This window comes from Streptomyces sp. AP-93 (genome assembly GCF_022808175.1).
Classification (GTDB): domain Bacteria; phylum Actinomycetota; class Actinomycetes; order Streptomycetales; family Streptomycetaceae; genus Streptomyces.
In genome coordinates, this window is the sequence record NZ_JALGBX010000016.1 from 56285 (window position 1) to 217844 (window position 161560).

Genomic DNA, 161560 nt, shown 5'->3' on the forward strand with positions numbered 1-161560 from the left:
AGTCGACGCCCCGGAAGGCCCCTCACCATGAGCAGCCCGCGCCCTCGCATCGTCTTCGGCCTCATGCCGTGGCCCGAACGCCAGGCCATCGCATCCGCCCTGCGCACCGAGACCGTCGGCGGCCTCGTCCTCCTCGCCGCAGCCGTCATCGCGCTGATCTGGGCGAACAGCCCGCTGGGCGACGTGTACGAGGCGATACGCGACTTCCACTTCGGCATACCCGCCCTCGGCCTGGACCTCTCCGTCGGGCACTGGACCGCCGACGGCCTCCTCGCGGTCTTCTTCCTCGTCGCCGGCATCGAACTGAAGCGGGAACTCGTCGTCGGCGAGCTGCGCACCCCCGCCACCGCCGCCCTCCCGGTCATCGCCGCGGTCTGCGGCATGGCCGTACCGGCCGCGCTCTACGCAGCAACCGCTTGGGCGGGCGGCGGCAGCCTCGACGGCTGGGCCGTCCCGATGGCTACCGACATCGCCTTCGCCCTCGCCGTCCTCGCGGTGATCAGCACCCACCTCCCGGCCGCGCTGCGCGCCTTCCTCCTCACCCTCGCCGTGGTCGACGACCTCGGCGCCATCCTCATCATCGCGATCTTCTTCACCAGCGACCTGAACCTCTGGGCCCTCGGCGGAGCCTTCGCCGGACTCGCCCTCTTCTACCTCCTCCAACGGCTCCGCGTCCGGGGCTGGTGGTGGTACGTGCCGCTCGGCATCGCGATCTGGGCCCTCATGTACAACGGCGGTGTCCACGCCACCGTCGCCGGGGTCGCCATGGGCCTCATCCTGCGCACCACCCGCGACAAAGACGAAGAGGCCTCCCCCGCCTCTCGCGTCTCGCACCTGCTGCACCCCTTCTCCGCCGGAGTCGCCGTCCCCCTGTTCGCCCTCTTCGCCGCCGGCGTCAGCATTTCCGGTCCCGCCCTGGCGCAGGTGTTCACCAGCCCCGAACCCCTAGGCATCGTCGTCGGCCTCGTCGTCGGCAAGGTCATCGGGATCTTCCTCGGCACCTACCTGGCCGCCCGCTACACGAAGGCACAGCTCAACCCCGACCTGGCCTGGGCCGACGTCCTCGGCCTGTCCGTCCTCGCCGGCATCGGCTTCACCGTGGCCCTCCTAATCGGTGAACTCGCCTTCCCCGGCCAGGCAGTCGGCGAACACGTCAAAGCCGCCGTCCTGATCGCCTCCGTCACCGCAGCCGTTCTGGCAGCCGTACTGCTGCGCCGCCGCAACAGCCTCTACAAGCGCCTCTACGAGGAAGAGACCGTCGACGCGGACGCCGACGGCATCCCCGACATCTACCAGCGGGACGAGGTCGCGTTCCCCGCCCGTCATCCCCACTGACCACATCGGAGAGACGGCACCATGGCGATCACCCTGCTCGGCATCGCCATCGTGGTGGCGGCCCTCGCCATCAGGACGGCAATCGCCGAAATCCGTCAACCCGGCAGCGGACGCAGCCAGTGGAGGTTCCTCACCAACCCCCGAGCCCTCACCGCCCCACTGCTCGGCCTCCTCGGGTGGACGACAGCGAGACCCGCCGCAACGGCCTGGGCCATGCTCGCCAGCCCGCCGCGCCTACGCCACCGCACGACAGCGACGCCACCCGACCGGGACGCCGTGTCGGTGCGGAGGGCTCGGGCTACTTCTGGCTCAGGGGTAGTGCGATGTCGAAGACCTGCGTGGTGGCGGGGAAGGCGCCGGTCTCGGTTGCTTGCCCGGTCAGCGGGTTGACCTTGTAGAAACGGTAGGAGCCACCCGTCGAGAGGGCAGCGAAGCCCTGGTTGGAGCCGTCCCTGGGTGAGAAGTAGATGTCGAAGCCCGCGCTGGACCCCGCGTCGACGCCGAGACTGCCGGTGGGGGCGAGGGTGCCGGAGTTGGCCGGGGACTGCAGGACGACGCGATCGCCGATCGTGTCGATGTCGAACAGGCTGGTCGCGGTCGCCGCATCGAGGTCGTTGTTGGTGTACGCGGCGCCGGTCACGCCGAGCGCTGGGGTGGTGGCGGGCGGGGTGGTGAGTGGCGTGTCGGCGAGGGTTCCGCCGGTGGCGACGTTCACGTTGTGGCGCAGGTTCTGCCCGGTGTCGCTGATGATCCGCAGCCGGTCGGCGGCCGGGTTGAAGTCGACCCCGAAGACGGTGCCCTCAAGGGTGATGCTCAGCTGGGAGACCTTCGTCGCGACGGTGTTCGAGGTGTCGATGGTGTAGACGCCGCCGGCGTTGCCGACGCCGTAGAGCAGGCCGTTCTGAACGCGGTAGTCGATCCCGACCAGCGCTGTGTCGCCGGCGAGACCGGTGACGGTCCCGGTCGAGGAGACCTTGTCAGGATCACTGGTACGGAACTGCACCAGACGCTGATCTTCGGTCAGGCCGGTCACCTTCAGACCGTTACGACCGGGATCGTGTTGATCGTCGTCCGCGGCCAGCGCCGGACCAGCGGCGGACAGGACGGCGGTGAGCGCCATCACGAGAACTGTCTTGCGCATGGGATCTCCATCGAGTCGAGGCACCGCACAGCCGGGCACCGCAGATACGACGAAACCGGCGGGGCACCAGTCGGGCACGTCGAGCGCGGCCACATGGCTGCATTTCCCGCTTCACCCGGGGACGTCGGGGAAGTGACCCGTCCGGGGCACGCGCGTAGTGATGCGATGTGGTGGGATCCACGCCATCGTGGATAGCGCTTGGCTTCGGCAGCGTGCGATGCCAAGCATCGAAGTGCTGCGAAGGCACTTAGCAAGTCACCAGGGGGCGCGGCAGACCCTGCCGGGTAGCGATCACCGGTACGGCCCGCGAAACGCTCGCCGCCGAGCTGAAGACCGCCTACGAGTACGGAGCCTAAATCCGGACCCTCGCCGCCAGCGCCGGTTGCTCCTGCGACTTCATCCACTGCAGTCTCACCGAATCCGGCGTCACCCTGCGCGGCCGAGGCGGAGCCGCCCGCACCCCGCACGCCTGAGGAGCAGTCGCGCCGCTCCCGGCAGAAGATCCGGCTCTACGAGCGAGACGGCATGGACGCGGGCCAGTTCGGCCGATGTCAGAACTGCGCCGGGTCGCCGGATACCGGGGGTCCGGGGGGCGGCCGTGGTCCGCAAAGCTGGTGGGCCCGCGAGGCTGGGGCCTGGCGCCGAGAGCTGCGAGGCCCCTGTTTTCGCGTCCGAGGCGCTCAGCGGTTCTCTCAAGCCGTGTTCCCACGAGAACACTCGTCGAGGCTGATGCAGGCTGGGCCAGTCGGGGAACCCGCTGGGCAGAGAGAAGCACAGGTCAGGGGCGGTGCGTGGAGCCCACTGTGCAGGAGCTCAGGGCACCCAGGCTGCCGCAGTGGATCCTGCTCCTGCCGGTCCCCCTCCTGACCATGGCCGCCGCCACATGGCGACGCTCCGGACACGAGCGCCCTCCTGTTGGCCCCGCCCACTGCCTGGATGTACGACGCCGACCGCGCGTCGGCTTCCGGTGCCAGTTCTTGGGTGATGTTTCAGACGCTGTCGTGGGGCGGTGGCGGGGTGTCAGGACTCCGTCCGAGGGCGTTGCCAACTCTGCGGCGGCGCCTGCCCAGATATCCGGCGAGGAGTAGTGCGGCGAAGAGGACAGTAAGAGGGGCCGGGCCGACGAAGTCCAGAGTGTCGGCGATCGCGCGCTGGACGGCTCCGGCGGCGTCGATGACCGGGTCCTGGGCGGCGGGGTCGCGCTGGACGCGGATCTCGTACCAGCCGTAGTACGCCACGTACGCGCCGACAAGGAGCAGCAGTGCGCCGCCGATCCGGGGTGCGAGGGCGCCGGCGCGGCGCAGGTGGGTGGCGGCGGTGGTGCGGGTGAGGGCGACGGTCAGGGAGGCGACGCCGACGATCAGGCCCATGCCGAGGGCGTACGCGGCGAAAAGGAGAACGCCCTCGGTGGGCGAGCCGCTACGGAAGGCGGAGACGACGATGGCGAGGAAGGGTGCGACCGTGCAGCCCAGCGAGGCGGTCGCGTACGCCATCCCGAACAGCGCCATGGAGGGGACCGACCGGGTGAGGGTGGGGGCCCGTCGGAGTTTCGGTGCCAGGGCGGGCAGTTGGCGGCCGATCAGCAGCCAGGCTCCGGCGGCGGCCATGAGGATGCCGAAGGCGATGGTGAACCAGGGCAGGTGTTCCTGGACCTGGCCCGCAACGGGCTGGATCGCCAGGCCGAATACGCCGAAGAGAGCGGCGAAGCCGACAGTGATCGAGGCAGTCGCCGTCAGTGCGCGGCCGATGGCGACCGTACGGGTGGGGGAGTCGTCGCCGAGGACGAGCAGCGACAGATAGGCGGGGAGCAGGGCTAAGCCGCACGGGTTGACGGCCGCGAGGATGCCAGCGGTGAGCGCGAGGGCGAGGGGCAGGTCGGACATAGTCAGTTCAGCCGGTCAGTCCGGCGACCTTCTCGGCCAGCCCCTTGCCAGCGGGCAGGACGCCTTCGAAGACGGTCTTGCCGTCCTTGTCGAGGATGACGTATCGGCTCTGCTCGGTGACCTTGAACCGCTTCCAGACCTCGCCCTTCTCATCGGACAGCTGCGGGAAGCCGCCGGTCTTGGTGTCAGTCACGAAGTCCTTCATCGCGGCGTTCTTGTCCAGACCGGCGACGCCCACGACGTTGGCCTTGCCCGCGTAGTCGGCGGCGACCTTCGCGGTCTCGGCGGCTTGAGCCTTGCACTTGGGGCACCACGGGGCCCAGAACCACAGCACGGTGGGCTTGCCCGCGAGGGTCTTGGCGTCGAAGGGCTTGCCGTCCACGGTGGTGCCGGTGAAGTCCAGGACAGCAGGTACCTGGGCGCCGGAGGCGCCGGACTTGCCCGGGTCCGAAGGCGCGGGCGACTGCGCGGATGTGGTCGATGGCGCTGCGCCCGCGCCGGTGCCCGCGGTCGAGCCGTCGTCCGCCGCACACCCCGTGGCGGAGAGCAGGACGGCGGCGAGTACGGCCGGGGCGAGAGTGCGGGGGCGCATGTCGACTCCTGTGTGTTCGGGATGGGGCCGGGAGCGACTGTAGGGCCGTCTTCGTGCTGGGTGGGGGGTGGCGGCCTTACGGTTTGGTGACGTCAGCCCACCGCGTCGCGCAGCCGGTCGGCGACGAGGACGGGCACGGTGACCACGGGCGAGGCGGAGCAGGCCCTGGTCGGCGTACTCGTGCAGCACCTTGGTGCAGGTCTCGCGCGAGGTCCCGGCGAGCGCGGCGAGCTGCTCGTGGGTCAGTGCGATCTGGGGGTGTCGGCCGCCCGGGCGCAGCGGGTTCGCCGGGGGCTGGGCGCCCGCCAGTATCGTCAGGGTGGTCGCGATCCGCTGGGCCACGCTCTTGAACGCGCTGTCGGACAGACACTGTTTCAGGTCGGCCAGGCGGCGGCCGAGGATCTCGGTGATGCGGGCCGCGATGCGCGCGTCGGTCAGCAGCTGGTGCACGTCGGCGCGAATCATCACATACACCGTGACGTCGTCGAAGGCCTCGGCGTAGCTGTCGGACATGTGCTGTCCCAGCAGCACCATCTCCCCGAAGATCGTGCCCGGAGCGATGATCCCGGTGGTGAGGGCCCGGCCGTCGGCGGACACCCGGAAGACGCGGACGCGGCCCCGTTTGAGGATGAACAGCACTTCGCTGGGTCGGGGCGTACGGGATCTGGCCCGCGCCGTACGACTTCATGGGGGCCGCGGCGGCGATGGCCGCCACCTCTGCGCGGAGAGGTCGCAGAGGATGTTGACGTCGGCCAGGCGCCAAGGCTGGTCCGTATCGTCAGCGGTCATGGCGTGTCTCCCTTCGCGTCGTCCCGGTGCCCAGTGCGGGGGCGCGGCGCCCCACGCCGGGCTGCCCAGCGCGTCCGCGCTGTCGGCCAGACAGTGGGGCACGGCGTCACCGCCGCCCCAGATGCGACGCGTATCGGGGGGTGCGGGTTTCATCCTCCGGCCGTACGACTGCGCGGCCGGCCGTCGCGCGGGCGATCGTGGCGAAGGCCAGACCGGCGAGGAGCCCAAAGACGAGGTGGGCGCCGAGGCTGGAGGCGCTGAATTCGTTCCAGTCGAAGACGGGCATGCCCATGTTGGCCGACATGATCCACAGGGCGCCGAAGGTCCACCATGCCGCGCCGTAGGCGAGACCGAGGACGGCGGCGGGCAGGGGGCTCCGGGCGAAGGGGCCGAGCAGCGCGCCGAACCTGATGCCCGCGAACAGTGCGATGGACAGGTGGATCAGCCAACCGGCGAAGGCGTTGGTCGTACCGAGCAGCCCGGCCACCATCGTGATCATCGCGGTGTCCATCACGGGACGGGACACCGACATCCAGATGCCCATCCCCACGCCGCCGACCAGTCCTGCGGCGGCCCCCCAGACCGTGTGGTCCGGGATGACGGCTGTCCTCGCGTAGGCCCGCAACGCGCTGGTCATTGCATATCGCCGATTTCTGGCTTCGGATTCCCTCGTCCTCGGGGCGACGTGAGTAAGCGGGGTGGGCGCCAGTATGAAAAACGCTTACGTACCCGCTGGTAGATCGCCCGGCGCCGTGCGGGTCATCGCTCACACTCAGTGTAGGGCCGGAGTCGCCACCTTCCGCCTATACCACACGGCGCCGGACGCAGTGCATCCAGCCGGCCGCGTGGGCGGTGCACGCCTCGGAGGACTGGACGCGGTCGGCCAGGCGCGGCAGGGGGCCTTTCGCCGACCGGTTCGCGTGTCAATGACACTGGACACCTCCGAACCACCAAGAGGCCCTGTCCTCATGCACCCATCACCTCGAGATCATCCGATCCAGAACCCTGTTTCAACCCCAAGCTCGGCGATCGGCATGAATGCGGATAGATCGCCCAATGGGGGCCGTTCGTTTTCGGCAGGCCCTGGCCCTTGTCTGGCGGGAATCGGATTCAAGGGGAGGCGTTTCATGGGACGTGGATGGGTGACGAGCAGGCCGGTCGTTCTCGCTGTTGCGGTGGTCTCGGTCGCGGTGATCGGTGTGGGCTTGTACCTGTTTCAGCCGTGGAAGCTGTGGCAGGACGAGACCGTGCGGGAGGCTCTGCCTTCCACGGCCGCCACCGCGTCGCCCGGGCCGTCCCAGACGAGCCCGGGTCCGACGCTCTCTGCGCCTGTGGGCCCTCAGACGGTCTCTGCGGGGCAGCTGATCAGTCATGAGCACACTACGACGGGCGCGGTGAAGATCGTCCGTCTTGCGGATGGTTCGCACACGCTGCGGCTGGAGAACCTCGACACCAGCAACGGACCTGACCTGCACGTCTGGCTCACGGATGCGCCAGTGAAGGAAGGCAAGGCGGGCTGGGAGGTCTTCGATGACGGCAAGTACGTCAGCCTGGGCAAGCTCAAGGGCAACAAGGGCAACAAGGGCGACCAGAACTACGTTCTTCCCGCGGATGTTGACCTCTCGCAGTACACGAGTGTGAGCATCTGGTGCGACCGCTTCAATGTCTCCTTCGGTGCCGCGGCACTCGCGAAGGCCTGACGGCCTGACGGCAGGCGTCCCGCCGAAGCGCGCCGGCGGGCCGCTTTGTCGATCCCCTCGTTTCGTGGAGACCTCCTCCTTGCAGCCCGTCCCATGGTGAGGCCGGCCCGGTACCCGTGTTCGAGTCGATCGGCGGACCCGAAGGAAGGGTTGTTGGGAGCGAGCCGATAGCGCCGTCGGTCGCTCCCTCGCGGGCGATGGCCGCGCCGGATTGCCGCGTACGGTTTGGCCTTCGGCAGGTCGATCCTCAGGCCCGCAGCGCGCGTCGCAGTCGGCGTCCGAGGACCTCGACGGTGAGGCTGAGCGCCAGCGAAGCCAGCAGGATGCCTGCGACGACGGGGAAGTCGAAGGCCGCAAGGCGTTCGCTGAGGAGTCGGCCCAGGCCTGCGGCGCCGACGACGCCGACGACGGCGGTGTCGCGCACGCAGATCTCGAACCGGTACAGCGTGTAGGTGACGAGGTGATGGGCGGACGGGGGCCCGACGGCGAGCATGGCGGAGACCGTCCGGGGCAGGCCTGCGTTGCGCAGGGAATCGCGTGGCTGGAGGTCCATGGTCTCCCAGGCTTCGGCGACGAGCCTGCCGAGGATGCCGCCGGTGTAGACCCCCAGCGCCAACGCGCCGGGCAGTACGCCTGGGAAGAGGGCCAGGAGTGCGACGACGGCCCACACCGTCGGCGGCACCGACCGCAGCACCAGGAGCAGCAGCCGGGCCACCCCCCAGACGCCGGTCCGGGCCGCGGCCGCTGAGGCGCGCCGGTCGGCGCGTGGGCGGCTTGCCCAGGGGCCCACGACCAGGGTGATCGCGATTGCCACGAGCATGGCGAGGACGGCCATGCTCACCGTGTCGAGGGCGGCGTCCGCCAGTACCCGCCCACCGCCTGCGGGGAATGCGGGGGGCCAGAGGTCCGTGAGCAGTCGGCTGCTGAGATCCCGGGTGCGGGCCGCGACGATTCCGGCGGGCGAAAGGCCCACCCACCACCACGCGGCCGCGACGGCCGGCAGCATCATGGCCAGGGACCAGCGGGTCGGGCGGGACAGGCCGCGCGGTGTCCGGCTCTCGTCGCGGGTGCGTTTGCGCCCGACTGACCAGTCGGCGCAGGTCACCACCGCGACGTCGCGGCGAACGCGATTGCTCCATAGCTCGACCGCGGCCGCGAGCAGCAGCAGTGCTGCGACAAGCGTCCAGACTTCGCTCCAGTTTCGGGACTGCAGGCTCACGATCAGTTCGAATCCCAGGCCGCCGACGCCCGCGATCCCCAGCACGACCGCGGACCGCAGCGCACACTCCAGACGGTAGAAGGAGTAGGACAGCAGCAACGGCGCTGTCCGGGGAAGAAGGGCGTAGGCCAGCGCGGAACCACGGCGGGCGCCGAGGGCGCGCAGCGCCCGCAGCGCCGTGTCGGGCACGGCGTCGAAGGTCTCCCCGAAGACCTGGGCGCTCTGCGCGCCGAAGGGCAGGGCGAGAGCCAGGACGGCGACGAGCGGGTCGAGGCCGAAAATGCTGACGAAGAACAGCGCCCACACCAGCTCGTGGACCGAGCGAACCGTCACCAGCAGGCCGCGGAGCAGAAATCGCCCTGCACGAATGGGCCAAGGCGGCGAACTGCCCCAGGCCACGTCACTGAGAACCAGCCCGCCGATCAGCCCGATGACCAGTGCTCCTGCCGTCCCGAGCAGGGCGAAGGCCAGCGTGGTGGCGGTCGCTTCGAGGACCACCCCGAGGAACCCAGCCTCGAGGGAAGGATGGAGTGCGGTCGCCGCCAGGTCGTCGAGGAGACGCAGACCGCCTCGGTTGACCAGCGCGCCGCCTGACGGCGTGGCGCGGTGGACGGCCCAGACCAACAGGCCGGTGAACGCTGCCAGCCCTGCCAGCCTGCGCAGCGTCACCCGCCGCCCGCTGATGCCCTTCCGCTCAGCGGCGGCGGCCGGCGGTGACGGCGAGCGGACGGGTTGGAGCGTCATGCGAGTGCGTACAGATCGTGCAGTGCCGCGTCACTCACATCGGCCACGGGAGCGTCGAGAACGATCCGGCCGTCGCGCAGACCCACCACTCGGGCACAGTGCTCTCGGGCGAGTGACGGCTGGTGCAGGCTCACCACGAGCGTGCGCACGTGCGACGAGGTGCCGAGCAGGCCGAGGGTCCGTGCCGCGCGGACGGGATCGAGGCTGGAGACGGGCTCGTCGGCTACCACCAGTTCCGGATCCTGTACCAGGAGGCGGGCGATCGCCACCCGCTGCCGCTCGCCGCCGGAGAGGCGTTCGGTGCGCTCGTGGAGCGCCCAGCTCAGGTCGACGCGGGCGAGCGCGTCCCGCACGACGTCGAGCGACCGGGGCCAGACCAGTGAGGCCAGGGCGCGGGGCGTACTCCACTGACCGAGCCTGCCCGCGTTGACGTTGTGCAGCACCCGGACCTGTTCAATGAGAGCAAGGTGCTGGCTCACCGTTCCGATGCGCCGCTGGAGCAGTCGAAGCCGTGCAGCCGACAGGAGCGCCGGGTTCTCGCCGAAGACCTCCACGGTGCCCGTGGTCGGCGTCAGGGACCCGTTGAGCAGGGCCAGCAGCGTACTCTTCCCGGCGCCGCTCGTGCCGAGAACCGCCACGCGCTCCCCGGCGTGGACGGTGAGGTCGAGATCGCGCAGCGCCTCGTGCGAGCCGTAGCTGTGCCCGACCCCGCACAGCCGGAGCACGGGCGAAGCGTTCACCGCAGCAGCCCCAGCTCACGGGCCACATCCTCGATGCGGTCGTAGGCGGAGTTCTCAGTCCGGACGAACGCCTGCGCTCCGAAGAGCTTGAGAATCTCCGCGTCCTGGGAATCCCTGGCGTCGAGGCCCAGGAGCAGGTCGAGCACCTTCCGCCGGGTACCGGCACCGAAGGTCTCGTCGAGATCCGGACGCGCCAGCCAGTGGTAGTCGGCATAGCCCGGGGTGCGCCACAACTCCGTCACTCCGCTCGGGTCGATCCCACCAGCGGTGGCCCTCGCCTTCCACACCTGCTCGTTGACGGCCCCGACCTCGAAGCTGCCGGTGGCGACCGCCTCGATGGTGGCGTCGTGCGAACCGGAGAAGCCCGGTGACCCTCGCAGGTCGCTCAGCTCGAGTCCCGCCTTCCGCATGAAGAACTGCGGCATGAGCCGGCCCGAGGTGGACGTCTCGCTGCCGAAGGTGAGGGTGTGTCCGGCGAGAGAGCGCAATCCGTCGATCGTATCGAAGGGCCGCAGACCGGAGTCGGCGCCTGCGATGAAGACACTGTGGAAGTCGGCATCGATGTCACGCTGCGCGAGAGCGGTGGCACCGGGCACGCGTACGCGTGCCTGGACGCCGGTGAGCCCGCCCATCCAGGCCAGGTGGATGTCGCCGATCTCAAAGGCGCGCACCACCGCGGTGTAGTCGGTGACGGGCCGGTAGGCCACCGCGAGGCCGGTGGCGTCGGCGAACCGTTCCGCGACCGCCGGGTAGAGCCGGTTGAGGAGTTCGGGGTCCTGGTCGGGGATGGCGGAGATACCGAGCCGTCGGGTATCCGAACCGCTCCCGCCTCCGCTGCCACATGCGCTCAGCACCAGCGTCGCACCGGTGCCGAGGAGGAAGGTACGACGGGTCAACGGCTTCCTGGGCATTGCTTTCCCTAGCGTCAGGCGGATGGTGATCGCGCTTTCGAGATCAGTCGAGGGGTGAGGATCGGTACCGAGCACTGGGGACCGCGAGGGCGACCACGGCCATGGACAACAGGAAAGCCGCCCGGCCCAACTGAACGGTGGGAGCACCGGATGGCTCGCCGCGAAGGAGGTGAAGTGGTCGGGCCCGCTGTCGGACTGCTCTCCGGAGCCCGGGGGACGCTTCCACTCGACGTTTGTACAGCCACATCAGGCCGAGCAGGACGCGGAGGAACACCGCGGCGGCGGCCTGCCCGCGGGGGACGTCGTCGGCCGCGGGAGCGAAGAGCCAACGGACGAGATTCTTCCCCCCGGGCGCGGTCGCCATCGGTGTCTCCTTCATCTGCGGTGGACCGGCGAGTCCTGCTCAGGCACAGCGGAAGACCTCACGTCCCGACCGGGCGGCGGCGTCCTGCACGGCGAGGGTGTCGCGCACGACGCCGAAGACTTCGGACAGCGGCAGCGGGGCATCGGCGATCCGCAGGTGCGGGTTGGTGACGGCCACCGGGTGCCACCAGGCGCCGTCAGCGGTGAGAGTCGGCTCCGGCTCGAGGCTCTCGAGGGAGACGTGCACTCCCTCGGTCGCGAAACCTTCCTGGGCCACGGGGCGGATGACACGGTCCACCGGAGCGATCCCGACATCGTCCAGGCGCCGGTGCAGCGCGTCGACACCCTGCGGGTCCTCGTCGTACAACGTGGCGGCCACCCGCACCCGGAATCCGAGGGAGCGGGCCAGCGCGATGCCGTCCATGGCCCTCGACCACGAGCCGGCACCCCGCTGCCGGTCGTGCAGCTCGGGCGTGGCCGAGTCGAGGCTGATCTGCAGCACCACGTCACGGTCCAGGTTCTCCAGAGTGTCGCGGCGGCTGCCCCTAGCGAAGATCATGCCGTTCGTCAGGACGGTGCGGTCCAGGCCGGCGCCGGCGGCCACCAGGGCACCGAGCTCGGGGTGCATGAAGGGCTCGCCGCCGGTGAAGAACACCTCGCGGCCACCCTGGGGGAGGAACTCGGCGAAGACCGCGGTGGCGACCGCCGGATCGAAGCGCCGCGCGACGGCCTTCGGAGAGGATTCGGCGCAGCAGTAGACGCAGGCGAGATTGCAGTTGAAATTGGTATAGACCCACAATCGTCGGCCCACCGGTGTCCGCTCGCCCCGGCTAAAGACCGTGTCCGGACCGGCGGACGCACGCGACTTGCTCACGGCGAACCACCACGGACCCTCGGCCGACTCGGCGAACTCGGTGACGACATCGTGCCCGACAAGGTCCGCCCAGGCCGGCAGGTCGGCGACCACGCTGACCTCCGCGCTGCGCACACCGAGTAGCTGCCCGGGCTCCAGACGCCTCATCGCGCGGGTGATCAGCAGTAGCAGACCGCTGCCGCAGTCCATGTCACCGCCGTCGACGAGGGCAGCGACCTCACCGAGGGGATTCGGTGCTCGATCGGGATCAGCCGGCTGAGTCATGTCTGCCACGGTAGCGGCGACACTGCCCGGCGTAGAGCTGATCAGTCACGACGACACGGTCATGTCGTCGTCTGCTTCTGCGAACCGGTCCCCTGGGGTCTATCGTCGGAGCCATGACCGACGGCATGGCGCGCCCCGTAAACGCAGCGGCCCGCGCGACGTTCTGGGAAGAGATCCACCATGGCAAGAACGTCGACGGAGTCTCCTGGTGGCAGTCGGTCCCAGCACTCTCCCTGGGCCTGGTCGACGAGACCGGACTCGGCCCCGACGAGCCGATCATCGATGTAGGGGCCGGATGGTCGACGCTGGTAGACCACCTGGTGGAACGCGGTTACCGCGACCTCTCGGCTGTCGACCTGTCGGTCACCGCCCTGCAGACCGTCCGGGACCGGCTCGGCCCCGCAGGCACGGACGTCGTCCTGACCGTCGCCGACGTACTCGACCTGCGTATGGACCGCACCTACGCACTGTGGCACGACAGAGCCGTGTACCACTTTCTCACCGAACCGGAAGAGCGCGCCGACTACCTGGCGTCGCTGCGGCGCTCGCTGCGATCAGGCGGATGGCTCGTCGTGGCAACGTTCGGCCCGGACGGCCCGACCACGTGCAGCGGCCTGCCGATCGTTCGCTACACCCACGCCGAACTCGCCGACCAGTTCCCCGGCTTTCAGCTCGTCGACACGGCAGGAGAGGAACACCAGACTCCCTGGGGAACCTCCCAGCAATTCACCGCAGTCCTGCTGCGTTGCGCAACCGATACGACCACCCCTCCGGGGTAACGGCACGCTGTCGAGGTTCATGCGGGATCGTGCCTTCCCGTGACGGGAGTGGGGGCGGCGGGGCCGTCGGGTACCGGAGTAAGGCCGAGGGCGAGTAGGCCCACGGCAAAGCCGAGCAGCAGGGCCACCGTGGAACCGTCGCCCCCGAGCAGGTTCGCACCGGTCCAGCCGATCTGCACCAGCTGCAGGACGGAGGCCGCCAGGAAACCCGCCCCAGCCAGGGCGACCAGCGAACGCACCCCCGAGAGGCCCGCTGCCACTGCCGCCGCGGCCAAGAGCAGCAGCACCAGAGTCCCGGCGCCACCCAGCGCGACGAGCCCCCAGGGCGGGCCGTCGGCGATGGCCAGGACGCTGCTCACCGCGGCGCTGATACCCAGGCCGACGGCCGTCCGGCCGATCGCGGATCGTTGAGTCCGCATCTAAGTGCCTCCCTCTCACGATGCAGCGAGCAGCAGCCGCGACAGCCGGCCGCCCCGCTGCCGCCATACGGGGCGCAGGGCGCCGTCCACGCCGTAGGCGCGTCCGGCGGCGGTGGCCAGCAGCGCCAGGTGCACGGCGTACATCAGGAAGTACGACCAGAACCACTCGTGCGGGGTGTTCAGCACGGAGAACAGGATGGCGGTCGTCTGGACCAGTCCGACCGCCGCCCAGAAGCGGGTAGCCAGGCCCACCAGCAGGAACGCGCCCAGGCAGGCCTCGATCGCGAAGGCGCCCCAGGCGAACACCGCGAAGTTCGGAATGATCACATGCTCGACCAGCCACGCCCACGGGGCGAAGACCTCGTTGTCGACCCCTTTCAGGGTCCAGGCGTACAGGTCCTGCGGGGGGTCGCTGTCGTTCCCGAAGTCTGGCGGGCGCTTCCAGGAAAGGTTCTGGATCCACAGCAGGCCGACCGTGATCCGGCAGACGGCCAGCAGCACGCGGGAGAACCGGGACGAGCCCAGCGGCTCCAGGCCGGGGGGTGGGGACCGATGGGTGACGGCCATGCTGAACGACCTCTGATCCAGCTCCAGGGACTCCAGGAGTCATCTGCCTATATCCATCCACTCACGCCGGTACGGGCGCGGCAAGCCGCGGGGGCCTTCTCCCAGGCGAACGGCATCAGCGTCGGCACCCGGGTCTTGTGACCTCCCGGCGCGCACCCGGGTAGCAAGCGCCGTATCGCCTAGGGTCCCGGTATGCGTGTACTTGTCACCGGAGGCGCGGGATTCATCGGCTCGCACGTCGTGACCGCGCTCGCCGCCCGCGGTCATGAACCCGTCGTCCTCGACGCGCTGCTTCCTTCGGCCCACACGGACGCTCCCCCACGGCCTGTCGCCGCCGTGGACTGGATCCACGCGGATGTCCGGGACGGTCAGGCGCTCCTCCGAGTCCTGCACACCGTGGATGCGGTCTGTCATCAGGCGGCCCTGGTAGGTCTGGGTCAGGGCTTCGCCGATGCTCCGGATTATGTGAGCTGCAATGACCTCGGTACCGCCGTGCTTCTGGCGTCCATGGCGCAGGCCGGGGTCCGTGACCTGGTACTTGCGGGGTCGATGGTCGTGTACGGGGAGGGGCGCTACGACTGTCCGCGGCATGGGCGGGTCAGGCCGGGGCCGCGGGCGGCCGAGGATCTCGAAGCCGGGCGTTTCGAGCCCCGATGCCCCGACTGCGGTGGCGAGCTGGTGCCCGGGCTGGTCGATGAGGACGAGTCGGCCGACCCTCGCAATGTGTATGCCGCGACCAAGGTCGCCCAGGAGCATCTGTCCGCCGCGTGGGCGCGGGCGACCGCCGGGCGGGCCGTGTCGTTGCGCTACCACAATGTGTACGGGCCGGGGATGCCGCGCGACACTCCGTACGCGGGGGTGGCCTCGTTCTTCAAGTCGGCGCTCGCCCGGGGCGAGGCACCGCGGGTCTTCGAGGACGGCGGGCAGCGGCGGGACTTCGTACACGTCCGGGACGTGGCCGCGGCGAACGTGGTGGCACTGGAGGCCCTCGCGGGCCGGGAGCGGGAGCCGGGTGTGCTGGCGGTGTTCAACACCGGGAGCGGGGAGGCGCACACGGTCGGGGAGATGGCGACGGCACTGGCCCTGGCGCACGGCGGCCCACAACCCGTGGTCACGGGCGAGTACCGGCTGGGGGACGTACGGCACATCACCGCGTCCTCGCGCCGACTGACCGGTGAGCTGGGCTGGCGGGCAGAGGTCGGTCTCGCCGAGGGGATGGCGGAGTTCGCCCGCAGCCCACTGCGCGGAGGGTGATCTCGAAATGCGACGACCAGCGCCGCGTACTCCCACCGATCGTTGACCGCCGCGGCCTTCTCCTACGCGGCAGCTTCTGTCCGGGCGCCTTGGCCCGTGTCACCGGTACGCCCCGTTCACGTCGCGGCCAGACCGGCAGCGGGTCACGCTGGGATGGCTCGGGGGTCAGACCAGGCCGACCGCGGAGGAGGGACCGGGATGCCGACCTTGCCTTGGATCGCCACGCCGGCCGCAGCCGGCGCAGCGGGGTCGCTTCCGGACGAGGTGCTGGTCCTGGGTTCGCGACTGCTCCTGCGCCGCGCCCGGGACATTCCGCGCTTCATTACCGCCGCCCAGGCCATTCGACGTCAGGTCATGGCGGCCGACGGGGCTCTGGGCCTGTCACTGCGGGCCGAGCCGTTCGCCAAGACGTTCTGGACTCTCTCGGCCTGGCGTGACGAGGACGCGCTGGACTCGTTCGTGGAAGCCCTGCCGCACGAGCGGACCATGAGGGACTTCCACCTCCGGCTGCGCGATCCGGTGTTCGTCACGTGGACTGTGCCCCGCAACGCTCTGCCAGTCGCCTGGTCCGATGCCGTGAGCAGGATCGCCGGGACATGCACCCCGGTGATCCTGAACTGACCAGAATAACTTGGATGTGCGGTTTGGGTGAGTACGGTGAGGGGGTGACCGACCCGGATGCGACGACGGTGGACGTCGTCTTGCCCTGCCTCGATGAAGCCCGCGCCCTGCCCTGGGTGCTGGAGCGCATCCCGCCCACCTGGCGTGCGATCGTCGTCGACAACGGCTCCAGCGACGGTTCCGGCGCGATCGCCTCCGCGCACGGCGCCACGGTCGTCTACCAGCCGGAACGTGGCTTCGGCGCCGCCTGCCAGGCGGGGCTGCTCGCGGCGGAGGCCGAGTTCGTCTGCTTCTGCGACTGCGACGCCTCCCTGGACCCCGGGCTGCTGCCCGCCTTCGTACGGGAGGTGGCCGGCGGGAAGACCGATCTGGTGCTGGGACGACGCCGACCGCAGGGGCACGGCACCTGGCCCCTTCACGCTCGGGCCGGGAACCTGGCCCTGTCCCGGATGGTGCGCCGGCGCACCGGACTGCGGCTGCACGATCTGGGGCCCATGCGCGCCGCCAGGCGTGAGCCGCTGCTCAGCCTCGGCCTCACCGACCGGCGCAGCGGCTACCCCCTCCAGATGGTCGTACGCGCCGCCGACGCGGGCTGGCGGGTCAGCGAACTCGACGTCCCCTACCTTCCGCGGGCAGGGACGTCGAAGGTCACCGGCACCTTGCGCGGTACCTGGCAGGCGGTGCACGACATGCGCGCGGTGCTCTCGGAGCCGCCCACGACCCTCCCGGCGTCCGGTGGGGCGGGTGCGCGGTGACCACCATGCTCATCCTCGCCAAAGAACCGGTGCCCGGGCGGGTCAAGACCCGGCTCACTCCGCCGTACACGCCCCAGGAGGCGGCACTCCTGGCCGAGGCAATGCTCACCGATTCCCTGCACGCCATGCTCGCGGCCCCCGTACAGCGGCGTCTACTGGTCCTCGAAGGCACGCCAGGCCCGTGGCTGCCGCCCGGCATCGAGGTCGCACCGCAGGGGCGGGGTCGGCTGGACGAACGGCTGGCCGCGGCCTTCGGACTCTGCACCGGTCCCGCCGTCCTGATCGGCATGGACACCCCGCACGTCACCCCCGCCATCCTCGGGCCGTCGCTGGCCGAGGACGCGTGGCGGGACTGCGACGCCTGGTTCGGCCCGGCAGACGACGGCGGATTCTGGGCACTGGGGCTCGCCCAACCCGATCCGGCGCTGCTATACGGCGTACCGATGGACGTACCCGACACCGGAGCCCGGCAACGGCGGCGGCTGACCGACGCCGGACTGACAGTGCGCGAACTGCAGGTGCTGCGCGATGTCGACACCGCCGCCGACGCGCTGGCGGTGGCCGCCGAGGCCCCGCACACCCGCTTCGCCAACACCCTGGCCACACTGACACAGGCCGGGCCGCGATGACCACCAACATCACACCGCGACCACGCCCGGCACGCGCCCCGATACGCCGATGCGCCCCTATCCGCCCGACACGACCCCATGACACGCCACGACGGTTCGATGCCGCCCGCCGGTCGTTGGAACGGTGCGCACGTGACGAGGTCCGGTCGGCAAGGACGGCAGCTGCGAATCCGTGATCAACCCGCCTGCCGTCCGCACCGTTCTCCTTCTGGCCGCTCTGACCGCCGTCCTCGTCCTGACCGTCCGCAAGGACGGATACCACTTTGATCCGGCCGGGCTGTCCTGGTGGTACGCGGCGTGCTGGCTGCTGTTCGCCGCGGCGGTGTGGTCGCTGCGGAAGGTACCGTTGCGGCACGCTGTGGCGCTGGTTCTCGCGGGCGGCCTCGCGGTGGTCGCCATCGCGGCTTGGCCGCTCCTCCGCGCACCAGTACCGACTCCTACCGCTACGCCTGGGACGGCCGGGTACAGGCGGCCGGGATCTCCCCGTACGACCACGCGCCGGCCGACCGCGAGCTGGCCGGGTTGCGCGACAGCTGGCTCTTCCCCACCGGCGCCGCGTGCGCGCACCCGGACCTGGCACCCATCCCCGCGCCAACGGGTGAGATTCACTGCACCCGCATCAACCGGCCGCAGGCGCACACCATCTACCCGCCCGTCGCCGAGGGCTACTTCGTGCTCGTGCACGCTCTGTCGCCGCAAGGGGCCCGCCACAAGCCTCTCCAGGCCGGTGGGGCGCTGCTCTCCGTGGCCACCACGGTTGCCCTGCTCCTGGTCCTGCGCCGGCGCGGCGACGTGCGGTGGGCCGCGTTCTGGGCCGGGTGCCCCGCCGTGCCCATCGAGGCGGTCAACAACGCGCACGCCGACCTCCTCGGCGTGCTCCTGGCCGTCGTCGCCCGCCACCGGATCGCAGGCGGTGCCCTGCTGGGCGCGACCATCGCGACCAAGCTACTGCCCGCCATGGTGCTGCCCGGCGCCCTCTCGGGGGTGCGCCGAGTCCGGGACGCAGCTGCCGTACTCCTCCCGGCGGCCGCGCTGGTCGCCCTCGTCTACCTGCCGTACGCCCTGCTGTCTGAGAGGTCGGTCTTCGGCTACCTCGGCGGGTACATCGAGGAGGAGGGCTACGCCGGCTCCCCCTCGAGTACAAACCGTGACGCCCTTCTCCAGTTGATCCTGCCCGACCCTTGGGCTCTGTCCGCCGCGGCGGTCGGCCTGCTGGCCGTCGTTTGGCATGTCCTGCGGCACGGCGATCCCGAACGCCCCTGGAGCGGCGGCCTGCTGGTCACGGGAACGGCTTTCCTGCTTCTGACACCGGGCTACTCCTGTTCGCGCTGCTGCTCGTCGCCTTGGTCGCCCTCGACGGTCGCTGGGAGTGGCTGGGCGCGCAGCGCCCGGCGGATCCACGCCACTGGCGGCGGTCGGCCGCCCAGGTGACGGGCAGTCAAACGGCTGTTCTCGCGGCCCTCTCACACCGCCGGCCAAGGGTCAGGGCGCTGCTCCGCAGGCCATCGGCCCGGACAGGGCCTAGCATCGGGTCATGGCCGAGAACCACAGGGCAGACCCGACCGACCCGGCGGACGAAGCGCCTCAGGACGGCATTGACAACGCGGTCCACGCGGAGCTCACCGCCGTCGCGGAGGCCTGGGCCGCGGCGATCGTCTCCAACGATGCGGCACGGATCGCGAGCTTCATGACCGACGACTGGGCCATCGTCTCGGAGTCCGGCATCGCCTCCAAGGACGACTTCCTCGCGTTCGTCGCCTCCGGACAGCTGACCCACTCGGCTATGGACCTCGTCAGCACGCCCCGGGTCCGGGTGCACGGCGACACCGCGGTCTTCACCGTGCGGATGACCAACACCGCCCATTACGGGGACCAGCGGTTCCACGCCGACGAGTGGACGTCGGATGTGTTCGTGAAGCGGGGCGACCGCTGGCTGTGCCTGCTGAGCCACATCACGGCTGCGGCACCGGAATCGGCAGCGACGTCGTCGACGACGGCCCAGTGAAACCGGAAGGGCGCACCGGAGATCACTGGGGTGGTGTGGCCTCGCCCTGCCAGAAGCTCCACTGATACCCCCAAGGGTCGGTGATCGTGAAGGTCCGCGGCCCGTACGGCTGATCCACCGGAGCGTCCAGCTCCATGCCGGATGCGGACCGGACCAGCTCGAAATGCGCATCGACATCGTCCACGTGCACGATGAACAGGGCGTTCTTGCCTGCGTCGCTCACCCCGCCGCCACTGACCCCGATCTTCGTCACACCCGCATGGATGTCAGCCTCGAACGTCCGTCCTGAATCGTCGCGCCAGCGGATCGCGCCGGTAAAGCCGAGGACCCGCTCCAACCAGTCGAGAGCCGCGTCCGCGTCCTCGTACCGCAGGTAAGGGGATACGCCTTCGATCGCCAATGCCATGCTCCTCAGGGCGGGGAGCCGAGACCGCTCCGAGCGGCTCAGCTGGTAGTGAATGATGCTCGACCACCAGGCTGCCGTACGTGGCCGGCGGACGCAGGCGACGGCGGGGCACGTGTCGCTCGCACGGCTGACGTTCGCGTCGACGCCCGGCTCTAGCGCCTCAACATGCGCCAGAAACAGGCTCTTGTGCGCGGGCTCTGGTGGCACGCTCGCTGGTTCGCTCGGGGTCGTGGATGAAGAAGACGCCCTGGACGGGAACTCGATCGTCTTCGTCCAGCGCGATGAGCCGGCCGAGGTGGAGTACGGCGGATCGAAGAAGCTCGAAGGACTGGCGCGAGCACTGGACAACGCGCGGATCTTCCGCGAGTTCAAGAACGACGACCGCGCCGTCCTCCGGGCCGTCACCTCTGGCCTGGGCAGACACGGAACGGCGGCACCCGCCATCGACCGGGCCCTGGCCACCCTGATCGACCTTGCCACCACCCTCAACGAACCCGACAAGATCCAAAACTGGACAGAACAGCTCCAGGCGATCGAACCCACCGGGCCGGAACGGGAACTCGTCGAGAGCGAAATGAGCGATCCCGCCGCCCTCGCCCTCTGGGCCTCCTCGGTGTCGGAACCGGACGAGGAATCGGACGACACCTGAAATCGCTCCGCACCCGCTCAGGCCCCGCTCCGCAGGCGGAGTTCCAGGTCGCGCAGGTCCTTGGTGAGGGAGGAGCGGACCTTCCTCGCCATCAGGGGGGCGGCCAGCCGGTAGTAGCCGCCTCCCCCACCCCGGACCCGGATGCGTGCGAGCGTGCCGTCCGGGTGTGGGTCGAAGCTGTAGGTGACGTGCATCGGCATGGGGCCGGCGACCGAGACCATGTCCAGCAGCCGTTCCGGGTCGTGCCGGGCAACGCGCAGCACGTAGTCGATGCGCTTGGCGAGGAAATACGCCGTGCGGGTGACCTCGGCGCCGACGCCGAACCCGCCCGCGTCCGCTTCCCGGGTCAGCGCCGCCTCGCGGATGCCCTGCGTCCACTCCGCGTCGTGGCGCCAGTCCATCGCGTACGCCGCCACCCGGGCGGGTGCAAGCGGGATCACCCGCTCCGCCGTCACGTCGACCGTCATGCCCGGGCCGCCGGTCAGAGCGTGAAGAAGGGCTGCGGGGTGCCCGTCTCGGCGTACTGCGCGAGCCGGGTCATCAGCTGCTCCCAGGTGCCGGCGCTGTGGGCGAGCGCGGGGTCGCTCTCCGCGAAGCCGGCGTGGCGGAAGTCCACCCGGGTGCCGGCCCCGTCGGGGCCGTCGGTGAGCTGCCAGGTGATGACGGTGCCGTTCCAGTGGGGCGGGAAGGTGCCGACGGACGTCCAGCGGACCTCGTCCTGGTCGGCGCGGTCACGCCGGAGCTGGAAGGGCTCGGGGATCTCGGGGAAGTCGAAGAAGAGGATCTCGTCCTTGCGGTTCACTCCGGTGGTCCACCAGCCGGTGAGGCCCTCGTGGGTGTTCAGCGCCTCGTAGACCGTGGTGCGGTTGGCGGCGATGTCGGTCTGGAAGGTGATTTCGGACATGGGGGCTGCTCCTGGTGCGAGTGGGGGGTGGCGTTCGGTACGCCTTCGCTTTGCTTTAGCTCAGACTAAAATGAATCCTCCCTCGATCGCAAGCTGAAGCGGCGACTAAAATGACGGGCATGGATGCGGTACGAGCAGTTGCCGAGCCCAGGCGGCGGGAGATCCTGCGCCTGGTCTGGGACGCGGAGCTATCGGCGGGCGAGATCGCCGAACGTTTCGACGTCACCTTCGGTGCGGTCTCCCAGCACCTCAAGGTGCTGCGGGACTGTGGCCTGGTTACGCTGCGCCAGGACGGAAAGAAGCGCTTCTACCGCGCCGACCGCGAGGGCATGGGCCCGCTGGCCGACTACCTGCAGTCGATGTGGGCCACGAAGCTCGACGCCCTGGCCGCCCTTGCGGAAGCAGCCGAGCACAGTGAGAAGTCCGAAGGGACCGCCCAGTGAGCACAGACGTAGTCACTCTGGAGCGGCACATCGCCGCCCGACCCGAGACCGTGTTCTCCTTCTTCACCGAGCGCGACAAGTGGCTCGCCTGGATGGGCAAGGACGGCGAATTCACGTTCGAGGCCGGCGGCGCCTACCGGACCAATGTCAGCGGCGACAATGTCGCCGAGGGCCGGTTCATCGAGATCGACCCGCCCAAGCGGATCATCTTCACCTGGGGCTGGGCCGAGGGCGACATGCCGGTACCCCCCGGCTCCAGCACCGTGGAGATCACCCTCGAACCAGTCGACGAGGGCACCCTGCTCCGCCTGACACACCGCGGCCTCCCCTCCCCCGAGGCGTGCGCCGCTCACGCGGAGGGCTGGACCCACTACATCCGCCGCCTCGTGGTCTGGGCGGAAGGCGGCGACCCCGGCCCCGACGACTGGATGTGACCCACCGCCCGCTTCCGGCGCGTACGTAACCGCGCTCACTTACGGTCAGCCGAGCCCGCCGGTGCCGGGAGGCGACACCCTCGGTGATGGCGACCAACAGTCCCATCGTGGCGACGATCACCGACACCATGACAGCCAGGCTGATCAAGTCCATCGTGTCTACGTAGAAGGTTCCAGTACTTTCGGCGGCGAATGCCCGAGCGCCGCGCCACCAGCAGCCCGAGCTCCAGCTCCGTGGAGAGGCCCGCCGATGGCTCGAGCGCCTGCAACCGTTGCTGATGACGGCCTGGTCCGCCCAGAGCCCTGCCGGACCCAGGGGAACCGTGGGTCGAGGGCGGGGCGGATGCGGCTCCCATCGCGGGTCGGTGGCCGAAGCCCCAGGTATGTCAGGTGAGGCCGGCGTCGCGGGCGTGGAGGGCTGCCTGGACGCGGTTGGTGACCTCCAGGGCGGTGAGGATACGGCTGACGTGGGCTTTTACGGTGCTCTCACGCATGGAGAGGTGTGAGGCGATGTCGGCGTTGGTGTCGCCGCGGGCGAGGAGGGTCAGTACCTGGCGTTCGCGGGGGGTGAGCTGTTCGAGCCGGGCGCGGGCGGCGACGGTCTGGGGCTGGCCGGCGTGGTGGTAGCGGTCGATGAGCCGGCGGGCGGCGGCGGGATGGAGCATGGCGGAGCCGGCGGCGACGAGGTGGACCGCGCGCAGGATCTCGGCGGGGTCGGTGTCCTTGAGGAGGAAGCCGTCGGCGCCGGCGGCGAGCGCGTTGTAGACGTATTCGTCAAGGTCGAAGGTGGTCAGGGTGATGACCTTGGGAGGGTGGGGCAGGGTGCGGAGGCGTCCGGTGGCGGTGATGCCGTCCATGCGGGGCATGCGCACGTCGACCAGGGCGACGTCGACGCGGGTGGCCTGCGCCGCTTCGATGGCTTGTAGGCCGTCGGCGGCCTGGGCGACGACCTCGATGCCGTCGTCGCTGTCGAGGAGGTCGGTGAGTCCGAGACGGACGAGGGCGTCGTCATCGACGATCATGGTGCGGATCATGCTGGGGGGGCCGTCCTGTGCGTGCGGATGGTGTCCGTTGGTGTGTGGGGAATGCGGGCGGCGAGCCGCCACGCCCCGCCCCCGGAAGGGCCCGCGTTCAAGTGCCCTCCGAGGGCTTCGACGCGCTCGCGCAGGCCGATCAGGCCGAAGCCGGACGGCGTGACCGTCGCCGGCCGTGTGGCAGCCGGGTTGATGACCTCGACGATGGTGGCGGGTGGCCCGTAGTTGACGCGAACGCTTACCGCAGTGCCGGGTGCGTGCTTACGGGCGTTGGTCAGGGCCTCTTGGACGAGACGGTAGACCGCGAGACGGTGAGCGGCCGCAACTCGGCCCGCACGGCCGGTTACCGTCACCTCAATGCTCTGGCCGGCATGGCGTGCCTGCTCGATGAGTTCGTCGACCTCTCGCAGGGCAGGAGCTGGTGGCGCTCCCACCACATCGGCATCCGGGTCGCGCAATGCTCCCAGGACATCGCGCAGATCGGCGAGCGCGTCGGTGGATGTGGTCCGCAACAGGTCGAGGCGTTCGGCAACGCGAGCCGGGAGAGACACTTTGCGGGTGGCGAGGACGCCGGCGTGCAGGGCGATCAGGCTCAGGCGGTGGGCCAGTACGTCGTGCATCTCGGCTGCGATCGTGGCTCGCTCGGCCAGCCGGGCGGCCTGCTCGCGCAGCTCCCGCTCGGTACGCAACTGTTCCACTTGTGTGGCCAGCGACTCGACCAGGCGGCGCCGGCCACCCGCCCACAGGCCGAGCGCCACGGCCAACAGCAGCAGAAGGCTCGGACCGTAAGCGCGGGGGGCCCACAAATTAAGCACCGGCTCAACCACAGTGTTGAGGGCCAGGGCCGCCACGACCGCTCCGGCGGCTTCCTTGACACGGCCACGGGCGGAGAGGTGGAACAGAGCAACCAGCAGCGGCAGGACCAGCCCCCAGCCTCCCGCCGCGGCCACCGCCACAGCGGTGACCGCCACCGGCCAGCGATAGCGCAGCGCCACTGAGAGACCGGACACCAGCGCCACGGCGACGGGCACCCCTGCGTAGGTGCCGTCGGCCACCGCAGTGGCGTCCTGGACGGACAGTGCGCACACCACCCCCACCAGCAAGGTCTCGGCCCACCACGGCCACCGGATCATGCTCGTTCTGAAGGCGCTCACCTGGGAAATCCTAGGACGTGAACCGTCCGACCGCCCCCGACAATCGGGCGCGGCCACCCCCTACTTTCGTAGCGGTACGCCGCCACCCAAGGACGGATACCCCGACAGCGGCATGCCCATAGCGTCGAAGGCATGGACAACTGGACCACATCGCACGACCGAGTCCTCGCGCAGCGCGACGCCGAGGGCTGGACCTTCCTCATCGAGGCCCTGCGGGACTTCCATACCACCGGAGCCGTCCTCCCAAGCAGCCGCCGCCTCGCGGCCCTACTCACCGACCCGGTCCGTGAACATGGCTCCCGGCCGCTGAACGTCCTGGAAGCCGGAGCGGGCACCGGAGCAGTCACCCGCGCCCTCATCCCCCTGCTCTCCAACGGAAGCCGTCTGGACGTGGTGGAGGCCAACCCCCGCTTCGCCGCCCACCTGCGCCAGCTGGTGCATACACGCCCCTGGCCGGAAGCCGGCGTGCGGCAGGCCCAGGTTCATGAGGCGCTCGTCGAGGAGGTCGGGACCGGCCACCGCTACGACGTGATCGTCTCCGGCCTGCCCCTCACCAACTTCACCCCCGCCCGGGTCGAGACCGTCATGGACCGGTACCTGGAACTGCTCCGCCCCGGAGGGACGCTCACCTACTTCTCCTACCTCGCCACCGGCCCTGCCCGCCGCCTCCTGGCCTCACGCGCCGCGAGCTCCCGCCACCGCGCCGTCGAACAGGTCCTCGACGGCTATCAGCGCCGCCACGCCACCGGCCGCTGGACGGTCTGGGGCAACCTGCCCCCCGCCAGGGTCTGGCACCTGCGCGCCCCCCAACCCGCCACCGCCCTGGCCACGGAACCGGCCCCGACCCGAGTACACCGATGAACACGCTCACCCAGCTCCTCGCCGAGGTACCCGCCCCCGCCGCCTACGCGCTGCTGGCCGCCGCGGTCCTGACCGAGTCCGTCCTGCTGATCGGGACTTTCATCCCCACCCTCACCCTGCTGCTCACCGCCGGGGCCCTGGCTCGTACCGGCCCGCTGGACCTCCCGCTCGTCATCACCGTCGCCGCAGCCGCTGTTGTCGCCGGGGACGCGCTGGCCCACCGCACCGGCCATCTCCTCGGCGGCCGACTGCGCACCGGCCGCCTCGGACGCCGGATACCCGACGCGGCCTGGCACCGAGCCACGGCCCTGATGACCACACGCCGCGGACCGGCCATCCTCATCTGCCGGTTCCTGCCAGTCATCCGGACCCTCGCCCCCCACCTCGCCGGCGCCACCGCCCAGCCCTACCGGACTATCGCCCCCTACAGCGCGGCCGCCGCACTCCTGTGGGCCACAGCCGAAGCCAGCGCCGGATACGCGGCAGCCGCCTCGATCGATCACGTCATCGCCATCGGCGGCACGGCCATCGCCATCACCGCAGCGACGGCCGTCCTCGCCGCCCTGTTGTGGACCGCCCTACGCCGCCACGCACGCAAAGCCACCACCAGCCACCCGCCCCGGGACCAATCAGCGCCCAGCATCCCCACCACCGGCCTGTCCGCTACGTGACACCCTTGAACTCGCCCCGGCTCCGAGTGCCTCTGGGTCACGGTCGACCTGCGAGCATCGCAGATGTGGACATCCCTCCCGCGACGCCCGTGACCGCGCACCTGGCCCATCTACGGCAGCTGCGCCTGGCCAAAGATGCCATGGACCGCGACTGGGCCAACCCTGTCCTAAACCTGGAAACCGTCGCCGCCCATGCCGGCTACTCCCGATTCCACTTCGTACGGGCCTTCAAGGCTGTCTACGGGGAAACACCGGGCCAGTACTTGTCACGACGCCGCATCGAACGTGCGGAAGAAATGCTGCGAACCGCCGACCTATCGGTGACGGAGATTTGCCACCTCGTGGGCTTCCGCAGCCTGGGCACGTTCTCCGCACGCTTCAAACGGCAGACGGGACTCACCCCCACCGCCTACCGCACCCGTCACGTCGGCCGCGGCACCGCACTGATCCCAGGCTGCTACGCCCTGCTCTGGGCCGGCGGATTCCCCCGGAAGAACGACCCGCCGCAGCGCCGCAATTCTGAAGAAGCCCCCTGATCCCCTCCGTGCCTACGGTGGCAGGGCAACCACGAACCCCGACCAGGAGCAAGACATGATCAAGGGCCTTGGCATCACCACCGTCTGGACGCTCGACCAGGAGCGGACCAAGGAGTTCTTCACGAAGAAGCTCGGCTTCGAGGTCCGCACCGATATGGCGATGGGCGACATGCGCTGGGTGACCGTCGGCGCCAAGGACCAGCCCGATGTCGAGCTTGCCCTGATGCGGCCCGACGGCCCCGGCCTCGACCCGGAGTCCGCCAAGGCACTCACCGAGCTGGTCAGCAAGGGAGTCATCGGAGCGGGCGCCTTCCGCACCGATGACTGCCGCGGGGACTACGAAGCCTTCAGCGCCAAGGGCGTGCAGTTCCTCCAGGAGCCCCAGGAACGCCCGTACGGTGTGGAGGCGATCTTCCGCGACGACAACGGCAACTGGTACTCGCTCACCGAGCGCACCGAAGGGCTCGACTTCAGCAAGAGCTGGGGCGACTGCGGCGGCGACCCGGCGTGACCACACACCCGTGCCGTCTCGGATCTGGCCGCCGAGTTCCCCACCCCCAGGCGGCGCTACGGTGTCCTCATCGGCGGCCACCCAGCCCGTGGCGCGTCCGGCCACCGCACGACCCCACAGGAAGTCAGGGACGGACAATGACCGAGCAGAAGCCCTTTCAGGTGGAGACGGCGATCCACGCGCCATTGGAGAGCGTATGGCAGGCGCTCACCGACCCGGACCGGATCCGGGACTGGTTCGGCTGGGACTACGACGGGCTGGACCGGGAGATCCGCCTCATCTTCGTCAACAGCGCCAACTACCTGCCGGGGCACCGGATCGCCCTGGGGGATCCGGGAGACGGTCAGGAGATCCAACTTGAGTTCGACGGGGCACGCACCTTCGTACGGGCGACCCGCCCCGGCGACTTGGCGGTTGCGCGATGGGATGACACCTACGACGGCATTGAGGAGGGCTGGCGCACCTTCTTCGAGCAGCTGCGCTTCCGGCTTGAGCGGTATCCCGAGCAGCGCCGCCGCACGATCCACCTGACCGGAACGGCGGTCCCCGCCGCCGTCCGGGAGAGCCTCCAGCCCGCCTCCGCCGAGATCTGGCACAGCAGCCGCCACCAGCACATGTTCATCGACGCCCAGGGCCACCTCGTGGGCATCGGTACCGAGAAGCCGCTGGACTGCGCCGGGCCCGCTCCCGCCAGCGTCACCTTGTCGGTGTTCGGCATGGACGACGCCGCCTTCGCCGGCCTGCGCACCCAGTGGGCGGCACGATGGGAGGCCCTCGCGGACGACGCCGAGGTCACGGTGGGGGTGCTGAGCAGGTAAGGCCTATGTCAGTGGCAGGGAGGTCCCAGACAGAGGACCCCCACGGCCCCGTGCCAGGTGATCCTCATGGCCCTCGCGACGCACGGAGAAACCATGCGGGTAGGCCGAACGATGCAACGACCGGACAATACTCACAAGGAGAAAGTTCGTGACGCCAGCTGGGATTGTGACAGACGGGGACGGAGTTTTCTCAAAGATGGCGGGCGGCTCACCGCAGAACGTCTCGGACCTCGCCCATGCCTGCCGCGGCCTGATCTACGACGTGCTTCCCGAGACCGTCGAGGTGGTCTGGCCCCGGCAACGGACAGCTGGGTACGGCACTGGCCCGAAGAAGATGACCGAGCAGTTCTGCTGGCTCGCCCCCTACACCAAGCACGTCGTGTTCGGCTTCTACTACGGCACCGAACTGCCCGACCCCGAGGGCCTTCTGGAGGGCTCGGGAAACCCGATGCGCCATGTGAAGATCCGCACCCCAGAAGATCTCGGCAACCCCGCGCTGCGCCGTCTGGTCGAAGCGGCCTCCACACACCGCGTGCCACCACCTGCATCCCGACAATGACATGCTCGGCGGCACCGGGACTGGGGGTGCAGAGTTAGAAGCCCCCCTGTTGCCCCGGCTCCCACGACCCCAGACCGCCGCCGCGAGGCAGTTTCAGCGGTCCCCACCTCGGTCCGCCTTGCATGCCCACCGGACCCAGTCCCGCTCGTCGCTCTCCCTGCCGACATCTGCCACCACGCCACCGCGCCCCTACACGAGCTACTCCTGACCGACAGCGGCCGTGGTCCTCGCCTACGAGATCGGGCGGATGCTCGCCGTCCGGTGGACCGTCGCCACAGCCGCATGGGACGGGCTCGGGTACAGCAACGGTGTGCGACAGGGCTCGGTCGGCCCGGTCGCGGTCCTCTCGAGGAGTTGGCGACACTGACACGGCTCTTACCGGCACCCCCAGACGGACGCGGTCCGCGAGAGCTACGGCGCGATGGCCGGTACTCGCCGGCTTGACCTCACCGGGCCCGTTATCCGTGATGGGCTCGACGTGGATGCGGACCCGCAGGAGCCCGTCGGCCTGCTCCTCGGCCTCTGTTGTGGGTCCGCGCGGGCCCTACGGTGAGCCGGTGACCGAGAGCTGCCTCCCGTGGGTCTTGACCTCTTCGATGTGCAACGGCTTCACCTGGCGAGGATGAAGCGCCGCCGCTGTCATCCGAGGATGAATCGGCCAGAGACCGTGTGTGGGACATGGCGGTTCAGGCAAACACAACCCTGTTCCACGGGCCGGTGGTGGCGTGCGCTGGACTGGGATGGACCGGGCCGCACGCCCTGTGCCAAGCATCGGCGCCAGACGACGCTCGACCTCCTCGCGCCCCAGGACCATGCTCCCCAGCATTCCGGCTGACGGCCGACCAAATAGAGGCTTGGGGCGAGCGGTGCTCCGCGCGACCCGACGAGACTCTGGCCCGGCTCTGGCGTGACGATCCGGCTGCGGCCGTCGTGTGTGACCTTGGATCGGATGGCGTTGGTGAGTGAATCGGGACCGGCGCGACGGGCGGGAGGACGTCGTTCTACAGGCTGTCAAGTATTGACCACCATGCGTGTGGCCCCGCTGGCGATCCGGGTCACGGCGATGGCGGTGAGGAGAATGCCTGCGACCTTCTCGTGCATGGCCGTGGTGGAGGCACTGATGCGACGGGTTAGCCGTCCGGCGAGCGCGAGGGTGATGCCAGTGAGCGCGACGTACGCGAAGCCCGCGATGGTGAGGCCGGCTGCGGCGGTCATGCCCGGTGCTTCGGCGCGGTAGGCGACGAAGAACCCGAAGGTGGTGCCGCCGAAAGTGAGAGGGAAGGTCAGCGGGGTGAAGGCGATCGACTTCCAAGGTGGCCGCGCGGTTTCTTCTGTCTTGATCGCGGAGGGTTCGACGGCCGTTGCGGCCTTACCGGTCATCATTGGGACTGCGGCCAGTAGAAGTGCGATACCTCCTGTGGCGGACAGGGCGGCGGTGCTGATGCCGAGTAGTTCGAGGAGGGGTTCACCCACCCAGAGCGCGGCGAGCATGAGGATGCTGGTGTTGACGAACAGGGTCCAGGCCAGCTTGCGCTGATCGGCTCCCGTGTAGCCCTCCACGTAAGGGAGGTAGGAGGGCCGACCAGTCCTGAGGGCAGCAGCATCGAGCGGTACTTTCGCCTCCCATGCCGCGGGGCGGCGTAAAGAACCCCGCCCCGCGGCGGCCGTCACAGGGTGCGGAGCTTGGTGCTGAAGACCTGGGCGGCTACCTTGTCGCCGAGGATCAGGCCGTCGGTGGCGTCCCACGGGAAGTGGACACCGAGCCAGATGCGGCTGTCGGCATCCTCCTTGGCGGCGGCGCTGAAGCTGGTGAAGTGGCGGGTCTTGACCGGCGCCTGCGGATCGTCGGTGGTGAGGTCGAAGGCGATGTTGTCGGTGTTGAAGTAGCGCTTCATGATGCCCGCCCAGGCTGCGCCGAAGGAGGCGTGTCCGGAGACGTAGGCGGGGAAGCACGGGTTGACGCTGACCCCGTCGTTATTCTTCAGGAGGGGCTTCCACTGGGGGTCGAGGCCGCCCTCGCGGATCGCCGAGACGGGCCGCCACAGGTCGATCGTGGTGGAGAACTTCGCGTCACGCACGGCTATGCCGGTGTCGGCCAGGGCGATCGAGACGAGCGCGAAGAGCCGGGCGTTGGCGTAGGTGCTCAGGCCCCGGGCCTTGGAGACCTCCCGGGTGGCCTGGATCATGTGGCCGGGGGGCTTGTACGTCGTGTCGTTGTCGTTGGCCCAGAACCAGGCCGCGTTGTACTGGTCCGCGGTGCGGTTGATCACCGGTGTCGCGGCCGTGGGGGCCGCTGCGCCGGCGTTCCGTACGGCTGCGACCTGGGCCTTGTATTCGGGGCTCGCCACGAGGTTCTCGTACGTGCCGTACTGCGCGAGCGTGGTGGGCCGGAACTGCGAGCCGGAGCTCAGCGAGAACGGCTTGACCTGGCCCCAGACCGGGTTGACGGCGTCACCGTCCACCTGGCACTTCGCGTCGACCATGTCGGGATAGCTGGTGGGCCGCCAGGACCCCGGCTTGTTGTCGCCCGTGTAGCTCTGCGCGTTCCCCGAGCCGTCGCCCGCCCGGGCGTTCATCATCTGGTTGACCGTCCCGCTGACGATGGTGAGGTCCAGGAGGTCGCCGCTGGTCGGCGCGGTGCCGAACCGGTCCTTGAAGCGCTGGTCGAGGTAGGCCGTAAAGTCGGGGGCGTTCTTGTCGGGCCGGTTCACGCCGTAGAGGTTGAGGAGGATGTTGTACGCGGTGCGGCCGATCACGCGTTCCTCCTCGTCCGGCCCCTCCACCCAGCCCGCGTAGGCCTCCGCGTGGATGTAGGCCTCGGAGGTCATCCGCCCCTTCCACTTCGCCTGGTACGAGCTCTCCGCGTCGTAGATCGCGGCGTTCATCATCGCGGCCGCGCGAGCCATCGGGACCGGGCCGCCCTTCACCTGCCTGAAGACGCCCTGCAGGACGTCGTTCCAGTAGTGGACGGGATCGGCTATCGACTGCGCCGGCAACGCCGCGTGGGCGGGCTGCGGGGCGGCCGTGAGGATACTTCCGGTCGCCGCGAGGACGGCCATCGTCGCCAGTGCGCGGCGCCACATCCGGGTACGGGTTCTGGTGGTGGTTTCGGGCATGGCTCGGCTCCCCCTGATCGGACACGTTGATCGCCGCAGGACCAGCGGCGGCGTGATCATGACCCGATCTGGGAACCGTCGGCTTGTAGAAAGCGGCGGAACCTGCGGAATGGCTGGTCCCGGGCTGGTGGAAGGCGTGATCCCTCCGTGTGGGGATCGGACATGTCAGCTCGCAACGGTTGCGCCCCGGACGACTTTCAGGGTGGGGCGTGCCCGTCAGTCTCCGCCCGAGCAGCTCTTCCCGGCACCGACGCGTGGCGGCCAGGACGACCTGGTCCTCGCCCCTCACCACGTGGGCGAGGTGCAGGTCCCACAGCCGTCCGGGGCCTGTAGGGGGCCGTGGCCTCGCAGTCGATGCCACGATGCTCAGGCTCCTCGTCGGCTGTCTCGCGCCCAGCGGCCCCTTGCTCCAGTGCGGCCTCGGTTGGCACTCGGTCTGTTCAGGATCCGTTCGCTGGACTGACGGGTGGTAGGCGGGGCCTGCCGAGGATGTCGGCGTGGTTCTGAATGCCAACCGCTTCGGCACGGTGTTCAGGGGCCACCAGCATGCCATCAGGGACAACAATGACCATGGACGCGAATGTGGTGTACCGGCCGCGCGGGTCGCGGTCGGGCTGGTCCCAGACGCCGATTTGGTGGAGGGCGCCAACAGACACGTGGAGTCAGGTCGCCCGAACTACTCCGGCTGCATCGCCGCCACGGCCTGCACGTGATCGCGATGACCGACGAGCGGGGCCGTCTGGTGTGGATATCGGCCGCCCGGCCCGGCCGCACCCACGACATCACCGCCGCCCGCCGCGACCACATCCTGGCCCACCTGCGTGCTGCCGGCCTCGGCGCCCTGGCCGACCTGGGCTTCCTCGGCCTGGACGACGACGGGGACGATCCCGTGGTCGTCACCGGCTTCAAGGCCACCCGCGCCCGCAGGCTCGCACCCGCCGAGAAGGAGGCCAACCGGGTCCTGGCCGCCGGACGCGTCCCCGTCGAACGCGGCTTCGCCCACCTGAAGAGCTGGCGGATCCTCACCAAGCTCCGTACTGACCCCGCCCGCGCCACCCACCTGTTTCGCGCGCTGCTCGTCCTGACGAACATCAAGGCCACTACCGACAATTGATCTCTACCGCAGGTAGCCCACGACCAGCACAAGCACCGCGGAACAGCGTCACCGGACCGGGATCGGCTGAGTGAGGTTCACCGGGTTGCCGTCGGGGTCCCGGATGTGGGCGACGCGCTGTCCCCATGGCATGTCGTTGGGGCCGCTGCGGACCGAGCCGCCCAGCGCCTCCACCCGGCCGAGCGTCTCGTCGACGTCGTCGACACCGATGCTGAGCAGGATCCGCGGCGCCGCCCCGGTCCCCGGGTTCGCCTTGGCCACCAGCCCGAGGTCGGTGTCGCCGATGCGCAAGCCGAGGTAGAAGGCCGGGCCTTCCGCCGGTACCCGGAAGGTCTCCTCAGCGCCGAACAATTTCGTGTAGAAGCCGAGCAGAACGTCCTGGTCGGCAGTGATGATCACTGGCTGGATGGTGGACATGGCACTCCTGTCGAGAACGGTCGTGTCGCTGGGTAGACCGTTCGAGGACTCTGAACTCATCGGCAAAACCACCCCGCCGGACGATCTACAACACAGACTGCCGCCCACGACCAGCACGAGCACCCCGAAACGAGGTCACGCCACCCCGCTGACCAGCCACTTCAAGATGGCGGAGCTTCAGTGAGCAACGAGCAGGCCCCCCTTGGGCACGGGACGCCCGGAGTGACCGTGCTCAGCTTGCGGTGACGAACCGCCTTGGGTTGCGGATCAACCTGTTTCCAGTGCCGGGCACGCCGGACTGAACCGCCAACTCATCAACTCGAACACGCAGGATTTCCAGGCAGAGCGGCGCATCTTCAGCGCTACCACCTCGTGCCCTTGATCCTTTGCCGCACGAGCCCGTGCATGGTTGGCTGTGCAACGTCAGGACGTGTTGAACCGGCCTGGCGGTCAGCTTTGGGGAGCCTGCCCGGGATGACGGCCTGCTGCCGGCGTACACGGGAACGTGGCTCTGGCCAGATTTTCGTAGCGGAGATGGCGTCATGGCCTGTTGCCGGCCGGGTGAACCAGTCCGGCCTCGTAAGCGAAAATAACCGCCTGGGCTCGGTCACGGGCGCCCAGTTTGGCCATGGCCCGATAGAGGTGCGTTTTGACGGTATGAGGGGTGACGAAGAGCCGGCCGGCGACCTCGTCGTTGGAGAGTCCCTTCGCCACCAGGGTGACAACCTCGCGCTCGCGGGGTGTGAGCCGCTCCAGCGAGTCGACGGCCTCCGGCGCCGGCGGCGAGGGGGCGAGGAATCGGGAGATGAGCGCCTTGGTCGCGTCGGGGGACAGCAGCGCGTCGCCCCGCGCGACCACTCGGATCGCGTGAAGGAGCTCATCAGGGTCGGCGCCCTTGCCAAGAAAACCGCCTGCTCCCGCGCGCAACGCCTCCGCGACGTACTCGTCGTTGACGAAGGTGGTCAGCACGAGTACGTGGACGTCCGACAGGCTCTCGTCCGCCGTGATCATTTGGGTGGCGGCTAGTCCGTCCATGTCCGGCATCCGGATGTCCATGACGACAAGGTCGGGGTGGGCGCTGCGGGTCATGGCGACCGCCTCACGCCCACTGCCCGCTTCGCCCACCACCGCCAAGTCCGGAGCGGAGTCCACGAGGAGTTTGAACGTGCCTCGCAGCAGCGCCTGGTCGTCTGCAAGGAGTACCCGGATCGTCACCGTCAGCCTTTCTGGAAGCTGCGAGGGGAAGGGGTTCGAGGAAATGGAAGGCGTCCTGGCCATGGCGGCTTGTGATGTGGCTGCCGCCGATGGCTCGGGCCCGTTCGGGGCCTCCTGATCATGCCGTGTCCCATTCTGCTCTCTCCTGCGCGTGTCGTGGCCCACTTGGGCTGGTGCGGACCGGCTCCGTCGTCGTCGACGATGACGACGGAGTCCTGACGGTGGTCCGAAGGGGTGGCCGGCGCAGCGGGCCTGGCATGCGGCCACCTCCCTGGTGATCGCCGGATCCCCCGCGGGTCTTCCGCAGCCCACGTCGCCGCACGGCGGTCCACAGCACAGCAGCAAGGAGGACTGTCGCGGCGGCGATGGCCGTCATGGTGCTGCCGATGCCCGCGAGGTGCTCGGTGGAGGCTGCCGCCGCGTATCCGGCACCGGCTTCTGCGCCGGCCCATACGAGGGCGGCGGTCGCGCTGTAGGGGGCGATGTTGCGGTAGGGCAGCGCGGTGGCGCCGGCGATGTGCGGGGTGAGGGTGCGGATGATCGGCAGGAACCGGCAGATGAATACGGCCTGCCCGCCGCGCGCGCTGATGAGAGCAGTCGCCCGATCCCAGACCGTGGCAGGTATACGGCGTCCGAGGCGGCCGTTGCGCAGGCGGCTTCCCATCAGGTGTCCGGTTTGGTGGGCGGCTGCATCCCCTGCCACAGCGGCCGCGGCGATGGCGATGACGAGCGCGAGCTCGGGCGGACCGGCGCGGGCGAGGGCCCCAGCGGTCAATAGCAGTGTGAGAGTGGGGATGAAGGCCCCCACCAGCACTCCGGACTCGGCCAGGACCGCTATGGCCAGCAGCGCGTAGGTACCGCTAGTGGGCATGTCCGCAAGAAGGCCGGTAAGTGTGTTCACCGGCCTGCTCCGCCCCGGGCCGATACGGGGTGTGGCGGACGGTAGGGCTGAGGAGCGCGTCGCCGCCGCCCCGCGGCCGGGAGGGGACTGGCCGACAAGGGGCGCCAGCCTGGGGCCTGGCGGCGAGACCCCCAAGGCCCGGCAGCCGCCGGGTATGCGCCGCACAGCAGGACTTGGTCGTCGGCGCGCGGCTCCATGGCCCTCATGAGAGACCTTTTCGGGCGTAGTGCAGCGGCAGTTCAGCGACGACACGGAAGCCTCCAGCCGGGTGCGGACCGACGGTCAGGGTGCCGCCGACCGCCTTGGCCCGCTCACGCATCCCGATCATTCCGTGGCCCGCTCGCGGGAGCGTCCCGGTACCGGGCGGCGCCTGAGGGCCGCGCACGCCGTGGCCGTCGTCGGTGATCGTGACCCGGAGAGTGTCAGCTCGGATGTCAAGGACCACCTGCGCGGTGGCCGGCCCGGCGTGCTTGTGGGTGTTGGTCAATGCCTCCTGGATGATCCGGTACGCCGTCACCTCGGTCATGGGCGCAAGGTCGGGCGAGATTGCGGCTCCTGAGAGTTCAACGGGTAGACCGGTGTGCCGGAACGAGTCGAGGAGCGTTTCCAAGTCGCCCAGTGACGGGGCGGGTACCCGGGGAAGTTCGTCCGGGTCGTCGCCGACCCGCAGGAGCCCCACAGTGGCACGCAGCTCGTCCAGAGCGGTACGGCTGGTATCGCGGATGCGTTCCAGAGCCTGGTACGCGTGCTCGGGGTTGGTGCGCATCAGGTGGTGAGCGACGCCGGCCTGCGCGTTGACCAGGGTGATGTGGTGGGCCACCACGTCGTGCAGTTCCCGGGCGATCCGTACACGCTCCTCGGTGACCTGGCGCCGCGCCTCCTCCTCGCGGGTGCGCTCCGCGCGGTCGGCCCGACGCGTGGCGGAGGCGATCAGCTCGCGGCGGCTGCGGGTGGCGTCACCCAGAGCGACGGCCAGCAGAATGAAGGCGATGTGGCCGAGCAGCTCGGGATGAGGTCCCCCGCTCGGAGCGAAGACCAGACTCGCGGCAGTGATGACGGAGGCGGCAAGCGCCCCGGTACACCATGCGGTGCGCCGATCGGTGCGCAGCGCGAAGACGTACAGGGCGAACGCCGTGGCGAGTGTGGGTCCGCTGAGCGGGACCAGCGCGATCCGGATGGCGTCCGCGGCCGTGGTCGCCGCCACGACCGGGAGCGGCCAGCGGCGCAGGACGGTCAGCGGCGCGCAGGACAGGGCGAGCAGCGCGAGGCGCTGGCCGAGCACGTCCTGCCACTCGCCGGAGGCGAGCGCCGTCACCGGGCCGGCCAGGACGAAGCAGGCCAGTGCCACGGCGAAGTCCCGCAGGGCGGGCCGGTCCCGCAGCCAGCGGCGGGCAGGGTCGATCATCTGCACTCCATCACCCTACGTAGGCACTGGGGGCGAGGCCTGTCGGGACAGGGCCGGCGAGTGCACCGGCCCTGCCCGACGGCTGTGCGCGCGACGGTCAGCGTCGGGCGTCCGCGTACTGCTCGGTCTCGTCCGGCAAGAAGATGGGCCCGGGACTGCGGTCGGGTGCGCCCTCTACGGACAGGTGCGGGAGGACCTTGTCCAGCCACCGGGGCAGCCACCAGTTGGCTCGGCCGAAGCGGTACATCAGGGCTGGGACGAGGACCATCCGCAGGATGAGGACGTCCAGTAGTACGGCCAGCGCCAGCCCGAGGCCGAATTCGGCGATCATCCTGGTGCCGCTGAAGAGGAAGGAGCCGAAGACGCAGGCCATGATCACGGCTGCGGCGGCCAGGACGCGGCCGGTTTCGGCCTGGCCGACGCGCACGGCACGCCGGTTGTCGCGGGTGTGTGCCCATTCCTCGTGCATGCGGCTGATCAGGAAGACCTGGTAGTCCATGGAGAGCCCGAACAGAATCGCGATGATCATGATGGGTGCCGCGGCCTCCACCGGTCCGGCGGCCCCCAGGCCCAGGGCTTCCACCCCCCAGCCCCACTGGAATACGGCGACGATCGCGCCGAACGCCACGCCCATGGTCAGCAGGTTCATTCCGATGCCGATCAGCGGGACGAGGACGCTACGGAAGGCGATCATCATCAGCAGCCCGCCCAGGGCGATGATGACGGCGAGGAAGACCGGCAGCTTGGAGATCAGTACATCGGCGAAGTCGGCGGCCATCGCGGTCGCCCCTCCGACGCGGACCTGCAGGTCAGTACCCTGCTCCGCTTCGGGGATCACGTCGTCGCGCAGATGTGTGATCAGGTCGGAGGTCTCGACCGACTGTGGTGAGGTGGTGGGCACCACGCGGACCGTTGCGACCGTGTCACCGGGCCTCATCGGCATGGCGGACACCGAGGCCACGCCGTCCACCGCCCGCAGGTCCTCGACCAGCACGGTCAGCGCCGCACGGTCCCTTGCAGCAGGCGCCTCGGCTACCAGAACGAGCGGGCCGTTCGAACCTGGCCCGAAGCCCTTGGCCATGGTGTCGTAGGCCTGCCGCGTCGTTGTTTCCTTCGGGTCGTTGCCGGCGTCGGTGGACCCCAGGCGCAGCGAGAACAGCGGCAGTGAGACGGCGACCATGACGAGGAGGGCGAGCACGGCCTTTCCGGTGGGCCTGGCCTGGAGTTTGGCCGCCCACCGTCCCCACATCCCGGCGGGCTCCAGGGCGACTGGACCGTGCTCGGCCAGCTGCCTGCGCTGGGCCCGGCTGAGCACCCTGAGCTTCAGCATGCCGAGCAGGGCCGGCAGCAGCGTGATGGCGGCCAGGACCGTCAGGGCCACGGTCATGGCGGCCGCGATGGCCATGCCGTTGAGGAAGCCGATGCCCAGCGCGAACATGCCCAGCAGCGCGATCATCACGGTGAGGCCTGCGAAGACCACGGCGCGGCCGGAGGTGTCAAGGGCCCGGGTGACGGAGTCGCCCACACTCAGGCCGGACATCAGTCCCTTGCGGTGCCGGTTGACTATGAACAGCGCGTAGTCGATGCCCACACCCAGGCCCACCAGCATGGCCAGGGTCGGCGCGATGGAGGCGATACTCATGGCGTGGCTGGCCAGACCGGTGGCCATGACTCCGGTGGCCACGCCCGCAACCCCGGTGAGGATCGGCAGCGCGGCGGCCCATGCAGAACGGAAGACGAGTCCCATCACCAGCAGCGCGGCGGCGACACCAATCAGTTCGCTCGTCGCACTGGTGGATTCGGTGGTGTTCTTGACGGCCCCGCCGCCGATCTGAACGTCCAGCCCGTCGGTACGGGCTGACTCGGCCAGGTCCACCACATGCTGGACCTCGGCGACATCCGCCGTATCGGCGTCCGCGTCGAGATTCACCTGCGCGTAGGCGATGGTGGCGTCCTGGCTGATCTGCGCGGCGCCCTGCTGGCTGTAGGGGCTGATCACCGAGGCGACGCCCGGGGCGCCGGAGATCTCCTGGAGCGTGCTGTTCATGTGGTCCTTGACCGTACGGTCAAGGACCGAGCCGTCGGCGACCTGCCACACCAGCGTCTCGGTGTCTCCCGAAGAGGCCGGCATGCTCTTCTGGAGCAGGCCCATCGCCTTGCTCGACTCGGTATCGGGCAGCGACATGCTGTCGCTGTAGCTCGTGCCGGCAGCCGTGGATGCCGCCCCTAGGCCGACGAGCAGCCCCACCCACAGCAAGACGGTCACGAGCCGGTGCCTGTGGCACCAACGGGCAAGGGTGGACATCAAACCTCCGAAGAGCCGTTGAACGTGATGACGTCGGGGAAGGCGCCTCGGATGGATCTCTCGTGAGACCGTCATCGATGTGATCCGGCGTCCCCAACGGCCTCCAACCCTGCCCCGCCCCGCACCCTGCGGTCGTCACCCTCAGACATACAAGCGGCAGCCGCCCGTCTACCACGTCGGCAGTAGATCGCCCTCACTCCGCGGCCTGGGGCGCCCGCCATTCACAGCCGATTGTCATGTCACGGGATGAAATTCCCCGTCATTCTGCCGGGTGACGAAATCCTGAGCCACGTGCCATAGCTTTGATCGCATCCACAAGGAAAGGGCATAAGTCATGACACTGACCCATGCACGTCGGGTCTCGGTACGCCGCGCAACGCTCCAGGACGTGAACGCGATCGTCCGGATGCTGTCCGACGACCGCCGGATGACGCCCCAGCAGGCCGCGTTCATAGCGAAGTCCCAACCTCAACTCCGGCTGACGATCGCTCATTTCGGCCTGGAGGCCGGACATGTGTGGGTGGCTGAATCCGGCCTCGGCGCGCTCGCGGCGGCCGCCGTGTGGATTCCGCCCGGCATCGTCTTCGACAAGCACGAACAGAAGGCGCTCCTGGGACTGCACGGACTTGAGCCCCCCACCCCGTCCCGTTCCAGCGGGCAGGGAGACCGGGCACCGCGCGAGGATCATGTGCGCCTGGCCGCCGTGGGAGCCGCTCCCACCGCCGACGATGCCGCCCTTGAGGCCCTGCTGTCACCCGCCCTGCGATGGGCCGACGCCGAGCGGCTGCCCACGTACGCCACGACGCTCGCGAGCGCCCAATCCGAGCTGCTGCTTCCGTTCGGTTTCTCACCGTGGCCGAGCGGCTCGATAGCGGCCGGCAGCTGGCTGCGCCGCCCGCCGCAGCCGCTGTAAGGGGCCTGCGGCGCGCCAGCATCCCTGTTCGGGGCGGGGGGCGGGCCTACTGCGAACGTGGTACTAGGGCGTGTATTTGGTCGTGATCAAGTGCCGGTCCGGGTGAGGTCCTTGATCCAGATCATTGAGGCGCGCAGGTGGAGGCCGGCGAGGTAGCTCTCGGGCGTTTCGTCGTATCGCGTGGCGATGCCTCGCCAGGCCTTCAGCTTGTTGATCAGGCGCTCGACGGTGTTCCGCTCCTTGTAGAGGTCGGCGTCGTGGGTGACCGGCCGGCCACCCCTGCGACCCTTGTTCTTCCGGTTGGATGCCTGGTCCCTCTTCTCCGGGACGACTGCCTTGATACGGCGTTTGCGCAGGTAGGCGCGGTTGCCGCGAGACGAGTAGGCCTGTCCCCGGCGACAGCGCCGGGCCGGGTGCGGGGACGAACAACAGGCGCGCGGACCCGCACCTTCTTGAGCACGGGGATGAACTGCGGGCTGTCCGCGGCCTGCCCTGCGGTCAGGATCACGGCCAGGGGCCGACACCTGCGGTCGGCAGCCAGATGGATCTTGCTGGTCTGTCCGCCTCGTGAGCGCCCGAGCAAAGCAGCTTTCAAGCGGAACTTGCGCCGCCGCCGGACGCGCCGCCGTTCGGCCCGGCCGGGATCACGGGCGTCGCCGTGTCCGTCTTGTTCCGCCTCGCCGCCCCCTTTTGGCGAGCCGCTTCCGCCTCGACGGCGGCCTTTTCCAGAGCGTCCAGAACATCCTCCTCCAGGCGCATTCCGGCCGCGTCGTGATGGGCGCGGACCGTCGTGGAGTCCACGCTGACCAGCGACATGTCCACCCTGCCCCGCCCTGCCGCCTCGGCTACCGCTCCCTCCAGCAGCGCCTCGAAAACTCCGGCGTCCCGCCACTGCCTGAACCGGTTATGCACGGTAGACCAGGCGCCGAACCGCTCCGGCATCTCCCGCCACTGCGCTCCCGAGCGGAACTTCCAGATCACACCCTCGAACTGCTGCCGCAGCCGCTCTGGATACGGACCGTACTCACCGACCGGCAGATACGGCTCGACGAACCCCCACTCGTCGTCCGTCAGTTGCACACGCGTCATGCATACCGGACTACCGGATCCGCCCTCACGGCGAAGGCAGATCCGACAAACCGATCACGACTCAATACAGGCCCTAGGGGCGGCTTCGGGTGCCCCCTTGGCGATGGCGGCTTGCGTAATGTTTTCCCAGGATGAGGCATGCCTCATCCGCGAGACCACGGGCAGGCAAGATGACACAAGAAGCGGCGGCCTATTCCATCGCAGCGCCGCTCACTCCCCCTGTCGAAACCCTCGAACGCCATGAGCGCGTGGCGCCGAGTTCTCCTGACCATGGAACCACCATGCGGCACCTCTTGGCGCCCGGTCCAGGAGCGTACACATTCGTACGCAAGCTGCCCGCACCCGGTGCCATCGGCTACGCCTTCTGCAAGCCGAAGCCGCCTCGCCGGGGGCTAGGCTGGAGGATCGACGTGCAGCGCCCCGCGCTCCGGATCACCCCTTGGTCCGTGAGAGATGGTCAGGGCAGCGACTGGATCTGTGTGCTCCCGGTGATCCGGGGGGTCTAGACACCTGCCTCGACCCCGGGGCCGTATGAGCAGATCACCGCATAGCCGTGTGAGCGTTCACGAATAGCGCGATCGTCCACAAGCTGGCCTGTGGACGTTCGCGAAAACGTGAACGCTCACACGGCCCCATCAAGGAAGCCCCTGGTACCCCCAGGCAGGACTGGCCAGGCCAGACACTCCCCCGGCACACAGCATTGCGTGGAGATAGGCCGGATGGGTTGCGTAGAGATGTCAAGCTGGCCGCTGGTGACACACGGGCTTCTCCGCTCACCGCACCTACGACATCGAGGTCTGGATCCCGAGCCAGCACACGCCCACAAGCTCGGCATCCAGCCCGACGGGTAGGAGACGAAACCAGAAGCTCGATGTCGACTTCACCCCGTTGTGCGAGCAGGACCTGACCCCGCCGGCCTCGGCCGGGCCGACTGACCCTGCCGCGGTCGGGCCGGCACCACACGGCCATAAACGAGACACGCGAGCTTTCGGAAGATGAAGGGACAGCCGCCCCTGCAGCAACCTCGACGCCGCAGGCAAGGGTACCGGGCAGCGGCGATGCGCCAACCGTGGTGTCGGCTACGAGGCGACACCGTGCCACAGGTCGGTGCTGTTCTCCTCGACGAGGGTCCTGATGTGGTCAAGGACATCGCCAGCGGGCAGCGGTTCGAGGCGCTGCCCGGTGCGCAGGCGCACTGCCAGGTGGTCGTCGGCGGCTTCCTTGGCGCCGATCACGGCCTGGTAGGGCACGAGGCGGGCTTCCCGGATTCGGGCGCCCAGAGTTCCCTCGTCCGGACCGGAGACCTTGGTGCGCAGGCCTAGGCCGGTGCACCGCCGGGCGAGCGCTTGGGCGTTCGGCATTTCGGTGTCGGAGATCGGCAGGATCACCAGCTGGGTGGGAGCGAGCCAGGCGGGGAAAGCCCCGCCATGCTGTTCGATGAGGTGGGCGACAGCACGCTCGACGCTACCGATGATGCTGCGGTGGATCATGACGGGACGGTGTTTCGCGCCGTCGGCGCCGATGTAGTGAAGGTCGAACTGGTTCGGCTGGTGGAAGTCGATCTGGACGGTGGACAGGGTGGATTCCCGGCCGGCCGGATCGGTGACCTGGACATCGATCTTCGGGCCGTAGAACGCCGCCTCGTCCTCGGCTGCCTCGTAGGCCAGCCCGGAGTGGTCTAGTACCTCGGTCAGCAGCGCGGTGGACTGCTTCCACAGCTCGGGCGCGGAGACATACTTTCCGCCGGGTCCAGGCAAGGACAGCCGGTAGTGGGAGGGGGTGATACCGAGTGCCTGGTAGGCCTGACGGATCATATCCAGGGCGCTCTGCGCCTCCTGGGCGACCTGGTCGAGGGTGCAGAAGATGTGGGCGTCGTTGAGCTGGATGGCCCTTACCCGGGTCAGTCCGCCGAGGACGCCGGAGCGCTCCGAGCGGTACATGCCGCCCAGTTCAGCCATGCGCAGAGGAAGTTCGCGGTAGCTGTGCGAGCGGGAGCGATAGATCACCGCGTGGTGCGGACACAGGCTCGGCCGCAGGACGACCTGCTCGGAGCCGAGGTCCATCGGGGGGAACATGTCCTCGCTGTAGTGCGACCAGTGCCCAGAGATCTCGTACAGCTCCCGCTTGCCCAGGACCGGCGAGTACACGTGCTGGTAGCCCGCCCGACGCTCCAGGTCGCGCACATACTCTTCCAGGGCATGCCGTACGGCCGCGCCGTCGGGAAGCCAGTAGGGAAGGCCCGAGCCGATCAGCGGGTCGGTGTCGAACAGGTTCAGCTCACGGCCGAGCTTGCGGTGGTCGTGCACGATGGTCTCCTCGCGTGATTCGGGCGAGTAGCCATCGGGCAACGACGAAGCCCCGGGGCACTCGCCCCGGGGCTTCGTCTAAGTCATCACTCAGCGCGCCGGGACACTGTCCGGCGTCGTCGTCATGCTTGCAGCGCGCTTCATGAAATCCACGTTAGCACCTCTCTGTGCCGCGTCAGGGGCCGAACACGACGGGTACTTGATCCGATTGCGCCGACCCGTCAGCGTGGTGACCCTTGGCAAAGGCCGTCGGGACCTGTCCATCCGGGCGACGATCGTCACTTGTAATCAATGCCCCACAAGGCCACTTCCGCCGTTCTTAGGCAGTCGTCAGATTCAGGATGAAGGCCGAGCATGTCCAGCAAATGGACCAAGTCGGCAGGGCCGGTGGCATACGTGGCGACGGCCAGTCGGGCCAGCCGGCGCTCTTCGGCCGTTCGGGGTGCAGCGGGGCTCCTCTTGTGACCAAGGTCCATGAGAATCGATCCGATCACGATCGTGTCAGGTTCGCAGCTCCGGGCCGAAGACGGTGGTGGTAACGCAGGCCTGCGAGACCCAGCGCTGCGCAGGGGGCTACAGCCCTGGGATCAGTCCAGGCCCATGCGGCGTGCGGCTCTCCCTGTTCTCGTAGCGCTGGTGGGCGTCGCTGCCCGCCTAGGGATAGGAGTGGTCAAGATCGCTTAGCAGGTAGACGCGGCTTTCACCGGGCAGGGTGGCGCATCGCATGTCAGAGAACCCGCTCCCGGAGCTGCAGGCGGACAAGACAGGGGTACAGATCCTGTTCGGTGTCCTCCTCATCGGCTCTTCCAACCCCCCTTCGCTGATCTGGGCGACATGGGCAGGACCCTTACGTCGTTGCCGTCACTCTCGGCGCCGCGACCGCGGGGCCTCCCCTCGTCCCTCACTCCGTGCACCGTTTGGTCGTCTGACGGGCGCATCAAGCTCCATCCGTCACCTGGGCCGCGCGCATGCCCCAGACCGGATCGTCCTCCTCGCCATCGTCCCCGCGCTGCTGCCGCGACAGAAGTGGCCATGGACGAGAGCATCCGCTCTGTAGCTGATCACCGCAGCGACGTCCGGTTCTCAAACATCAGGTTCCGGGTGCCCCTGTGGGCCCGACATCACCACCATCCAGCCGACTGACCGGACACCCAAGCCTCCTGACATCCGGCGAATCCCGTCGGGGTTGCGGGGCCCCGGGCCGGCCTTTGAAAGGGGGACAAAGCAGCGAGGAGGACCGGCTGGGGGCTGCGGCGCATCGGTTCGGAGGAGCGTGCGTGTCACGATCGGTTCATGCTCGATCACATCTCGCTCCAGGTAGCGGACTCGGCGGCATCGGTCGCCTTCTACGATCGTGTCCTCGCGCCGCTCGGGAGCACCCGACTGCTCGATTTCGGCCAGGTGGTCGGCTTGGGTACCACGCAGCCGCGGTTCCCGCGACCATGAAAGGCACGGCCCGCGAGCCCCATGTCGCCTGCGAGGCCGCGGACCGCGCCCACGTGCGCGGAGTACCACCCGGCGTACTACGGTGCGTTCATGCGGGACCTCGCATGCTGCCATAACGGCGTTCCGACACCCCGCTGGGGAGCTGGAAACGGCCCGACAAATGGGGGCGGGCCGGAGGGGAACAGACCGAGCGCCTTGCCGGTCGCGGTACAGGGCTTACCGTCGCCGTGGGTGTCTGCGCAGTCCCACCACAACCGGGGCCGGGCCAGCCCTGCCCCGCGGTCCCGGGGGCAAGGCCCTGGCGCCGGTCGGCCCGGCGCGCGGCGCTCCTCGCACTTCGGGCAGACATCCCGGGGCCCGAAAGGAATCCGGGCCCAGTCCTCGCACATTGGGTCTGGGCAGTCCGTGGGCACACTCACCAGCCCAACCGCGACACCGACCGCCGAGCCGATGCACTTGCCGCCCGCAGGGCGTCCACGGCGCAGCCGTGATCCCGCCTCCGGCGCCGCACCCGCTCCGCCAGTTGCTCGGCGGTCCGGCCGCCGTCCAGCGCGGCCAGGATCTCCTTCCAGATCTCCGCCCGCCGGTAGTCGGCAGCAGCGCGGCCAAGGCCTCAGGCCAGGCGGCGTCCACAGTGGCCACGGCGGCGGCTTGCTCTGCCGACAACCGGGTGTTGTTGGGCGCCTGTCCGGCCTCGCCGTGCGCCATGCCCAGGACTACTGCAGTACAGAGCACCTCCACGGTCGCTACTTGTGGAGGCGCTCCTGGGCTCCACCTTTTGACGGCTCCAGGTCAGCACGAGATTCTGTCAATATAGATATGGTCGGCGCTGGAAATCTTTCTCCATATACTGTCCTTGCCGCGCCGATCTTCCCATTCTGCCTCTTTCCCCTGGCCCCACCAGTGGTAGTACGTGAGGCAGCCGGCCGGGAATTTCACAGCATCCGTGTCGTAGAACGCAGAGTACTGGCTCTCGCTGGACCAGTCTCCAGGCGACAGCCAGATTCGCGCATTCGCCACGTTCGCCACCCTGACCGGGTTCCCGTGACAGGGAAGATTGTCACCATTCTCCCAGGTGCCATAGGAGTCAGCCCAGCAATTCGAGATGGAGACGTAGTAGTTGGTGTTGTTGGAGACTTCGCCTCCACACCCTGGCGTCGAGCATGTCCCTGCGGCTGCTGGACCAGCGAGGACAGAGACGTTCAGCGCGGAAGCCGCCAAGGCGACTGCCACAGCGTATGCGAAGCCCATCTTCATGTTGCTCCCTGAGAGAATTCTGGCGGTTACCTAAGTGGGTGGCTGAGATTACTCGCGGTGCCGCACGCTACGACCGTATTGGAGAACCGTCAACCCATTCAGCTTGCATCTTTGAGGAAATTAAGCGGATGATTCGATTCACGCTCTCGTCGGGCCAGGATGATCACAAACTGGAGGGAGTCTGGCGACAACACTCCGGGCCTTTGTGACACCTACCGCGCTTCGGCTTACCGCGGTGGTCCGGGCCCCGCACGGTGTCGATGCCGCCCATCGGGTGGCCGAGGGCGAAGATCTGGCCGACGTGGTCGCTGCCGAGATCGTCCCGACAACACTCGGGACGTGTACCCGCAGCGCGCTGGTCACTTTCGTGGCCTGGATGCTGCCCGAGGACAAGTAGAACGGGAACCCGTACGCGCCAGGCTCCGCCAGCACCCACCTCGCCGCCACCGTCGCCGGCCTCTGCCAGATGCTGACACGCTGGCCTTCCTGGGTCTCCTGCTCTCCGACAGCCCCAATATCGGCGACTTCATCAACAGCACCATCGCCTCCGTAGTGGACTACGACGCCCAGCAGCGCACCTACCTGGCCCGCACCCTGGAGGCGCACTTCGCCACCGGGGTGCGGGCCGACGCATGCTGCGGAGACCCTGCACGTCCATCCCAACACCGTCTCCCGCCGGCTGGAGCGCATCAGCGATCCTCTGTGGCACGACTGGCTGGAGCCCGGGCAGACATTGGAGCGCCTGACGGGTGCCTGATCGCGTACGAGGCGTGACGGACTCGATCTGCCCTCCGGGCATGGCAACGGCCCGGGTGGGGGCGGGCGGGCTAATGGCCGGGATGGACGGCGTGGACGCCGGTGACCTCGTACCCTTCCGGGTTCAGGGTCAGTAGGAAGCGGCCGGACGGGAAGGCCGGAGAGGGGCGGGCCGCGTGGATCGCGTGGACGGTCGCCCAGGGGTGCCCCGCGCGGAGCAGGTCGGTGGCGGCGAACGCAGCCTCGGTGCCGAAGGGCTCGATCTGGATGAAGCGGAGCCCGTGGACGTAGGCGAGCAGGCCGGGCCGCTCGCGGTCGCCGGCGGTAAGGGAGAGGACCGGGGCGTAGAGGGCGCCAAGGCCGCCAGAGGCCTGTACGTAGAAGGCGGCAACAGCCTCGTTGTACGGGTCCTTGGGATCGTGGAGGGCGGTGGCGGTCGTGTGATCCAGGACGACCGCGATGGAGCCCATTACGCGGCCGCCGGGTCCTGGCTCGCGCCGAGGCGCTTCAGGAGGCCGCGGGCATTAGCCTCGGCCTCCGCGCTGGGCGCGGTGCCCAGGGCCGAGACGAGCTCGGCACGGGCCAGCGCGGCACGCTCCGCGAACTCGGACTCGGTCGGCCGACCCGCAGCGAGCTCCTCGACCAGGCCGCGGATCGTGGTGCCCTGCTCGGCCGCGAGGACAGCCAGGCGGTCACGCGTCGCCGCGCTCACCTTGATGCTCGTTTCGTCCGCCATACCCACGACTCTACTCCGAGTAGAGGACGGGGTGATGGTCGGCTGCGCCTGTCACCTCATCCACGACGCAGGATTGGGTCCTGTCTGGCGGTCAGAGCACCCCCCAGGGGGCGGGAGGCGGTGCGCGCTTCGAAAGCCAATCATCGTTCCGTGGGAAAGAGCGAATTTCGGTCACCTGGCCAGGCCACGCGAGCGGCAAGACGGGCGGAGGACACCTCAGTTCTGGATCATGCTCGGTTGCTGTCGGACTCAGGCGGTGACGATCGGCCCGGCGTCCGACTCCAATGCCTCCGTCACTCCGGTGGTGACCGCGCTGTCGCCGGGCCGGGCAGCTTGGTGTCTATCTTCCCGGCCCGGCGGTGGGCTCCGGCCTATTCGTCACGCGCAGGTGCGTTTGCTGTGTGACTGGGGCAGGCTCCGGTCCCCATCTCTCCTCGCGTCACCCGGGGCACTCTGCAGCCCGGGGAAGCACAGGAACCGGACCTCCTCGCCCGGACCGTCGATGAGTGCGCCGCAGCGCTAGAACAGGCGCGTACCGCACTCGGACAGGCGGCAGGCGGCATCGCCGCCCGCTACGAGCGCGGCGGACCCGCCGCGGTACCGCCCGCGTCGGATGGTCCCGTCAGCACGTCTCGACCCTGGCCGCCACGCACCGCCGCGCGAACGCCGAACAAGACAAGGACGCGGCATGAGTACCGCAGCCGACCACCCCTCCGGCTCGGCTGTACCCCAGCCGGCCGCCACCGCCGAGGAGCTGCGGGCCACACTGGCCCGCATCGCGCCGGACGCCGTGGCAACGTTCGACGCCGAGCGCGCCGCCGCCGTGGCCCGGGCGCGGGACGAGGTCAGCTCGGCGCCGATGCGGCGTTTCCTGCGCCAGTGGGCCCTTCACGTAGCGATCGAACGGCACCCGGAGCAGGCGTCGCGGCTACGTCACCTTGAGGCCCGGGCCGCGCTCGTGAGCCATCCCGAGGAAGCTAGGGCGATCGTCGCCGAAATCGGGCGGATCCTCGACAGGGCCACAGCCGAGGCGGGGCTGCCACATGGCGGCGAGTCGTGAGCAACTAGCGCTGGGGTTTCAGCGGGTTTGTCGGGTGGTCAGAGTGCGAGCAACCCGTTCCGTCTGATCGGATGACGTGTCGGCGCGGTCGAGCATCTGGGGACGAGAGCGTGGATAGCGTGGATGAGCAACTCCCCTTCCCACCCGAGCCTTCGTGGAGCCCGCCCATGACCACCACCCCTCTCCCCGAACTCACCGGGAACTACGCCATCGACCCGGCACACACCCAGATCGGGTTCGTAGCCCGGCACGCCATGGTCACGAAGGTCCGTGGCGGGTTCAAGGAATTCGAGGGCCGCGGATACTTCGACGGTGAGGACCCCGCCAAGTCCTCCGTGGCCCTCACCATCAAGGCCGCCAGCATCGACACCCGCAACGAGCAACGCGACGGACACCTGCGCACCAACGACTTCCTGGACGCACCAGAGTATCCGGACATCACCTTCTCCTCCACAGCCATCGAGCAAGTGGACGCCACTCACTTCCGGCTGACTGGTGATCTCACGATCAAGGATGTCACCCGGACTATCGCCATCGACTTCGAATTCCAGGGCAGTGCCACAGACCCGTTCGGGAATCTGCGGGTCGGTTTCGAAGGGTCGGTCCCGATCAGCCGCAAGGAGTACGGCATCACCTGGAACGCCGCGCTCGAAGGTGGCGGCGTACTGGTCGGCGACAAGGTGGTGCTGGAGCTCGAGGTGTCCGCGATCCGACAACCGTGAACCGACCAACGGGAAGAACTCTGTTCGTGCTGGACAGCCCCGCGGTCGACTGAGCGTAGCCATTGGCATCGGATCGGCGGGATCCCGCGAACGCAGAGCAGGCTCGGCATCCGAGACCGGATCCGGCAACCCGTCACCCGGCGGCCCGTCGACGAGTGTCTGCCCATAGAAGAGTAGAACGCTATCCGGACCCTCGATCTGCCCCTGCCGTGGGCGCGGATCACGACCCAAGGCCGATTTCGGCGAGCTTCTGACACGCGAACCAGGGCTGCCACGAGGGCATTGCGTTCCTGCCAGGAACCGATGGCATGTCGAGTCGTTGAAGAACCGGGATGCACAGCCCCGGCCGGGATCCGGTTCCGCCCACCCAGCCGGGTCTCTCCTGACATCTGACGTTTCAGCCCCGGCTGATCTGGATCGCGAGCGGCGGTCCAGCGTCAGGTGTCAGGAACCCTGCTGGACAGGTGCCCGGGGTAGCTGATCGTCACGCCAGACAGGGTCTCGCCCAGTGCCAGCACCCGCGTGGCTTGCGGGTGGTCCGGACACTCCGAGGCTAGGGCCAGAGGCAGGCGGCGTCGGCGCGGGAGGCCCGGCGCCCACGAGGCTGGGGAAGCCTCCTGGCCGCTCCCTGGTGTTGGGCCATGATTGGTGCCTGCATCGGTGGAGCGCACGGAGCATCCGAGGGGAACATGCCGTCGCTGATCTCCGCCGACCCCGTTCTGCGTCCGCTTCCCTCCCTCTCGCCATGGGAGCGTCATGTCGCGACTCCAGCAGTCCCTGACATCATGGCGTGATGGAACGAATTCGACGGATTGTCAGCTCGGGATCACCGCTAGAACCGCAGATCGGCTTTTCGCGGGCGGTCCGAGCGGGCAACTACGTGGCGGTCGCCGGCACAGCCCCTATCGGTGATGACGACTCCACCGTGGGCCTTGGTGACGTGTACGCGCAGACGGTGCGGTGTCTGGATATCGCTGAGCGCGCGCTGGAGGAGGCCGGGGCATCGATGGAGGACGTCGTACGAACGCGCATCATGCTCACCGACGTGACCCGGTGGAAGGAAGCCGCGCGAGCACACGGCGAACGGTTCGCATCTGCGCGGCCGGCATGCACGTTTGTCGAGGTGTCACGCTTCATCGACCCAGCCTGGCTGGTCGAAGTGGAGATGGACGCCGTCAGCGACTGAATCGCCTCAGGTGCTCCCCGCTGCTCTGCGGTGGGCCGTGTTATCAGGGCGGCCCCGGCGATCAGCGTCGATCAGTGAGGGACAAGCCATTCATAAGTTCGCAAACCAGCGGCGTGCGCGCATCATCAGGCGGCTGGGCAGGGTCCGTTCGACACCCAGGGGCGCGGCATCACGACGAAGCCGGAGGTGTCGTCGAACCGGCTGACCGGCTGAAAGAAGCCACGATCTGCCGGTACCTCAGCTGCTGGACGTGTGCGAGGGCCGCCGTCCATCTGAATCGCGGCGACCGGTGCCCCACGGCCAAACGGCGCGGAAGTACGCACCCGTTGGTGGAGCGGTCTCGAACCGCACAGGACGTGCACTTGCCGTCCGATGTCGGCGCCCACGCACCTTGAATCGAGCGAAACGCTGTCTTGTAAACGCATGATCTCGCTTAGGGAGAAGCTCCACCTCGCGCACGTCCCTGTCGCCTATGGGTGCATGATCGTCCGCAGGCCCGCCGACGAGACGTTCCGGCCCTGCTGTTACCTCCCGGTTCTGGTAAGGCAGAGCAGTGGCCCGATGGTTGTGGGCGTCAAACTGCGCTGGGAGTGTGAGACCTACGGCGCATCCACGGAGGTCCGGGTCAGGGAGGTAGCGGAAGGCCGTCTGATCCGGTTCGTGTGGGCAACGATGAGCAGCTGACCACGGTCGAGCTGAGGTTCACCCCGCGGGCAGCGAACGCCACCTTCACCGAGGCCACCGAGGCGGGCTTCCAGGTTCAGGGGATGACACCCTCCGCTGGGTCAACGACACCGTCGGTGGCCTCAGCACGGTCATTGAGTCTGGTTCTGGCCATGGCTCCGTTGAGGGTGCCGCGGACCTGTGGTGCAGGAAGGCGGGGATGCCTCGTCCGCTTCGTCGGCGGAACCTCAGCGCGGTGTCTTGGTGGTTTCCGGGATCTGGGCGGGGATGACCGGCGGTGTGGTTCCCGTGGGTCGATGCTCGTCCTTCGGTTGCCGGTGGTTGATGAATACGAACGCGATGACGGAGGCGAGGGCCAGGATGCCGGCGGCCCAGTAGATCGCCACCGAGTAGCCGTGGACCATCGCCTGGAGCTGGACGAGCTTCGCTCCGTCGGGGGTGGGAGGCGTCGACATATGCGAGGCGGCGTACGTGGCGGTGGCGCTCGTGGCGAGCGTGTTGAGCAGCGCCGTGCCGATGGCGCCGCCGATCTGCTGAGAGGTGTTGACCATGGCGGAAGCGACACCCGCGTCCGCGTCTCGCACACCAAGGGTGGCCAGGTTCATCGCGGGCATGAAGGCGGTGCCCAGCCCCAGGCCCATGATGAACATGCCTGGCATGACGACGGCGGCGTACGGGCTGTCGGTCGTGATCTGGGCCAGGATGAGGAGACCGCCGGCGGCGAGGAGGAAGCCGCCTGCCATCGAGTAGCGGGGCGCTACACGTGTGGCCAGGCGGGTGGCGATCTGCGTCGAGCCGATCATCATGCCCGCCACCATGGGCAGGAATGCCAGGCCGGTGACTACCGGGCTGTATCCGCGGACGATCTGCAGGTAGAAGGTGAGGAACAGGAACAGACCGAACATGCCGATGACGGCGGTACCCAGCGATAGGTAGGCTCCCCCGCGGTTGCGGTCGAGGACGACACGCAGCGGCAGCAGCGGGGCCTTGACCCGCTTCTCGACGACGACGAACGCGGTCAGCAGCGCCGCGGCGGCGGCGAACACGGCGATCGTGGAACCTGAGGTCCAGCCGGCGGTCTCGGCGCGGGTGAAGCCGTACACCAGGGCCACCAGGCCGGTGGAGGCGAGAACGACACCGGGAATGTCAAGGCGGCCGGTTCGTTGACGGTCGCCCTCGGGCTCACGGATGACGAGGAATGCGCCGGCCGCCGCCGCGATCGCGAAGAAGATGTTGACGAGCAGGGTCCAGCGCCAGTTGAGGTACTCGGTAAGCACGCCGCCGAGGATCAGCCCGAGGGCGGCGCCGCCGCCCGCGATGGCGCCGTAGATACCGAAGGCCTTGGCGCGCTCCTTCGACTCAGTGAACATGACGGTGATCAGCGACAGCGCCGCCGGTGCCAGCAGGGCGCCGAACGCTCCCTGTAGCGCGCGGGCGCCGAGGAGCATCCCGGTGGTGGTGGCCACTCCCCCGAGCGCGGAGGCCAGGGCGAATCCGATCACGCCGATGGTGAAGGCCCGCTTGCGGCCCCACAGGTCGGCGATGCGACCGCCGAACAGCAGCAGGCCGCCGAAGGCCAGCGCGTACGCGGTGACGACCCACTGCCGGTTTCCGTCGGAGAAGCCGAGGTCGACCTGGGCCGAGGGCAGTGCGATGTTCACGATCGTGCCGTCGAGTACCACCATGAGTTGGGCGATGCAGATGAACAGCAATGCCTTCCATCGCCTGGGATCGGTTTCTGGCATGGACACGGGCATGACGGGATCACCTCACGGATGCGTTGAGCGGGCGGGGGCTGAGGCAGCCATGGGAGCCCAGGCAGGGCTACGCTCGCGTTAAGGAAACGGGTGCGTTTCGCTATGATGGTAACCCAGGATGGTCGACTATCGAAACGACCCCGTGTCGAAAAAGGAGATCCGTGCCAGAGACCGTGCCGCCGGTAGCCGACAAGCCGGGCCGTAAGTCCCGCCTGAGCCCGGACAGGGAGCAGGAGCTGTACACCTGCGTGGTGGACCAGCTCCGGGAGGTGGGTTACGAGGCCCTGTCCATGGAGGCCGTCGCCGCCGCCACCCGCTCCAGCAAGGCCACGCTCTATCGCCGATGGAAGTCCAAGCCTCAGCTCGTTGTCACCGCGCTGCGCCACACGCGCCGGGTGCAGCTCTCCGGCATCGACACCGGCACGCTCCGGGGCGATCTCCACGAGCTAGCGGACCGGATGGGGTCAGTGTCGGGCGAGGACACGGAGCTCATGCAGGCGATGATGCACGCCGCGCGACGCAACGAGGAGTTGGCGGCAGCGCTGCGCGAGGTGATGGCGGGACCGGAGATGGCCGCCCTGCGTGGGCTGGCGGAGCGGGCTGTCGCGCGCGAGGAGCTCGCCAACGCCAGCCCGGCGGCCGAGTTCCTGCCGCATCTGGTGATCGGGGTGGTTCTGGCGCGATTCCCGCTCGAAGGCTGTGACGCGGACGCCGAGTACCTGCACCGGTATGTCGATGCTGTGATCCTCCCCGCGTTGTCGCCCCAAGGCTGACCTCTGCGTCTTCCAGCCCGCAGAGACGTACCGCACAAGGTGCCATCGCCCAGCCCCCCACTCTGCCACGGACACGTGTGGCAGAGCGGGCCCGTGTCGGCTGGTGTTCCGGGACGCTAAGCCGCGGCGAGGGCATCGGTCGGGGGCAGGCGGGCGGCTCGGACGGCGGGGTAGAAGCCCGCCAGTCCGCCGATGACAAGGGTGGCGCCCACTCCGCCGGCCATGGCCCAGGCGGGTACCACGGTGGGCCAGCCCTGGTAGGTGGCGTACCCGGCGGTGACGCCGATGCCGAGGAGTACACCGCCGGCCCCGCCGAGGGCTGACAGGAGTAGGGATTCGCACAGGAACTGGGTGCGGATCTGGCCGCGGGTGGCGCCCAGGGACCTGCGCAGGCCGATCTCCGCGCGGCGTTCCAGTACGGAGATGACCATGGTGTTGGCGACGCCGACTCCGCCGACGAGCAGGGCGACGGCGCCGAGTCCCAGGAGTAGACCGCTGAGGGTGTCGTCGGTGGCTTCCTTGGCGGCGAGTGCGTCGGAGGGCCGGGAGACCTCGACGGAGCTGGGGTCTTCGGGGTTCGCGGTCGCTCCGAGGACGGCTTGGACGTCGGTGACGGCCTCGCCCTCCGCACGGGTGTAGACCGTGGTGGGGTAGCCATCGAAGTCGAGGTTCTTCTGGGCTGCTTCCCAGCCGACGAACGCGCCGGAATCCAGCTCAGATGCGAGCATGTTCGACTCCAGGATCCCAACGACAGTGAACCACTCGCCGCCCAGCCATACCTGAGTGTCGGGGTCCGCCTTGGAGACCGCCAGTTGTTCGGCGGCCTGGGGACCCAGGACTACGGCCGGGTACTTTCCGTTGGCGTCGTTGAGCCACTGCCCGGTGGCCACCTTCCCACCCACGGTGTCCGGGAGATCGGTGCGGGCCGCGTAGACGCCGATGCCGCCGGTCTCCTGCTTGGGGATGCGGTCGTTGCGGTAGACCTTGGCGTCCGTCTTGCCAATGGCCGACACCGATTCAACAGCAACGATCCTGGCGACCATGTCGACGGCATCGGCGGACAGGTGCGCGTCGCCGCCGCCAAAGGACTGGCCCGGGGAAACGGTGAGCAGGTTGGTGCCCAGCGCGTCCAGTTTGCGGTTCAGCTCCTCGCTGGAGGAGGTGGAGATCCCCACGACTCCGATCATCGCGGCGATCCCAATGGCGATGCCGAGTGCCGAAAGGAAGACGCGCATCGGGCGGGAGCGTAGTCCCGAGCCGCCGACGCGCAGGACGTCGGAGGGGCTGAGGCGGGCCGCTTTCGGGTGGGGCCTGGGGGGTGCTGCTGTGGTCATGTCCCTGCCCTCTCGTAGGCGTGCTCCGGCAGAGCGGAGTCGTGTTCGATGCGGCCGTCCTTGATGCGCACCTCGCGGGGAAGGGAGGCGGCGATGTCACGGTCGTGAGTGATGATCACGACGGTGGTGCCGGAGTCGTGCAGTTCGTGGAGGAGTTCCATGACGACCGCACCGGAGGTGGAGTCGAGTGCGCCCGTCGGCTCGTCGGCGAGCAGGAGGGGTGGATCACCGAGGACTGCGCGGGCGATGGCGACGCGCTGCTTCTCGCCACCGGACAGCTGGTGTGGTTCGTTGTGGAGGCGGTGGCCCAAGCCCACCCGGCGAAGAGTCTGCTCGGCGAGGCGGCGCCGCTCGCCCCTTGGCTTGCCGCTGTAGAGGAGTCCGTCGGCGACGCTGTCCAGTGCGGGGACACCGGGGGCGAGGTGGAACTGCTGGAACACGAACCCGATGGTGGCGGCGCGCAGTGCGGAAAGTTCGCGGTCGCTGAGGTCGGTGATGTCGTGGCCGTCGATGGCCACGGTTCCGGTGGTCGGCAGGCTGAGTGTTCCGATGATGTTGAGCATCGTGGACTTGCCCGAGCCGGAAGGGCCGACGACGGCCAGGAGTTCACCCCGCTGTACGACCAGGTCGGCTCCGGCGAGGGCGGCGACCTCCCCGTACGTCTTGGTGACGCCGTTCAGTTCGATGACCGGCGGGGTGGTGGTGCTCACTTGGGCACCCCTACGACCAGGCCCGCGGAGACTCCCTGGCCGGAGACCTCCACCAGTCCGCCGGCGAACATGCCGAGTTCGACCGGCAGGTACTCGATGCCCGTGCTGCCGACGGTCTCCAGTGCGTAGCCGCCCTCACGCAAGGCCACGAGCGCGTTGATCGGAACCGCCAGGACGTCCTTGCGGGTCTCCGCCTCGAAGGTGACGTCCACTGGGGCGGCCTGGTAGCGGCCCAGCTTCGTCTGATCCTTGACTTCGAGCTTCACGGGCAGCGTGGCGTCGGCGGAACTGGTGCTGGACGTCCCGGCGCCGCCTGTGCTGCCGGCAGCCGGAGCAGCGGTGGCCGCCGTGCCGACGTCATTGACCGTGGCGTCGACCTTGGTGCCGTCCGGGAGCTTGATCGTGGTCTTAGTGCCGTCCTCGACCAGGTCCTCGAACTTCACTTCGAGGTCGACGGTGACGATACGCTCCGTGCCGGTCCAGGTCAGGATGTCGCCCGTAGGGGCACCTCCGCTGGTGGCCTTGATGTCGGCCACGCGCCGTTCCCCCGTGGCCACGACCGCGTCACCCGGTGCGACGGTGCCGATTTCTTCGCGGCCCAGGTCTTCCTGCCACGCCTTGACGGCGGTGGCGGTGGCGTCGGTGTACTCGTCGTCCACAGTGAAGCCCGTGTAGCCGAGAGCGGAGAGGTTCTCCTCCAGCAGCTTCACGTCCTTACCCTCGCTGCCCGACTGGATCGTTCGGTACAGCGGCGTCACCCCATAGAGAAGCGGCACCTTGCGGTCGTCGACGCTGTACACGGCCGCGCCCCGTTTGATCGTTTCGCCCTCCGCCGGCAGCCAGGTGAGCACGCCCGAACCGCTGCCGGCCGTACTCTGGCCGCCCTGCGCCGTGCTGGAGGACGCGGAGCCACCCGAGGAGGAACTTGCCGACGGCGGGGCCTGTACCGCGGTGGCGTCGCCGTAGCCGAGGTTTCCGTTCACAGTCTCGGTGCGGGTCAGCGAGGTGGTCTCGACCTTGGCCGACTTGGGCGGACCGGATGGTGCTGCGGACGTGCTCGTGTCGCTGTCACCGCCCAGGGCTCCGGTCGCGGCGGCGACGCCGGTCGCGGCGACGACCGCCACGCCGATGGCGATCAGCGAGGTACGCAGCGGGCGCTTCCTGCGACGGCCGGCGTTCTGTGTCTGGCCGCCGTTCGTGTGTTCGGCAACTGCGGCCGCCATGTTCTCGGTGCTTTGGTGCAGGGTCACTGCGGGCCTCCCATCATGCCGCCGAGGAACTCGCGGCACTCGCCCATGGCGTCCTGGAAGTTGGGATCACTCATGTTCATCGACTCCCGGTCGAGGCCCTCGGGGCCGGGGTCGTCCATGTCGACGCCGTTCTCGCGCATGCAGGCGGCGAACTTCTTCATGTTCTCCAGCTGCGCGGCGTCCGGAGTGCCCTGATTGGCGCCGCGGTCCTTCATCGCCTGCGGTGCCTTGTCGCGGCACGCCTCCATCGCCTTGCGCAGGGCGTCGCTGTTGGCGCCTCCGCCCATGACGGACTGGAGGTTCAGCTTGCCGGTCTCCGGGTCGGGGTCCTCCATGTCGACGCCGTTCTCGCGCATGCAGCCGACGAACGCCTGCGACTGCTCGGCATCGCTCTTCGCCGAGCCGCCGCTGCCCGACGATCCGCCCTCACCGCTGACGGAGGCCACCTTCGACGTGCCGCTGTCGGAACTGCCGCACCCTGCCAACAGGCCGACCGCCACGAACCCGGCGGCCGGTAGCGCCAGCGCCCGCACCCTGAGTGCTCCTCGCATCCTCACCACTCCCTTGAATCCGAATGCCGCAGGCCGACGAAGTGGTCTGCGGTCCGTACAAAGGGCGATGCTGGCAGCACAAACTCAGCGGATCCTGGGCCCAACCTCGAAGCCACCTGGGAATCCCGAACGATTCACAACAGCGGGAGGCCCACACGGAACGTCGCACCCGTCCCGGGGCGCTGCGCGGCCAGATCGAGACGGCCGCCATGGGCTGCGACGATGGCGGCGGCAATGGACAGACCCAGGCCCGCGCCGCCCCCGGAGCGTGCTGGATCGGCGCGGTAGAGGCGCTCGAACACGTACGGAGCATCACCGGGCGGGACGCCCGGGCCCGTGTCGGCGACCTCGATGACCGCGGCAGGCCGGTCGGCGGGCAGCAGGGTGCCCGCGGCTGCTACGGCGGGTCCGAGAGCGTTGGGCCGCCTCGGTCCGAGGCGGACCGTGATCACTGCGCTGGGTGGTGTGTGGCGGTCGGCGTTGGCCAGCAGGTTGCCTAGCACCTGGCGCAGCTGCAGTGGATCTCCGATGACGACCATGGGTTCGATCAGGCCTCCCGACTCGTCCAGGTCCACGATCCGCACGACCCGGCTGGTGGAGCGGGCGTGCAGTGCGCGTGCCACGTCCACGGTGAGTTCCAGGAGGTCGACGGGGAGCTGCTGCGGGACGCGCTGCTCGTCGAGCCGGGCGAGCATGAGCAGGTCCTCGACAAGCACTCCCATCCTGGCGGCTTCGGCCTCGATGCGCCGCATCGCGTCCACGGGGTCACCTCCGCGTCGGTAGAGCTCGGCGAAGCCGCGGATCGAGGTCAGCGGGGTGCGCAGTTCGTGGGAGGCGTCGGCGAGGAAGCGGCGCAGTTTCAGCTCGGAGGCCGTACGGGCGCCGATCTCTTGCTCCACACGGCCGAGCATCGCGTTCATCGCCCCGCCCAGCCGGCCCGGCTCGGTATGCGGATCCGTGTCGGCCACGCGCTGCGACAGGTCCCCCGCCGCGATGAACCCGGCGGTGGCCTCCATCCGGGTCAGCGGGCGCAGCCCTACACGGACCAGGAACGTGGCCCCGACGCCGAGCAGGGCGAGCGCGCCCGCCACGACGGCCGCGTCGATCAGCAGCAGCCGGTCCGTGGTCTCCTCCACCTGGGCCAGCGAGACGGCCGTGACGATGAACCCGCCGTCCTCAAGGCCTGCGGTCGGCTCCACCACTTTGACTACGACCCGCCAGCCGGCACCGCCTCCCTTGCCCGGGACCGTGAACGGGGCACCCGAATACTCGGCCAGTTCAGCGGCCGCCGGCAGGGCAGGGCCGGGTTCACGCGCCTCGTCGGGGTATACGGCGCGTACGCCGCTCTGCCCATACACGTAGATCCGTGAATCGTCGCCGAAGACCCCGGACAGGAACGAGTCGCCCGGAGCCCGGGCGGGCTGCTCCTCCGCCGGGCGATCGCCGAGGCTGCGCACCAGCCGCTGCTGCTGTCCGCCCATTCCGGGTATCGCCAGCTGCCGGTCGACACGGTCGATGAGATAGGAGCGCAGCAGGATCACCCCTGCCGTGTTGGCGCCGATGAGGGCTAGAGCCGTCAGGGCGGCGCTGACCACGACGAGGCGCGAGCGCAGCGTCCAGTGGCGCCACCGCCGAAGGCGGGGCATCAGTGTTCCCCGTGCGGCAGCCGCAGCGTGTACCCGACACCGCGGACGGTGTGGATGAGCCGGGGACCGGTGGTGTCGAGCTTCTTGCGCAGGTAGTAGACGTAGGACTCAACTATCCGGCTGTCCCCGCCGAAGTCGTAGGACCACACCCGGTCCAGGATCTGGGCCTTGCCGATGACCCGGCCCGGGTGCTCCAGCAGGAAGCGCAGCAGGTTGAACTCGGTCGGGGATAGCTCGATGCGCCGGCCGGCCCTGCGTACCTCGTGCCGGTCCTCATCGAGTTCCAGGTCCGCGTAGCGCAGCACTGGATCTGGTACATCCTGGGGGTGCGCTCCTGTGGCGGCCCCGGTCCGGCGCAGAATCGCACGGATCCGCAGGACCACCTCCTCCAGGCTGAACGGCTTCGTCACGTAGTCGTCCCCACCGGCCGTCAGCCCGCGGATACGGTCGTCCATCGAGTCCCGGGCCGTGAGAAACAGAACCGGAACATCGCGCCCGGCCGCGCGCAGCCTCGCCGCAACCTCGAAACCGTCGAGATCGGGAAGCATCACATCCAGCACGATGAGACCCGGCCTCGCATCCTCGGCGGCGGTCAGGGCTTCGAACCCGGTCGTCGCCGAGACGACTTCGAAGCCGACCAGACGCAACGTCTGGGAGAGGAGATCACGGATGTTCGGCTCGTCGTCGACGACGAGTACGGTGGTCGCGGCCGGTGCGGAATCAGTCATGGTTTCATCCGTATCGCACCAACCTCAAAGCCAGCTGAGAGCAGCCTTCACGTCACGCCATAAAGATCTGCGCGTACCAGCTGACCAGAGCGATGAAGATCAAGAGGCTTCGCCGGCTGTACTGATGACCGAGGCGGCGGCCCGGGTGGCGGCCTCGACGAGAGCTATGCCGTCGGCCTGGGTGAGGTTCCCGTCGGAGAGGACCGCGATGAGGCAGTCGCGGCCTTCGATGTCCACGCGTCCGATGCTGTTGATGTCCCACAGTGCGGTCGCGGTGCGCGGGAGCCAGCCGTTCTTGAGCGCCGCACCGGAATCGGCGACGGACACGCCCCAGTCCTGACCTGCCACGACACGCTCCATCAGGTCCTCGATGAAGTCCCTGTCGGTTGGGGAAAGGAGTGATGCCGTGCCGAATATCGCGTCGAGCAGGATCAGCTGGTCTTCGGCTGTCGTCTGGGTGAGGCCCCAGTTGCCGTTCCGGCCGGCGGATGTGGCGATCAGGCCGAGGCGTTGGTTGGCGGAGTCCAGCCCCGGTGCCCCGCCGATGGTGTCCCACAGTGCGTTGGTCGCGGTGTTGTCGCTGCTGCGGATCATGCTCGTCGCCTGGGCGCGCTCGCGCGAGGTCAGCGCCCGCCCCGCATCATGGGCCTGGAGCAGCAGTGCGGCCAGGATGTCGACCTTGACGATGCTCGCGGTGTCGTACTGGCCACTCTCGAACACGGCGCGGTCGCCCGACTCCACATCCATCACCGCGACCGACAACTGCACGTCGCCCACGCGGGCCATCCCGGCGAGTTCAGCCGCCAGCAGCTCGTCGAGATCAGCTTCGGGTGCCGCGGCGGCCTCGGTTTGGGGGCTGAGGCTGGGCTCCGAAGAGGACACCGCCGCGACGGCAGCGGTACCCACTGACCCGTAGCGCAAGTTCGCCGCGCCGGCCACGGTGCAACCCAGCAAAGCGGCGGTACCCGTCACAACGGCAAGGAGACGACGGGGGCGGCGGCGTGGGCGCGGGCGGCGACGAGTTCCGGATCCAACCATGCCGCGACGCTACGAATCACAGCTGTGCGCAGCCTGGGACCAAGTTCAGAGCGCCCTGAGAGTTGCCTCCAAGCGGCGCCCACGGGCGTCGGCGCCCCACCGAGGCCTGTGACGTGCCGGGCTGCGGCGGACTCAGGTGTGTCAGGGAGTGGTGTGTGCCAGGCCCGTGTCATAGGCGATGATCACTGCCTGTACCCGGTCCCGGGCTTCCAGCTTCGCGAGAACACGCCCCACGTGTTTCTTCACTGTCGATTCGGACAGGCTCAGACGCTCGGCGATCTCGGTATTCGTCCACCCCTGGCCGATCGCGACGAGGACCTCCCGTTCGCGCTCGCTGAGCAGCCGCAGCCGGGGATCGGTGCCGCTGGGGCGCTGCTCGGGTGGGCGCAGGTCACCCGCGTGGGCGTCGAGCAGGCGACGGGTCAGTCTGGGGGACACCACGGCGTCCCCGGCCGAGATGGACCGAATGGCGGCTAGGAGCTCGTCGGGCATGGCGTCCTTGAGGAGGAAGCCGCTGGCGCCCGCGCGCAGGGCAGCGTAGGCGTACTCGTCGAGGTCGAATGTGGTGAGGATGAGAACGCGGGACCGGCCGCCGGCCGCGACGATGCGCCGGGTGGCCTCGATGCCGTCCATGCCGGGCATCCGCACGTCCATGAGCACCACGTCGGGGCGGAGCGAGGCGGTGAGGCGGACAGCCTCGGCGCCGTGGGAGGCTTCACCGACCACCTCGATGTCGTCTCTGGTTTCCATGAGCATCACGAAACCCAGCCGCTGGAGCGGCTGATCATCCGCGATCAGCACAGTGGTCAAGGTGCTCTCCTGCCGCCGTGCCCTGGCCCTGGACCGGGCTTGGTCTGCGATCCGCGGACTTCCCCTTCATGGGCGGCGTCGGGCTCCACATCGAAGGATGCGTCCACGCTCCAGCCGCCTCCTGCCCGGGGGCCCGCCGCGAGGGTACCGCCGTACATCGCAGCCCGTTCCCGCATACCGATGATCCCATGGCCGGCCTGATGCCGGTCCGGGACTGCCGGGGGCGGTTCCGCCGACTCGGACGGCGCTCCGGTATCGGTGATCGTCACCCGGACCCGGCCGTCCTGGAACTCGACGAAGATGCGTACGGACGAGCGGTAGCCGACGTGCTTGAGCGTGTTGGTCAGAGCTTCCTGGACAATGCGGTACACGGTCAGCTGAACCCCGCTGCTGAGCTCGGCGAGGCTGCCGCTGGTCCGGTAGGTGATGCGGGTACCCGCCGCCCGGACGCGCTCGATCAGGGCTTCCAGGTCAGCCAGGGCCGGCTGAGGGGCGAGCTCCGTTTCCTTCGAGTCGGCCCTGAGGACGCCTAGGACGCGGCGCAGTTCCTTGAGCGCCTGGCGCGCGGTTCCGGCGATGGTGTTGAGCGCCTCGGCGCTGCGTTCGGGGCGGCTGGAAGCGAGAGACGCCGCGCCGTCGGCGAGGCCGACGATGACCGCAAGATTGTGACCGACGATGTCGTGCATCTCGCGGGCCACGCGGGAGCGTTCCGCGGCCGCCGTGAGCCGTGCTCGTTGATCCTGCTCGATCTGGAGACGGGTGGCACGATCCTCCAGGGCAGCGAGGTAGGCCCGTCTGATCCGGAAGACGAGTCCCAGAGCCAGGGCGGCGGTCGCCGTCCCGACCAGGAAGAACACGGCGATCCAGGGCTGGTCCGTGCCGGACCGGAAGGCGGCCACTCCCAGTCCCGCGATGGTCACGGCCGCCGCCCAGGGAAGCACCTTCAGTGCCCCGTACAGAGCGAGGCTGTACAGGACCAGGAGGAGGCTGATGCCGCTCGGCAGCCAGATCGAGATGATCCACTGCGTCACACAGGTGACCGCGATCAAGCTGAAGGCCACGGCCGGCGCCCGCCGCCGCCACCACAGCGGCAGGGCGAGGCCGGCGTGCAGCAGCAGGAGCACGGCAGGCGGCGCTTCACTCACCCGGTGCGCCGACATGGGCGGTCCGGTCTGTCCCCCGAGAACGGCCGGAAGGCCCAGCAGGACTACGGAGATCACCACTCCGGTGTCGAGTATCCACGGCCGCCGGTGATCGACGCGCTGGAGCCGTTGCTGCCATCCGAGCAACCGGTCCAGGAAGGGATGACCGCCCGTACTCTGCGAACTCACGGAGAGTCCGGTGCGGGCGCTGGGGCCCGCGCCTCTGGCGGCCGGAGGTGGATACCTGCTCTCATCTGGCATCGCGTGAACCCGAGCGTCTCTCATTGAGTATGGAATGCCGCTCGAAGCGGTATCCGGATCGAGGGTTACCCGATGCGACCCGGAAACCGGGCTGGCGGACATGCTGTTGCCTCATGGCTACGGATGGCTAACCTGCCTGGTCAGGAGTCCGACAGACGGCTACCCAAATCGGGTTGCGGTGCTCATACGTCCGTACGTACGAGGCGCAGCGCGGCCGCGCCCAGCACGAGGGCGACCCAGCCGGCGAGGACGGCCAGGCCCGCCCCCGGGCTGAGGGCGTCCGATGTCTGGTGCAGACTCATCATCGCGTCCCCGGCGTTGCTCGGCAGGTAGGGGCCCACGGTGTCGGCCCAGGAATCGGGCAGCAGTGACGTCAGGCCGGGAAGAACCATCAGCGACGCCACGAGCACGGCGATGCCTCCGGCCACCGAGCGCAACAGGGCTCCCAGGGCAACGCCGAGGACTCCAGCCATGGCCAGGTACAGGGCCGCACCCGCCAGGCTGCGCAGTACACCATCGTCGGAAAGGGACAGTGCCGCGGACGTTCCACTCACTTGGGTGCTGCCCACGAGGAAGGCGGCCAGCACGGCCACGGTGCAGGCAACCAGAGCGACGGCCGCGAAGGTGAGGGCCTTCGCCCAGAGGACCGGCAGCCGCCGCGGTACGGCGGTCAGCGTGGACCGGATCATGCCCGTGCTGTACTCGCCGGCGGCCACCAGGACCCCGAGTACACCGATGGCCAGCTGGGCGAGCGAGGTGCCGGTCAGGGCCAGGCCGACAGCGTCGGAAGCGGGGGCGGGGCCGACAGGGGGGCCGGTCACAGTACCCGAGGGGTCGAACGAGGCCGAGGCGATGAATCCGAGGGCCACGAGGAGGAGCGCCGCCACGCCCAGGGTGATCCAGCTGGAGCGCAGGGACCAGAATTTCGCCCACTCCGAACGGATCACCCGGCCGGTGGTCACCCGGTATACGGGGCGGACTGTGACCGGGATTTCCCGGATCTTGGTGGAAACGCTGCTGCTCATGCCGCCTTCTTGGAATCGTCGTGACTGGCGCTGGTGTACTCGACGGCGTCGCGGGTGAGGTCCATGAACGCCTCTTCCAGGGAGACTTCGCGCGGTGTGAGTTCGAAGATCGGCACGCCGTACTCAGCGGCGACCATTCCGATCCGGCGGGCCTCCAGCCCACTCACATGCAGTTCCTCCGTGCCTGGCGAACCAGTGATCTCCACACCCGGCCCGGACAGCAGCTCCCGCAGACGGGCGGGCTCGGCGGTCACCACTTTCACTCCGCCTCCGTCGGCTTCACGCACGAAGTCCGCCACCGTGGTGTCGGCCAGCAGCCGCCCCCGACCGATGATCACCAGGTACTCCGCAGTGAGCGCCATCTCACTCATGAGATGGGAGGACACCAGGACGGTGCGCCCCTCGGCCGCCAGGTCAATGAGGAGGTTGCGCACCCACAGGACGCCCTCGGGGTCGAGACCGTTGACCGGTTCGTCCAGCATCACGACAGCGGGATCGCCCAGCAGTGCCGCCGCGATACCCAGCCGCTGGCCCATGCCCAGCGAGAAGGCCCCGGCTCGCTTGCGGGCCACACTCGTCAGACCGACCAGTTCGATGACCTCGGCCACCCGGGCCCGTGAGATTCCATGGGTGTAGGCCAGCGCCTTCAGATGGCCCTCTGCCGTCCGGCCCGGGTGGATCGACTTGGCCTCCAGGAGCGAGCCGATCTCCTGAAGTGGCGCGGCATGCTCCGCATACCGTTTCCCGTTGACCGTGGCCGCTCCAGCGGTGGGCGCGTCCAAACCGACGATCATCCGCATCGTGGTGGACTTGCCGGCGCCGTTCGGGCCGAGGAAGCCGGTGACAGCGCCCGGTTTGACGGTGAATTCCAGACGGTCGACGGCGGTCTTGACCCCGTAGCGTTTCGTCAGCTCGCGTACCTCGATCACCCTTGCACCTTCCACTCGGCGTCGGGCCATCCCCGAACGCGGCACCTCCACGCTAGAAGGCGGAAACGGGCCGGAAATGGCACCGTGGGTGACACATGTGCGGCCCACTGGTACCTGAGTACACCCACCCCCGAGACCACCCACCTGGCCCGGACTCGTGCGGCCACCGGCCCGGGCAGGTACACGTGGCCGTCGGTCAGGAGTGCACGATCCGCAGCCCGTGCCCGTTTGGGCCCGTGGTGATCACTTCCTCCAGGAAGGCCCGGACCCTGTCGGGGGCATCTTGCTTCAGCCAGCCGACTGCTACAACTGGAGACCTGAGCCATACGCTCAGCGACTCCAGGCGCTGTTGTGCCCGCCACGGGGGGGCACAACAGCAGCGGTGCCAGGTCCCTGGACATGCGCCCATGGCCATGTGGCGTCCCGCAGTTCAGAGGGCAGCATCGGGCTGGCGATCTCGCGGAACGGCGGCTGGCGATTCAGCAGCTCAGTCGGCGTCCAGGTGTTCAACGACCATTCCTATCCCGCCTGTTGTGTGGCGCCGCGCCATGAGTGAGGGATTTGGCTGGAAGCTATCGTCTCAGCCATCCAACTCAAGTGAGCCGTTTCACACCAGTGGAGGGTTTGTGTATCTGTCTCTCGGAAGGCTCGGCGGGACTGCCGCCGCCTTGCTGATCGCCGTCAGCGCGATCATCGCTGCTCCAGCCGCTGAAGCGGCCGTCCCACCCGTCGCAGGAGCCCTCAAGTCGTACAGCGTCGACGGTGTCTACAGTGCGGGAATCTCATCGGGCGGTTACATGGCGACCCAGCTGCATGTGGCCTATTCCGGCACCTTCGACGGTTCTGCCGCCTTCGCTTCCGGGCCCAACTACTGCGCCCAGAACGACGTCAACAAAGCTCTCAACGCGTGCATGGAGGTCTATCAGGACCTCCAGTTGAACCGACTGGAGCAGACCACACGGGACTGGTCGGCGCAAGGCAAGATCGACAATGCGGCGGGCCTGAACGGGGACCCGGTCTACGTCTTCAGCGGATCCAGCGACTCGACCGTCGAACGCCCCGTAGCCACCGCGCTGAACGACTACTACGCCCGCTTCGGCGCGAACGTGCTCTACAACAAGAGCACGACCGCCGGCCACGCCTGGATCAGCCCCCACGGGCCCAATGCCTGTACAGCGACCGCCAACCCCTGGATCAACAACTGCGGCATCGACGCCGAGCGGGAATTCCTCGGGCATCTCCTTGGCTCGGTCAACGCCCCCGCGGCCACGCCCAGCGGCAGCCTCATCCAGTTCGACCAGAACAAGTACGTGCCGGACGGCGCGGCGAAGCCGATCTCCATGGACGAGAAGGGCTTCGCCTACATCCCCGACACCTGTGAAAGCGGCGCCGCCTGCAAGGTGGTCGTGACGCTGCACGGATGCAAGCAGGGCTACTCATACCAGGGCTTCGGCACCCAGTTCATCGACAAGGCCTACCTCAACGAATACGCCGACACCAACAACCTGATCGTCCTCTACCCCCAGGCCATCGCGACCACGACCCTCGACAACCCCAACGGCTGCTGGAACTGGTGGGGCTACCAGGGCGACGCCGACTACGCCCGGCACGGCGGCAAGCAGATCGAAACAATCATGGGCATGGTCAAGGCGCTCAGCGGGGACGGCCCGAGCACGCCGCCGCCCACCGGCAGCATCACGCTGCCCAGCGTCGACGCGGAAGACGGCTACATCAAAGCCGCGAGCGGCGGAGCGAACCCGGCCGTCGGCACCTACGAGAACACCTACGGCCTGGCCCTGGGGCGCGGCACCGACGGCCAGTACAACCGGACCGTCCTTTCCTTCGACACCAGCGCCATCCCGGCCGGGAAGCAGATCACCCGCGCCTATGTGACGCTGACCCGCAGCAGCGGCTCAGGAGACCCCTGGACCAGCCCGGCCGGTAACCGACTCCTCGTCGACGTCCACAACGGCTGCCTCGGCGGCTGCGCGATAGAGACTACGGACTGGGCTGCAACCACCACGGCCGGCAGCGCGGCCGAGATCACCGCCTTCAGCTCCGGCAGCAACTCCTCCACCAACCTGTCCACCACCGGCCTGTCCGCGATCAACCCTTCGGGAAGGACACAGATCCGCCTCCGCTTCGAGCAGAACCAGACAGCCACGGCCTACCTGTTCGTCAACAAGGACACCCAGGCAACACTGACCGTCGACTACCAGTAGGACGTCATTCCAGGGCATTGCGAGGACCAAGGCAGGAACGTCCTGCATCAAGTGTGAACCTCCACGCAAGGTGCCCCCGTCTTCAATGACGTTCCGCAGCTGATCGGTTCCCAGCAAGGCCATCAGACGGCGGGGACTCGAACGGATGGCCGCGGCGAACCAGTGCCGGGCGTTGCACTCGACCCCGTGGTGTCCTCACCGAGCCAACGCATTGCCTCCTCCAGCTCGGTGGTGTGGCGGCGTCGCTCGGTCGGCGGGGAGGTCCGTTCGGTGCTGGTGCGCTGATACTCGGGTTTGAGATCACCCCCATGCCCCCATGGCGTGATCTCATCCTGATACGCGTTGGCGACCTCCCGGACCGCGGGATCGGAACAGCTGGCCCCCTGGCCTCGACGTCAACCGTCGGTGATACGGGCGGACCTGCCGATCTGGACCGTCACGGCTTTGCAATACGGGAAGTCCACGGAATCCTGTCAAGGCACCGCCGCCGTCCTCGTCGAGCAGAAGTTCAGCGATGCCGCGCAACGCCTTCATGAGGCGGGGGTTTGATCAGTTCGAAGGTGAGTTCGTAGGTGTTGGCGTCGGCGGAGTCGGCGATTCCCGCCAGTCGGGACAGGGCCTTGGGGAAGCTCGGCAGGCTGTGCGCCGTGTCGAAGTCGTCCTTGCTTGCCCATACCGTGATGTTCGCGACGCGGGACCCGTCCAGGCTCCGGTAGAGGAATGCGTTCCGGACCCCGGGGTGACCCTCGGATGCCACGTCGTCGGTGATGGTCTGGCCCATCACCTCGACGAGCTTGTGCTGCTTGTCGGGAGTGACGGTGAAGAGGTTGATCGCTACGAACGAGGTCACGTGTGCTCCTGCGGGGTATGGCCGAGCAGACCGGTCAGTGCGGTACGGATGCCGGTCAGGGGATCGTTCTCGGCGGACGGGCTTGTCCAGGCGATGAAGCTGTCCGGCCGCAGCAGGCTGGCGCCGGTGGGGGTGAGGCCGAAGGCCGGGGCCCAGACTTCGTCGGGATCTTCGAGATCCAGGCCGGGCCCGATCCGCTGCAGGGTCACGGGCAGTCCCAGGTCCTCGGCGATCGCCACGGCGGCATCGGCCCACGCGGCCCGGGGCGCGGCCAGCAGTGTGAAGCCGTAGCCGGTCAGGTCGATGGTGGACACCGGCTGGCCGGCCTGTCCCAGGACGACGTGGGGGGCTCGTGTTCCGGGCCGCCCGGAGGGCCACAAGGGATTCTCGACCGGGGCGGGGTCGGGGAGGCTGGGGACCAGCGGCTCCACCGTGTCGGCCGGGCGGCCGGAGACCGCCGCGGAGCGGGGATGAGAACGGGCAGTGACCGTCCCCGGGACATTGCAGCGGTTCCCGGCGGCGCGGCCGTCACGCGGCGAAGCGGGCCACGGCCAGCGGGCCTCTCACCGGCCGGAGGGAGCACCACGCCAGGATGGAGCACCGCAGCCACTGAAGCATGCGGGTGACGCAAGGAGAACACCTTGATCACTGTCGACATCGAGAACAGCGGCAGCACTGTCATGGTCAGTGTCAGCGGTGAACTCGACGAGGACTCGGGCCGCGTCCTCCTGGAAGCGCTGTCCGGTGTCACCATCAACGTACGGGGCCTCCTGGTGGATCTGCACCGGGTCGCGGTCATGGACACCGACGGGCTGCTGTGCCTCCTGGGCGTACACCGGCGGGCGGAATCTCTGGGCTTGCGGGTCCTGGTCACGGGCTGGCAGCCCCAGCCCCAGCAGTGCATGGCGGATGTCGCCGGCATCCCCGGGCCCGGCTCCCCCACCGGGGAACGGTACGCGCTGGCCGGGTTCCGCCGACTCATCGAGGAGCGGGCCCAGCGCGCACGGGACAGCGCGGACCTTGCCACCGGCTGGCTGCCCCGCACCTAACGCGGCGGTGGCACCGCCGCCGCCCCGCGCGGCACGATTGCCCGGGCCCGCGCCACTCCGACGGCGCGATGGGATACGGCGGCATCGCCCAGGGACCGGCGCAGCAGCTCAGCGGGCCAGCCGAGCGCGATCTCACCGCGCCCCAGCCGGGACCGACGAAGACACCAGTCCCCGGGGGTGGCTGGGGCGTAGCCCGCCAAACGGACCATGACGCCGTCTGAGTGGTCCTCAGGGGATCGACCCGTCCCTGTGGCCGTGTGCTGCGAACCCATTCCCAATCCCGTGCCCATCCTGAACGGGACGACACCTCACTCGGGGAGAACCATGCGCATGCGTAAGAGCACTATCGCCCTCTCGGTTGCCGTGGCCGCCGCCCTGTCCGCGCCCGTCTTGGCCGCGGCCGACGGAGCGAGCCCGTACGACATGGACCACATGGACCGCAAGTCGCTGACCGCGATCGGACTGACTTCGGACCAGCGCCTGGTGGAGTTCACGGTCGACCGGCCGGCGAAGACGATGTCGATCGGCAAGGTGTCCGGCCTCATGGGCGACAACAAGATCGTGGGCATCGACTTCCGGGTCCAGAACGAGAAGCTCTACGGCGTGGGTGACAAGGGCGGCATCTACACCCTCGACACCGGCAACGCCAAGGCCATGAAGGTCTCCCAACTCACCGTCGCCCTCGCCGGAGCCCAGTTCGGGGTGGACTTCAACCCCGCCGCCAACCGGCTGCGCGTCATCAGCAACACCGGGCAGAACCTGCGCCACAACATCGACGACAACGCCGCCCCGCTGACCACGACCGTCGACGGCCCCCTCACCAACCCGACGACGCCCCCTTCCACCGCCATGGGTGTCACCGGCGCCGCGTACACGAACAACGACCTCAACGCGGCGACCGCGACCTCGCTGTTCGACATCGACACCATGGCCGACCGAGTCTCCCTCCAGTCGCCCGCCAACGCCGGAACGCTCGCCCCGACCGGGAACCTCGGCGTCAACGCCGGGCCCGACGCGGGCTTCGACATCTACTTCTCACCGAAGCAGGGCACCAACCAGGGGTTCGCCGCGCTGAACACTGGCAGCGCATTCCGCCTCTACGGGATCAACTTCCTCACCGGCGCCGCCCTCGACATGGGCGCCTTCCCCAAGAACCACCAGGTCACCGACCTCGCCCTACCCCTGAACCAGGGCTGACGCCCCCCGGGCAGTGGTGGGCCGCCCAGAAGAGCGGCCCACCACTGCCCGTTCCCGCCGGACACCCTGCGTGGTCACTTCGGGGTGAGGACGGTGTCGATGATGTTCACGGTGGCGTTGGCGGTCTGAACGTCACCGCAGACGATCTTCGCCCTCCCGTTGACGGTGAAGGACTCGCCGGATCCGGCCGTGGTCAGCGAGCCGCCTTCGAGCGTCTTGAACGTGCCAGCGCTGAGCTGCTTGGGCGTGATCTTCTCGCCGACCACGTGATAGGTGAGGATCTTGGTCAGTTCGGCCTTGTCGGCCAGGATCTTGCCCAGGTCGGCCTTCGGGATCTTCGCAAAGGCCTCATTGGTGGGCGCGAACACGGTGATTCCCTTGGCGTTGTTCAGGGTGTCGACAAGGCCGGCCTTCTTGACGGCGGTGACCAGCGTCGACAGTGCGGGATTGTTGGACGCTGCGGTGGCTACGGGGTCCTTGGCCATGCCTGCGAGGCTCCCGGAGCCTTCCTTGGGGACCGCCGCACAGGCCGGGCCGAAGGGATCGGCCTGCTGCGATTCGGCGAGCGCCGGGGCTGCTACGCCCAAGGCGATGGGGAGTGCGAATGCTGCCGCCGCGAGTACGGCGCAACGGCGGACGTGGTGGGTGGTCATGTGCTCCTCCTCGTGGAGGCGGGCCCACCTCTCTGCCCCGTCCCGGGGCCCGCTCGTCCCCCTCAACCCTTGATTCGTGGCCGAACGGCGACTTGATTGGTGGAAAGGGCGGAAATCTGCACTTCTGGAGCACTCTCCGAGGTGGCGCTTCCAGGCGGGGAGCGCTGGCACGGGGCTTGCCTGTGGCACGCGTCGACATGCCTGCCTGGTGGTCGATGAGCGCCGTTTCGACGGTCTGCGGCGGGACACCTATCGAGGCCTGCGGACAAAAGCCGGGCGGACGTCCTTCCCGTCACTCATGAACGGCGGGCTCCGCTTCGGGATCGGGGTCGCTCATCATGAGGCGCACCGGCAACCGGACAGATCCGAAGAGGCAGGTCGTCACCGGATCGGGTGAGACTCCCATCCGCCGGACGGGCCGTTCCGAATGGCGGGTTGTGAGCACCTCGCCACCTGGCGCAGTCATGGGACGGGGAGCCTGCGACTCCGTCCTGAAGTCCCGCCCGTCCCTCATGGAGCCTTCGATGCAAGCCCTCCGCTTCCGCCGTACCGCCGTTGCTGTCGCCGCTGCCGCTGTTCTTCCCTTTGCCCTGGCCGCCTGTTCAGAGAGCGGGAAGAGCTCTGCCGCGGGGGCGAGCGCGGACAGTGGGAAGGCGAAGGACTCTGCGGCCGGTTCGCCCGATGCCTTGACGGCACTGGACAAGCCGTTCGGTCAGGCCTGTGCGGGCGTTCCCGCCGATGGTGCCGGATCATTTGACGGCATGGCCAAGGACCCGGTCGCCACCGCCGCGTCCAACAACCCGGTCCTGTCGACGCTGGTCACCGCGATCAAGCAGGCTGGCCTGGTGGACACCTTGAACAACGCGAAGGACATCACTGTGTTCGCGCCCACCAACGAGGCGTTCGCGAAGATCCCGAAGGCCGACCTGGACAAGGTCCTGGCCGACAAGGCCACCCTCACCAAGATCCTGACGTACCACGTGGTCGGCGAGAGGCTCACTCCGAAGCAGCTGGAGAACGGCTCCTTCGAAACCCTGCAGAAGGGGAAGGTGAACACCGTGGGCGCCGGAGAGTCCTACATGGTCAACGACACCTCGAGCGTGGTCTGCGGCAACGTCAAGACCGCCAACGCCAATGTGTACATCGTCGACACCGTCCTGATGCCCAAGTAGGCGTCTGGGCGCACCACAAGGCCGCCGCAGGGGTCGGCCGTCATCGGGGATGGCGATCGGCCCCTGCGGCGATGTACGGGCAACGGGCGGACGAGAAACCTCTCCCGTGGGCGCGACGGGAGTCCCTACGTGCACGTAGGGACGTACAGCACGTCACCGCAGATTGCGCCCGGCTGCGGCGCAAACCTGGCGGGCGGGGGTGGGTTTCACCGAGGGGATGATCGAGTTCGCGCGGGCTGGCCAGCGCGCATCGGCCGGTTCTGTCAGTTGAGCCGATGCCCCGATGCTGCCCACGCGGGGGCCGGGAGGGTGAGTTCGAAGCGGCAGCCGCCGGGCACGTTGTGGACGTTCGCGTGGCCGGCGTGGGCTTCGATGATGCCTCGGACGATTGCCAGGCCCAGTCCCGCGCCCGCGGGAGGGGTACGTGCCTGGCTGCCGCGCCAGCCTGTGTCGAATACCCGGGGCAGGTCCTCCTCGGGGATGCCGCCGCAGGCGTCGGTGACGGAGACCACCACGGTGTCCGCACGGCGTTCGGCGACGATGGCTACGGTGCCGTCGGCCGGGGTGTGCCGGATGGCGTTGACCAGCAGGTTGGACAGGGCCCGGGTCATCTCCTTGCCGTCGACTTCCACCGGCAGCGCGGCGGCCCCGGCGCCGCCGCCTGCCAGGTGTACACCGTGTTCGCGGGCGAGGGCGTCTGCCGCGGCGAGAGCATCGGCGACCAGCTCGTAGAGGGACATGCGGGTGGGTGTGAGGGTGAGGGCGCCGGCGTGGATGCGGGAGAGCTCGAAGAGGTCGGTGACCATCGAGTTGAGTCGCTCGACTTCGGCGCGCATCTGGCGGTGGTAGCGGGCCGGGTCTGTCACCATGCCATCCTCCAGCGCCTCGGACATGGCGCGGAGTCCGGCCAGCGGGGTCCGCAGGTCGTGCGAGATCCAGGCGACGAGCTCGCGGCGCGAGGTTTCCAGGGCCCGTTCGCGTCCGCGTAGGGCGGTGAGGTGTTCGCTGGTGAGGGCCAGCTCATGGCTGAGCGCCGCGAGTTCGGCGGGGGCGGGAACGGCGGGAGGTGTGAAGACACCGTCCTGTCCGAAGGTGCGTGCCGCGCTGACGAGCTCGCGGCAGCGCATGAGGACCTGCCTGCCCAGCAGCAGCGCGGTGATCAGCGATACGGCGGCGGCCATCGCGACGACGGTGGTCACCACGGCGAGGTCGTGGGGGGACAGGAACATCGCCCATGCCACGGTGAGGGTTCCGGCGAGCATCGCCGAGACGGCGACGGTTGCGAGGACCGCGAGGGAAACGGCGATGCTGCGCCGGCGCAGTATTCGTAGTGCGACGGCGCCGAGCAGGCCGGTGGCGCCCGCGCCGAGGAGGGCGTAGAGGGCGATCAGCAGCAGGTCACGCATGGCCGTCCTCCGACCGGGCCGCTGCCACGGCTTCCGCCCGGCGGGGGCCACGATGGCGTAGGAAGTAGACAGGGAGGTCGAACTTGCGCAGTGTGAGGGTGAGTTCGGTTCTTCCCTGGGTGGCCCTGCGCGCCACCGGGTCCACGGTCAGGCCGTCCGGCGTCAGCAGTGGCTCCTCGGGCGGCAGCGCTGCGGCCCGACGCAGGACGGACCGTACGCGCAGGACCAGCTCACGCGGGCTGAACGGCTTCGTCACATAGTCGTCCGCGCCGACCTCCAGGCCCAGGATCCTCTCCTCCTCGTCCCCGTGTGCGGTGAGCATCACCACCGCCATGGGGGGTGCACCGCACTCGCGGGCTTGAAGCCGTCGGCAGACCTCCAAGCCGTCCATGCCGGGCAGCATCAGATCCAGGACGACCAGGTCAGGTGGATGCCGGGCGGCGGCCTCCAGGGCGGTCGGGCCGTCGGCCGCGCGGTGCACGGTGAGTCCGGCCCGTTCCAGATAGCCCGGCACGACCTCCGAGCCGTTCGGATCGTCATCCACCACGAGTGCAAGGCCCCTGACGTCACCGGTGGGAGGTACTCCGTCAGTGCCCGTTCCCTCGCGGGTGGTCCGCTCGTTAGTGGGTGCCATGATTCCAGGGTGGACCGAAAACGCGGCCGGTGGGCCGCAGCCGGCTCGCATCGGGCATGGTGTCCGCGTTTCGTAAGGTCTACCAGCCCTCTTCTTTGCCTTCCGGTTCCTACGGTGTGGAGGGTGACTGATTCTGCTTGTCGTCCGCCTCTCGCGGACCTTGTACTGCCGTGCCTCGACGAGGCAGAGGCCCTCCCGTGGGTGTTGGCCCGGGTGCCCGCCGGATGGCGGGCCATCGTCGTCGACAACGGCTCCACCGACGGCTCGGCGGACATCGCGCGCGCCCTCGGAGCCACCGTGGTGCACGAGAGCAGGCGCGGCTTCGGCGCCGCCTGCCACGCAGGGCTGCTGGCCGCATGTGCCGAACTGGTCTGCTTCTGCGACTGCGACGCCTCCATGGATCCGGGGCTGCTCGCCCCGATGGCCGCGCGCGTCGCGGCCGGCGAGGCGGACCTCCTGCTCGGCCGCCGGCGCCCGCAGGGACGCGGCGCCTGGCCGCCCCACGCCCGCGCGGGGAACTTCGCCCTGGCCCGGTTGCTGCACCGGCGCACCGGACTGCGCCTGCACGACCTGGGCCCGATGCGGGTCGCCCGCCGCGCGGCATTGCTCGGCCTGGAGCTGAGCGACCGGCGCAGCGGCTACCCGCTACAGATGGTCGTACGGGCCGCCGACGCGGGCTGGCGAGTCGCCGAGACGGACGTCCCGTACCTGCCCCGCTCCGGGAAGTCCAAGGTCACCGGCACATGGCGAGGTACCTGGCGCGCCGTACGGGACATGCGCCGGGTCCTGGCCGAACCCCCAGCCGCCCGGACCGCACAGGCAGAGGGGATCAGCGCGTGAGCACCCTCCTGGTCATCGCGAAGGCTCCCGTGGCGGGTCGCGTCAAAACCCGGCTGACTACGGAGTTCACACCGCAGCAGGCCGCCGATCTGGCCCTCGCCTCGCTCCAGGACACTCTCGCCGCAGTCCTGGCCACTCCGGTACGCCGCCGGATCCTAGTCCTCGACGGAGAGCCCGGGCCCTGGATCCCGGCCGGTATCGAGGTCGCCCCGCAGAGCACGGGCGGCCTGGACGTCCGGCTGGCCGCCGCCTTCGCTCTGGCAGCAGGACCGGCCCTGCTCATCGGCATGGACACCCCTCAGGTCACCCCGGACCTCCTCGCGCTCGGGCTCGACTTCACCTCGGCGGACGCATGGTTCGGCCCCGCCGACGACGGCGGGTTCTGGGCACTCGGCCTCGCTGCCCCCGACCCGGCCCTGCTGCTCGGCGTCCCCATGTCCGTACCAGAGACCGGAAAGATCCAGCGGCTCCGGCTGACCGACGCCGGGCTGGCCGTGCACGACCTGCCGGAGCTCTGCGACGTGGACACCCCCACCGACGCGAGGCGGGTCGCCGCCGCCGCACCGCGGACCCGCTTCGCCGCCCTGCACGGCGGACTGTGCGCAGTGACCCAATGACCACTCAACTCTCCGAACCGGCCACCCGCACCTGGCAGTCCGACCCGTATACGGACGCCCTGCGCACCGGCAAGGGCCCGCTCTACCTCCGCCGCCGTGACGGCTGGCTGCTGCCCCTGGAGATCGAGCGGTGGTGCGCCGAACCGGACGCGGCCGACGAGACGGTACTGAGCCGCTGCACCGGCCCTGTCCTCGACATCGGCTGCGGACCCGGTCGCCTGGTCGCCACCCTCGCCCGCCGTGGGCACACAGCCCTCGGCGTGGACGTCACCCCCGAGGCGGTGGCCCGGACCCTGCGGGCGGGCGGTAAGGCCGTGTGCCAGTCGGTGTTCGACCCGCTGCCCCGCGAAGGCCGCTGGGGCACCGTCCTCCTCATCGACGGCAACATCGGCATCGGCGGCCGCCCCGCCGCCCTGCTGCACCGTGCGGCCCAGCTCACCGCGTCCGGCGGCTCCCTGCTGGTCGAGGTGGCCACCGCACAGGTCGACGAACGCGTCGAGGTACACGTCGAAGACGGCAACGGCGAACGCGGAGCTTCCTTCTTGTGGGCCCGACTCGGAACCCGAGCCCTGATCACGCAAGCCGGCGACGCGGGCTGGGCCCCGTACGGCACCTGGCACGAGGCTGGCCGGCACTTCGTCCACCTGGCACGCTGAGCTCTGTTGTCCGGGACATGCTCGGGCTTCGGAGCTCGGCCCTGCGGATCGTTCCGGACTCTTCGTCATGAACGGCGAGAGGCGAGCTCCCTGAGATGCGTGTGGCCCAAGGATGTGCCTAGCCTGGTTGAAGCAAGGCCGCACGGCGGGAAGCCTTCGGGTCTCGAAGGACACCTGAAGCCCTTTGGCACGTTCCTCGCCCGCGAGTCCCGCAAGCGGGGCGCCCGGCGAGCCCGTCCCCTTGGCCCCCGCAAGCACTGGCCTTTGAATCTGTGCGCCGCGGCGTCGCCCGCCCGGCGGGTTCACGGCATAGAAACCGACCGATGTTCACCACTGCAGATGGCGGTGGGCAGCGAGGAAGGTTCGAAACCATGCAAGCACTGAGAGTGAAGAGGCTTTTCGCGGTATCCGCCATCGGTGTCCTGATGGCGGGCGGCGCCGCCATCGGCGCAGCCGGCACCGCTTCCGCCGCCGTCCCCACGCACACGGCCACCTACGTGACCGGCGGCGGCTGGGACAACGACGACTACGGATACAACCACCACGGCTGGTACGACGACGATGACGACTGGGGAAACTGGAACGGTCACGGCAACTACGACCACGACTGCTGACCTCGTGCCGCCGCGTCGAACCGGGATGGCAGCCTCCCCCGGTTGACCGGAAGTGTCATGCAATTGGAGTAGCTCGGGACATCCGTACAAGGTCGGGATGAGGCGGCGTAGCCAAGCTCACGAACAGCGGGGCCGGACAGGGTTACCTGTCCGGCCCCGTGCAACGCTTTGCAGGAGCGGACCTTGAAGGTCAGGGCGGGCCGGCGACAACGGTGGACTCAAGCCTCCATCAGATTCCGCTTACGGCTCTTCCCGGGTGCTTGATCACCTTACGAAACACGGACGTCCGAGGCGCCGTGACCTATGACGGGCCGCTTCCTGGAACGATTCCGCAGGTGAACCCGCCAACCGCTCCCGCCACCCGTACCGTGATCACCGGCGTTTGCCTCGTCGCCCTCACCACCGTCCTCGTCCTCACCGTCCGTTACGGGGGGTTCTTCTCCGATCCGGTGGGCCTGTTCTGGTGGTACGTGGCGGGCTGGGCGCTCTTCGCAGCGGCCCTCCTCGCCCTGCGCCGTGTTCCTTCCCGGAGCGTCGTCCCGCTGCTCCTGGCCGGGGCCGTCGCCGTCACGGTGACGGGGCTCCTGGGGCCGCCGCGGACCAGCACCGACTCCTACCGTTACGCCTGGGACGGCCGGGTCCAGTCCGCCGGAGTCTCCCCGTACGACCACGCGCCGCAGGACCCGGCGCTGGCCCGGCTGCGCGATCCCTGGCTGTTCCCCTCAGGTAGCGCGTGCGGCGGCCCGGACCTGGCGGGCATCCCCCACACCGGTTCCGCGCCCCGCTGCACCCGCATCAACCGGCCTGCCGTCCACACCATTTATCCGCCCGTCGCCGAGGCGTACTTCCTCGCCGTCGACGCGCTCTCGCCTGCCGGAGCCCGGCACAAGCCGCTGCAGATCGGCGCCGGCGTGATCTCCCTCGGCGTGACCGGGACGCTCCTGTTGATCCTGCGGCGGCGCGGCGGGGACCTACGCAACGCCGCGTACTGGGGGTGGTGCCCGGCCGTCCCCCTGGAGGCCGTCAACAACGCCCACATCGATGTCCTCGGCGTACTCCTCGCCATCGCCGGACTCGGCCTCGTCGCCTCCCGCGCCCAGACCCGGCAAGTAGCCGGAGGCCTGCTCATCGGCGCCGCCATCGCCACCAAACTCATGCCCGCCGTCGTCCTGCCCGGCGCCCTCTCCGGCGTCCGCCGCGTCCGCGACGCCGCGGCCGTGCTCCTGCCCGCGGCGGCGTTCACGGCACTCGCCTACATGCCGTACGTCTTCCTCTCGCATGAATCGGTCTTCGGCTACCTCGGCGGCTACGTGGAGGAGGAGGGCTACGACGACCCCTCGGCCGGCTCCAGGTACGCGCTGCTGCGCCTGGCCCTGCCCGACACCTGGGCCTTCCCCGTCCTGCTCGCCGCCGTCGCGGGCGTGTCACTGTACGTGATGTGGCGCGGGGACCCCCGGCGCCCCTGGAGCGGCGCCCTCCTGGTCACCGGCTGGGCCTTCGTCCTCCTCACCCCCAGCTACTCCTGGTACGCACTGCTCCTGATCGCGCTCGTCGCCCTGGACGGACGCTGGGAATGGCTCGGCATCCCGCTGGCCGGCGCGGCCGTCTACATCCTCGGACCGACCTTCGGCTACGGGGCAGCGCTCGCCTCCATCGCGTACGGGGCCGCCGCGGCGCCCGTCCTGCTCATTGCCTGGTTCCGTCACAGAGGTGCGGGGGCCGGTGACGAGGCCTCTCAGCAGGGCGCCCCCAGCCGTAAGACTTCCGTATGATCCATTTTCGACCTTTTTGAGACTTGCGCCATCACCATGGATGCCATGGACACCAGCGTGCACAACCTGGCAGTGGACATGACCCTGACGAACATCGGGTGGTTCGGGATCGTCGGACTCCTCATCGTCGCCGTCCTGATCGCCGCGTTCGTCCTCGGCGCGAAGGTCCGGGCACATGAACCCCCTCCCCCCACACCCGACAGCCAGCCACACCTCCCGGCCGGCGGGGCCGTCCACGAAGTGCGCGAGCAGCCCGAAGACCGCGAGGCGAGGGGCTTCCCCGCCGGAGGCCTGAGCCCCCACCAGATGGGCGGCTACGGCAACGGCGGCTCCACCGCCCGCCCCCATCCCGAACAGGCCCTCTCCGAGGGAGAGTCCGCCGTCCACGGCCCCGGAGCCTGACCCCACCTGGTGGGCAGGAGGGCCTGGCACTCGGGGAGCACGAAGGAGGACCGATCCCCATGGCCACAGTCACGCAGAACCAGACCCGCCGCGGGCACGGCGTCGTACTCGATGACCACCTCCCCCTCCACCACCGCCTGGGCCGCGTCTACCGCGGCGGCGCCGCACTGATGGGTGCCTTTCTCATCGTGTTCGGCATCCTCGGGCTGATCGACCGGATCGGGTTCTTCAGCACCAGTGGGAGCATGGTGATGGGGCTGGGCAGCAACGGGGCTCTGAGCGTGGCCTCGTTCCTCGTGGGCGGCCTGCTACTCGCGGGTGCCGTCATCGGCGGCAACACCGCCTCGACCGTCAACATCGTCGTGGGCGTGGCCTTCCTTGCGGCCGGCTTCATCAGCCTCGCCGTTCTCGACACCCGCTTCAACGTGTTCGCGTTCCGCCTCCAGAACGTCCTCTTCAGCTTCGTCACCGGCCTGCTGCTGATGACCTTCGGCATGTACGGCCGGGTCAGCGGATCCCTGCCCCACGACAACCCGTACTGGCGCTCCCGCCACCCCCGCACCTGAAGAGGCACTGCCCGCACCACAGCTAAACGGCGGGGAGCATGTGGACCCGGGTCTGCCGTACGGGTGATCCTGCACCGGTGGCCGTAACAGGGATACCGGCGGATTGTCCTATGAGCATGACGACTTCGCGCATGTTGTCCCGACAGTCGGCTCAGGCCACTGCACTGCATGGTCTTCCCGAGCCGGGTGAACGCCGCAGGCTTCGAGAGCTGTGGGGCCTGACCCCGCACCAAGTAGCGGTGGCCTTCGGTGTCCGGGCTGCGACCGTCCGCTCCTGGGAGGCAGGGCGCAGTGCGCCCACGGGCAAGCGCCGTGAGGCATACCGACGTTTCCTCCAGGGGCTTGCGCAGCGAGCGGACCTCCAGCCGCAGGAGACCTCGGTCCCGGCGAGCCGCCGATCCGAGTCACCCGTACGTTCCCACCCAGCTCACCAGGAGGAGATCAGGCTGCAGGCGTGCACTGCCCCGGAGCGGGAGTGGACGGTCACAGCCGAACCCGGTCCTCCCAGCACAGCCGCGAGCCTTGACCGGCAGGTCCAAGCGGACCAGCCGGTCAGCGCCCGTTGGCATGGCGCGGCCACGGCCATCACGATTCTTGCCGCGTGGCTGCTGGGACTCGTACTTCTTGGGATCTACCTACCTGGGTGGACCCGCTAGCCCGACAGGCGATGCTCAGACGATCCCGGTCACCGTCACGGTGACCGGGATCGTCTGCGCCATGGAGGGGTACACGGCCTGGACCGCGTCGCGGATGGCCCGGGCCACGTCCAGGGGCCGGTGTCCACGCAGCACGACAACATGAATCTCCACGGCCGGTCCCTTGGGCGGGGTGCCGGTGATGCGGACGCCCGCGGCGCGATGGGCCGATGCCCCCGGGGGGCGGCGTCCTGCCTTGGCGGTTGTGGCGGAGCGTAGGAGGTCGGTCAGTGCGGGCCTGAGGAAGGCGACACCGCGTACACCCAGCACTGCTTCGCCGATCGCTTCCGGTGCCGGCTGCCCGCCCGTTGTCGTGTTCATCGTGGTTCCTCGCCGGGGGCTTCGTGGTGGAGGTCTGTGACGACGACCTCGACGGAGAAGATCTGCATGCCCAGGGTCCGGTGCGCGGCCTGTGTGATGTGCCGGCGGATCCGGTCTGCGGTCAGCAGCAGGTCAAGGTCCATGGCGGCGGTCACCTCGATCCGGACCCGGGCCGGGGTCCGGGCCGGGGTCCGGGCCCCCGGGCTCGTGTCGGGTGCGGGGCTGATGCGGCAGCTGCCCGCCCGCACCCCCGGGACGAGTTCGGCCGCGTGCCGGAAGGTGCGCGCGGCGACGGCTTCGTAGATCCAGGCGTCCTCGTCCATCTCGCCTAGCGCGAGGGTCCGTCCCGGGCGCAGTTCGAGGCGTACGACGTCCATGATCCCGGCGGTGAGCCGTGAAGCGGCCGCTTCCCAGTCGGGGGCGGACTCCTGGAGGTCGCGTCGGACGCTCTCCCGCAGGCGCGCGAGGTCCTCGCGGGCCGCGGCGCAGTGTGGGCACCCTGCCGGGTGGGGGTCGACGGTGTAGGGGTCGGCCGACCGGGAAGGCCGCGGACCCTCGCTCGCTTCCTCCCGGTCCCACAGGGCTGCGAGGTCACGGCCGCAGGGCAGGACGGCGGGCTCGTCCGCCGCCTTGCCACCCGCACCCGGGGCGGTGCCGATCGGGGGCTCGTAGGGTTCGTTCATCGCCATGTCCCCATCGCCTCCGTCAGACAGCGCCGCGCTCTGAACACTCTGGCCCGTACGGCTTCCTGGCTGATGCCGACCGTTTCCGCGATCGTCTCGTACGGCAGGGCTTCGATCTCCCGCAGGACCCAGCATGCGCGCTGCTCAGGGGAGAGTGCGGCCATGGCCTTGCCGAGAGCGTGGACGGCGGCCTGGGATTCGGCGGCGCGTTCCGGGGAGTTCTGGTGCTCGGGCGCGGCCGGTTCGGGCACCTCGTCGATGTCGGTGACCGGGCGCCGGGCCCGCAGGGTGTTCAGGCACCGGTTGGTCACGATGCGGTGCAGCCAGGTCCCGAAGGCCGAGTCACCCCGGAACTCGGGCAGTTTGCGCCACACGCTGACGAAGGCCTCCTGGACCGCGTCCTCGGCCTCCGAGGGGCTTCCAAGGAGGCCGGCCGCCAGTCGGAGCATCGCCGGCCCGTACCTGCGTACCAGAACTTCGAAGGCCTCCTCGTCCCCTTCCCCCGCCCGTACGGCGAGCAGTGCGTCATCGGCCCGCTCAGCCCGCTCGGCCGCTCGTGGGCCTGGTGGGGCCTGGTACTGCTCAGCCGTCACCCGCCGGCTCCTTTCGCGTTCACCTCGTTGGACACCGCGAGCGCCCCGTCGTTACGGGCACCGGGCAGGAAATCTTTCCGACCGGCTGATTCGAAGCCGATGCGTAACGGGACTGCCCCGACCGGTGTCGAACGTGAGCAAGAGCGTTTCGGCAAGGATGTTTCGGAGGAGCGAGGATGACCATCCAGGAGCAGGCCCCGGCCACGAGTGCTCGTAAGGCCACCACCACGACCCTGATCAGCGGACAGAGCGGCGTCTCCGAGCCGGCCTCCACACGCGGCAAGACGTCCATCGCGGACGTGGTCGTGGTGAAGATCGCCGGTATGGCGGCCCGCGAGATCCCGGGAGTCCACGACATGGGCGGCGGCCTGTCCCGGACGCTTGGCGCGGTCCGCGACCGGGTCCCCGGCGGACGTCCCAACGTCGGCCGGGGCGTCAAGGTGGAGGTCGGCGAGCGTCAGGCGGCCATCGACGTCGACCTCGTCGTCGAGTACGGAGTCCCCATCACCGACGTCGCCCGTGACGTGCGAGAGAACGTGATCGCCGCGGTCGAGCGGATCACCGGGCTGGAGGTCGTCGAGGTGAACGTGGCCGTCAACGACGTCCACCTCCCCGGGGACGACGAGCCCGGGATCCCGGCGGATGCTCGCGTGGAGTGAGCCGCCGCCGTTCGCCGTGGTCTGGTTGTTCTCTCGAGAGGTGCAGCGATGGGCAAGGACGTGCTGGGGCTCGTGGTGGGGATGGCGCTGGCGTTCGCCGGATGGTTCGGGGGCTTCGGCGCCTTCGTTCTGGTCGCCGCCCTCGGAGCGCTCGGTTTCACGGCCGGTCGGTTCCTGGACCAGGGCGGCGACCTGCGCGATCTCCTGGCCCCTCGTGATCGGGCCGGGAGGTGACGGCCCACCGGCGGGGCACGCTCACGGTCGCCGACCGGGTGGTCCGCAAGATCGCGGAGGAGGCCGCGCGGGAAGCCGTCGTCGGTCACGGCGGCAGTGTCACCAGAGGCTCGGCAACGGTGCGCGGGCAGTCGGCGCGCGTGGGCGTGGACGTCACGTTGCCCTACCGCGGTTCGGCCGGGGAAACCGCCCGGGCCGTACAGGAGCACATGACGGCCCGCACTTCCCACCTGACCGGGATGAGCGTGCCGGGCTCCCGCATCCGGATCCGGGAGCTGGCCACCGTGGCTGCCTTGCCGGTCTCGACCGACAGCGGGGATGAAGCGGCGCCCACGACGGCGCCCACCACCGCACCTGCCACCGCGCCCGCGCGCCGATGGTCGGTACGCCGTCTCCCGGTCGCCGCTGTAGCGGTCCTGGTCCTCGCCGGCGCAGGCCGGCTCCTGTGGGATCGGGCGGCCACACAGCAGTTCGGTGACAGGGGAGCACCCTGGCGCCGGCCAATGCCCGGAGGGATCATCGGCTCAGGCCCGGACGGCCTCCCGCCATGGGCCGCGGTGGTACTCGCCGCGGCAGGGCTGTGGATGATCACTATGGCGCTCACCCCGGGACACCGCCGCGACCTCGCCCTGACAGCCCCGGGACCAGCCGTCCGAGCCGTGATCAGCCGGCGTTCGGCGGGCCGCCTGGTCCGCGCCGCGCTCGAGACGCAGGTGCCCGGCATGAGGGGCGTACGGGTGCGAGTACGCCGTAGGCGGCTGCGCGTACGAGTCGAACTCGCCTACGCAGACCAGCCGCTGAAGCCCGAGCTCCGCGAACTGGTCACGCAAGCCGTCACGACCGCAGTGCGGGACCTGGGGCCGGCCAGGGCTCCCCGGGTCCAGCTCAGAATCCGGGTCCGGGGCGGCAGGAGCCCACGAGGTGAGCCGGCGGCAGCAACCGAACAGGAAGGATGATGCCCGTGGACCGCACGCGCCGCATCGTGAACCGACTCGTCCTGCTCGCCACCGGAGCCCTACTCCTCACGACCGCCCTGCCCCTCCTGGTGCGAAACACCGTGATCGGGGACCGGCTGCCTACGTGGTGGACGGCTCTCAGCGGGCGCGGCCGGTGGGTCGCACCGCAGGCATGGGAGGCCTGGACCGGCCGCCCAGCCGCCGGTGCCGCTGTCACCGCCGTCGTGATCCTGCTCGCTCTCACGGCGGGCGGACTGCTCCTCCTTCAAGGGCCGCGGGGAACGGTCCGACGACTGCCGCTGGCCTCACCGGGCACCGTGCTGGAGGCCAGGGCTTTCACGGCCGCGGTCAGCTCCAGGCTCCGGGCACTTCCTGGCGTGCACTCGGTGCGCACCGGGTTGCGCGGGACAGCCGACAGAGCGCGCCTGCGGATCCGCGTGGTCCTGGATGACACTGCCTCACCCCGCGAGATCCTGACCGTCCTGTCCACGGACGTGCTGCCCGAGAGCCGTGTCTTCCTCGCCCCGCACCCCCTTGCGGCCGAGGTCCGCTTCATCACCCGGCCCGGCGGTCGGCGCGTCAGGTAACCGGACCGGTTGGACCTTCACCGAGGGCATGGGCAAGGAGGACCGCCGGTTCCTGCTGCCCCGTCTCACGCAGGGTCTGGGCGAAGTGTTCCTCCCCGAGTCCCTTGCGGATGGTTTCCTCGCATTCTGCGCGTACATGGGCAAGTTCGGGTGTTCCGCGTTGGGGGTGACCGACGGAGCGCCAGTGGGCCAGGCCCGTGCCGTAGATCCGGGCGGCCTGTAGCGCCTGGCCTTGGAAGGCGACGGCAGCCGCGAGGAGGTCGAGGCCGAGCGCGATGCCGAAGCTGTCCCCGATCTGACGCTTCGAAGCCACCATGACGCGGGCCCTGTCCGCGGCCCGCTCCGCGTCGCCTCGCATGAGCGCTACGAGGGAGAGCTGGTACTCGGTGTAGGAGCGGGTCCAGACCTCGCCGAGGGCTACGCATTCCTCGCGGAGCGAGTCCGCTTCGCGTTCGGCTTCGGCCAGCCGCCCGGAGGAGGTGAGTGCGAACACGATGATCAGGCGGCAGAACAGGCGCCCCTGCGAGGCCGCGGGCTCCCCGGTGGTGTCGTCCAGGGCGCGGGCCGCGACCTGCTGTGCGAGGTGAGGGTTGCCGGACATGAGGTGAACGAGTCCGCTCAGGTAGCCGGCCCGCAGGACGTCTTGAGGGTGCTCGCCCCTACGGTCCGCAACCTGGCGGCAGGTATCGGCCAGGATCAGGGCGCCGTCGTGATCGCCCTGCAGCAGAAGGGTGACGCCCAGCGCCCAGGTGGCCTGACCGGCGGCGTCACCGGACTCGCCGCCGGCTTCCAGACAGCGTTCCAGGTAGGAGCGGGCTTCGTGCAGGTGTCCGGTGCATGCCCAGAAGAACCCCAGCCGGCCCGCCAGTTCCAACGCCTGCTCAGGGTCGGTGGCCAGGAGATGATCCAGGGCCGCACACAGGTCCGCATGCGCCCGTTCCACGCGCGTGTAGGCCGCGACTTGACCGGGCCCGGGCCAATCCCGCTCGGCGGTGACAGTGAGCTGTGAGAAACCGGAGGCGTGCCGGTCCGCGAGCACTCCGTCCTCACCGAGTTCACGCAGCCACATCCGGCCGTAGTCACGCAGAGGGACGAGCAGCCGGTAGAGGTCGCCGGCCTGCGTCAATACGGATCGACGCGCCAGTGACCGAAGAGTCCGGGAGATGTCGCGGTCCTGGAGCGGCCCGCCCGCACACACCTCGCGCACCATGCCCTCGTCGAAAGACTGGCGGAACACGCTTAGTCTGGCCCACAGCAGGCGCTCCACCGGGTCACACAGCTCGTGACTCCACCCCATGGCCGTCCACAGGCTCTGGTGACGGGCCGGCTGAACCGGTCCGCGGGCACGGAGCGTCCTGGCCCCGGCTCCGGTGCGCAGCCGGGCGGCAAGTTCTTGGGCGCCGGTGTCCGCGAGCTGTGCCCCGGCGAGTTCGAGCGCCAGCGGCAGGCCGTCCAGGAGAGCGCACACTTCGGCTGCTGCGGACCACTCGTCGCGATCCGTCCCGAACCCGCCGGCGGCAACTGCCCGGCCGGTGAGCAGGCTGAGGGCTTCGGCTTCGTTCAGCGGGCCCAGCGTGATGACGTGCTCACCGCGAACGCCGAGAGGTTCCCGGCTGGTGGCAACGACGGTGAGGCCGGGGCTGACCGTCAACAGGTCAGCGACGACCTTGCGTACCGAGTCGGTGAGGTGCTCGCAGGAGTCCAGGACCAGCAGCACCCGGCGGTCCGACAGCCACTGGCACAGACCCTCCAACGGCCACCGTGCACGGTGATCAGAAAACCCGACCGCGTCCGAGATCGTAGCGACCAGCAGCCGGTCATTGTCCAACGGCCAAAGGTGCGCCCAGCACACGACGAGATCGCCACCGGTCATGGCCGAGACCGTCCGCAGGGCCAGCCGTGACTTTCCCGCCCCGGCGGGCCCGGACATCGTCGTCAGCCGGTGGGCTCCTATGGCGGCCGTGAGGTCAGCGGTCTCCGCCTCACGGCCGATGAACGGCGTTGCTGCTTCGGGAAGATAGGAGATCACCGGAACATTCTCAACCGGCTCCGGCCCTCGCCGCACCCGAACAAGCAAGACGGATCGCATGCTGCGGCACTGCCCGCTCCGGGGCCGGCGACGTGACGGCAAGCCCCAGAGCAGGCAGTGGTGAGCCGCAGCCGCCCATCCCGGGGCGACCAGAGCCACACCAGGAGACATCCTGCGAACATTTCCGAGTGGGCACCGCGCCCGCGACGCGCGTCCAAACCACCCGAATGCCCGCGGTCCCCATCCTCAGGCACCTATCTGAGCCTTTCCGCAGGCGCCTTCCAGCAAGCCGACCTAACGTCGTCACTCAGGGCAAGCCGAAGCCGGCATCGCAGACCGCGCCAGCTGCCTCACGCGTAGGCACGACGCCTTCCACCCGGCCACCCGTGGCCAGCCAGTCCCCAAGAGGCAGGAGCATGTGTGAGCACCGCCGCGTCGATGCGGATCAGCGGCCCTGAGCCCTGGCAGCGGGGCCCGTACGCCGAGGCGATCGGCGCGGCGAAGGGCCGGCTCACGCTGCGGGACGCCGAGGGCTGGTGTCTGTCCCTGGACGTCCGCCGCTGGTGTGCGCAGGCGGATGTCTCGGATCGGAGTGTTGTGGATCGCTGTGCGGGCCGGGTTCTGGACATCGGCTGCGGGGCCGGGCGCCTGGTCGAGGAGGCAGCGCGGCGAGGGCATCGGGTCCTGGGGATCGACGTGTGTCCGACCGCTGTGATCTCCACGGTGTGCCGGGGCGGTAGAGCCATCAGCCGGTCGGTGTTCGAGCCGCTACCCGGTGAAGGCCGATGGGACACGGCGCTCCTCGTGGACGGGAACATCGGCATCGGCGGAGATCCCCGCCGGCTGCTGGAACGCATCCACGGTGTGGTCCGCGATCGGGGGCTGCTGATTGTGGAGACCGCACCCATCGACGTCGACGAGCGGCGCCGGGTGCGGATCCATGCCGGGAGGGCGGCAGCAAGCCCCGTCTTCGCCTGGGCGACCGTCGGCACCCGGGCCCTGCTCAGGCACGGCCGCATGTCGGGCTGGACACCCGTCGAGCAGTGGGCCGGTCCCTCGGGGGAGCGTCACTTCGTGGCCTTGCGGGCCCGGGCCTGAGCCCGGGCGTCCCTGCGTTCGGGCCGCGGGCGCAGCCAGGTCCGCGCGAGCAGAACGATCGCCGAGGTGATGAACAGGGCTGCGGTGATGAGGAGCCAGCGGGCGAGGAAGCCGTCCGCGGACAGAGCGGTGTAGGCGGTGTAGTGGTCGATCTTCTGCAGGATCAGCGGCCACCAGACGAGGAACAGCACTCCCGAGACGAAGAGAGGGACGCGAAGGTAGTTCACCCCCGGCCGCCGCACGCTCTCACCGGCGGCGCTCCGGCCCCGGAAGAGGAACTGTGCGGCGCGGTCGGTGAACGAGTAGGCGGGGAGCAGGACCAGGTCGTGCAGGAGCGCCGCGCCGACGAACCAGATCGCCACACCCATGGGGTCGCCCTTGAGGAGGCGGATGCCGGCGTAGAGGGCGAGGGCGAAGCAGGCCAGGGTGAGCAGGAGGTGAAGCGGGGAGGCTCCGTAGCGCCGCCGGAACGCGGAGCCGGTGGCCATGTCTCCAGGGGGGTTGTTCATGTGGGTTCTCCGAAGGTGAGGCGGGTGACCCACTTGGTGTTGTGGACGCCCGGAGCCGCCGGGATGATCACGCGGGCTGGGTAGCCGTGGTCCGGTGACAGGTCCGCCCCGTTGACACGCATCGCGAGGAGCGAGCGGCCATCACGCGCCTGGTTGGCGGCCAGTACGACTGAGGAGAACGACCCTCCGCGCTGGACGGACTCCACAAAGACCTGCGGGGTGTTGGTGCCGAGTCCCACGAGCGCCGCGAGATCGGTGAGGCGTACGCCGGACCACTGCTGGTCGGGGGTGGACCAGCCCTCTACGCACGCGATCGGCAGCGCCGCCTCCCCCTGCTCCATCGCCAGGAGCATCGCGCGGGTGAGCACCACCTGACGGCCTCCCCCGCGTACCGTCAGCCGCCAGGCGGGGCCGATATCGCTAGGGCGGATACCGCTGGAGGCCGCGGTCTTGTTGATCTGGAAGCCATTCGGGCCCGTGCCGGGGTCTCGGCCGTGCGGAGCCAGCAGGGCGGTCTTGCGCCACCAGCCGCCGATGCTCTGGCCGGCCGTCACCACCAGCAGGGCCAGCGACCCGGCGCCCACCATCGCGACCGCACCCCGCCGCGAGATCGTCGCCGGCGCCGGCCGGGGCGAGACCAGCCCGGCCGCCTCCTGCGAATCCGCCGCGGGCTGCCACCCCCGGCCGGCCCGCACCGCGCGAACGGCGCGAGGCAGCCGGAAAGCGACGTGGACGACGAACGCCGCCATGAACACCCAGGAGCTGTAGAAGTGCAGGACGTAGAAGGAGCCCGGGAAGATGTAGTCCAGTTGGATGTTCAGGATCCCGGTGACGAACGTGAACCCCGCCCCTCCCACGAGCAGCAGAAGCGAGAGCCGTTCGAGGGCGTGGGCGGCCGAGCGCAGCGGCGGCCACTCGAACAGTTTGGGGATGACCGACCACAGCTTGGCGAGGAGGACCGGGACGAGTACCACCCCGAGGACGGTGTGCACGCCCTGGGTCACCCGGTACAACCAGTACGGCGAGGTGGGCCAGGTGAACAGGTAGAACCCGAGCCACCCCTTTTCGGGCGTCTGGTCGTTGCGCGCGGCGAGGTCCGGGTTGTAGGCCGCATACGACAGCAGGCCCGTCACGAACAACACGACCACCCCCACCAACAGCAGCAGCCCGAACACCCCGGTCAGCCACGGCCCCCGCAGGGGACTGCGCCAAAACCCCGGACGGGCCGGGCCCGGCGGCGGACCGGCGGCCCGCACTTGGTCGACGGCCCCCCGTACCCGTTCCACGACCGACGGATGCGCCGGCTTCACGGGCCTTGCCCCGACCGACGGCCGCCCCGTGGCACCGTCCGGCCGATCACTCTCGCCGCCTACATCCACTCAGGACACCTCCATACAATTCCGCCCTATTGGGCAGGTCGTCCACGAGAAGATCCCGCAATCCCAGCCCAGACCCCGCCCACGACACGCAGCACCTGCCTGCGGCTCTGCGACAGGTCGGGATCCAGCCACCGCGCGCCTCCCGGACCCGGCTCACGGCAGGACGCGGCCCGGAGTGAGGGTGATGTACGGGCCTGGCCGGGTTCTGCGCCGGTGGGATGCCTCAGGCCTTCCGGTCAGAATTCCTCGGCGCGCATCTCGTCCCTCGCCGCTGGAGCCCTTCGCTCTCGCCTCGATCCCACGTGTGCTGGTCGAGATCGCGTCCCGGCACCGGCAGGCGCACGGAGCGATCGGCCCCATGCAGGGGAGGCTAACCCTTTCGAGGGAACCGGCCCTCGGAGGCCAAACCGCTCCGCATGGCCACAACGAAGACGCTGCGTGGGCCCCGCCGCCTGGGACCCGCCAGCGCACCCACGTGCCGCTGGAACAGAATTGCGGGCGCAGCGAACAAGAGAGGGATCACGACCGAAATCCAGCCGCCAGGCTAGTCCACTCTGCACGGATATCGGCGCCGCATATTCGCGCGGACCATCCCGAAATTCTTTTGTCGTACCCGCGAAGAGAATCGTTTTTTCAACTGGACGGAGCAGGCGTCTTGTCAGCGTCCGGACTGTCTGTTTTTCTTGCTCTGCGATTCGCCGCATCTCGAGGTCTGGTGGTGCTCGCGGGTCGTCCCTTGGCAATACCCTTGCCGGCGAAGGTGCTCCGAGCCGGGGCCTACCCGGCGGGGACATTCGTGACAGAGGCAGGCTGACAAGGCGAAGGAGATCTTCGTGGCAGGCGTACCCAACGTTGGTTCGGTGGTGGGCGACTTCGCCCTCCCGGGCGGAGAACTCATAGGCTCTTCGTTCGTACGGCGCGACTTCGAACTGTGCAAGCAGCGCGGCAAGCCCCTGATCCTGGCCTTCTATCCGGGCGATGACACCCCTGTATGCACCCGTCAGCTGTGCTCGTACTCCAGCGGACTGGACTCCTTCGCCGCGGTCGGTGCGCAGGTGTGGGGCATCAGTCCTCAAGGGGTCGACAGCCATGAAGCCTTCGCCCGCCGTCATGGCTTGCGGATGCCGTTGCTCGCGGACGAACAGCGTCTGGTGAGCCGTTCGTTCGGCATTACGGCGCCCGGGATCGGGCTGCGCCGGGCCGTCTTCCTGATCGCTCCGGACGGCACGCTGCACTGGAAGCACGTCGCGCTTCTGGGGGCCACCTTCCAGAGCGCGGCTGCCATCTCGCGCGAGCTGGCAGCCTTCGCCTGACCTCGTTCACGCCCAGCCGCTCCCCGCCCCGCCCCACCCCAATTGGCGTGGGGCGGGGCGGGGGACGGGGCTACGGTTACTTGGCGAGGAACTCGATCAGGTGCTGGTTGAACTCTTTCGCGTGGGTGAGGTTCAGCCCGTGCGGAGCCCCCTCGATCAGGGCGAGCGTGCTGCCCGGCAGGGCTTGATGGGCTCGCTTGCCGCTGACTTCGAAGGGCACGATGGCGTCCTGGGTGCCGTGGATGATCAGGGTGGGGACTTCGATGCGGGCGAGGTCGTCGCGGAAGTCGGTTCGGGCGAAGGCGTTGATGCACTCCAGCGTCCCCTTGGGTGAGGCGGCCTCCGCCAGGTGCACGTGATAGCGATGCTGTGCCGCGCTGACGAGGTCCGTGTTCTCGCCGGCCTGGAAGAAGCCGGTGACGAAACCTTCCAGGAACGCGGGCCGGTCACCGCGGACGCCGTCCTCGAACTGTGCGATTGCGGCGTCGTCGAGCCCGCCATCGGGGTTGTCGGCACTCTTGTAGAGATATGGAGGCACCGCAGCTGCCAGGACCGCCTGGTGAACGCGACTGCTGCCGTAGTTGTGCAGGTAGCGGACTACCTCCCCTCCTCCCATGGAGAATCCGACCAGGGTCGCGTCCCGTAGGTCGAGATGCGTCAGGAGCGCGTCCAGGTCTGCTGCCAGGGTGTCGTAGTCGTAGCCCTCCCACGGCTGCGCGGAAGAACCGAACCCGCGCCGGTCGTAGGTGATGACCCGATAGCCCGCCTCGACCAGTTGGCCGACCTGCGCCTCCCAGGCCCGGCCGCTCAGCGGCCAGCCGTGGACGAGGACTACCGGGCGGCCTCGGCCGAAGTCCTCGAAGTGGAGCTCGACGCTGCTGTCCCTGTCAGTGCTTACGTTGATGCGCGGCATGCCGGATAGACGCCTTTCGTGTTGAGGTGCAACACATGTACCAAGCGTGCGCTCCGGTCAGGCCGGATTTCACTTACCGCAGAACTGTCAGCACATTCTTCACCCCCGCGTCTCCAGCATTATTTATCGTTCTGTATTTACAAACAAGGACCCCAGTCGCTTATTGCGAATGCCTTGCAATAGCGCGAGTCTGCCCGATCGGCCTAACCCGTCAACTGCGTGTCGAAACGAATTTGGAACCCTATGGAGTTTCTGTGAGGGGGCTGTGGCCAGCGGATTTGCGAGAACTGGGCGGAGCGGATTGCCGACATGCAAGCAGAGTTGGTCACGCGCCGTGGGTGGTGCGTGCTTTCCTTCCGTCTGCGCGATCTGGGGGCACGGCGGTACGCAGGGTCGGCGGGCCCTGCTGTCGCTGATGTCTCGCGGGCGCGTTGTCCGACCGAGTGGTCACCCCATCTGAATGCCCCTGTCCGGCCGTGCCGGTGTGTGCGGTGGGGCGGGGTTCGCAGTCGAGAGGAACACCCTTGAAGTCCATCTCCGCACGGCCCCCTTCGCGCCGTGTGCTCAACCAGTCCCTCCTCGTCCTGGGCGCCGGCGCGCTCGCGACGGGACTGGCCGCCCTCACCCTCGCCCCGGGCGTCAGCTCCGCATCGAGCCACCGCGAGGCACCCCTGATCGCGGGCGACCCGCGGGCGGACAACACCGACGTGTACGCGTACACGAGCCTGGACCGTCCCGACTCGGTGACCCTGCTGGCGAACTGGATTCCGTTCGAGGAGCCCAACGGCGGCCCGAACTTCTACGCGTTCGGCGACGACCTCCGCTACAACATCAAGATCGACAACACGGGTGACGGTGTCTCCGACATCACCTACACCTGGCGCTTCCGCAACAGCTACCGCGACGACGCGAACCAGTTCCTCTACAACACCGGCCCGGTCACCTCGCTGAACGACCCGGACCTCAACTTCCGCCAGGTCTACGACCTCGTGGTCACCCACGGCGACAAGAGCAAGGTCCTGCTCACCGGCGTGCCCGCCGCCCCGTCCCGCGTCGGCCCGGCGTCCATGCCCAACTACGCGGCCCTGCGCAACCAGGCGATCCGCAACGTCCCCGGCGGCGGCAAGACCTTCGCAGGCCAGGCCGAGGACCCCTTCTTCGCCGACCTGCGCGTCTTCGACCTCCTCTACGGCGGCAACCTGTCCGAGCGCGGCCAGGACACCCTCGCCGGCTACAACGTCAACTCCGTCGCCCTGCAGATCCCCAAGAAGGACCTGGCGCTCAAGGGGAACCCGTCTCGTAACCCGGTCATCGGCGTCTGGTCGACCACCGACCGCCAGGGAGTGCAGGTCTCCGACTCCCGCGACAAGCGGCACGGCGAGAAGTGGAAGCAGGTCTCCCGCCTCGGGAACCCGCTCGTGAACGAGGTGGTCGTCCCGCTGAAGTACAAGGACGCCTTCAACACCCTCAACCCGGACCAGGACCGCACCGTGCAGCCGGTGGTGGACAAGGTCCTCGACCCGATCCTGCCCAAGCTGATCCAGCAGGTCTACGGCATCCCGGCCCCGCCGGCCCCTCGACGGGACCTGTTCGAGATCTACCTGACGGGCATCTGCAAGGCCTGCGGACCCATCCAGGCCGACCTCAACGCCCACCGCCTGAACAAGGACGCGAAGCTCCGCGACATCGTGCCGGCGGAGGAGCTGCGCCTGAACATGGCCGTGCCGCCCACCGCCAACCCCAACCGCTACGGCGTCCTGGCTGGTGACTTCGCGGGCTTCCCCAACGGCCGCCGCCTGACCGACGACGTCATCGACATCTCCCTCCAGGCCGTCGAGGGCGCCGCCCAGACCGGCCAGCTCGTCCCGGCGCTCGCCGACGGCGACCGGGTCGACGCCAACGAGGTGCCGTTCGGCACCTCGTTCCCGTACCTGGCGCTCCCCCACACCAAGTCCGTCAACAGCGGCCCGACCGTCAAGTAAAGGGTTCCAGGGAGAGGAACGCCGCGGCCTTGGGAAGCCTCGGCGTCCTCCTCCCAGGCGTCGGCGGTGCCGCCTGTGCCGCAACCGCAAGAAGCTGACCCACCACTCCGGGCGGGGACCGAGTCCGGCCCTCCGGTCCCCGCCCGGACCAACATCCACTGCATTTCCCCGGGGAGGATCCCGTGCACCGGCCCGAAGACGAACCAGCCCCCGCGATCCGGCGCCGCAGACACCTGCGCACCACCGCGATCACCATCGCCCTGGGCGCGGTCATGTTCACCGTCGGCGCCGTCGCCCTCTCCCCGACCAACTCCAGCGGGCCGGAAACCACTGCCACGGCAGCGTCCGTCTCCGGCCCGGTGCGCGGGATCGCGGCGCTGCGCGAGCGCGTCAAACAACTGCCGAAGGATCCGGGGAGCTGGGCGGACCTCGGCATGGCCCTGGTCCAGCAAGCCCGTACCACCGCCGACCAGGCCGCGTACGCCCAGGCGGAGAGGGCCCTGCGTCACTCGCTCCGGCTCCAGCCGGTGGAGAACCTGCACGCCGAGATCGGCATGGGCGCGCTCGCCGCCGCCCGCCACCAGTTCCGTGATGCGCTCACCTGGGCAGAGAAGGCGATCGCGACCAGCCCCGCCACCCCCGCCTCCCACGGTGTGCTCGCCGACGCCCACACCCAACTCGGTCACTACGGGGAAGCGGAGGCAGCCGTCCAGAAGATGGCCGACCTGCGCCCGGACAGCGCATCACTGGCCCGCGCCTCCTACGTCTTCGAGCTGCGCGGCGACACGGGAGGGGCCCGCGAGCTGATGGAACGCGCGCTGCGCGCGGCCGGCACCCCAGGCGAGCGTGCCTTCGCCCACACCCACCTGTCGGCCCTCGCCCTGGACGGCGGAGATACGGCGGCCGCCCTACGCCAGGCGGAGGCGGGGCTTGCCATGACGCCGCGCGACGCCGGTCTGCTGGAGGCCCGGGCCAGAGCCCACGCGGCCCTCGGGAAGTCCGCGCAGGCGGTCGCGGACTACACAGCGGCCATCGCGGTGGCCCCGCTGCCGCAATATCTCCTGGGGCTCGGAGAACTCCAGCAGTCGCTCGGCCACCGGGACCTGGCCGAGGCCCAGTACGCGGTCCTGCGGGCCCAAGAGACGCTCCGCCGGGCCGGCGACGCGTCCGCGGACACCGACGCGATCCTCTTCGAAGCCGATCACGGAGATCCTCGCCAGGCCGTGTCCATGGCCGAAACCGCTGTACGCGAAAGGCCGTTCCTCGCCGTCCACGACGCCTACGCCTGGGCCCTGCACCGCGCGGGACGCGACCAAGAGGCCCTTACCCAAGCCGACAAGGCCCTCGTCCTCGGAACACGCAGCGCGCTCTTCCTCCACCACCGCGGCGCCATCCACCAAGCCCTCGGCGACACCACGGCCGCCCGCCGCGACTTTCAGCAGGCACTGAACCTCGACCCCTCCTTCCACCCGCTCCACGCCCCCGCGGCGCGCGAGGCGATCCGGCGAATCGACGACACCCCATGAACCCCAGCACCCGCCGGCGCCTGGCCGTCATCCCGCTCACGGCAGCACTCATCACCCAGCTCACCCTCCTCATCACGGCCCCGCCCGCATCAGCGCACCCGCTGGGGAACTTCACGGTCAACTACGCGACCAGCCTCACCCTGCGCCCCGGCACGGTCGAAGCCGAGATCGTGGTCGACCGCGCCGAGATCGCCGCCGCACAAGAGCGCCCCCTCATCGACCGGGACCACAACGGATCCGTCACCGCCGACGAACAGGGTGCGTACGCGGAGACGGCGTGCACCACCCTGGCCGGGCAACTGACCGCCGACGTGGACGGCAGGAGCCTCCAGTGGAACCGGGGTACCGGCAGACTGACCTTCCACACCGGCGAGGCCGGGCTCAAGACCAGCCGCCTCACCTGCCCGCTCACCGCCGACGCGCACCTCACCGCGCCGGCCCGCCTCCACGTCGCCACCCACTACGACACCCGACCCGTCGGCTGGCACGAGATCACCGCCCGCGGCCAAGGGCTCTCCCTCACCGAGTCCACGGTCCCCGCGGCCTCCACCACCGACCAGCTGCGCCACTACCCGCAAGATCCGCTCGCCGACCCGCTCGACCAGCGCAGCGCCGACATCCGTACGGCTCCGGGGCAGCAGCCCGCGGCCGGGATCGTGCCGTCCGGCCTGCCCGGCGCGGGCCCCGCCACCGACGCCCTGAACAAGGTCTCCGCCCTCTTCGACACCCTCGTCGGCCGCCGCGAACTGACCGTACCCGTCGGTCTCCTCGCCTTGCTCCTGGCCATCGTGCTCGGCGCCTCCCACGCCGCGCTGCCCGGCCACGGGAAGACGATCATGGCCGCCTACCTGGCCGGCCGCCGCGGCACACCACGCGATGCCGTCACCGTCGGCGCCACCGTCACCCTCACCCACACCGCCGGCGTCCTGGCCCTCGGCCTCGCCCTGCCGATCGCCACCCACCTCGCCGGGGAAACCGTCCTGGCCTGGCTCGGCCTGGCCAGCGGCCTCCTCGTCACCGCCATCGGCCTCCATCTGCTGCGCTCCGCTCTGCGCGGCCGCCCCCTCCAGCACGGCCACGGCCACGGACATCACCACGGCCACGAACACGGGCATGGCGGCGACCACGGCCACGGGCATCGTCACGGAGGTCACGCTCACGGCGGAGATCACGCAGGCCATGAGCCGACGGCCGGCCTGCCCGTCTCACGCCGAGCACCAGACGGCGAGACGGACGGCGGCGCCACCGTCGTCCTGACGAAGACCGCCGCCGTCCGTCCGCACGACCAGCACCACGGCGAGGGCGACGACCACCACACCCACGCCCCGGCCCGAGGGCGCCGCTGGTCCCTGATCGGCGTCGGCATCGCCGGAGGCCTCGTCCCCAGCCCCTCGGCCCTGGTCGTCCTCCTGGGCGCCGTCGCCCTGGGCCGCACCGCCTTCGGAATCCTCCTCGTCATCGGCTACGGCCTCGGCATGGCCGCCACCCTCACCCTCGCCGGCCTCCTTCTAGTACGGGTGCGCGACCGCATCACCGCGCATGCCTCCGTGAATACCTCCGTGAAAACCTTGGCCCGACTGAACGCGCTCCGGCGTATCGGACCCGTCTGCACCTCAGTACTGGTCCTGCTCGTCGGGCTCGGCCTCGCGGCGCGCGCCATCACCGACCTGTGAGGAGGGCAGCCCAGAGCTGCTTACGGTGCCTTCGTCGGCGCGCCAACGAAGGCACCGATGGCGAAGCAAGGATGGTGACGGCCGGGAAACGTACACGTATCGCCCCGCGTCTCCAGCCCGGGCCGTGAACGCACCGCCAATATCAGATTGGACCTCCAGACCGGCGGACTCCAGCAGGTCCGAGGTCCGTCCCAGCGGGCGGATGTACATGTCGGGGGCGATGTAGGTCTCGATGAAGCGGCCGCCACCGGGCGCGTTCGCCCCGCGGGACATCTGTTGGACGAGGTGCCGCCCTTCGGGGCGCAGCGCCGCGTGCAGCATCCTGGCGAACCGGGGGTACTCCGCATCTCCGGCGTGCTCGCCCATTTCGACGGCGGCGGCCGCGTCGTAGCCCGACCGTCGATGTGCCGCCAGTGGCGCAGTTGGATGTCCACCAGATCGGCCACGCCCTCGCGGGCGGCGTGGACCGCGAGCGAGCCCCAACCGCAACCGACGTCGAGGAGCCGGTCCCCGGTGCGCAGTCCGAGCTTGCCGCAGATCAGCTCCATCTTGTCGGCCTGGGCCTCGGACAGTCCCGTACGTGGCATCCGCGGCTCGGGTCCCGTACCCGCAGGAGTACGCCATCGTCGCATCGAGCAGCACGCCGTAGAGAGCGCTGTGCAGACGCCCGCTCAGGTATGCGCGCCCGTGCGGGCGACGAGGAGGGGGACCCGCTGCGCCCAGGCCGGCGGCGAGCACGGTGACAGAGGCCAGCGCGGCCGCGCCCGGTCGCCGAAATCGCTGTTCGCGGACCGTCCTGCCGGCCGAGCCGAGAGCCTGGGCCAGGTCACCGTGGACGTCGATGTCTCCCGCGACGTACGCCTCGGCGAGCTCGAGCTCGTTCGGCTGCCACAGCAGGCGACGCATGGCGTCGGGCCCACGCAGGACGACCAGGGGCACATCGACAGGGCCGGCCTCGCTGCCGTCCCAGGCACGCAGCCGCACAGGGAGCGGTCCGTCGAAGAAGTTGCCGAGGAGGTCGGCCAGACGTTCGGCTGCGGGCCTCATCGAACGGTCACTTCCATGAGGAGATCCTGAAGGACGTAGCGGCGCGGGGCGCGGCGCCATCACCCGAACTTCGTAGGGACGGCCGTAAGGATTGGTGGGACCGGGCGGGCGCGAGGTTCGACGGTTACCCATACGACCAGATACGGCACCGAGTGCCTCATGATCGAGAACAGTCGGCACTCGATGCCAATTGGGCAAACGTCCTGGCGGCCGGAGCTCCTACCGGAGGGGTGTCACCATTCCGACCCCACGACGAGGGGCCCGGTCAGCGCGGCCCCGGGGACTTGGTCCCGACAGGCTTCTAAGCAACTGGGAGGTCGTTGTGCCCTGCCCACAGGACCTTTGGCACCCGAAATGATCGATCAAACGGCGTCCAATGAACGAGTCGGGGTGAAACGAGCTGAAGGGTACCCAACCATGACTGCCATTTCTGAGGCGCCGACCGGAAACCGGGAATGGGGCGGATTCGCGGGTGGACTGTGGCGGGACGCGATCGACGTCCGTGACTTTATTCAGCGGAACTACACCCCCTACGAGGGCGACGCCACGTTCCTCTCCGGTCCCACCGCACGCACCACAGCCGTGTGGGACAAGGTCTCCGGCATGTTCCCTGAGGAGATCGCCCGGGGCATCTACGACGTGGACGTGAGCACCCCGTCCCGCATCGACGCCTTCGGCCCCGGCTACATCGACCAGGGCCTCGACCTGATCGTCGGCCTGCAGACCGACGCCCCGCTCAAGCGCGCCATCATGCCCAACGGCGGCTGGCGCATGGTCGAGTCCTCACTGACCGACTACGGCTACCAGCCGGACGAGCGGATCAAGGAGATTTACACCAAGCTCCGCAAGACGCACAACGCCGGCACGTTCGACGCGTACACCCCCGAGATCCGCGCCTGCCGCTCCTCCGGCGTCATCACCGGCCTGCCGGACGCCTACGGCCGCGGCCGCATCATCGGCGACTACCGCCGCGTCGCCCTGTACGGCGTGGACCGCCTCATCGAGGTCAAGGAAGCCGAGAAGGCGCGCCTGGGCGAAGAGTGGGCGACCGAGTCCGTCATTCGCGACCGCGAGGAGATCTCCGAGCAGATCAAGGCACTGGGCGAGCTCAAGGCGATGGCCTCCTCGTACGGTTACGACATCTCGCGGCCCGCCGCGAGCGGCCGCGAGGCCATCCAGTGGGTGTACTTCGGCTACCTGGCAGCCGTCAAGGAGCAGAACGGCGCGGCCATGTCGCTGGGCCGCACCTCCACCTTCGTCGACATCTACCTCCAGCGGGACATCTCCGCCGGCCTCATCACCGAGGAGCAGGCGCAGGAGTTCATCGACGACTTCGTCATCAAGCTGCGCATCGTGCGCTTCCTGCGGACCGAGGACTTCAACCAGGGCTTCTCCGGCGACCCCATCTGGGTGACCGAGTCCATCGGCGGCATCGGCGAGGACGGCCGCCCGCTGGTGACCCGCTCCTCCTTCCGCTATCTGCAGACCCTCTACAACCTCGGCCCGGCCCCCGAGCCGAACCTCACGGTATTCTGGTCCCCGCAACTTCCACAGGGTTTCAAGGACTTCGCGTCCCAGGTTGCCATCGACACCTCGGCCCTCCAGTTCGAGTCCGACGACCTGATGCGCCCCAAGTACGGTGACGACACCGCCATCGCCTGCTGCGTCTCGCCCTCGGCCACCGGCAAGCAGATGCAGTTCTTCGGCGCCCGCGTGAACGTCGCCAAGGCCCTCCTCTACGCGATCAACGGCGGCCGTGACGAGAAGACCGGCAAGGTCGTCGCCGCCGGGTTCGAACCGATCACCGACGAGGTCCTGGACTACGAGACCGTGGCCAGGCAGTACGACGTGCTGCTCGACTGGCTCGCCAAGACGTACGTGCACGCGATGAACGTCATCCACTACATGCACGACAAGTACGCCTACGAGCGCATCGAGATGGCCCTGCACGACTACGACCCGATGCGCACGATGGCCTTCGGCGCCGCGGGCCTCTCGGTCGCTGCGGACTCCCTCTCCGCCATCAAGCACGCCAAAGTGCGGCCCGTACGCGACGAGAGCGGCCTCGCCGTCGACTTCGAGATCGACGGCGAGTACCCGGCGTACGGCAACAACGACGACCGCGCCGACGGGTTCGCGGTGCAGATCGCGCACGACTTCATGGAGAAGCTCCGCAAGTACCCCACCTACCGCGACGCGGTGCACACCCAGTCGATCCTCACGATCACCTCGAACGTCGTCTACGGCAAGAAGACCGGAAACACCCCCGATGGCCGCCGAGCCGGCGAGCCCTTCGCCCCGGGCGCCAACCCGATGAACGGCCGTGACCAGCACGGATACATCGCCTCCGCCCTCTCTGTCGCCAAGCTCCCCTACGACGACGCCGAGGACGGCGTCTCCCTCACCAACACCGTCACCCCCGACGCTCTCGGCCGCACCCCCGAGGAGCGCGTCACCAACCTCTCCGGTGTACTCGACGGCTACATGGCCAGTGGCGGCTTCCACATGAACGTCAACGTCCTCAACCGCGACACCCTCATGGACGCCATAGAGCACCCGGAGAACTACCCCCAACTCACCATCCGGGTCTCCGGCTACGCCGTCAACTTCGTCCGCCTGACCCGCGAACAGCAGCTCGACGTCATCAGCCGCACCTTCCACGGCTCCCTGTAGGACCGGGCGCCGCGGGGCCCCCGGGCGCAAGCCGGGGCCCCGCGGCCTACGAGCGATCCCCTGACTAGCGATGACCACCGTCAAGCAGGTGATCGTCATCTCCGCGAGCCTTCCCGTCGACGCGGCCTCAAACTGATAGTCGAGGCAGGCCAGCTTGAGGCTGCGCGCCGCAAGGCGCGCCATCTGCTCTTCCGCCTCGCCACAGCACCCGGCCTGGAACAACGAGGCCCTGACCGGTAAGTCGGGAAGTGATCTTCAGCGAACCGGGAACTGACTCATCGGAACCCGGACGCCGTCGTACATCAGCGCTGGCCCACCATGATGCCCGGCCCGCGTACCCCCGGGGTGAGGCAGCCCCAGCCCCGTTGTGATGCTCGCTTCCACCCCCGACTTCACCTGCTCCGGCCGCGCCGCCGGCGCGGCCGGAGGCATTTCGTGATCCTGTGCCCGGGTGGCTCTGCCGGTGACCGGTGACTCCTCCGGAAAACGTGGTCCTCGCGGGCGGGGTGCCGGTCGCTTGCCGCTGCCTCATCCCGTGGCACGGGAAGGGCGGGGAGCCGGGTGGCGGCCGAGTCTGCGATGCGTGCGCCCCACAGTGCTCTCGCGCCTCAGATGCGCTTGTAGGACCGGTTTGAGACGACATCTCCGCAGACATAGACAGCGGCCATGCCGTCGTCGGTGAACGTGCGGGTGATGATGGCGCTGAGGGTGTCGAGCTTCTGGATCTGGAGAAGCTTGTTGCCGTCACGGTTGACGGTCGTGATCCACTGGCGGCCGTCCTCGGCCTCCTCAGTGAACTCCTGCGCGAGGGTGAAGGCGAGGACGGTGGTCTTGAATGTGGTGACGGTGCTGAGGCGGTAGTTGTCGCCGTCTTCAGTGAGGGAGACGGTGGGCTTGGACGAAGCGGCGAGCTTGCGGGTGGCCAGGCCCACACCGGTGGCCTTGAGGTACTCCTCGAAGTTGTCGCTGGTGGTCATCTCGTAATCGCCTGCAATACCCACGGCCCACCTGGAGATCGGATGCGCCCATGGGCGCGGGACGGTGATGCGCCGGGAGTTCCCGGTGCGATGCCATGATCGCAGCGTGCGCCCTTCAGCGGGCAAGATCAACGAATCTTTGTCCGGCACGGGGTGCCATGCCGAAGCCAGCGGGCCGGACGGCTGCCGCGGGAACCGCGGTTCTTTCGGCATTTTTACTGATCGATACGTTCGGGGACGGTGTTCCGGATTCCTCGTCGTCGCAGGTAGAGGCGGTTATCCGGGATGTGTAGGCCTTGTCCGCGAGGACATGGTCGGGCCGGGTGCGGGGCCGTCCGACGCCGATACGGCACGCGGAGACCTGCTCCAGGGCGTGCTTGAGCTGGGGACCGTCGCCGTAGTGTCCGGGTGTCAGGCCGAGGGCGAGAGGCCGGCAGCGTCCGTCGGCGGCGAGGCGGATTTGGTCGTGAATCCGCCTCGGGAACGTCCCAGCTACTGAAGTCGCCGGTGACCTGCCTGTTATCGGCGTCGTCACCTTCCACCGCCTGGACTAACACGAGACCGAGGTGATGCTCCGCCTGGACTGCGACTCCGAGGGCTATCCCGGCCTGCCTGACCTCGCCTCCGACCGTCGTCCAGGCGACGCGCTCGTCCGGGATCTGCTCGGTGATCTCCCGCTCGAACCCGGCCACCTTGGCCTTCCAGACGAACTCGCGCCACACTGAATCATTTCAGGCCAGCTGGACCCATCCCCTCCCGCCCGCAGCTCCGAATCCCCTGTGAACGCGCCCACATGGAGGGGCGCCCGGAACCACCTGGAGCGATCATGCGTATACGTGCCACGGCATGCGCGATCGGAACGGCGGTCGCAGCCGCGCTGGTCCTGCCCGCGTCCGCCTGGGCGGACACCCCTCGACCGGCCGTGGAGTCCCCGCCCAAAGCGCTGACGGTTCTCGGTCTGACATCAGACCAGCGCCTGGTGGAGTTCCGTACGGACGGTCCGGCACGGACTACCGACAGGGGGCGGGTCTCCGGCCTCACCGCCGACCGGGAGATCGTGGGAATCGACTTCCGGGTCCAGGACAAGAAGCTGTACGGGGTCGGCGACCGCGGCGGGATCTACGTCCTCGACCAGGGGACCGCGAAGGCCGAGAGGGTCTCCCAGCTCTCGGTCCAGCTCGCAGGCGACGCGTTCGGAGTGGACTTCAACCCTGCCGCCGACCGGCTCCGGGTCGTCAGCGACACCGGGCAGAACCTGCGCCACAACCTCGGCGACCCGGCCGCACCGAAGACGACCACCACCGACGCGGCCCTCACCAACCCGGCGGCCTCTTCGGCCACTCCCCAGCCCACCCCGGCCAAGGGTGTGACCGGCGCCGCATACACCAACAACGACCTGAGCAGCACCACGGCCACCACCCTGTTCGACCTTGACACCGGCAAGGCCCGGGTGTCCGTGCAATCCCCGGCCAACGCCGGCACGCTCGCCCCGACCGGGATCCTCGGAGCCGCCGCCGGCCCGAGCGCCGGGTTCGACATCTACTTCTCACCCGAGACGAAGACCAACCACGGCTTCGCCTCCGTCCAGACCGGAAACTCCTACCGGTTCCAGAGCGTCGACTTGTTGTCCGGGACGGCGACCAACGCCGGAAGCTTCCCTGCGAGCGCCCAGGTCTTCGACATCGCCCTACCGCTCGACCAGGGCTGAGGAGCCGGTCCCAGACGACAGCATGGTGGGCATCACCTTCTCCACCTCGTCGGCCGGGCCCTCGAAGTCCTTCCGAACGGAGGGCACGGCCAGTTTGAGCAGCCCGTGGAATTGCAGCCGGTCCCGGCAGGGCGGCGCTCGGGTACATGGTGGACCGCGATGGTCGGCGACCGGCCACCGCGAGAACCTTCGTATCCGACGTAGAGCACGGTGCGCACGGTGATGGTGAGTACCCATACCGCCGGGTAGCCGTACGGGGACTTGAGCCGGGCATGTGGTCGAAGTGCATGCCGGCGCATGGTGGGACGGCCATGAGGGCGGCCCGGGCGCTGATGCGGCGCATGCCGGCGTTCTGCTGGACGCCGAGCTGGGCAATGCTGGCGGTGAGCATGCCGCTAACGAGCTCGTCGAAGGACAGGATCCGCTCGGATACCCGCCGCCGGTCGCCGGCCAGGAGAATCCCTCCCCGCCCCGACGCGCCTGCCTTTCACGTCGGCACTCCTCACGCCCCTCACCCTGGCGCCCTGCCGTCTGGCCAGTGGCCGCCTTCTTCCGGGGGCGTCCTCGGGCCGCAAGCCGAGCATGTCCAGCAGAACGTCGAGGTCGGCGGTACCGACAGCCCTGGAAGCGACCGCGCGGCGGGCGGCAGCCCGGGCCAGGAACGCCGACTCATCACAACCGAGTGGATCCTTCACCCCACCGATGCCACCACGACCCCGGCACATCCGCAGCCGCCGCTACAGCCAGGCGGTGGTGTACCCGGTCCCCGCCGTTGTACCGATTACGAGGACGACGACGGCGCCGAAGATCAGGGCGACGCCCACCCACGCTGCGCTCCAGGCGGCCGCTTCCTTGAAGCCGATGACGTGCGCACTGCGGTGGTCCCACCTGAATCAGCCACCCTTGTAGTCCCGAGCTGGTGGCTACACGTGGGAGGCGATGGCGGGCAGGAGATCCTGGAAGGTGCGACCGTTGGCGGGCTCCCCGATCGCGGACATGCTCCACGCTTGCCCTGAGCGGTGGACCTTGGCCATGACCTGCGCGGTGTAGTTGCCACCGCCGGAGAGGGTGTAGCGGGCCAGTTCCTGGCCGCTGGCGTCGTCGATGAGGCGGCAGAAGGCGTTCTGCACGTCCGTGAAGGTCTGCCCGGTGAAGGAGTTGACGGTGAAGACGATCTGGTCGATGTGCACCGGCAGCCGCTGGAGGTCCACAAGGATCGATTCGTCGTCCCCTCCCTGCCCCGCGCCGCCGACCCGGTTGTCGCCGGTGTGGCGTACCGAGCCGTCCTTGCTGACCAGCTGCTGGAAGAACACCACGTCCACCGGCTCCTTGCCCGCGAACAGGACGGCCGAGGCGTCCAGGTCGATCTCCCGCGCGGTCATCCGGGCGAGGAAGCCCTTCCGCTTTGCGGACTGCCAGCCCAGCCCCATGCGGACCACGGTGAGGGTGCCCCCGCCGGGCTTCTCCAGGTTGATCCGCTGGCCCTTGTCCAGGTTGATCCCCACCGGTGTCCTCCAGGTGCTGGCTCGTCGATGTGCGCCGCCATGTGGCCGCGTGGTTGCCAAACCGCTATGAAACTACAGCAATGTAGAAATAGGGGGCGTCTCGTGAGGGTGCAGCGGTCACCCGGCCGACCATGTCTCAGTCCGGGTTCCGGGGGCAGCGCCTGGAACGGCGCAAGCTGGTCGGCCATGCCTGCAGGTGCGAGGGCTCACGTGTTCACGAGAATCCCCGGGATCGGGTGAGGCGCTGGGGTCGCTTGACTGGTTACAGCGGGGCGGGCCCGGCAAGGCGCCCGCCGCGGTGGGTCAGAGGCCCACGCCGAAGTCGGCGACGATCCCGGAAAGGCCGGAGGCGTATCCCTGGCCGACGGCGCGGAACTTCCATTCGGCGCCGCTGCGGTAGAGCTCGCCGAAGATCATCGCGGTCTCGGTCGCGGCGTCCTCGGAGAGGTCGTAGCGGGCGAGTTCGGCGCCGCCGGCCTGGTTGACCACGCGGATGAAGGCACCACGAACCTGGCCGAAGCTGTGCCCGCGCGCTTCGGCGTCATGGATGGAGACGGGGAAGACAATCTTCTCTACGTCTGCGGGCACGGTGGCGAGGTTGACCTTGACGACCTCGTCGTCACCCTCTCCCTCGCCGGTGAGGTTGTCGCCGGTGTGCTCGACCGAGCCGTCCGGGCTCGTGAGGTTGTTGTAGAAGATGAAGTGCTGGTCGGAGGTGACCTTTCCCGAGGCGCCGACCAGGATCGCGCTGGCGTCGAGGTCGTAGTCGACTCCCGTGGTCGTACGCACATCCCAGCCCAGACCGACCAGGACAGCGGTCAGGCCCGGGGCCTCCTTGCTCAGCGAAACGTTTCCGCCCTTGGACAGACTCACACCCATGTCGTGGCTCCCAGTTCCGTGCTCTCGCCAGCCCGGGCTGGCGCCCGGGCCGTGGACTGAACTTGGAATCTACAGCACTGTAGAAATGAAATGGGGTGTTCCGGGAGGTGTGGCGGATTCACGCGGCCTGGTCAGTACGATTAACCGCTCCGCCGCTGTGTGCGGGGCCTTAGGGCGGGAGGTTGACGGCATGACGGAGAAGATCACGAGTGGTGCCGGCCCTGCCCGCCGTCGCGGCCAGGGCAAGCTGGAGGCCCAGGTGCTGGCAGCACTCAACGAGGCTCCGGGGCAGGTGACCGCGGGCTGGGTCCAGGAGCGGATCGCCGGTGGCCTGGCTTACACGACGGTGATGACGATTCTCACCCGCCTGCAAGCCAAGGGTGCGGTCGCCCGGGAACGGGTTGGCCGATCCTTCCAGTGGACGCCAGTTGCCGACGAGGCAGGTCTTGCCGCCTTACGGATGCGCAGAGTGCTCGATGGCGAGGACGACCGGCAGGCCGTGCTGGCCAGCTTCGTGACCGCGCTGTCGCCCAGGGACGAGCAGCTGGTGCGGGAGCTGCTTGCTCAGGCACCCGAGGATAGGAAAGGCTGAGGAGCGATGGAATCTTTGTCTTCCTGCCGCCGGTACTGCCCTTAACTGCGTGGCCGATAGCGCGGCTTGCCAAAGGTCACACCCGCGCACCGCGACCTGAATGCTGACGGGGTCTCTGCGGTGTTGGCGGTGTGCAGCACGTTGTGCCTGGCCCTGCTGCTGGTGGTCGCTACCGCCCCGTTGCCCGGCAACCCGCTGCCCGACGCCTGATCGGATCCAGAAGTACGCGAAGCCGTCCCGTACGACGACATCGCCGGCGATCCCCGACCTCCCCGCCGTGATCGCCTCGTGCACCACCGCCGCGTGGCGCCACCGCAGGATGCGCGGACGCACCATCCGGGCGGCCGCCGACACCGGTGACCGTGCTGCCCGATGAGAGGCGGTGCGCATACGCGCTTCCCGGGCGGGGCGGGAGCGCGCCGCGTCGCCGCCCTGCTCCAGCCCGCGCCCCAAACGCACCGGTGGCCGTCGGAGTTCACCCCGGTGGGCCTGGCCTGGCCACCTGGGGAGCCACAGGAGGAACGGCTGCCCTCCACTCTGTCCTCCGCGAACTCCGCCGTCACCCTCTTCTTCATCCTCCACGCCGGGCCCCCTCTGAGCCGACCTGGCCCCTTGCTTCCGCAGTGGTCGTGGGTGTCGTGGGTGTCGTGCAATCGGCGGGCGGAACCAGCTGGGGCCACGGACGCAGTGACGGCGGCACCCTCGGGGGCGGCCTGCGGTGAGGAGAGGCGATGTCCGGTCCGGTGCTGATCGGGGTCGACGGCTCGCCTCCGGCGCAGGCCGTGGTGGAGGCCGCGGGCCGGAGGCTCGATGGAGGGATGTCGCGCTGCGGGTGGTGCACGCGTCCATCTGGCCGGAGTAGGTCGATGCCCTGCTGTACGAGGCCGTAGGACCATCGCGGCCAGGGGAGCTGCCGACGGAACCGAACAGGCTCACCCCGGCTCGGGTCCGGCGTTGGTTCAGGAACCTGCGAGCGAAGACGGGCACGCCTGCCAGTGCACCGAAAACCACCAGGCCCGACACCACGTCCCCAGCTCACCGAGGCTGATCGGCAAGCTTAGAGTCTGTAACACGATCTTGGTGAGTATGACCGGTCATGGCGTTCGTCAGATTCATGCCCCGGGGGATCCATCAGGGCTTCGGACTGGTCCGGTAGGGCTGCTCGTACCTGCCTGGTCGTCTCTGGTTGATGCGGCGTGTGCTTCCGGTACGGTGCGCGGCATGACGGGCGTGTTTGATGTGGCCGAGGCTCTGGACGGCGGAATCTCCGACCGGGATGGCGCGTGGGCGTTCATCCGCGGCTTCGCCGCTGCTTGGGCCGAGCCATTGACCGAGAACGACGGCACGCCAGCAGCGCAGCTGGCGCGAGCCGAGGCGTCGCTCGGCTGCTTCCTGCCGACCGCGCTGCGTGAGGCATACGGACTGCTGGGTGCGCGGCGCGATCTGGTCGCCAACCAGGATCCCCTGCTGCCGCCCGTCGAGATGTTCGTTCATGACGAATGCGGCGGCTTCCTCGTCTTCCGCGGCGAGAACCAGGGCTGCGCCTTCTGGGGTGTGCGCCTACGCGACCTTGATCAGGACGATCCACCGGTGTTCGTCCAAGCTCGGCACGGCTGGGTGCCGTTCTTGGACCGGGTCTCCCTAGCCTGCGTCGAGCTCGTACTGAGCGAGGCGCTGTTCGGCGGTGGAGGTCGACTGTACAACGCGTGCGAACTGCCAGCCGACCTGCTGGGTGCTGTGCCCGAGCGCTTTCAGCGGGTCGAATTGCCCGACTACCCACTGTGGACGAGGCCGGAGGATTCTCCAGTACGTTGGTTCTCCACCCCGGGGAAGTTGCTACGCCAGGACGGCTTGGGCGTCCACAGCTGGCTGCACGTCCGGGGCCGGACACGGGCCCACTTGGAGTCGATCTGCGAGAGCCTCCCCGGGCAGTGGGCCCTGGGATACACCGAGCCACGAGACCCCGAACCGCTGCCCTTCTGAACCCTCCCAATTCGAGCTTGTTGAGGCGTCGCCAGCAGATGCGGCTCCAGGCCAGGGGTATGAATGCGTCGTGGAGCCCGGTGCGCCGTTCCCATCGGGTAGCGGGTCCCGGTTGGAAACAGCGACCGTCCGGCAATCGCGCGGCCTGGCTAGTGCCCCATCAGGCAACGTTCGCCCCGTCGTGACACGCCGTCCGGAGTACGGGCCCGGCCGGTATGCGCCCACCATGCTGTCCTCGTGGCTGACCGTGTGCGGGTGCGTGAGATTCATGACGACGAGGGGCAGCGTTTGACCGGTGCTGGTGCCGACGCGTGGATGCCGAAGATCCGTTGATGGCGCATCCGATCGAGAGCTGGCTCCGTCAACATTCGTGATCCGGCGAAGGCCTACGTGCGCGTGATAGAACCGGGTCGCCTACCCCGGGCGGGCGATGTCCGCCATGACGGACAGTATGAGCGGGCTACGGGACGCGTATGCAACCGCCATTGACGGCCTGGTGGAGCATGGCCTTTCGGGTGTTCGGTCCGTACTCGCCGTCGGCAGCTGTTCCCGCCTTCTTCTGGGTGCGGATCAGAGCGTCGCGGGTCTTGCCGCCGAAGTCGCCGTCCTCCACGAGGCTCTCGCCGTAGCACAGGTTCATCGAGTGTTGCAGCTTCTGGACCCCGGGGCTGTTGGTGCCGCGGACCATGTTGCAGGTGACGGTGTTGCCGGCCTTGTACATCGGCACCCAAGCGCCGGCGTACGAGGCGACCCAGTCGCAAGTGGGGGTGGCTGCCTTAGCCGTGGTGAGGGGCGTGATTCCCAGCAGGCTTCCCGCCAGGACCGCTCCCGCGAGTGTGCTGATTCTGTTGCGCATTGCGAACCTCCACGTCATGCAGTGGTGTCAGCTGAATCAGCCGACGAATGACTTGACCTGTCCGTAGACGGTGACGTCGGTGCGCAGTTCACCGTGGCTGAGGCAGGCGGTCTTGGTGTTGGTGGCACCGGCGAGGGCGACGCTGCTGTCCGGGTTGATCGTGCTGTCGCAGGGCGACCACCAGGTGGCGAACCGGGATGCGCCGGGGGTCTCGTCGCCGGAGTTGAGGGCTTTCAGGAAGCTGGAGCCTGGGCGCATCTCGGTGCAGGAGGCGCCGCCGCAGAAATGGGCGGTTTCGGTGCCGTGGTTCGGTCCGCCGAGGGAGATCCAGGCGTCGGCGTTCGTGTCGCCGGTGAGGCTTTTGAGGTAGTGACGGGAGGAGAGGCCTCCCATGGAGTGGGTGACGATGTCGACCTTGGTCGCGCCGGTGGCGGCGAGGACGCGGTCGATCTCCGCGGCGAGCTGGGAGGCGGTGGTGGCGTTGGACTGGCTGGTGTTGTAGGTCCACTGGTTGAGGTGGCCGGCCGGCCAGCCGTCGGCGGCGAAGCGGCCTGCCATTGTGTCCCAGGTGGACCCGTTGGAGTTCCATCCGTGCACGAAGATGATCGGATCGGGTGTCGCCGCGGCGGGTTGCGCGCCGGCTGCCGGCGTCTGGAGCGTGAGAGAGACGAGAACTCCGGCGGCGAGGGTCGCGCTGAAGGCGGCACGAAGTGAGATGCGCAGGGCGCACATGCTGAATGCTCCCGGTCTGCGGCGGCACTGGGCCGCCGCTTGAAGTGGGACTGCTGAATGGCTTACGGACCGGTCGCGCAGCTCCCCCCTTGGCGCTGCGCGACCGTGGTGCAAGGCGCATCCCTGTCTCGAACGATGGCCGCCGTGGGTGCCAAGTCCGAGGCCCCCCGCCGGCCTGGAGAGATGATCGACTGTCAGGAACCGGTGCAGTATTGCGCTTCCTTGCCGATGGAGCGGTACATGCAGTCCGCGTTCTCGATCAGCTGGAGCACCGCGTCACGGTTGCGGCTGGTCTCGCGTTCGATGACCTCGTCTGCCGGGTAGAAACCGCCGCCCGAGGAGCTCTTCGGATACATCTCGAAGGTGTACCCGAAGATCTTGTGTACGCCCCACAGGTAGTCGTCTATCGACCCGTCGGTGATGTAGAGGTCGCTCGACTGCTCCGGCTTGTAGCCGTTGCTGGCGGCCATCTTCTGGCCGATGGTCGCGAAGGCGTCCCGGTCGTCCTGGGTCAAGCCGGGTGCCGTGTCGGCGGTGGTGTACCCGTAGGGCCACAGCACCAGCTCGCTGTACGTGTGGAAGTCGATGGCGGCTGTGATCTGCTGCTTCCCGCCGACGACACGGCTGCGTACGAAGTCGGAGACCACCTTGACCTCGGGTGCCGACTCCGGGGCGGTTCCACGATAGGTGTCGGAGCTCTTACTTCCGCTGGATCCACCGCAGCAACCCCACTTGTAGTTCCAGTTGCGGTTCTCGTCGGTGCCGACGTACGAGGAGCCGGAGTTGGGCTGGCGGTTCTTGCGCCAGTTTTTGTAGGAGCCCGTGGAGATGTCGTACTCGCCGCCGTCCGGGTTGAGGTCCGGGATGATCCAGATCTCCCGTCCGTTGACCGCGCCTGCGATCCTCGAATCGCTCGCGTAGTCCTCGCCGAACTCGCGCAGCAGATAGAGCGCCATTTCGACGGTGAGGTGCTCGCGCGCGTGCTGGTGGTGGGTGAAGAGGACCTCGGGCTCGTTCTCGTCGGTGGCGACATTGTCGCTGATCTTGATTGCGACCATGTCACGACCCTCGTGCGACTTCCCGATCACCTGCTTCTTCATGATCGAGGGGTACTGCGCGATGCGCTGGTCGATCTCCGTCATCGCCTCGGCGTAGTTGTGGTACTTGGAGTCGGCCGAGGGGAAGTCCATGGGCGCGGCCGAGCGTCCGTCGGTACGGGCAGGCGGCCCGGCCAGTTCCTCGAGTTCGTAACCGAGCTTGCGCAGCTTCGCGGCCTCCACGGTGTCGGCGGTGATGACGACGGCGTGGTCGTCCACCTCGTCGATCGAGACTCCGGTGGCCGCCAGCGCGGTGCGGTCGGCAATGGAGGAGGGTCCGTGGATCTCGTACTGCCGGATGTCCTCGTCCACGGTTGCGGTGGACGGCCTGGGCGGGGCTGAGGCGGTCGCGGTCACGGTGAGGGGTGCGGCGACCGCGAGGGCGAGCAGGGCCGCCAAGGTGGCGGCGGATCGCCTGACTCGTCTGTCGCGCGGGCGATAGCGCATGGTTGCTCCTGAGAGTGAGGGGCGGAGGTGGCGGGGCGGGAGAGAGGGAGAGCGGCCAGACTCCGTACGGCGGGCCACAACTCCCCCGGTTCCGCTCAGCACGGGCGGGCTCGCGCCGACTGCGGGCCCACCCGTGCCGTGTGTCAGAAGAGCGTGTGGAGGAGACGGTTGGGCGAACCGGTCTTCGGGTCCTGGACCTTGCCGGTGGTGGCGCCGTTCACGAGGGCGTCACGGACCTGGGCAGGGGTGGCGCCAGGGTTGCCGGCGAGGTAGAGGGCCGCGGCGCCGGCGGTGTGCGGCGCCGCCATCGAGGTGCCGCTGATGCTCTTGGTGGCGGTGTCGCTGTCCTTCCAGGCCGAGGTGATGCTCACACCGGGGGCGAAGAGGTCGAGGCAGGTGCCGTAGTTGGACCAGGAAGCGCGCTTGTCGGCGCTGTCCGTGGCCCCGACGGTGATGCCCTCGGCGACTCGGGCCGGCGAGCTGTTGCAGGCGTTCTGCGCTTGCCCGAATGCGTTGCCGTTGCCGGCCGCGAGGGAGTAGGTGACCCCCGAAGCGATCGACTTCTTGACGGCGTTGTCGAGTGAGGTGTTGGCGCCGCCTCCCAGGCTCATGTTGGCGACGGCGGGCTTGACGGCGTTCGCCGTGACCCAGTCCACGCCGGCGATGACGCCGGACGTCGTCCCGGAGCCGTCGCAGTTCAGGACGCGGACGCCGACGATCGTGGCAGCCTTGGCGACGCCGTAGGTGGAGCCGGCGGCGGTGCCCGCCACATGGGTGCCGTGGCCGTTGCAGTCGTTGCCGTTCTGGCCGTCTCCCACGGTGTCGGTGCCGATGGAGGCCCGGCCGCCGAACTCGGTGTGGGCGGTGCGCAGACCGGTGTCGATGACGTACACCCGGACGTTGGAGGCGGTCGTGTTGTAGGTGTACGTGCCGCTCAGCGGGAGGTTGCGCTGATCGATGCGGTCGATGCCCCACGTGGCGTTGGACTGGGTCTCGGAGACCACGACCGTGGCGTCCTGCTCGACGTAGGCGACACGCGGATCGGCGGCGAGGGCCCGCGCCTGGGTGGAGCTCATCTTAGTGGCGAAGCCCTTGACTGCGCTGGAGTACACGTGGGTCAGCCGGCCGTCGTTGCGCTTCACCAGTTCGCGCGCCACCGAGTCGGGCGAGTCCTTCGCGCCATCCTTGAGGACGACGATCCAGCTGTCGGCTATCGCGGTGGCGGTCGGGGCGAGCCTGGGCTCGGGGCCGGACACCGCGGCTCCGTGGGCGGGGCTGGCGGCGAACTGCAAGCCGGCGGTGAGCAGTGCGGCGGGCAGCAGGGCGATGCTGAGCCGGCGGGGGGTTGTTGCCATGGGTGGTGCACCTGACCTTTCGTTGACCGGATCTCGGGCAAGTACGGGCTGCACTGGGGCTGTGCGCTGTGTGCTGTGCTTCGTGACGGGACGGCGGCCCGCCGGCCGTGGGGGACGGCGGGCCGCCCGTGGGGCTGATGTGACGGTCCCTTCAGCGCGGGCCCGTAGCAATCCGTAGGGGGTACGGGGTAATTGCGGATGTGCGGATCAGGGGACGCGGACGGACTTGGTCTCCGTGTCCGTTGCGCCCTCGTTGTCGGTCACCTTCAGGGTGACGGTGTAGGTGCCGGCCGCGGCGTAGATGTGGTCGACCTGGGCTCCGCTGCCCGTGGAGCCGTCGCCGAAGGTCCAGGCGTATGAGGCGATCGAGCCGTCCGGGTCCGAGGAGCCGGCGCCGTCCAGCTTGCAGAAGCGGTAGCCGACGACGTTGCGGCAGTCGGTCGTGTAGGCGGCGCTCGGGGCCTGGTTGGGACCGACGCGGACGGACTTAGTGGTGGATCCCGTGGCGCCCTTGTCGTCGGTGACCGTCAGCTTGACGGTGTAGGAGCCCTTCTGCGCGTAGGTGTGGGTGGCGGTCCTACCCGTGGCGGTCGTGCCGTCACCGAAGTCCCACTCCCACTTGGTCAGGCTGCCGTCCGGGTCGGAGGAGGCGCCGCCGTCGAACTCGCACCTCAGGGCCGCGTCGTCACAGCTTTGGGTGTACGAGGCGGTGGGTCGCCGGTTTCCGTCCTGCGTGGGCGGGAAGGCCTGCGGGTCGCCCACGTCGAGGAGCTTCTCCTTGACGCCGTCTCCGGAGTCGTCGCTCCAGTCGGTGTTCCCGTGGTCCGCGAGGTACTGGTAGAGGGCCAGGACCTCGTCCTTGTTGGTGGGCTTGCCCGTCATGGCGACCAGGGCCGCGGCGCCGGTGACGTGGGGAGCCGCCATCGAGGTGCCGCTGTAGTTCCGGTTGTAGCCGCCGTCCTTGAAGGTCGAGTGGATGCACACGCCCGGTGCGGCGATGCCGACCTTGGAGCCCCAGTTGGAGAAGTCGGCGAGGGTGTCGTCTTGGTCGGCCCGGCAGGAGGGGGCCCCGCCGCTGCCTCCCGGCTTGCCGTCGGAGTCGGCGAGTGCCGAGACCGTCAGTGCCTCGCTGTACTTGGCGGGGGCGCTGGTCGTGGCGTCCTTGTCGTCATTGCCGGCGGAGACGATGAGCGGTATGCCCTTGCCGACGAGGTTCTTGACGGCCGTGCCGAGGGCCGCGGGTTCGCCGCTGCCGCCGATGGAGGAGTTGACGACCTCGATGGTGGCGGAGCGTGCCGCGATGTAGTCGTAGCCGGCGATGATCCAGGACCACTGGCCGGTGTTGTCGTTGCCAAGCACCCTCACGGAGTGCAGGCGCGCGCCGGGTGCGACGCCAACTACTCCGGTTCCGTTGTCGAGCGCCGCGGCGGTACCGGCGACGTGCGTGCCGTGCCCGTTGCCGTCGTCGCCCTCGTTCTCCCGGCAGGTCCCGGACGTACAGTCGGCGCGGGAGACCACGTTGAGGTCGGGGTGGTCGAAGTCGATGCCCGAGTCGGTGATGGCGATGTCGACGTCCATGCGGACGTCGTCCTGGCCGTCGATGTCCAGGTTCGGATTCTGGTCGGCGAATATCCTTCTGATGCCGGTCGGCACCTCCTGGGTGGCGGCAGCCGGTCCGTTGGACTGGAGGTACGCCTTGTCGGCGGAGGCGTTGGTCTCCAGTCCTCGGAATGTGCCGTCCTTCTCGACCGCCAGTACCTGCGGCAGGGCCCGCAGTGCGGTTGCCGCGGTGTCGGGAAGGGTGATCGAGTAGCCCTTGAGGACATGCCGGTAGACGCCGTGCACCGTGCCGCCGAACTCATGGGCGTGTTCGGTGGCGAACGTCTCGGGGTGGGCGACAGCGTTGTTCAGCGTCACGATGTACGTACTCGATGACCTGGAGGCGGCTTGGTCGGCGCCCGCCGCCATGGGCGCCGTGAGCGCGAGGACCACCGCGCTCACGCCCAGGCCCACGGTCAGTTTCGTCTTTCGTCGCATGGCTGTACCACTCCTCCGTGCCGGATGGCTGGGTGGGGCCGGTACCGGCTGCGTGGGATTGCCGGCACCGGACTTGCGGCCGCAGCCGAACGATCTCCGCCGCGGGCACGCGGCTGCAACCCGGAGGGGATACGGGCTAATTGAAGTCCATCGCACTACACGCGGACGTCAGCGCACACTGATGCGGGGCGCAGTGCGCGGCCGGAGCGAGGTCAGCGGGTCGGGACGGGAATGCCGGTGGCGAGGGCGGGATGGTCGGAGCTGAGCACCTCCCGGGAGCGGACTCCCAGTTTGCGCAAGGCGTGGGCCACGTGCTCCTCGACCGTTCGGGGTGAAAGGAACAACACTTCGGCGATTTCACGGTTGGTGCGCCCGCCGGCCGCCAGCCTGGCCACTTCCTGTTCGCGCGGGGAGAGCTGGGGACCGTACCCCTTGCGTCCGCGTCGATGCGGGGCGACGAGTCCGTACTTGCGCAGCCCGCTATGGCAGCGCGCCGCGTCCCATCCCGCTCCGAGCGCCTGATAGGCCGACAGTGCCTCGGCGAGGTGCACGTCGCCGGTGCCGCCGTCCGCCAGAAGGCAGCGGGCGCCGCGCTCCAGTGCCCGGGTCGCGTGGTAAGGCGCCCCCATGGCCCGGCACACGGCCTCGGCGGAGCGGTAGTGCGCCGCCGCCTGCTGGTAGGCGCTGTCGTGTTCCGCCAGTACGCCCCGACAGGAGTGCAGGGAAGCTGTGGCGGCGGGCGCCTGTCGCCCTTGTACGCCTGCCGTGAACTCGTTCACCAGCGCCTGTGCCTGAGCCGCGCGACCTGTCCGTACCAGTGCCGCTGCAGCGCAGGGTGCCACCGCGGCCGCCCACACCCAGATGCCCTTCTCTCGTACCGCGTCCAGCACGGGGGCCACCTGCTCCCAGGCGCCTTGGGCGTCGCCGCGTGAGAGGAGGAGTCTGGCCAGTGAGCCCTTGGCGGCGGGCAGGGCCGGTACGGATCCCTGCGGCAGGCAGGCTTCGGCGCTTGCCCGGAGTCGTTGCTCCGCCTCGTCGAGCCGGCCTTGGGCGAGTGAGAGGAGGCCGAGTACGAGGACCGCTTCGGCTTCGAGTTCGGGGACGTCCGCGAGGATCGTGCTCATCCGCAGGGCCTGCTGTTCAAGTCCTTGCCAGCGGCCGCGCTCCCAGTCGAGGAGGAGGCGGGTGGAGTCGGTGAGGCCTGCGACGTAGGCGGACTCGGTGTCGGCGAGGAGTCGCACGCTCCGGTCGAGGAACTCGTCGGCTTCGGACAGCCGGCCCGTGCTCGCCGCGGCGTGTGCCAGGTTGTTGAACGCCCGGGCGAGGTCGCGGCGCTCGTCCGGGCCCGCCGGTGATGAGGGGAGACTCCGTACCGCGGTGGTCGCCTCCCGGTCCCCGATGTGCATCAGGGTGACGGCACGGCTACCCAGGGCGTTGATCGTGAGCAAGGGGTCGCCGAGGCGAGCGGCCGTGGCGGTCGCCTGCTCGGCCCACGCCAGGTGGTCGCTGATGTGTCCACCCGTCAGGTAGGTGGGCACGGCGAGCGAGGCCAGGGCGCGCGCCGCCAGTTTGGGGCGTCTGCGCAGTTCTGGTACGGCGGCGGCTATCTCCCTCAGTCCCTCCAGCCCGGCGCCGGTCTGGTTGCGTAGCAGCAGCCCCAGTTGGTAGCGCAGTTCGCCGCGCACACCGAGAGGGAGCTTCTCCTCCGCGAGGATCCTGCGGAGGCTGACGACGGTTTCCACATGGTCCAGACCGGTCACGGCGGCTCGGCCCAGTTTGACCGCGAGCCGAATCCGGGTGGTGGCCGCGAGATCTGTGGACGAGAGCGCCTGCTGGAGCAGTGTGGTGGCCGAGGCGTCGTCGCCGACCGCAATGGCTCGATCTGCTGCAGTCTCCGCGTAGCGGGACCACGCCTGATGACGTCCGGCCTGCTGGCAGTGGCCGGCGAGTTGGACGTACGGCCGTGGCCCGGGCAGCTGCTCAAGGGCGGTTGCGGCTCGGTGGTGAAGGCGTCGGCGTTCAAGCGATGGCACCGCGCCATAGGCCGCGTGCTGGGCGAGGGCGTGCCGGAAGCCGTAGTGGCCGGATTCGTGCTCGTGCAGCAATGCTCCCGCGACCGCTCGGGACAGTGCGTTCGTCGCTCGTCTTGAGGTCAGACCGGCTACCGACCCGATCAGCGCCTCGTTTGCCGGTACTCGGAGAACGGCCGCTGCACTGACGACGCGGCGGACGTCGTGGGGGACGTGCACGAGCTGCTCCAGAAGGGCGTTGCGCAAGGCGGCGGGAACACCCAGCCCCTCGATCGTCAGTCTTGCCCGGCGGCGGTCGCTGCGCACCAGGCCCCGCTGGCCTCTCATCAGCCGGAGCAGCTCTTCCACGGCGAAGGGGATCCCCATCGTGTGCTCGTGCAGGTGCGCGGCGAAGTCGGTGGAGACGTCCGATGTGGTCAGGATCTCTGCTGCCATCCTGCGGACATCCGACTGGTTCAAGGGGGCGAGGGACAGTTCGGCCGTTGCTACGTGCGGCGGCAGCCGGACGGAGGTGGCGAACGTTCTGCCGGGATGAGCGGCTTCGCCCCGGTAGGTGAGCACCAGGCTCAGGTCGTCGGGCATCCGGCTGGTGAGAAACCGCAACAGATCGGCGGTGCCGCTGTCCACCCAGTGAAGGTCTTCCAGCACCAGGACCGCGGGACCGATCGCGCGCAGCGTCTCCCTCACTGCCCGGAAGAGCCGGTGACGCTCCGCGCCCGGCTCACCCAGAGGCTCCAGTGCGGGCGGCAGCAACGTCGCAAGCTCTGGAAGCAGGGGGCGCAATGCTCCGGCGACCGGGCTGAGGTTCGTCGGCAGAGCGTGTCCCAGGCTCCGCAGAGCGTCTACGAAGGGGGCGAAAGGCAGAGGCTCGCGCAGGTACTGGCAGTTGGCGGTCAACTTCGTCGTGCCGGAGAGTTCCGGAGAGTTCAGGGCATCGGCCAGGAGGCGGGTCTTGCCGATGCCCGCCTCGCCCTCGACCAGGATCACGGCCGGCGGGCGCAGTGCCTGCTGGACCAGTTCGTGCCGCTCTGTCTCCCTGCCGATCAATGTCGGGCAGGCCACCTGCCAAGGGGAAGAAGGATTCCCATCTCTGTCTGTCGACATGCCACCACCCATGGGCTGACTGAGTCGGAGCCACAGAGCAAGGTTCCGCTCCCTTGCCCAAGCCAGATGACCGTGCACGTCACTGCCCTACACCGAAGCGGGAGATCCACTCCGTCGGGGCGATCGGTGGGTCGAAACTAGGCACGGACGCCCTTGCCGTCAACGTCACTTCCCAGCCAGATTCCGCAGGTCGCTCACACGGTGACGTGGTGACGTCGTGGTCGGGGATCGATGGTGGAGGGTCAGTACAGGTCCATACGGCGGGCGGTCTCCTCACCGTGCCGCATGCGCTGGTGGGCGTCTTCGCCGAGGGCGGTGATGACACCGGCGACGACCGTCTCGATGACGGCGAGGGTGGGCACCAGACTGTCGTAGGGGGACGGCGCGGCGACCTGGCTGGGCAGGACCACCTCCGCGTGCGTGGCCGCCGGCGAGAGCCAGGTGTCGGTGAAGAGGACGACCTTGCCGCCATGTTCCTGGACGAGCTGGGCCATGGCGACCTTGTCCTGCTCGTAGCGGCGGTAGTCGAACACGACGAAGACGTCACGCCGGTGGAGGGCCGCGAACACGGCCGTGCGTTCGACGTCCCGGTCGGGGAGGAATCTGACGTCGTCGCGCAGTTGCATGAGGTGCAGGCCGAGGTACTGGGCGAAGAGGTTGGTGAAACGGCCTCCTGCCAAGGTGATGCGGCGTTTGCCGTCGGACAGCAGACGCACCGCATGCTGGAGGTCGTGTGGGGGGAGTTCGGCCAGCGTCTGGGCGACCGCCGCGCTGAAGACGTTGCTTCCTCGCTGGAGGAGTTCGCTGTCCCGATCCTCTCCCGTCGTGGCGCGGCCATAGCCGGTCGCTTCGTAGAGGGAGAGGGGAGAGGCGTTGCGCTCGTCGAGTTCTCCCCGCAGCGCGGCCTGGAAGTCGGGGAACCCACGGTATCCGAGCCGGTTGACGAAGCGGAGGACTGTCGGGGCACTGACGGCGGCGCGTTCGGCAAGGACCGCGATGGTTTCGAAGCCCGATGCGGGATATCCGGCGAGGAGCACACGGGCGACCTTGCGTTCGGCGGGGCTGACGTCGCCCAGCTTGAGACGGATCGCGTCGGCGAGTGTGCCGGAAGCCATCGCGGGGTCTCCCTTCGGGTAGTTCGGGACGGAGTATGGTGACCGGTCGAGCCTACTGTCGATCACCGGTGAGGGAGGCCGGCCGGACCACAGTGTCCGGCCGGCCTCGGTCGCCGGGGTCCTCAGGGCAGAGTCACTCCGGTGCGACGGCGATGCGCAGCCCGGTCACCGTGTGCGCCGTGGAACCGTCACTGGTCCATGCGGTGAATCCGGACTGCTTGCTGAGGGTCACTGAGAATCGCGGCCCGCTTTCGAAGCTGGTCGCCTTGGTGGTGCGCTGGGCGGCGGAGGCCGCGAGTGCGCGTGCGGTGTTAAGGAAGGAGTAGGGCACGCCGGCCGGGTTGGCGGCGGAGTAGAAGACGTCGGTGTTGGCGGGGACGGGCGAAGCGGCGGTGGGGATGACAGGGCGCTTGCCCGCGGCGGGCAGGTGCCGCCAGCGGTTCGGGTCGTAGCGGTCCCCGTCGGTGAGGTAGCTGTAGACGGCTCCGGTGAGAGACCAGCCGGACTCGCCTCTGCCGGTTCGGGCTTGGCGCAGGTCGAGGATGGCGACGCCGCGGGGGCCCAGGACACGTATGCGTTCGTGCGGCGTGCCGGGGTCCTCCACGACGAGCGCGGTGTTCTCTTCCAGGGCGTAGACGCGGTCGTGCCCGGTGTCCGCGGCCAGGCGCAGGGCGCGTCCTTCACGTCCGTAGGCTCCGGTGTGGGTGTCGATCAGTCCGGAGCGCAGGAAGCCGAAGCCGCCCTCGGGCAGATATCCGAGCCGTGCCGGGTCGTCGAAGTAGCCGGGACTGCTGCCGTCGCGCAGTCCTTCGTAGGAGTCTCCGCCGGTCACCATGTCTGCTCCGGCTGCGATCTGTGCACCGGCGCTGGAGCCGGAGACGACCGCGCCGCGGGCCAGTTTGGCGCGGATCGCCGCGAGCACCTTGGAGTCGGTGTGGGCAGAGCCGTGGAGCAGGGTGGTGACGTAGCGGTACTGGTCGCCGCCGCCGAAGAAGAAGCCGGTCATGGAGTTGACCTGACGGACGACGTCGTCGGAGTCGGCGTTCGCAATGTGGTCGAGGTCGATCGGGATCCACTCGGCGTCTGCGGCGCCGTGCTGCTCGAACAGCCCAGCGTAATAGGCTCCGTTGCATTCCGAGTTGCTGCACTTGGCGGGGTCGCCGGCATGGGGGTCCTGGCTGGCAGGGACCGAGGAGGCGGTGATCACACCGATGCGAGCGGTGGCGCCGCCAGCCCGCTGGATGATCTCTCCGTACACCTGCGAGTTGTCTGCCTTCAGACCCCCGCCGATGAGGACGAGCGAGCCTCGGTTACCCGGGGAGCGGGGGGTGTCGGCGCCGGCGGTCGGCGCGAGGGCCAAGGTAAGGACGAGAGCAGTACCACCCGCCAGCGCGGTACGGCGGGCTCCGGTCGGGACGCGCATCTGGTGTCTCCTGGGGATGGGGGTGGGGTGAGGGGTGGCCGGCAGCCATAGCGTGGTGGACATGGCTGCCGGGGCTGGTCTCCCGCACCGGGCAATGGCCCGGTCAAACCGGTGCGGGAGGTTCTGTGGTCAGCCGGTGCGGCTGTCGCCGAGGTCGGCGATGAGGGAGGCGAGCAGGGCGACCCGGGTGGGGACGGTGGAGGTGTCCAGCCACTCTTCGGGGGTATGGTCGGCGCCGCCGACCGGCCCGAGGCCGTCCAGGGTCGGCACGCCGAGCCCCGAGATGAAGTTGGCGTCGCCTACGCCGCCCGTTGCCGCGCCGCCGAGCGGTATGCCGAGGCTGGCGGCGATCTTCCGGGCCGTTTCGAGGATACGGCGCGAGGCGGGGGTGTCCTCCATGGGAGGGCACAGGTCGAGCTGCGCCACGGTGGCCGTGGTTCCGGGGACGGCGGGCCGCGCGACGGCGGTCTCGATGGCAGCCGTGGCCGCGCCGATACCGGCAGCGTTGGCCGAACGCACCTCGATGCGCAGCTCGGCCTCCGGGCAGACGATGTTTGCCCGGGTCCCGGCCCGTACGACGCCGACGTTGACGGTGACGTCGTCCCAGTGGCCATTCAGGGCCTGGAGGGCGACGACCAGGTGGGCGGCGGCCAGCGCGGCGTTCGCGCCGCGCTCCGGCTCGATGCCCGCGTGGGCGGCGCGGCCGGTGACCGTCACCAGGAAGTCGGCGACGCCTTTGCGGGCGATGACCAGGTCGCCGTTCTCTCGGGCGCACTCCAGAGCAAGCGCGAAGTCCGCACCGCGCGCTGCCGCCTCCGTGGTGGGGCGGCTCGCAGGGGAGCCGATCTCCTCGTCCGGGGTGGCGAGGAAGACGAGCTCGGCGTACCGGTCGGCTCCGGCCTCGTGGAGGACCTCCAGGGCGGTGAGACCGGCCAGCAGACCGCCCTTGTCGTCGCTGACACCCGGCCCTCGCGCAAGGGATCCGTCAATCCTGAAGGGCCGTTCGGCTGCCGTGCCGTCCTCGAACACGGTGTCCATGTGCGCGACGAGCAGGACACGTCGGCCACCATCGGCCACGGGCAGACTGCCCGGCTTGCGGGCGATCAGCACGTCCCCGACGCGGTGCCCGTGGACGGGAGCGGGAGCGGTGCGCTCCACGTCGAACCCGATACGCACCAGCCGGTCCTGAGTCCATTGCGCTATCCGGTTCACGCCGTCGGGGCTGTACGACCCGGAGTCCACGGCGACCAGTTCGGCCAGGTCCGTCAGGTAGCCCCCCAGACGTGCTTCGGCGTACGGGAGCAGCGCGGCGGTCCGCAGCCGCTCCTGCGAGGGGGCGCTCACAGGACCTTGGACAGGAAGGCGCGGGTGCGTTCCTGCCGGGGCTCGACGAGCACTTGTCGGGGGTCGCCGGCCTCGACGACGACTCCGTCGTCCATGAAGACGGCGGTGTCGCCGACCTCGCGGGCGAAGCCGATCTCGTGGGTGACCACGACCATGGTCATGCCGTCGGCAGCGAGCCGGCGCATGACGTCCAGGACGTCGCCGACGAGTTCGGGGTCGAGCGCGGAGGTGGGCTCGTCGAAGAGCATGAGCTTGGGTTTCATCGCCAGGGCGCGGGCGATGGCGACACGTTGCTGCTGTCCGCCGGAGAGCTGCGCCGGGTAGTGGCCCGCGCGGTCGCCGAGTCCGACCTGTTCGAGGAGCCTCTGTGCGTCTTCCCGGGCTTCGGCCCGGGAGACGGAAGCGACCTTGACGGGTGCTTCCATGACGTTTTCGAGTGCGCTCAGGTGGGGGAAAAGGTTGAAGCGCTGGAAGACCATGCCGATGTCCCGGCGGCGTTCGGCGACTTCCCGTTCGCGCAGTTCGTGCAGCTTGGAGCCATGGCGGCGGTATCCGACGAGGTCTCCCTCGACCGCGAGGGTGCCGCCGTCGATCTTCTCCAGGTGGTTGATGCAGCGCAGGAAGGTGGACTTGCCTGAGCCGGAGGGGCCAAGGAGGCAGCACACCTGGCCGCGTTCGACGGTCAGGTCGATACCCTTGAGGACTTCGAGCTTCCCGAAGTGCTTGCGCACACCCTGGGCGTGCACCATGGGGAGGTTCACAGGGCCGTCTCCTTGGCGTTCTTCGGCCGGCGAGCCGGTCGGGTCACGGCTCCGGCGAACATCCTCCGCAGGGGCGAGACGCGCTCTCCGTGCCCGCTGCCTCGGCCGTAGCGGCGCTCCAGCCAGGCCTGCGGGATGCTGAGCAGCGTGACGAGAGCCAGGTACCAGATGCTGGCAACGACGAGCATCGGGATGACCTGGTAGTTCTGCGCGTACACGTCCTGGATGTTGGACATCAGGTCGTGGGCCGAGATGATCGACACCAGGGCGGTCATCTTCAGCATGTTGATCGTTTCGTTGCCCATCGGCGGAATGATCACCCTCATGGCCTGGGGTAGTACGATCCGCCGCATCGTGAGGGCGGGTCGCATGCCGAGGGAGTGGGCCGCCTCGGTCTGGCCGATGTCGACGGACTGGATGCCCGCGCGGACGATCTCGGAGGCATAGGCGGCTTCGTTGAGGCCAAGGGCGAGCAGCGCGGCGATGGCCGGCGTGAGCAGGGAGTTCGTCTCCACCTGGATGAAGGTGATGTCGGTGAACGGGATACCGATCAGCACGTCCTTGTAGAGGGCCGCGGCGTATCCCCAGAAGATGATCTGCACGAGCAGCGGGGTGCCGCGGAAGAACCAGACGAACAGTGAGGACATCCCGTACAGCACCGGGTTGGTGGACAGGCGCATCACCGCTACCAGGGTGCCGAGTACGAGCCCGAGTGCCATCGCCGCAACGGTGAGCCAGAGGGTGGTGACGAGCCCGTCGAAGATCAGATCGGCGAAGAGGAAATGGCCGATGATCTCCCAGTGCAGATTGCCGTTCTTCGCCAGCGAGCCCGCCACGCCCACGAGGGCGGTGACCGCCGCGATGGCAGCGATCCAACGGCCGTAGTGGCGCAGCGGCACGATCGTGAGCTGCTCGGGCGCTGGACGGTCGATGTCCGCAGGAGCTGTGGTGGTGGTCATTTCTAGTCCACCGCCGCGTTCTTGGTGGCCTCCTTGAGGGCGATCGAGGCAACGCCGTACTTGTCGAAGATCTTGGTGACGGTCCCGTCGTCGATCAAGGCCTGCAAGGCCTTCTGGATCGCGTCCGTGAGCTGGGGAAGCTTCTTGGACACTGCGATTCCGTTGGGCGAGGCACCGTAACCACCCTCCGCCGCAGGGTCGTTGACGACCTCGAAGGCGTTGCCCCCGTCGGCGGTCTTGGCGGTCCACCCGGCGGCGGGCTTCGTCTGCACCTGGGCGACGACCTTGTCCGAACGCAGGGCGAGCTGCGCGTCGGAGTCCTTGGGGAAGGTCTGGATGTCGATCTCCCCCTTGCCCGCGGCCTTGCACTTGGCCTGGTGCTCCTTGAGGAGGTCCAGCTGATTCGTCGCGGCCTGGACCGCGGCCTTCTTGCCGCACAGATCGTCCAGGTTCGTGATCTTCTCGGGGTTACCCTTGACGACCATGATCCCGGAGCCGGAAACGGAGTAGTCGACGAAGTCGACCACTGCCTGCCTCTCCTTGTTGTCGGTCATCGCCGACATCGCCGCCTCGAACTTCCCCGCCTGGATCGCGGGCACGATCCCATCGAACTTCTGCGGTGTGAAGGCGAACGTCACGCCGAGCTTGGCACCCAGGGCCTGGCCCAGGTCGTAGTCGAGGCCGGTCAGCTCCGGCTTGCCCTCGGCCACGAACATCTCGAAGGGCGCGTACGGCACATCCGTCGCGACGCGCACGGTGCCCGACTTCTTGATCTCCTGCGGCAGGGCGTCGTGCAGCGCCGCGTCCTTGGTGATCGCCACGCCCGCGATGGTGGTGGTCGCGGGCGGCTTGGCGGCACCGTCAGAGGCGTTGTCGCCGCAGGCCGAAACCGTCGCCAGGATCGCCACGCACAGGACCGAAGCCGTGGACACGCAACGGAATGACGGGGTTGGCATCACAAGTAGCCCTCTCGGAAGATCTGCCGGCGACGACTGCTGGCGTCACCGTCTGACATTCGAGGAAATTACATGGACCGCAGCCAGTTGGCTAGATGTAATGCATGTTTCATGTAGATAACGAGACTCACCTCTCCCCCAAGCAAGGAATCACAGGGCCTCCAGCTGCCAACTCCTCAGGCCGGGCCGCTCTGGATGCAACTCGCGCGTTACATCTTCCGCCACTCAAACTTGGCCTGTACTTTCCGTTCACGCAGCCTCAGTGCCTGCCCCGCTGCCTTCGGCGCGGGACCCCTCTGCACACGGAGGACTCATGAGTCCCTTCCTGCACCACACCTCCCCTACCCTCCACGCCGCCTCCCCGGCGAAGCGCCGACCCGCACACCGCATCGCCGCGTGTGTCACGGCCGCCTTGGCAGTCATCGCCGGCGGGTTCGTCCAGGCCGAACAGGCTGAAGCCGCAGCCAGCCGGATCCGCCTCGGCAGCTCCTCGGACGTCAGCCGCACAAGCTGGTCCGGCCCGGCCTTCACCATGAACGGCTCCGGCGGCGTCATCGCGGCCACCATGACGAAGGCCGTCGACTCCATCCGCGGCGGAACCGGGTCACTCGACGTGGTCGTGCTGGCCGCCTCCGCACCGGGCTCCGGAAGCAGGACCCCCGAGTGCGACGCCATCATGGGCCTGGGCGGTGTCAACTCCTGTACGACGTGGACGCTCACCAAGGCGAACGACGGCAACAACTCACAAGCCAACACCGACATACGCAACGCCGAGTTCGTCTACTTCGCCGGCGGGGACCAGTGCAAGTACGCGGCCTGGAAGAACACCTCGCTGCGGGCCTCCGTGCAGTCCGTGGTGACCAAGGGCGGCGGCTCCGGAGGAGGCAGCGCCGGCCACCACATCAACAGCTCCGTCGTGTACGACGCCTGCCAGGGAAGCATCACCTCCGCGGAGGCCATCGCCGACCCGTACGACTCCTACGCGACCTTCACCACCGGCATGTTCGACTGGCCGCACTACGCGAACACCGTCAACGACTCCCACTTCGTCACCCGCGACCGCATGGGCCGCACCATGGCCTTCGTCGCCCGCGCGATCAAGGACGGCCGCACCACCAGCGGAAAGGCCTGGGGTGTCGGCATCGAGGAAGGCGCCTCTCTCTTCATCGACAAGGACGGCCTCGCCACCCTCTCCGGCGCCAACAGCTACATCGTCCTGGGCGACCACCAGCCCGAGAAGGCCGTCTCAGGACAGCCCCTGACCTTCTCCAACTACAAGATCTGGCGGTTGACCTCCGGCCAGACCTTCGACTTCAAGAACCGCCCCACCTGCGGCTACTACCTCAGGAGCGTCACCAACGGCGTCACCGATGGCAACCTGTATAACGGCACACCCGTCACCGGCTGCTAGAGCCTGTGCATGTCGTGATCATTCGGTGGCCTCAGTAGGTCTCGATCCGTGTCTGCGGCAACGTTGTCCCCAACCAGAGTTACGAAAAGTACGTCTGAGCCCACCCACAGCGCCGGGCCAGGGCCATAGGACTGGTAGGCCCGCATCTTCAGGCACCGCGTAGTCGCCATCGGCTTTGGTCGACCCTCACCCTGGGTCGATGCCATGCAGCACGATGGCCGCCGCGAAAACCGAGGTTCTGAGCCTTCTCCAACCTGCCCGCAGCGTCGTGCTCTTGGGGGTCAAAGGCTGTACATAGTGGCGAAGCTCCTGGTAGACGGGTTATCGACCAAGATCACCCGTGTCCGCCAGGAGCTTCGCGTGCTTAGCTACCCGTCCTCGATCGATGTGTCCAGCACTACTCTGGGGCACCTGACCGAGCGGCTCGCACTGCGGCGACGGGAGATCGGTACGCGGTGGCGACGCCTGCCCGCCGACCGTAAGGCCCTGCTTGACCTGGCACACGTGCGGTGCGGCGACACCCACGCCCGGCTCGCCGCAAGGTTCGAAATCGGTATCGCGACCGTCTACCGGTAACTACGTGAACCCGCGGCCATCGACGTGCTGGCCGCACCGACGCTGGCCGAGCTGTGGAGACGGCCCGGAAGAAGGCGCTCGATCCTGGACGGCACCCTGCTGCCGATCGACCGGATCGCCGCCGGCACCCCGCTCTACTCGGCCAATACAAGCGGCACGGCATGAATGTGCAGAGAACCTCGTCGCCCTGCTCGACCCAGAGACCCGCGCGCTGGAGCCGACCCGCCGAAGAGGGACTCCGCATGGGCGAGGCAAGACTGACGGTGATGTCTACGCCTGCGAACGGCGGGGGGACAGTGGCAACGAAGCCGTCGCCATCGAGCCGGGGGTGGTGTTCACCTATGACCGCAACACCCAGACCGACATGCTACTGCGCAAGGCCGAGGTGGAGGTCATCACCATCGTAGGTGCCGAACTCGGCCGAGGGCGTGGCTGGCGCTGCACGATCTGTCCTCTCATGCCCGACCCGTCTGCTTCTGATCGAGAAGTCCGATGACGGCAGCGTTGGTCGGCATTCGCGCAGCACCTGCCATCTTGCAACCTCCTTTTGGCCCGACTCCGAAGCTCGATGCGAAGCCCGGCTCGCGGCGCCGCCCTTGTACGGAGTCGCACCCTCTGCTGTCCTGCGCCGGAGCGACCGGTCACTACCCACATTCGGGAGGTCCTTGTTGTGGGGGTGATCGCTATCGTGCGACCTCGCCCTGCTTCCTAGGCTCTCAACCAGTTGTCCGGCGGTCCTTGCTGCACCTGGCAGGGGCCGGCCGCGCGAGGTGAAGGAGCTGTGGATGAGCTTGGACAAGGTGGTTGGAGATTCGGTCGAAGCGATCGCCGATGTGTGGGAGGGTGCCTCCCTGGCGGTCGGTGGATTCGGGCTCTGCGGGATACCGGGTGTGCTGATCGAGGCGCTGCGTGAGCGTGGTGTCGGGGACCTGCGCGTGGTGTCCAACAACTGTGGTGTCGACGACTGGGGCCTGGGGCTGTTGCTGCGCGAAGGACTGATTGCGCGCATGACCAGCTCGTACGTCGGGGAGAACAAGGAGTTCGCCCGCCAGTACCTCAGCGGTGAGCTGGAGGTGGAGCTCGTTCCGCAGGGGACGCTTGCCGAGCGACTGCGGGCCGGGGGCGCGGGCATACCTGGCTTTTACACCCCGGCGGGAGTAGGTACTCAGATTGCGGACGGCGGGCTGCCGTGGCGATACCGACATGACGGAACCGTCGCCGTGTCGTCGCCCCCTAGGGAGACCAGGACTTTCGGAGACCGCGAGTACCTCCTCGAGGAGGGCATTACCACCGACTTCGCCCTCGTGCGGGCGGCGATCGGCGACCGGCACGGCAACCTCGTCTTCCACGCCTCCGCCAGGAACTTCAACCCCCTTGCCGCGATGGCGGGACGTATCACGGTGGCCGAGGTCGAGGAACTCGTCGATCCGGGCGAGATCCACCCGGACCAGATCCACCTGCCCGGCATCTTCGTCCAGCGGGTTGTGCGGGTCTCCGCAGACGATCCCGCAGCGGCGAAGCGCATCGAGCGGCGCACGACGCGGCCGCGACTCGAGGAGACCATCTGATGGCCCTGACACGCGAGCAGATGGCGGCCCGCGCCGCCCGGGAGCTGCGGGACGGCTCGTACGTCAACCTGGGCATCGGGTTGCCGACCTTGATCCCCAACCATCTGCCGGAAGGTATCGACGTCGTACTCCACTCGGAGAACGGAATCCTGGGCGTTGGTCCGTACCCGTACGAGGAGGACGTCCACCCCGACCTGATCAACGCGGGCAAGGAGACGGTGACGACCGCCGCGGGAGCTTCGTCCTTCGACTCCGCGCTCTCCTTCGGGATGATCCGCGGCGGGCATATCGACGTCGCCATTCTGGGTGCGATGCAGGTGTCGGCCTTCGGTGACCTGGCCAACTGGATGATCCCGGGGAAGATGGTCAAGGGGATGGGCGGAGCCATGGACCTGGTCCACGGCGCCCGGCGGGTGATCGTGCTGATGGAGCACACGGCACGGGACGGCTCGCACAAGCTGGTGGAGGAGTGCACGCTTCCGCTCACCGGATGGGGTGTGGTGCACCGGGTCATCACCGACCTTGCGGTGATCGACATCTCCAAGTCCGGCCTGTTGCTGCGCGAGGTCGCCTCCGGCGTGAGTGTGGACGAGGTGCGAGCGGCGACAGGCGCTGAACTGGCAATCGCGGCAGACCTGACCGTTTGTGTCTGAGCTGCGGGGCGCACCGCTTAGCAGGACGGCAGAGATGACGCAACGGGTCAGAGAGCGCAGGCGTTTCGCCGGGCTGTGGGGCGCAGCACCATTCTGAGTCGGCGGTCATCGATCTTACGGTTACGGGCACACCAGTTTCGGCCACCCGTAAGGATGGCCGGGCTGGGTGGCGTGATCTGATCCGATCGCGCGTCACGCCCGCACATGGAGCCGCCATGCTGTCACGCGCCGTACGTCCGAAGCCGCTGTCGCCCGAGGCATCACGTCGTCCCGCGGAGGGGAGGGGACGATGGCGCCGCGCCATGAGCCGGGCGACATCTGTCGTGGCGCTGGCGATGGGAGCGGCGATCCTCTCGCCGGCCCCCGCGCCGGCCGCAGAGTCAGTTGCCTCGCTGGAGAAGGTCAGCAGTTTCGGTGCCAATCCGGGCTCGCTGAACATGTACGTGTACCGGCCTTCTGGCCTTCCGGCCAACCCGGCGGTGGTGGTGGCGCTGCACGGTTGTACCCAGACCGCCCAGATCTACGCCGACAACTCCGGCCTGACCAAGTTCGCCGACCAGCACCGATTCATGCTGGTCTTCGCCGAGACGACATCAGTCAACAACGGCAGCCAGTGCTTCAACTTCTTCGAGCCCGGGGACAACCGGCGTGGGCAGGGTGAAGCCGCCTCGATCCGCCAGATGGTCACACACGCCGGTTCCGCCTATGGCACCGACCCGGCACGCGTGTACGTCACTGGTTTGTCGGCCGGCGGCGCCATGACGTCAGTGATGCTTGCCACGTACCCCGAGGTGTTCAAGGCGGGCGCGGTCATCGCCGGAATTCCGTATGCCTGCCCAACAGCGTGTCAGCCGCCTACACATGCATGAGTCCCGGCATGGACCGGACACCTTCGGCCTGGGCCCAGGGGGTACGCGACGCGAACCCCGGCTACAGCGGCCCCTGGCCGAAGGTGGCGGTATGGCACGGTGACAACGACACCAAGGTCGTACCGAAGAACGCGGTGGAACTGCGTGACCAGTGGACCGCGATCCACGGTCTGGACCAGAGCCCGGACCGCACGTCCGCCATAGGGCCCAACCAGACCCGCCGAGACCAGTACCTCGCGGGGGACGGGACAGTCGCTGTCGAGGTCAACATGGTGCCCTCCATCGCGCACGGCACCCCCGTCGACCCGGGCAGCGGCGCCCAGCAGTGCGGCGCAACCGGGACGGCGAACTTCATCCGCTCGATCTGCTCCAGCTACTGGATCACCGGGTTCTTCGGCCTGGACAGCTCCGCCCCGGCCCCCGGAGGGCTGCCCGCACCGAGCGGTCTGGCCGCCACCGGCACGACCGAAACCTCCGTCACCCTGAACTGGAGCAGCGTGAGCGGCTCCACGTCCTACGCGCTGTACCGGGACGGCGCCCGCGTCGCCACACCCACCGCTCCCCCGTTCACCGACACAGGCCTGAGCCCGGGCAGCAGCCACACCTACAGCGTGGCCGCCCGTGACGCGGCCGGCTCCGAGGGAGCCCGCTCCGCACAGATCACGGCCACCACCACGGGCGCCGCCCCGACCTGCTGGACAGCGAACAACTACCAGCAGGTCCAGGCCGGACGGGCCACCACCGACGGCAGCTATGCCTACGCGAAGGGCTCGAACCAGAACATGGGTCTCTACAACACCTTCGTCACGCACACCCTGAAGGAGTCACCGGCCGGCTACTACGTCATAGCCGACGGCAACTGTCCCTGACGTTCGCAGGGGATCTCGTGGCGGTGGGCGGGAGCTTCGCCCACCGCCCGTGGTGCGGAGCCCCACCCACCGGACCGCGGCTGTGGGGATCGCACCCCTGACTCGGGCGGTGTCCTGCGCAATAGCGTCCCGCTTGCCCGCAGACGCCACTCAACCGGAGGTACTTGTGCCCCCCGTCGTCACATCAGCAGCACAGTGGTCGCAAGAGCCGAGGCCAACGCGCCGTAGCAGAACGATTCGGCAGGCCATCGCGGCAGCAGCGGCGCTCCTCACCATCGCCGCCGTCCCGGCCGCTGCCCAGCACCGGAGCGAGGCGGAGGCCAACAGCTCAGGTCACTGCGCGACGATTTCGTGGCTGAGAGTGCCCGGTGCCGAACGGCAGGACAACTCTTGCCTGGATGAGCTCACCACGGCCGGGACCGTTGCCTCCGGGCATACCGACAAAGCCGACTGGGCGGGTCTGACCCCGGCCGGCCTGGCCGTGCCGAGCGGTGTCCCCGGTATCCAGATCGACGGATACTTCCCGGACACCTCGACCACCAACACCAACCACGGCTGGCAGCACGACGCGCAATTCGTGATCCGGTTGCCCGACCGCTGGAACGGCGGACTCGTCATCGCGGGCTCTCCGGGAGTGCGTGAGCAGTACGCCAACGACCGGGCCATCGGGGACTGGGTTCTCGCGCGCGGATACGCGTTCGCGGCGACTGACAAGGGCAACACCGGAGTGGCCTTCCATCGAGACGGTGCCGCACCCGGTGAGGCCATCGCCGAGTGGAACAGCCGGGTCACCGAGCTCACCCGCGCCGCCCGCGCTGTGGTCGCACAGCGATACTTCCGGCCCCCCTCCCGCACCCTCGCCACGGGCATGTCCAACGGCGGCTACCTCGTGCGGTGGCAGCTGGAGAACCATCCCGAGCTCTACGACGGCGGCGTGGACTGGGAGGGCACGCTCTGGAGGGAGGAAGGGCCGAACCTGCTCACCTTCCTTCCGCCAGCCCTGCGCGCGTATCCCGCCTACGCGGCCGGAGGCGACGGTGCGGACCGGGCCCATCAGGAGATGACCGCCGCCGGCTTCCCCGCAGGCTCAGAGTTCCTGTGGCCCTTCCACCACCAGTACTACTGGGACGTGACCCAGCGGATCTACCGCGAAGAGCTGGATCCGGACTACGACGGCGCCCAGGAGGCCGGAACCCCGTTCTGCGCGCCCGCCACGCCTGCCTGCGACGCCGACTACGACTACGGCTCCCGGCCGCAGAGCGTCCGCAACGCGGTATCGAAGATCGCCCTCACCGGCAAGATCGGCAAACCCCTGATCACCCTGCACGGCACCCTCGACGTGCTGCTGCCCATCGGCCAGGATTCCGACGTCTACGCCCGGATGGTGAGCGACGCAGGCCGCGGCCACCTCTTCCGCTACTACCGCGTCGAGGCGGGAACCCACGTCGACTCGCTGTACGACGCCTTCCCCGACAAACTCCGGCCACTGACACCCTGCCACCGCTCCGCCTTCACCGCACTCGAGAGCTGGCTCGGCCGCGGTCAGCAGCCGCCACCCAGCCGAACCCTGCCCCGCCCCGTCAGCGCGACCCCCGAAAGCCTGCTCACCGCCTGCCGCCTCGACTCTTAGCAAGCTGTTCCAGCCAGTACCCGGAGCAGGATCCCTTGGTAGGGGGATCCTGCTCTTCTGTGTCCGCTACCTACCTCAATGTCCGCCCTGCGGCCCTCGGCTCCGCTCCTGCTTGGACTAGGCAGTGTCTGATGGCTCTTGCTCGGATGGTGGATCTTCGGCTGGTCCGGGCAAGAGTCGGTCATGGTGCGTCGGCATGAACTGACGAATGCTCAATGGGATCGGATAGCCCCGCTGCTGCCGGAAACCGGTATCCCAGGCGGTCGATGGGCCGACCATCGCACCGTCGTTAACGGTGTGCTCTACCGGACGCGGACCGGGATTCCCTGGCGTGACCTGCCCGAACGCTACGGATCCTGGCAGACCGTCTACGAACGCCACCGCCGCTGGTCAGCGGACGGCACCTGGTCGAATATCCTGCGTGCCTTGCAGGCCGGAGCCGATGCGACCGCCCAGGACTCGGATGGTTCATGGGCGGTCAACGTCGACTCCACGTCCTGCCGGGCCCACCAGCACGCGGCCGGGGCTCGGCACGCGGCCCCGGCCGACCACCCCGAAAAAGGGGCGGCACGCGTGTGGATCCAGAGGGCCGCGAGGCCCTGGGACGCTCCCGGGGCGGACTGACCAGCAAGGTCCACCTCCTGGCGGACGACCGCTGCCGCCCCCTGATCTGGCTGACCTCGCCGGGCCAGCGCGGGGACAGCCCGATGTTCATCCCACTCATGGAAGCCCTGAACCTGGCCCGCCGCGGGCCCGGGCGACCCCGAACCCGGCCGGACCGAGCCCGCGGCGACAAGGCCTACTCGAGCCGTGCCAACCGTTCCTACCTGCGCAAACGCGGGATCAAAGCAACGATTGCGCAGCCGGACGACCAACGCTCGAAGCGCCGCAGGCGCGGCCGGGCCGGCGGCCGACCGCCAGCCTTCGACCGCGACCAGTACCGCCAGCGCAACACCGTCGAACGTTGCATCGGGAAGCTGAAACAGCACCGGGCCGTCGCGACTCGATACGACAAACGCGACTACATCTTCAACGGCACCCTGGCCACAGCAGCCATCGTGATCTGGCTCCGCGACCTCATCAAAGAGCCATCAGACACTGCCTAGTCCACCACACCGACGGTTGCGACTATGGGGGATGCACACATGGGAGTGACGCTTGCGTATCGCGCATGATTCCGGCCATGACAAGCGGAAGCACTCCCCCGATCGGTGGGACAGCAGGTGTCGACCTGGCGGGCCGAACCGCCATGGTGACCGGCGCCGGCAGCGGAATCGGCCGGGCCTGCGCCACCGTGCTCGCCACCGCCGGAGCACTCGTACACGTGGTGGACATCGACACGGAGGCCGCCAAGGCGGTCGCCGAGGAGATAGGCGGCCGGGCGCACGCGGTGGACCTGGCCCAGAGCCACTGCGTGGACACCCTGCCCGCCGACATCGACATCTTGATCAACAATGCCGGGCTCCAGCACGTGTCCCCCCTGATCGACTTCCCCTCGGAGCGGTTCGAACTCATCCAGAAGGTCATGGTCCTCGCCCCCTTCCTCCTGATCCGCCGGACGCTGCCCCACATGCGCGCACGCGGATGGGGCCGGATCATCAACATCTCCAGCGTGCACGGCCTGCGGGCCAGCGCGTTCAAGGCCGGATATGTGACCGCGAAGCACGCCCTCGAAGGGCTGAGCAAGGTCGCGGCCCTTGAAGGCGCCCCTCACGGGATCACCAGCAACTGCATCAACCCGGGCTACGTTCGCACGCCCCTGGTCGAGCAGCAGATCGCAGCCCAGGCCTCTGCGCACGGCATCGACGCCGACCAGGTCGTGGGTGAGGTCATGCTGGGCCGCTCCGCGATCAAGAGGTTGATCGAACCGGAGGAAGTCGCCGCCGTTTCCACATGGCTCTGCGGACCGCACACCGGCTACATCACCGGCACCTCGATACCCGTGGACGGCGGCTGGACCGCTGCCTGAAGAACCTCCCCGTCTACCTCCCAACTCCGCTCTCAGCGAAATGTGGTAACCCCGCCATGACAACTCAGGCAACCCCGGCACCCAGAGGCGGCATCGGCCGCGTCATCAGCGCCAGCCTCATCGGCACCACCATCGAGTGGTACGACTTCTTCCTCTACGGTTCCGCCGCCGCCCTCGTCTTCAACAAACTGTTCTTCCCCAGCAGTGAGCCGCTGGTCGGAACCCTCCTCGCCTTCCTGACCTACGCGATCGGCTTCGCTGCCCGCCCGCTGGGCGGCCTGGTCTTCGGCCACTACGGCGACAAGATCGGCCGCAAGAAGCTCCTCGTCCTCAGCCTGCTCCTGATGGGCGGCGCCACCTTCGTCATGGGCCTGCTGCCCACCCACGCCAGCATCGGCGTCGGTGCTCCCATCCTGCTGACGGTGCTGCGCCTGATCCAGGGCTTCGCGCTCGGCGGCGAGTGGGGCGGCGCCGTCCTGCTCGTCTCCGAGCACGGCGACGACAAGAACCGCGGCTTCTGGGCCTCCTGGCCCCAGGCCGGCGCACCCGGCGGCAACCTGCTGGCCACCGGCGTGCTCGCCCTGCTGGCCGCCGTCCAGTCCGAGGAGGCCTTCCTCGCCTGGGGCTGGCGGATCCCGTTCCTGCTCTCCGGCGTTCTGGTCGTGATCGGCCTGTGGATCCGTGTATCGGTCTCCGAGTCCCCCGTCTTCCTCGAAGCCCAGGCGAAGGCCGCCGAACAGGCCGCCGCGGGCGTCAAGGAGAAGCCGCCGATCGCCGAGGTATTCCGTTCGAACTGGCGGGGAGTCCTCACCGCGATCGGCACCCGCCTCGGAGAAAACATCTCCTACTACATCATCACCGCGTTCCTGCTCGTCTACGTCACCACCCACCTGGGACTGTCGAAGAGCCAGGGGCTGAACGCAGCTCTCATCGGCTCCGCCATCCACTTCATCACGATCCCGGCGTGGGGAGCGCTGTCCGACCGCATCGGCCGCCGCCCGGTCACTCTGATCGGCTCGGTCGGCATGATCGGCTGGGCGTTCGTCTTCTTCACCATGCTGGACACCAAGTCCTTCCCCGCCATCGCCACGGCGGTCACCATCGGGCTCGTTCTCCACGGCGCGATGTACGGACCGCAGGCCGCCTTCATCTCCGAGATGTTCGACACCAAGGTCCGCTACTCCGGCGCCTCAATGGGCTCCCAGCTCGCCTCCATCATCGGCGGCGCGCTCGCCCCGATCATCGCGGTGGCCCTGCTCGACGGCTACGGCTCGTCGCTGCCGATCTCGATCTACCTCGCCGCGGCGGCTGTCGTCACCACCCTGACCGTCCTGGTGGCCAAGGAGACCCGCGGGCGCAGCCTGGCCCAGAACCACAACTCGGCCACTGAGACGGTCCCCGGCAGTCGCCGGCCCGAGCACGACTCGATCTCAGCCGACAGCTGAGCTCCGGTTGCCCGCCGCCCCGCCACCGTCCTCCCCTCGGAAGCGGCGAAGTACGGCGGGCAACCGCGTTAGCCGATTCCTTCCCAGCCTGCCCGGCCACCAGCAGAACTGCTGGTGCACCACACACCACCGCTGCCAGAACCACGGAGAGCGCCCCATGCCCCCCACCGTGAAGAACACCGGCGACGGGTCGGCATGGACCGCCCTGCGGCATCTGCTGGACCTACTGGCGCAGGACGCGCCCCCCGAGCACTTCACGCGAGCGGCCGAGGCAGCCCAGGACGCACACGTCTCCGATTCCGAGGCCGCGGCGATCGCGGAGGCCACCCAGGTGGCCCTCCGCATCCGGCGGACCCTCAGCCAGCACCGACGCCGCGAGGCCGAGCTCGCGGCGCTCTTCGACACCGCCGGCGACCTCGCAGGGCTCAGAGACCTGGATGCCGTGCTCAGGGCGATCACGCATCGGGCCAAGCTGCTCCTCGGCACGGACGTGACCTACCTGTCCCTCAACGACGAGGAGGCGGGCGACACATACATGCGGGTGACCGACGGGAGCGTTTCCGCGGCGTTCCAGCAGGTGCGACTGGGCATGGGCGAGGGCCTGGGCGGTCTCGTCGCCGAATCGGCCCGGCCGTACACCACCGGCGACTACAGCGAAGATCCCCGCTTCAAGCACACCACCACCATCGACAGTGCCGTCATGGAGGAGGGGCTACGGGCCATCCTCGGCGTGCCGCTTCGCCTGGGCACCCGGGTGATCGGTGTCCTCTACGCGGCGGACCGTACCGCTCGGACCTTCACACCGGACGAAGTCGCTCTGCTCTCCTCACTGGCCGACCACGCCGCGATCGCCATCGATAGCGCTCGCCTGCTGGATGAGACCCGCTCCGCGCTGGTCGAGCTCAACGCGGCCTCGCAAACCATAGAGGCGCACAGTGAGGCCATGCGGCGGGCCGAAGACGCTCACGACCGGCTCACCGACCTCGTACTCCGCGGAGGGGGCATCACGGAGGTCGCGACGGCCATTGGCACTGTTCTCCAGGGCGGGACCCTCATCCACGACGCGGACGGGGCAGAACTCGCCCGGGCGGGCGCGGACTCCGAGCCCCCCTCGGCGAAGGCGGTCGCCGCATCCCGAGCCGGCGGCCGGGCCGTCCCCGTCCAAGGAACCTGGGTGTGTGCCGTTCTCGCCGGACACGAACTCCTCGGCAGCATCGCACTGACCGGCCGCGCCGACCTCGGCGAAGCGGACCGACGCCTCTTCGAGCGCGCCAGCGTCGTCACCGCCCTGCTCCTGCTCCTGCGCCGCTCCGTCGCCGAAGCCGAGGATCGCGTACGCGGCGAGCTCCTCGGCGACCTGCTCTCCCGTGCGGCGGACTCGACCAGCCTGACTGCCCGTGCCCGCAGGCTCAAAGTGAACCTCAACCATCCGCACACGGTGTTCGTACTCCACGCCGACGCCGTGCTCCGGCAACGCCTGCTCGCCGCTGCCTCCCGCACCGCACACACCCGCAAGGGACTCGCCGGACTGCACCACGACAACGTGGTCCTCGTCTGCCCGTCAGATTCCCCCGGCCCGGACGCCCGGCATCTGGCAGACGAACTGAGCCAGGCCGCCGCTGCCCCGGTCACCATCGGCGCCGCAGGTCCCGTCACCGGGCCGGCGGGCTTCGCCGACGCCCACGCCGAAGCCCACCGCTGCTTGGGAGCCCTCCGCGCCCTGGGCCACAGCGGTACGGGGGCCACACTGTCCGACCTGGGCTTCCTCGGCGTCCTCCTCGGAGACCAGACGGACCTGATCGGCTACGTGGAGCAGACCCTGGGCCCCGTGATCGAGTACGACGCCAAACGCGGCACCAACCTCGTCCACACCCTTCACGTGTACTTCTCCGTCGGCATGAGCCAGTCCAAGGCGAGGGAGGCCCTCCACGTACACATCAACACGGTGGTGCAGCGCCTGGACCGCATCGGACAGCTCCTCGGCCGTGACTGGCAAACCCCTGAGAGGGCTCTGGAGATCCAGCTCGCCCTGCGCGTTGCCCGGGTGTCATCCGTGGGTGGGATCGGAAACGGCCGGGAGGACGGGTGAAGGCCCCGGACCGGCTTCTCCTATTCCGTGTCGGGGATGAGGCCGAACTCCGTCAGCAGTTCGCCGATCTCGGTGGAGTCCAGCTTGCGCAGTAGTTGCTTGCGGAGGATCTCGGGGCCTGGCAGGTGGAGTGTCTCGCCATCCCGTAGCCGGCTGGCGGCGTCGAGTAGTCTGCGGATGTCATAGGTGGAGTTGAACACTTCCGGGACGCCGCGTTCGATGCCGAGTAGCTGGTAGGCGGCTTCCATGCCTGTGCGTACGGAGTACTCGGTGGTGAAGATCGTGTCACGGGTGGTCTCGGCGAACTGGCCGATGAACGCGAAGTTCACCGCTGTCCGCGGTACCACGTCAGGTCGGTCACCGGCCCGGCGGGGCAGGAAGAAGGCCGTGACGTAGGGCATCATCACCGGCACGCACGTAGCGCCGTGCGCCGCGAGTTCGCTGATCTCGTCGGTGGGTGCGCCTAGGTGATAGAGCCACTCCTGCGTGATCTCTTCCCCGGTGCAGTCCTGCATCGGCTTTTTCACGTAGTCGCCGGGGCGGTCCGTGAACAGCCCGTAGAGCCATACGACGATCTGGTCGGCCGGCTGCTGTTTGAAGTGGGGCTGTCGGTTGACGGTCCAGCTCATGAGCCAGCTGGAGTCCCTGATCGTAACGATGCCACCGGTGACGACCTTCCCGCTGAACGGGTCGCGTTTGGCGATGTTCTGGATCAGTTTGGGGATCCGGGGGTCGAGTGTGGTGACGGTGGCCGACTCCCATTTACTTTCGGCGATGTTGCCGCAGAACACCTCGGGGCGGCCGAACGTGTCATCGTGGCTTGCGATCTTCCGCCACAGGTCCCATGCCGGGGCCGGGCCCTCATTCAGGCGGGCGGCGGTGTGGTGGTCGCCGCTGTCCGAGTTCTCGGTGAGGGAGCCGATGGTCGTGAACACCAGGTCGTCCGCTCCGAGGTCGACTCCCCCCGCCTCTCCCGCGGAGATCCAGTGGATACGGGTCGCCTGCTTCCGGTCCGGGGTGATGTCAAAGCTGATGTCGGTGACCTCGGTGTCGAGCTGGAATGTCACGCCCTGGCCTACCAGCCACCGGGTCAACGGGAGCACGAGCGACTCGTACTGGTTGTACTTGGTGAACTTCAGCGTGGACAGGTCGGGAAGACCGCCGACGTGGTGGATGAAGCGGTGCAGGTACAGCTTCATCTCCAGGGCGCTGTGCCACTCCTCGAAGGCGAACATCGTGCGCCAGTACAGCCAGAAGTGGCTGTCCAGGAAGTCTCGGCCGAGGACTTCATTGATGCGTTTGCCCTCCATCTCCTCGCGAGTGGCGAGGAAGATCCTCAAGATGTCCTTCTGCGCACGCTCGCTGAGGGCGAACAGTCCGTCGGTGTGCGCGTCCTGCCCCTGGTTCTCGGTGACCCGCTGCAGGGAGAAGTTGGGGTCGTCCTTGTTCAGCCAGTAGAACTCGTCGAGGACCGAGGCGCCCTCGATCTCGATCGAGGGGATGGACCGGAACAGGTCCCAAAGGCACTCCATGTGGTCTTCCATCTCGCGGCCGCCGCGAATGACGAAGCCCTTCTCCGGCTCTTTGATGCCGTCCAGAGCGCCCCCCGGAAGTTTCTGCTGTTCCAGGACGGTGATCTTGTCGCCGCTCATACGTCCGTCGCGGATGAGGAAGGCGGCGCCGGCGAGCGAAGCGATTCCGGAGCCCACGAACCAGGCGGTCTTCCGCTCCACCCCCTCAGGCTTGCGCGGCCGCGCGAACGCCTCGTAGTTCCCGCTGCTGTAGTACACGGCTACCGCCTCTTCCTTCAGGGACATCTTGTGGTTCTCAGCGCCCGAGTGTCACTATCTGCACCTTATGTCGACATAGGGCAGTATCTTAGGAATGCGCAATTCCGGCGATAAGGAATCTACCTACCCCGACGCGCGAAGGCCGGACAACACGTCAGCGCCCAGGCGGCCCAAACCCGCGATCACGACCCTCGTCGGTAGCCGTGGACCGTAGTGGCCAGTTCCTCCGGTCGGCGAGCGGGCCAGTAGCGGTCAGCTTCTATGGAGCCAGACTGGTTCACCACCGAGTCGCGGTCCGGCGAACGCGCGCCAACGCCTCGCGGCCGACGTCTACTTGTCCGCCCCGACCTCGGTCGCCAGCAGGCCGATGACCAGCTCCCTCGCCGGTGAGCCTGACCGGACCGCTGCGACGCCTGAGCGTGTCCACCAGACCGGCAACGGATTCGTCCGGCTCATCCGTCGCTGGACACGGCCCGGCTCGTCCTGGGCCAGCCGCCACCGCCCTGGCCGCCCGCGCCCCGTACGCGCTGCTCGCCGCAAACGCGATCCCCAGCTGCCCCCGTGGGCCTCCGCCGTCGTCGGCCGGCGCCCTGCGGCCGGCTCGACGGCGACCTGCGTACGCCTGTCAGGGCACGCCCTGACAGGCACGATCCGTTGGGCGACTGCCCCGCCGCATAGGCCAGTGCGCTGAGCCGGTTCGCCGGACATCCAGCCGGAGGGCTCGCTCAGCCGGTTGCCAGGGCGTGTCCGGCCAGGACCAGGAGTACGGCGTCGGCTCCGGCCAGGGCCAGGATGATCAGGAAGGGCATCCGGCCGCGGGCGAGGGCGGGCGGTGCGGCCAGTGCCGCCAGGCACAGGGCCAGTGTCACGCCCAGCAGCAGCCGACCGGCAAGGGCCACCGGGCCGGGCGGACCGAAGGTCACCACCGTGCAGGAGACGAAGGCGAGACCCGCGGCCATCGCGATGGACCCGCGTCGCCCCAGTCGCTGAGGGAGCCCCAGCACACCGCCCGCGATGTCCTCGTCGATGTCGGGCAGGGCATTGGCGAAGTGGGCACTGGTCCCCAGCAGAGCCGCTGCCGCAGTGAGCCACACCGGGGGCCATCCGGCCGATGGCGAGGTCAGGGCCAAGGTCAGGAAGGCGGGAAGCAGCCCGAAGGCGATGGTGTACGGCAGCCATGAGGCGGGCGTGTGCTTCAGCCACAGGTTGTACGACCAGGCTGCGGTCACGCAGCCGATGTGGACCCAGCCGGCCCGGGCTCCGCAGGCCAGCGACAGCGGGACGCAGGCGAGTAGGGCCGCACAGGCGGCTGCGGTCACCGCTCCGGGCCGTACTTCCCCCGTGGCGAGCGGCTTGTCGAGGCGGCCGGCTGCCACGTCGCGCCGCATGTCCAGCCGGTCGTTGCACCAGCCGATCGACAGCTGGCCCGCGGCGACCGCGGCCACCGCGGTGGTTCCGGCGACGGGTCCGAGCCCGACGGCGGCGGCCAGCAGCGCCGTGAGGAGGGTGACGGCGGCGGCAGGCACGGGATGACTGGCCCTCAGGACCCCCGGGAAGCCCACGCGGGCGAGGCGCCGGGCCATCGCCGACCCCGCGGGCGCGGCGGCCGCGGTGGCTCCTTCGTCGGTGGTGGTGATGATGGGCACCGCACCACGCTATGGGTCCGGCGCGCCCGTGGCGGCTGTGTTCAGCGTGCCTGCGCCCTGCTGTCCCTATGTTGGACCAATGACACGGGTCCTCGGGGTGAGCACGGCGTTCCCGCCCCATCGCTACTTGCAGCAGGAGATCACCGACGTCCTCGCTTCCTGCCTGCCGTCCGGGGCCGACAGCGCGCTCCTGCGCCGGCTGCACGGCGCGGCCCAGGTGGAGACGCGCCACCTCGTCCTCCCCCTGGACGCGTACCGGAGGCTCGGCGGCTTCGGTAACACCAACCGCCTGTTCGTCGAACTCGCCGTCGCCCTGGGCGCCGAAGCGGTCGAGCGGGCACTCGACGAGGCGGGGGTGCGCGCCGAGGAGATCGACCTGGTCGTCTCGACGACTGTGACCGGCATCGCGGCGCCCTCCGTGGAGGCCCGGCTGGCTGCTCGGGTCGGCCTGCGGCCCGACGTCAAGCGGGTACCGATGTTCGGACTCGGCTGCTCCGCCGGTGCGGCGGGGCTGGCCCGGGTCCACGACTTCCTCGCCGGCCATCCGGACGGTACGGCGCTCTTGCTGTCCACGGAACTGTGCTCGCTGACTTTGCAGCCGACGGACACCTCGATGGCGAACCTGGTGGCGGGAAGCCTGTTCGGAGACGGGGCCGCCGCTCTGGTGGCGGTTGGCGGCGACCACGCTTCCGCGACAGCGCGAGCGGCCGGCGCGTCCGGGCCGGTGGTAGCGGCCACGCGCAGCCGCCTGTACCCGGGGACCGGGCATCTCCTGGGCTGGGACGTCGGCGACTGGGGTTTCCGCATGGTTCTCGGCCGGGAGGTCCCCGAGCTCGTCCGGCTGCACGTGGCGGAGGAGATCGAGTCCTTCCTCGCCGCTCACGACCTCAAGCCCCGGGACGTCACGGCCTGGATCTGCCATCCCGGTGGCCCGAAGATCCTCGACGCGCTCGCCGACGAGCTCGGCCTGCCGGACTCTGCCCTGGCCCCCTCCCGCAGGGCGCTGGCCGCCACGGGGAACCTGTCCTCCGCCTCGGTGCTGCACATCCTGCGCGACACCCGGGCCGCAGCGCCGCCGCCGGGATCGTCAGGCCTGATGATCGCCTTCGGGCCGGGCTTCTCCTCCGAACTCGTCCTGCTGGCCTGGTGATTGCGCCATGACGCCGTACACCTTGCTGATCTTGCTGGTCATCGCGGAACGATTCGCGGAACTCTTTGTGGCGCGCCGCAACGCGGCCTGGAGCCGGTCCAGGGGCGGGCTCGAGTACGGGGCCGGGCACTACCCGGCGATGGTCGCCCTGCACACGGCCCTGCTGCTCGGCTGCCTCGTGGAGCCGTGGGCGGCCGACCGCCCCTTCCTGCCCCTGCTCGGCTGGCCCGCCCTCGTCCTCGTGCTGGCCGCCCAGGGGCTGCGGTGGTGGTGCATCGGCGCCCTGGGCCTCCGCTGGAACACCCGCGTGCTGATCGTCCCCGACCTTCCGCTGATCACGCGCGGTCCCTATCGGTACCTGCGTCACCCCAACTACCTGGCCGTCGTCGTCGAGGGAATGGCCCTTCCCCTGGTGTTCAGCGCGTGGGTGACCGCCCTTGGCTTCACGCTGCTGAACGCCGCCCTGCTGACCGTACGCATCCGCTGCGAGGACGACGCACTGGCGCCCACACGCCCGCTACCCGCCCTGGAGGCGGCTCCGTGATCGACCTCCTCGTGGTGGGCGGCGGCCCCGCGGGCCTGGCCACCGCGATCCACGGAGCGCTCGCCGGGCTCGACGTCGTGGTCGCCGAACCGCGTCCCGCGCCCATCGACAAGGCCTGCGGAGAGGGCCTGATGCCGGGCGCGGTGCGCGCGTTGGAGGCGCTGGGCGTGGAGGTGCCCGGCTGGCCACTGCGCGGCATCCGCTACGTGGACGCCGCCGGCGAACGGCACGCCGAAGCGGTGTTCCAGGCGGGCCACGGCCTCGGCGCGCGCCGCACCGTGCTGCACGAGGCACTCGCCGCCCGGGCCGCCCAGCTGGGCATCCCGATCGTCCCGCGCCGTGTTCGCCGGGTGAGCCAGAATGACGCGTACGTCATGGCGGACGGGATGGCCGCCCGCTATCTCGTGGGAGCGGACGGACTGCACTCGCCGACCCGGCGAGCGCTCGGGCTGGGCGTGCGCCCGGCCGGGCAGCGGCAGCCTCCGCGGTACGGACTGCGGCGCCACTACGCCGTCGAGCCGTGGAGCGACCTGGTGGAGGTGCACTGGTCGGCCGACTGCGAGGCGTACGTCACCCCGCTGGACCGGCACCAGGTCGGTATCGCCGTCCTGACATCCGAACAGCTCCCGTACGACGCCCAACTGGCCCGATTCCCGCTGTTGGTCTCCCGGCTCGGCACGGCCGACCGGACCCCTGTCCGAGGCGCGGGTCCGCTCCGCCAGCAGGCCCGCTCCCGGGTAGCCGGGCGGGTCCTGTTCGTGGGCGACGCCGCCGGGTACGTCGACGCGCTGACGGGCGAGGGCCTCGCCCTCGCCCTGACGGCCGCCGGCGAACTCGTGCGCTGCCTGCTCGAGGAACGGCCGCAGGCGTACGAACACGCGTGGTGCCGACTGTCGCGCAGTTACCGGCTCCTGACGACGTCCCTGCTGTGGGTGCGGAACCAGCCCCGGCTGGCTCCGCACATCACCCCGGCCGCGGCCCGCTTCCCCAGCCTGTTCCAGCACGCAGTGAACCTGCTGGCGTGACCACCAGCCGGACCGGGCGCAGTCCCCTCGGCCTCCTCCCCGACCTCTGCGGACGGAGAGTCACTTCCCGTCGGTGATGTAGTAGTCGTCCTTGAGGTATTCCAGGACGTAGCTGCCGAGGTCTTCCTCGGAGAAGGTGGCGGAGGACCTGACCGCTTCGAGCGGCATCTCGATCGTGTCGAGTGTGCGCACCTGAACGCGCTGCGGATCCACCGTCGCGGTGCGCAGGGCCTTCTTCTGCGCGGGTGAAATCATCTGGAACACGATCGCGTACGTCGTCGTGCACGGACCGAACCCCTGGTCCTCTGCCTTCTTCGCGCCTGGCCCGGCCACCTCGCAGACCGTGCCGATGTCCTCACGACCGAGTCCGTGGAGGTACTGCTCGTACCGCTGGATCGCGCGCTCCTTCGTCCTGGGCGCGGGCAGGTCAGCGCTCACAGCGGCCGAAGGCTGCTCGGTTCCGGCGGATGCGGACGGCGTGCCCGACGGTGCGTTCGCCGGTGTGGACGCGGACTGCCGCGAAGGTTTCGCCTCGGCCCTCTCCTTCGCTTCGTCCGGACCGCACCCGCACGTCGTCAGCGCCACGCATGCGGTTACCGCTGCCACGCTCACCATCGCCCGCGACTTCATCAGATCCCCTCCGCCAGCCGACTGCCCATCAAGGACTCACGCGCGATCACGCCGGACGGTTCCCGACCCCCGACCCGCTGTTCACATGAGGCCTTCCCTCCTCCCCGCGGTCGTGTCGATTCGATCTTCGTGAGCATGCGGCGTGAGCACAGGGCAGCGAACCCGAGCGCTCTCGTAACAGGGCGTCGGGCCAGACTTCCAGGAGAAGCCGTGACGAATGTCCGCACGGGAGTCAGTCCGGAGTGCGCAGCCCCGACAGGAGCCGGTCGAGCGCCTGCTCGGCGGCTTGGGGATCTCCGCCCCGCGCGATCCAGAGCGCAGCCTCGTTCATCGCCCCGGACAGCAGCCGCGCCAGGGGCTCCACCGGCTGACCTGCGATAATCCCGGCTGCTACGAGCGCGGTCAGAGCGTCCGCGAGGTGGCGTGCGGAGGACTCCTCGTCCATGGTCCGCCACTCGTCCCACCCGAGCACGGTCGGCGCATCGACCAGCACGATCTGCCGGACCGCCGGGTCGGTCCCCGCGGCCAGGAAGGCCCGGCAGCCGGCTCGCAGCTGCTCCCACAGGTCCCCGTGCCGCTCCGCCGCAGTCGCGACCCGCTCCCCCAGTTCCTGCTGGAGCTCGGCGACGACGGCGCGGAACAGCCCCGCCTTGCTGTCGAAGTGGTAGTAGGCGGCCCCCTTGGTGACCCCAGCGGCGCGCGCCACCTCGGCCAGCACCACCTTGTGGTACCCGTCCGCGGCGAACCTGCGCTGCCCTTCGGCCAGCAGGGCACGCCGCGTGGCCGCCCGCTGCTCCGCCCGGTTGACCGCCATCGCGAGCACCACCCTTTCCATTTCGCATACCGAGGGTATGCTAGCCCCAACGGTTCACATACCCAGGGTATGCTAAATGGAACGAGGGACCTCTGCCATGACGAACGACCCCACGACGATGCCCGCACCCAAGCTCGGCGGCTTCTACCCGGTGCTCGCCACGCGGGACGTGGCAACCTCCCGCGACTTCTACATCCGCCACCTCGGGTTCGAGGTCACCTTCGAGGCGGACTGGTACGTCAGCCTGCGCCGCCCCGACGCCCCCCAGTACGAGCTGGCCCTCCTCGACTACGCCCACCCGACCGTCCCCGAGAGCCACCGAGTCGCACTCCAGGGCGGCTTGCTGCTGAACTTCGAAGTGGACGACGTGGACTGCGAGCACCAGCGCCTCGTCACGGAGGCCGGCCTGACCGAAGTACTGCCCCTGCGCACCGAGGAGTTCGGCCAGCGCCACTTCATCGTCGCCGCTCCCGACGGCGTACTGATCGACGTCATCACCGTCGTCCCGCCCAGCGAGGAGTACGCGGCCCAGTACACCTCCCACGCCGCCGACCACGGAAAGGATTGAGCCCCATGCCCAGAACACCACCGGGGGCACCACCAGGAACGAAGGCCCGACCCCGCTCCCGCTCGGGCGCTCGCCTAGCAAGAGCTCTCCGAGCCTTGCGCCAGCAGCAGTTCGGCATACTGGCGAGCGTCAGGAGTACCGGCCACCCGAACATGTCGACCGCCCTCTCGACGCCCTCCTCAGCGCGGGGTGGGACCGGCTCGGGGCGACCGGCAGCCCAACACACATTTCCGGCGACGCCGTGAGAGCGGCCCTGGAACCGGAGGGGCCATCGGCGCCCTGGTCGCGGCTTATGCCGAGCCGCACGGGCGTGGAGCGGGCGCTCGGGTCCGTCTCCGCCCAAGACCCTGGCGACATGGTGCCCGACGCAGGGTGACAGGGCAGCGGTGCTTCCACCTCCTCCGACTCCACTCGACGCCCTCCAGCCTCTCCCAACTACGGTGGGCGAGGTCCTGCGCCAAGACGAGGGCATCGGCCGTTGATAGGGGGATACACGGCGCGAAGTCGTTCTTGCAGGCACTGCCGCCATACGGAAGCGAAGCCGGCCCCTCCGGAACCTGGGCGCAGGGCCTCTTCCCACGCGGAACCGCCTGCCGCCGCGCACCGCCGCCGCACTCGCCGTGACCGGGAACGGATCGCCTGGACATCCAGGATCGGAGGCGCCCTGGACCCACTGTGGATCCCGTCATCCGCCACATCCCTGAAGCTCAGGACGCGGAAGGAATTCAGGGACAGAATCCACTGGCTGCCAGGGGATTGTGACGCCTCCTGTCGGGCCGGAGCCGCAGCCCCCACACCCAGGCGCATCCCCTCCCGTCCACACGCCCCCGCTTCTTCTGCAAAGCTATGTACGCCCTATAGGAGGCACCATGTCTGATGTCACGCCCGACCCGTCCACTCAGGTATCCGGGGCAAGCATCTCGGGGAACGATGTGTCCCTCGCCGATGGAAGCGAGAGCTTCACCATCACTGGTGGGGCACTCGTAGGATCCTTCGAGGATGGCGACATCACCGAGACGACCAGCGGGACTGTCGGCATGGTTGACCTGAAACTCGACGACAGCGTCTTCGACACAAGCGGCGAGACTGAGACCGCATAGCGGAACTATGTGAGTACTACACGCGGTTACAACCCTTTCGGCACCCCGGAGGGTGGGTGCTCATGGGCGGTGCAGTCACCGCGCACTGCCTCAGGACGCCTGCGGCCACCCCGAGCAGGTGCGTGGTGCACTGGCAGAGCTGCTCGTGAGAGTCGGGCACTCAGACATCGCCCTCAACAAGCACTGGAAGTGATCTCCATTGAGAGCACCTCACCGACTCGTGACACGCGGGCCAGGGGGCTTCCACCGTCCAGGCGGCCATTCATTGTCTGCTGGCCGATCTGCTCGCCGTCCTGGACACTCCGGCTCCGCTGTAGCTGCGTGAACGGTCTCACCCGTCACCAGGCGGGCCGTCAGGCCCGGTGGTCGCCGAGGCTGCCTTGGTGCCGGGTATCCCGAGAAGCTTGTGGGTGGCGGGGCACTTCACGGCCTTCGGCAAGCCACTGCCGCTCTACTGCATCGTAGATCGGTGTCTGTGATGCCTGCCAGAACTCCTGCGGCAGGCGAGCGGGCCACGGACGCCGCGGAAGCGGAACGGTTCTCTGGTCCATACCGATACAACGATGTGGCTCGGCTCGGCGTGGCGGTGCGTGACCATTCTGGGATGACGACGGCCCCGCCTCCGGGCAAGGTGGCGGGGCGGTAGCACGGATCCCGGCCCGTGGGGGTGGCCGACCGGGTGGCGCGTGTCACCATCTCAACGAGCGGGTGCCCCGCGACACGCGGCTTACGCCATCAGGCGTGTAGGCGGCTGCGAGGGTCGGTCCTGCTCATCGGCGCTGTCGTCATTGAACCAGTAGTCGCCGGCGGCCAGATACCGGAAGGGGCGAGTGCTCTTGATGGGTAGGGGAAGCGCAACGGCTCGCTTCCCGACTTCGCTCGGAGTGAGGGCGTGGCCGCCAAGCTGCCAGTCTTTGAAGTCGCCAATCGTGCTGGCGGGCCCAGTAGGTCCGTCGGCGGGAGGGACGCAAGTCACCTTCATGGGGTCCTTGCGCTGCGTGCGCTGCAGCATGGCCATCGGCTCCAGACAGTTTTGGCGGGTGAGATGGGACCATCCTGTGCACCGGACCGGGAACCTGCCAACGGCGCCTCCAAGCAGGCTTGGCAGATCACCCTCCCGACACGATACGTGCCACACATGATGCGGAGCGTGACCTTTCGTGTCAGCGTGAAGGTTAGGAAAACCCCGTATCAAGAGGAGTCACCGTCATGGGCGGTCAGCAGGACAAGCGCCAGGAGCCGGGCAGGGGCAGCGAGAAGCAGCAGCGCCGGCAGCGCCCCGGCCAGGACCCGCTACACCCCGAGCCCGTTACCCCGTCCCGCGGCCAGCGGCCCGAGGAGATGGAGCGGCGCCGCGAGGAAGATCTGCTCCGCGACGAGTACGACTCACGCGTCAACGACTTCTGAACGGGGCGGAACCCCACGCACGCAGAGCCCGGCCGGACCCGTAGTCACCCCGGCCGGGCTCTGTCCCGTCTGAACCCGGCCGGCTGGGGGACGTGTCCGACCGCCTGTCGACCGAAACACTGCGTACGGCTTGCGACCCCCGCCGACCATGGGAAGTGCTACCCCACCTCGCCTCTCTCGGGCCTCCACCGGTTCTTTCGAGCACGTCGTTCTCACCACCAGCCGCACGAATGCGAGGTCACCCAGAAGGATCACGGCGAGGCCGTCTCCGACGCTCTGACCCGCGACGGCGCCCGTGAACTGATCGACGCCCTCGCCGAGGCGCAGTGGCTCCGCGATCGCACAACACTGAGCGGCCGCCGGGCCGACGCCAACGCGCTGCGACATCCGCCGCCGGTTGACTCCCGCTCGGTGGCCGTGAGAGGGGAATCTGAAAGCTCAGTCCACCAAGAAGCTTCGCGTTCATCTCCCCCAGCACGCGCAGCCGCGTCCTTCAGATCTGGACCTCCTCACGAAGTGGACACTCGCCCGCTAGCAGTTCGCAGCCCCGCCGCCGCCCTCCGATACAGGATCATGGAAGCGCGGCGCGGGGGTTTTGACGAGCTGCGCACATGGACCGCACGGTCCGCCATCACCAAGCGGCGTTCCGATCCCATCGACCTCAAGCTTCGCCGGGGTCGACTGGCTGACCATCTGCCGCAAGCTCGCGGCGGATCCCGCGATCAACAGCTACGGCATCGCCTACCCGCAGGGGTACGGCATCGAGGTGGACCGGCGCGGCGCCGAGGCGACAGTCGCCTGATTGAACTCGCCTGCAAAGACGTAGCGAAGGCGCTCGCGGAGCGCAGCACCGTGCTGGAAGAGAGCGCCGATGAGCTGCGCAAGCTACGGCGTGCAAGCATCGATAGGGCGCCTGACCGGCGAAAACTTCCTACGGGAAGCGCTGTCGCGAGGGTCCGGCCGTACCCGTATTCACCGCTCCGAAGGGCACGGATGGGGCACGCCCCCCGGACACCTGGGGCGTCAGCGGATCCGACGTCCTCGCTGTGGCTGGACGATCCCCGCTGCTGTCGTGTTGCGATGTCGCTTTGCGCACGGGATCGGGCTGTCGAGCGCATCATGGAGCAGTCGTTTGCCGCGGCGAGCGGCGGTGACCGAAGACTGCGAAGCCAGGGTCGAAGACGTCGGTGGACCGGGCCGTGCAGGCTCGGCGCGGGCCGGTGGCGGCTTCATGGTTGGCATGCGTATCCGGATCGAAGCGGTCGACCTGCCCGCCCGGGGCACCGGGCGATGGCAGTGCGGGGTACCGCAACGTCCAGGTTGCCGTGCAGCGCCGCGATCGCCCAGATGAACTCCTCGACCCCGGGCGACGCCGCGTCCGCGACTTGGACCCTGGAGTGCACCACGACCGTCTCGTCCTGCGGCATCAATGTGAAGGGCCCGTATGTGCAGGGCCGTCGGCGGTCGGTTCATCTACCTGTCATGGGCGCGGTCGACGAAGCGGGTGCCTTCACGATGTTCCGCCGCGCCAAGCTCATGATCGATGGCCTTCCTGCCGAGGTTCTCGACACTGCTGCGCAAACGGGGCTGCTGGTCGGCTCTCTCGGCCTGGATGCCCGCCGAGCCGGGCATCATCACCACGGGGGCCACAGCAGCGAAGGGAAGCCGGCAGGCCATGTTGATCCCCGAGCCGATGGACCGGCAGGCGGTGTACGACGAGTACGAGCGAGCCCGCCGCACCTTTCACCAGCTGCTCGACCCCGCGTCCGAGGAGAATCTGGTCCGGCCTAGCGACGGCACCAAGTGGACCAACGGGCAGCTGTTGTGGCACGTGGGGTCGGGGCGGAGTCGCCGCCACTCGTGTGGGCATAAGTGGCGGCGACCGGCGGGCTGGGTCAGAGGCGGTTGATGAAGAGGCCGGCGTCGATGGTGTGGTCGACGGTGCCGGGTGCGCCGGTGGTCACCTCGGTGGTGGCGAACTGGCCGGTGGGCGCGGTGTCGGGGACGGCGTCGGAGTTGAGGTCGCCGGGGGCTCCGACGGCCTGTACGGGCGACCAGACCAGGCCGCTCGCGGCGGGCGGGCGACGGGAGTTGATCACGCTGGTGTCGGCGGTGGACTTGTCGAAGCGGATCTTGTACTTGGTGTTGGGGCGGACGCCGTGCTCGGGGCCGAAGTAGTAGGCGCCGTCGGCGCCGGTGCGTACGGTGGCCAGCAGGCTGCCGTCCTCGGCCAGGAGCTGGACGGTGACTCCGGGGATGCCGGGTTCGTCGTCGTCGACGCTCTGGGCGCCGCCCTTGTTGCGGTCGTACCAGACGCGGCTGCCGATCTGGACGGCCGGCTCGTCGCAGAGGACTTCGAGGTCGCCGAGGCCGTTGGCCTTGCCGAAGCCGCCGTCGAGCGGGTCGTTGAGCTTCTGGAGGGTGAAGCCCTGCTCGCCGGGGTTGGCGCCGCGGCTTCCGGTCTGGCGGTCGAAGTAGGCGGTGCCGCCGGTGAAGTACTGGCTGGCCGGGTCCATGGCGGTGGAGGCGATCCGCTGCTCGCGGAGGTGGAGGCCGATGGCGCCCTGGGCGGTCTCCAGGTGGGCGTTGGGTACGAATTCGCCGGGGTAGAACTCGACGACGTTGGCGGGCTGACCGCCGTTGGGGCGGGTGGGGGCGTTGTTCGGGCAAGTGCCCGTGCCCTCCCACTCGAAGGTGCCGTTGGCCTTGCGGCAGGCGCGGTTGAGGTCGCCGCCGGAGTCGGTGATGCCGCTGTTGGCGTAGGAGGGGTTGGCGTTGGGCATCTCGTGCCCGCCCATGTCCGCGAACCGGTCGCGGAAGCCGAGGACCATGTCGCCGTTGCTCTCGATGGCGATGTCACTGAGCTCGGGCTCGGGGTGGGCGACGAGCTGCTGGGGGAAGGTGGCGGCACCGACTGTCCACGGGAACCAGCGGTTGAAGCCGGGGACGCCGACGTTGACCTCGCCGCGGGGGAAGGTGAGCGGCTGCTGGAGGATCGGCGCCGAAGCGAAGGTCGCGGTGACGGGGTTGTACGTCCACACGACCGCCCGCAGGTTGGCGGCGGCTTGGGAGGACTCCGCGGAGCAGACCCCGCCGACGTAGACGACTCCGTCCCGCACACCGAGGCCGAAGGGCCGCCAGTCGCCGGCCGCCTGGCAGCCCGGGTTGGGGATGGCCACGGACGTCACCGGCGCGGCAGCGGTCGGCTGGGTGGCGTTGTAGGTGTACAGCCTGCGGTCGGCCAGGTTGACGGCGAACAGCTGGCGGTTGTCCTCGGAGATGTCGATGTCGCCGAGCGACTCCTTGCCGACCGCGCCGACGAAGGGGCCGTCGAAGCGGACCGAGTCCTGGTGCGCGGTGGTGCCGGCGTTCGGGACGGTGGTGAAGAGGGTGGTGGCTCCGCCGTCCCGGGGGGTGACGTAGATGGCGCCTTGCCCCGAGGGGCCGTAGACGGTGTGCCGTTTGGCGTGGGCGCCGGTGAAGATGCGGCGCTGTTGCTTGTGGTAGGCCACACCGTAGGTGTTGCCGGTGTCGGTGCGGGTGGCGAGGGCGGTGGTGTTGCCGGAGTTGCTGTCACCGCGTTCGCGGAACGGGAAGGTGACCGTGGTGCGGACGCCACCGGACTTGGTGGCCGCGACCTGGCAGACCGTGCTCAGCCGGGCGTCGTCCTCGCACCAGTCCGCCGGGTTGCGCACGCCCATGGTCAGCTCGGCGTCCCCGTCGACCACGTCGATGATGGCGGCGTCCGACGCGAGGCCGCCCGCGGCGCCGAAGGTGGGCTCGAGGAAGGAGCCGTTGGGCATCTTCATGCGTACGTAGTACTTGCCGCCGGTGAGGACGGTGTTGGGCGGGAAGACCGCGTAGCCGTCGGGGCCGGTGACCGCGGTGACCACGTTGCCTTCGTAGTCGGTCAGCTCGACGGTGATGCCGGCCGCCGGGAGCTCGGAAGCGGGATCGTGGCGGCCGTTGGTGTTGGAGTCGCGGATGACTTTGATGCGGGCCGTGCCGTCCGCCGGGTCCGCTCCGGCCGCGGGTTGCTGTAGGACTCCGGTGGTCAGGGCAAGACCGGCGGCGAGCGCCACCATGGCCTTCCTCAGGGCTTTCACAGCTCTTCCTCCATGTCACACACAGTGGTGATGAACACGTTGCGTGAGCATGATCTTGCGGTGTTGATCTTTCCCGATAGGCCCCGTCGATAGATTCGCACTTTTGAGTGACTCGCCGCTGGACGGGGTGAGATGTGCAGAACGGATTCAGCGGTGACCAGCAAAAACGCCACTGCCGAGAGGCTTTTCGGGGCTGAAGCCGGGCAGGATGAGGAAGGCTCCGGATGCGGTGGCGGTGACGAACCGCATCAGGTCGTCGCCGTCGTCCAGGCGGCGCTGGGTGGCGGTGAAGGTCCGCAACTGCCGCTGGAAGCCGACGAACAGCAGCCCTTGGTCCGCGGGGCCGTTGTGGTAGCTGTAACCCCGGCGCAGCATCCGGCCGCTGCCCGTGGCGTTCGGATTGGCCCGCCGTGCGTGCGCCATGGCAGGCACCAGGTAGCGGCCGCGCGCCGACTTCGCCGCCAGATCGAGCCGGTCGGCCGGAGCCCCGCCACTCAGTGGTGCGCCATCTGCCTTGCGCCGCCCGATCACCTCCTCCTGCCGGGCCGGGGACTGGGCGAGGAACTCGGGTACGTCGATGCGCAGCCTTCGTACGACGGCGATCGTGGCGTCGGCCAACGGGGTGGGCTCGGGCAGCCACACCTCCCGCTCCAAGTCGGCGCGGGTGCTGGGGTTCTCGATGCCGTCCGGGAAGCCCAGCAGATTGCGGACCGCTCCGCCGCCCGGCGGCCGGAAACCCGTCTGCGACCAGCGGCGCGAGGCGCCGTCGGAGGTCAGTTGAGCACTCAGGTGCGTATCGGCGAGAACCACGGCGACGGGGTCGGTCGCGCACGTCTGGACCAGCAGGTCGCCACCCCACGCCCGGGCGGTCCGCTCCTCGCCGGCGAAGGCCGGCAACTCCAGCCCGCCGGCCACGTCCTGACGGGCGAGGGCGAGGAGTCGCGGTCCCGCGCCGACCGTCACGGTCAGGTCCCCGACCTCCAGCCCGAGGGCGATCCGGGGCTTCCCGGTCAGCTCCAGGACGGCTTCGCCCAGCCGTGCGGCCACTCGGGCGGGGTCGGCTCCCGGGGGGAGGTCGTACACCGACACCACGGCGTGGGTCTGCGGTTGCGTCGGGCGGTCGACCCCGGCCTGGCGCGGGCCCGAGGCCAACACCACGCCGGGCGGCTGCCCGTCTGCCGGTCGCGGGCCGGAGGCGGGGGGCGTCGGGGCGCCGGACCGGCACCCGCTCAGTGAAACGACGGCGGGCAGCACGCCCAGCAACGCACGTCGAACCACCGAAGGGTTGTCACTCTGCGTGGTCATGTGAGTACTCTACGCACGACTGATCGGCCGCCGGTCCGCTGCGGCCGGCCCCGCCTGCCCGGATGAGGACGTCACCCCGTGTCCGCTCCCCACCTGCGACTCCGCTTCCTTGCCGTGCTGTTCGCCTGTGCCGCGACGGCCGCCTGCGCCCCCGGCGTCGGCGGGCCCGCCGACGATGCCCCCCGCGCCCCGGCCGTGATCCGGGTCCCCGCCGAGGCGCCGACGATCACCGCCGCCCTGGAGCGGGCCCGCCCCCACGATCTGGTCCTGGTCTCCCCGGGCCGCTACCGCGAGACCGTCCACATCCGTACCGGACAGGTCACGCTGCGCGGCACCGACCGCAACCGTGTCGTCATCGACGGCGAAGGCCGGCGCGGCAACGGCGTCGTGGTCACCGCCCCCGGCGTGACCGTGGAGAACCTGACCGTCCGCAGCCACCTCCAGAACGGCGTCCTCGTCACCGGACTGAAGACCGGAGGCGAAGGCGTCGGCCGCGGCAGCGACGGCTACCACCGCCTCGACCCGGTGGCGAACCCTCCTCTGAACGGCTTTCGCGTCCGCTACGTCACCGCCGCCGACAACGGCCTCTACGGCATCTACGCCTTTAACGCCCGCCGCGGCACCATCGAGCACAACTACGCCTCCGGCAGCGCCGACTCCGGCCTGTACGTGGGCCAGTGCAAGCCGTGCGAGATCCTGGTGCGGGGCAATGTCGCCGAGCGCAACGCGGTCGGCTACGAGGGCACCAACGCCAGCGGCCCCCTGTGGATCGTCGGCAACCGCTTCACCGGCAACCGGGTCGGGATGACCGTGGGCTCCGACTACCTCGAGGCCCTCACACCTCAGGCCGGTGCCACGATCGCTGGGAACCTCATCGCCGACAATGCAGCCCCGGACACCCCCGAACAGGCCGACGGCGGTTTCGGCATCGGCCTGGGCATCGCCGGCGGTCGCAGCAACACCATCCAGCGCAACCGCATCACGGGCCACCCTCGCGCCGGCCTGATTCTCTCCTCCTCCGAGGACATGCCCCCGATGGACAACATGGCCACGGGCAACGTCTTCGCCGCCAACGCTCTCGACGCCGCATATCTCGCCTCGCCGCACGCCCCCGGCAGCGGGAACTGCTTCGACGGCCTCCTGGGCCGCACGCTCCCGGCGGACCTGGCGGACACCATGGACTGCCCCGGTGCCGGCAGTCCCACCCCGGGCCCCCAGACCGCAGTGCACACTCCGCCCGCCCCGGTCGGCCTGCCCTTCCTCGACGTCCCTTTGCCTCCCGCCCAACCGCAGCTCCCTCGGGCCGCCACGGCGCCCGCCGCTCCCGCCACCGGCAGCCCGGAGCCTGTCGACCCGGCGACCGTTCGCGTGCCCGCCGCGACCTTGCTCGTCGCGAACAGCCGGGACGGCCGATGACCCGGGTCCGCGCTGCGGTGGCGGCCGCGCTGACCTGCTGGCTCGCCCTGACCTCCTGCTCCGGACCAGGACAGCCCGACGCCGAGGACGGCGCGCCCCGGCCCCTCACCGCCGAGGAGGCCGACCGCGTCGCGCTGGCCCGCTTCACGACGTACCGGCGCGGCACAGGAAACGTCACCATGACCATCCCCTCCCGGGGCCGGACCATCACCCTCACCGGCCGCATCGACTGGCGCCGCCACCTCGGCTACGCCGAAATCCGCGCCGACACCGAGTCGCCGGCCCGAGAGCTCATCCAGTGGAACCTCACCAGCGTCACCACGCGCCCCAATTGGCCCGGCGGCCTCCCGAAACAGCCCCCCGCCACCGGCTGGGAGGAACACCGCCTCACCCCGCACGCCTCCCCGCTCGACGCAGCCCTTCTCCTGTTGCTCAACCTGGGCGTCGACCGCCCCGACAACGCCCAGCTCCTCGCCCGTAGCGGCGCGCGCCTGGTCAGGCAGGACCACATTGCCAACGCCCCGGTTATTGTCGTAGCCGGCCCCGCCGCACCGACCGCCGGGGCCGACCAGTCCAAAAACGGCAACACCCGCTACTGGATCGACGACGACGGCCGCCTGCTCCGCTTCAGCGCGCGGGCCGGCGGGGAGAGCGCGTGGATGACCGCGGAACTTCCCCAGAGCCCAGCGGACCCGCTGCCGTCAGCACCGCCGGCACTCACCCAGGCCGCTCCCGACCCACCGAGCTCTCCATCCCCCGTGCCTAGCTGAACCCCGCTCCAGCAACGGCGAAAGTTGAACAGGGACGGCCGGCCTCGAGTCGCGGCCATGCTCGGCGCTCTACCCCTTCCACCTTGTAGGCCCCCCGTTGGGGCCTCACAAGGGCACCCCCCTTCTTAGCGCGTGGCTGTGGGGGAGCCCCGGAGCCCCTTTCGGCGCCGTCCGCGTCGCCTTGGCGCAGGCGTACGCCTCCCGGGTCGGCCAGGACGATGGCGCGCGTGCGACGGCGGTCGAAGCCGTGGATGTCGAGGGCGAGGTGGAGGTGATCCTTGGCTGCGTCGAGGTCGCTGAGGCGGGAGAGTCGAGCGCGGCTTCCTGCGTCCTTCCGGCGGTTTCATGGCAGCCGCACCCTGCTCCGAGACGGAATGGGGCAGGGTGCTCAGACTGAACACCCGCGAGGCCGCTAGGCACCGCGTTCGGGTGGTGTCCCGTAGCCCAATGATGTACGCGTGCGGCTACGGGGGCAGGGGTATCGGCGGAAACCACACGTTGGAGGGCAGCGAGGGACGAGTCTTGCCCAAGCGTTCGATTCAGGAGCTGGTTGCAGCTCCGTGGTCTGCTCGGCCGCCTCCCCCGGGCATGGCGGCTGATCCGCCACCGATTCCGGCGCCCTATGTCCGTCCGGTGGTGGAACTCTTGTCGGTGAAGGCGTCATCTCGGTCAGTCGACCGTCCATCGACCTGGCGGACCTGCTGCAGGTGCTCGGCAGCTTCTGACAGCGCTACCCGGTGGTTGCGGGGCCCGGTGCTGTCCAGTAGCACTCTCAGCGCCGCCTCGATGCGTTCGACGGTGGCGTACGGCACTGCTACTCGCTGGCCCGGGCGCTCTGTGAATGGCCTCAGTTCCACCGATGCGGCCCGTGCCTCGTGCGACGCCCCGCGCCTCAGTGACAGGAAGGCCCTAACCAGCCAGGGGGCTGCGATCTTCAGAGGAGTGTCCGTCATGCAATGCCAACGATGGGCCGGGCGGGCCCGTGACACTGCCTCACCCGCCTGGCTGTCGGTCTTCGACCGCCGAGCGTGAGATGCGGAGCCGGGAGCGCGGGGCCCTCGAAGGGGAAGGGACGCCGCCACGGGCTCGGCTGAGCGGTTGGACCGCGATCAGGCTGAGCGGTTGCTCCCCGGCCGTTTGCTGCGGCCGGGTGAACGCGGGTTGCAACCGCACGTGGCGCCCGCGTGGAGACGCGAAGCGGTTGACCATCGCAGCATGAGCACAGACGGCGTATGGCGCGAGACGGGTCTGTTCGGCCTTCAGGTGCGCAGGAGGGGCCTGACGGTCGTGGCTCTGCGCCTGCTCGGGTGGGAGGAGGCGCTGCCGCGCTCCCTGGCTGTGCTCTGCGAACCCGCCGACGCGGCAGGCGCCGATCCGGCGGTCGTAGCACGGTTGCCGGAGGCCTCCCTCGCGCTGTCGACGACACCGACCGCGCGTAGTCTGCGGCCATGACCGACGACCGAATGAATGTCCAGGAGACCCTCACAACGCTCCTGGCAGGCAACGAGCGCTTCGTGGCCGGTGCGCCCGAGCATCCGAACCAGGACGCGGCCCGCCGCGCCGAGATCGCACCGGCGCAGACACCGTTCGCCGTCCTCTTCGGATGTTCCGACTCCCGGATCGCCGCCGAGATCATTTTCGACCGGGAGCTGGGTGATCTGTTCGTCGTGCGGACGGCGGGCCACGTCGTGGGCACGGAGGTGCTGGGCAGCATCGAGTACGGGGTGAGCGTGCTGGGCTGCCCGCTGGTCGTCGTCCTCGGCCACGACGCCTGCGGGGCGGTCGCGGCCACCCGCGCCGCCGTTGAGGACGGCGCCACCGCAGGAGGCTTCGTACGGGACGTGATCGAGCGCGTTACGCCGCGCGGGCCGCCGGCCACACCGAGGACAGGGACTTCATCGCCGAGCACATACGGCACACCGTCGACCTGCTGCTCGACCGCTCCCGCCTGCTCGCCGATCGTGTCGCCGCAGGTCAGGTTGCTTTCGTGGGCCTGGCCTACCGTCTGGCCCACGGCAGTGCCGAGCTGATCACCGCCCACGGCCTCGACATCCCGGCCGGTACCGCGGCGTGACGCCCTCGGGCAGGTCGGCGCCGCTACCGGCCTGCCGACATTGCCTCAGCCTTGCTGGAGGTCGGGTACGACGGCGCGCAGCCGCTCGGCGCTGATCGCGCCCGCCCTCAACAGCCGGGGGAGTGGACCGGTGACGTCCACGATCGACGACGGCACGTCCGCCGGCGTCGGGCCCGCCAGGCAGACCGCCGCCGCCTCCCCGAGCATGGCCTGGGCGGCGTCGCAGTCCTGAGGCGAGGGCTTGCCCGTCAGGTTGGCGCTGGAGACGGCCAGCGGCCCGGTCTCGGCAAGCAGGGCGAGGGCCACAAGATGATCGGGCATCCGCACCGCCACCGTGCCAGCACGTGCAGGAGTCGGAAGGCATCGCCCGAGGCAACGCACGTACAGGGATGATCGCCCGGGCCCGCCGTGGCTGCCCCTCCCGGTCGGCGAGCCACGCGAGTCGCCCCTTGTCTTTGTCGCAGAGTGCAGGGGATGGACCGCCGACGCCGATCGCCACCATCCAGGAGCCGCTATGCCTCCCTGAGCATCGCCAGGCCATGGGTGGATCCGGAGCCCGCCGGTACCGGTGCCCGCCGAGCAGCGGCGCCAACTCGAACAACGCTCCCGCCCATCCGGTCAGCGCAGCGTACAGCCCAGACGCGTGACAGCACCGCGAACGCCTCACACCAAAGTGCGAGCCGCGGTTCGAGGTCAACGATTCGAACGACAAGCTTAGCGTGGCGTACCGGGAAGCGGCGCGTCCGGCTGGTCGCGAGGGTCCGCGATGGTGAGTCCAGGAGAGAGCGACCCGGTGGCGGTGTCGGCTTCCTCGGCGGCGGCGAGGGCCTCGGCGGCGGCTTCCGCCGCTTTCGCCGCGTCGTTGGCGGCCTGGACGGCCAGGTCGTCCGAGGAAGATTCACGGGTCGCCGCCGACTGGGGAAGCACCTCGGTGAAGGCACGGGTGACGTTCTGGAGGGCGGAGGTGACCTCGCCGGGTATCACCCAGACGGTGTTGCCGGGGCCTTGCGCGATCTGGGGGAGCATCTGAAGGTACTGGTAGGCGAGGAGCTTGGGGTCGGGGTCGTTGCGGTGGACGGCCTGGAACACCTCGTCGATGGCCCGGGACTGGCCCTCCGCCTTGAGAATCTCAGCGGTCCGGTTGCCTTCCGCCCGGAGAACGGCGGACTGCTTGTCGCCCTCAGCGGTGAGGATCTGGGACTGGCGCTGCCCCTCGGCCCCGAGGATGGCTGCCCGCTTGTCCCGCTCGGCCCGCATCTGCTTCTCCATCGCGTCCTTGATCGACTGGGGCGGGTCGATGGCCTTGATCTCGACCCGGTTGACCCTGAGTCCCCACTTGCCGGTGGCCTCGTCGAGTACGCCGCGGAGCTGGTTGTTGATCGTGTCCCGCGAGGTCAGGGTCTTCTCCAGGTCCATGGACCCGACGACGTTGCGCAGCGTGGTGACCGTCAGCTGTTCCACAGCCTGCAAGAAGTTGGCGATCTCGTAGGACGCCGCGCGCGGGTCGGTGACCTGGAAGTAGAGGACGGTGTCGATTTCCACGACCAGGTTGTCCTCGGTGATGACCGGTTGGGGCTTGAAGGAAACGACCTGCTCGCGCAGGTCGATCACCGGGTAGACACGGTCGATGTAGGGGATGACGACGTTGAGGCCGGGTTTCAGGGTGCGGTGGTAGCGGCCGAGCCGTTCGACGTTGCGGGCGCGGGCCTGGGGGACGATGCGCACCGCACGGATCACGGTGAAGACCGCGAACACCGCGATGAGCAGGCCGGCGATGAGGAACGCCGATGCTTCCATGGCTCACTCCCGGGGGTAGACAAGCGCCGTGCTGCCCTTGATCTCGATGACGTCGACGGTCGTGCCGGGAGGGATCACCAGCCTGTCGTCGTAGGCGCGGGCTGTCCACTCCTCTCCGCCGATACGGACCCTGCCGCCCAGGCCCGTCACCTCGGAGGTGACGTAGGCGGCTCCGCCGACCAAGGCCTCCACGCCGAAACGCTCGCTCTGCGGTGAGGTCAGGCGGCGCAGGGCTACCGGACGGACGAACAGCACACCAGCCGTCGCAACGACGGCGAACACCAGGAACTGCCACGGGACGGGAAGCCCGAGCGCCGCGGTCGCGGCGGTGATCATCGCAGCACCCCCGAGCAACCCGAGCGCGGCGGTCAGGGTGAAGATCTCCGCCACGCCCAGGAGCAATGCGGCGATCAGCCACATCAGCCAGGGGTCCATCGCTACGCCTCCCGACACGGGAAGGAGACCGCCGGTTATCAAACGTTTCCAACACTTTACCCGTTTCTCCCGGAACTCAGGAGCTCAGGAGCTCAGGAGCTCACCCTGGCGTACGCATGAGGGCGGGGTGCCAGTGAGACCGGCGCGGCTGGGGCGTGAGGACCAGTCCTAGGGAGCGTATTTGGTTGTGATCATCAGGTGGTTCGGGTGAGTTCTCTAAGCCAGATCATCGAGGCGCGCAGGTGGAGGCCGGCGAGGTAGCTGTCGGGGGTCTTGTCGTATCGGGTGACGATGTCTCGCCAGGCCTTCAGCTTGTTGATCAGGCGCTCGACGGTGTTCCGCTCCTTGTAGAGGTCGGCGTCGTGGGTGACCGGCCGGCCACCCCTGCGACCCTTGTTCTTCCGGTTGGATGCCTGGTCCCTCTTCTCCGGGGTGACCGCCTTGATATGGCGTTTGCGCAGGTGGGCGCGGTTGCCGCGGGACGAGTACGCCTTGTCCCCGGCGACCGCGTCGGGCCGGGTGCGGGGACGGCCGACGGCCCCGCGGACCCGTATCTTCTTCAGCACGGGGATGAACTGCGGGCTGTCGGCGGCCTGTCCTGCGGTCAGGATGAAAGCCAGCGGGCGGCACTTCCGGTCGCCGGCGACATGAATCTTGCTGGTCTGCCCGCCTCTGGAGGGTCCGAGGAGGGCGGCCTTCAGTCGGAGTTTATGCCGTCGCCGGAGGCGTCGTCGTTCTTCCCGCTCGGGGTTGCTTTCGGCCCCCTGCCCGGTTTGTTCGTCGCAGTCGCCCCCTTTGACCTGGCCTTCTCCGACTCGGCGGCGGCTTTCTCAAGGACGGTGAGGACCTCCTCCTCCAGGTGCAAGCCAGCCGCGTCATGGTGGGCCCGGGCGGTGGTGGAGTCGATGCTGACCAGAGACAGGTCCACCTCGCCCCGCTTCGCGGCTTCCGCGATCAGGCCCTCCAGCAGCGCTTCGAAGACTCCGGCGTCACGCCACTGCCGGAAGCGGTTGTGGACGGTCGACCAGGCGCCGAACTCCGTCGGCATCTCCCGCCACTGCCCGCCCGTTTTGAACTGCCAGATCACGCCCTCGAACTGCTGCCGCAGCCGCTCAGGGTACGGGCCGTACTCGCCGATCGGCAGGTACGGCTCGATGAACTCCCATTCCGTATCCGTCAGTTGCACACGAGTCACCCAACAAGTTTTACCCGCCCAGACTCCGCCGTGCAGGCAAAACTCGAAGATTGATCACGACCCGATACGCTCCCTAGTACTCCAGCAGTACTTTGTGGCTTGACCTGGGAAACGTCGAGCGGTGGGAGTGTAGCGGGCAGGTTGCCGTCACGGACGGCTTCTGCCCGCCTGCCCCTCGAAGGA

147 protein-coding genes and 12 pseudogenes are annotated in these 161560 nt (G+C 69.1%); 79 read left to right on the forward strand and 80 right to left on the reverse strand.

Annotated features, from left to right (window positions below; genetic code table 11):
* Positions 1-27: 27 nt before the first annotated feature.
* Complete coding sequence (nhaA, locus tag MTF69_RS25075; RefSeq protein WP_243337956.1) at positions 28-1335, forward strand: Na+/H+ antiporter NhaA; 1308 nt, start codon at positions 28-30, stop codon at positions 1333-1335.
* Positions 1336-1633: 298 nt separating this feature from the next.
* Here nhaA and MTF69_RS25080 read toward each other — a convergent pair whose 3' ends face one another.
* The gene (locus MTF69_RS25080) at positions 1634-2476 is read right to left on the reverse strand and encodes a DUF4394 domain-containing protein (protein WP_243337957.1); all 843 of its coding nucleotides are present in this window, start codon (positions 2474-2476) and stop codon (positions 1634-1636) included.
* 290 nt (positions 2477-2766) lie between these two features.
* Here MTF69_RS25080 and MTF69_RS25085 point away from each other — a divergent pair.
* A pseudogene (locus tag MTF69_RS25085) lies at positions 2767-2949 on the forward strand (helix-turn-helix domain-containing protein).
* A 516-nt stretch (positions 2950-3465) separates the two neighbouring features.
* Here MTF69_RS25085 and MTF69_RS25090 read toward each other — a convergent pair.
* From MTF69_RS25090 to MTF69_RS25100, 3 genes are all read right to left on the reverse strand, one after another.
* Entirely contained in the window at positions 3466-4359 is an 894-nt protein-coding gene (locus tag MTF69_RS25090; protein WP_243337958.1) for a cytochrome c biogenesis CcdA family protein, read from the reverse strand.
* A gap of 7 nt (positions 4360-4366) precedes the next feature.
* Positions 4367-5590, reverse strand: a complete 1224-nt coding sequence (locus MTF69_RS25095; RefSeq protein ID WP_243337959.1) for a redoxin domain-containing protein — start codon at positions 5588-5590, stop codon at positions 4367-4369.
* A 256-nt stretch (positions 5591-5846) separates the two neighbouring features.
* On the reverse strand, positions 5847-6377 hold the full coding sequence (locus tag MTF69_RS25100; protein ID WP_243337960.1) for a hypothetical protein: 531 nt from the start codon (positions 6375-6377) through the stop codon (positions 5847-5849).
* A gap of 490 nt (positions 6378-6867) precedes the next feature.
* On the opposite strand from MTF69_RS25100, the gene MTF69_RS25105 reads away from it, so the two are divergent.
* Entirely contained in the window at positions 6868-7440 is a 573-nt protein-coding gene (locus MTF69_RS25105) for a DM13 domain-containing protein (protein WP_243337961.1), read from the forward strand.
* Between the two features lie 247 nt (positions 7441-7687).
* On the opposite strand, the gene MTF69_RS25110 is transcribed toward MTF69_RS25105, so the two are convergent.
* The 4 genes from MTF69_RS25110 to MTF69_RS25125 all read right to left on the reverse strand — a co-directional run bounded on the left by MTF69_RS25110 (position 7688) and on the right by MTF69_RS25125 (position 12555).
* Positions 7688-9403 (reverse strand): ABC transporter permease, encoded by a 1716-nt coding sequence (locus MTF69_RS25110; protein ID WP_243337963.1) that lies wholly within the window; start codon positions 9401-9403, stop codon positions 7688-7690.
* A complete protein-coding gene (locus MTF69_RS25115; protein ID WP_243337971.1) occupies positions 9400-10143 on the reverse strand; it encodes a phosphonate ABC transporter ATP-binding protein in 744 nt (247 codons plus the stop codon). The genes MTF69_RS25110 and MTF69_RS25115 overlap by 4 nt, the downstream gene beginning before the upstream one ends.
* Entirely contained in the window at positions 10140-11039 is a 900-nt protein-coding gene (locus MTF69_RS25120) for a putative selenate ABC transporter substrate-binding protein (protein WP_243337972.1), read from the reverse strand. Before MTF69_RS25120 ends, MTF69_RS25115 begins: the two co-directional genes overlap by 4 nt.
* 418 nt (positions 11040-11457) lie before the next feature.
* On the reverse strand, positions 11458-12555 hold the full coding sequence (locus tag MTF69_RS25125) for a radical SAM protein (protein ID WP_243337974.1): 1098 nt from the start codon (positions 12553-12555) through the stop codon (positions 11458-11460).
* Between the two features lie 113 nt (positions 12556-12668).
* Here MTF69_RS25125 and MTF69_RS25130 point away from each other — a divergent pair, with 113 nt between their 5' ends.
* Positions 12669-13334: a class I SAM-dependent methyltransferase gene (locus MTF69_RS25130; protein ID WP_243337975.1), complete on the forward strand. Its 666-nt coding sequence runs from the start codon at positions 12669-12671 to the stop codon at positions 13332-13334.
* Positions 13335-13351: 17 nt separating this feature from the next.
* Here MTF69_RS25130 and MTF69_RS25135 read toward each other — a convergent pair whose 3' ends face one another.
* Both MTF69_RS25135 and MTF69_RS25140 read right to left on the reverse strand, forming a co-directional pair.
* Positions 13352-13753, reverse strand: a complete 402-nt coding sequence (locus tag MTF69_RS25135) for a hypothetical protein (RefSeq protein WP_243337977.1) — start codon at positions 13751-13753, stop codon at positions 13352-13354.
* Positions 13754-13768: 15 nt separating this feature from the next.
* Entirely contained in the window at positions 13769-14320 is a 552-nt protein-coding gene (locus tag MTF69_RS25140; protein ID WP_243337979.1) for a DoxX family protein, read from the reverse strand.
* Positions 14321-14512: 192 nt separating this feature from the next.
* Between MTF69_RS25140 and MTF69_RS25145 the strand changes: the two genes are divergently transcribed.
* The 6 genes from MTF69_RS25145 to MTF69_RS25170 all read left to right on the forward strand — a co-directional run bounded on the left by MTF69_RS25145 (position 14513) and on the right by MTF69_RS25170 (position 19584).
* Complete coding sequence (locus tag MTF69_RS25145) at positions 14513-15574, forward strand: NAD(P)-dependent oxidoreductase (RefSeq protein WP_243337981.1); 1062 nt, start codon at positions 14513-14515, stop codon at positions 15572-15574.
* A 198-nt stretch (positions 15575-15772) separates the two neighbouring features.
* The gene (locus MTF69_RS25150) at positions 15773-16195 is read left to right on the forward strand and encodes a DUF3291 domain-containing protein (RefSeq protein ID WP_243337983.1); all 423 of its coding nucleotides are present in this window, start codon (positions 15773-15775) and stop codon (positions 16193-16195) included.
* A 44-nt stretch (positions 16196-16239) separates the two neighbouring features.
* A complete protein-coding gene (locus MTF69_RS25155; RefSeq protein ID WP_243337985.1) occupies positions 16240-16950 on the forward strand; it encodes a glycosyltransferase family 2 protein in 711 nt (236 codons plus the stop codon).
* 5 nt (positions 16951-16955) lie between these two features.
* Positions 16956-17579, forward strand: a complete 624-nt coding sequence (locus MTF69_RS25160) for a DUF2064 domain-containing protein (RefSeq protein ID WP_243338206.1) — start codon at positions 16956-16958, stop codon at positions 17577-17579.
* A 405-nt stretch (positions 17580-17984) separates the two neighbouring features.
* Entirely contained in the window at positions 17985-19010 is a 1026-nt protein-coding gene (locus MTF69_RS25165; protein ID WP_308401448.1) for a glycosyltransferase 87 family protein, read from the forward strand.
* Positions 19011-19113: 103 nt separating this feature from the next.
* Positions 19114-19584, forward strand: coding sequence for a nuclear transport factor 2 family protein (locus MTF69_RS25170; RefSeq protein ID WP_243337987.1), 471 nt, complete (start codon positions 19114-19116; stop codon positions 19582-19584).
* 22 nt (positions 19585-19606) lie between these two features.
* On the opposite strand, the gene MTF69_RS25175 is transcribed toward MTF69_RS25170, so the two are convergent.
* Positions 19607-19984, reverse strand: a complete 378-nt coding sequence (locus tag MTF69_RS25175; RefSeq protein WP_243337990.1) for a glyoxalase/bleomycin resistance/extradiol dioxygenase family protein — start codon at positions 19982-19984, stop codon at positions 19607-19609.
* A 235-nt stretch (positions 19985-20219) separates the two neighbouring features.
* On the opposite strand from MTF69_RS25175, the gene MTF69_RS25180 reads away from it, so the two are divergent.
* A complete protein-coding gene (locus tag MTF69_RS25180; protein ID WP_243337992.1) occupies positions 20220-20639 on the forward strand; it encodes a hypothetical protein in 420 nt (139 codons plus the stop codon).
* Between the two features lie 17 nt (positions 20640-20656).
* Here MTF69_RS25180 and MTF69_RS25185 read toward each other — a convergent pair whose 3' ends face one another.
* Both MTF69_RS25185 and MTF69_RS25190 read right to left on the reverse strand, forming a co-directional pair.
* A complete protein-coding gene (locus MTF69_RS25185) occupies positions 20657-21106 on the reverse strand; it encodes an SRPBCC family protein (RefSeq protein ID WP_243337994.1) in 450 nt (149 codons plus the stop codon).
* Between the two features lie 14 nt (positions 21107-21120).
* Positions 21121-21543, reverse strand: a complete 423-nt coding sequence (locus tag MTF69_RS25190) for an SRPBCC domain-containing protein (RefSeq protein WP_243337996.1) — start codon at positions 21541-21543, stop codon at positions 21121-21123.
* A 119-nt stretch (positions 21544-21662) separates the two neighbouring features.
* Here MTF69_RS25190 and MTF69_RS25195 point away from each other — a divergent pair, with 119 nt between their 5' ends.
* Positions 21663-21986, forward strand: coding sequence for a helix-turn-helix transcriptional regulator (locus MTF69_RS25195; protein ID WP_243337998.1), 324 nt, complete (start codon positions 21663-21665; stop codon positions 21984-21986).
* Positions 21983-22420: an SRPBCC domain-containing protein gene (locus MTF69_RS25200; RefSeq protein WP_243338000.1), complete on the forward strand. Its 438-nt coding sequence runs from the start codon at positions 21983-21985 to the stop codon at positions 22418-22420. The genes MTF69_RS25195 and MTF69_RS25200 overlap by 4 nt, the downstream gene beginning before the upstream one ends.
* 386 nt (positions 22421-22806) lie before the next feature.
* Here MTF69_RS25200 and MTF69_RS25205 read toward each other — a convergent pair whose 3' ends face one another.
* Positions 22807-23454, reverse strand: a complete 648-nt coding sequence (locus tag MTF69_RS25205) for a response regulator transcription factor (protein WP_243338002.1) — start codon at positions 23452-23454, stop codon at positions 22807-22809.
* The gene (locus tag MTF69_RS25210; protein ID WP_243338208.1) at positions 23451-24587 is read right to left on the reverse strand and encodes a sensor histidine kinase; all 1137 of its coding nucleotides are present in this window, start codon (positions 24585-24587) and stop codon (positions 23451-23453) included. The genes MTF69_RS25205 and MTF69_RS25210 overlap by 4 nt, the downstream gene beginning before the upstream one ends.
* Before the next feature lie 153 nt (positions 24588-24740).
* Between MTF69_RS25210 and MTF69_RS25215 the strand changes: the two genes are divergently transcribed.
* From MTF69_RS25215 to MTF69_RS25240, 6 genes are all read left to right on the forward strand, one after another.
* Complete coding sequence (locus MTF69_RS25215; protein ID WP_243338004.1) at positions 24741-25469, forward strand: class I SAM-dependent methyltransferase; 729 nt, start codon at positions 24741-24743, stop codon at positions 25467-25469.
* Positions 25466-26140: a DedA family protein gene (locus tag MTF69_RS25220; protein ID WP_243338006.1), complete on the forward strand. Its 675-nt coding sequence runs from the start codon at positions 25466-25468 to the stop codon at positions 26138-26140. Before MTF69_RS25215 ends, MTF69_RS25220 begins: the two co-directional genes overlap by 4 nt.
* Before the next feature lie 140 nt (positions 26141-26280).
* Entirely contained in the window at positions 26281-26676 is a 396-nt protein-coding gene (locus tag MTF69_RS25225) for a helix-turn-helix transcriptional regulator (RefSeq protein ID WP_243338210.1), read from the forward strand.
* Positions 26677-26731: 55 nt separating this feature from the next.
* Complete coding sequence (locus MTF69_RS25230) at positions 26732-27187, forward strand: VOC family protein (protein WP_243338007.1); 456 nt, start codon at positions 26732-26734, stop codon at positions 27185-27187.
* Positions 27188-27324: 137 nt separating this feature from the next.
* Entirely contained in the window at positions 27325-28005 is a 681-nt protein-coding gene (locus MTF69_RS25235) for an SRPBCC domain-containing protein (protein ID WP_243338009.1), read from the forward strand.
* A 196-nt stretch (positions 28006-28201) separates the two neighbouring features.
* On the forward strand, positions 28202-28564 hold the full coding sequence (locus MTF69_RS25240; protein WP_243338011.1) for a DUF1801 domain-containing protein: 363 nt from the start codon (positions 28202-28204) through the stop codon (positions 28562-28564).
* A 1011-nt stretch (positions 28565-29575) separates the two neighbouring features.
* On the opposite strand, the gene MTF69_RS25245 is transcribed toward MTF69_RS25240, so the two are convergent.
* Positions 29576-30124 carry a MarC family protein gene (locus MTF69_RS25245; protein ID WP_243338013.1) on the reverse strand — a complete coding sequence of 183 codons (549 nt, stop codon included), beginning with the start codon at positions 30122-30124 and terminating at the stop codon, positions 29576-29578.
* A 107-nt stretch (positions 30125-30231) separates the two neighbouring features.
* Positions 30232-31680 (reverse strand): vanadium-dependent haloperoxidase, encoded by a 1449-nt coding sequence (locus tag MTF69_RS25250; protein ID WP_243338015.1) that lies wholly within the window; start codon positions 31678-31680, stop codon positions 30232-30234.
* Positions 31681-32177: 497 nt separating this feature from the next.
* Between MTF69_RS25250 and MTF69_RS25255 the strand changes: the two genes are divergently transcribed.
* Both MTF69_RS25255 and MTF69_RS25260 read left to right on the forward strand, forming a co-directional pair.
* Positions 32178-32393, forward strand: a complete 216-nt coding sequence (locus MTF69_RS25255) for a hypothetical protein (RefSeq protein WP_243338017.1) — start codon at positions 32178-32180, stop codon at positions 32391-32393.
* Between the two features lie 5 nt (positions 32394-32398).
* A complete protein-coding gene (locus MTF69_RS25260) occupies positions 32399-32794 on the forward strand; it encodes a transposase family protein (RefSeq protein ID WP_243338212.1) in 396 nt (131 codons plus the stop codon).
* 48 nt (positions 32795-32842) lie between these two features.
* Here MTF69_RS25260 and MTF69_RS25265 read toward each other — a convergent pair whose 3' ends face one another.
* The 5 genes from MTF69_RS25265 to MTF69_RS25285 form a co-directional block, all read right to left on the reverse strand.
* A complete protein-coding gene (locus tag MTF69_RS25265) occupies positions 32843-33211 on the reverse strand; it encodes a VOC family protein (RefSeq protein WP_243338019.1) in 369 nt (122 codons plus the stop codon).
* A gap of 540 nt (positions 33212-33751) precedes the next feature.
* Positions 33752-34426, reverse strand: a complete 675-nt coding sequence (locus MTF69_RS25270; protein ID WP_243338022.1) for a response regulator transcription factor — start codon at positions 34424-34426, stop codon at positions 33752-33754.
* A 118-nt stretch (positions 34427-34544) separates the two neighbouring features.
* Positions 34545-35297, reverse strand: a complete 753-nt coding sequence (locus MTF69_RS25275; protein ID WP_243338024.1) for a DedA family protein — start codon at positions 35295-35297, stop codon at positions 34545-34547.
* Between the two features lie 232 nt (positions 35298-35529).
* A complete protein-coding gene (locus tag MTF69_RS25280) occupies positions 35530-36732 on the reverse strand; it encodes a sensor histidine kinase (protein WP_243338026.1) in 1203 nt (400 codons plus the stop codon).
* A gap of 97 nt (positions 36733-36829) precedes the next feature.
* Complete coding sequence (locus tag MTF69_RS25285) at positions 36830-38998, reverse strand: MMPL family transporter (RefSeq protein WP_243338029.1); 2169 nt, start codon at positions 38996-38998, stop codon at positions 36830-36832.
* A 373-nt stretch (positions 38999-39371) separates the two neighbouring features.
* Here MTF69_RS25285 and MTF69_RS25290 point away from each other — a divergent pair, with 373 nt between their 5' ends.
* Complete coding sequence (locus MTF69_RS25290) at positions 39372-39950, forward strand: hypothetical protein (RefSeq protein ID WP_243338030.1); 579 nt, start codon at positions 39372-39374, stop codon at positions 39948-39950.
* Positions 39951-40036: 86 nt separating this feature from the next.
* Here the strand turns inward: MTF69_RS25290 and MTF69_RS25295 are convergent.
* Positions 40037-41039 (reverse strand): annotated as a pseudogene (locus MTF69_RS25295) (IS5 family transposase).
* 1079 nt (positions 41040-42118) lie between these two features.
* Positions 42119-43345 (reverse strand): threonine--tRNA ligase, encoded by a 1227-nt coding sequence (gene thrS, locus MTF69_RS25300; protein ID WP_243338031.1) that lies wholly within the window; start codon positions 43343-43345, stop codon positions 42119-42121.
* A 1293-nt stretch (positions 43346-44638) separates the two neighbouring features.
* On the opposite strand from thrS, the gene MTF69_RS25305 reads away from it, so the two are divergent.
* Entirely contained in the window at positions 44639-44791 is a 153-nt protein-coding gene (locus MTF69_RS25305) for a hypothetical protein (protein ID WP_243338034.1), read from the forward strand.
* Between the two features lie 792 nt (positions 44792-45583).
* Here the strand turns inward: MTF69_RS25305 and MTF69_RS25310 are convergent.
* Positions 45584-46048 (reverse strand): hypothetical protein, encoded by a 465-nt coding sequence (locus tag MTF69_RS25310; protein WP_243338035.1) that lies wholly within the window; start codon positions 46046-46048, stop codon positions 45584-45586.
* Positions 46049-46253: 205 nt separating this feature from the next.
* Between MTF69_RS25310 and MTF69_RS25315 the strand changes: the two genes are divergently transcribed.
* Both MTF69_RS25315 and MTF69_RS25320 read left to right on the forward strand, forming a co-directional pair.
* Positions 46254-46445 (forward strand): hypothetical protein, encoded by a 192-nt coding sequence (locus MTF69_RS25315; protein WP_243338037.1) that lies wholly within the window; start codon positions 46254-46256, stop codon positions 46443-46445.
* A gap of 249 nt (positions 46446-46694) precedes the next feature.
* Positions 46695-46805 carry a helix-turn-helix domain-containing protein gene (locus tag MTF69_RS25320; protein WP_243338214.1) on the forward strand — a complete coding sequence of 37 codons (111 nt, stop codon included), beginning with the start codon at positions 46695-46697 and terminating at the stop codon, positions 46803-46805.
* A gap of 70 nt (positions 46806-46875) precedes the next feature.
* Here MTF69_RS25320 and MTF69_RS25325 read toward each other — a convergent pair whose 3' ends face one another.
* Entirely contained in the window at positions 46876-47274 is a 399-nt protein-coding gene (locus MTF69_RS25325) for a hypothetical protein (RefSeq protein ID WP_243338039.1), read from the reverse strand.
* A complete protein-coding gene (locus tag MTF69_RS25330) occupies positions 47274-47540 on the reverse strand; it encodes a hypothetical protein (RefSeq protein ID WP_243338041.1) in 267 nt (88 codons plus the stop codon). The genes MTF69_RS25325 and MTF69_RS25330 overlap by 1 nt, the downstream gene beginning before the upstream one ends.
* 688 nt (positions 47541-48228) lie before the next feature.
* Here MTF69_RS25330 and MTF69_RS25335 point away from each other — a divergent pair.
* The 4 genes from MTF69_RS25335 (at position 48229) to MTF69_RS25350 (ending at position 51192) form a co-directional block, all read left to right on the forward strand.
* Entirely contained in the window at positions 48229-48600 is a 372-nt protein-coding gene (locus MTF69_RS25335) for a hypothetical protein (RefSeq protein ID WP_243338043.1), read from the forward strand.
* A gap of 167 nt (positions 48601-48767) precedes the next feature.
* Complete coding sequence (locus tag MTF69_RS25340) at positions 48768-49322, forward strand: YceI family protein (protein WP_243338044.1); 555 nt, start codon at positions 48768-48770, stop codon at positions 49320-49322.
* Between the two features lie 793 nt (positions 49323-50115).
* Complete coding sequence (locus MTF69_RS25345) at positions 50116-50508, forward strand: RidA family protein (RefSeq protein WP_243338046.1); 393 nt, start codon at positions 50116-50118, stop codon at positions 50506-50508.
* A 423-nt stretch (positions 50509-50931) separates the two neighbouring features.
* On the forward strand, positions 50932-51192 hold the full coding sequence (locus MTF69_RS25350; protein WP_243338050.1) for a hypothetical protein: 261 nt from the start codon (positions 50932-50934) through the stop codon (positions 51190-51192).
* A 227-nt stretch (positions 51193-51419) separates the two neighbouring features.
* On the opposite strand, the gene MTF69_RS25355 is transcribed toward MTF69_RS25350, so the two are convergent.
* Positions 51420-52937 carry an MFS transporter gene (locus tag MTF69_RS25355; protein WP_243338053.1) on the reverse strand — a complete coding sequence of 506 codons (1518 nt, stop codon included), beginning with the start codon at positions 52935-52937 and terminating at the stop codon, positions 51420-51422.
* Between the two features lie 173 nt (positions 52938-53110).
* Here MTF69_RS25355 and MTF69_RS25360 point away from each other — a divergent pair, with 173 nt between their 5' ends.
* Positions 53111-53722: a TetR/AcrR family transcriptional regulator gene (locus MTF69_RS25360; RefSeq protein WP_243338055.1), complete on the forward strand. Its 612-nt coding sequence runs from the start codon at positions 53111-53113 to the stop codon at positions 53720-53722.
* A gap of 116 nt (positions 53723-53838) precedes the next feature.
* Here the strand turns inward: MTF69_RS25360 and MTF69_RS25365 are convergent, their stop codons facing one another.
* The 11 genes from MTF69_RS25365 to MTF69_RS25415 all read right to left on the reverse strand — a co-directional run bounded on the left by MTF69_RS25365 (position 53839) and on the right by MTF69_RS25415 (position 65146).
* On the reverse strand, positions 53839-55056 hold the full coding sequence (locus MTF69_RS25365) for an ABC transporter permease (protein WP_243338057.1): 1218 nt from the start codon (positions 55054-55056) through the stop codon (positions 53839-53841).
* The gene (locus MTF69_RS25370; protein WP_243338060.1) at positions 55053-55766 is read right to left on the reverse strand and encodes an ABC transporter ATP-binding protein; all 714 of its coding nucleotides are present in this window, start codon (positions 55764-55766) and stop codon (positions 55053-55055) included. The genes MTF69_RS25365 and MTF69_RS25370 overlap by 4 nt, the downstream gene beginning before the upstream one ends.
* Positions 55763-57016 (reverse strand): peptidoglycan-binding domain-containing protein, encoded by a 1254-nt coding sequence (locus MTF69_RS25375; RefSeq protein ID WP_243338061.1) that lies wholly within the window; start codon positions 57014-57016, stop codon positions 55763-55765. Before MTF69_RS25375 ends, MTF69_RS25370 begins: the two co-directional genes overlap by 4 nt.
* Complete coding sequence (locus MTF69_RS25380) at positions 57013-57567, reverse strand: hypothetical protein (RefSeq protein WP_243338064.1); 555 nt, start codon at positions 57565-57567, stop codon at positions 57013-57015. Before MTF69_RS25380 ends, MTF69_RS25375 begins: the two co-directional genes overlap by 4 nt.
* A 134-nt stretch (positions 57568-57701) precedes the next feature.
* On the reverse strand, positions 57702-59213 hold the full coding sequence (locus MTF69_RS25385; RefSeq protein ID WP_243338066.1) for a cell wall metabolism sensor histidine kinase WalK: 1512 nt from the start codon (positions 59211-59213) through the stop codon (positions 57702-57704).
* Positions 59213-59941, reverse strand: a complete 729-nt coding sequence (locus MTF69_RS25390) for a response regulator transcription factor (protein ID WP_243338068.1) — start codon at positions 59939-59941, stop codon at positions 59213-59215. Before MTF69_RS25390 ends, MTF69_RS25385 begins: the two co-directional genes overlap by 1 nt.
* Positions 59942-60040: 99 nt before the next feature.
* Positions 60041-60823, reverse strand: a complete 783-nt coding sequence (locus MTF69_RS25395; RefSeq protein ID WP_243338070.1) for a serine hydrolase — start codon at positions 60821-60823, stop codon at positions 60041-60043.
* A gap of 297 nt (positions 60824-61120) precedes the next feature.
* On the reverse strand, positions 61121-61789 hold the full coding sequence (locus MTF69_RS25400) for a response regulator transcription factor (protein WP_243338071.1): 669 nt from the start codon (positions 61787-61789) through the stop codon (positions 61121-61123).
* Positions 61786-63120 (reverse strand): sensor histidine kinase, encoded by a 1335-nt coding sequence (locus MTF69_RS25405; RefSeq protein WP_243338072.1) that lies wholly within the window; start codon positions 63118-63120, stop codon positions 61786-61788. Before MTF69_RS25405 ends, MTF69_RS25400 begins: the two co-directional genes overlap by 4 nt.
* Positions 63121-63374: 254 nt before the next feature.
* The gene (locus MTF69_RS25410) at positions 63375-64217 is read right to left on the reverse strand and encodes an ABC transporter permease (protein ID WP_243338073.1); all 843 of its coding nucleotides are present in this window, start codon (positions 64215-64217) and stop codon (positions 63375-63377) included.
* Positions 64214-65146 (reverse strand): ATP-binding cassette domain-containing protein, encoded by a 933-nt coding sequence (locus tag MTF69_RS25415; RefSeq protein ID WP_243338216.1) that lies wholly within the window; start codon positions 65144-65146, stop codon positions 64214-64216. Before MTF69_RS25415 ends, MTF69_RS25410 begins: the two co-directional genes overlap by 4 nt.
* A gap of 797 nt (positions 65147-65943) precedes the next feature.
* Between MTF69_RS25415 and MTF69_RS25420 the strand changes: the two genes are divergently transcribed.
* On the forward strand, positions 65944-67368 hold the full coding sequence (locus MTF69_RS25420) for a PHB depolymerase family esterase (RefSeq protein ID WP_243338074.1): 1425 nt from the start codon (positions 65944-65946) through the stop codon (positions 67366-67368).
* Between the two features lie 508 nt (positions 67369-67876).
* On the opposite strand, the gene MTF69_RS25425 is transcribed toward MTF69_RS25420, so the two are convergent.
* Complete coding sequence (locus MTF69_RS25425) at positions 67877-68218, reverse strand: antibiotic biosynthesis monooxygenase family protein (RefSeq protein WP_243338075.1); 342 nt, start codon at positions 68216-68218, stop codon at positions 67877-67879.
* A complete protein-coding gene (locus MTF69_RS25430; protein WP_374323746.1) occupies positions 68215-68649 on the reverse strand; it encodes a hypothetical protein in 435 nt (144 codons plus the stop codon). Before MTF69_RS25430 ends, MTF69_RS25425 begins: the two co-directional genes overlap by 4 nt.
* A 210-nt stretch (positions 68650-68859) precedes the next feature.
* Between MTF69_RS25430 and MTF69_RS25435 the strand changes: the two genes are divergently transcribed.
* Both MTF69_RS25435 and MTF69_RS25440 read left to right on the forward strand, forming a co-directional pair.
* Positions 68860-69267: an STAS domain-containing protein gene (locus tag MTF69_RS25435; protein ID WP_243338077.1), complete on the forward strand. Its 408-nt coding sequence runs from the start codon at positions 68860-68862 to the stop codon at positions 69265-69267.
* Between the two features lie 330 nt (positions 69268-69597).
* Positions 69598-70464 (forward strand): DUF4394 domain-containing protein, encoded by an 867-nt coding sequence (locus tag MTF69_RS25440; protein ID WP_374323751.1) that lies wholly within the window; start codon positions 69598-69600, stop codon positions 70462-70464.
* Between the two features lie 74 nt (positions 70465-70538).
* On the opposite strand, the gene MTF69_RS25445 is transcribed toward MTF69_RS25440, so the two are convergent.
* Positions 70539-71117: a fasciclin domain-containing protein gene (locus MTF69_RS25445; protein ID WP_243338080.1), complete on the reverse strand. Its 579-nt coding sequence runs from the start codon at positions 71115-71117 to the stop codon at positions 70539-70541.
* Between the two features lie 524 nt (positions 71118-71641).
* On the opposite strand from MTF69_RS25445, the gene MTF69_RS25450 reads away from it, so the two are divergent.
* Entirely contained in the window at positions 71642-72289 is a 648-nt protein-coding gene (locus tag MTF69_RS25450) for a fasciclin domain-containing protein (protein WP_243338082.1), read from the forward strand.
* Positions 72290-72552: 263 nt separating this feature from the next.
* On the opposite strand, the gene MTF69_RS25455 is transcribed toward MTF69_RS25450, so the two are convergent.
* A complete protein-coding gene (locus MTF69_RS25455; protein ID WP_243338084.1) occupies positions 72553-73695 on the reverse strand; it encodes a sensor histidine kinase KdpD in 1143 nt (380 codons plus the stop codon).
* A gap of 46 nt (positions 73696-73741) precedes the next feature.
* Positions 73742-74329, reverse strand: a pseudogene (locus MTF69_RS25460) (response regulator transcription factor); the annotation flags it as partial.
* Between the two features lie 123 nt (positions 74330-74452).
* Between MTF69_RS25460 and MTF69_RS25465 the strand changes: the two are divergent.
* From MTF69_RS25465 to MTF69_RS25495, 7 genes are all read left to right on the forward strand, one after another.
* Complete coding sequence (locus MTF69_RS25465) at positions 74453-75169, forward strand: glycosyltransferase family 2 protein (RefSeq protein ID WP_243338089.1); 717 nt, start codon at positions 74453-74455, stop codon at positions 75167-75169.
* Positions 75166-75786 (forward strand): DUF2064 domain-containing protein, encoded by a 621-nt coding sequence (locus MTF69_RS25470; RefSeq protein WP_243338091.1) that lies wholly within the window; start codon positions 75166-75168, stop codon positions 75784-75786. The genes MTF69_RS25465 and MTF69_RS25470 overlap by 4 nt, the downstream gene beginning before the upstream one ends.
* A complete protein-coding gene (locus tag MTF69_RS25475; RefSeq protein WP_243338093.1) occupies positions 75783-76442 on the forward strand; it encodes a bifunctional 2-polyprenyl-6-hydroxyphenol methylase/3-demethylubiquinol 3-O-methyltransferase UbiG in 660 nt (219 codons plus the stop codon). Before MTF69_RS25470 ends, MTF69_RS25475 begins: the two co-directional genes overlap by 4 nt.
* Positions 76443-76813: 371 nt before the next feature.
* Positions 76814-77056, forward strand: coding sequence for a hypothetical protein (locus MTF69_RS25480; protein WP_243338099.1), 243 nt, complete (start codon positions 76814-76816; stop codon positions 77054-77056).
* A gap of 335 nt (positions 77057-77391) precedes the next feature.
* The gene (locus tag MTF69_RS25485) at positions 77392-78828 is read left to right on the forward strand and encodes a glycosyltransferase family 87 protein (protein WP_243338100.1); all 1437 of its coding nucleotides are present in this window, start codon (positions 77392-77394) and stop codon (positions 78826-78828) included.
* Between the two features lie 45 nt (positions 78829-78873).
* Complete coding sequence (locus MTF69_RS25490) at positions 78874-79230, forward strand: DUF6479 family protein (protein ID WP_243338102.1); 357 nt, start codon at positions 78874-78876, stop codon at positions 79228-79230.
* A 59-nt stretch (positions 79231-79289) separates the two neighbouring features.
* Entirely contained in the window at positions 79290-79796 is a 507-nt protein-coding gene (locus tag MTF69_RS25495; RefSeq protein ID WP_243338104.1) for a DUF4383 domain-containing protein, read from the forward strand.
* Positions 79797-80467: 671 nt separating this feature from the next.
* Here the strand turns inward: MTF69_RS25495 and MTF69_RS25500 are convergent.
* The 3 genes from MTF69_RS25500 to MTF69_RS25510 are packed head-to-tail and all read right to left on the reverse strand — an operon-like array spanning position 80468 to position 82088.
* Positions 80468-80812 (reverse strand): Asp23/Gls24 family envelope stress response protein, encoded by a 345-nt coding sequence (locus tag MTF69_RS25500; protein ID WP_243338106.1) that lies wholly within the window; start codon positions 80810-80812, stop codon positions 80468-80470.
* Positions 80809-81501: an Asp23/Gls24 family envelope stress response protein gene (locus tag MTF69_RS25505; protein ID WP_243338108.1), complete on the reverse strand. Its 693-nt coding sequence runs from the start codon at positions 81499-81501 to the stop codon at positions 80809-80811. Before MTF69_RS25505 ends, MTF69_RS25500 begins: the two co-directional genes overlap by 4 nt.
* Entirely contained in the window at positions 81492-82088 is a 597-nt protein-coding gene (locus MTF69_RS25510; protein WP_374323760.1) for an RNA polymerase sigma factor, read from the reverse strand. Before MTF69_RS25510 ends, MTF69_RS25505 begins: the two co-directional genes overlap by 10 nt.
* 176 nt (positions 82089-82264) lie before the next feature.
* Here MTF69_RS25510 and MTF69_RS25515 point away from each other — a divergent pair, with 176 nt between their 5' ends.
* From MTF69_RS25515 to MTF69_RS25530, 4 genes are read left to right on the forward strand one after another with little or no spacing between them, the layout of a single operon-like run.
* Complete coding sequence (locus tag MTF69_RS25515) at positions 82265-82747, forward strand: Asp23/Gls24 family envelope stress response protein (protein WP_243338110.1); 483 nt, start codon at positions 82265-82267, stop codon at positions 82745-82747.
* Between the two features lie 48 nt (positions 82748-82795).
* On the forward strand, positions 82796-82981 hold the full coding sequence (locus MTF69_RS25520) for a hypothetical protein (protein WP_243338111.1): 186 nt from the start codon (positions 82796-82798) through the stop codon (positions 82979-82981).
* The gene (locus MTF69_RS43470) at positions 82978-83937 is read left to right on the forward strand and encodes a DUF6286 domain-containing protein (RefSeq protein WP_243338114.1); all 960 of its coding nucleotides are present in this window, start codon (positions 82978-82980) and stop codon (positions 83935-83937) included. The genes MTF69_RS25520 and MTF69_RS43470 overlap by 4 nt, the downstream gene beginning before the upstream one ends.
* 5 nt (positions 83938-83942) lie before the next feature.
* On the forward strand, positions 83943-84524 hold the full coding sequence (locus MTF69_RS25530; protein ID WP_243338115.1) for a hypothetical protein: 582 nt from the start codon (positions 83943-83945) through the stop codon (positions 84522-84524).
* Here the strand turns inward: MTF69_RS25530 and MTF69_RS25535 are convergent.
* Entirely contained in the window at positions 84517-86553 is a 2037-nt protein-coding gene (locus MTF69_RS25535) for a regulator (protein WP_243338116.1), read from the reverse strand. The genes MTF69_RS25530 and MTF69_RS25535 overlap by 8 nt on opposite strands.
* Positions 86554-86973: 420 nt before the next feature.
* On the opposite strand from MTF69_RS25535, the gene MTF69_RS25540 reads away from it, so the two are divergent.
* Entirely contained in the window at positions 86974-87651 is a 678-nt protein-coding gene (locus MTF69_RS25540) for a methyltransferase domain-containing protein (protein ID WP_243338119.1), read from the forward strand.
* On the opposite strand, the gene MTF69_RS25545 is transcribed toward MTF69_RS25540, so the two are convergent.
* Together MTF69_RS25545 and MTF69_RS25550 are read right to left on the reverse strand one after the other, a co-directional pair.
* A complete protein-coding gene (locus MTF69_RS25545) occupies positions 87621-88160 on the reverse strand; it encodes a hypothetical protein (protein WP_243338120.1) in 540 nt (179 codons plus the stop codon). The genes MTF69_RS25540 and MTF69_RS25545 overlap by 31 nt on opposite strands.
* The gene (locus MTF69_RS25550; RefSeq protein WP_243338122.1) at positions 88157-89446 is read right to left on the reverse strand and encodes a molybdopterin-dependent oxidoreductase; all 1290 of its coding nucleotides are present in this window, start codon (positions 89444-89446) and stop codon (positions 88157-88159) included. The genes MTF69_RS25545 and MTF69_RS25550 overlap by 4 nt, the downstream gene beginning before the upstream one ends.
* A gap of 926 nt (positions 89447-90372) precedes the next feature.
* Between MTF69_RS25550 and MTF69_RS25555 the strand changes: the two genes are divergently transcribed.
* Entirely contained in the window at positions 90373-90852 is a 480-nt protein-coding gene (locus MTF69_RS25555) for a peroxiredoxin (protein ID WP_243338124.1), read from the forward strand.
* A 76-nt stretch (positions 90853-90928) separates the two neighbouring features.
* On the opposite strand, the gene MTF69_RS25560 is transcribed toward MTF69_RS25555, so the two are convergent.
* Complete coding sequence (locus MTF69_RS25560) at positions 90929-91765, reverse strand: alpha/beta fold hydrolase (RefSeq protein ID WP_243338126.1); 837 nt, start codon at positions 91763-91765, stop codon at positions 90929-90931.
* Between the two features lie 524 nt (positions 91766-92289).
* Between MTF69_RS25560 and MTF69_RS25565 the strand changes: the two genes are divergently transcribed.
* From MTF69_RS25565 to MTF69_RS25575, 3 genes are all read left to right on the forward strand, one after another.
* Positions 92290-93747 carry a DUF4331 domain-containing protein gene (locus MTF69_RS25565; RefSeq protein WP_243338127.1) on the forward strand — a complete coding sequence of 486 codons (1458 nt, stop codon included), beginning with the start codon at positions 92290-92292 and terminating at the stop codon, positions 93745-93747.
* A 182-nt stretch (positions 93748-93929) separates the two neighbouring features.
* Entirely contained in the window at positions 93930-95273 is a 1344-nt protein-coding gene (locus MTF69_RS25570; protein ID WP_243338128.1) for a tetratricopeptide repeat protein, read from the forward strand.
* On the forward strand, positions 95270-96946 hold the full coding sequence (locus tag MTF69_RS25575) for a nickel transporter (protein WP_243338130.1): 1677 nt from the start codon (positions 95270-95272) through the stop codon (positions 96944-96946). Before MTF69_RS25570 ends, MTF69_RS25575 begins: the two co-directional genes overlap by 4 nt.
* A gap of 20 nt (positions 96947-96966) precedes the next feature.
* Here the strand turns inward: MTF69_RS25575 and MTF69_RS25580 are convergent, their stop codons facing one another.
* On the reverse strand, positions 96967-97578 hold the full coding sequence (locus MTF69_RS25580; protein ID WP_308401449.1) for a class I SAM-dependent methyltransferase: 612 nt from the start codon (positions 97576-97578) through the stop codon (positions 96967-96969).
* Positions 97579-98410: 832 nt separating this feature from the next.
* On the opposite strand from MTF69_RS25580, the gene pflB reads away from it, so the two are divergent.
* Complete coding sequence (gene pflB, locus MTF69_RS25585; protein WP_243338132.1) at positions 98411-100666, forward strand: formate C-acetyltransferase; 2256 nt, start codon at positions 98411-98413, stop codon at positions 100664-100666.
* A gap of 608 nt (positions 100667-101274) precedes the next feature.
* Here the strand turns inward: pflB and MTF69_RS43015 are convergent.
* From MTF69_RS43015 to MTF69_RS25595, 3 genes and pseudogenes are all read right to left on the reverse strand, one after another.
* A complete protein-coding gene (locus MTF69_RS43015; RefSeq protein WP_279346219.1) occupies positions 101275-101856 on the reverse strand; it encodes a lipocalin/fatty-acid binding family protein in 582 nt (193 codons plus the stop codon).
* Positions 101857-101861: 5 nt separating this feature from the next.
* Positions 101862-102135, reverse strand: a pseudogene (locus tag MTF69_RS43790) (IS5/IS1182 family transposase); the annotation flags it as partial.
* A gap of 107 nt (positions 102136-102242) precedes the next feature.
* Positions 102243-102326 (reverse strand): annotated as a pseudogene (locus MTF69_RS25595) (cyclase); the annotation flags it as partial.
* Positions 102327-102469: 143 nt separating this feature from the next.
* Between MTF69_RS25595 and MTF69_RS25600 the strand changes: the two are divergent.
* Positions 102470-103351: a DUF4394 domain-containing protein gene (locus MTF69_RS25600; protein WP_243338135.1), complete on the forward strand. Its 882-nt coding sequence runs from the start codon at positions 102470-102472 to the stop codon at positions 103349-103351.
* 740 nt (positions 103352-104091) lie between these two features.
* On the opposite strand, the pseudogene MTF69_RS25605 reads toward MTF69_RS25600, so the two are convergent.
* From MTF69_RS25605 to MTF69_RS25615, 3 genes and pseudogenes are all read right to left on the reverse strand, one after another.
* Positions 104092-104232, reverse strand: a pseudogene (locus MTF69_RS25605) (TerC family protein); the annotation flags it as partial.
* A 42-nt stretch (positions 104233-104274) separates the two neighbouring features.
* The gene (locus MTF69_RS25610) at positions 104275-104856 is read right to left on the reverse strand and encodes a TerD family protein (protein WP_243338136.1); all 582 of its coding nucleotides are present in this window, start codon (positions 104854-104856) and stop codon (positions 104275-104277) included.
* A gap of 303 nt (positions 104857-105159) precedes the next feature.
* Positions 105160-105735, reverse strand: coding sequence for a TerD family protein (locus MTF69_RS25615; protein ID WP_243338137.1), 576 nt, complete (start codon positions 105733-105735; stop codon positions 105160-105162).
* A gap of 190 nt (positions 105736-105925) precedes the next feature.
* Here MTF69_RS25615 and MTF69_RS25620 point away from each other — a divergent pair, with 190 nt between their 5' ends.
* The 3 genes and pseudogenes from MTF69_RS25620 to MTF69_RS25630 all read left to right on the forward strand — a co-directional run bounded on the left by MTF69_RS25620 (position 105926) and on the right by MTF69_RS25630 (position 108310).
* Positions 105926-106327 (forward strand): BlaI/MecI/CopY family transcriptional regulator, encoded by a 402-nt coding sequence (locus tag MTF69_RS25620; RefSeq protein ID WP_243338138.1) that lies wholly within the window; start codon positions 105926-105928, stop codon positions 106325-106327.
* Positions 106324-106737: pseudogene (locus tag MTF69_RS25625) on the forward strand (M56 family peptidase); the annotation flags it as partial. The gene MTF69_RS25620 and the pseudogene MTF69_RS25625, both read left to right, overlap by 4 nt.
* An 811-nt stretch (positions 106738-107548) precedes the next feature.
* Positions 107549-108310 carry an SMI1/KNR4 family protein gene (locus MTF69_RS25630; RefSeq protein ID WP_243338139.1) on the forward strand — a complete coding sequence of 254 codons (762 nt, stop codon included), beginning with the start codon at positions 107549-107551 and terminating at the stop codon, positions 108308-108310.
* A 460-nt stretch (positions 108311-108770) separates the two neighbouring features.
* Here MTF69_RS25630 and MTF69_RS25635 read toward each other — a convergent pair whose 3' ends face one another.
* The 12 genes from MTF69_RS25635 to MTF69_RS25690 all read right to left on the reverse strand — a co-directional run bounded on the left by MTF69_RS25635 (position 108771) and on the right by MTF69_RS25690 (position 124502).
* A complete protein-coding gene (locus tag MTF69_RS25635; protein WP_243338140.1) occupies positions 108771-109166 on the reverse strand; it encodes a peptidoglycan-binding protein in 396 nt (131 codons plus the stop codon).
* Between the two features lie 36 nt (positions 109167-109202).
* Complete coding sequence (locus tag MTF69_RS25640; protein ID WP_243338141.1) at positions 109203-109898, reverse strand: triacylglycerol lipase; 696 nt, start codon at positions 109896-109898, stop codon at positions 109203-109205.
* 194 nt (positions 109899-110092) lie between these two features.
* Positions 110093-111442 (reverse strand): M14 family metallopeptidase, encoded by a 1350-nt coding sequence (locus MTF69_RS25645; RefSeq protein WP_243338144.1) that lies wholly within the window; start codon positions 111440-111442, stop codon positions 110093-110095.
* A 143-nt stretch (positions 111443-111585) separates the two neighbouring features.
* Entirely contained in the window at positions 111586-112797 is a 1212-nt protein-coding gene (locus MTF69_RS25650) for a S8 family peptidase (RefSeq protein ID WP_243338146.1), read from the reverse strand.
* Between the two features lie 207 nt (positions 112798-113004).
* On the reverse strand, positions 113005-114834 hold the full coding sequence (locus tag MTF69_RS25655) for a PKD domain-containing protein (RefSeq protein ID WP_243338147.1): 1830 nt from the start codon (positions 114832-114834) through the stop codon (positions 113005-113007).
* Between the two features lie 212 nt (positions 114835-115046).
* Positions 115047-117911, reverse strand: a complete 2865-nt coding sequence (locus tag MTF69_RS25660; RefSeq protein WP_243338150.1) for an AAA family ATPase — start codon at positions 117909-117911, stop codon at positions 115047-115049.
* A gap of 299 nt (positions 117912-118210) precedes the next feature.
* Entirely contained in the window at positions 118211-119083 is an 873-nt protein-coding gene (locus tag MTF69_RS25665; RefSeq protein ID WP_243338153.1) for a MurR/RpiR family transcriptional regulator, read from the reverse strand.
* A 133-nt stretch (positions 119084-119216) separates the two neighbouring features.
* Entirely contained in the window at positions 119217-120506 is a 1290-nt protein-coding gene (locus MTF69_RS25670) for a cyanophycinase (RefSeq protein WP_243338155.1), read from the reverse strand.
* A gap of 129 nt (positions 120507-120635) precedes the next feature.
* Positions 120636-121850 (reverse strand): M20 family metallopeptidase, encoded by a 1215-nt coding sequence (locus MTF69_RS25675; RefSeq protein ID WP_243338157.1) that lies wholly within the window; start codon positions 121848-121850, stop codon positions 120636-120638.
* Entirely contained in the window at positions 121847-122599 is a 753-nt protein-coding gene (locus MTF69_RS25680) for an amino acid ABC transporter ATP-binding protein (protein WP_243338220.1), read from the reverse strand. The genes MTF69_RS25675 and MTF69_RS25680 overlap by 4 nt, the downstream gene beginning before the upstream one ends.
* Positions 122600-122607: 8 nt before the next feature.
* Positions 122608-123570: an amino acid ABC transporter permease gene (locus MTF69_RS25685; RefSeq protein ID WP_243338159.1), complete on the reverse strand. Its 963-nt coding sequence runs from the start codon at positions 123568-123570 to the stop codon at positions 122608-122610.
* 2 nt (positions 123571-123572) lie between these two features.
* Positions 123573-124502 (reverse strand): ABC transporter substrate-binding protein, encoded by a 930-nt coding sequence (locus MTF69_RS25690; RefSeq protein WP_243338161.1) that lies wholly within the window; start codon positions 124500-124502, stop codon positions 123573-123575.
* A gap of 337 nt (positions 124503-124839) precedes the next feature.
* On the opposite strand from MTF69_RS25690, the gene MTF69_RS25695 reads away from it, so the two are divergent.
* From MTF69_RS25695 to MTF69_RS25745, 11 genes and pseudogenes are all read left to right on the forward strand, one after another.
* A complete protein-coding gene (locus MTF69_RS25695; protein WP_243338163.1) occupies positions 124840-125937 on the forward strand; it encodes a hypothetical protein in 1098 nt (365 codons plus the stop codon).
* A gap of 360 nt (positions 125938-126297) precedes the next feature.
* Complete coding sequence (locus MTF69_RS43795) at positions 126298-126513, forward strand: transposase family protein (protein ID WP_374323780.1); 216 nt, start codon at positions 126298-126300, stop codon at positions 126511-126513.
* 253 nt (positions 126514-126766) lie between these two features.
* Positions 126767-127009 (forward strand): annotated as a pseudogene (locus MTF69_RS25705) (arginine deiminase family protein); the annotation flags it as partial.
* Positions 127010-127298: 289 nt separating this feature from the next.
* On the forward strand, positions 127299-128081 hold the full coding sequence (locus tag MTF69_RS25710; protein ID WP_243338164.1) for a CoA transferase subunit A: 783 nt from the start codon (positions 127299-127301) through the stop codon (positions 128079-128081).
* Positions 128081-128734 carry a CoA transferase subunit B gene (locus MTF69_RS25715; RefSeq protein ID WP_243338165.1) on the forward strand — a complete coding sequence of 218 codons (654 nt, stop codon included), beginning with the start codon at positions 128081-128083 and terminating at the stop codon, positions 128732-128734. The genes MTF69_RS25710 and MTF69_RS25715 overlap by 1 nt, the downstream gene beginning before the upstream one ends.
* A 215-nt stretch (positions 128735-128949) precedes the next feature.
* Positions 128950-130472: pseudogene (locus MTF69_RS25720) on the forward strand (PHB depolymerase family esterase).
* A gap of 235 nt (positions 130473-130707) precedes the next feature.
* On the forward strand, positions 130708-132102 hold the full coding sequence (locus tag MTF69_RS25725) for a 3-hydroxybutyrate oligomer hydrolase family protein (RefSeq protein WP_243338221.1): 1395 nt from the start codon (positions 130708-130710) through the stop codon (positions 132100-132102).
* Between the two features lie 183 nt (positions 132103-132285).
* Positions 132286-133208, forward strand: a protein-coding gene (locus MTF69_RS25730; RefSeq protein ID WP_374323784.1) for an IS5 family transposase whose coding sequence is annotated in 2 segments (ribosomal slippage) — positions 132286-132634 and positions 132634-133208 — 924 coding nt in all. Because the reading frame shifts where the segments join, the coding sequence is not laid out codon by codon here.
* A 77-nt stretch (positions 133209-133285) separates the two neighbouring features.
* Complete coding sequence (locus tag MTF69_RS25735) at positions 133286-134071, forward strand: 3-hydroxybutyrate dehydrogenase (protein WP_243338167.1); 786 nt, start codon at positions 133286-133288, stop codon at positions 134069-134071.
* Positions 134072-134127: 56 nt separating this feature from the next.
* Entirely contained in the window at positions 134128-135516 is a 1389-nt protein-coding gene (locus MTF69_RS25740) for an MFS transporter (RefSeq protein WP_243338168.1), read from the forward strand.
* A 157-nt stretch (positions 135517-135673) separates the two neighbouring features.
* A complete protein-coding gene (locus tag MTF69_RS25745) occupies positions 135674-137605 on the forward strand; it encodes a GAF domain-containing protein (protein ID WP_243338169.1) in 1932 nt (643 codons plus the stop codon).
* 20 nt (positions 137606-137625) lie between these two features.
* Here the strand turns inward: MTF69_RS25745 and MTF69_RS25750 are convergent, their stop codons facing one another.
* Together MTF69_RS25750 and MTF69_RS25755 are read right to left on the reverse strand one after the other, a co-directional pair.
* Positions 137626-139422, reverse strand: a complete 1797-nt coding sequence (locus MTF69_RS25750; RefSeq protein ID WP_243338170.1) for an oleate hydratase — start codon at positions 139420-139422, stop codon at positions 137626-137628.
* A 698-nt stretch (positions 139423-140120) separates the two neighbouring features.
* Positions 140121-141041, reverse strand: coding sequence for a UbiA family prenyltransferase (locus MTF69_RS25755; protein ID WP_243338173.1), 921 nt, complete (start codon positions 141039-141041; stop codon positions 140121-140123).
* A gap of 79 nt (positions 141042-141120) precedes the next feature.
* Between MTF69_RS25755 and MTF69_RS25760 the strand changes: the two genes are divergently transcribed.
* The 3 genes from MTF69_RS25760 to MTF69_RS25770 are packed head-to-tail and all read left to right on the forward strand — an operon-like array spanning position 141121 to position 143760.
* Positions 141121-142191, forward strand: coding sequence for a type III polyketide synthase (locus MTF69_RS25760; protein WP_243338175.1), 1071 nt, complete (start codon positions 141121-141123; stop codon positions 142189-142191).
* A gap of 7 nt (positions 142192-142198) precedes the next feature.
* Positions 142199-142735, forward strand: a complete 537-nt coding sequence (locus tag MTF69_RS25765) for an isoprenylcysteine carboxyl methyltransferase family protein (RefSeq protein ID WP_243338177.1) — start codon at positions 142199-142201, stop codon at positions 142733-142735.
* Complete coding sequence (locus tag MTF69_RS25770) at positions 142732-143760, forward strand: NAD(P)/FAD-dependent oxidoreductase (protein ID WP_243338179.1); 1029 nt, start codon at positions 142732-142734, stop codon at positions 143758-143760. Before MTF69_RS25765 ends, MTF69_RS25770 begins: the two co-directional genes overlap by 4 nt.
* Before the next feature lie 60 nt (positions 143761-143820).
* Here MTF69_RS25770 and MTF69_RS25775 read toward each other — a convergent pair whose 3' ends face one another.
* Both MTF69_RS25775 and MTF69_RS25780 read right to left on the reverse strand, forming a co-directional pair.
* Positions 143821-144198: a hypothetical protein gene (locus tag MTF69_RS25775; protein WP_243338182.1), complete on the reverse strand. Its 378-nt coding sequence runs from the start codon at positions 144196-144198 to the stop codon at positions 143821-143823.
* 424 nt (positions 144199-144622) lie between these two features.
* Complete coding sequence (locus MTF69_RS25780; protein ID WP_243338183.1) at positions 144623-145225, reverse strand: TetR/AcrR family transcriptional regulator; 603 nt, start codon at positions 145223-145225, stop codon at positions 144623-144625.
* A 76-nt stretch (positions 145226-145301) separates the two neighbouring features.
* Between MTF69_RS25780 and MTF69_RS25785 the strand changes: the two genes are divergently transcribed.
* The 6 genes from MTF69_RS25785 to MTF69_RS25815 all read left to right on the forward strand — a co-directional run bounded on the left by MTF69_RS25785 (position 145302) and on the right by MTF69_RS25815 (position 150188).
* The gene (locus MTF69_RS25785) at positions 145302-145772 is read left to right on the forward strand and encodes a VOC family protein (RefSeq protein ID WP_243338185.1); all 471 of its coding nucleotides are present in this window, start codon (positions 145302-145304) and stop codon (positions 145770-145772) included.
* An 869-nt stretch (positions 145773-146641) separates the two neighbouring features.
* Positions 146642-146872, forward strand: coding sequence for a hypothetical protein (locus MTF69_RS25790; protein WP_243338187.1), 231 nt, complete (start codon positions 146642-146644; stop codon positions 146870-146872).
* A 1209-nt stretch (positions 146873-148081) separates the two neighbouring features.
* Positions 148082-148279, forward strand: coding sequence for a hypothetical protein (locus MTF69_RS25800; protein ID WP_243338189.1), 198 nt, complete (start codon positions 148082-148084; stop codon positions 148277-148279).
* A 595-nt stretch (positions 148280-148874) separates the two neighbouring features.
* Positions 148875-149081: a hypothetical protein gene (locus tag MTF69_RS25805; protein ID WP_243338190.1), complete on the forward strand. Its 207-nt coding sequence runs from the start codon at positions 148875-148877 to the stop codon at positions 149079-149081.
* A gap of 545 nt (positions 149082-149626) precedes the next feature.
* On the forward strand, positions 149627-150070 hold the full coding sequence (locus MTF69_RS43475) for a DUF5990 family protein (RefSeq protein ID WP_308401450.1): 444 nt from the start codon (positions 149627-149629) through the stop codon (positions 150068-150070).
* Positions 149973-150188: a DinB family protein gene (locus tag MTF69_RS25815; protein WP_243338223.1), complete on the forward strand. Its 216-nt coding sequence runs from the start codon at positions 149973-149975 to the stop codon at positions 150186-150188. The genes MTF69_RS43475 and MTF69_RS25815 overlap by 98 nt, the downstream gene beginning before the upstream one ends.
* Here the strand turns inward: MTF69_RS25815 and MTF69_RS25820 are convergent.
* Positions 150175-152385: an SdrD B-like domain-containing protein gene (locus tag MTF69_RS25820; protein WP_243338191.1), complete on the reverse strand. Its 2211-nt coding sequence runs from the start codon at positions 152383-152385 to the stop codon at positions 150175-150177. The two genes, MTF69_RS25815 and MTF69_RS25820, sit on opposite strands and share 14 nt — an antisense overlap.
* A 147-nt stretch (positions 152386-152532) precedes the next feature.
* Entirely contained in the window at positions 152533-153690 is a 1158-nt protein-coding gene (locus tag MTF69_RS25825) for a Dyp-type peroxidase (protein ID WP_243338192.1), read from the reverse strand.
* 78 nt (positions 153691-153768) lie between these two features.
* Here MTF69_RS25825 and MTF69_RS25830 point away from each other — a divergent pair, with 78 nt between their 5' ends.
* From MTF69_RS25830 to MTF69_RS25850, 4 genes and pseudogenes are all read left to right on the forward strand, one after another.
* Positions 153769-155106 (forward strand): right-handed parallel beta-helix repeat-containing protein, encoded by a 1338-nt coding sequence (locus MTF69_RS25830; RefSeq protein ID WP_243338193.1) that lies wholly within the window; start codon positions 153769-153771, stop codon positions 155104-155106.
* Positions 155103-155876, forward strand: a complete 774-nt coding sequence (locus tag MTF69_RS25835) for a hypothetical protein (RefSeq protein ID WP_243338195.1) — start codon at positions 155103-155105, stop codon at positions 155874-155876. The genes MTF69_RS25830 and MTF69_RS25835 overlap by 4 nt, the downstream gene beginning before the upstream one ends.
* A gap of 1215 nt (positions 155877-157091) precedes the next feature.
* Positions 157092-157328, forward strand: a complete 237-nt coding sequence (locus tag MTF69_RS25845) for a hypothetical protein (RefSeq protein ID WP_243338197.1) — start codon at positions 157092-157094, stop codon at positions 157326-157328.
* Positions 157325-157950, forward strand: a pseudogene (locus MTF69_RS25850) (carbonic anhydrase). The gene MTF69_RS25845 and the pseudogene MTF69_RS25850 overlap by 4 nt, the downstream one beginning before the upstream one ends.
* A gap of 45 nt (positions 157951-157995) precedes the next feature.
* On the opposite strand, the pseudogene MTF69_RS25855 reads toward MTF69_RS25850, so the two are convergent.
* The 4 genes and pseudogenes from MTF69_RS25855 to MTF69_RS25870 all read right to left on the reverse strand — a co-directional run.
* A pseudogene (locus tag MTF69_RS25855) lies at positions 157996-158289 on the reverse strand (L-threonylcarbamoyladenylate synthase); the annotation flags it as partial.
* A gap of 375 nt (positions 158290-158664) precedes the next feature.
* Positions 158665-159747 carry an SPFH domain-containing protein gene (locus MTF69_RS25860; protein WP_243338199.1) on the reverse strand — a complete coding sequence of 361 codons (1083 nt, stop codon included), beginning with the start codon at positions 159745-159747 and terminating at the stop codon, positions 158665-158667.
* Between the two features lie 3 nt (positions 159748-159750).
* On the reverse strand, positions 159751-160182 hold the full coding sequence (locus tag MTF69_RS25865; protein ID WP_243338201.1) for an NfeD family protein: 432 nt from the start codon (positions 160180-160182) through the stop codon (positions 159751-159753).
* A gap of 194 nt (positions 160183-160376) precedes the next feature.
* Positions 160377-161377, reverse strand: a pseudogene (locus tag MTF69_RS25870) (IS5 family transposase).
* Positions 161378-161560 lie beyond the last annotated feature (183 nt).

Excerpts from the sequence above, each read along its gene's own strand:
- MTF69_RS25100 (WP_243337960.1), bottom strand. The coding sequence starts at position 6,377 with ATGACCAGCGCGTTGCGGGCCTACGCGAGGACAGCCGTCATCCCGGAC.
- MTF69_RS25745 (WP_243338169.1), top strand. The coding sequence starts at position 135,674 with ATGCCCCCCACCGTGAAGAACACCGGCGACGGGTCGGCATGGACCGCC.
- MTF69_RS25160 (WP_243338206.1), top strand. The coding sequence starts at position 16,956 with ATGCTCATCCTCGCCAAAGAACCGGTGCCCGGGCGGGTCAAGACCCGG.
- MTF69_RS25645 (WP_243338144.1), bottom strand. The coding sequence starts at position 111,442 with ATGCGCTATCGCCCGCGCGACAGACGAGTCAGGCGATCCGCCGCCACC.
- MTF69_RS25440 (WP_374323751.1), top strand. The coding sequence starts at position 69,598 with ATGCGTAAGAGCACTATCGCCCTCTCGGTTGCCGTGGCCGCCGCCCTG.
- MTF69_RS25865 (WP_243338201.1), bottom strand. The coding sequence starts at position 160,182 with ATGGACCCCTGGCTGATGTGGCTGATCGCCGCATTGCTCCTGGGCGTG.
- MTF69_RS25640 (WP_243338141.1), bottom strand. The coding sequence starts at position 109,898 with ATGTGCGCCCTGCGCATCTCACTTCGTGCCGCCTTCAGCGCGACCCTC.
- MTF69_RS25580 (WP_308401449.1), bottom strand. The coding sequence starts at position 97,578 with ATGCGACGATGGCGTACTCCTGCGGGTACGGGACCCGAGCCGCGGATG.
- MTF69_RS25710 (WP_243338164.1), top strand. The coding sequence starts at position 127,299 with ATGAGCTTGGACAAGGTGGTTGGAGATTCGGTCGAAGCGATCGCCGAT.
- MTF69_RS25760 (WP_243338175.1), top strand. The coding sequence starts at position 141,121 with ATGACACGGGTCCTCGGGGTGAGCACGGCGTTCCCGCCCCATCGCTAC.
- MTF69_RS25620 (WP_243338138.1), top strand. The coding sequence starts at position 105,926 with ATGACGGAGAAGATCACGAGTGGTGCCGGCCCTGCCCGCCGTCGCGGC.
- MTF69_RS25390 (WP_243338068.1), bottom strand. The coding sequence starts at position 59,941 with ATGACTGATTCCGCACCGGCCGCGACCACCGTACTCGTCGTCGACGAC.
- MTF69_RS25765 (WP_243338177.1), top strand. The coding sequence starts at position 142,199 with ATGACGCCGTACACCTTGCTGATCTTGCTGGTCATCGCGGAACGATTC.
- MTF69_RS25265 (WP_243338019.1), bottom strand. The coding sequence starts at position 33,211 with ATGTCCACCATCCAGCCAGTGATCATCACTGCCGACCAGGACGTTCTG.
- MTF69_RS25355 (WP_243338053.1), bottom strand. The coding sequence starts at position 52,937 with ATGCCAGAAACCGATCCCAGGCGATGGAAGGCATTGCTGTTCATCTGC.
- MTF69_RS25520 (WP_243338111.1), top strand. The coding sequence starts at position 82,796 with ATGGGCAAGGACGTGCTGGGGCTCGTGGTGGGGATGGCGCTGGCGTTC.
- MTF69_RS25150 (WP_243337983.1), top strand. The coding sequence starts at position 15,773 with ATGCCGACCTTGCCTTGGATCGCCACGCCGGCCGCAGCCGGCGCAGCG.
- MTF69_RS25205 (WP_243338002.1), bottom strand. The coding sequence starts at position 23,454 with ATGATCCGCACCATGATCGTCGATGACGACGCCCTCGTCCGTCTCGGA.
- MTF69_RS25305 (WP_243338034.1), top strand. The coding sequence starts at position 44,639 with ATGCTCGATCACATCTCGCTCCAGGTAGCGGACTCGGCGGCATCGGTC.
- MTF69_RS43015 (WP_279346219.1), bottom strand. The coding sequence starts at position 101,856 with ATGCCGAAAGAACCGCGGTTCCCGCGGCAGCCGTCCGGCCCGCTGGCT.
- MTF69_RS25330 (WP_243338041.1), bottom strand. The coding sequence starts at position 47,540 with ATGGCGGACGAAACGAGCATCAAGGTGAGCGCGGCGACGCGTGACCGC.
- MTF69_RS25600 (WP_243338135.1), top strand. The coding sequence starts at position 102,470 with ATGCGTATACGTGCCACGGCATGCGCGATCGGAACGGCGGTCGCAGCC.
- MTF69_RS25340 (WP_243338044.1), top strand. The coding sequence starts at position 48,768 with ATGACCACCACCCCTCTCCCCGAACTCACCGGGAACTACGCCATCGAC.
- MTF69_RS25235 (WP_243338009.1), top strand. The coding sequence starts at position 27,325 with ATGACCGAGCAGAAGCCCTTTCAGGTGGAGACGGCGATCCACGCGCCA.
- MTF69_RS25545 (WP_243338120.1), bottom strand. The coding sequence starts at position 88,160 with ATGAACAACCCCCCTGGAGACATGGCCACCGGCTCCGCGTTCCGGCGG.
- MTF69_RS25310 (WP_243338035.1), bottom strand. The coding sequence starts at position 46,048 with ATGAAGATGGGCTTCGCATACGCTGTGGCAGTCGCCTTGGCGGCTTCC.
- MTF69_RS25665 (WP_243338153.1), bottom strand. The coding sequence starts at position 119,083 with ATGGCTTCCGGCACACTCGCCGACGCGATCCGTCTCAAGCTGGGCGAC.
- MTF69_RS25445 (WP_243338080.1), bottom strand. The coding sequence starts at position 71,117 with ATGACCACCCACCACGTCCGCCGTTGCGCCGTACTCGCGGCGGCAGCA.
- MTF69_RS25380 (WP_243338064.1), bottom strand. The coding sequence starts at position 57,567 with ATGCGAGGAGCACTCAGGGTGCGGGCGCTGGCGCTACCGGCCGCCGGG.
- MTF69_RS25680 (WP_243338220.1), bottom strand. The coding sequence starts at position 122,599 with ATGGTGCACGCCCAGGGTGTGCGCAAGCACTTCGGGAAGCTCGAAGTC.
- MTF69_RS25815 (WP_243338223.1), top strand. The coding sequence starts at position 149,973 with ATGGACCGGCAGGCGGTGTACGACGAGTACGAGCGAGCCCGCCGCACC.
- MTF69_RS25185 (WP_243337994.1), bottom strand. The coding sequence starts at position 21,106 with ATGACGGTCGACGTGACGGCGGAGCGGGTGATCCCGCTTGCACCCGCC.
- MTF69_RS25230 (WP_243338007.1), top strand. The coding sequence starts at position 26,732 with ATGATCAAGGGCCTTGGCATCACCACCGTCTGGACGCTCGACCAGGAG.
- MTF69_RS25490 (WP_243338102.1), top strand. The coding sequence starts at position 78,874 with ATGGACACCAGCGTGCACAACCTGGCAGTGGACATGACCCTGACGAAC.
- MTF69_RS25515 (WP_243338110.1), top strand. The coding sequence starts at position 82,265 with ATGACCATCCAGGAGCAGGCCCCGGCCACGAGTGCTCGTAAGGCCACC.
- MTF69_RS25090 (WP_243337958.1), bottom strand. The coding sequence starts at position 4,359 with ATGTCCGACCTGCCCCTCGCCCTCGCGCTCACCGCTGGCATCCTCGCG.
- MTF69_RS25365 (WP_243338057.1), bottom strand. The coding sequence starts at position 55,056 with ATGACCACAGCAGCACCCCCCAGGCCCCACCCGAAAGCGGCCCGCCTC.
- MTF69_RS25385 (WP_243338066.1), bottom strand. The coding sequence starts at position 59,213 with ATGCCCCGCCTTCGGCGGTGGCGCCACTGGACGCTGCGCTCGCGCCTC.
- nhaA (WP_243337956.1), top strand. The coding sequence starts at position 28 with ATGAGCAGCCCGCGCCCTCGCATCGTCTTCGGCCTCATGCCGTGGCCC.
- MTF69_RS25790 (WP_243338187.1), top strand. The coding sequence starts at position 146,642 with ATGTCTGATGTCACGCCCGACCCGTCCACTCAGGTATCCGGGGCAAGC.
- MTF69_RS25220 (WP_243338006.1), top strand. The coding sequence starts at position 25,466 with ATGAACACGCTCACCCAGCTCCTCGCCGAGGTACCCGCCCCCGCCGCC.
- MTF69_RS25275 (WP_243338024.1), bottom strand. The coding sequence starts at position 35,297 with ATGCCCACTAGCGGTACCTACGCGCTGCTGGCCATAGCGGTCCTGGCC.
- MTF69_RS25335 (WP_243338043.1), top strand. The coding sequence starts at position 48,229 with ATGAGTACCGCAGCCGACCACCCCTCCGGCTCGGCTGTACCCCAGCCG.
- MTF69_RS25685 (WP_243338159.1), bottom strand. The coding sequence starts at position 123,570 with ATGACCACCACCACAGCTCCTGCGGACATCGACCGTCCAGCGCCCGAG.
- MTF69_RS25750 (WP_243338170.1), bottom strand. The coding sequence starts at position 139,422 with ATGTCCCTGAAGGAAGAGGCGGTAGCCGTGTACTACAGCAGCGGGAAC.
- MTF69_RS25475 (WP_243338093.1), top strand. The coding sequence starts at position 75,783 with ATGACCACTCAACTCTCCGAACCGGCCACCCGCACCTGGCAGTCCGAC.
- MTF69_RS25505 (WP_243338108.1), bottom strand. The coding sequence starts at position 81,501 with ATGGCGATGAACGAACCCTACGAGCCCCCGATCGGCACCGCCCCGGGT.
- MTF69_RS25825 (WP_243338192.1), bottom strand. The coding sequence starts at position 153,690 with ATGACCACGCAGAGTGACAACCCTTCGGTGGTTCGACGTGCGTTGCTG.
- MTF69_RS25195 (WP_243337998.1), top strand. The coding sequence starts at position 21,663 with ATGGATGCGGTACGAGCAGTTGCCGAGCCCAGGCGGCGGGAGATCCTG.
- MTF69_RS25630 (WP_243338139.1), top strand. The coding sequence starts at position 107,549 with ATGACGGGCGTGTTTGATGTGGCCGAGGCTCTGGACGGCGGAATCTCC.
- pflB (WP_243338132.1), top strand. The coding sequence starts at position 98,411 with ATGACTGCCATTTCTGAGGCGCCGACCGGAAACCGGGAATGGGGCGGA.
- MTF69_RS25350 (WP_243338050.1), top strand. The coding sequence starts at position 50,932 with ATGATCTCGCTTAGGGAGAAGCTCCACCTCGCGCACGTCCCTGTCGCC.
- MTF69_RS25190 (WP_243337996.1), bottom strand. The coding sequence starts at position 21,543 with ATGTCCGAAATCACCTTCCAGACCGACATCGCCGCCAACCGCACCACG.
- MTF69_RS25250 (WP_243338015.1), bottom strand. The coding sequence starts at position 31,680 with ATGCCCGAAACCACCACCAGAACCCGTACCCGGATGTGGCGCCGCGCA.
- MTF69_RS25260 (WP_243338212.1), top strand. The coding sequence starts at position 32,399 with ATGACCGACGAGCGGGGCCGTCTGGTGTGGATATCGGCCGCCCGGCCC.
- MTF69_RS25500 (WP_243338106.1), bottom strand. The coding sequence starts at position 80,812 with ATGAACACGACAACGGGCGGGCAGCCGGCACCGGAAGCGATCGGCGAA.
- MTF69_RS25135 (WP_243337977.1), bottom strand. The coding sequence starts at position 13,753 with ATGCGGACTCAACGATCCGCGATCGGCCGGACGGCCGTCGGCCTGGGT.
- MTF69_RS25280 (WP_243338026.1), bottom strand. The coding sequence starts at position 36,732 with ATGATCGACCCTGCCCGCCGCTGGCTGCGGGACCGGCCCGCCCTGCGG.
- MTF69_RS25110 (WP_243337963.1), bottom strand. The coding sequence starts at position 9,403 with ATGACGCTCCAACCCGTCCGCTCGCCGTCACCGCCGGCCGCCGCCGCT.
- MTF69_RS25860 (WP_243338199.1), bottom strand. The coding sequence starts at position 159,747 with ATGGAAGCATCGGCGTTCCTCATCGCCGGCCTGCTCATCGCGGTGTTC.
- MTF69_RS25125 (WP_243337974.1), bottom strand. The coding sequence starts at position 12,555 with ATGACTCAGCCGGCTGATCCCGATCGAGCACCGAATCCCCTCGGTGAG.
- MTF69_RS25210 (WP_243338208.1), bottom strand. The coding sequence starts at position 24,587 with ATGATCCGGTGGCCGTGGTGGGCCGAGACCTTGCTGGTGGGGGTGGTG.
- MTF69_RS25455 (WP_243338084.1), bottom strand. The coding sequence starts at position 73,695 with ATGCGTGACCTGCTGCTGATCGCCCTCTACGCCCTCCTCGGCGCGGGC.
- MTF69_RS25785 (WP_243338185.1), top strand. The coding sequence starts at position 145,302 with ATGACGAACGACCCCACGACGATGCCCGCACCCAAGCTCGGCGGCTTC.
- MTF69_RS25835 (WP_243338195.1), top strand. The coding sequence starts at position 155,103 with ATGACCCGGGTCCGCGCTGCGGTGGCGGCCGCGCTGACCTGCTGGCTC.
- MTF69_RS25670 (WP_243338155.1), bottom strand. The coding sequence starts at position 120,506 with ATGCGCGTCCCGACCGGAGCCCGCCGTACCGCGCTGGCGGGTGGTACT.
- MTF69_RS25345 (WP_243338046.1), top strand. The coding sequence starts at position 50,116 with ATGGAACGAATTCGACGGATTGTCAGCTCGGGATCACCGCTAGAACCG.
- MTF69_RS25240 (WP_243338011.1), top strand. The coding sequence starts at position 28,202 with ATGGCGGGCGGCTCACCGCAGAACGTCTCGGACCTCGCCCATGCCTGC.
- MTF69_RS25740 (WP_243338168.1), top strand. The coding sequence starts at position 134,128 with ATGACAACTCAGGCAACCCCGGCACCCAGAGGCGGCATCGGCCGCGTC.
- MTF69_RS25655 (WP_243338147.1), bottom strand. The coding sequence starts at position 114,834 with ATGCGACGAAAGACGAAACTGACCGTGGGCCTGGGCGTGAGCGCGGTG.
- MTF69_RS25105 (WP_243337961.1), top strand. The coding sequence starts at position 6,868 with ATGGGACGTGGATGGGTGACGAGCAGGCCGGTCGTTCTCGCTGTTGCG.
- MTF69_RS25420 (WP_243338074.1), top strand. The coding sequence starts at position 65,944 with ATGGCGACCCAGCTGCATGTGGCCTATTCCGGCACCTTCGACGGTTCT.
- MTF69_RS25635 (WP_243338140.1), bottom strand. The coding sequence starts at position 109,166 with ATGCGCAACAGAATCAGCACACTCGCGGGAGCGGTCCTGGCGGGAAGC.
- MTF69_RS25735 (WP_243338167.1), top strand. The coding sequence starts at position 133,286 with ATGACAAGCGGAAGCACTCCCCCGATCGGTGGGACAGCAGGTGTCGAC.
- MTF69_RS25450 (WP_243338082.1), top strand. The coding sequence starts at position 71,642 with ATGCAAGCCCTCCGCTTCCGCCGTACCGCCGTTGCTGTCGCCGCTGCC.
- MTF69_RS25290 (WP_243338030.1), top strand. The coding sequence starts at position 39,372 with ATGACACTGACCCATGCACGTCGGGTCTCGGTACGCCGCGCAACGCTC.
- MTF69_RS25225 (WP_243338210.1), top strand. The coding sequence starts at position 26,281 with ATGGACCGCGACTGGGCCAACCCTGTCCTAAACCTGGAAACCGTCGCC.
- MTF69_RS25560 (WP_243338126.1), bottom strand. The coding sequence starts at position 91,765 with ATGCCGCGCATCAACGTAAGCACTGACAGGGACAGCAGCGTCGAGCTC.
- MTF69_RS25695 (WP_243338163.1), top strand. The coding sequence starts at position 124,840 with ATGAGTCCCTTCCTGCACCACACCTCCCCTACCCTCCACGCCGCCTCC.
- MTF69_RS25130 (WP_243337975.1), top strand. The coding sequence starts at position 12,669 with ATGACCGACGGCATGGCGCGCCCCGTAAACGCAGCGGCCCGCGCGACG.
- MTF69_RS25715 (WP_243338165.1), top strand. The coding sequence starts at position 128,081 with ATGGCCCTGACACGCGAGCAGATGGCGGCCCGCGCCGCCCGGGAGCTG.
- MTF69_RS43475 (WP_308401450.1), top strand. The coding sequence starts at position 149,627 with ATGAACTCCTCGACCCCGGGCGACGCCGCGTCCGCGACTTGGACCCTG.
- MTF69_RS25215 (WP_243338004.1), top strand. The coding sequence starts at position 24,741 with ATGGACAACTGGACCACATCGCACGACCGAGTCCTCGCGCAGCGCGAC.
- MTF69_RS25170 (WP_243337987.1), top strand. The coding sequence starts at position 19,114 with ATGGCCGAGAACCACAGGGCAGACCCGACCGACCCGGCGGACGAAGCG.
- MTF69_RS25080 (WP_243337957.1), bottom strand. The coding sequence starts at position 2,476 with ATGCGCAAGACAGTTCTCGTGATGGCGCTCACCGCCGTCCTGTCCGCC.
- MTF69_RS25780 (WP_243338183.1), bottom strand. The coding sequence starts at position 145,225 with ATGGAAAGGGTGGTGCTCGCGATGGCGGTCAACCGGGCGGAGCAGCGG.
- MTF69_RS25495 (WP_243338104.1), top strand. The coding sequence starts at position 79,290 with ATGGCCACAGTCACGCAGAACCAGACCCGCCGCGGGCACGGCGTCGTA.
- MTF69_RS25140 (WP_243337979.1), bottom strand. The coding sequence starts at position 14,320 with ATGGCCGTCACCCATCGGTCCCCACCCCCCGGCCTGGAGCCGCTGGGC.
- MTF69_RS25145 (WP_243337981.1), top strand. The coding sequence starts at position 14,513 with ATGCGTGTACTTGTCACCGGAGGCGCGGGATTCATCGGCTCGCACGTC.
- MTF69_RS25410 (WP_243338073.1), bottom strand. The coding sequence starts at position 64,217 with ATGAGCAGCAGCGTTTCCACCAAGATCCGGGAAATCCCGGTCACAGTC.
- MTF69_RS25325 (WP_243338039.1), bottom strand. The coding sequence starts at position 47,274 with ATGGGCTCCATCGCGGTCGTCCTGGATCACACGACCGCCACCGCCCTC.
- MTF69_RS25845 (WP_243338197.1), top strand. The coding sequence starts at position 157,092 with ATGAGCACAGACGGCGTATGGCGCGAGACGGGTCTGTTCGGCCTTCAG.
- MTF69_RS25615 (WP_243338137.1), bottom strand. The coding sequence starts at position 105,735 with ATGGGTGTGAGTCTGTCCAAGGGCGGAAACGTTTCGCTGAGCAAGGAG.
- MTF69_RS25480 (WP_243338099.1), top strand. The coding sequence starts at position 76,814 with ATGCAAGCACTGAGAGTGAAGAGGCTTTTCGCGGTATCCGCCATCGGT.
- MTF69_RS25575 (WP_243338130.1), top strand. The coding sequence starts at position 95,270 with ATGAACCCCAGCACCCGCCGGCGCCTGGCCGTCATCCCGCTCACGGCA.
- MTF69_RS25650 (WP_243338146.1), bottom strand. The coding sequence starts at position 112,797 with ATGGCAACAACCCCCCGCCGGCTCAGCATCGCCCTGCTGCCCGCCGCA.
- MTF69_RS25800 (WP_243338189.1), top strand. The coding sequence starts at position 148,082 with ATGGGCGGTCAGCAGGACAAGCGCCAGGAGCCGGGCAGGGGCAGCGAG.